Source organism: Micromonospora saelicesensis (assembly GCF_900091575.1).
Lineage (GTDB): Bacteria > Actinomycetota > Actinomycetes > Mycobacteriales > Micromonosporaceae > Micromonospora > Micromonospora saelicesensis.
In genome coordinates this window covers 1-227,862 of the sequence record NZ_FMCR01000010.1, presented here as the reverse complement: position 1 = coordinate 227,862, position 227,862 = coordinate 1, and the positions used below count along the sequence as shown (strand labels likewise).

208 protein-coding genes, 3 tRNA genes, 1 other RNA gene, 4 pseudogenes and 1 riboswitch (1 of these 217 only partly in view) are annotated in these 227,862 nt (G+C 71.4%); of the genes and pseudogenes, 87 read left to right on the top strand and 129 right to left on the bottom strand.

Features of this window, described 5'->3' with window-relative positions:
* The 4 genes in view from mptB to GA0070561_RS32280 are tightly spaced (at most 48 nt apart) and all read right to left on the bottom strand, a layout consistent with a single transcriptional unit that may run on beyond the window.
* On the bottom strand, window positions 1-558 hold the 5' end (the start) of the coding sequence (gene mptB / locus GA0070561_RS32295) for a polyprenol phosphomannose-dependent alpha 1,6 mannosyltransferase MptB (protein ID WP_181541327.1). 843 nt of this gene lie to the left of the window's left edge; the window shows 558 of its 1,401 coding nt (coding positions 1-558); the start codon lies at window positions 556-558; the stop codon falls past the left edge of the window.
* A 48-nt stretch (window positions 559-606) separates the two neighbouring features.
* Window positions 607-2,232 carry a hypothetical protein gene (locus GA0070561_RS32290; RefSeq protein WP_244166526.1) on the bottom strand — a complete coding sequence of 542 codons (1,626 nt, stop codon included), beginning with the start codon at window positions 2,230-2,232 and terminating at the stop codon, window positions 607-609.
* The gene (locus GA0070561_RS32285) at window positions 2,225-5,245 is read right to left on the bottom strand and encodes a bifunctional [glutamine synthetase] adenylyltransferase/[glutamine synthetase]-adenylyl-L-tyrosine phosphorylase (protein WP_091409582.1); all 3,021 of its coding nucleotides are present in this window, start codon (window positions 5,243-5,245) and stop codon (window positions 2,225-2,227) included. Before GA0070561_RS32285 ends, GA0070561_RS32290 begins: the two co-directional genes overlap by 8 nt.
* A complete protein-coding gene (locus GA0070561_RS32280; protein ID WP_091409579.1) occupies window positions 5,245-6,012 on the bottom strand; it encodes a type 1 glutamine amidotransferase in 768 nt (255 codons plus the stop codon). The genes GA0070561_RS32285 and GA0070561_RS32280 overlap by 1 nt, the downstream gene beginning before the upstream one ends.
* 113 nt (window positions 6,013-6,125) lie before the next feature.
* Between GA0070561_RS32280 and GA0070561_RS32275 the strand changes: the two genes are divergently transcribed.
* Entirely contained in the window at window positions 6,126-7,061 is a 936-nt protein-coding gene (locus GA0070561_RS32275; protein WP_091409575.1) for a S66 peptidase family protein, read from the top strand.
* 128 nt (window positions 7,062-7,189) lie between these two features.
* On the opposite strand, the gene GA0070561_RS32270 is transcribed toward GA0070561_RS32275, so the two are convergent.
* On the bottom strand, window positions 7,190-8,077 hold the full coding sequence (locus GA0070561_RS32270) for a Vgb family protein (protein WP_091409572.1): 888 nt from the start codon (window positions 8,075-8,077) through the stop codon (window positions 7,190-7,192).
* Between the two features lie 184 nt (window positions 8,078-8,261).
* Between GA0070561_RS32270 and GA0070561_RS32265 the strand changes: the two genes are divergently transcribed.
* Window positions 8,262-8,732 carry a hypothetical protein gene (locus GA0070561_RS32265; RefSeq protein ID WP_091409659.1) on the top strand — a complete coding sequence of 157 codons (471 nt, stop codon included), beginning with the start codon at window positions 8,262-8,264 and terminating at the stop codon, window positions 8,730-8,732.
* Window positions 8,733-9,084: 352 nt separating this feature from the next.
* Here the strand turns inward: GA0070561_RS32265 and GA0070561_RS32260 are convergent, their stop codons facing one another.
* From GA0070561_RS32260 to glnA, 4 genes are all read right to left on the bottom strand, one after another.
* Window positions 9,085-9,468, bottom strand: a complete 384-nt coding sequence (locus GA0070561_RS32260) for a VOC family protein (RefSeq protein WP_091409568.1) — start codon at window positions 9,466-9,468, stop codon at window positions 9,085-9,087.
* A 299-nt stretch (window positions 9,469-9,767) separates the two neighbouring features.
* The gene (locus GA0070561_RS32255; protein WP_091409564.1) at window positions 9,768-10,460 is read right to left on the bottom strand and encodes a helix-turn-helix transcriptional regulator; all 693 of its coding nucleotides are present in this window, start codon (window positions 10,458-10,460) and stop codon (window positions 9,768-9,770) included.
* 156 nt (window positions 10,461-10,616) lie between these two features.
* Complete coding sequence (locus GA0070561_RS32250) at window positions 10,617-11,042, bottom strand: DUF350 domain-containing protein (RefSeq protein WP_091409561.1); 426 nt, start codon at window positions 11,040-11,042, stop codon at window positions 10,617-10,619.
* An 89-nt stretch (window positions 11,043-11,131) separates the two neighbouring features.
* A complete protein-coding gene (glnA, locus tag GA0070561_RS32245; protein WP_091409557.1) occupies window positions 11,132-12,481 on the bottom strand; it encodes a type I glutamate--ammonia ligase in 1,350 nt (449 codons plus the stop codon).
* 284 nt (window positions 12,482-12,765) lie between these two features.
* On the opposite strand from glnA, the gene GA0070561_RS32240 reads away from it, so the two are divergent.
* Both GA0070561_RS32240 and panB read left to right on the top strand, forming a co-directional pair.
* Complete coding sequence (locus tag GA0070561_RS32240; protein WP_091409553.1) at window positions 12,766-14,523, top strand: NAD+ synthase; 1,758 nt, start codon at window positions 12,766-12,768, stop codon at window positions 14,521-14,523.
* A gap of 209 nt (window positions 14,524-14,732) precedes the next feature.
* Window positions 14,733-15,578 (top strand): 3-methyl-2-oxobutanoate hydroxymethyltransferase, encoded by an 846-nt coding sequence (gene panB, locus GA0070561_RS32235; RefSeq protein WP_091409549.1) that lies wholly within the window; start codon window positions 14,733-14,735, stop codon window positions 15,576-15,578.
* A gap of 65 nt (window positions 15,579-15,643) precedes the next feature.
* On the opposite strand, the gene npdG is transcribed toward panB, so the two are convergent.
* The 4 genes from npdG to GA0070561_RS32215 form a co-directional block, all read right to left on the bottom strand.
* The gene (npdG, locus tag GA0070561_RS32230) at window positions 15,644-16,342 is read right to left on the bottom strand and encodes an NADPH-dependent F420 reductase (RefSeq protein WP_091409546.1); all 699 of its coding nucleotides are present in this window, start codon (window positions 16,340-16,342) and stop codon (window positions 15,644-15,646) included.
* Window positions 16,343-16,488: 146 nt separating this feature from the next.
* Window positions 16,489-17,919, bottom strand: a complete 1,431-nt coding sequence (locus tag GA0070561_RS32225; protein WP_091409541.1) for an RNB domain-containing ribonuclease — start codon at window positions 17,917-17,919, stop codon at window positions 16,489-16,491.
* An 80-nt stretch (window positions 17,920-17,999) separates the two neighbouring features.
* The gene (locus GA0070561_RS32220) at window positions 18,000-18,833 is read right to left on the bottom strand and encodes a hypothetical protein (RefSeq protein WP_091409536.1); all 834 of its coding nucleotides are present in this window, start codon (window positions 18,831-18,833) and stop codon (window positions 18,000-18,002) included.
* Between the two features lie 83 nt (window positions 18,834-18,916).
* Entirely contained in the window at window positions 18,917-19,120 is a 204-nt protein-coding gene (locus GA0070561_RS32215) for a hypothetical protein (protein WP_091409533.1), read from the bottom strand.
* 166 nt (window positions 19,121-19,286) lie between these two features.
* Here GA0070561_RS32215 and GA0070561_RS32210 point away from each other — a divergent pair, with 166 nt between their 5' ends.
* Window positions 19,287-20,561, top strand: coding sequence for a M48 family metallopeptidase (locus tag GA0070561_RS32210; RefSeq protein ID WP_091409529.1), 1,275 nt, complete (start codon window positions 19,287-19,289; stop codon window positions 20,559-20,561).
* A gap of 59 nt (window positions 20,562-20,620) precedes the next feature.
* Window positions 20,621-21,118, top strand: a complete 498-nt coding sequence (locus GA0070561_RS32205; protein ID WP_091409526.1) for an NUDIX hydrolase — start codon at window positions 20,621-20,623, stop codon at window positions 21,116-21,118.
* A gap of 3 nt (window positions 21,119-21,121) precedes the next feature.
* Here the strand turns inward: GA0070561_RS32205 and GA0070561_RS32200 are convergent, their stop codons facing one another.
* From GA0070561_RS32200 to GA0070561_RS32190, 3 genes are read right to left on the bottom strand one after another with little or no spacing between them, the layout of a single operon-like run.
* Window positions 21,122-22,117 (bottom strand): hypothetical protein, encoded by a 996-nt coding sequence (locus tag GA0070561_RS32200; RefSeq protein WP_244166525.1) that lies wholly within the window; start codon window positions 22,115-22,117, stop codon window positions 21,122-21,124.
* Entirely contained in the window at window positions 22,078-22,410 is a 333-nt protein-coding gene (locus GA0070561_RS32195; RefSeq protein ID WP_091409523.1) for a PadR family transcriptional regulator, read from the bottom strand. Before GA0070561_RS32195 ends, GA0070561_RS32200 begins: the two co-directional genes overlap by 40 nt.
* Window positions 22,411-22,430: 20 nt before the next feature.
* The gene (locus GA0070561_RS32190) at window positions 22,431-23,303 is read right to left on the bottom strand and encodes an AraC family transcriptional regulator (RefSeq protein WP_091409520.1); all 873 of its coding nucleotides are present in this window, start codon (window positions 23,301-23,303) and stop codon (window positions 22,431-22,433) included.
* A 143-nt stretch (window positions 23,304-23,446) separates the two neighbouring features.
* On the opposite strand from GA0070561_RS32190, the gene GA0070561_RS32185 reads away from it, so the two are divergent.
* On the top strand, window positions 23,447-24,091 hold the full coding sequence (locus GA0070561_RS32185) for a GrpB family protein (protein ID WP_167362547.1): 645 nt from the start codon (window positions 23,447-23,449) through the stop codon (window positions 24,089-24,091).
* Between the two features lie 38 nt (window positions 24,092-24,129).
* The gene (locus tag GA0070561_RS32180) at window positions 24,130-24,648 is read left to right on the top strand and encodes a hypothetical protein (protein WP_141710515.1); all 519 of its coding nucleotides are present in this window, start codon (window positions 24,130-24,132) and stop codon (window positions 24,646-24,648) included.
* Window positions 24,649-24,665: 17 nt separating this feature from the next.
* Here GA0070561_RS32180 and GA0070561_RS32175 read toward each other — a convergent pair whose 3' ends face one another.
* Window positions 24,666-25,241, bottom strand: a complete 576-nt coding sequence (locus GA0070561_RS32175; protein ID WP_181539242.1) for a GNAT family N-acetyltransferase — start codon at window positions 25,239-25,241, stop codon at window positions 24,666-24,668.
* Window positions 25,242-25,306: 65 nt separating this feature from the next.
* On the opposite strand from GA0070561_RS32175, the gene GA0070561_RS32170 reads away from it, so the two are divergent.
* Window positions 25,307-26,191, top strand: a complete 885-nt coding sequence (locus tag GA0070561_RS32170) for a transglutaminase domain-containing protein (protein WP_091409498.1) — start codon at window positions 25,307-25,309, stop codon at window positions 26,189-26,191.
* Here the strand turns inward: GA0070561_RS32170 and GA0070561_RS32165 are convergent.
* The 3 genes from GA0070561_RS32165 to GA0070561_RS32155 all read right to left on the bottom strand — a co-directional run bounded on the left by GA0070561_RS32165 (window position 26,178) and on the right by GA0070561_RS32155 (window position 29,310).
* On the bottom strand, window positions 26,178-27,119 hold the full coding sequence (locus tag GA0070561_RS32165; protein WP_091409492.1) for a redoxin family protein: 942 nt from the start codon (window positions 27,117-27,119) through the stop codon (window positions 26,178-26,180). The two genes, GA0070561_RS32170 and GA0070561_RS32165, sit on opposite strands and share 14 nt — an antisense overlap.
* On the bottom strand, window positions 27,120-28,343 hold the full coding sequence (locus tag GA0070561_RS32160) for an epoxide hydrolase family protein (protein ID WP_091409487.1): 1,224 nt from the start codon (window positions 28,341-28,343) through the stop codon (window positions 27,120-27,122).
* A gap of 130 nt (window positions 28,344-28,473) precedes the next feature.
* A complete protein-coding gene (locus GA0070561_RS32155) occupies window positions 28,474-29,310 on the bottom strand; it encodes an SDR family oxidoreductase (protein ID WP_091409483.1) in 837 nt (278 codons plus the stop codon).
* A 119-nt stretch (window positions 29,311-29,429) separates the two neighbouring features.
* On the opposite strand from GA0070561_RS32155, the gene GA0070561_RS32150 reads away from it, so the two are divergent.
* Window positions 29,430-30,068, top strand: coding sequence for a TetR/AcrR family transcriptional regulator (locus GA0070561_RS32150; protein WP_091409477.1), 639 nt, complete (start codon window positions 29,430-29,432; stop codon window positions 30,066-30,068).
* A gap of 39 nt (window positions 30,069-30,107) precedes the next feature.
* Here the strand turns inward: GA0070561_RS32150 and GA0070561_RS32145 are convergent, their stop codons facing one another.
* Complete coding sequence (locus tag GA0070561_RS32145; RefSeq protein WP_091409473.1) at window positions 30,108-30,596, bottom strand: hypothetical protein; 489 nt, start codon at window positions 30,594-30,596, stop codon at window positions 30,108-30,110.
* A 180-nt stretch (window positions 30,597-30,776) separates the two neighbouring features.
* Between GA0070561_RS32145 and GA0070561_RS32140 the strand changes: the two genes are divergently transcribed.
* Together GA0070561_RS32140 and GA0070561_RS32135 are read left to right on the top strand one after the other, a co-directional pair.
* A complete protein-coding gene (locus GA0070561_RS32140) occupies window positions 30,777-31,706 on the top strand; it encodes an expansin EXLX1 family cellulose-binding protein (RefSeq protein WP_091409469.1) in 930 nt (309 codons plus the stop codon).
* A gap of 80 nt (window positions 31,707-31,786) precedes the next feature.
* Window positions 31,787-32,542 carry a hypothetical protein gene (locus tag GA0070561_RS32135; RefSeq protein WP_091409464.1) on the top strand — a complete coding sequence of 252 codons (756 nt, stop codon included), beginning with the start codon at window positions 31,787-31,789 and terminating at the stop codon, window positions 32,540-32,542.
* A 473-nt stretch (window positions 32,543-33,015) separates the two neighbouring features.
* On the opposite strand, the gene GA0070561_RS33875 is transcribed toward GA0070561_RS32135, so the two are convergent.
* A complete protein-coding gene (locus GA0070561_RS33875) occupies window positions 33,016-33,384 on the bottom strand; it encodes a hypothetical protein (protein ID WP_167362546.1) in 369 nt (122 codons plus the stop codon).
* Between the two features lie 43 nt (window positions 33,385-33,427).
* Between GA0070561_RS33875 and GA0070561_RS32125 the strand changes: the two genes are divergently transcribed.
* The 4 genes from GA0070561_RS32125 to GA0070561_RS32110 all read left to right on the top strand — a co-directional run bounded on the left by GA0070561_RS32125 (window position 33,428) and on the right by GA0070561_RS32110 (window position 37,813).
* On the top strand, window positions 33,428-33,919 hold the full coding sequence (locus GA0070561_RS32125; protein WP_244166524.1) for a hypothetical protein: 492 nt from the start codon (window positions 33,428-33,430) through the stop codon (window positions 33,917-33,919).
* Window positions 33,920-33,936: 17 nt separating this feature from the next.
* Window positions 33,937-34,407: a hypothetical protein gene (locus tag GA0070561_RS32120; protein ID WP_091409452.1), complete on the top strand. Its 471-nt coding sequence runs from the start codon at window positions 33,937-33,939 to the stop codon at window positions 34,405-34,407.
* Window positions 34,408-34,474: 67 nt separating this feature from the next.
* Entirely contained in the window at window positions 34,475-34,825 is a 351-nt protein-coding gene (locus GA0070561_RS32115; RefSeq protein WP_091409447.1) for a hypothetical protein, read from the top strand.
* Window positions 34,826-35,017: 192 nt separating this feature from the next.
* Window positions 35,018-37,813: a TIM-barrel domain-containing protein gene (locus GA0070561_RS32110; protein ID WP_091409443.1), complete on the top strand. Its 2,796-nt coding sequence runs from the start codon at window positions 35,018-35,020 to the stop codon at window positions 37,811-37,813.
* A 72-nt stretch (window positions 37,814-37,885) separates the two neighbouring features.
* Here GA0070561_RS32110 and GA0070561_RS32105 read toward each other — a convergent pair whose 3' ends face one another.
* Entirely contained in the window at window positions 37,886-38,152 is a 267-nt protein-coding gene (locus GA0070561_RS32105) for a hypothetical protein (RefSeq protein WP_091409438.1), read from the bottom strand.
* A complete protein-coding gene (locus tag GA0070561_RS32100) occupies window positions 38,149-38,415 on the bottom strand; it encodes a hypothetical protein (protein ID WP_091409435.1) in 267 nt (88 codons plus the stop codon). Before GA0070561_RS32100 ends, GA0070561_RS32105 begins: the two co-directional genes overlap by 4 nt.
* Window positions 38,416-38,689: 274 nt before the next feature.
* Between GA0070561_RS32100 and GA0070561_RS32095 the strand changes: the two genes are divergently transcribed.
* From GA0070561_RS32095 to GA0070561_RS34575, 3 genes are all read left to right on the top strand, one after another.
* A complete protein-coding gene (locus GA0070561_RS32095; protein WP_091409432.1) occupies window positions 38,690-39,496 on the top strand; it encodes a helix-turn-helix domain-containing protein in 807 nt (268 codons plus the stop codon).
* Entirely contained in the window at window positions 39,483-39,674 is a 192-nt protein-coding gene (locus GA0070561_RS32090; protein ID WP_091409429.1) for a DUF397 domain-containing protein, read from the top strand. Before GA0070561_RS32095 ends, GA0070561_RS32090 begins: the two co-directional genes overlap by 14 nt.
* A 421-nt stretch (window positions 39,675-40,095) precedes the next feature.
* Entirely contained in the window at window positions 40,096-40,230 is a 135-nt protein-coding gene (locus GA0070561_RS34575) for a VOC family protein (RefSeq protein WP_279616389.1), read from the top strand.
* Between the two features lie 418 nt (window positions 40,231-40,648).
* On the opposite strand, the gene GA0070561_RS33405 is transcribed toward GA0070561_RS34575, so the two are convergent.
* Together GA0070561_RS33405 and rnpB are read right to left on the bottom strand one after the other, a co-directional pair.
* Window positions 40,649-41,992, bottom strand: coding sequence for a hypothetical protein (locus GA0070561_RS33405; RefSeq protein WP_141710513.1), 1,344 nt, complete (start codon window positions 41,990-41,992; stop codon window positions 40,649-40,651).
* Between the two features lie 935 nt (window positions 41,993-42,927).
* Window positions 42,928-43,343, bottom strand: an RNA gene (gene rnpB, locus GA0070561_RS32080) — RNase P RNA component class A.
* A 127-nt stretch (window positions 43,344-43,470) separates the two neighbouring features.
* Between rnpB and GA0070561_RS32075 the strand changes: the two genes are divergently transcribed.
* Window positions 43,471-44,232 carry a sulfite exporter TauE/SafE family protein gene (locus GA0070561_RS32075; protein ID WP_091409425.1) on the top strand — a complete coding sequence of 254 codons (762 nt, stop codon included), beginning with the start codon at window positions 43,471-43,473 and terminating at the stop codon, window positions 44,230-44,232.
* Window positions 44,233-44,341: 109 nt separating this feature from the next.
* Here the strand turns inward: GA0070561_RS32075 and GA0070561_RS32070 are convergent, their stop codons facing one another.
* The gene (locus GA0070561_RS32070) at window positions 44,342-45,574 is read right to left on the bottom strand and encodes an MFS transporter (protein ID WP_091409421.1); all 1,233 of its coding nucleotides are present in this window, start codon (window positions 45,572-45,574) and stop codon (window positions 44,342-44,344) included.
* Window positions 45,575-45,628: 54 nt separating this feature from the next.
* Here GA0070561_RS32070 and GA0070561_RS32065 point away from each other — a divergent pair, with 54 nt between their 5' ends.
* Entirely contained in the window at window positions 45,629-46,090 is a 462-nt protein-coding gene (locus tag GA0070561_RS32065; protein WP_091409418.1) for a MarR family winged helix-turn-helix transcriptional regulator, read from the top strand.
* A gap of 335 nt (window positions 46,091-46,425) precedes the next feature.
* On the opposite strand, the gene mctP is transcribed toward GA0070561_RS32065, so the two are convergent.
* From mctP to GA0070561_RS32030, 7 genes are all read right to left on the bottom strand, one after another.
* Window positions 46,426-48,078, bottom strand: a complete 1,653-nt coding sequence (mctP, locus tag GA0070561_RS32060; protein ID WP_091409414.1) for a monocarboxylate uptake permease MctP — start codon at window positions 48,076-48,078, stop codon at window positions 46,426-46,428.
* Entirely contained in the window at window positions 48,078-48,320 is a 243-nt protein-coding gene (locus GA0070561_RS32055) for a DUF3311 domain-containing protein (RefSeq protein ID WP_091409411.1), read from the bottom strand. Before GA0070561_RS32055 ends, mctP begins: the two co-directional genes overlap by 1 nt.
* A gap of 162 nt (window positions 48,321-48,482) precedes the next feature.
* Entirely contained in the window at window positions 48,483-49,664 is a 1,182-nt protein-coding gene (locus tag GA0070561_RS32050; RefSeq protein WP_091409408.1) for a bifunctional RNase H/acid phosphatase, read from the bottom strand.
* Between the two features lie 3 nt (window positions 49,665-49,667).
* Window positions 49,668-50,405, bottom strand: coding sequence for a zinc ribbon domain-containing protein (locus tag GA0070561_RS32045; protein ID WP_091409404.1), 738 nt, complete (start codon window positions 50,403-50,405; stop codon window positions 49,668-49,670).
* Window positions 50,395-51,231 (bottom strand): Nif3-like dinuclear metal center hexameric protein, encoded by an 837-nt coding sequence (locus GA0070561_RS32040; RefSeq protein WP_373861527.1) that lies wholly within the window; start codon window positions 51,229-51,231, stop codon window positions 50,395-50,397. The genes GA0070561_RS32045 and GA0070561_RS32040 overlap by 11 nt, the downstream gene beginning before the upstream one ends.
* A 118-nt stretch (window positions 51,232-51,349) precedes the next feature.
* Window positions 51,350-51,922 carry a flavoprotein gene (locus GA0070561_RS32035; protein WP_091409398.1) on the bottom strand — a complete coding sequence of 191 codons (573 nt, stop codon included), beginning with the start codon at window positions 51,920-51,922 and terminating at the stop codon, window positions 51,350-51,352.
* Window positions 51,923-51,938: 16 nt separating this feature from the next.
* Window positions 51,939-53,168, bottom strand: a complete 1,230-nt coding sequence (locus GA0070561_RS32030) for a helix-turn-helix domain-containing protein (protein WP_091409394.1) — start codon at window positions 53,166-53,168, stop codon at window positions 51,939-51,941.
* A gap of 248 nt (window positions 53,169-53,416) precedes the next feature.
* Here GA0070561_RS32030 and GA0070561_RS32025 point away from each other — a divergent pair, with 248 nt between their 5' ends.
* A complete protein-coding gene (locus GA0070561_RS32025) occupies window positions 53,417-54,088 on the top strand; it encodes a bifunctional DNA primase/polymerase (protein WP_091409390.1) in 672 nt (223 codons plus the stop codon).
* Between the two features lie 263 nt (window positions 54,089-54,351).
* Here the strand turns inward: GA0070561_RS32025 and GA0070561_RS32020 are convergent, their stop codons facing one another.
* From GA0070561_RS32020 to GA0070561_RS32000, 5 genes are read right to left on the bottom strand one after another with little or no spacing between them, the layout of a single operon-like run.
* Window positions 54,352-55,074 (bottom strand): FAD:protein FMN transferase, encoded by a 723-nt coding sequence (locus GA0070561_RS32020; protein WP_091409648.1) that lies wholly within the window; start codon window positions 55,072-55,074, stop codon window positions 54,352-54,354.
* Window positions 55,075-55,123: 49 nt separating this feature from the next.
* Complete coding sequence (locus GA0070561_RS32015) at window positions 55,124-55,726, bottom strand: FMN-binding protein (protein WP_091409386.1); 603 nt, start codon at window positions 55,724-55,726, stop codon at window positions 55,124-55,126.
* Between the two features lie 13 nt (window positions 55,727-55,739).
* Window positions 55,740-57,158, bottom strand: coding sequence for a ferredoxin reductase family protein (locus GA0070561_RS32010; RefSeq protein WP_091409383.1), 1,419 nt, complete (start codon window positions 57,156-57,158; stop codon window positions 55,740-55,742).
* Entirely contained in the window at window positions 57,155-58,537 is a 1,383-nt protein-coding gene (locus GA0070561_RS32005; protein WP_091409379.1) for a DUF1501 domain-containing protein, read from the bottom strand. Before GA0070561_RS32005 ends, GA0070561_RS32010 begins: the two co-directional genes overlap by 4 nt.
* 8 nt (window positions 58,538-58,545) lie before the next feature.
* Entirely contained in the window at window positions 58,546-60,624 is a 2,079-nt protein-coding gene (locus GA0070561_RS32000) for a DUF1800 domain-containing protein (protein WP_091409376.1), read from the bottom strand.
* A gap of 431 nt (window positions 60,625-61,055) precedes the next feature.
* On the opposite strand from GA0070561_RS32000, the gene GA0070561_RS31995 reads away from it, so the two are divergent.
* Window positions 61,056-61,313 (top strand): DUF3040 domain-containing protein, encoded by a 258-nt coding sequence (locus GA0070561_RS31995; RefSeq protein ID WP_091409372.1) that lies wholly within the window; start codon window positions 61,056-61,058, stop codon window positions 61,311-61,313.
* Between the two features lie 46 nt (window positions 61,314-61,359).
* Here GA0070561_RS31995 and GA0070561_RS31990 read toward each other — a convergent pair whose 3' ends face one another.
* From GA0070561_RS31990 to GA0070561_RS34820, 3 genes and pseudogenes are all read right to left on the bottom strand, one after another.
* Window positions 61,360-62,262 (bottom strand): SWIM zinc finger family protein, encoded by a 903-nt coding sequence (locus GA0070561_RS31990; protein ID WP_091409369.1) that lies wholly within the window; start codon window positions 62,260-62,262, stop codon window positions 61,360-61,362.
* Window positions 62,259-64,424 (bottom strand): annotated as a pseudogene (locus GA0070561_RS34825) (DEAD/DEAH box helicase); the annotation flags it as partial. The gene GA0070561_RS31990 and the pseudogene GA0070561_RS34825, both read right to left, overlap by 4 nt.
* Window positions 64,425-64,946: 522 nt before the next feature.
* A pseudogene (locus tag GA0070561_RS34820) lies at window positions 64,947-65,609 on the bottom strand (ATP-dependent helicase); the annotation flags it as partial.
* A 192-nt stretch (window positions 65,610-65,801) separates the two neighbouring features.
* Here GA0070561_RS34820 and GA0070561_RS31980 point away from each other — a divergent pair.
* Window positions 65,802-66,674 carry a carbohydrate kinase family protein gene (locus GA0070561_RS31980; RefSeq protein WP_091409361.1) on the top strand — a complete coding sequence of 291 codons (873 nt, stop codon included), beginning with the start codon at window positions 65,802-65,804 and terminating at the stop codon, window positions 66,672-66,674.
* A 28-nt stretch (window positions 66,675-66,702) separates the two neighbouring features.
* Here GA0070561_RS31980 and GA0070561_RS31975 read toward each other — a convergent pair whose 3' ends face one another.
* The gene (locus GA0070561_RS31975; RefSeq protein WP_091409357.1) at window positions 66,703-67,221 is read right to left on the bottom strand and encodes a DinB family protein; all 519 of its coding nucleotides are present in this window, start codon (window positions 67,219-67,221) and stop codon (window positions 66,703-66,705) included.
* An 82-nt stretch (window positions 67,222-67,303) separates the two neighbouring features.
* Here GA0070561_RS31975 and GA0070561_RS31970 point away from each other — a divergent pair, with 82 nt between their 5' ends.
* On the top strand, window positions 67,304-67,510 hold the full coding sequence (locus GA0070561_RS31970) for a hypothetical protein (protein WP_030488784.1): 207 nt from the start codon (window positions 67,304-67,306) through the stop codon (window positions 67,508-67,510).
* A gap of 10 nt (window positions 67,511-67,520) precedes the next feature.
* Here the strand turns inward: GA0070561_RS31970 and GA0070561_RS31965 are convergent, their stop codons facing one another.
* The gene (locus GA0070561_RS31965; RefSeq protein WP_091409354.1) at window positions 67,521-68,663 is read right to left on the bottom strand and encodes a polysaccharide pyruvyl transferase family protein; all 1,143 of its coding nucleotides are present in this window, start codon (window positions 68,661-68,663) and stop codon (window positions 67,521-67,523) included.
* A gap of 93 nt (window positions 68,664-68,756) precedes the next feature.
* Window positions 68,757-69,236, bottom strand: a complete 480-nt coding sequence (locus GA0070561_RS31960) for a GNAT family N-acetyltransferase (RefSeq protein WP_091409352.1) — start codon at window positions 69,234-69,236, stop codon at window positions 68,757-68,759.
* Between the two features lie 123 nt (window positions 69,237-69,359).
* Here GA0070561_RS31960 and GA0070561_RS31955 point away from each other — a divergent pair, with 123 nt between their 5' ends.
* A complete protein-coding gene (locus GA0070561_RS31955) occupies window positions 69,360-70,613 on the top strand; it encodes a glycosyltransferase (RefSeq protein WP_091409349.1) in 1,254 nt (417 codons plus the stop codon).
* Window positions 70,614-70,654: 41 nt separating this feature from the next.
* On the opposite strand, the gene GA0070561_RS31950 is transcribed toward GA0070561_RS31955, so the two are convergent.
* Entirely contained in the window at window positions 70,655-71,284 is a 630-nt protein-coding gene (locus GA0070561_RS31950) for an HAD-IA family hydrolase (RefSeq protein ID WP_091409346.1), read from the bottom strand.
* Window positions 71,285-71,520: 236 nt separating this feature from the next.
* Between GA0070561_RS31950 and GA0070561_RS31945 the strand changes: the two genes are divergently transcribed.
* Window positions 71,521-72,264, top strand: coding sequence for an SDR family NAD(P)-dependent oxidoreductase (locus tag GA0070561_RS31945; RefSeq protein WP_091409342.1), 744 nt, complete (start codon window positions 71,521-71,523; stop codon window positions 72,262-72,264).
* A gap of 237 nt (window positions 72,265-72,501) precedes the next feature.
* Here the strand turns inward: GA0070561_RS31945 and GA0070561_RS31940 are convergent.
* The 5 genes from GA0070561_RS31940 to GA0070561_RS31920 all read right to left on the bottom strand — a co-directional run bounded on the left by GA0070561_RS31940 (window position 72,502) and on the right by GA0070561_RS31920 (window position 76,786).
* Window positions 72,502-72,573: transfer RNA gene (locus GA0070561_RS31940), tRNA-Val, on the bottom strand.
* A gap of 76 nt (window positions 72,574-72,649) precedes the next feature.
* A complete protein-coding gene (locus GA0070561_RS31935; RefSeq protein ID WP_091409339.1) occupies window positions 72,650-73,114 on the bottom strand; it encodes a peroxiredoxin in 465 nt (154 codons plus the stop codon).
* Between the two features lie 88 nt (window positions 73,115-73,202).
* Window positions 73,203-73,640, bottom strand: coding sequence for a DUF3052 domain-containing protein (locus tag GA0070561_RS31930; protein WP_030330240.1), 438 nt, complete (start codon window positions 73,638-73,640; stop codon window positions 73,203-73,205).
* A 113-nt stretch (window positions 73,641-73,753) separates the two neighbouring features.
* A complete protein-coding gene (locus tag GA0070561_RS31925; protein ID WP_091409335.1) occupies window positions 73,754-76,330 on the bottom strand; it encodes a thiamine pyrophosphate-dependent enzyme in 2,577 nt (858 codons plus the stop codon).
* Window positions 76,331-76,381: 51 nt separating this feature from the next.
* Complete coding sequence (locus GA0070561_RS31920) at window positions 76,382-76,786, bottom strand: MarR family winged helix-turn-helix transcriptional regulator (protein ID WP_181541174.1); 405 nt, start codon at window positions 76,784-76,786, stop codon at window positions 76,382-76,384.
* Between the two features lie 274 nt (window positions 76,787-77,060).
* On the opposite strand from GA0070561_RS31920, the gene GA0070561_RS31915 reads away from it, so the two are divergent.
* Window positions 77,061-78,707 (top strand): alkaline phosphatase D family protein, encoded by a 1,647-nt coding sequence (locus GA0070561_RS31915; RefSeq protein WP_091409331.1) that lies wholly within the window; start codon window positions 77,061-77,063, stop codon window positions 78,705-78,707.
* 128 nt (window positions 78,708-78,835) lie between these two features.
* Here GA0070561_RS31915 and GA0070561_RS31910 read toward each other — a convergent pair whose 3' ends face one another.
* The gene (locus tag GA0070561_RS31910; protein WP_167457620.1) at window positions 78,836-79,240 is read right to left on the bottom strand and encodes a YjbQ family protein; all 405 of its coding nucleotides are present in this window, start codon (window positions 79,238-79,240) and stop codon (window positions 78,836-78,838) included.
* A 26-nt stretch (window positions 79,241-79,266) separates the two neighbouring features.
* Window positions 79,267-79,710, bottom strand: coding sequence for a hypothetical protein (locus GA0070561_RS31905; protein ID WP_091409322.1), 444 nt, complete (start codon window positions 79,708-79,710; stop codon window positions 79,267-79,269).
* Window positions 79,711-79,888: 178 nt separating this feature from the next.
* Here GA0070561_RS31905 and aceE point away from each other — a divergent pair, with 178 nt between their 5' ends.
* Window positions 79,889-82,627 (top strand): pyruvate dehydrogenase (acetyl-transferring), homodimeric type, encoded by a 2,739-nt coding sequence (gene aceE / locus GA0070561_RS31900; RefSeq protein WP_091409318.1) that lies wholly within the window; start codon window positions 79,889-79,891, stop codon window positions 82,625-82,627.
* Between the two features lie 134 nt (window positions 82,628-82,761).
* On the opposite strand, the gene GA0070561_RS31895 is transcribed toward aceE, so the two are convergent.
* The gene (locus GA0070561_RS31895) at window positions 82,762-83,208 is read right to left on the bottom strand and encodes an SRPBCC family protein (protein WP_030488771.1); all 447 of its coding nucleotides are present in this window, start codon (window positions 83,206-83,208) and stop codon (window positions 82,762-82,764) included.
* Window positions 83,209-83,396: 188 nt separating this feature from the next.
* On the opposite strand from GA0070561_RS31895, the gene GA0070561_RS31890 reads away from it, so the two are divergent.
* The 3 genes from GA0070561_RS31890 to gltX are packed head-to-tail and all read left to right on the top strand — an operon-like array spanning window position 83,397 to window position 87,481.
* Window positions 83,397-84,746 carry a GH1 family beta-glucosidase gene (locus GA0070561_RS31890; protein WP_091409315.1) on the top strand — a complete coding sequence of 450 codons (1,350 nt, stop codon included), beginning with the start codon at window positions 83,397-83,399 and terminating at the stop codon, window positions 84,744-84,746.
* Complete coding sequence (locus tag GA0070561_RS31885) at window positions 84,743-86,020, top strand: MFS transporter (protein ID WP_091409312.1); 1,278 nt, start codon at window positions 84,743-84,745, stop codon at window positions 86,018-86,020. Before GA0070561_RS31890 ends, GA0070561_RS31885 begins: the two co-directional genes overlap by 4 nt.
* Window positions 86,021-86,071: 51 nt before the next feature.
* Complete coding sequence (gltX, locus tag GA0070561_RS31880) at window positions 86,072-87,481, top strand: glutamate--tRNA ligase (RefSeq protein WP_091409309.1); 1,410 nt, start codon at window positions 86,072-86,074, stop codon at window positions 87,479-87,481.
* A gap of 91 nt (window positions 87,482-87,572) precedes the next feature.
* Here gltX and GA0070561_RS31875 read toward each other — a convergent pair whose 3' ends face one another.
* Window positions 87,573-88,190 (bottom strand): copper resistance CopC family protein, encoded by a 618-nt coding sequence (locus GA0070561_RS31875; RefSeq protein ID WP_244166522.1) that lies wholly within the window; start codon window positions 88,188-88,190, stop codon window positions 87,573-87,575.
* A 252-nt stretch (window positions 88,191-88,442) separates the two neighbouring features.
* On the opposite strand from GA0070561_RS31875, the gene GA0070561_RS31870 reads away from it, so the two are divergent.
* Window positions 88,443-89,093 (top strand): hypothetical protein, encoded by a 651-nt coding sequence (locus GA0070561_RS31870; RefSeq protein ID WP_091409302.1) that lies wholly within the window; start codon window positions 88,443-88,445, stop codon window positions 89,091-89,093.
* Window positions 89,094-89,143: 50 nt separating this feature from the next.
* On the opposite strand, the gene GA0070561_RS31865 is transcribed toward GA0070561_RS31870, so the two are convergent.
* Window positions 89,144-89,473 carry a hypothetical protein gene (locus GA0070561_RS31865; protein ID WP_091409298.1) on the bottom strand — a complete coding sequence of 110 codons (330 nt, stop codon included), beginning with the start codon at window positions 89,471-89,473 and terminating at the stop codon, window positions 89,144-89,146.
* Between the two features lie 315 nt (window positions 89,474-89,788).
* Here GA0070561_RS31865 and GA0070561_RS34570 point away from each other — a divergent pair, with 315 nt between their 5' ends.
* The 7 genes and pseudogenes from GA0070561_RS34570 (at window position 89,789) to fabF (ending at window position 96,512) form a co-directional block, all read left to right on the top strand.
* Window positions 89,789-90,973, top strand: a complete 1,185-nt coding sequence (locus tag GA0070561_RS34570) for a sensor histidine kinase (protein WP_091409294.1) — start codon at window positions 89,789-89,791, stop codon at window positions 90,971-90,973.
* Complete coding sequence (locus tag GA0070561_RS31855) at window positions 90,970-91,662, top strand: response regulator (RefSeq protein WP_091409290.1); 693 nt, start codon at window positions 90,970-90,972, stop codon at window positions 91,660-91,662. The genes GA0070561_RS34570 and GA0070561_RS31855 overlap by 4 nt, the downstream gene beginning before the upstream one ends.
* 48 nt (window positions 91,663-91,710) lie before the next feature.
* Window positions 91,711-93,012, top strand: coding sequence for a PucR family transcriptional regulator (locus GA0070561_RS31850; RefSeq protein WP_279616386.1), 1,302 nt, complete (start codon window positions 91,711-91,713; stop codon window positions 93,010-93,012).
* 78 nt (window positions 93,013-93,090) lie between these two features.
* Window positions 93,091-94,008: pseudogene (locus GA0070561_RS31845) on the top strand (ACP S-malonyltransferase); the annotation flags it as partial.
* A gap of 5 nt (window positions 94,009-94,013) precedes the next feature.
* A complete protein-coding gene (locus tag GA0070561_RS31840) occupies window positions 94,014-94,958 on the top strand; it encodes a beta-ketoacyl-ACP synthase III (protein ID WP_091409280.1) in 945 nt (314 codons plus the stop codon).
* Between the two features lie 85 nt (window positions 94,959-95,043).
* Window positions 95,044-95,283, top strand: a complete 240-nt coding sequence (locus tag GA0070561_RS31835) for an acyl carrier protein (protein WP_030330276.1) — start codon at window positions 95,044-95,046, stop codon at window positions 95,281-95,283.
* Window positions 95,284-95,285: 2 nt separating this feature from the next.
* On the top strand, window positions 95,286-96,512 hold the full coding sequence (gene fabF / locus GA0070561_RS31830; RefSeq protein ID WP_091409277.1) for a beta-ketoacyl-ACP synthase II: 1,227 nt from the start codon (window positions 95,286-95,288) through the stop codon (window positions 96,510-96,512).
* A 49-nt stretch (window positions 96,513-96,561) separates the two neighbouring features.
* On the opposite strand, the gene GA0070561_RS31825 is transcribed toward fabF, so the two are convergent.
* A complete protein-coding gene (locus GA0070561_RS31825; protein WP_091409273.1) occupies window positions 96,562-96,780 on the bottom strand; it encodes a hypothetical protein in 219 nt (72 codons plus the stop codon).
* Between the two features lie 133 nt (window positions 96,781-96,913).
* Between GA0070561_RS31825 and GA0070561_RS31820 the strand changes: the two genes are divergently transcribed.
* Window positions 96,914-97,588 carry a lipoprotein gene (locus tag GA0070561_RS31820; RefSeq protein ID WP_091409269.1) on the top strand — a complete coding sequence of 225 codons (675 nt, stop codon included), beginning with the start codon at window positions 96,914-96,916 and terminating at the stop codon, window positions 97,586-97,588.
* 30 nt (window positions 97,589-97,618) lie between these two features.
* Here GA0070561_RS31820 and GA0070561_RS31815 read toward each other — a convergent pair whose 3' ends face one another.
* A complete protein-coding gene (locus GA0070561_RS31815; protein WP_091409265.1) occupies window positions 97,619-99,352 on the bottom strand; it encodes a glycoside hydrolase family 3 protein in 1,734 nt (577 codons plus the stop codon).
* Between the two features lie 87 nt (window positions 99,353-99,439).
* The gene (locus GA0070561_RS31810) at window positions 99,440-99,931 is read right to left on the bottom strand and encodes a DUF3145 domain-containing protein (protein WP_091409261.1); all 492 of its coding nucleotides are present in this window, start codon (window positions 99,929-99,931) and stop codon (window positions 99,440-99,442) included.
* A gap of 308 nt (window positions 99,932-100,239) precedes the next feature.
* Here GA0070561_RS31810 and GA0070561_RS31805 point away from each other — a divergent pair, with 308 nt between their 5' ends.
* Complete coding sequence (locus GA0070561_RS31805) at window positions 100,240-100,569, top strand: hypothetical protein (RefSeq protein ID WP_030330285.1); 330 nt, start codon at window positions 100,240-100,242, stop codon at window positions 100,567-100,569.
* A gap of 89 nt (window positions 100,570-100,658) precedes the next feature.
* Here GA0070561_RS31805 and GA0070561_RS31800 read toward each other — a convergent pair whose 3' ends face one another.
* Window positions 100,659-101,282, bottom strand: a complete 624-nt coding sequence (locus GA0070561_RS31800; protein ID WP_091409640.1) for a carbonic anhydrase — start codon at window positions 101,280-101,282, stop codon at window positions 100,659-100,661.
* Window positions 101,283-101,451: 169 nt separating this feature from the next.
* Between GA0070561_RS31800 and GA0070561_RS31795 the strand changes: the two genes are divergently transcribed.
* The 5 genes from GA0070561_RS31795 (at window position 101,452) to GA0070561_RS31775 (ending at window position 107,670) form a co-directional block, all read left to right on the top strand.
* Window positions 101,452-102,423: an alpha/beta fold hydrolase gene (locus tag GA0070561_RS31795; protein ID WP_091409637.1), complete on the top strand. Its 972-nt coding sequence runs from the start codon at window positions 101,452-101,454 to the stop codon at window positions 102,421-102,423.
* A 107-nt stretch (window positions 102,424-102,530) separates the two neighbouring features.
* Window positions 102,531-104,648, top strand: a complete 2,118-nt coding sequence (locus GA0070561_RS31790) for a HelD family protein (RefSeq protein ID WP_091409257.1) — start codon at window positions 102,531-102,533, stop codon at window positions 104,646-104,648.
* A gap of 106 nt (window positions 104,649-104,754) precedes the next feature.
* Window positions 104,755-105,672: a cation diffusion facilitator family transporter gene (locus GA0070561_RS31785; RefSeq protein ID WP_091409254.1), complete on the top strand. Its 918-nt coding sequence runs from the start codon at window positions 104,755-104,757 to the stop codon at window positions 105,670-105,672.
* A gap of 145 nt (window positions 105,673-105,817) precedes the next feature.
* A riboswitch (cyclic di-AMP (ydaO/yuaA leader) is annotated at window positions 105,818-105,949 on the top strand.
* A gap of 5 nt (window positions 105,950-105,954) precedes the next feature.
* Window positions 105,955-107,019, top strand: a complete 1,065-nt coding sequence (locus GA0070561_RS31780; protein ID WP_373861594.1) for a coiled-coil domain-containing protein — start codon at window positions 105,955-105,957, stop codon at window positions 107,017-107,019.
* Window positions 107,020-107,160: 141 nt separating this feature from the next.
* Complete coding sequence (locus GA0070561_RS31775; RefSeq protein WP_091409250.1) at window positions 107,161-107,670, top strand: hypothetical protein; 510 nt, start codon at window positions 107,161-107,163, stop codon at window positions 107,668-107,670.
* 614 nt (window positions 107,671-108,284) lie between these two features.
* Here GA0070561_RS31775 and GA0070561_RS31770 read toward each other — a convergent pair.
* On the bottom strand, window positions 108,285-108,749 hold the full coding sequence (locus GA0070561_RS31770) for a hypothetical protein (RefSeq protein ID WP_091409247.1): 465 nt from the start codon (window positions 108,747-108,749) through the stop codon (window positions 108,285-108,287).
* Between the two features lie 189 nt (window positions 108,750-108,938).
* On the opposite strand from GA0070561_RS31770, the gene GA0070561_RS31765 reads away from it, so the two are divergent.
* Window positions 108,939-109,916 carry a 1-phosphofructokinase family hexose kinase gene (locus GA0070561_RS31765; RefSeq protein WP_208603900.1) on the top strand — a complete coding sequence of 326 codons (978 nt, stop codon included), beginning with the start codon at window positions 108,939-108,941 and terminating at the stop codon, window positions 109,914-109,916.
* Window positions 109,913-110,740 carry a 5'/3'-nucleotidase SurE gene (gene surE / locus GA0070561_RS31760; RefSeq protein WP_091409239.1) on the top strand — a complete coding sequence of 276 codons (828 nt, stop codon included), beginning with the start codon at window positions 109,913-109,915 and terminating at the stop codon, window positions 110,738-110,740. The genes GA0070561_RS31765 and surE overlap by 4 nt, the downstream gene beginning before the upstream one ends.
* Window positions 110,741-110,757: 17 nt before the next feature.
* On the opposite strand, the gene GA0070561_RS31755 is transcribed toward surE, so the two are convergent.
* Complete coding sequence (locus GA0070561_RS31755) at window positions 110,758-111,120, bottom strand: STAS domain-containing protein (RefSeq protein ID WP_030330302.1); 363 nt, start codon at window positions 111,118-111,120, stop codon at window positions 110,758-110,760.
* 386 nt (window positions 111,121-111,506) lie between these two features.
* On the opposite strand from GA0070561_RS31755, the gene GA0070561_RS33870 reads away from it, so the two are divergent.
* Both GA0070561_RS33870 and GA0070561_RS31750 read left to right on the top strand, forming a co-directional pair.
* The gene (locus GA0070561_RS33870) at window positions 111,507-111,650 is read left to right on the top strand and encodes a hypothetical protein (protein ID WP_158629639.1); all 144 of its coding nucleotides are present in this window, start codon (window positions 111,507-111,509) and stop codon (window positions 111,648-111,650) included.
* 169 nt (window positions 111,651-111,819) lie between these two features.
* Window positions 111,820-112,218 carry a hypothetical protein gene (locus tag GA0070561_RS31750; protein WP_091409235.1) on the top strand — a complete coding sequence of 133 codons (399 nt, stop codon included), beginning with the start codon at window positions 111,820-111,822 and terminating at the stop codon, window positions 112,216-112,218.
* Between the two features lie 153 nt (window positions 112,219-112,371).
* Here the strand turns inward: GA0070561_RS31750 and GA0070561_RS31745 are convergent, their stop codons facing one another.
* Window positions 112,372-115,053 carry a cellulose binding domain-containing protein gene (locus GA0070561_RS31745; RefSeq protein ID WP_091409232.1) on the bottom strand — a complete coding sequence of 894 codons (2,682 nt, stop codon included), beginning with the start codon at window positions 115,051-115,053 and terminating at the stop codon, window positions 112,372-112,374.
* Between the two features lie 358 nt (window positions 115,054-115,411).
* Between GA0070561_RS31745 and GA0070561_RS31740 the strand changes: the two genes are divergently transcribed.
* The 3 genes from GA0070561_RS31740 to GA0070561_RS31730 all read left to right on the top strand — a co-directional run bounded on the left by GA0070561_RS31740 (window position 115,412) and on the right by GA0070561_RS31730 (window position 117,237).
* A complete protein-coding gene (locus tag GA0070561_RS31740; RefSeq protein WP_091409229.1) occupies window positions 115,412-116,098 on the top strand; it encodes a BON domain-containing protein in 687 nt (228 codons plus the stop codon).
* Window positions 116,099-116,194: 96 nt separating this feature from the next.
* Window positions 116,195-116,692: a redoxin domain-containing protein gene (locus GA0070561_RS31735; protein WP_091409225.1), complete on the top strand. Its 498-nt coding sequence runs from the start codon at window positions 116,195-116,197 to the stop codon at window positions 116,690-116,692.
* A complete protein-coding gene (locus GA0070561_RS31730; protein WP_091409221.1) occupies window positions 116,689-117,237 on the top strand; it encodes a DsbA family protein in 549 nt (182 codons plus the stop codon). The genes GA0070561_RS31735 and GA0070561_RS31730 overlap by 4 nt, the downstream gene beginning before the upstream one ends.
* A gap of 5 nt (window positions 117,238-117,242) precedes the next feature.
* Here GA0070561_RS31730 and GA0070561_RS31725 read toward each other — a convergent pair whose 3' ends face one another.
* Window positions 117,243-120,089 (bottom strand): helix-turn-helix transcriptional regulator, encoded by a 2,847-nt coding sequence (locus tag GA0070561_RS31725; RefSeq protein ID WP_091409217.1) that lies wholly within the window; start codon window positions 120,087-120,089, stop codon window positions 117,243-117,245.
* Between the two features lie 144 nt (window positions 120,090-120,233).
* Here GA0070561_RS31725 and GA0070561_RS31720 point away from each other — a divergent pair, with 144 nt between their 5' ends.
* From GA0070561_RS31720 to serS, 5 genes are all read left to right on the top strand, one after another.
* On the top strand, window positions 120,234-120,674 hold the full coding sequence (locus GA0070561_RS31720) for a hypothetical protein (protein WP_091409214.1): 441 nt from the start codon (window positions 120,234-120,236) through the stop codon (window positions 120,672-120,674).
* Window positions 120,671-121,819 carry an alcohol dehydrogenase catalytic domain-containing protein gene (locus tag GA0070561_RS31715; protein WP_091409210.1) on the top strand — a complete coding sequence of 383 codons (1,149 nt, stop codon included), beginning with the start codon at window positions 120,671-120,673 and terminating at the stop codon, window positions 121,817-121,819. Before GA0070561_RS31720 ends, GA0070561_RS31715 begins: the two co-directional genes overlap by 4 nt.
* A 49-nt stretch (window positions 121,820-121,868) precedes the next feature.
* Window positions 121,869-123,065, top strand: a complete 1,197-nt coding sequence (locus GA0070561_RS31710; RefSeq protein WP_091409206.1) for a saccharopine dehydrogenase family protein — start codon at window positions 121,869-121,871, stop codon at window positions 123,063-123,065.
* 25 nt (window positions 123,066-123,090) lie between these two features.
* Window positions 123,091-124,173 carry a DNA polymerase III subunit beta family protein gene (locus GA0070561_RS31705; RefSeq protein WP_091409203.1) on the top strand — a complete coding sequence of 361 codons (1,083 nt, stop codon included), beginning with the start codon at window positions 123,091-123,093 and terminating at the stop codon, window positions 124,171-124,173.
* A gap of 96 nt (window positions 124,174-124,269) precedes the next feature.
* Window positions 124,270-125,556, top strand: coding sequence for a serine--tRNA ligase (gene serS / locus GA0070561_RS31700; protein ID WP_091409200.1), 1,287 nt, complete (start codon window positions 124,270-124,272; stop codon window positions 125,554-125,556).
* 152 nt (window positions 125,557-125,708) lie between these two features.
* Here the strand turns inward: serS and GA0070561_RS31695 are convergent, their stop codons facing one another.
* The 5 genes from GA0070561_RS31695 to GA0070561_RS31675 all read right to left on the bottom strand — a co-directional run bounded on the left by GA0070561_RS31695 (window position 125,709) and on the right by GA0070561_RS31675 (window position 133,684).
* Complete coding sequence (locus GA0070561_RS31695) at window positions 125,709-128,855, bottom strand: discoidin domain-containing protein (protein WP_091409197.1); 3,147 nt, start codon at window positions 128,853-128,855, stop codon at window positions 125,709-125,711.
* Window positions 128,856-129,002: 147 nt separating this feature from the next.
* On the bottom strand, window positions 129,003-129,905 hold the full coding sequence (locus tag GA0070561_RS31690; RefSeq protein ID WP_244166521.1) for a cytochrome c biogenesis CcdA family protein: 903 nt from the start codon (window positions 129,903-129,905) through the stop codon (window positions 129,003-129,005).
* The gene (locus tag GA0070561_RS31685) at window positions 129,902-130,522 is read right to left on the bottom strand and encodes a TlpA family protein disulfide reductase (RefSeq protein WP_091409195.1); all 621 of its coding nucleotides are present in this window, start codon (window positions 130,520-130,522) and stop codon (window positions 129,902-129,904) included. Before GA0070561_RS31685 ends, GA0070561_RS31690 begins: the two co-directional genes overlap by 4 nt.
* Window positions 130,523-130,574: 52 nt before the next feature.
* Window positions 130,575-132,038: an NADH-quinone oxidoreductase subunit NuoF family protein gene (locus GA0070561_RS31680; protein WP_181541045.1), complete on the bottom strand. Its 1,464-nt coding sequence runs from the start codon at window positions 132,036-132,038 to the stop codon at window positions 130,575-130,577.
* A complete protein-coding gene (locus GA0070561_RS31675) occupies window positions 132,038-133,684 on the bottom strand; it encodes a ferric reductase-like transmembrane domain-containing protein (RefSeq protein WP_244166520.1) in 1,647 nt (548 codons plus the stop codon). Before GA0070561_RS31675 ends, GA0070561_RS31680 begins: the two co-directional genes overlap by 1 nt.
* 275 nt (window positions 133,685-133,959) lie before the next feature.
* Between GA0070561_RS31675 and GA0070561_RS31670 the strand changes: the two genes are divergently transcribed.
* Complete coding sequence (locus GA0070561_RS31670; RefSeq protein WP_091409189.1) at window positions 133,960-135,405, top strand: alpha-amylase; 1,446 nt, start codon at window positions 133,960-133,962, stop codon at window positions 135,403-135,405.
* Window positions 135,406-135,480: 75 nt separating this feature from the next.
* Entirely contained in the window at window positions 135,481-136,392 is a 912-nt protein-coding gene (locus tag GA0070561_RS31665) for a L,D-transpeptidase (RefSeq protein WP_091409186.1), read from the top strand.
* 16 nt (window positions 136,393-136,408) lie between these two features.
* Here the strand turns inward: GA0070561_RS31665 and GA0070561_RS31660 are convergent, their stop codons facing one another.
* Genes GA0070561_RS31660 through GA0070561_RS31645 form a run of 4 tightly spaced genes read right to left on the bottom strand, consistent with a single transcriptional unit; the run spans window position 136,409 to window position 139,897 of the window.
* Window positions 136,409-137,041, bottom strand: coding sequence for a response regulator transcription factor (locus GA0070561_RS31660; protein WP_208603899.1), 633 nt, complete (start codon window positions 137,039-137,041; stop codon window positions 136,409-136,411).
* Complete coding sequence (locus GA0070561_RS31655) at window positions 137,038-138,168, bottom strand: sensor histidine kinase (RefSeq protein WP_091409182.1); 1,131 nt, start codon at window positions 138,166-138,168, stop codon at window positions 137,038-137,040. Before GA0070561_RS31655 ends, GA0070561_RS31660 begins: the two co-directional genes overlap by 4 nt.
* Before the next feature lie 27 nt (window positions 138,169-138,195).
* Entirely contained in the window at window positions 138,196-138,996 is an 801-nt protein-coding gene (locus GA0070561_RS31650) for an ABC transporter permease (protein ID WP_091409179.1), read from the bottom strand.
* A gap of 1 nt (window position 138,997) precedes the next feature.
* Window positions 138,998-139,897: an ABC transporter ATP-binding protein gene (locus tag GA0070561_RS31645; RefSeq protein ID WP_091409175.1), complete on the bottom strand. Its 900-nt coding sequence runs from the start codon at window positions 139,895-139,897 to the stop codon at window positions 138,998-139,000.
* 140 nt (window positions 139,898-140,037) lie between these two features.
* Between GA0070561_RS31645 and GA0070561_RS31640 the strand changes: the two genes are divergently transcribed.
* Complete coding sequence (locus GA0070561_RS31640) at window positions 140,038-140,892, top strand: alpha/beta hydrolase (protein WP_091409172.1); 855 nt, start codon at window positions 140,038-140,040, stop codon at window positions 140,890-140,892.
* A gap of 242 nt (window positions 140,893-141,134) precedes the next feature.
* Entirely contained in the window at window positions 141,135-142,280 is a 1,146-nt protein-coding gene (locus GA0070561_RS31635) for a site-2 protease family protein (RefSeq protein ID WP_091409169.1), read from the top strand.
* Here GA0070561_RS31635 and GA0070561_RS31630 read toward each other — a convergent pair.
* Window positions 142,265-143,536 carry an FAD-binding protein gene (locus GA0070561_RS31630; RefSeq protein ID WP_091409166.1) on the bottom strand — a complete coding sequence of 424 codons (1,272 nt, stop codon included), beginning with the start codon at window positions 143,534-143,536 and terminating at the stop codon, window positions 142,265-142,267. The genes GA0070561_RS31635 and GA0070561_RS31630 overlap by 16 nt on opposite strands.
* Window positions 143,533-144,285 (bottom strand): hypothetical protein, encoded by a 753-nt coding sequence (locus GA0070561_RS31625; protein WP_091409162.1) that lies wholly within the window; start codon window positions 144,283-144,285, stop codon window positions 143,533-143,535. The genes GA0070561_RS31630 and GA0070561_RS31625 overlap by 4 nt, the downstream gene beginning before the upstream one ends.
* Before the next feature lie 120 nt (window positions 144,286-144,405).
* Here GA0070561_RS31625 and GA0070561_RS31620 point away from each other — a divergent pair, with 120 nt between their 5' ends.
* Window positions 144,406-144,828, top strand: a complete 423-nt coding sequence (locus tag GA0070561_RS31620) for a hypothetical protein (RefSeq protein ID WP_091409158.1) — start codon at window positions 144,406-144,408, stop codon at window positions 144,826-144,828.
* Window positions 144,829-144,862: 34 nt separating this feature from the next.
* Here GA0070561_RS31620 and GA0070561_RS31615 read toward each other — a convergent pair whose 3' ends face one another.
* A complete protein-coding gene (locus GA0070561_RS31615; RefSeq protein WP_091409154.1) occupies window positions 144,863-145,792 on the bottom strand; it encodes an LLM class F420-dependent oxidoreductase in 930 nt (309 codons plus the stop codon).
* 98 nt (window positions 145,793-145,890) lie between these two features.
* On the opposite strand from GA0070561_RS31615, the gene GA0070561_RS31610 reads away from it, so the two are divergent.
* Both GA0070561_RS31610 and GA0070561_RS31605 read left to right on the top strand, forming a co-directional pair.
* Window positions 145,891-146,202 carry an ArsR/SmtB family transcription factor gene (locus GA0070561_RS31610; RefSeq protein ID WP_091409152.1) on the top strand — a complete coding sequence of 104 codons (312 nt, stop codon included), beginning with the start codon at window positions 145,891-145,893 and terminating at the stop codon, window positions 146,200-146,202.
* Window positions 146,203-146,733 (top strand): SRPBCC family protein, encoded by a 531-nt coding sequence (locus GA0070561_RS31605; RefSeq protein ID WP_091409149.1) that lies wholly within the window; start codon window positions 146,203-146,205, stop codon window positions 146,731-146,733. It abuts the gene before it with no gap.
* Window positions 146,734-146,780: 47 nt separating this feature from the next.
* Here GA0070561_RS31605 and GA0070561_RS31600 read toward each other — a convergent pair whose 3' ends face one another.
* The 5 genes from GA0070561_RS31600 to GA0070561_RS31580 form a co-directional block, all read right to left on the bottom strand.
* On the bottom strand, window positions 146,781-147,818 hold the full coding sequence (locus GA0070561_RS31600) for a hypothetical protein (protein ID WP_091409146.1): 1,038 nt from the start codon (window positions 147,816-147,818) through the stop codon (window positions 146,781-146,783).
* Window positions 147,818-148,087 (bottom strand): hypothetical protein, encoded by a 270-nt coding sequence (locus GA0070561_RS31595; RefSeq protein WP_091409141.1) that lies wholly within the window; start codon window positions 148,085-148,087, stop codon window positions 147,818-147,820. Before GA0070561_RS31595 ends, GA0070561_RS31600 begins: the two co-directional genes overlap by 1 nt.
* 442 nt (window positions 148,088-148,529) lie before the next feature.
* Window positions 148,530-149,324: a class I SAM-dependent methyltransferase gene (locus GA0070561_RS31590; RefSeq protein ID WP_091409138.1), complete on the bottom strand. Its 795-nt coding sequence runs from the start codon at window positions 149,322-149,324 to the stop codon at window positions 148,530-148,532.
* Between the two features lie 45 nt (window positions 149,325-149,369).
* Entirely contained in the window at window positions 149,370-149,924 is a 555-nt protein-coding gene (locus tag GA0070561_RS31585) for a Uma2 family endonuclease (protein WP_091409135.1), read from the bottom strand.
* A gap of 48 nt (window positions 149,925-149,972) precedes the next feature.
* Window positions 149,973-150,992 carry an aldo/keto reductase gene (locus GA0070561_RS31580; RefSeq protein WP_091409132.1) on the bottom strand — a complete coding sequence of 340 codons (1,020 nt, stop codon included), beginning with the start codon at window positions 150,990-150,992 and terminating at the stop codon, window positions 149,973-149,975.
* Between the two features lie 132 nt (window positions 150,993-151,124).
* On the opposite strand from GA0070561_RS31580, the gene GA0070561_RS31575 reads away from it, so the two are divergent.
* From GA0070561_RS31575 to GA0070561_RS31560, 4 genes are all read left to right on the top strand, one after another.
* Entirely contained in the window at window positions 151,125-151,730 is a 606-nt protein-coding gene (locus tag GA0070561_RS31575) for a TetR/AcrR family transcriptional regulator (protein WP_208603898.1), read from the top strand.
* 10 nt (window positions 151,731-151,740) lie between these two features.
* Window positions 151,741-152,214: a GNAT family N-acetyltransferase gene (locus GA0070561_RS31570; protein ID WP_091409129.1), complete on the top strand. Its 474-nt coding sequence runs from the start codon at window positions 151,741-151,743 to the stop codon at window positions 152,212-152,214.
* 9 nt (window positions 152,215-152,223) lie between these two features.
* Window positions 152,224-152,703 (top strand): hypothetical protein, encoded by a 480-nt coding sequence (locus tag GA0070561_RS31565; protein ID WP_091409125.1) that lies wholly within the window; start codon window positions 152,224-152,226, stop codon window positions 152,701-152,703.
* Between the two features lie 75 nt (window positions 152,704-152,778).
* On the top strand, window positions 152,779-153,999 hold the full coding sequence (locus GA0070561_RS31560) for an MFS transporter (protein WP_091409122.1): 1,221 nt from the start codon (window positions 152,779-152,781) through the stop codon (window positions 153,997-153,999).
* Window positions 154,000-154,005: 6 nt separating this feature from the next.
* Here GA0070561_RS31560 and GA0070561_RS31555 read toward each other — a convergent pair whose 3' ends face one another.
* Entirely contained in the window at window positions 154,006-154,599 is a 594-nt protein-coding gene (locus GA0070561_RS31555) for an HD domain-containing protein (protein ID WP_091409118.1), read from the bottom strand.
* A 107-nt stretch (window positions 154,600-154,706) separates the two neighbouring features.
* On the opposite strand from GA0070561_RS31555, the gene GA0070561_RS31550 reads away from it, so the two are divergent.
* From GA0070561_RS31550 to GA0070561_RS31540, 3 genes are all read left to right on the top strand, one after another.
* Window positions 154,707-155,651 carry an RNA polymerase sigma-70 factor gene (locus GA0070561_RS31550; protein WP_091409620.1) on the top strand — a complete coding sequence of 315 codons (945 nt, stop codon included), beginning with the start codon at window positions 154,707-154,709 and terminating at the stop codon, window positions 155,649-155,651.
* Between the two features lie 82 nt (window positions 155,652-155,733).
* On the top strand, window positions 155,734-156,921 hold the full coding sequence (locus GA0070561_RS31545) for an NAD(P)/FAD-dependent oxidoreductase (protein WP_091409114.1): 1,188 nt from the start codon (window positions 155,734-155,736) through the stop codon (window positions 156,919-156,921).
* Window positions 156,922-156,951: 30 nt separating this feature from the next.
* Window positions 156,952-157,536 carry a hypothetical protein gene (locus tag GA0070561_RS31540; protein ID WP_091409109.1) on the top strand — a complete coding sequence of 195 codons (585 nt, stop codon included), beginning with the start codon at window positions 156,952-156,954 and terminating at the stop codon, window positions 157,534-157,536.
* 294 nt (window positions 157,537-157,830) lie between these two features.
* Here GA0070561_RS31540 and GA0070561_RS31535 read toward each other — a convergent pair whose 3' ends face one another.
* From GA0070561_RS31535 to GA0070561_RS31505, 7 genes are all read right to left on the bottom strand, one after another.
* The gene (locus tag GA0070561_RS31535; protein WP_091409105.1) at window positions 157,831-159,048 is read right to left on the bottom strand and encodes an Imm21 family immunity protein; all 1,218 of its coding nucleotides are present in this window, start codon (window positions 159,046-159,048) and stop codon (window positions 157,831-157,833) included.
* A 91-nt stretch (window positions 159,049-159,139) separates the two neighbouring features.
* Window positions 159,140-160,570, bottom strand: a complete 1,431-nt coding sequence (locus GA0070561_RS31530) for a hypothetical protein (protein WP_091409100.1) — start codon at window positions 160,568-160,570, stop codon at window positions 159,140-159,142.
* On the bottom strand, window positions 160,567-161,097 hold the full coding sequence (locus GA0070561_RS31525; RefSeq protein ID WP_091409096.1) for a SigE family RNA polymerase sigma factor: 531 nt from the start codon (window positions 161,095-161,097) through the stop codon (window positions 160,567-160,569). The genes GA0070561_RS31530 and GA0070561_RS31525 overlap by 4 nt, the downstream gene beginning before the upstream one ends.
* Window positions 161,098-161,209: 112 nt before the next feature.
* The gene (locus tag GA0070561_RS31520) at window positions 161,210-161,518 is read right to left on the bottom strand and encodes a hypothetical protein (RefSeq protein ID WP_141710512.1); all 309 of its coding nucleotides are present in this window, start codon (window positions 161,516-161,518) and stop codon (window positions 161,210-161,212) included.
* A 135-nt stretch (window positions 161,519-161,653) separates the two neighbouring features.
* Window positions 161,654-162,538 (bottom strand): hypothetical protein, encoded by an 885-nt coding sequence (locus tag GA0070561_RS33865; protein WP_091409089.1) that lies wholly within the window; start codon window positions 162,536-162,538, stop codon window positions 161,654-161,656.
* 43 nt (window positions 162,539-162,581) lie between these two features.
* Window positions 162,582-163,301, bottom strand: coding sequence for a hypothetical protein (locus GA0070561_RS31510; RefSeq protein ID WP_141710511.1), 720 nt, complete (start codon window positions 163,299-163,301; stop codon window positions 162,582-162,584).
* 94 nt (window positions 163,302-163,395) lie between these two features.
* Window positions 163,396-166,146 (bottom strand): AfsR/SARP family transcriptional regulator, encoded by a 2,751-nt coding sequence (locus GA0070561_RS31505; RefSeq protein WP_244166519.1) that lies wholly within the window; start codon window positions 166,144-166,146, stop codon window positions 163,396-163,398.
* A 303-nt stretch (window positions 166,147-166,449) separates the two neighbouring features.
* Between GA0070561_RS31505 and GA0070561_RS31500 the strand changes: the two genes are divergently transcribed.
* The 5 genes from GA0070561_RS31500 (at window position 166,450) to GA0070561_RS31480 (ending at window position 169,305) form a co-directional block, all read left to right on the top strand.
* Window positions 166,450-167,082: a dihydrofolate reductase family protein gene (locus GA0070561_RS31500; protein WP_208603897.1), complete on the top strand. Its 633-nt coding sequence runs from the start codon at window positions 166,450-166,452 to the stop codon at window positions 167,080-167,082.
* Between the two features lie 57 nt (window positions 167,083-167,139).
* Complete coding sequence (locus GA0070561_RS31495) at window positions 167,140-167,592, top strand: hypothetical protein (protein ID WP_141710510.1); 453 nt, start codon at window positions 167,140-167,142, stop codon at window positions 167,590-167,592.
* Between the two features lie 198 nt (window positions 167,593-167,790).
* The gene (locus GA0070561_RS34445; protein ID WP_244166518.1) at window positions 167,791-167,982 is read left to right on the top strand and encodes a hypothetical protein; all 192 of its coding nucleotides are present in this window, start codon (window positions 167,791-167,793) and stop codon (window positions 167,980-167,982) included.
* A 147-nt stretch (window positions 167,983-168,129) separates the two neighbouring features.
* Entirely contained in the window at window positions 168,130-168,834 is a 705-nt protein-coding gene (locus GA0070561_RS31485) for a TMEM175 family protein (protein ID WP_091409069.1), read from the top strand.
* A 69-nt stretch (window positions 168,835-168,903) separates the two neighbouring features.
* Window positions 168,904-169,305 carry a hypothetical protein gene (locus GA0070561_RS31480; RefSeq protein WP_091409066.1) on the top strand — a complete coding sequence of 134 codons (402 nt, stop codon included), beginning with the start codon at window positions 168,904-168,906 and terminating at the stop codon, window positions 169,303-169,305.
* 6 nt (window positions 169,306-169,311) lie between these two features.
* On the opposite strand, the gene GA0070561_RS31475 is transcribed toward GA0070561_RS31480, so the two are convergent.
* Window positions 169,312-170,016: a nucleoside/nucleotide kinase family protein gene (locus tag GA0070561_RS31475; protein ID WP_091409063.1), complete on the bottom strand. Its 705-nt coding sequence runs from the start codon at window positions 170,014-170,016 to the stop codon at window positions 169,312-169,314.
* A gap of 88 nt (window positions 170,017-170,104) precedes the next feature.
* Here GA0070561_RS31475 and GA0070561_RS31470 point away from each other — a divergent pair, with 88 nt between their 5' ends.
* Window positions 170,105-170,746, top strand: coding sequence for a hypothetical protein (locus GA0070561_RS31470; RefSeq protein WP_091409061.1), 642 nt, complete (start codon window positions 170,105-170,107; stop codon window positions 170,744-170,746).
* Between the two features lie 226 nt (window positions 170,747-170,972).
* Here GA0070561_RS31470 and GA0070561_RS31465 read toward each other — a convergent pair whose 3' ends face one another.
* A complete protein-coding gene (locus GA0070561_RS31465) occupies window positions 170,973-171,332 on the bottom strand; it encodes a hypothetical protein (RefSeq protein ID WP_091409058.1) in 360 nt (119 codons plus the stop codon).
* A 327-nt stretch (window positions 171,333-171,659) separates the two neighbouring features.
* On the opposite strand from GA0070561_RS31465, the gene GA0070561_RS31460 reads away from it, so the two are divergent.
* Entirely contained in the window at window positions 171,660-172,004 is a 345-nt protein-coding gene (locus GA0070561_RS31460; RefSeq protein ID WP_141710508.1) for a hypothetical protein, read from the top strand.
* Window positions 172,005-172,060: 56 nt separating this feature from the next.
* Here GA0070561_RS31460 and GA0070561_RS33395 read toward each other — a convergent pair whose 3' ends face one another.
* The 8 genes from GA0070561_RS33395 to GA0070561_RS31415 form a co-directional block, all read right to left on the bottom strand.
* Complete coding sequence (locus GA0070561_RS33395; RefSeq protein WP_167362545.1) at window positions 172,061-173,764, bottom strand: GTPase domain-containing protein; 1,704 nt, start codon at window positions 173,762-173,764, stop codon at window positions 172,061-172,063.
* Window positions 173,761-175,869, bottom strand: coding sequence for a GTPase domain-containing protein (locus GA0070561_RS31445; RefSeq protein ID WP_091409050.1), 2,109 nt, complete (start codon window positions 175,867-175,869; stop codon window positions 173,761-173,763). The genes GA0070561_RS33395 and GA0070561_RS31445 overlap by 4 nt, the downstream gene beginning before the upstream one ends.
* Before the next feature lie 15 nt (window positions 175,870-175,884).
* Window positions 175,885-175,961: transfer RNA gene (locus tag GA0070561_RS31440), tRNA-Ile, on the bottom strand.
* Window positions 175,962-176,024: 63 nt separating this feature from the next.
* Window positions 176,025-177,716 carry a M16 family metallopeptidase gene (locus tag GA0070561_RS31435; RefSeq protein WP_091409047.1) on the bottom strand — a complete coding sequence of 564 codons (1,692 nt, stop codon included), beginning with the start codon at window positions 177,714-177,716 and terminating at the stop codon, window positions 176,025-176,027.
* Complete coding sequence (locus GA0070561_RS31430; RefSeq protein ID WP_141710506.1) at window positions 177,713-178,660, bottom strand: tetratricopeptide repeat protein; 948 nt, start codon at window positions 178,658-178,660, stop codon at window positions 177,713-177,715. Before GA0070561_RS31430 ends, GA0070561_RS31435 begins: the two co-directional genes overlap by 4 nt.
* Before the next feature lie 55 nt (window positions 178,661-178,715).
* Window positions 178,716-179,954: an FAD-dependent oxidoreductase gene (locus GA0070561_RS31425; RefSeq protein ID WP_091409042.1), complete on the bottom strand. Its 1,239-nt coding sequence runs from the start codon at window positions 179,952-179,954 to the stop codon at window positions 178,716-178,718.
* On the bottom strand, window positions 179,944-182,061 hold the full coding sequence (locus GA0070561_RS31420) for an MMPL family transporter (RefSeq protein WP_091409039.1): 2,118 nt from the start codon (window positions 182,059-182,061) through the stop codon (window positions 179,944-179,946). The genes GA0070561_RS31425 and GA0070561_RS31420 overlap by 11 nt, the downstream gene beginning before the upstream one ends.
* A 157-nt stretch (window positions 182,062-182,218) precedes the next feature.
* A tRNA-Asn gene (locus tag GA0070561_RS31415) sits at window positions 182,219-182,291 on the bottom strand.
* A gap of 261 nt (window positions 182,292-182,552) precedes the next feature.
* Between GA0070561_RS31415 and GA0070561_RS31410 the strand changes: the two genes are divergently transcribed.
* Window positions 182,553-182,957, top strand: a complete 405-nt coding sequence (locus GA0070561_RS31410) for a hypothetical protein (protein WP_091409037.1) — start codon at window positions 182,553-182,555, stop codon at window positions 182,955-182,957.
* Between the two features lie 64 nt (window positions 182,958-183,021).
* Here GA0070561_RS31410 and GA0070561_RS31405 read toward each other — a convergent pair whose 3' ends face one another.
* The 22 genes from GA0070561_RS31405 to GA0070561_RS31300 all read right to left on the bottom strand — a co-directional run bounded on the left by GA0070561_RS31405 (window position 183,022) and on the right by GA0070561_RS31300 (window position 209,686).
* Window positions 183,022-184,029, bottom strand: a complete 1,008-nt coding sequence (locus GA0070561_RS31405; protein ID WP_091409034.1) for a sugar phosphate isomerase/epimerase family protein — start codon at window positions 184,027-184,029, stop codon at window positions 183,022-183,024.
* 211 nt (window positions 184,030-184,240) lie between these two features.
* Window positions 184,241-184,744: a sensor histidine kinase gene (locus GA0070561_RS31400; RefSeq protein WP_091409033.1), complete on the bottom strand. Its 504-nt coding sequence runs from the start codon at window positions 184,742-184,744 to the stop codon at window positions 184,241-184,243.
* A 328-nt stretch (window positions 184,745-185,072) separates the two neighbouring features.
* Complete coding sequence (locus GA0070561_RS31395) at window positions 185,073-187,181, bottom strand: ThuA domain-containing protein (protein WP_091409030.1); 2,109 nt, start codon at window positions 187,179-187,181, stop codon at window positions 185,073-185,075.
* A 75-nt stretch (window positions 187,182-187,256) separates the two neighbouring features.
* The gene (locus GA0070561_RS31390; protein WP_181539429.1) at window positions 187,257-190,112 is read right to left on the bottom strand and encodes a PQQ-dependent sugar dehydrogenase; all 2,856 of its coding nucleotides are present in this window, start codon (window positions 190,110-190,112) and stop codon (window positions 187,257-187,259) included.
* Window positions 190,113-190,330: 218 nt separating this feature from the next.
* A complete protein-coding gene (locus GA0070561_RS31385) occupies window positions 190,331-191,398 on the bottom strand; it encodes a polyprenyl synthetase family protein (RefSeq protein ID WP_091409027.1) in 1,068 nt (355 codons plus the stop codon).
* Window positions 191,395-192,810 carry an alkaline phosphatase family protein gene (locus GA0070561_RS31380; RefSeq protein WP_091409025.1) on the bottom strand — a complete coding sequence of 472 codons (1,416 nt, stop codon included), beginning with the start codon at window positions 192,808-192,810 and terminating at the stop codon, window positions 191,395-191,397. Before GA0070561_RS31380 ends, GA0070561_RS31385 begins: the two co-directional genes overlap by 4 nt.
* Window positions 192,807-194,006 (bottom strand): metabolite traffic protein EboE, encoded by a 1,200-nt coding sequence (eboE, locus tag GA0070561_RS31375; protein WP_091409022.1) that lies wholly within the window; start codon window positions 194,004-194,006, stop codon window positions 192,807-192,809. Before eboE ends, GA0070561_RS31380 begins: the two co-directional genes overlap by 4 nt.
* Window positions 194,006-194,863, bottom strand: coding sequence for a TatD family hydrolase (locus GA0070561_RS31370; protein WP_091409019.1), 858 nt, complete (start codon window positions 194,861-194,863; stop codon window positions 194,006-194,008). Before GA0070561_RS31370 ends, eboE begins: the two co-directional genes overlap by 1 nt.
* Window positions 194,864-195,472: an EboA domain-containing protein gene (locus tag GA0070561_RS31365; RefSeq protein ID WP_091409016.1), complete on the bottom strand. Its 609-nt coding sequence runs from the start codon at window positions 195,470-195,472 to the stop codon at window positions 194,864-194,866.
* 20 nt (window positions 195,473-195,492) lie between these two features.
* Complete coding sequence (locus tag GA0070561_RS31360) at window positions 195,493-196,419, bottom strand: sugar phosphate isomerase/epimerase family protein (RefSeq protein ID WP_091409012.1); 927 nt, start codon at window positions 196,417-196,419, stop codon at window positions 195,493-195,495.
* On the bottom strand, window positions 196,416-197,375 hold the full coding sequence (locus GA0070561_RS31355) for an SCO3242 family prenyltransferase (RefSeq protein WP_091409011.1): 960 nt from the start codon (window positions 197,373-197,375) through the stop codon (window positions 196,416-196,418). The genes GA0070561_RS31360 and GA0070561_RS31355 overlap by 4 nt, the downstream gene beginning before the upstream one ends.
* Entirely contained in the window at window positions 197,359-198,525 is a 1,167-nt protein-coding gene (locus GA0070561_RS31350; protein WP_091409007.1) for an inositol-3-phosphate synthase, read from the bottom strand. The genes GA0070561_RS31355 and GA0070561_RS31350 overlap by 17 nt, the downstream gene beginning before the upstream one ends.
* A 643-nt stretch (window positions 198,526-199,168) precedes the next feature.
* The gene (locus tag GA0070561_RS31345) at window positions 199,169-200,344 is read right to left on the bottom strand and encodes a Gfo/Idh/MocA family protein (protein ID WP_373862005.1); all 1,176 of its coding nucleotides are present in this window, start codon (window positions 200,342-200,344) and stop codon (window positions 199,169-199,171) included.
* Window positions 200,345-200,398: 54 nt separating this feature from the next.
* A complete protein-coding gene (locus tag GA0070561_RS31340; protein WP_091408999.1) occupies window positions 200,399-201,451 on the bottom strand; it encodes a substrate-binding domain-containing protein in 1,053 nt (350 codons plus the stop codon).
* 97 nt (window positions 201,452-201,548) lie between these two features.
* Complete coding sequence (locus GA0070561_RS31335; protein WP_091408995.1) at window positions 201,549-202,676, bottom strand: ABC transporter permease; 1,128 nt, start codon at window positions 202,674-202,676, stop codon at window positions 201,549-201,551.
* A complete protein-coding gene (locus GA0070561_RS31330; protein WP_181539481.1) occupies window positions 202,673-204,181 on the bottom strand; it encodes a sugar ABC transporter ATP-binding protein in 1,509 nt (502 codons plus the stop codon). The genes GA0070561_RS31335 and GA0070561_RS31330 overlap by 4 nt, the downstream gene beginning before the upstream one ends.
* A gap of 133 nt (window positions 204,182-204,314) precedes the next feature.
* Window positions 204,315-205,493, bottom strand: a complete 1,179-nt coding sequence (locus tag GA0070561_RS31325) for an ROK family protein (RefSeq protein ID WP_091408992.1) — start codon at window positions 205,491-205,493, stop codon at window positions 204,315-204,317.
* A gap of 260 nt (window positions 205,494-205,753) precedes the next feature.
* Window positions 205,754-206,773, bottom strand: coding sequence for a YihY/virulence factor BrkB family protein (locus tag GA0070561_RS31320; protein WP_091408989.1), 1,020 nt, complete (start codon window positions 206,771-206,773; stop codon window positions 205,754-205,756).
* Between the two features lie 64 nt (window positions 206,774-206,837).
* Window positions 206,838-207,647 (bottom strand): ABC transporter permease, encoded by an 810-nt coding sequence (locus GA0070561_RS31315; protein ID WP_091408985.1) that lies wholly within the window; start codon window positions 207,645-207,647, stop codon window positions 206,838-206,840.
* Window positions 207,648-207,680: 33 nt separating this feature from the next.
* Window positions 207,681-208,469, bottom strand: coding sequence for an ABC transporter permease (locus GA0070561_RS31310; RefSeq protein WP_091408982.1), 789 nt, complete (start codon window positions 208,467-208,469; stop codon window positions 207,681-207,683).
* Between the two features lie 231 nt (window positions 208,470-208,700).
* Complete coding sequence (locus GA0070561_RS31305) at window positions 208,701-208,892, bottom strand: DUF397 domain-containing protein (protein WP_091408978.1); 192 nt, start codon at window positions 208,890-208,892, stop codon at window positions 208,701-208,703.
* The gene (locus GA0070561_RS31300; protein ID WP_244166517.1) at window positions 208,883-209,686 is read right to left on the bottom strand and encodes a helix-turn-helix domain-containing protein; all 804 of its coding nucleotides are present in this window, start codon (window positions 209,684-209,686) and stop codon (window positions 208,883-208,885) included. The genes GA0070561_RS31305 and GA0070561_RS31300 overlap by 10 nt, the downstream gene beginning before the upstream one ends.
* Window positions 209,687-209,959: 273 nt before the next feature.
* On the opposite strand from GA0070561_RS31300, the gene GA0070561_RS31295 reads away from it, so the two are divergent.
* Complete coding sequence (locus GA0070561_RS31295; protein WP_244166516.1) at window positions 209,960-210,175, top strand: flavin reductase; 216 nt, start codon at window positions 209,960-209,962, stop codon at window positions 210,173-210,175.
* Between the two features lie 22 nt (window positions 210,176-210,197).
* Here GA0070561_RS31295 and GA0070561_RS31290 read toward each other — a convergent pair whose 3' ends face one another.
* Both GA0070561_RS31290 and GA0070561_RS31285 read right to left on the bottom strand, forming a co-directional pair.
* Window positions 210,198-210,737: a hypothetical protein gene (locus GA0070561_RS31290; protein WP_091408972.1), complete on the bottom strand. Its 540-nt coding sequence runs from the start codon at window positions 210,735-210,737 to the stop codon at window positions 210,198-210,200.
* A 160-nt stretch (window positions 210,738-210,897) separates the two neighbouring features.
* Window positions 210,898-211,830, bottom strand: a complete 933-nt coding sequence (locus GA0070561_RS31285; protein WP_091408968.1) for an ABC transporter ATP-binding protein — start codon at window positions 211,828-211,830, stop codon at window positions 210,898-210,900.
* A gap of 300 nt (window positions 211,831-212,130) precedes the next feature.
* Here GA0070561_RS31285 and GA0070561_RS31280 point away from each other — a divergent pair, with 300 nt between their 5' ends.
* Both GA0070561_RS31280 and GA0070561_RS31275 read left to right on the top strand, forming a co-directional pair.
* Window positions 212,131-214,251 (top strand): TRAP transporter permease, encoded by a 2,121-nt coding sequence (locus tag GA0070561_RS31280; protein ID WP_091408964.1) that lies wholly within the window; start codon window positions 212,131-212,133, stop codon window positions 214,249-214,251.
* Window positions 214,248-215,267 (top strand): TAXI family TRAP transporter solute-binding subunit, encoded by a 1,020-nt coding sequence (locus GA0070561_RS31275; protein ID WP_091408961.1) that lies wholly within the window; start codon window positions 214,248-214,250, stop codon window positions 215,265-215,267. The genes GA0070561_RS31280 and GA0070561_RS31275 overlap by 4 nt, the downstream gene beginning before the upstream one ends.
* A 9-nt stretch (window positions 215,268-215,276) precedes the next feature.
* Here the strand turns inward: GA0070561_RS31275 and GA0070561_RS31270 are convergent, their stop codons facing one another.
* Window positions 215,277-215,813, bottom strand: coding sequence for a hypothetical protein (locus tag GA0070561_RS31270; RefSeq protein ID WP_091408959.1), 537 nt, complete (start codon window positions 215,811-215,813; stop codon window positions 215,277-215,279).
* Window positions 215,814-217,716, bottom strand: a pseudogene (gene dnaG, locus GA0070561_RS31265) (DNA primase).
* A gap of 113 nt (window positions 217,717-217,829) precedes the next feature.
* Here dnaG and GA0070561_RS31260 point away from each other — a divergent pair.
* Window positions 217,830-219,035: a low temperature requirement protein A gene (locus GA0070561_RS31260; protein ID WP_091408952.1), complete on the top strand. Its 1,206-nt coding sequence runs from the start codon at window positions 217,830-217,832 to the stop codon at window positions 219,033-219,035.
* Between the two features lie 7 nt (window positions 219,036-219,042).
* Here the strand turns inward: GA0070561_RS31260 and GA0070561_RS31255 are convergent, their stop codons facing one another.
* Genes GA0070561_RS31255 through GA0070561_RS31245 form a run of 3 tightly spaced genes read right to left on the bottom strand, consistent with a single transcriptional unit; the run spans window position 219,043 to window position 221,515 of the window.
* Window positions 219,043-219,891, bottom strand: a complete 849-nt coding sequence (locus GA0070561_RS31255; RefSeq protein WP_091408948.1) for a siderophore-interacting protein — start codon at window positions 219,889-219,891, stop codon at window positions 219,043-219,045.
* Window positions 219,892-219,906: 15 nt separating this feature from the next.
* On the bottom strand, window positions 219,907-221,178 hold the full coding sequence (locus GA0070561_RS31250; protein WP_091408944.1) for a deoxyguanosinetriphosphate triphosphohydrolase: 1,272 nt from the start codon (window positions 221,176-221,178) through the stop codon (window positions 219,907-219,909).
* Window positions 221,162-221,515 (bottom strand): VOC family protein, encoded by a 354-nt coding sequence (locus GA0070561_RS31245; protein ID WP_091408941.1) that lies wholly within the window; start codon window positions 221,513-221,515, stop codon window positions 221,162-221,164. The genes GA0070561_RS31250 and GA0070561_RS31245 overlap by 17 nt, the downstream gene beginning before the upstream one ends.
* Window positions 221,516-221,768: 253 nt before the next feature.
* On the opposite strand from GA0070561_RS31245, the gene GA0070561_RS31240 reads away from it, so the two are divergent.
* Window positions 221,769-222,269 (top strand): roadblock/LC7 domain-containing protein, encoded by a 501-nt coding sequence (locus tag GA0070561_RS31240; RefSeq protein WP_091408937.1) that lies wholly within the window; start codon window positions 221,769-221,771, stop codon window positions 222,267-222,269.
* A 42-nt stretch (window positions 222,270-222,311) separates the two neighbouring features.
* Here GA0070561_RS31240 and ppdK read toward each other — a convergent pair whose 3' ends face one another.
* Window positions 222,312-225,020: a pyruvate, phosphate dikinase gene (gene ppdK / locus GA0070561_RS31235; RefSeq protein ID WP_091409608.1), complete on the bottom strand. Its 2,709-nt coding sequence runs from the start codon at window positions 225,018-225,020 to the stop codon at window positions 222,312-222,314.
* A gap of 401 nt (window positions 225,021-225,421) precedes the next feature.
* Between ppdK and GA0070561_RS31230 the strand changes: the two genes are divergently transcribed.
* A complete protein-coding gene (locus GA0070561_RS31230; RefSeq protein ID WP_091409605.1) occupies window positions 225,422-227,104 on the top strand; it encodes a beta-N-acetylhexosaminidase in 1,683 nt (560 codons plus the stop codon).
* The last annotated feature ends 758 nt before the right edge of the window (window positions 227,105-227,862 follow it).

Here is a 227,862-nt window from a genome sequence, read left to right as displayed (position 1 = left end):
ACGCGCCAGCGCCGGCAGGGCCCACGCGGTGAGGGCCACGCCGACCAGCGACAGCGCACGGAACAGCACGATGCTGGCGGTCAGCGAACCGGTGGCCTTCACCACGGCGCCCGCGATGAGCACGAACAGCGGCCCGTACGGTGCCGGGGTGTCGCGCCAGATGACCGAGACCGTGTCCAGCCAGGGGCAGGGCAGTGCGGAGACGCCCTGCTCGTACGGGCTGATGCCGCCGACGAAGCTGGCGCCCTGGCAGGCGTACGCGTAGACGTCCCGACTGCCGAAGGGCGGTGCGATCAGCAGCGGCAGCAGCCAGAGCCCGACGGTGACCAGGGCCCACCGCGTCGAGGGCCCTCCGTCACGCAGCGCCCACCAGGCGTACGCCATCAGGCCGGTGCCGACCACCCAGGCGGCGAGGATCAGCGGGCCGTTGGGCCCCTGCCAGATGCTGACCGGGGTGCTGCGCAGGGGGCCGCTGGGAAACGCGCCGCCGAGGAAAGCGGAGAGCGCGAGCAGCATCGAGCCGGCCAGGCCGGTCCAGCGCGCGAGGTGGGAAGGCACGCCGGACATGCTGCCAGCCCGTCGGTGGGAGGCCGACGGCAGGCACGGTCAGCAGTGGCGCGCCGGTGCCAGCCCACTGGAGATCGAGTAGTGGCCGGCAGCGCGGACCCGCACCTCGGTCCAGCCGTCCGCGCCCGGCCGCAGGCAGCCGTCCGGGCCGCTCAACGTGAGCCAGCGCGACCACCGCACCCGGACCGGCACGTCCCCGGGCGTGGCGGTCAGCCGGACCGCGCCGCGGTCGGCGGCGACGAGTTGACCCGGGGCACCGACCAGCGGGGTCGGATCGACCACTGCGTACATCTGCCAGGTGGAATCTCGCCAGACCTCCCGCAGGTACGGCAGGCCACCGCGGATCAGCGCGGCCTCGTCGCGGCCCCACCGGTCGGCGGGTGCGTCCGGGGCGAGCACCACGTAGCTCACCGCCTCGTGCCGTAACCACTGCTCGTACGTCTGCGCGCTCAGCTTGCCGTCGTAGAACAGCGCGTTGCGGTCGCTGTCGACCTGGCGTTCCCAACCCCGGGCCAGTGGCACTGTCGGCGGCAGGTACGCCGACTCCCAGTGGTCGCGCAGCGGCACCACCTCGACCCGCCCGGCCGGCTGCCGCCGGTCGAGTTCGGCGACGAGCGGTTGGTAGAAACGTTCGGCGCTCTCCGGTGCGCCGGCCCGGGTCACGTCGCTCATCATCACCGGGGACTGCCACCAGACGGTCGCGGCCAGCAGCCCGGCCAGCCACGGCGCCGGCAACGCGGCGTACCCGGCCAGCACGGGCAGGGCGAACAGCATCGGCAGTCGTAGCGCGTTGGAACCGATCGGGCTGGGCACGTAGTACGCCCCGATCAGGAGCAGCACGGTGAGCAACGCGCCGACGCGCAGCACCCGGCGTCGACGCGGCAGCACGACCGCCACCAGCACCGCGAGCGCGACGTTGATGCGCATCGACTCGGCCGAGTACGGCTGGGTGCCGCCGTTGCCGAAGACGAACGCCATCGGCGCGAGCGTGACGGCGGGCGCCACGGCCAGGACGAGCCCCTCGGCCAGTGGTCGCTCGGCTCGCCAGCCGCCGGGCAGCGGGCGGCCGGGCCCGTCACCGGTGCGCAGGGCGCCCAGCAGCAGCGCCGCGCCGGCCAGCCCGGTGAACAGGCCGGCGACCGGGCTGGCAGCCGTCGCCAGGGCGGCGCAGACGGCGGCGAGCGTCAACCGGAACCAGCGCGGTGGGCGTTCCGCGCTGACCGCGCAGAGCGCCAGCAGCCCGAACGCCAACCCGACCGCGAAGGTGATCCGACCGCTCGCCAGGTTGCCGACCAGCACCACCGCGCCGAGGACGCCGGCCAGCAGCGGTCGGCGGGCCCGGTTGCGGGTGAACAGCCAACCCAGCGCGGCCGCGCCGACCACGGCGGCGATCGCCCCCAGCGGACGCACCCCGATCAGCGCGCCCAACCGGGCCGTGAAGAGGCTGTAGCCGTACTGGTTGACGCCGCCGTACCAGCCGAAGTCGACCGGCGCGGCCCCGTACCGCTCGGTGAACCCGGCACGGGCCACCTGGGCGGCGAGGTCGGTGCCCATCGGCGGCGCGAGGAGGAACGCGACGGCGAGCACCACGGCGGCCCCGGTCGCCGCCGCCCAGCCGGTGCCCGCGCTGCGAAGCCCGGTTGGGCGCGGCGACGCGTCAGGCATCGAGGACCCGTTCGGCCGCGGCGCGGGAGCGGCGGCCGGTGCGCAGGTACTCGTCGAGGAACTCCCCCGGGTCGTCTCGGCCGAGCAGCCGGGCCACCCCGGCCAACTCCACCCCGTGCCGGGGCAGTTGGTCGCCGGCCCGGCCCCGGACCAGCATCAACGCGTTGCGGACCTGCGCGGCCAGGGCCCAACCGGCGGCCATCTCCGCGGCGTCCGCCGGGTCGATCAGGCCGGCCCGCTCGGCCGCCGCGAGGGCGTCGAGGGTACGCGTGCCGCGCAGCGCCGGGATCGCGCCGGCGTGCCGGAGCTGGACGAGTTGCACCGCCCACTCCACGTCGGCGAGCCCACCGCGGCCCAGCTTGGTGTGGGTGGCCGGGTCGGCGCCACGGGGCAGTCGTTCGGTCTCCACCCGGGCCTTGATCCGCCGGATCTCGACGACCTGCTCGCGGGTCAGCCCGTCGGCCGGGTAACGCACCGGCTCGATCATCGCCTCGAACTCGGCGCCCAGGTCGGCGTCGCCGCAGACGAACCGGGCGCGCAGCAGTGCCTGCGCCTCCCACACCCGCGACCAGCGGGCGTAGTACTGCGCGTACGCGGCGAGGCTGCGTACCAGCGGACCCTGGCGGCCCTCCGGCCGCAGGTCCGCGTCGACGCCCAGCGGCGGGTCCGGGGCGGGTACGCCGAGCAGCCGGCGCAGTTCCTCGGCGACGGCGTGCGCGGCGGCGCTGGCGGCGCTCTCGCTGGTGCCCGGCGGCGGGTCGTAGACGAAGAGCACGTCGGCGTCGGAGAGGTAGTTCGACTCGTACCCGCCGAGCCGGCCCATGCCGATCACCGCGAACCGCAGCCCTGCTGGTGCCGGCTGGCTGGCCTGAGCGGCCCGCAACGCGGCGGCCAGGGTGGCATCGGTGACGTCGGCGAGCGCCGTACCGACCTCGGTGATGTCGGACAGCCCGCGGGCGGGCCGGTTCGCGCCGTCCGTTCGGGTGGGGCTGGGCGCGAGCGCGCCGGCCCGGCAGAGCACGTCGGCGCAGGCCACCCGGACCAGCTCGCGGCGTCGCAGCGCGCGCACCGCGCTGGTGGCCTCGACCGGGTCGGTGTGCCGGGCCGCCGCCGCCAGGAACCCCTCCCGCAGCACCTCGGGCGCGCGTGGCGCCAGCTCGTTCTCCTCGGCCAGCAGCCGCAGCGCCTCCGGGTCGCGGGCGAGCAGGTCGGCGACGTACCGGGACAGCGCGAGGACCCGGGCCAGCCGACGGGCGACCGGGCCGCCGTCGCGCAGCAGCCGCAGGTACCAGGGGGTGCTGCCCAGCTTGTCGGAGACCTTGCGGTAGTTGAGCAGCCCCCGGTCCGGCTCCGGCGCGTCGGCGAACTCGCTGAGCAGCACCGGCAGCAAGGTGCGCTGGATGGCCGCCGTGCGGCTCACCCCGCCGGTGAGCGCCTGGAGGTGGCGCAGCGCCCCGGCCGGGTCGGCGAAGCCGAGGATCTCCAGGCGGTTCCTGGCCGCCTCCGGGGTGAGCCGCAACCCGTCCGCCGGCACCCGGGCCACCGACTCCAGCAGCGGCCGGTAGAGCAGTTTGGCGTGCAGTCGGCGTACCTCGGTGGCGTGGGTGACCCACTCGGCCCGGAAGCTCTCCACGGCGCTGCGCCCCGGCGAGGCCGTGAAACCCAGCGCGGCGGCGAGCCAGCGCAGCCCGCCCGGCTCGGCGGGCACTGTGTGCGTACGACGCAGGCCCTGGAGTTGCAGCCGGTGTTCGACGCTGCGCAGGAAGCGGTAGCCGCGCAGCAGGGCCTCGCCGTCGGCCCGGCCGACGTAGCCGCCGGCGACGAGCGCCCGCAACGCCGGGATGGTTCCTGGCGGGCGCAGCGTCTCGTCGCCGCGACCGTGCACGAGTTGCAGCAACTGAACGGCGAACTCGATGTCGCGCAGCCCGCCCGGACCGCGCTTGATCTCGCGCTCCAGCTCCTTCGGCGGGATGTGGTCGATGATCCGGCGGCGCATGGCGCGGACGTCCTCGACCGCCTCGGGCCGCTCGGCCGCCCGCCAGACCAGCGGCGCGAGCTGGTCGATCCACTCCTGGGCCAGCGGCAGGTCACCGGCGGCCGGGCGGGCCTTGAGCAGCGCCTGGAACTCCCAGGTGCGCGCCCACCGCCGGTAGTAGGCCAGGTGGCTGGCGAGGGTCCGCACCAGCGGGCCGCGGCTGCCCTCGGGGCGCAGCGCGGCGTCCACCGGCCAGGCGACCAGCCCGCAGATGTAGATCAACCGTGTCGCCACCTGGGTCGCGGCGCCCAGGTCGGCGTCCTCGGCGGCGACGAAGATGACGTCCACGTCGGAGACGTAGTTCAGCTCGCCGCCGCCGCACTTGCCCATCGCCACGACCGCGAGCCGGGGCCGCTCGGTCCCCTCCGCCAGCTCCGCGACCGCGATCTCGTACGCCGCGGAGAGAGTCGCGTCGGCCAACGCGGAGAGCGCGGCCATCGTCTGCTCCAGGCCGCGACCGCCGGTCAGGTCGGCCGCCGCGATCCGCAGCAACGCCAGGCGGTACGCGGTCCGCAGCGCCGCCACCGCGTTGCCGCCGTCGGCCGGCTCCAGCCGCCCCTCGGCCGTCGGGGCGAGCCCGTCCGGGGCGGTCCGCAGCGCCTGGTAGTGCTCGGGGTGGGCCACCAGGTGGTCGCCGAGCGCCGCCGACGCGCCGAGCACCGCGATCAGCCGCCGCCGTAGCCCGGGATCGGCGTGCACGTCCGCGAGCAGCGGCGATTCGGCGCCGCCTTCGATGGTGCGGCCCTCGGCCTCCACGATGCGGTGCAGTTGGCGCAGCGCCAGGTCCGGGTCGGCGGCCCGGGACAGCGCGGCGAGCAGCTCTGCGGCGGCCTCGTCGACCGGCTCCTGCTCGGCCGGCCGCCACAGCCGCAGCCCTTCCGGGCCGAGCAGGTCCGCGGCGCGCGCGCCGCCATCGCCTTCGGCGGTGCCGAAGCCGTACCGGGCGAGCCGGCCCGGTGCCCTGGTCGGCCGGCTCATCAGTGCCCGAGCAGCGGCAGGCCGCGCCGCGTCGTGCTGTCGTCCAGCTCGCCGAGGGCCAGCGCCGCGAACCGGGCGGCGAACGGTTGCCAGACCTCCTCGACGTCGGGCAGCACCGAGGCGCAGGCCGCGACCACCAGCTCCGGGTCGTAGCCCAGCTCGGCGAGTTGGGTCGAGTCGGTGGCCCAGTCGGCGATCATCGCGGCGTCGCACTCGATGTGGAACTGCAACCCCCAGGCCCGGTCACCGAGGCGGAACGCCTGATGCGGGTAGCGGGTGGAGGCGGCCAGCAGGGTCGCGCCCCGAGGCAGCTCGGTGATCTCGTCGGCGTGCCACTGGAGCACGTCCGGGATCAGCGGCACGTACCGGAACAACGGGTCGTTCTCGGCGGCGTCGCGCCGGCCGACCACGCCGGGGCCGATCTCCGGCCCGGACGGGCTGCGCTCCACCAAACCGGCGTGCGCGGTGGCGAGCAGCTGCGCGCCCAGGCAGACCGCCAGGGTCGGCACCCGGTACCGGACCGCCTTGCGCAGCAGGCCCTCCACGGCGGGAAACCAGGGGGCGCCGGGCGAACCGTCCGGCAACGGGTACGCCTGTTGGTCGCCGCCGAGCACCACCAGCGCCGCGTACCCCTCCAGGTCGGCGGGCAGCTCGTCGCCGGCGTGCGGGCGCACCACCCACAGCTCCAGCCCAGCCTCGGTCAGCCACTCACCCAGCCGGCGCGCGTCGTCCGTCGGGTCGTTCTCGATCACCAGCGCGGTTGCCACCCGTCGAGGCTAGCCGGTACGCCGCACCGCACCGCGCCCCGGCACGGGCCGCGCGGCCTCCCACCGCCCGTGCACGGGTTCCGACCACGGCGGGGTGGTTAGGCTCTGCGGTTGTGATCAGCGAGGACAGCGCCGCCGTACGCCCGCCCGTGCTGCGCCCGGGTGACACGGTGCTGCTGGTGTCGCCGTCCGGGCCGACCTCGCCGGAGCGGGTGGCCCGGGGCATGGAACTGCTCACCGGCTGGGGCCTGCGCCCGGTGCCGGCGCCGAACGCGTACGCCCGCCACGGCTACCTCGCCGGCACCGACGACCTGCGTGCCGCCGACCTGAACACGGCCTTCTCCGATCCTCAGGTGCGCGGGGTGATCTGCACCCGTGGTGGCTACGGCGCCCAACGGATCGTGGACGCCATCGACATGGCCGCCGTGCGCCGCGACCCGAAGGTGGTGGCCGGCTTCTCGGACATCACCGCGTTGCAGTTCGCACTGTGGCGGGGCGCCCGCCTGGCCGGGGTGCACGGCCCCGGGGCGGCCTGGCGCGACGAGCGGACGCCGCTGCGCTCCGCCGAATCCCTGCACGCGGCGCTGATGACGACCGAACCGGTGTCGATCACCGCGGTCCCCACCGAGGAGACCTTCGGCGTACGCGTCCCGGGTCGCGCCACCGGCACCCTGCTCGGCGGCAACCTGTGCATGATCGCCGCGTCGATCGGCACGCCGGACCTGCCCGACCTGACCGGTGCGGTGCTGTTGATCGAGGACGTGCAGGAACCCCCGTACAAGGTCGACCGGATGCTCACCCACCTGCGCCGGGCCGGCGCGCTGGACGGACTGGCCGGGGTGGCGGTCGGGCAGTTCACCGACTGCGGCGACGGCTGGGACACCACCATCGTCGACGTACTCACCGAACGCCTCGGCGACCTGGGCGTACCGGTCCTCGGCGGCCTCCCCATCGGCCACGGCCCCAACCAGCTCACAGTCCCGGTGGGCACAGCCGCCACCCTCGACACCACCACCGCCACCCTCACCGCAACCCCAGCAGTCCACTAACCCCGCCCCGCCCCGCCCCGTTCCCCGCCCCTCCCCGTTCCCCGCCCCGGCCCTTTCCGGTGATCAAGAGGTTTGCGTCATGTTCGGCGCGGATCCTGACGCAAAGCTCTTGATCAACGAGGGCAGGTTCAGGGGGTGGGTGGGGTCAGGTGGGCTACTGCGCCGATTTCCAGGGCGGCCCAGATGCCTGTGGGGGTGCGGGTGATGCCGTGCGGTTCGGCGTTGGGGGTGGGTAGGGCGTAGCCCTCGATCCGTCCGGTGGGGTCGAGGTGACCGATCCGGTTGGCACCCCACTCGGTGAACCACGCGCCGCCGTCCGGGTCGGCCACGATCGCGTGCGGGCGGGCCGCCCGGTCCGGCAGCGGAAACTCGGTGATCTTGCCATCGGGGTCGATCCGGCCGAGCTGACCGGCGGCGATCTCCACGAACCAGATGACGCCGTCGTCGCCCAGGGTGATGCCGACCGGGCCCGCCTTCACGGTGGGTAACGGATACAGCGTGACCCTGCCCTCGAGGTCGATCCGGCCGATCGCGTTCGCCTGGTTGAGGGTGAACCAGAGAGCCTGGTCCGCGCCAGCAGTGATCATCGAGGCGAATCCGCCGGTCACCGGCAGCGTGAATGCGGTGTGGGTGCCGTCGGTCTCCACCCGGCCGATGGTGTCGGAGGTCATCCCGGCGTACCAGAGCGCACCATCAGGCCCAGCCGCGATGCCGCCCGGCCCGGTGCCGGCCGGCAGGGCGATGGTGCGCTGCTCACCGTCGACGGTGATCTGACCGATCCGGTCGTCTCCCGAGCGGGTGAACCAGAGCGCCCCGTCCGGCCCGGCCGTGATGATCAATGGGCGACCGCCGGGCGGGTCCAGCGGGTAGGTCCGGACCGCGCCGTCAGGCGACAACCGGGCGATGCCGCCGGCATGGGCCAACGTCAGCCACAGCGCGCCGTCCGGGCCAGGCGTGATGCCGTACGGCCCGGCGCCCGGCTCGCCGAGTGAAATCTCCCGAATCTCGACGGTCATGTCGCGGGTCCTTCCGTCGGTGGATCGTCCACCCTGACCGTTCGGCCAGCGACCACACAACCGATTTCGCCCACCGCCGGCCCTGATTGTCAGCTCGCTGACAGGGTCGCCACGGCTTCCGCCCAGACTGCCCGGTCACTGTCGGTGATGACAGCGCAGGATGACCGAACCTCTGGAGGACAGCATGTCCCGCACCATCCGTAGGAAGCATCTGCTGGCCGGCCTGGCCACCGCCGGCGTCCTCGGCGTCGGGATCGCGGCCCCGACGATCGCGTTCGCCGCCGACACTCCCACGCCGACACCGAGCGCCAGCACCGCCACGGATCCCGACAAGGCCCCGGGTGCGAAGGCCGACCGGCAGGGCGAGTTCGCCGAGGCGCTCGCCAAGGAGCTGGGCGTGCCCACCGACAAGGTGACCGCCGCACTGGAGAAGATCCGCGAGCAGCACCGCCCGGCCGACCGGCCGCAGCGCCCGTCCGCCGAGGACCGGCAGGCCGCGCTCAAGCAGCGCCTGGACCAGGCCGTCAAGGACGGCAAGCTCACCCAGGAGCAGGCCGACGCCATCACCAAGGCCGTCGAGGCCGGCGTCTTCCCCGGCCCCGGCGGCCACCGCGGCCCGGGCGGCCACCACGGCGCCGGTACGCCCGGCAAGTAGTCCGGCGAGGCCGGCCCCAGCAGGCACCAGCAGGCCGGGGCCGGCCTCGGCCTGGCCCGGGCAGATCGAGGGCCGGCCTCAGTACGCCCCAGGCAGGCCGAGGGCTGGCCTCAGTACGCCCCGGGCAGGCCGAGGGCTGGCCTCACAGGCCGAGGGCTGGCCTCAGTACGCCCCGGGCAGGCCCGTCCCGCCCTGTCGGGCCGGGACCGGCTCGGGCCCGTCGCGGCTTGATCCACTCGGCTTCCGTGAAGTCGCGGTGTCCAGCGCGCTCGGACAACCCGACATCATGAAAACCGAGTCGATCACGCGCGGGTGCGTGCGCCAGCCGGGGGCATCAGCCCGGCCGAAGAGGTCAGGGCTGCGGGGGCGGGGGCGTGAACACGCCCAGGTGGTTGCCGGCCGGGTCGAGTAGGTGGGCCAACTTGAGACCGCTCGGTGCCGTACGTGCTGGCACCAGCACCCGGCCGCCGGCTGCTTCGGCCTGTCGGCAGGTCTCCGCCACGTCGGCGACTTCGGCGTAGAACACCGCGTAGTTCGGCGACGTCCCGTCGGTCGCCCGGATCGCCCCGCCGATACCGGTGTCGCCGCCGGCCCCGGTCACGCGGTAGGACCCGCCGTTGGTCGAGCCCTGCTCCTCGAAGGTCCAGCCGAACAGCTCTCCGTAGAACCGCTCCGCGTCCTCGGGCCGGTCGGTGCCGATCTCAAACCAGGTGATGGGCGTGGTGGACCTGGACATCTACTGCCTCCAGAAATTCCGTGCCGGCCGTTCGGCCGTCGTCTGGAGCAGTCTCGGGGCCGTTGGCGACAGCGTCCTGTCGGTGTTTCCGGATCACCCGGCGGGGTTTCCAGCGACGAGACCCACCCGGGCCCGCCGCGCCGCGGACGGTTCTCAGACAGGCCCGCCGCGCCGAGCCCGTCCCAGACCAGACCGCCGCACCGAGCCCGTCTCAGACCAGGTCCGCTGCGCCGCACCCGTTTCAGACCAGCCCGCCGCGCCGAACCCGTCTAAGACCAGGCCGCCGCGCCGCACCCGTTTCAGACCAGACTCAGCGGGCGGACCCGCTCGTGCGGGATGTCGAGATCTGCCAGGCGTAGCTCCCGGGCCACCACGTCGGGCAGCGCCCAGACACTCCGGATCCGGTCGGTGCGGAAGCACCGCAGTTCGTCGCGCAGACGGCACCAGGCGACCAGGTACCAGTGTCGGGAATTGCCGAGGTAGCCCAGTGGCTCGACGTCGCGGGTCGAGTCGGCGCCGGCGCGGTCGGCGTACCGGATGCGCAGCACCCGCCGCGCGGCGACCGCGTCGGCGACGGTGGCCGGGACGGGCGTGGCCGGCCCGTCGCCGATCAGGTGCACCCGGCCGGCGAGGCGGTGTGCCTCGGCGGCGTCGGCGGCCGGCAGCACCGCCACCAGCTTGCGCAGCGCGGTGGCGGCCGGCCCGGCGAACGGCGAGCCGGCGAGCCGGTGCAGCGCCACGGCCATCGCCACCGCCTCGGCGGCGGTCAGATTGACCGGCGGCAGGGTGCGGGCGCGGTCCAGGACGTAGCCGCCGGTGCGCCCGGGCTCGGCCCAGATCGGCACCCCGGCCTCCTGCAACGCGCCGAGGTCCCGTTCGATGGTCCGGCTGCTCACCTCGAAGCGCGCCGCCAGCCAGCGGGCGCTGCGCGGCCGTGGTGACACCGCCCGCAGCTCCTCCACCAGCGCGTAGAGGCGATCCGTGCGGTTCATGCCCGGCACCCTACGACCGGGGTACGACGCCCGTCGGCGACCGCCCGCACAGCAACCCGGACGACCGCCACAGCGACCCGGACGACCACCCGCACAGGGACCCGGACAACCGCCACGGCGACGTAGACGACCGCCACGGCGACCCGGACAACCGCCTCAGGCGATGCAGGCGCAGACGATCAGCGCGGCCCCGAAGTGGGTGGCGGCGCTGACCCGGGCGGCCGGGTGCGGCTCGGGCGAGCAGATGACCTCGCCGAGCTTGCCGGGGGTGAGCAGGTCCAGCACCACGAAGGCCAGCGCCATGATCGCCAACCCGACCAGCCCGAAGACCACGGTGGAGGCGAGCCCCTTGCCGAAGTCGCTGTAGCTGGTCAGGATCGCGGTGAAGACGATCCCGGCGATGCCGAGCTGGTTGGCGGCGAGCAGCAACCCCGCGTTGGCGTTGCGCTCGACCCAGATCAGGTCTCGCAGCCGGCCCGGGGTGAGCAGGTCGACGAGCACGAAGCCGGCGGCCATGAGGCCGACGCCGACGATCCCGAACACGACGCTCTGCCAGGCACCGCTGAACAGATCCTCCAGCACCGACTTGCCTCCCGACTCTCCGCCCGGAGGGGTACCGGCGCGGTGATCGAGACGATAGCGGCAGCGCGCAACGGCGTCAGCCCCTGCGTCTACAGGGCCAGGTAGCGCTGCCGCTCGTACGGGGTGACCTCGCGGCGGTACTGCTCCCATTCGGCCCGCTTGTTGCGCAGGAAGAAGTCGAAGACGTGCTCACCGAGCACCTCGGCGACCAGTTCAGAGCCGGCCATCACGTCGATCGCCTCGGCGAGGTTCTCCGGCAGCGCCTCGTAGCCCATGGCGCGCCGCTCCGCGCTGGTCAGCGACCAGACGTCGTCCTCGGCGCCCGGCGGCAGCTCGTACCCCTCCTCGATGCCCTTCAGGCCGGCGCCGAGCAGCACCGCGAAGGCGAGGTACGGGTTGGCCGCCGAGTCCAGCGAGCGGACCTCGACCCGGGCCGAGTTGGGCTTGCCGTACGCGGGAACCCGGACCAACGCGGACCGGTTGAGGTGGCCCCAGCAGACGTACGCCGGGCTCTCGGTGATCCGGTCGGGCAGGTGCTGCGGGAAGAGCCGCTTGTACGAGTTGACCCACTGGTTGGTGACCGCCGTGTACTCGCGGGCGTGCACCAGCAGACCGGCGATGAACGACTTCGCCACCTTGGACAGCTTCATCGGGTCGCCGCTGTCGTGGAAGGCGTTGCGCTCGCCTTCGAACAGCGACAGGTGGGTGTGCATCCCGCTGCCCGGCTGGTCGGTGAACGGCTTCGGCATGAAGCTGGCCTGCACACCGGTGGAGAGCGCGACCTCCTTGACCACGTGCCGGAAGGTCATGATGTTGTCGGCGGTGGTCAGCGCGTCGGCGTAGCGCAGGTCGATCTCCTGCTGGCCGGGGGCGACCTCGTGGTGGCTGAACTCCACCGAGATGCCGATCCGTTCCAGCGCCAGTACGCCCTGGCGGCGGAAGTCCCGGGCGACGGCGTGGGTGGTGTGCTCGAAGTAGCCGCCGGTGTCGACCGGGGTGGGCACCGAGCCGTCCTGCGGACCGTTTTCGAGCAGGAAGAACTCGATCTCGGGGTGGGTGTAGAAGGTAAATCCCTTCTCGGCTGCCTTGGACAGCGCGCGGCGCAGCACGTGCCGGGGGTCTGCCCAGGACGGCCCGCCGTCGGGCAGCAGGATGTCGCAGAACATCCGGGCACTCTCGCCGCTGACCCCGCCCTCGAAGGGGAAGACCTGGAAGGTGGTCGGGTCGGGCATGGCAACCATGTCCGATTCGAAGACCCGGGCGAAGCCCTCGATCGCCGAGCCGTCGAAGCCGATGCCTTCCTCGAAGGCCGCCTCGAGCTCGGCGGGTGCCACCGAAACGCTCTTGAGCGTGCCCAGAACGTCGGTGAACCACAGCCGGACGAACCGGATGTCCCGCTCTTCCAGCGTGCGGAGGACGAACTCCTGCTGACGGTCCACTTCCCCAACCCCTCGCGACACTCTTTTGTCCGCCTTGGCCGGGCTGTACCCGACCTGATCGCCCAGTCTTCCCGGGCCTGGTTACGCAGACGTTACGCGAACTGCCGCCGCCCGTCCCCTCGTGTCCCGCCCGGCGAGCGCGGGCCCCCGCCGGGCCGCCGCGTCCGCCGTCAGGACGGCCGAGCTCCTGCCGCCGCGGCCCCGCGGGCGCCCGTCGCGGCGGGTGGCGGCAATCTCGTCGGAGGGTACGGATTGTCGCGACGAGGCTGGGGCAAGATGAAGGCATGCCCACCCTGCGTCTCGCCCTGTCCCAGGTCAACCCGAGCGTCGGCGACCTCGCCGGAAACGCCGACCTGGTCCGCAGCTGGACTCGCCAGGCCGCCGATGCCGGTGCCCAGCTGGTGCTCTTCCCGGAGATGATGCTGACCGGGTACCCGGTCGAGGACCTCGTCTTCCGGCGCTCCTTCGTCGCCGCGTCCCGGGCCGCCGTGGAGCGTCTGGCCGCCGACCTGGCCGCCGACGGTCTCGGCGAGTTGCCGGTCGTGGTCGGCTACCTGGACGCCGACGGCCCGCCGCAGGTCAGCGGGGACGCCGAGCCGGGCCGAGGTGCCCGCAACGCGGCCGCGCTGCTGCACCGGGGCGTCGTGGCCGCCCGCTACTTCAAGCACCACCTGCCCAACTACGGGGTCTTCGACGAGGACCGGTACTTCGTCTCCGGTGACGAACTGACCGTGGTGCGGATCGGCGGCGTGGACGTCGCGCTGACCATCTGCGAGGACCTGTGGCAGGCCGGCGGTCCGTTCGCCGCCGCCCGGAGGGCCGGCGTCGGCCTGGTCGTCAACATCAACGGCTCGCCGTACGAGCTGAACAAGGACGACATCCGGCTCCCGCTGGTCCGCCGCCGGGCCGCCGAGGCGGGCGCCGCCATCGCGTACGTCAACATGACCGGCGGCCAGGACGAGCTGGTCTTCGAGGGCGACTCGATGATCGTGAGCGCCGACGGTGAGCTGCTCACCCGGGCACCGCAGTTCGTCGAGCACCTGCTCGTGCACGACGTCGAGTTGCCGGCCGCCGCCGCCCCGCCGACCAGCGAGACGGTGGCCGACGGCATGCGGATCGTGCACAGCACGCTGGACGGCATTCCGCCCACGCCGTCCGGCCCGGCCGCCACCGGCGGGCTGATCGAGCCGGTGGCCGACGAGGCCGAGGTGTGGCAGGCGCTGGTGCTGGGTCTGCGCGACTACGTCAACAAGAACCGCTTCCCGTCGGTGGTGCTCGGTCTCTCCGGCGGCATCGACTCGGCGGTGGTGGCGGCGCTCGCCGTCGACGCGCTCGGGCCGGACCGGGTGGTCGGGGTGTCGCTGCCCAGCCAGCACTCCTCGGAGCACTCCCGAGAGGACGCCGCCGACCTGGCCAAGCGCACCGGCCTGGACTACCGCGTCGAGCCGATCCAGCCCATGGTCGACGGTTTCCTGGCCAACCTGTCGCTGTCCGGCGTGGCCGTGGAGAACCTGCAGGCCCGGGTCCGTGGCGTGATCCTGATGGCGCTGTCGAACCAGGAGGGCCACCTGGTGCTGACCACCGGTAACAAGAGTGAGCTGGCGGTCGGCTACTCCACCCTGTACGGCGACTCGGTGGGCGGCTTCAACCCGGTCAAGGACGTCTGGAAGACGCTGATCTGGCGGCTCGCGAAGTGGCGCAACAGGGACGCGGCCCGGCGCGGTGAGACCGCCCCGATCCCGGAGAACTCGATCGGCAAGCCGCCGAGCGCCGAGCTGAGCCCGGGCCAGCTCGACAGCGACAGCCTGCCCGACTACGACGTCCTGGACCCGATCCTGATCGGCTACGTCGACGGCGACCTCGGCCGCGACGGTCTGGTCGAGTCGGGTCACGACCCGGCGATCGTGGACAAGGTGCTGCGGCTGGTGGATACCGCCGAGTACAAGCGACGGCAGTCGGCGCCGGGCACGAAGATCTCCATGAAGGCGTTCGGCCGGGACCGCCGTCTGCCGATCACCAACCGGTGGCGCGAGCACGGCTGAGCCGTACCCCTGGGGGTGCCGGGTCGGTGGCGCGGCCCGGCGCCGCCGCGCGGCGACCTCGCGGCGCGGTCCCAGGTGGCCAGGTGGGGCGGCCCCGCGCTGGTGGAGTGACATCTTGCACTGGGCCCTGCCGTCAGCCCGTCTCGCGGTGCGACGATCGCGACGGAACCCGGGGACCGCGCAGGCGGCCTCGAGGAAGGGAGACAGAGATGGTGGAGTCCACTCCGAACGAGGTGACCGCGTTGTACGGCGGCCCGGCCACCCGACGGGTCCGCACCCGCGACCTGATGGCCGCCAAGGAGCGCGGCGAGCGCTGGCCGATGCTCACCTCGTACGACCAGTACACGGCGTCGATCTTCGACCAGGCCGGCGTTCCGGTGCTGCTGGTCGGCGACTCGGCCGCGAACAACGTGTTCGGCTACGAGACCACCCTGCCGATCACCGCCGACGAGCTGCTTCCGCTGGTCCGGGCCGTGGTGCGGGCGACCCGGCAGGCGCTGATCGTCGGTGACCTGCCGTTCGGCTCGTACGAGGAGGGCCCGGCCCAGGCGCTGCGTACCGCCGTCCGGTTCATGAAGGAGGGTGGCTGTCACGCGGTGAAGTTGGAGGGTGGCCGCCGCAATGCCGCCCAGATCGCCGCGATCGTCGGTGCCGGCATTCCGGTGATGGCGCACATCGGTTTCACCCCGCAGAGCGAGCACACCCTGGGCGGCTACCGCGTACAGGGTCGCGGCGACACCGCCGACGAGGTGCTGGCCGACGCGCGGGCGGTGGCGGAGGCGGGCGCGTTCGCTGTGGTGTTGGAGATGGTGCCCGGCGAGGTGGCCAAGCGGATCACCCACGAGCTGCCGATCCCCACGGTGGGCATCGGCGCGGGCCCGGACACCGACGCTCAGGTGCTGGTCTGGCAGGACATGGCCGGGCTCCGGACGGGCAAGGCGCCCCGTTTCGTCAAGCGGTACGCGGATCTGGCCGGCGCTCTCACCGACGCCACCCGCCGTTTCGCCGACGAGGTCCGCGGCGGAGAGTTCCCCGCCGCCGAACACACCTTCTAGCCAGCGACTCGGTCCTGCCGATATCGGGGTGTCCTGGCAGCACTGGGACACCCCGATATCGAGTGTCAGAGGTCGGTGACGCGGATGCCGGCGTGCGCCTTGTAGCGCTTGTTGATGGCGATCAGGTTGGCGGTGAACGCCTCGATCTGGTGGGCGTTGCGCAACCGGCCGGCGTAGATGCCCCGCATGCCGGGGATCCGGGCGGCCAGCGCGCCGACGATGTCGACCAGCTCGCGGTCCTCGGTGCAGATCAGCACGTCCAGGTCGATCCGGTCGACCTCGGGGTCGGCCAGCAGCGGAGCGCTGACGTGGTTGAACGCGGCGCAGACCCGGGAGTCGGGCAGCAGCGCGGCGGCCTGCTGCACGGCGCTGCCCTCGGCGACGGTCAGCGCGTACGGGCCCTGCTTGTCGAAGCCGAGCGGGTTGACGCAGTCGACGACGATCCGGCCGGCGAGCGGCTCGGCGAGGGCGGCGACGGTGGCGGCGTGCCCGTCCCACGGCACCGCGATGATCACCACGTCGCTGCGTCGGGCCACCTCGTCGTTGGCCGCACCGGTGACACTGCCGCCGGCCGGGACCCCGGGCAGGGCGGCGATCTCGGCCGCGGACTCGGCGGCCCGCTCGGCCGACCGGGATCCGATCAGCACCGTCTGGCCGGCCCGCGCGAACCGGTAGGCGAGGCCCCGCCCCTGGTCGCCGGTGCCACCGATGATGCCGACCGTCAGCCCGGACACGTCGGGCAGCGTGCTCGCGTCGTATGCCATGGCCTCATCCTCGCAAACCGCTCGTCCGGCAGCAGCGCCGAGCGCTGTGAGAATCCCCGCTGCCGCGAGCGACCGCGCCGCCGAGGCCCGAGCCAGGGCGGCGACCAAGCAGGCGGGCGAGGACCGGGCCAGCGACGGCGGCCCGGTCAGGCCAGCTCGAACAGGACGGTACGGGCCGCCGGGTCGGCGGTGACCAGACGGACCCGGACCCGTTCGCCGAGCGGTAGTTGGCCGAGGCAGCGGGCGCGTACCGGCGGGGCGTCCAGCGCGACGGTGCCACCGGGCGGTCGGGGCCGGGACTTGCCGTTGGGCGGCGCGTCGACGTCGAGGACGGCCGCATCGAAGGTCTCGCCGACCCGGTGCTCCAGCACCGCCGCCTCGGCCAGCTCGACGGCGCCACGAGAAGCCGCCGAGGCGACCCGGTCGGTGCTCGCCATCACCTCGGGCAGCCGGGGCAACGCGGCACGGGCCCAGTCCGGCACCGGCTGGCCCGCGTGCAGGGCCAGGCAGACCTCGGTGGCGTACCGGTCGGCCAGCCGCCGAAGCGGGGCCGTCACGTGGGCGTACGCGGCCGCCACGCCACCATGTTCGGGCTGCTCCGGCAGCTCCCCGTCGAAGGCGGTGTACGCGGCACCGCGCATCAGCTCGGCCGCCTGGTCGATGAACGCGGCGGCACGCGGCTGGGCGGCGTCCAGACCGGCGATGACCTGCCCCGGGCCCACGTCGTCCGGCCAGTGCACGCCCAGCGGCGCGGCGGCGGCCCGGAGTCGCTGCACCGCCTCCGGCTTGGGCGCCGGCATCGTACGCAGCAGACCCACCCGGCCGGCCAGCATGATGTCGGCGGCAGCCATCCCGGTCAGCAGGGAGATCTGCGCGTTGTGCTCTTCCATCGGCACCGGCGCGCGCAGCACCAGCTGCCAGCCCTCACCGTCGGGCTCCAGATCCTGCTCGGGCAGCGGCAGGTTGATGGCGCCCCGGCTCAGCCCACGGGCGGTCAGTCGGTCGCCGATCTCCGGCAGCAGCGCGATCGGGTCGGGTAGCCGCCCGGCCTCGGCTGCCGCCTGCACCCCGGTGTAGTCGAGTTTGGCGCGGCTGCGGACCAGGGCACGTTCCAGCTCGACGGCCACGGTGCCGCCGTCGGCGTCCAGGTCGATGGTCCAGACCACTGCGGCCCGGTCGTCGTCGGGCAGCAGGCTGGCGGCACCCTCGCTGAGGGTGTGCGGGTGCAGCGGCACGTTGCCGTCGGGCAGGTAGATGGTCTGCCCCCGCTGCCAGGTCTCCGCCTCCAACGCCCCACCCGGGGTGACGTGTGCGGCGACGTCGGCGATCGCGTACCGCACCCGGTAGCCCCCACCCGGGCGGCGGCTGAGGTGCATCGCCTGGTCCAGGTCCCGCGAGGTGGCGGGGTCGACAGTGACGAACGGTATGTCGGTGCGGTCGACGGGCGGCTGCGGCGGTGCCGCAGCCGCCTCGTCGGCTTCACGCTGGGCGTCGGCCGGAAACTCCTCGGACAGGCCGAGCTCGCGGCGCAACGCGCCGAAGTCGATGCGGGGCGCGAGTACGCGTCGGATGACCACGGGTCAATCCTGACAGCGCCACGGGTGATCCGCTTCCGGTGACCGGCCGGAAATCCGCCCGGAGAGGGGTTGCTCCCCGCTCAGCCGGTCGCCTTGCGGGCGGCGCTGCGGGCCCCCCTGGGGGCGGTGGCTCGGGCGGCGACCGGGCGGGCCGGCGTCTTGCGGGCGGTCACCTTGCGGGCCGGCGCCTTGGCCGCGACGGTCTTCTTCGCCGGGGCCTTCTTCGCCGCCGCCTTGCGGGCGGTGGTCGACGAGGTACCCGTCGCCTTCGCGGCCGGGGCCTTCTTGGCCGGGGCCTTGCGCGCGCCGCCGCTGGGGCGGGTGGACGCGGTCTTCTTCGCCGCGGCCGTCTTCTTCGTCGCTGTCTTCTTCGCGGCGGACGCCTTGGTCGCCACCTTCCGCGCCGGGGCCTTCGCCGCGGTGGTGGTCTTGCGCGCCGAAGCCTTGGCGGCGGTGGTGGTCTTGCGCGCCGGGGCCTTCGCCGCGGTGGTGGTCTTCTTCGCCGCCGAGGCGGTGGTCTTCTTCGCCGCGCCCACCGTCTTCTTCGCCGTACCGGTGGTCTTCTTCGCGGCGGTGGTGGTCTTGCGCGCGGTGGACGCCGGGGCCCGCTTGGCGGCGGTGGTCGTCTTGCGGGTGGTGGTCGAGGCCTTCGCGGGGGCCTTCTTGGTCGCGGCGGTGGTCTTGGTCGTGGCCTTCTTCGCGGGGGCCTTCGTGGCCGCCGTGGTGGTCTTCCTGGCCGGGGCGCGGCCCGCCCCGCCGGCGGCCTTGCGAGCCGGTGCCTTCGCGGCAGCCGTGGTGGACTTGCGCACGGGGGTGGTCCGGCTCGCCGCGGTGTTCCGCTCCGCCGCGGCGGTCTTCTTCGCGGTGGTGCGTCGGGCGGCCGGGCGCTTGGTGGCCTGCTGTGCTTCGGCCATCGTGGTTCCCTCCTCGGGGGACGTGCTCTCGCGTGCGTCCTCGCGGAGCACGAAATACCTCGGCGCGAGCCGTCCCGCGCCGCCTATCTGTCGTCCCCGGCCCAACGAGCGTCCTCGGCATCCCACGCCTCGTTCCGCTCCTGCACTCGTTGCAGGGCGTTCTCCGCGTCGGCCGCCGAGTCGTACGGGCCGAGAACGTGCTTCGCCGGACACACGTTGGAGTCCGTCTCGACCCGGTGATGCCGGGTGCACCAGTAGAACTGCCCACCACGTCCGCTGTCGCTCATGGGAATCACTGTGCACCGCGAACCGGCCGGCCGCCACCGGATCGCACAAGTCGCCGACGATCTCCACAGTAGATATGCATTGCGTTCGTCGGGGCGGAACGCGGAAATAGGGTCGGACGAACAGTCAGTTCCGGTGCAATCCAGGGCTGAGGCATGATCTGCGCTCGTGACCAATACGGTGACCGGAACGGGGGCGTGCCCGGGGTGTGCGGCGACGACGGCATCGGTACGGGACGCGGTGCCCTGGTGCCCCGGCTGCGAATGGAATCTGGACGCCTATGACCCGGCACGACGCCAACGCGAGTTCGGGTGGAGTTGGGTCGACCGGTGGACCTACCGAATGGCGTTCCGGGCGACCAGGCGGCAGTTCACCCAACTGGTTGGGCGACCGTTGGGCACCAACGGATCCGAAGCCGCCCGGACGCTCACCGCGGCAGCCTCGTTGCTCCTGATCGCCGCGGTGCTCGCGCTCGCGGTCGTCGGTGGTTGGCTGATCGTGGCGTTCCCGTTTCCCAACCTGGCGATCGTGCCGGGTGTGGCGATGGTCGGTCTGGCGATCGCGTTGCGGCCCCGGTTCGGTCGCCTCGACCCGGAACTGGAGGTGCTCACCCGCGACCAGGCGCCGGAGCTGTTCGGTCTGATCGACGAGGTGGCCACCGCTGTCGGGGCACCTGCGCCGGACGTGGTGGGCGTGGACGACACCATCAACGCGTACGCGGGCACTGTCGGGTTGCGGCGCCGGAAGGTGCTCGGTCTCGGGCTCCCGCTGTGGGGTTCGCTTCCCGCCGGTGGCCGGGTGGCGCTGCTCGGCCACGAGCTGGGTCACTTCGTCAACGGTGACCCGCGCCGGGGCCTGTTGACCCAGCCCGCGTTCACCATGCTCGGCTCGGCGGCCGACCTGTTCCGGCCGGTGCGGACCAGCGTCGGGGCGGGGCTGGTGGAGATGCTGGGCGACGCGCTGGGCCGCGCGTTCCAGTGGGTGGTGTCGCGGGTGCTGTTCGTCGCGTACCTGCTGCTGGTGACTCTGGCATTGCGGGACAGCCAGCGGGCCGAGTACCTCGCCGACGAACTGGCCGCCCGGGTGGCCGGCACGACCGCCGCGACCGACTTCCTCGACACCCTGCTCGCCACCGAATCGCTGGCGTTGGCGGTGCGTCGGGAGAGCCGGGCGGGACACGGCCCGGACCGGTGGCGGTTTGCGCTGGTCGAGTCCCGTGCGGCCAGGACGGACCAGTTGCCGCTGCTGCGGCAACTGTCGGTCCGCGACGAGGCGTCGCTGTTCGCCGCTCACCCACCGACCGGACTGCGCCGCCAGATGCTCGCTGGGCGCACCTGGCAGGATCCCTCGGTGGTGCTCACCGAAGCCCGGATGGAGCGGATCGACGCCGAACTCGGCAAGGAGTACGACCGCTTCCGCCGTACGGTCAGCTGGTCGGGCTGACGCCGGACGTGGGTCCGCGTCCGGCATGGGGCAGAGCGGTCGCGGCCTATGATCGCCGGATGGCGATTCCGGACTACATCATGGGGTTGCGCAAGCACGTCGGTCACGACCTGCTCTGGCTGCCGAGCGTCAGCGCGGTGGTCCGCAACGACGCCGGTGAGCTGCTGCTCGGCCAGCGTGCCGACGACGGGCGCTGGTCGGTGATCAGCGGTTTCGTCGAGCCCGGCGAGCAGCCGGCCACCGCGCTGGTCCGCGAGGTGCGCGAGGAGACGGGCCTGGAGGTGGCGCCGGTGCGGATGTCCAGCGCCGTGTCGCACCCGCACACGTACCCGAATGGCGACCGCTGCGACTACCTGAACCTGGGGTTCCTGTGCCGGTTGGTGGCCGGCACCGCCCGCGTCAACGACGACGAGTCGCTGGCCGTGCGGTGGTTCCCGCTGGACCGGCTGCCCGAGCTGGACAAGCATGCCCTGCTGGTCATCGCGTACGCGTTGCGCGAGAACCAGCTGGCCGGTTACCTGGAGCCGGGTACGACGTGGGACGACGTACCCGACTGAGGTTCACACCGGGGTCGGCGCCAGCGCGACCGTCTCGGCGGGCGCCGACCGGGCCGCCCGGATGGTGTACGCGAGCGCGTACGGCGTGCAGGCCAGGTAGAGCATGGGTTCCGCGAGCACCTCGTTGGTGATGATGTGGAAGATCTCCCATGGGATGGTGGGCCGGGGTAAGCCCACGTTCCAGTCCGTCCAGGCGGTGAGGAGCCACAGCGGCGCGGAGATGTGGTCGACGCCGCCCAATGGTGTCGGACCGCTGACCGGGCCAGCGCGACTGCCCGCCGAGACGGCGTCGAAGACGGCGAGAATCACCGCGAGGTCGGCGGCGGCGAGCGCGCCGAGGACGCCCACCCACCAGGCCGCACGGAGGCGGTTGCGGGAGGCGAGGCTCGCTGCGGCCCAGAGGGCCAAGGTCAGGCCGGCCAACCAGAGCAGCAGCCCAGGTACGAAGGTGGCCAGGTCGTCCGGCGAGATGGCAGACAGGAACACGACAGCGGTCACGCCGATGGGAAGCACCACGCCGAGCGCGATGCGCAGCGGGCCGTCGAGTGCGGTGCGCCGGGCCCAGCGCGCGGCGAACACCGCCAGCAGGACGGCCAGCCCGACGGTGAGCGCCGTCCAGATCGGCTTCTGCACCCGCTCGGACCAGTCCTGGGTCACCATGCGCTCGATCGGCATCAGGGCGAACGCGCTGGCGAGCACGATCCCGACGCAGGCGATCGGGGACAGCAGTAGTGCGGCGACGGTGCGGCCGGCCCGACCACGCATCACTGCGCGGTCGACGATCGGGGCGCCGGCGCGACTGACGGCCAGGCTCACCGCGAAGCCGACCATCTTCGTCCGGCGGCCACTCTCGGCGAGCACGTGCAGCTCGGCGGCCCACTCGCGGCGCAGGTCGTCACGAACGTCGGCCGGCCAACGGCGCGCGGCCAACTCCAACAGCAGCTCGGCGGCCCGGCGGGTCACCACGCCGGTGCCCCGGTGGGCTCGGTGCCACCCCACGATGGACGACCGTCAGGGATCGCGGCCCGCAGGTCGGCGAGCGCCTGGCGGGCCTGAGTCACCCCTTCGGCGGTGAGGCGGTAGTAGCGGCGGGCCGGCCGCCCGGCCGCGACGGGATCGATCGCCTCCCAGTCGGCGGCCAGCCAGCCGGCCTCCTGCAACCGGTGCAGCACCGGGTAGAGGGTGCCGCTGGGCAGGCCGGTCATTCGCATCAGGTCGAGCCCGTAGCGCTGCTCGTCGGGCTCGGCGAGCAGCGCCGCGAGCACCTTCGCGACCGGGATGGTCATCCGCATACGACCACTGTATCGGAACTCTACATAGGGGTGGGTACCCGTTCGACGGGGATCCACAGCTCGGCGTCCGCCTGGGTGCCGTCCGCCGACACCCGGACCCGGGAGATCTCCGGTCCAGGTCGGCTGCGGTACGGGTTGGACGGAAACCACTGGGTGAACACGTCACGCCACAGGTACTGCACCGTCTGCGGAAACGCACCGGAGGTGGTGAACACCGCCCATGACCCGGCCTGCACCGGCAGCGCGTCCAGGTCCTCCGGCGGCGCGGCGCTGGTCACCACCCCGTGCCAGTAGTCCAGCTCGGTGCCCTCCTGCCGGCTGTCGGCGAGGTTGTCGCTGACGTTGACGATTCCCTTCGGCTCCTGATCGGAGAGCGCCTCGATCCGCTCGGTCGTCTCCTTGTCGATGCTCCGGATGAACGCGACGATCGCCGGGTTCATCCCCTCGTGCACCAGCGGGACCCGGGCCTTGCGCCCCACCAGCGCGAACGCGTCCTTGTCGACGATTCGGTACTCCATGCTGCCGCTCCCTTCGACGGTGAGTCGGAAGGACATCCGGGGCTGGGCGCGCAGCGCTGCCCCCGTACGCCGGGCTTCTCCCGGCCCCACGCCGTGCACGGCGTGGAACGCCCGGGCGAACGCCTCCGCCGAGCCGTAGCCGTAGTGCACCGCGACGTCGAGCAACGTCCGCTCCCCCGCCAGCACGTCCGCACCGGCGACGGTGAGCCGACGCCGCCGGATGTACTCCGACAGCGGCATTCCGGCCAGTGCGGAGAACAGCCGCCGGAAGTGGTACTCCGACGTCAGCGCGATCCGCGCCAGCTCGGCCACCTCGATCTTCTGGTCGAGGTGACGCTCGATGTACGCCATGGCCTCGTTGAGCCGATCCAGCACCCGGGCCTCCTTCCCTTTCGAGTACCGACGCTAGGTCGCGGGGTCGGTCGCCCACCCGACATCCGATGCCCGCATCGGTCGGGTGCGGCCGCACCGGTCGTCGTGTCGTAGCCTGGCGGACTTTGCTTCCCGAGGAGGTTGACGTGGCCGAGTATCCGCAGGACGTCGTGCAGCGCTTCCACGGCACCCCCGAACAGGTCGACGCCGGCCTGGTGGGCGAGCCGCCACGGACGTGGGAGTCCGTCGTCATCGAGGAGTACGACGGGGCCTGGGCGCAGCGGTTCATTGCCGTCCGGTCGTCGCTCACCGAGGCGCTTGGTGGTCTGATCATCGGGGTGGAACACGTCGGGTCGACGGCGGTGCCGGGGCTGGCGGCCAAGCCCGTCATCGACGTCGACCTCGTGATCGAGGACACCGCCGACGAGTCCGGCTATCTCCCCGCCCTGCAACGGCTCGGGTACCGGCTCGTCCTTCGGGAGCCCTGGTGGCACGGGCACCGGATGCTTCTCAGCCCCGCCGAGGACGTCAACCTGCACGTCTGGCCGCAGGGTGCGCCGGAACCGGTCCGGCACCTGCTCTTCCGCGACTGGCTGCGCTCGCATCCGCACGACCGGGAGCGGTACGCCGCGACCAAGCGGCGCGTCGCGCGGGACACCGAGCACCGGCCCCGCGACTACAGCCTCGCGAAGAACGACGTCATCGACGAGATCTACGCGCGCATCTTCGCCGCTTCGGCGGCAGCAGCCGAGGTCGATCAGCCGGGCGGAACCACCCGGGCCGACGGTTGATAATCCTGACTGTCACGCTGCCGGAAAAGGGGTCTTCGATGATGCGATGGCACTGGGTCGTTGCGGTGGTGGTGGCGGCGATGCTCGCTGGTTGTGGCACCGACGCGAACGCCCCTGTCGACCCCGCGCTACCCCGCGGTGAAAGCCTCGGCGAGCTGCGTCAGCAGGCACGGGAGGCATTGGCCCGGTACGACCAGGCCGTCATTGACGCAGGTGGCGCTGGCGCCGTCACCCCGACACCACCACCGTGGAACTCCCCGCCGGGCATCGCCATCGAGTCGGCGACCACAACCGGGGCCGGTACGCAGCTGACCGTCGACTTCACCGGCACCTTCGGGCCGGCGACCGGACCCTGTGGCGCCGACTATCACGCGGAGTCGGTCGAGTCGGCCAACGCCGTCGTGGTCATCGTCATCGCGCAGCACCACAACAGCGGCGAGCTGTGCACCCTCGCGGGCTACTCGCGTACCGCAACCCTCAATCTGGCCCAACCGCTGGGCAGGCGGCCGGTCCTCGAGGTACGCCAAGGGCAACCGGTCCCGCTCACCCGCAGGTGAGTGAGCGCGCCGCGTTTTCAGCGCGGCGGCTGCTGCATGATCCAGGTGGGCACGGGCTCCGGCAGGAAGCCCGCCACCTCCCAGCCGGCCCGGCGGTACAGCTCGACGTTGGCCGGGTTGCTGGTCTCCAGGATCGCCGGCAGGCCGTCGGCGGCGGCACGGGCCAGGCCGGCCCGCATGACGGCACGGCCCCAACCGCGCCCGGCGCTGTCGGGGTGGGTGCCCAGGACGCCGAGATACCAGAACGGGAACGTCGGCAGCGCGGCGTGCACGGCGTCGTCGTAGCTCTGGACGCGGGCCAGCACGTCGGCGGGGTAGTGAGCGGCGAGCCCGCCCTCCGGTGACCCGGTCAGCGACCCCGCCGGTGGCTCCCAGATGGCGACCGACGCGCCCCCGCCGAGCGTCCAGATCGACGACTGGTGCACACGCTTGTCGAAGAGGTGCCCGAAGAAGGCGGCGGCGTACCGCGGATAGGTCTCCTCGTCGGGGAAGAGGCACCGCAGGATCGGATCCTTGACGAACGCGGCGACCAGCGTATGAACCACCGCATCGCGGTCCGCCGGGGTGGCGATGGTGATCTCGGGCGTTGTCACAGCAGTCGACACTATCCGGAAAAGCGCCTTGACCCTGACACGGTGGCGGCCCCGAGACTGGCCCCATGGACCTCGATGACTACCGCAGACACTCCCCCTACAGCGACCCCGGTCGGCACGGTGGTCTCCTCGACGCCGTGTCGTCCGACATCCCCAGCGTGGCGGCGACCGCCCGCAACGTGATCGTCCACTACCGGGCCGGCGGAGTTGACCTGCCCGTGGACCGGCTCGACGAGGTGAACCGCCGCTGGGTGGACCGCATCCTCGACACCGACCAGTCCCGTTTTCCAGTGCCACTCACCGCTGAGCGCCCGGCCGTGGACCGGGTGGCCGGCTGCTGCCGGGACCACACACTGCTTTCGATCGCGATCCTCCGTCAGCACGGCATTCCCAGCCGCAGCCGGGTCGGCTTCGCCTCCTACTTCACTCCCGGCTGGCACCACGATCACGTGCTGGTGGAGTACTGGAACGGCGAACGCTGGGTCTGGGCCGACCCGGAGCTCGACCCGGCCGGCGACTGGCGGTTCGACGGCTACGACATCGACCCGACGGCAGGCCTCTTCGACTCGGCGGCGCGGGTGTGGTCGGCGTACCGGGCCGGGACGATCGATCCCGACGTCTACGGTGTGGCCCCCGACATGCCGGTCCACGGCGCCTGGTTCATCTACGACTACCTCCTGCACGAACTGGCCCATCGGCAGAAGGACGAGCTGCTGCTGTGGGACAGCTTCGGCGCGATGACCGACGACCTCGCCAACGCCGACCTCACGCTCGCCGACGAGATCGCCGCCCTGCTGCTCGACGCCGACGACGGCGACGAGGCCGCGGAGAAGGCGCTCGCCGACCGGTACGCGACCGACAGCCGTCTGCGTCCCGGCGCTCAGGTACGCAGCCTCTCACCGGTCTCCGGCACGGAGAACACTGTCGATCTGCGCGTCAGCCGAAGGTGAAGGCGTACGCCTCGGCGCCGGGCTCGCCGAACGTGATCTCCAAGGTCCGCTCCCGGACCGCGCCGTCCTGGCGGACGAGCTGGTAGAGCCGGCCGTCCTGGAGTACGCCGTTGCCGTCCTCGTCGACGTCGACGCCGTGTGACGGGCCGGGAGCGTCACCGTCGAGCAGCACGCGGAACGGGATCGACGCTCCCGCCCCGGGGGCCAGCACGAGATGCGCGTCGCGAGCGTGGAACCGGAAGGCGATACCGCCGCCGGCCTTGTCCAGCACGACGTTCTCCGACCCGATCGTCCACTCCCCCGCCAGCGCCCACTGGTTGAGGCCGAGGCTCTCCGGCACCTGGTAGGCGCGGCGTTCGTCGAGCGCCGGGCCGTTCGGCGACGCGAAGTGTTCGCCGCGACTGAAACCGAGGTACGTCTCGGGCGTGCGCAGGTTGGTCCAGTCGGCCTCCGCCTCCGGGCCGAGCCCGTTGACGGGTACGGGTTCCCGCTCGATGCCGAGCAGTTGCTGGAGCACCCGCTCGGACTCTTCGTAGCGTCCCTCGCCGAAGTGTTCGTCGCGGATGACCCCGTCGGTGCCGACGAAGTAGAGCGCCGGCCAGTAGTGGTTGTCGAACGCACTCCAGATCGCGTAGTCGTTGTCGACCGCCACCGGGTAGTCGATCGACCGGGCCGCCACCGCCCGCCGCACCCAGTCAACGTCGTGCTCGAACGCGAACTCCGGGGTGTGCACCCCGATGACGACCAGCCCGTCATCGCGGTAGGCCTGCGACCAGGCCCGCACGTACGGCTCCTGGCGCAGCCAGTTGATGCAGGTCAGCGTCCAGAAGTTGACCAGGACGACGCGCCCACCCAGGTCGGCGGGGCCGAGTGGCTCGGAGTTGAGCCACTCGGCCGCCCCGTTCAGCGGGGGCAGGTGCACGGCCATCTAGCGCAGCGACCGGAAGGCGGCCCGCATCTCTTCCGAGAAGAGTTGCGGCTGCTCCCAGGCGGCGAAGTGCCCGCCCTTGTCCAGCCTGTTGTAGTGAATGAGATTGGGGTACGCCTGCTCCGCCCAACTCCTGGGAGCCTGGTAGAGCTCGTCAGGGAACACGCTCACCGCAACCGGGATCGTTACGCCCTTGGCCGCGAAGAAGGAGAGCTGGTTCTCCGCGTACAGACGAGCCGAGGAAACCCCGGTGTTCGTCAACCAGTAGAGCGAGATGTTGTCGAGGAGGTCCTCCGGCGTGATGCCTCGGGGCTGCCCGGCGACGGACTCGGAAATGAGCTTCAGGCTGGCGGCGTCATGGTCGAGCATGTACGTCGCCAGGGCGACGGGCGAGTCCGCCAATCCGGTCAGCGTCTGGGCGCGTCCCATCTCAAGGGCATAGCTGGAGTGCTTCCAGAAGAAGTCGGCCTGCTCGCAAGCGCGCCTCTCCTCGTCGGAGAGGTTGGACGGAAGCGACCCGAGGGGATTGTTCGCACCGGTGATACCGGACTGGAGCATCGCATCGATGTCGGGCGGATACACACCCGGCATGTTGGTGTGGATGCCGATCAGTTCCGGAGGCGCCTGCACACCCATCAACTCCGTGATGAGCGCACCCCAGTCGCCGCCCTGCGCCACGAATTGCGTATAGCCAAGGCGCCTCATCAGCTCGATCCAGGCGTTCGCGATGTGTTGCGGGTCCCAGCCGGGCTGGCTCGGCTTCCCCGAGAAGCCGTAACCGGGCATCGATGGAATGATCAGATGGAAGGCGTCCGAGGCGCTCGCACCGTGCGCGGTGGGATTGGTGAGCGGGTCAATGATCTTCATCTGCTCGATCACCGAACCGGGCCACCCGTGCGTGACGATGAGCGGCAGGGCGTCCTCGTGCTTCGAACGGATGTGGAGGAAGTGGATGTCGAGGCCGTCGATCTCGGTCATGAACTGCGGTAGGGCGTTCAGCCGCGCCTCGACCTTGCGCCAGTCGTACTCTTTCTCCCAGTAACGCGCGAGGGCCTGCATTGTCGCGAGCTGCACGCCCTGCGACTGATCCGGCACTGTTTCCTTTTCGGGCCACCGTGTGGCGGCGATGCGGGCACGCATCGCCTTGAGGTCCGCGTCGGGGATTTCCACCTTGAATGGCCGGATCTCCGTGGTGCCGGGTCGCGTCATGGTCTTGACAGCCATGGGTGCTTCCTCTCCGTCTGAATCGCGCCTCACGAGGGGACCAGGTGTTTCCCAGGCTGACCGCATTCAGGCATGATCATGGGTCGGAATTGTGGCTGGACCATTGCGCCAGCAGGGGTGGCGATGCCCGTCAATGCGCATACCCGGGATCGGCGACGGCGTGTTCGGCGGCGCGGCTGACCTGCTCCCAGCTCGCCCACGTGTCCATCCGTCGGCGGGCGATGTCGAACGCCAGGTCGTACACCATGCTGCCGAGCAGGAGCCGCAGCGGCGGCTCGTCGCTGTCGACCAGTTGCAGCAGCGCCTCGGCGGCCAGCCGCGGTTCGCTGTCGATCGAGCCTTCCGCCCACTGCCGTTCCAGCTCGGCGCGCAGTGACGCGTAGGCGTCCATCGGGGTGGTGGCGCGCACGCTGGTGTAGAGGTCGGTCCAGTATCCGCCCGGCTGCACGATGCTGACAGTGATGTCGAAGGCCGCCGCCTCCATTGCCAGCGCCTCGCTCATGCCCTCCAGGGCGAACTTGCTCGCGCTGTACAGGCCGGTGCTCGGGAAGCCGCCGAGCGCGGCGATGCTGGAGACCTGCACGATGTGGCCGGACCGTTGGGCGCGCAGGTGCGGCAGCACGGCCTGACTGACCCAGAGCGCGCCGAAGAGGTTGACCTCGAACTGGGCGCGCGCCTCGGCCTCGGTGAACTCTTCGATCATGCCCATGGACAGGATGCCGGCGTTGTTGACCACGATGTCGAGCCGGCCGAAGTGCTCGACGGCGGTGTCCACTGCGGCGATGACCGCCGCCCGGTCGGTCACGTCGAGGGTCAGGGCCAGCAGCTTGTCGGCGTACTTCTCGTCGAAGTCGGCCTGGGTGATGGTCCGGGCGGCGGCGACCACCCGGTCACCCCGGTCGAGCGCGGCGTCGGCGAAGGCGCGGCCCAGGCCGCGGCTGGCACCGGTGATGAACCAGGTACGCATGTGTTCTCCAGGGGTTTCAAGACGAGACGGTCCGTCTCGTGATGGACCGAGACTAGGCCCGGGACATCATCACCGTCAAGACGAGACGGTTCGTCTCGCAAACTGGTATCGTTCCACCCATGACGCCCAACACGGCCCGCCGGAGAGAGACCTCCCGGCGCGCCATCCTCACCGCGGCCTTCGACCTGCTTCAGGAAACGGGGTACGCGAAGCTCAGCATCGAGGGCATCGCCGCGCGGGCCGGCGTCGGCAAGCAGACCATCTACCGCTGGTGGCCGTCGAAGGGCGCTGTCATCTTCGACGCCTTCCTCATGCTCAGCGAGGCCACCGAGGGTGGGCCGCCGACGCTGCCGGACACCGGCGACCTGGCGGCGGACCTGACAGTGGTGCTGCGCGCGACGGTCGAGGAGATGAACGACCCCCGGTACGAGCAACCGATGCGCGCGCTGGCCACCGAGATCGCGCTCGACCCCGAGCTGGCCGCGGCGTACGCCGAACGGTTGGACGGGCCGTTGAAGGAGGCCAAGCGGCAGCGCCTGCGCAGCGCCCAGCAGGCCGGCCAGATCGCCGACGACGTCGACCTCGGCGTGGCGGTGGACATGATCTGGGGGCCGGTGCTCAACCGCTGGCTGCAGCGCAGCGGGCCGCTCACCGCCGAGTACGCCGACCTCGTCGTCGCCACCGCCCTCAACGGCCTACGCCCCCGTCGACAGGCCCGTTCCGCCCCGGTCAGCGTCAGCACGTTCAGGGATGCCTGATCCCGAGCGCTCCTGATCAGCGGGGCATCGGCACCGTTGTCAGGCGAACGGCTGCTCGGCGAAGCTGATCCCGGCGCGCTCGGCGGGGGTGAGGATCTGCTGGGGGACGTGCTGCGGCGGCATCCGAAGGAACTGGGTGTAGCCAGCAGCTCGAAGGCGGAGATCGAAGTTCTGACCCTCGATGTGCCACAACGGTTCCGGGCTACTGTCCGGGGATTCGAGCCGGTGCAGGTCGGCGATCTCCATGAGGTCGTGAAGCGGTCCGAGTTTGCCGTCGATGTTCCACGCACCTTCGAACACCAGCGTCGCGGGCGCGATCCAGAAGGTGAAGTGGCGCTCCTCTCCCGCAGGTTGCACCCACCGCACGATGTAGTCGAGGTCCAGCAGGAGCCTGGCGGGCGGAAGTGTGTCATCCACGCCGATGCTCACCGCATGGATCCGGCAGTCATGCCATCCCATGTTCGGGAAGTCGGCGTCGGTCCAGGTCGCCTTGGACAATCCTGAAGCGGCATGCGGCAAGCTGATCACCGGATCAGTATCCGGGACAGCACGCTCGCGTCGGTGACCGCCAGACACCAACTCCTGCCGCCGACGCCGATCTCGTCGTCGCCACCGCCCGCAACGGGTTGCGCCCCCGCCGATCCGGCGAGTGACGATCGGTGGGACGGCTTTGCGCTGCCACAGCGCGGTGCGGCAACATCAGGCGCCGTGACGGCACCAGGCACGGCCCCCGACAACGACATCCCGGCCGGCGACGACGGCACGCCCCGGTCGAGTCGGCGGGTCAGACACTGGCTGGCCGGTGCCGGGGTCACCGCCCTGGCCGCCGTCCTGGGTATCACCCTCGCGGTTCGCGGCGGCGCCACCCCGGCCTGCGCCGCGCCACCGACCGGCAACGCCGTCCACAAGGGAAAGGCCAGCTTCTACGACGCGGGCCGCTCGGGCGGCAACTGCTCCTTCCCGGGCCCTCCGGCGGACCGGCTCTACGTGGCCCTCGGCGCATCCCAGTACTCCGGATCGGCGGCCTGCGGCAGTTACCTGGAGGTGACCGGTCCGAAGGGCAAGGTCCGGGTCATGGTGATGGACCAGTGCGGCGGCTGCGGGCCCAGCAAGATCGACCTGTCCACCGAGGCGTTCACCAAGATCGCGGACCGGTCGCAGGGCATCGCGCCCGTGACGTACCGGGCGGTGGTGAACCCGCCGCTCGACGGAGGGCTCACCTTCCGGTTGAAGGGCGGCGCCTCGAAGTACTGGTTCGCGGTGCAGGTCGGCAACCACGGCAACCCCCTCCGCTCGGTGGAGGCGATGGGACCGGGTGGCGGCTTCCGCAAGGCCGCCCGGCAGAGCGACAACCACTGGACCATCGAGGGCGGGATCGGCCCCGGGCCGTACAGCATCAGGGTCACCGACGTGTACGGACGCCAGGCGACCGCCACCGGCATCCGCATGGTCACCAAGCAGGTGCAACGCAGCACGGTCACCCTCGCCAGCGCCTCCCCCACACCCAGCAGTTCACCCTCTGCCCCGCCGAGCCCCACCACCGCGCCCGCACCGACGCCGACGGAGTCAGTCGCACCGACGGCGACAGTCGAAGCGCTCGCGGGTGCCGCCGCTCCACTCGACCGCCCCCGCTGCTGACCGCCTGGTCTTGAGTGACCCGGTCGCGGTGCCGCTATAAGCGGCGGCTGGCCGAGGTCTGCGCTGACTAGACTGCCCCGGTGGTCGACGTCCTGAGGCTGGAGCCGCTGTTGTTCCCCGCCGAGTTCACGTCGCACCGCATGGGGATCCTCGTCAACGGACTCGACGTCGCTGCGACGGCGTACCCGGCAGACGGCTTTTACGGACAGCCGGTAGCGGGGTTCGCGCCCTCATGGCTCCTAGGACCGGACGGGCTCGCTGCCACACCGGAAGCCCGAGAGATCGCGGTAGGCGGATCGGACATGAGCGAGGACCAACTGACGGTCCGCGTCTGTCAGGCCGGCTCTGAAGTGCTCTGGGACCGCTGGCGTCTGCGAGTCATCGACAGGGTGCACAAGGAGGGGGCGGAGATCGGGCTGGGCAGCTTCCAGTTCGACTCGCACGCGTACGCGGAGGAGTTAACCAAGGCGACGGAGCGCACCACCCGGACGTGGCCGGCGCGGTTGGTTGCCGAGAACCTTCAGGTCACACTGTGGCGTGAGGGATGGGACCAGGACGGCGGAGCCTGGATACGCCGCTACGTGGCGATCCGCGCGCCCGAGGATCGTCCGGACGTGGTCGAGATCAGCTACTACGCCCGCGATCTGAGCGGGCAGCGTTACGCCCTACCGGGCAGCTACGTCGTGACTTTTCCGGTCGACGGTACCGACCCGGATGTTCAAGCCCAGGCCATCGCGGACCGGCTAGGTCATGAAGACCTCAAGCCGATCTCGGTCCACCAGCCTCGTCGACGACGAAAGCCGGCTGGACGAGATGCGGCAGAGTCTCCGTCGTGAACGAACGCCAGGGCGACGAGCAGGATCGGTTCCGCGATCCGTTGGTCAGTCTGTACGAGCTGGCGGCCGAGGACATCTACGTCGTCTGCCCACGCTGCGGGCATCGGGCGGTCAACTCCCCACAGCCAAATGACAGTAGGTGGGTGGCCTCCTGGCCCCGTCGACTCACGTGCCCGGGGTGCGCGTACTCGGCGTCCTGGTCCCCGCGGGGATCTGAGGTCTCGTCCTGGAACGGTCCAGTCGATCCGTTCTTCCACCTGCCCTTGTGGCTGAGGGCCCAGTGCTGTGGCGGGCACACGCTCTGGGCGTTCAACCGCACCCACCTTGACATCTTGTCCGGATACATCGGCGCTCGACTTCGGGAGCGGGGCCCGGCGCCAGGCGGCATGACGCTGGTGGCACGGCTGCCGAACTGGCTCAAGGCCGCCAACAATCGGGACGAGCTGCTTCGAGTCATCAGTCGACTGAGCGCATCAATTGACTAGAGCACGGGCTAAGGTCGCGTCCACGACGGTGAGTGACGCCATGGCGATCGCTCCCGTATGGGCCCATCGGCCACCGTCCGAGCGGTTGGCCTCCGCTGCGTAGCAGCCGGTCAGCGCGAGATTCAAAGCAGCGCGCGCCGCCATCCACGGCCAACGGGGGCGCCCACACAAGACGCCGGAACCGACGACGAGATCAGTCAAACCGACCGCTCGGGCCAGGACAGGGCGATCACCCAATCCGAGGGCTGCCGCGCTGCGTCGTGGCATGGCCGTCAGCACCACACCGAAGCCGAGCGTCACGAGACCGACGGCATTCGCCAACTTGTCTGCACGTCGCCGAATCATGTACCAGATCATCGCAGGCAGATCGACAGAGGAGCGTGGCGTGGATTCTTTGGACGTGGAACTCTTCGCGGACTACCACCAGATCCACCTGAGTGACGACGGGTCGGCGGGCGACCTCAGCGAGGCATGGACGGACCAGGCGGTTGTCGACCGGCTGGCCGTGGTCGACGACGCGATGGCCATCGGCACGTCGGTCAACGTCACGGTCGCGGTAAGAGTCGAGGTGTTGGACGCTCCGCCCGCCGCCGACCTCGCCGACTACGACCATGTGGTCGAGGGGAGCATGCAGGTTCGGTCGGGCCGCATCGTGGTCATGGGTTGCACCGATTACGAGCCGGATGCTGTGCGGGTCCCGGTGCCGGTAGGGCCCGTTCGTGTCCGGGCAGCGAGCAGCAATCTCGCCGAGGCGGAGCGCGTGGGGGTCGACTCCGACGAAGCCCCGCAGACGATGGAGCGGCTGCGCGTGCAGGTGTGGCCAGCCCCAAGGGAGGAGCCCGTGGTGTTGAAACGCTGGGTGGGCGAATCCGGGTTGCGTCAGGACAGGTAGCGGCCGAGTATCGCCGGGTGGATGCTGTGGTGCAGTGGGTTCGCACGTCGTGGACCAAGCGTTCGCGCGGCGGAGCCGAGGCGACCCGGCGTAACGCCGTACCGCTGTCGTTCGCCCTGCCGGCACGGGCCGCGCCGCTCACCCACGAGGTAGACATGGCGGAGGCCGATGGGTTCGAGCCTCGCGAGGGCCTGCGACGCGTGTCGTACCGGAGCGATGTGCGTCTCCGGCTGGTGGACGGTCAACTCCGGGTTGAACTGCTCGCGTCGGCCTGGGGTAGGCCGCGCCGTCACCGCCGGCCGCCCGCGGTGCGACTCGCTCACGGCGAATGGCTGCGCTGGCAGATCAACTACCGCTTCACCGGGACGTCTGACGGCGCCTGGCTGTACCGCTTGGACACGCTCAACCTTGCACATGGCGCGGTTCCGGCCGACACCTTCCTCGGCGAACCGCCTCGATTCATCGACGAGCGCGGGCTTATCTGGTAGCTACCGCCGCTGCGACCTCGGCCTTCGTACCCGCCGTACCATCTCACGATGATCTCGGAGACCTTCGATGCGCGGCGGGCTCACCTACGTTGACCGCCTCGACTTCACCCGAGGCAACCCCCTGAGAGCCGTCCGACGAATGGTCTGGCCGACCGTGAAGCTGCACGCCGACGACAGCACACTGACCTTCACGTCGCGTACCGGATCGGACACCCTGGAGCACTTCTCCGTGGCCGCGCTGGTGCACCATCCGTTTCACCGACGGTTCCCGGTGCCGGCGACCGCCGTCTCCTTCGACGTCGAGGGACGCGACCAGATCCTGCTCTTCTGGACTCTCCGCGCGGGCGCGGTCCTGCGTGCACTCGACAAGCTGGGCTGGGACGCCGAACAGCCCGAGCCCTGGATCCCGTACGTCTGAACTGGTGGTCGGGCGGCAGTCCACCTACCTGGCGGCCCGTCGTCGTCACCGGGTGCAGCGGCGCCTGTCGGACGAGTACGGCAGGTGACGAAAGAGAGAAGGGACACCCTCCGAGGCCCGTTGACATGCGTTTCGAGCGAGTGACAGCGTTGTCATCGACTCATTTCCTCCATTTGAGACGAGGAGCGCATCTTGCTCTATCGGAACTCACCCCGCCGCAGCGCGGCAGCAGCCGCCGCAGTCGGCATTCTCATCACGGGGCTGGCGCTCGCCCCGTCCGCGCCTGCCCAGGCCAGCCGTCACCGGGCGCAGGACGGAGCCGTACGGTCGGGTGACGCACGTTTCGAAGTGCTGTCCCCGACCCTGATCCGCACCGAGTACCAGAAGGACGGCAAGTTCACCGACGCCGCCACGTTCAACGCCATCGGGCGCGACGATTTCCCCCGTACGCGTTTCACCAAGCACGTCGAGCACGGCTGGCTCACCATCGACACCGGCGCGATGACGTTGCGTTACCGGGTCGGCTCGGGCGCGTTCACCGCCGACAACCTCACCGTCCAGCTCAAGGCCGGCAAGCAGACCGTGCAGGGCCAACCCTGGGCCGGCCACACCGCCCCGGCCTGCGCGTTCGGCGCGCTCTGCGAGGCCGAATCGCTGCAGTTGAACGGCCCTGGCGTGGCCACCGACCACCAGGGATTCACCGGGCGCGGCTTCGCGGCCGGCTTCGCCTCGTCCGGCGACTCGATCACATTCGCGCTGGACGCTCCCGAGAGTGGCACGAAGCAGCTCGCCGTCCGCTACGCCAACAGCACCGGCGGCGACGGCCAGAACGTGGCCCGCACCCTGACCGTTCAGGTCGACGGCGACGCCGGCCACACGCTGACGCTGCCGCCCACGGCGAACTGGGACACCTGGGGCCTGGCCACCGTGCCGGTCGACCTCACCGCCGGCCGACACGAAATCAGCGTCGTGCGGGGTCCCAGCGACTCCGGCAACGTGAACGTCGACAGCCTCGCGGTGGCCAACCCGGGTGATTCGTTCCCGGCGCCGACCCCGCCCCAGCCGCAGCCCCTGCGGTTCGGCACGCTGGCAGAGGCCGAGACCGGCGCGCTGACCGGCGGCGCGAGGCCCGCGAACGACCACAACGGCGCTTCCGGTACGGGCTTCCTGGCCGGCCTGGAGAGCACCACGTCCGCCGACACGCTCACCGTGACGGATGTTCCGTCCGCCGGTGACTACCAGGTGCAGATCCGGTACGCCAACGGCCAGGCTGGCGCCCAGCCGAGCCAGACGCGCACCATGTCGGTCACCGCGGGAACGGCTGCGCCGGTCACGGCGACCCTTCCGCCGACCAGCGGGTGGGACTACTGGAACACCGTTTCCGTCCCGGTCCACCTCAGCCAAGGCACCAACACGGTGACGCTGGGATGCCCCACGGACTCCAGCTGCAACGTCAACGTCGACACGGTCGCCGTCACGAGCAAGGGTTCCCCGCTGCTCGCCCCGCACGCACCGCTCGGCGGCTACCGCCGGGGCCTGGACGGCGTGACCGGTTCCGCCCTCACCGCTCCGGGCCTGCTCTACCAGGACGGCTGGTACCTGCTCGACGACTCGGCCTCGGCCCTGAGCACCACCAAGCCCCGGCCCGCCGCCGAACAGGACGGCTACGTCTTCGCGTACGGGCAGGACTTCACCCGTGCCTTGAAGGACCTGTCGACCCTCACCGGCCCCACGAAGCTGCTGCCGAAGTGGGCGTACGGGGTGTGGTACTCCGAGTACTACGACCGCACCGCCACCGAGTTCCAGAACCTGGTGACCCGGGCCAAGGCCGAGGGTGTCCCGCTGGATGTGCTCGTCCTCGACACCGACGTCAAGGCGCCGGACAAGTGGAACGGCTGGAGCATCGACCCCACCCGCATCCCCGACCCGAAGGCGTTCTTCGACTGGGCCAGAAAGCAGGGCCTGCACACCGGCATCAACATCCACCCGAGCATCCTCGGCTCGGACCCGAAGTTCGCGCAGGCGCAGGCCACCGCGAAGGGCAAGCTCCAGCGCGTCGGCTGCAACGGCGGTCCCGACTGCTACGCGTTCGACTTCGGCGACCCGGACCAGCTCACTGCGTACATGCAGCTCCACGACGGGATGCTGCCGAAGGGCACCAAGGGCCCGGACCTGTGGTGGCTGGACTGGTGCTGCGACAACACGAAGTCCTCGCTCGCCGGGGTGACCGCCGACGCGTGGATCAACCAGCAGTACGCCGACAAGACCGGCTTCGCGTTCTCCCGGGCGTACGGCTCGTTGCAGGCCGGCGGCTACAGCAGCCCGACCCCGGTGTCGACCGGACCGTGGGCCGACAAGCGCACCACGCTGCACTTCACCGGCGACACCACCTCCGACTGGCAGACCCTCCAGATGGAGGTCGGCTACACGCCGGGCGAGTCGGCTGCGACCGGGCTGGCCGCGGTCAGCCACGACATCGGCGGGCACACCGGCGGCCTCCAGGAGCCGGGCAGCGAACCGGGCAGCACCAAGCTGCCCGACGACCTCTACGCCCGGTGGGTGCAGTTCGGCACGTTCCAGCCGATCGACCGGCTGCACTCCAACCACAGCGACCGGCTGCCCTGGCAGTACGGCCCGGAGGCGAACGCGTCGGCCAAGAAGTTCCTGAACCTGCGGGAAAAGCTGCTGCCGTACACCTACGCCGCCGCCAAGGAGGCAACCCGCACGGGTACGCCCATCGTCCGCTCGATGTACCTGGCGTACCCGAATGAGCAGGCCGCGTACGCCACCGCCGGTTCGCAGTACCTCTACGGCCCGGACTACCTGGTGGCACCCGTGACGACGCCCGGCACCACCGCCACGACGTCGGTGTGGTTCCCGCCGGGCGACAACTGGACCGACATCTTCACCGGGAAGACGTACCGGGGCGGCACCACGCAGAACATCACCACCACGCTGGACACCATGCCGGTGTTCAAGAAGCACTAAAGCCTGTTTGCAGGGATCCGGACACCGGCCGGGTGGGGCAACCCGCCCGGCCGGTTCGTTGCTTGGCTGGGCTCAGCGTCGGTGGGACCGGCGGGCCAGAGACAACCAGCCGAGGAACCTGGCGTGCATCGCCGGCAGGTCCGGGCGCAGGCCGAGGCCGTACACGTCGTCGATCGCCTCCTGCATCGACGCGGCCAGGTAGAACGCCAGCGCGATCGAATGGCCGTAGAACTCGGTCACGAGGGCGAGCTGCGCCGGCGCACACGGCCAGGGCGCGGCGCAGTTGCGGCACAGCCACGCCGGCCGCATCGGCAGGTGCGGGCGAGGGCGCGCGGTCATCCGACCCGCACCGGATTCCGCCGGCGTTTGCCTGGCCTGGTCGGTCTGACGGGCAGGGCTTGCAACCGCACGCCCGTACGCATCACGTACAACTCGCGCCGTGCCACCGCGTCGCCGGCCGCGTTCAGCTCGTAGCAATCAATCCAGACCCATCCGTCGTACGTGTGCCGCTCGGGCAGCTCGCGGATGACGCGAACGAAGATCGGGCGGAGGAACTGCACGCTCGCCGCGGTGGTCAGGTGGACCACGTCGCCGGCCTTCATCTTCCCGACCTTCTCGGAATTGTTGTCAGGCACGGTCTCCCCTTGGTGCCGTTGGGAAGGGGCCGCTCCCGTGAGTGCTCGCCCGTCGGGAGCGGCCCCGCTACGAACGCGACCGCCGGATCTCGTGGGCCTGCCAGCCGCGCCGCTTGGTGACACTCTGCTGTGGAGACCACTACGCTCGGAAGGTGTTCCAGCTCTCCGGGCCGGAGCTGGCAGAACAGGCTCCAGGCGTGTGGCGCCTCGGGTAGTCGATCTCCGATTTGAGGAGAGTTGGATGGCTGACGTGCCAAGTCCCCTCGCGGACTTCGTCGTGAGCGAGATACGCCGCGCTCGTGGAGCGTCCGGGATGACGCAAGAGTCGTTCGGCAGGGGGGCGGGCTTCAGCGCTTCGCACGTCAGCGCCGTGGAGAGCGGCACCCGAGCGCTGACGATGGACTTCATCCGGGGAGCGGACCGCGCCTTCAACAACGACGGGTTGTTCGGCCGCTTGGTGGTGAAACTGGGCGCACCGTCGTGGTTTCTGCCCTGGCTGGACGCCGAACGTGGCGCGCGACAGCTTCGTCTCTTCGAGCCACTACTGATCCCGGGCCTACTCCAGACCGAGAACTACGCCCGCGTCGTGATGCGCTTGAACGACCTCATGTCGGCCACCGAGGTAGACCAGCAGGTAAGCGCTCGGCTGAGCCGACACAAGATCCTCACCGGTGACAGCCCGCCACAGGTGGTGGCCGTCCTGGATGAGTCCACGCTCCGCCGCGCTGGCGACGAACACGCCGGCATCATGGCCGAGCAGGTCGCCCACCTCATTACCGTCGCCGAGCTACCCCACATTCACGTCCACGTGATCCCCGCGGGCGCCGGCCTCCACATCGGCCTGTCCGGGCCGTTCGCGCTGGCGCGGGCTGGCGATGGGGCCTGGGTCGGGCACCTCGAAAATCAGCTAGGCGGGATCGTGGTCGATAACGAAGATGGGCTACATACTCTTCAGACGAGGTGGGAGAACGTGAGGAACGAGGCACTCCCGCGCCGCCAGTCCAACGAACTGATGAAGGAAGTGCACAGTCATCATGGACCTCACTAACGCCACCTGGCGCAAGTCCCGGCGCAGCGGATCGTCCGGGGGCAACTGCGTCGAGGTCGCCGACAACCTGCCCGGCATCGTCGGCGTCCGGGACAGCAAGGACCCTGCCGGCCCGGCCCTGACCTTCGGCCCGGCGGCTTGGCGGGCGTTCGTCGCCCAGGTTGGCGCGCGTCGCTAACCGACGCCAGACCCACGAAAGGGCTTCGCACCCGGCCAGAGTACGTAATTCGGCGCCCCCAAGCACTCGTCTCCGACTTCGAGGCAAGCGCGAGGCGTTCGGCGTAACCCGGGTATGCGTCGTCCACGGGACAGCCGTGGGATTGCTTACCCGACCGTCGCGGGATCGTCTCGGCACAACTGGCTGCCAGACCGCCCGGATGCCCGAACGCCTAGCGCCTGCCCTGCGGACCACGGACGCGAACACCGCCGTGCCTGGTACGCCGCCTTGGTTTCGTCAAGCGGGAGCACCGACTCGCCCCTGGCTTGACGCTCTACGTGAGCATCGCCCGGGGCACCGTCGAGATCCATCTGTCTAAGCACACCGGGGACGCTGATTGCGGCGGTGAGTTGGCGCGACGCCGGGCCCGGCCGGGGCCCTGTTGTACTTATACGTCGACGACAACAATGCGGCGGCGGCCTGCGGCGGCGTTGTCGACCAGAAGGACTGGGGTCGTGAGTTCGAGGCGTTGGACCCCGACGGCAACCGGCTCCGCGTCGGCGCGCTACACCAATGAGCGAGAGTCGGCGAACGAAGCGCTCCTGCGCCGGCAGTCCAACGAGCTGATGAAGGACGCTGAGAGCCATCATGGACCTCAGTACCGCCTGGTGGCGCAGTCCACCCGCAGCGGCGCGAGCGGCGGAACTGGGTCGAGGTGGCAGGCAGCCTCCCCGGTGTTGTAGCCGTCCAAGACTCGAAGGGCACCGCCGGACCGGCGCTGACCTTCGCCCCGTCGCCTGGGCCGCATTCGTCGCTCAAGTCATCGCGCGACCGTAAGCGGGAGCCATACGCGCGAATGCGACCGCCTAGACGCGGCTCCATCGGCGAGGTAGTGCCGCCTCCAGCCTGCTGCGCGCTCCGTCCCGCGCAAATTTGGAAGCAGACGTGCGTCGGCGTACGAGATATCAAGCAGGCCGTACTCGACTAGAGCGGCGTTAACCCTCGCTGGTCGGCGGCGAGGTGCTAGCAGGCGAAGGCAAAGCCCTAATCGGCGGGGGAAGCAGCGAAGACCTTGGCACATCAATCTCGGCAACCTCCACCAATAAGATCCGGCGAGTCACTGCGGACAGGCTATGCAAAAGGGCCTCGAAGTCGCGCACCGAGTTATCTGAGATGCCAGTCCAGTGCGAAAATGCGCCGAAGGTCGGCTCGGCTCCGTGCAATATTCCTTCGTGAGCTGTACGGGATCGACGGTCGTAGAATTTGCGACCAAAATACTCGGCTTCCTCTGCCGGGATCACCTTCGCAAGCGCCTCTCGGAAGCGTTGCCCGGACCCCCTTACTGACCTGCATTCAGCGCATCGAGGCAACTTCTTGACTGTTCGGTTTCCGAGCGCCTCTATAACAGCGACAAACGCTAGAGCGGCGTACGAAGGATGAGCCTCCATCATGAGCAGGCCCTCGTGATAGTTAATCAGGGCACCTAGAAGGCCGGCATCAGACGCTATTGCACTCCATCGCGAGGGAATCCAGTCTGGAATGGTGACGTCATTTACTTGAAAGCGACCTTCTGGCGAGAATATTTCATCACGATCCCATGGCGATCTGACCGGAAATTCAATATCTTCGCCATCAATTGCCTCTGACTCGCCGGACGCGTTGGTGCGAGTCAGAGGGCTGATGGAGCAACGTTGCATCCATGGCACTCTCGATTCAACTGACAACATCGCGCAGAGCAGACGAAGACGTTTCGCCGCGTCCTCGGCCGCCACCGCCCAGGTGTAGGCAGCAGAAGTCCCCCGAACCTTGACAAGGCCATTGCGACTACCATTGGCACTGAAAAGGTTGAAGCGCGATGGTGAATATTCAAAAAACATTTCTGGTGACGGATCCAGCTTCAAACCGCCCACTTCTGAGGGCGAGGAGAGACGCAAGCTGCCACTGTAACGAGATTTTGGGTCTGGACCAATGATCGCCCACCATCCAAAATCCATAGCGGTCCCAATCTGGCGGACCGCATGTGCAACCGCTTCGCGCCACGGCTCGATGTCGTCCTCGTGTTGCGGTTCGCGCCCTAGGACCACGCAGACAGGCCCGCGATTGGAAGGGAGTATCAGCCAAAGCGCGCTCCGCAGCTGAGATCCAGCCAGTTGGTAGATGTGGCCGCCGGGGAAATGATCATGCGACGACATCTGATAGCCACTTGACCGAACCGTTTCCCCAAGCCGTTGAAAGACAAAGTCAATCCACTCGTCACCGTGCTTGTTCCGATCGAAGGCGAGAGACTCGCCACCATTCAGTGGCTCAGCCCAGCTGTAGCCCTCCGGCAGTTGGATCACCGTCACACACTCTCACGGGATGCGGGTCGTTCGCTACTTGATTAGTTGCTAGGAAATTTGGCGAAGGCGGGGCAATGGTCACAGCAGATTGTCTCCCTCGCCTTCACCCAAGGACTCGCCGTCGCCAAGTGCCTATGACTGGCCGGCGGCTCCGTCGGCGTGTCGCGGTCCGTGTTGGTTGCGGTAGGCCATCCCGTCGCCCGGTCCGCCACGACGGTCTGACTGCAACCGGTGGTTCGGACGCTGGCGGGCCGGGTGGTGGTCTGCTCGGCTTGCCCGGGTCGGCGGCGACGGGATGCAAGAAAGGGACCTCTGGGCCGAAGCCCGAAGCCTGTCTTCATTATTAGTAGCCGCAACTTTTCTAGTTTAGATTGCCTATAAGTTGTCGGCATAAATCTACTACACCCCACCGCACGCGAATTAATTGTTGACGCCAGCCGTGATTTCAGGCCGTTTTACCTGGTCAGCGTCTTGGTAATAACGCAGGGGATCTGCAAGGCTTGCCATCGGGCACTTTCATGCCTACCGTTAGATCAAGTCGATTACGGCGCCCTCTAGGACCGCATTCTTCATGCCCTCGGGAGCTTGTTGTGTCTATTTTAAGGAGTAATTATGAATTCAAACAGAGTTATGAATGATGGCAAGTTCGGTGGAGATTATTGCCCTCTCGGTCAGAAGGATTTTCCGGGTGAGGTAGTAGGCGGGGTGCGCGTGTGCTGCCGCTGCGGGAAGCGTTGGCCGCACCGACGGTCACACAAGCCTGGCCGAGTCTCATAGAAGGCCGGGGCGGCGGTCACGTCGCCCCGGGCCTTCACCGAGCTGTTTGACCGTCACTAGGCCGTCAAACGCCAACCGAGAATGGCCGACGACGACCAGCACCACCCGAAGGAACAACAGGTCAGCCACCATGCGAGGGCGGCTGAGCTGGTGGGCGACGGACGAGTCGACCTGTACGCCGGATTCTGTGCGCGGCGCGTACCCCAAGGGGTTTGCGCCGGCGGCGGCCATCCATCTCGGCCTGCCGTTGCCGGCAGGCTCCAGCGGCCTACCCGCAGACATCGGGCGGGCAGCCCTCAAGCGTCTGCGCCGGGTCGTCATCTTGCGGTGACGGCCCTTGCTTGGCCTTGCTCCGGGTGGGGTTTACCGAGCCACCCCGGTCACCCGGGGTGCTGGTGGGCTCTTACCCCACCGTTTCACCCTTACCGTCCCCGTTGGGGTCGGCGGTCTGTTTTCTGTGGCACTTTCCCGCGGGTCGCCCCGGGTTGCCGTTAACAACCACCCTGCCCTGTGGAGTCCGGACGTTCCTCGGCGGCGGGCCGAAGCCCGCCGACGCGGCCGCCCGGTCGACTCGTCCGTCGCGCTCTCATCCTAACGACGAGCGTGCTGCCGGTATTGCCGCCCCGCCTGAGCAAGATCGCGCAGCTCAAGAACGATCCGGCGAATCCGCTTCGCGAGGCGACGGCTAGCCTCGTGGGGCTATGGATCTCTCCCACGCCGCGCTGCTGCTCGCCGCCGGTCTCGCCGCTGGCACTGTCAACGCGGTGGCCGGTGGCGGTTCGTTGATCACCTTTCCGGCGATGATCGCGATCGGGTTGCCCCCGGTGCCGGCGAACGTCAGCAACTCCGTCGCCGTCTTCCCCGGTTATCTGGCCAGCGTGGCGGGCAGCCGGCAGGACCTGCCGCGCCCCCGCGCGCTGGCCACGCTGGTGCCCACCACCATCGTGGGCACGATTCTCGGGGCGTTGCTGCTGCTGGCCACTCCGGCCCGCGCGTTCGAGCTGGTCGTACCGTTTCTGGTCCTCGGCGCGACAGCGGTCCTGGCCTTCCAGGATCCGCTGCGCCGCCTGGTCGGTCATCCTCGGGACCTGTCGCCACGCCGGCGGACGGTCACGGTGCAGACGATGGTCGCGCTCGGTGCGGTGTACGGCGGTTACTTCGGTGCGGCGCTCGGGGTGATGCTGGTGGCCGGGCTGGCCCTGGTGCTGGACGCGACCCTGGCGCGGGTGAGCGCGATCAAGAACCTGCTCTCCGCGGTGGTGGGGTGCACGACGCTCGTGGTGTTCGCCCTGTTCGGCCCCTTGAACTGGGCGGCCGTCGCGGTGGTCGCGCCGGCCACCCTGATTGGGGGGTACGCGGGCGCCCGGCTCGTCCGCCGGCTGCCGTCGGTGGTGCTCAAGACGGTGATCGTGGTGTTCGGTACGACGATCGGCCTCTACCTGCTCTGGCGCGCCCTGAACTGACGGGCGCCCGACGCCAAGATCCGCGCAACTTCAGGGATAGTGCTGCCTCCATCAGCGTTGAGGCAGCAGTTTCCCCGAAAGTGCGCGGATCTTGGAGACGAGCCTGCGGTCAGTACGCCTCGCCTACCGGCTCCTCGGCGGTGTTTTCGGCACTCGCGGCGGCGCGGTTCCAGCGGGACCAGAGGACCCGCTCGCCGTAGCCGGCGGCCATCACGTGCGCGAAGGCCAGGTAGACCAGCACACCGACGGCGAGCACCCCGAAGCCGACCCAGAACGGCAGCGACAGCGACTGCTCGGCGAGCTTGCCGGAGATGATCGGTGCCGGCGCGGCGGCACCCCAGCGGACCAGGTTGAACGCGCCGGTGGCGACGCGCCGGTCGTTGGAGCCGAGGCCGAGCGCCAGGTCGGTGAGGTTGGCGTTGGCCAGCCCCATGCAGAGCCCGGCGAGCACCAGCACCACGAGCGCCTCGGCGGTGCTGGTGGAGGTGGCGAAGAGGACCATGCAGACCAGCAGTCCGGCGATGGCCACGCCGACGGTCTGTACCGCGCCGATGCGGTGGGCCAGCCGGTGACCGATCACCATGATGCCGGCGGCCAGGCCGAGCCCCCAGCCGGTGAACGCGAGCCCCAGCGGGATGACGTCCAGGCCGAGGAAGAGCGGCGTGTAGCCGAGCACCACGAAGAACACGAAGTTGTACGCGGCGGTGACCACGCAGAGGGCGATGAACGCCGGCCGGCGGTAGGTGGCGAAGATCTGGCCGACGCGTACCGGGGCCTGCCGGTTGGTGGGCTCGCGGAGTTTGCGGGAGGCCACGCCGAGGGCGAGGACCATGAAGACGCCGCAGACGAAGAACGGCAGCCGCCAGCTGACCTCGCCGAGCAGGCCACCGATGAGCGGTCCGACGGCGAAGCCGAGACCCAGGGCGGTCTCGAAGAGGCCCACCACCCATTCCCGGTCGACGGCCAGGTTGACCAGGACGACCATGGCGGTGGCGAAGAACATCGCGTTGCCCAGCCCCCAGACGCCGCGCAGCACTGACAGCTGCACGATGTTGTCGCTGAACGAGGCGAGGATCGCGGCGAGGCCGACCACGGAGACGCCGGTGATGAGCACCGGCTTGAAGCCGAACCGGCCGCTGGCCAGCGTCGCCGGGATCATGCCAAGGGCCATGACCGCGATGTACGCGGTGAAGAGCAGCTCGACCTGCCAGGCGGTGACCCCGATCGCCTCGCCGATGGCGGGCAGGATCGGGTCGACGACGGCGATGCCGGCGATGGCGAGGAAGGCCACCAGCGTGGTGGCGTAGATGGCACTGCGGTTCGGTTCGGAACGCCGATCCACTCCGACTCCTCAGATAGCTGTATCGTACAGGTACTTATTCTGTATCATACAGCTATGAGCGACGACCATGACGAGAGCACCCTCGGCCAGATCGAGACCGAGGTGGCCCTGCTGATGCGCTTCGGCGAGGCCACCCGGCGGGCCACCGGCACCGCCGAGCACCGGGTGCTGGACCGCGCGGCGTACGTCATCCTGCGCCACCTGGCCGACGCCGGCCCGCAGAACGTCTCGGCGCTCGCCGCCCGACTCAACCTGGACGGCTCGACAGTCACCCGGCAGGTCTCCGCGCTTCAGCGCGACGGTCTGATCACCCGTACGCCGGACCCGTCCGACGGCCGCGGCACTGTCATCTCCCCCACCCCGGCCGGTCTGCAACGGATGGCCGCCGTCCAGGCCGCCCGCACCCGGCTCTACGGCGACATGCTGGCCGACTGGAGCCCCGAGGACCGCTCCACCCTGGCCGCCCTACTGGGCCGCCTGAACCAGGCCCTGATCAACCGCAACCGCCCCCGCTAACCCAGCCGCCCCCGCTAACCCAGCCAGGTGGCGTGGCTCCCGTCGCCGAATCCGCCAAGATCGCGCAAGATCCTTGTTGTAGTGGCATCCCGCGCGGTCCGACACCACTACAACAATGATCGAGCATGATCTTGGCGGCAAAGCCGGCAAAACCGGCCCGGGCCGCCGGAGGCGCCAGCCCACCAGGCCCCGCCACGGCCATCGGTGAGGCCAGGCTGCGCCTGAATCGTCTGTGACATCAGCTCTACAGCGTCCGGCGGAGACACCACACGGCCGCCACGCGGAACAGGTACGCCCGAGCACCGACCGACGTCGGCGCCCGGGCGTACCCGAGGTCAGGCGACCGGTTCGCGGGCCGAGTCGGCGTCGCGGTCGGTGCCCGGGGTGACCCGGGGGTCGCCCTCGTCGGCGAAGTAGTCGTCCGGCTCGGTGCCGTCGACTCCTTCCCCGACCTTGGCGGCCCGCAGCGCCAGCGTCACCAGCGCCGCCACGGCCAGGTTGACCGCCACCGCCACGATGCCGACGTAGATCGTCCGGGTGGTGTCGAACCCGAACTCCGACAGCGGGAACGCCGAGCCGCCGAAGTGCTTCCGGGTCGGGCTGGCCACCTGGTAGAGCATCCACATGCCCAGCCCCATGCCGGCCACCCAGCCGACGATCAGACCGGTGCGGTGGAACCAGCGGGTGTAGAGGCCCAGCGCCACCGCCGGCAGCGTCTGAAGGATGATCACGCCACCGATCAGCTGGAGGTCGATGGAGAACTGCGGGTCGAGGAAGACAATGCAGGCCACCGCACCGACCTTCACCACCAGCGAGGTGATCTTCGAGACGTTCGCCTCCTGGGCCGGAGAGGCGTCCCGCTTCAGGTACTCCTTGTAGATGTTGCGGGTGAACAGGTTCGCCGCCGCGATCGACATGATCGCCGCGGGCACCAGCGCGCCGATGCCGATCGCCGCGTACGCGACGCCGGCGAACCAGTCCGGGAACTGCTGGTCGAACAGCACTGGCACGACGGTGTTGTTGTCGACAGTGCCTTCCTTGGCGCCGGGCAGTGGCTTCACCCCGGACGCGATGGCCATGTAGCCGAGCAGCGCGATCAATCCGAGGATCAGGCTGTACGCGGGCAGCGCCGACATGTTCCGCTTGATCACGTCGCGGTTCCTGCTGGCCAGCACGCCGGTGATGCTGTGCGGGTAGAGGAAGAGCGCCAACGCCGAGCCGAACGCCAGGGTGACGTACTGGAGCTGGTTGTTGGCGTTGAGCAGGATCCCATCGTTCGGGTTCTGCGCCGTGGCCTGGAACTTCGCCTCGGCGGCGTCGAAGATGCTGCCCCAGCCGCCCAGCTTCTGCGGTAGCCAGATCACCGCGACCAGGATCACCACGTAGATCAGGGCGTCCTTGACGAACGCGATCAGCGCGGGCGCGCGCAGCCCCGACTGGTACGTGTACGCCGCCAGGATCGCGAACGCGATGATGATCGGCAGGTGCCGGGCCAGCGCGCTATCGCCTGTCACCCCCATCGTCTTGAGCACCGCCTCGATGCCGACGAGCTGCAACGCGATGTACGGCATGGTGGCGACGATGCCGGTGATCGCGACGAGCAGCGCCAGCACCGGCGAGTCGAACCGGCTGCGAACGAAGTCCGCCGGGGTGACGAAGCCGTGCCGGTGCGAGACCGACCAGAGCCGGCAGAGCACCAGGAACACCAACGGGTAGATCACGATGGTGTACGGCACGGCGAAGAAGCCCATCGCGCCCGCGCCGAACACCAACGCCGGCACCGCCACGAAGGTGTACGCGGTGTAGAGGTCACCGCCGACCAGGAACCAGGTGATCCAGCCGCCGAAGCTGCGCCCGCCCAGCCCCCACTCGTCCAGGTGCGCCATGTCCTTCGGTGCCCGCCACCGCGCGGCCACGAAGCCCATCACGCTGACCAGGAGGAACAGCAGGGAGAAGACGATGATCTCGGTGAGATGGTCGCGCCACATCAGCGGCCTCCCCGCTTCTTCGTCATCTGGTAGACCAACGTGGTGGTGCCGACGCCGAGCAGGATGAAGGCCAGTTGCAGCCAGTAGAAGCGCGGGAAGCCGAAGACCCGGGGCGAGTCGCCATTGAAGAACGCCGGGATCAGCGGCACCACGATGGGGATGAAGAGCAACCAGTTCCAGGGGCTGTGGTCCTTAGCCCTGGTCGGCGCCGTGGGCGGCGCCTCCGGTTCGGGTGCAGCCATCTGACACACCTCCGGGGAGTCGTGGCTCTCGATGTAACGGCCGGAGGCTACGACTCTGTGATGGCGGTCACCTGACCCGTTCGGAAGGTGCTGCGCCGAACGGCCGGCCGGCTGCGCCGAACGGCGCGGCCGACCGGCCCTACCAACGAAGGGTGCGGCGGCTCAGTCGAGGCTGGCGAGGTGGGCGGTGTCGTTGACAGTGCGCACTGCCACGCCGCCGTCGGGCCACATGTCGAGCACCGAGATGCCGGCCGCGTCCAGGAAGAGCCGGTGCAGGAAACCGTCGCCGGCCGCGAGGGCGTCGCGCAGCATCAGCTTGATCGGCGAGACGTGCGAGACGACCACCACTGTCTCACCGGGGTACGCGGTGAGCAGCCCCGAGATGACGCGGTGCGCGCGTTCGGCGACCTGGGTGAACGACTCCCCGCCCGGTGGCGCGATCCGGGGTGAGGCGAGCCAGGCGTCCATCTCCCCAGGCCACTGCTGGCGCACCTCGGCGAAGGTGCGCCCCTCCCACTGGCCGAAGTCGCACTCGATCAGGTCGTCCTCGGTGCGGACCGGCACGTCGCCGCCGAGCGCTTCGGCGATCGACGCCGCGGTGGCCGTACACCGGGACAACGGTGAGCTGAGCACGGCCGCGACGGACGGGGCCAGCTCGGCCACCCGGGTGCCGGTGGCGCGGACCTGGGCGCGGCCACGCTCGGAGAGCGGCACGTCGCCGCGCCCGGAGTAGCGCCGCTGCTCGGTGTACGGGGTCTCGCCGTGCCGGACCAGGATCAGCCGGGTGGCGGTGAAGGTCGGCCGTGGCTCCCAGGAGGCCGGCGCGGTCGCCGGGTCACTGCCGATGATCGGGGCGGCGGGCGTCGTCGAGGGCTGGCCGGCAGCCGGCGTCGTCGCAGGACGGGCGGGGGCCGCAGTCGCCGGGGGACGACCCGCGGCGGCGTCCATGGCGGCGTTGGCGAGGGCGTCGGCGTGCCGGTTCTGCTCGCGCGGAATCCAGCTGAACCGGACCGCGCTGAACCGGCCCACCAGCGCGGCGGCCTGGGCGGCGAGGGGGCGCAGGCCGGGGTGCTTGATCTGCCACCGGCCGCACATCTGCTCGACCACCAGCTTGGAGTCCATCCGGACGTCCACCTCGGCGGCGCCCAGCTCGGCGGCGGCGGTCAACCCGGCGATCAGGCCCTGGTACTCGGCGACGTTGTTGGTGGCAGTGCCGAGCGACTCGGAGCGTTCGGCGAGCACCTCGCCGGTCTCCGGGTCGCGGACCACCGCGCCGTACCCGGCGGGGCCGGGGTTGCCCCGGGACCCACCGTCGGCCTCCATGGAGACCACGCGCGGCGCCACGACCTACAGGCCCGACTCGTTGGTGCGGACCATGATCCGTCGGCAGTCCTCGCAGCGGACCACGTCGTCGGGGGCTGCCTTGCGGATCCGGGCCAGGTCGGCGCCGGACAGGTCCAGGCGACACCCGCCGCAGCGGCCCCCGGTGAGCAGCGCGGCACCCAACCCGGTGTCCTCGCGGATCTTGTCGTAGAGGTTGACCAGATCGCTGGGGAGGTCGGCGGCGAGCGGCTGACGGGCGCCCCGCTTGAACTCCTCCTCCTTGGCGATCTCGGCCAGCGCTTCGTCGCGGCGCTGCTCGGTCGCGGCCCGCTTGTCCCGGGTCTCGGCCAGCCGCTGCTCCACGCCGTCCAGTACGCCCTGCGCGGTCTCCCGCTGCTCCATCAGCTCCAGCTCGGCGTCCTCCAGGTCGCCCTGGCGGCGCTTGAGCGAGACCAGCTCGTGCTGGAGCGCCTCCAGCTCGCGGGCCGGGCCGGTGCCGGCGGCGAGCCGGTTCTCGTCCTTCTCCTTGCGGGCCCGGACCTGCTCGACGTCCTTCTCCAACCGGGCGATGTCCCGGTCCAGGTCGTCCACCGCCACCTGGGCGCGGACCCGCTCGTCCTCCATCGACGACAACTCCCGGGCCAGCGACTCCAGCTCGGCCCGCTCGGGCAGCGACCGCCGACGGTGGGCGAGCTGGGCGAGGTTGGTGTCGATCGCCTGGAGGTCGAGCAGGCGGCGCTGCACCTTGGGGTCAGCCTTCACGGTCGGGCTCCTTGTCGTCCACAGCGGGTGCGGCGGCGTGCACGGTCCACGGGTCGGTGTCCAGGTCGGACACCAGCGTCTCGACGTCCAGCGCCTCCCGGAGGAAGGCGGCCAGGTCGTCCAGCCACGGTCGTTCGGTCGCCCAGTGGGCGGCGTCGATCAGGGCGGGACCATCGGCGGCGAGGTGCTCGCCGGCCGGGTGGTGCCGCAGGTCGGCGGTGAGGAACGCGTCCACCCCGGCGGCGGTCGCGGCGCCGAGGAAGCTGTCCCCCGACCCGCCGCTGACGGCGAGGGTACGAACCATACGCCCGGGATCCCCCGCCGCGCGAACTCCCCAGGACGTGACGGGGAGCACCGCTGCCGCGTGCCGGGTCAGCTCGGCGAGGGTCATCGGCTGGGGCAGCTCGCCGATCCGGCCGAAACCCCTGTCGTCGCCGTGGGCGGGCGAGCCGGGCGCGGGTCGTTGAAGTGGGCGCAGACCGGTGAGCCCGAAGCGGGCGGCGAGGGCGTCGGAGACGCCCGGGGAGGCCACGTCGGCGTTGGTGTGCGCCGCGTAGAGCGCCACCCCGGCCCGGATCAACTGGTGGATGATCCGCCCCTTGAAGGTCGTCGCGGCGACCGAGGACACCCCGCGCAGCAGCAACGGGTGATGCGAGACGATCATGTCCGCGTCGGCGGCGAGGGCTTCGTCGACCGTCTCGGGCACCACGTCGACCACGCAGAGCACCCGGCGGACCGGGGTGGCCGGCTCGCCGAGCACCAGGCCCACCCGGTCCCACTCCTCCGCCCAGACCGGCGGAAAGCGCCGTTCCAGCGCGGCCACCACGTCGCTGACTGTGGGGGCGGATCCGCTTGTGCTCACGGCGGGCCAGCTTACCGGCGTCGGGGCGGCCGGGCGGTGACACCCGGCCCGGCCGCGTCGGTTGGAAGATCTGCCGGACGCGCTAGGCGGCGGTCCAGGAGACGGTCTGCAATGCGGCCAGCGGCATCGCCCAGGGGAAGGCGTGCAGGTGCTGTTCCCCCGTCCCGGGCGGGTGCAGAGCGATCACATCGTCGCCGAAGAGCACCGTGACCCCCCACTCGGCCAACCGGGCCACCCCGGCACGAAACGCCGGGTGGCAGGCCATCGCCGCGTTGGTGTACGGCACCGCCACGATGGGGACGCCCTTGCCCTGGGCCTCGACCAGCAGCCCGAGCGCCAACGTGTCGGTGATCCCGGCCGCCCACTTGTTGACCGTGTTGACGGTGGCCGGGCAGACGATCATCGCGTCGGCGGGCGGCAGCACGTCCGGGTCACCGGGGTTCTTGTAGTGCGTCCGCACCGGGTGGCCGGTCTGCCGAATCAGGGCCGACTGGTCGATGAACTTCGCGCCGTCCGGCGTGGTGATCACGCAGACGTCCCAACCGTCCTGTTGGGCGAGGTCGACCAGACGACCGACGTGCCGGGCCAGCGGCGAACCGCAGGCGATGACGTAGAGCACCTCGCGGTGCCCGCTGTTGTGCGCTGCACCGGCCATCAGACCGGCTCCGCGCTCATACCCCTACTCCCATGTGCTCAGCCAACTCCGCTACCGGAGAAGGCGGCGCACCACGTGTGCGACGGAGGATGTCGGACATCACCTCGTGCGCGATCGGCCGGCAGCGGATCTCCGACGGGGCGAGCCGATCACCGAGCAGCAGCATCTCGCCGGCGTTCGCCACGTCGCCTATCTGGGCGTACCCGCGGGCGATGTCGAGCAGGTGGTGGGCGCGGCGCTCGGGCAGCAGCGCGTTGAAGGCGGGCTCCGCGATGCGCAGCTGGTGCACCTCCACGGCCCGCCCCCCGTCGCCAAGCTCCACCGCGGCTGCGGCCCGGTGCAGCTCGACATTGGTCGGGCCGAACGACGTCCAGTAGTGGTTGTGGTCGCCGCCGAGCAGGGTGGCGGCCTCCTGCGCGCAGTTGATCAGGTCGTCGACGCTGGCCGAGTCACCGATGCGGGACGCCGCCATCGCCCCCTGGAGCAGCAGCATCCCGTAGACGGAGAGGCGGGCCGGCGAGACCTCGTTGCTCCCACCCGGCGCCAGCCGGTTGGCGATCTGGACGTTCAGCTCCAGCGCGGGGCGGGCCCGCCCCATCGCGACCAGGGCGTTGCACACCCGGGTGGTGGCGATCCCGGCGAGCAGCGGGTCGTCGGCCCGCTGGGCCACCGCCATCGACCGGTCGGCGGCCAACCAGGCGAGCTCGCACTCGCCGAGCTTGCGCAGCACCGAGGAGGCGATCTGGTAGACCTGGCCGAGCAGGTGGGCCGCCTCGGCGGCCTGCTCACCGCCGTAGGCGGCGTCGGCCGCCTGGGCGTCGCGCAGCAGCTTCGGCAGCGCCCGGGTGAGCATCCCGTAGCGGCCGTACTGGTAGGTGAGCCAGGCGTGGTTGACGGCCTTGCGCATGTCGTCCATCGGCGGCGGGTACGGCGCCGCGTCGAAGTACGCGCTCATCGAGTCGTAGCGTTCCAGCGCCGCCCGGATCTCCTGCACCTCGACCTGGTCGATGCAGTTGAGGGCGTCGGCGCGCCGCTCCGGATCCTTGCCCATCAGCAGCTGGACGTCCATCTGGAGGATGTCGGCGATCTCGTAGAGGACGGAGAACTTGTCCAACCGCCGGACGCCGCGTTCGACCTTGTCCACCCAGCTCTTGGACTTGCCCAGCCGGTCCGCGAAGACCTGCTGCGACATCTTGCGTCGCCCCCGCCAGTAGGCAACTCGCCGTCCTATGGGTAGCTCGTCCATCTCCCCATCCTCCCCTGCCACCGACGACCAATCGAGTCGGGGCGATGTCCGCGGGTGCGGCGACTGCCGTTCACTTTCAGGTTTTGCCTGGTCGCACAGGATGTACGTCAGCCGTACAGCCAGTCCTCGTACTTTTCGTGCAAGTTGCACGAGCCGTTCGTCAACCTCAACGATCGTGGGTTACGGCAGTGACGGTGCTCGACATGCGACCTGGCGAACGCCGGGCCCGACGAGAGGAGTTGGCACACATGTGGGGGAATGTCGTACCGCGCGTTGCCGAACTGTCGCCGCTGGAGCGGGTCCGGCTGCGCCGGGTCGCCATCCGGTACGCCGTACACGGTTGGGAGGTCACCCCGGGTGCCTGTCTGGCCCGCAGCCGCTTCGTCTGCGGCCGGGCCGGCTGTCCCACAGTGGGCTGCCACCCCGCCCTGGAGAACTGGGAGCTGGCCGCCAGCGCCGACCCGGCCCGGGTGGCGACCTGGTGGCGGAGCCGACCACACGGGGTGTTGCTGCCCACCGGCCGGGCCTTCGACGTGCTGGAGGTGCCCGCCCACCTCGGCCGGCACGTGCTCGACGCGGTCCAGATCCACCCGGCCGGCACCGGCGTACGCGGGCCGGTGCTGGTCACGCCCACCGGGCGGTGGATGTTCCTGGTCCGCCCCGGCGATCCGCTGCGGCCGGAGCTGGAGCACTGCTTCCACGTGGTCCGGCACGGGCCGGGCTCGTGGATTCCCGCGCCGCCCACCCGGCTGCCGGAGGGCACGGTCCGTTGGGCGGTCGCCCCGGAGCAGGCGCGCTGGCAGCTTCCGGATTCGTACCTCGTGCAGAACACGTTGATCGGGGCGCTGCGCGCCGCCGGGGTGACCCTCGCCCCCGATCTGCTCCCCGGTCACCTGCCGCTGCCCCGACGAGGCATGTGAAACCGGCCCGGTTGACGATTCGATCCGGTGCCCGACAGCGTCGCCGAGGCGTCGGTCCTCGTTGACAGGGGGACGGTGCGAACGCGCGCCACGAACGGGGGAACGATGTCCACCAACGACAGAGCGGCTCACCCCGGCGGCACCGAGCCGCCCCGGCGCAGCCACCCGGGGCGCCGCTGGGCCGGCACCCGACCGTCCGGGTCCCGCCCCGGCCGCCCACGCCCCACCGGCTCCCGCCCAGCCGGCACCCACCGCCCCCTCCGCTAGTCGGTCAGGGGGAGGTCGACGGAGTGGTGCTGGCGGGCGTTGTCGGTTATCGCGGCATGGGTGTGGTCGTCCAGGCGGGCGAGCCAGTTGAGGCCTGGGGTGCCCATGGCTAGGGCGGCGGTGGCGTACGCGTCGGCCACCCCGAGGTCGGTGCCGACCACCGTCACCGAGCGCAGCCCACTGGCCGGTGCGCCCCGGCGCGGGTCCAACACGTGCCGGCCCCGCTCGTACACGCCGGACGTGGCCACGGCCAGGTCGGTTCCGCTGAGCACCAGGCAGGCCGCCATCGCGTCCCACGGGTGCCGGATGCCGATGCGCCACGGCTCGCCGGACGGCGACAGGCCCCGCACCCGTACGTCGCCGCCGGCGTTCACGCAGTGGTTCACGGCACCGGCGGCGACGAGGCGGTCCGAGGCGACCTGAGCGGCCCAGCCCTTGACGTAGCCGGACGGGTCGAGCCGACCGGTGGCGTACGCGTCGAAGAACCCGTCGGTGGCGCCCCACAGGTCGGCGCAGGTCTCCAGCACGTACCGCAGGTCCGCTGACGCCTCGGAGAGCAGCACCTCACCCCGGTCGAAGCGGCATACCTCGCTGTCCGGCTTGTAGGTGCTGAACCGCGCGTCCACCTCGCGCATCCAGGCGAAGACCTCGTCCGCCAGCTCGCGCAACGTCGCCAACGGCAGGTCGTCGGCGAGGTCCAGGGTGATCGCCGTACCCATGATCTGTTCGACCCGGCACAGCCCGGGTCGGGTCAGCGTGGCCCGCACGTCAGAATGCCTGCTCGATGGCGGACCGCAGCGACTGCTTGTAGGAGTTGCTGGTCTCGGTGGCACCGGAGACGGTGTTGAGGTTCCCGTTCTGCTTCTGCACCACCTCGCCGCCCCTGCCGTCGTAACGGTTGCGGACGTCGCCGCTGTGGATGTCGGATTCACCCCCGCTGGGCAGCGACAGCGCGACGGCCTCGACGATGCGGTTACCCGAGACGACGATCTGCACCTGCACGTACCCGTACTCGTTCTCGAAGCCGTTGCCGGTGACCCGGCGGGTGGTCGACTGGGGTGCCTTGGTGGTGGTCCGCGGAGCGCTGGGGGCCTTCGTCGTCCTGGTGCCCGACGGGCGGGCGGTGGTCTTGCCGGGCTTGGGCGACGTCGACGGCTTGGCGCTCTCCGACGACGTCGGCGTGCCGCCGGCCGGGTCGGTGCCCGGCGCATCCGCGAGGGCGCCGGGGTCGGTGCCCGCCCCGGAGGGGTTGACCGGCTGCGCGGTCGGCAGGTTCTGCGCGACCTGGCTGGTGCCTGGCGAGCCCTTGAACACCACGAGCGCGGTGGTGCTGGCGGCCAGGCCGGTGATCGCGAGGAGCGCGCGACGCATGGGGATGCCCTTCCTACAGCTCGAACGTGGCCAGGTGGATCTGCCGTCGGGGCACGCCGGCCCGCCGCAGCGCCCGCACCGACTGTTCCACCAGACCGGGTGGACCGCACAGGTAGACGTCGCGCCGGGCCACGTCGGGCACCAGTTGCCGCAGCCCGTCCGGGCTCATCAGCTGGCGGGGGCCGGGGTCGTCGCGCGAGCCGATGACGTACCAGACGGAGGTGTCGCGTTCCTGGGCCAGCCAGTCCAACTCGCGGCTGAGCAGCACGTCGGCCGGTGTGCGGGCGCGGTAGATCAGCGCGGCGCCCGGCGGCAACTCCTCCAGCATGGCCCGGATCGGCGTGATGCCGCTGCCACCGGCGATCAGCAGAGCCCGCTCCCGGAGCCGGTGCGCGGCGGTGAAGGTGCCCGACGGGCCTTCGGCCCAGACCCGGGTGCCCGGTTCCAGGTCGCGCAGGTCGGCGGTGTGGGTGCCGACCACCTTCACGGTGACCCGCAACCAGCGGCCGTTGGCGGCGGCCGAGACGGAGAACGGGTGCGACTGCCACCAGCAGCCCCGGGTGAGGAACCGCCAGCGGAAGTGTTGGCCGCCGAGCATCGCGAGCCGGCCGAGCCGCTCCCCGGTGAGGTAGATGGAGATGGTGTCGGGGCTCTCGGCGACCACGTCGGCGACCCGCAGCTTGTAGCGCAGGTTGAATGCCAGCGGCGCGATCACGCGGCCCCAGAGCAGGGCGGCGATCACCAGCAGGTAGAGCGCGATCCAGCCGGTGCGCACCGGGCCGGGCTTGTACAGCTGCGCGCCGTGGGTGAACTGGTGGCCGAAGCCGAGCAGCAGGATCAGGTAGCTGGACAGGTGCAGCAGGTGCCACAGCTCGTAGGGCAGTGCCCGCCGGATCGCCCGGATGCTGCTGAACCCGACAAGCATCATGATGCCGGTGGCGACGAACGCCGAGACCATGTCCTCGTAGTCGCCGAGCAACGTGCCGACCTCGGCGAGGATCGACTGGTTACGCAGGTCGGCGTAGCCGACCAGGATCAGCGACATGTGCGCCAGCACGGTGACCAGCAGGGTGGCGCCGATGTCCCGGTGCCAGCGGGCCATGTGCTCGCCGCCGATCCACCGTTCCAGCACCGGCAGTCGGCTCATCATCAGCACCTGCACCAGCAGCAGGTAGCCGGCGACCAGGCCGGTGATCCGGCCGGCCGAGGTGACCGTGGCCGCGGTGCTGCGCAGCGATCCGGCCGGGGTGCCCAGCCACCAGGGCAGCACGCTGGCGAGCAGGCCGACCAGGAGCAGCACGCCCAGCAGCCGTCGGCCGCCGGGCCCGCGCCGGTCCGGGATCTGCGGGGGTACGGGCGCAGCCGACCGGCCGCCGTGCCGGGACGAGGTCCCGGTACGACGGCCGGCGGCGTGGGTGTGCGAATGCGTCACGCGTACAGCTTCATCGGGGCGTACTTCTGGCGGGGGAAGACCTTGTCGACCTCCGCGTTGGTGAGCCCGAACCGGCCCTGCGCCACCGCGCCGTAGACGTTGAACATGTTGTTGTACTCCGGCACGTCACCGGAGTCCAGCTTGTCCAGACCGTTCCAGGTGCCCAGCAGCGAACCGGCCAGCTTCTTACCGGACAGCAGCGTGACCACGCCGCCGTGCCCGTGGTCGGTGCCGTTGTTGTTGGAGCCGACCCGACGGCCGAACTCGCTGGACACCATGATCGTCACGTCGGCGGCCTTCGGGCCGAGGTCGGTGAAGAAGGCGGCCATCGCGCTGGCCAGCTCGTTCAGCCGGCGGTACAGCTGGCCGCCCTCGCGGGTGCCCTGGTTCTCGTGGGTGTCGTAGCCACCCATGCCGACAGTGGCGACCCGCACGTTGGCGCCGCCCTTGATCAGCTGGGCGAGTTGCTGGAACGCGTTGCCGACGCCCTCGTACTTGACGCCCTCGGCGGGCTGGTACGGCTTGGCGGCGAGCTTCTGGGCGGTAGCCAGCGCGCCCATGCCCTCCTGCACGGCCTCCTCGACCGGGTGGTTGATCCCGGTGAAGAGCCCCTTGATGGCCTTCTCGGTGGCGGCCCGGAACCGCTCGTCACCGTTGAGCCGCAGCGAGCCGACGTTGTTCAGCGACAGCGCGCCGTTGTTGCCGACCAGCGAGCGGGGCAGCGTGCTGCCGATGCCGACGCTGCGGAACGCGGTGCCCTTGCCCAGGTTGTCGACCAGACCGTCGAGCCAACCCCGGCCACCGGTCTCGTTGGGCAGCCCGCCCAGGTTGCAGGCGTCCGCGGCCTGGAAGTGGCTGCGGGACAGCCGCTCGTCGGAGACCGCCGGGATGAAGCCCAGCTGACCGGCCGTGAGCCACTTCTCCAACGGCTTGAACGCGCCGGTCAGCTTGAAGCCGCGGCCCAGGGCCAGCGAGTCGTTGCCGAGCAGCAGGTCGGGCCGGGCCTTGTTGAGCACCGCGTCGTTGTCCGGCGCGATCAGGCTCAGGCCGTCCAGCCCGCCGTAGAGGAAGACGTGGATCAGAGTGCCGGTCTTGGTCGCCGCGAACGACGCCGAGGTGGTGACGAACTGGGCGGTGGCCAGCGCGGTGGCGGTGGCTGCGGCACCGGCGACGAAGGTCCGCCGGGTCACGCCGCGACCGTCCTGCTGGGCCTCCTCCAGGTTCTCCAGGGTGCGGTACCTGTCGAACTCGGCGGCGTTCTCGGCGGCGACGATGTCCGCCTCAGCGCGCAGCAACGCCTCGGCCGGGTTGTCGGCCAGCCGTCGCACGTCGGGGCATTCGGGGTGCAGGGGGAAAGAGTTGTACACAGTCTTCTCCATCGGGTGCCTCACCGGAGGTGGTGCTGGGGGGAAGCGAGGATCGCCCGCGCGACGGCGGTGATGGCCCCGTTGAACGTGGCGTCGACCTTGGTGGTCGTCACCACACCGGCCACGCCGAGGATGAGGTTCTTCTCCCGCGTGCTCAGCTTCTGGCCCACCAGCCGCAGGGAGAGCGCGTCCACGTACGCCCCGGCCGTCGTCGGTGGCTTGGCGACCAGCTTCTCCGGCGCCGTGTACGTGAAGGTGGTCCGGTAGCCGGCGAGGATCTCGCCCGCCTCGTTCCAGCCGTTGACCATGGTGCCGGCCGAGGTCCAGGCGACGTAGACGTCCGGGTAGCCGTCCGGGGTCGGATGACCCATCGGGGACTGGCCCAGCTCGCGCATCTTGTCGTGGATCTGGCGCAGCCCCCGGGCGTACGCGGTGCGCTTGCTGTCGCCGTTGTTGTGCTTCGGCGACGCCTCCGGCGAGACACCCAGGGTGCGGTACGTGGCGACCAGGTACTCCATCGGCCGACGCACCTTCTGACCCACACCGGCCCAGAACTCCGAGGAGCAGAACAGCGTCATCAGGACCGGCTTGATCATGCCCTTGTTGGTGGTGTACGTCTTGGCCAGCCGGTCCACCAGGGACTTCGGCGGGGTGTCCGAGACGAACCGGGTGGCCAGGCTCTGCGCCACGTACTTCGCGGTCGACGGGTGCGTCGCGATGTAGGTGATGTACGCGTCGATCGCCGCTTCGGCCTTCTTCGGGTCGGCCGAGTTGTTCGCGTGGGTGAAGCCGAGGATCTTCACCTTGCCGACGTAGTGCTGCTCGGGGCGGAAGACGTACTTGCCCTTGTCGTCGACACCACGGCCGGTCTGCAGCATGGCGGCCTGCCGGACGTCCGGCTCCTTGTAGCCGCCGTCGACGCCGACCGAGTAGAGCTCGAGGTTCTCCCGGGCGAGGTTCTCGTTGATCGCGTCCTTGCGGGAGTCCTTCTGGTTCAGGTAGATCAGCAGCGCCGGGTGCTTGTTCGCGGCGACCAGCATTTCGGGGTAGCTGCCCAGCGCGTGCTTGCGCACGACGTCCTGGTCGAACGAGTTGCGGTACACCTCGCCGCCGTCGAAGTCGGCGGCGACGTGCAGGAAGTCGTTCCAGAAGTCGACCATCACCTCGAACAGCTGGCGCTTGGACCAGATCTGCCGGGCGATGGTGGCGTCGACCATCTCCCGCTCCGGGTGGGCGTCCTGATCGTTGAGCTTGTCCCGCTGGTCGCGCAACTGCTGCACGGAGAGCTTCTGGGTCGGCAGCTCGGCGAGCTTCAGCTCGCCCTTGCTCGGCTCCAACTTCTCCGGGTCCAGCTGGGCGCGGATCCAGGCGTCCATGCCCTCGCGCTTGATGTCGGCGACCACCGCGGGCGTCGCGCCGAAGGTGGCGCGCCGGGCCAGGTGCAGGATCGGGTCCTTGGCCAGCACCGTCTTCACTGTCACCTTGGTCGCCGCCGCGGCCGCTGCCGGGCCGGAGAAGGTCCGCCCACCGGCCGGCGCGTTCTTCTTCAGCGCCTCACCGGCCCGGGAACCCATGTAGCTTTCGTTCTGCTCGGTGTAGGTACGCACCGTGCTGGGCTGCTGGCCGCTGGGCCGCGCCGCGGTGCCGTCGGTCACCGTGCTGCCGGTCGCGTCGCCGGCCGCCTCGTCGCCGAAGAGGCCACGGATCTGCGGGGTCATGGCGAGCGCCGCGCCACCGGCGACGACGGCGGCGGTGCCGCCGAGGGCCACCATCGCCTTACGTCGGCCGACCTTGCGACCCGGCTCGTTGTCATCGTCGAGGGTGGGCAGTCCGGTGCCGGCGGGTCGTGCCGGGGCCGGACGGCCAAGGCCCTCCGGGCCGACCCACTGCGGACCGCGCGGGGCGGGCGCCGGCTGCGCGGCGTACTGCTCACGCGGGTCGGCCTGCGCGGCGTAGCCGCCCTGGTGGGGGTGGGGCGAGTCGTAGCCGTAGGGCGCCGGCGTGTGGGGGTCGCCGTAGCCGTCAGCGCTGGGGTGCTGATGTCCGTCCCAACCGCGGTCGTCCCGCGGTCGACGTGGTGGCACATTCTGGTCGGCCATGTACCAATCCCGATTTCTGATGAGCGCCGGAAGCTGCTACCGGGCAGGTGCGGCAGGTGCGGCGACTGTTGCCTGAGGGGGTTGCTACGGCAAGGTAACCAAGGCCCCAGGGCCCTTCAAGGTGGCCGGAACCCACTCGTGAGGGCACTTAAGACAGCGCTCAGTGCGACAGCGGCGGCGGGCGGTGGGACGGACCTGCCCGCAGACCTTCCCAGCAGGGCCTACGTGCGGCAGCCGAGCACGGATCGGACCAGGCCGCCGTACGCGACAGTTTCGGCGTCGTTCACCACCAAAGGCAAACTTAAGGTTCAGGTAAGCCGGACGTGAGACGCGCTCGCGTGGAGGAAAAGTAGCAGCAACGGGCGAGCGTGAGCCGCCACCGCAGCGGGTATGCCGCCGAACCGCTGAACGCGTGAGGGGAAGGCAGCGCCATGCTCAGCAAAGAGGATCAGCGCAGATTCGACCAGATCACCCGTCAGCTCCGGGAAAGTGACCCGGCCTTCTTCAACCGGCTGGACCACCGGGCCCGAGCCCGCAGGGGCCGCTACCTGATGTTGTTGACCATCGTGCTGTGGGCGTCGCTGCCGGCGATAGCCGTGTTCGCCGGTCGACTCACCGGCGCGATCTGCGCGGTGGTGCTGGTGGCCAATGCCGCGATCATGTGGCGGTTCCGCCGCCGCTGGACGTGACTGCTCAACCGCTCGACGGGACGGCTCAACCGGTGGACGTGACAGCTCACCTGTCGGCCGGACCGAACGCCCGGTACGCGCGGCGCAACCGTTCGAGCAGTCCCGGCCCACCGATGGCCGGGGCCGGCGCTCCGAGCTGGCGCAGCAGCAGGTCGGTGCCGGTCCCCAGTCGGGGCGGCCGATCCGGCAGCGGCACCGGCGCCGACCAGAACCGGTCCGCCGTATCCGCCAGCGGCGTCGCCGTCAGCCCGGCGAGCGCCCGGGCGGCACCGACCGGTGCCACGGCCTCCACTGTCGACACCGCACCGTCCGGTCCGGACGGTGGGTCGACCGGTGGGGGTGGCGGGGTGGCACCGGTGGTCGCGGCCCGCCGGGCGCGGAGTTCGTCGAGCAACTCCGCGCGGGACCGACCGCGCCAGTGCAGCAGCTCGAACGGGTCCGCGTCGAACGCCTCGGCCAGCAGGTAGAACGTCGCCGCGAGGTGCTTGCACGGCACGGCGAAGTCGGGGCAGTTGCAGCGCTGGGTCAACTCGTCCACGGCGGCCGGGAAGAGCGGCGCACCGGCGGCGGCGAACAGCTCCTCCAACTCGTCGGGGAGGTCCCCGGCGAGCAGCCGGGCGCTGAAGAACGCCTGCCCGGCCAGGTCGTCCTCGATTCGGGACCAGAGCGCCGCCGGGAACGGCTTCAGCGCGATCGACACCTGGTACGGCTGCGGCCGGGAGCCCTGCACCACCGCGTCGACCCGGCCGGGTGTGATGTCGAGCGTGAGCACCTGACCGGCCCGCGCGTAGGACCGACCCCGGGTCAATCGGGTGCCGAGCGCGAACGACTCCAGCACCTCCAGGAAGCGCCGCGACCACCAGGACCTGCCGATCGCGCCCCGGGCACTGCGCGCCCGCAGACCCCCGTCGACCCGACGCGGGCGCCCGTAGTCGGCGAAGTCCGTCACTCCACCACCGCGCCGGCTTCCAGGGCGAACAGGTCCCGCAACTGGCCGGTGGACAACTCGGTGATCCACTGCTCGCCGGTGCCGACCACCCGCTGGGCGAGGCTGCGCTTGTCGGCGATCAGCGCGGCCACCTTCTCCTCCACAGTGCCGGCGCACACGAACTTGCGCACCTGCACCCGTCGGCGCTGCCCGATCCGGAACGCCCGGTCGGTGGCCTGGTCCTCGACCGCCGGGTTCCACCAACGGTCCACATGCACCACGTGGTTCGCGGCGGTCAGGGTCAGCCCCGTGCCGCCGGCCTTGAGGGAGAGGACGAACAGCGGCGGACCCTCCGCCGACTGGAAACGCTGCACCAGGGCGTCCCGCTCGGCCTTGCCGAGACCACCGTGCAGGAACAGCACCTCCCGGCCGAACCGCGCGGACAGGTGACCCCGCAACATCGCACCGAACTCGGCGTACTGGGTGAAGAGCAGTGCCCGCTCCCCCGCCGCCAGCACCTCCTCCAGAATTTCGGTGAGCCGAGCCAGCTTGCCGGAGCGGCCCTCCAGCGGTGAGCCGTCGCGCAGCAGTTGGGCGGGGTGGTTGCAGACCTGCTTGAGGCGGGTCATGGTGGCCAGCACCAGGCCGCGTCGTTCGATGCCGTCGCTGGTCTCGATCCGGGCGAGCATGTCGTCGACCACCACCCGGTACAGCGCGGCCTGCTCCGCGGTCAGGTTGCAGAGCACCTCCATCTCCAGCTTCTCCGGCAGGTCGGAGATGATCGACGAGTCGGTCTTGAGCCGGCGCAACACGAACGGGCCGGTGATCCGGCGGAGCCGCTCGGCGGCCTCGGCGTCGCCGTGCCGCTCGATCGGCTCGGCGAACCGTTTGCGGAACGTCGCGGCCGGCCCGAGCAGACCCGGGTTGGCGAACTGCATGATCGACCAGAGGTCGGCGAGGCGGTTCTCCACCGGCGTACCGGTCACCGCCACCCGCTGCCGGGCGGGCAGCGCGCGAACCGCCTCGGCCTGCCGGGTCGACGCGTTCTTGATCGCCTGCGCCTCGTCCACCACCACCCGGTGCCAGTCGATGCCGGCCAGGTCGGCGGCGTCGCGGGCGGCAACCGAGTAGGTGGTGAGGACCAGGTCCGCGCCGTGCGCGGCCGCCGTGAACTCCGCCCCCCGTGCCCGCTCGGCACCATGGTGTACGTGCACCCGCAGCTCCGGGGTGAACCGGGCCGCCTCCCGCTGCCAGTTGCCGACCAGCGACATCGGACAGACCAGCAGGGTCGGCCCGGCCTCCGGTGCGTCCCCGGCGAGCAGCGCGAGCAGTTGCACCGTCTTGCCCAGCCCCATGTCGTCGGCGAGCACACCGCCCAGGCCCAGTGAACGCAGGAAGGCCAGCCAGGCCAGCCCTCGCTGCTGGTACGGCCGCAGCGTCCCCCGGAAGCCCGGTGGCGGGTCCAGCGGGGTGAGCCGCCGCTCGACCGCGCCGGCGAGCAGGTCGCCCAGCGCCCCGTCGGCGCTCACCTCCAGCACCGGCAGCTCGCCGGTGGCCTCGCCGTCGGCCAGCCCGAGGCGGAGCAGGTCGGCGACGGTCAGCTTGCCCGCGGAGCGGAGCAGGCGCAGCCCGGCCGCGAGCCGCCCCGGGTCCAGCTCCACCCACCGGCCGCGGAGCCGTACCAACGGGGTCTTCGTCTCGGCCAACGCCGCCAACTCCTCGGCGGAGAGCGGCTGGTCACCGAGCGCGATCTCCCAGCGGTAGTCGACCAGGGCGTCCAGACCGACACCGGCATCGGCGCCACCCACAGTGCCCGGCGCGGTGCGGCTGCGCGCTCGCAACCGGGCGCCCAGTCGTGCCGACGGACGCTGCCACCAGGAGGGCAGCAGCACCCCGAAACCGGCCGCGTGCAGCACCGGGGCGCCCGCACTGAGGAACCGGTGCGCCCCCTCGACGTCGAGTTCCATCGCCTCCGGGGCAGCGGTACGCAGTGCGGCGTCCAGGTCCGGCCAGAGCCGACTGGCCCGGCCCAGCTCGGCGAGGAGCGTCTCCTGCGGGCTGCTCGTCCGGCCAGCCAGGCCGCCGAGGGTCTGCGGCGCTCGCCAGATGTCCCCGGCGTCGACGTGCAGGCCGGGTTCGTCCGCGGCCTGCAACCCGAACTCCAACCGCCAGCGCCCGGCACCGATCGACACCGGCGCGCTGTCGGCAGGCACCGGCGCGGGCGCACCGTCGGCGGGCACCGGAACGGGCGCACCGTCGGCGGGCACCGCCCGGGTGGCCAGGATCGGTTCGGTCACCTCGTCGGGGGCTGGTTCCACCAGGCGGAAACTGGCCCGCACCGGGCCACCGGCGGCGTCGCGCTGCCAGGCGTCCAGTTCGGCGGAGAGGGTTGCCAGCCCGGCCGGGTCGATGGTGAAGTCCCGCTGCGGGCCGGCGAGCGCGGCCAGCCAGGCCGGTGCCGGACCACCCGGGCGCAGTCCCCGGGCCAGCGTGGTGGTCGCCAGCGCGGCCCGCGCGGCAGCGTCGGTCAACGCGTCCAGCGCATCCGCTACCACTGCGGCAGCGGTCAGCTCGGGCCCGCCCGAACCGACGGTCGCCGCAGCGGAGGTGGGGGCACTCCCGGCTGGCCCCTGAGCGGCGGCAGCGGTGGACGCCAGCACGGCGGTGGGCGCCGGCAACGCGGCGATGGCTGGCGGCAGGACGGCGGCTCGGGCGGCCGGTGGCAGGGCCAGCGCCAGCGATCGCGCCCAGGCGGCGTCGGTGCCGGTCAGCAGCGGACGCCACACCGCCTGCGCGGGCACCTGCTCAGCAGCGCCTGACGCCCCCGTCGCCCCAGCGCCAGGCGTCTGGTCGGCCGCCGTCGTGCCCGCGCCGGACGTCTGGTCGGCCGTCGTCGTGCGTACGCCGGGGAGGACGCGGCCACGGGTCACCAGGTCGGCGGCGAAGTCGGCCAGTTCGGCGAGGTGCCGCAGGGTGGCCCCGGCCACCGCCGGGATGTCGTCCAGGGCTTGCAGCAGCGACAGGGCGTCGTCCGGGGCGTACACCAGGGTGGGGACCCGCCAGCCGGCCACTGTGAGCCGGCCACGGGACGCAGGTGCGACGGTGGTCCGGATCAGCTCGGGTGAGTCGGTCGGCGCGCCCGCCAGAGTGGGCAGGGTGAGCAACGCGGTGTCCGGCCGGGTCGGCTCGGCGGCGTCGGCGAGGACGGCGGCCAGGTCGGTGTGCCCGGCGGCGAAGGGATGCGGGCGTTCCCGGGCCGGCCGGCCCGAACGCGCAGCGGGAATCGGTGCGGCGCTGTCCTCGGCCCAGACTGCGAGGCCGCCGGTCGAGCTGCCGCCGGGCAACCACAGCCCGTGGATGACCAGCACCTGCTCCCCCTAGTCGCCGCCCGCCCCCAGAATAGGCGGCCCCCCTGACCAGGCGTCCGCACCCACCGCCCCACCTGCGCGATCTTGCAGTTCGTGTCGGCGTTCTGCGAACGGTGCACCTTTTGTCACAACAGAAAGTGCAAGATCGCGGGGCACTGGAGGTGGGAGCGGCAACGGGCTAGCGTCGGCGTCGTGGTCGATCTGCTGGTTCTTGGCGGGCTTGGGGTGGACGTACGTGTTCGGGTGCCCGCGCTGCCGCTCCCGGCTGCCGATTCCCACACCGTCGAGCCGATCGAGCTGCGGATCGGCAACACCGGCGCCGGGGTGGCGTTGGCCGCTCGGGCGCTCGGCCTGCGGGTACTGGTGGTCGACACCCTCGGTGCGGATCCGGCCGGTGAGCTGGTCCGGGCGGCGTTGACCCGGGCCGAGGTGCCGGCGTTGCTGGCCGAGCACCGGGGCGGCACCCGCCGGTCGGTGAACCTGGTGGACCCGGGCGGGCGGCGCACGTCGCTGTACGACCCGCGCCCATGGCAGGGCGGTCCACCGTTTCCCGCCACCGAGTTGGCCGCACTGATCCGCGACGCCCGGCACGTCCACCTCTCGATCATGGATTGGGCGGTGCCGTTGCTGTCCGCCGTGCGGGCCGCCGTTCCGACGGGCGTGGCGCTCTCCACCGACCTGCACGACTGGGACGGTGAGAACACCTACCATCAGCCGTTCGCGGAGGTCGCCGACCTGGTTCTGCTGAGCGGGGTGCGGTTGGGCGACCGGGCCGCGTCGCTCGCCGGCACGCTGGCGCCCCGAACGGTGGTGGTGACCCGCGGGGCGGACGGCGCCGAGCTGTACCCGGGCGACGGCACGGCGGTGCCCGTGCCGCCCGCCGTCCCGGAAAAGCCGGTGGTGGACAGCAACGGGGCGGGCGACGCCTTCGCGGCCGGCCTGATCGCTGCCCGGCTGCGCGGAGAGCCACTGGCGCGGGCCGCCCGGTACGCGGCGAGGGTTGCCGCTGCGGCCTGTACGCATGACGGGATGGAGTACCCGCCGGGCCTGTTGCCCACCGGTTGACGGCCGGCGGCGTGCGCCGACCCGGGGCTCAGAGCGCGCCGGCCTCGCCGTCGGTCAGCTCGCGCAGGATGTCGGCGTGGCCCGCGTGCCGGGCCGTCTCTTCGATCATGTGCACCAGAATCCAGCGCAGCGACACCTCACCGAGCTGCGGGTGCGGCACCACGTGGTCGAGGTCGATGCTCGCGGCGACGGCCCGGGAACGGGCGCAGGCCCGCTCGTACGCCTCGGTGAGCCCGACGATGGTTTCCTGGTCGCTCAGCGTGAAGCTGGCGACCGCGTCCTCCTCGGAGGTCAGGTAGACGTCGCCGGGCTCGGGGGCCAACAGGGTCGGGAACCAGTTCCGCTCGACCAGGGTCAGGTGCTTGACCAGCCCGGCGAGCGTCGTCGCCGACGGCACCAGCCGGCGGCGGGCGTCGGCGTCGGAGAGACCGCGCAGTTTGCGCAGCAGCACGGCCCGGTGGAAGTCGAGAAACGAGGTCAGGACGGCGCGTTCGTCGCCGGTGCGGGCGAGCACCGGACCGAGCGTGGGATCGATCGTCTGCTCCATCCGCCGACCCTAGCCACGGGCACCGCGCCCCGCTGCCCCGCTATCCGCTGCGGGCGGGCGCTACGCCGGGCAGGATGGGCGCATGGCTTCATCCGTGCAGATCCTTCTCGTCGGCGGCACGGCGGACGGGCAGACCATCACCGTCGAACTGGACAGCAACGGCCGTCCGCCGCTGACCCACCACCACCTCGGCTCCGGTGGGCTGGCCGACGCGCAGATCTACGAGTTGGAGACCGCACGCGAGGAGGCCCGCGAGTGGCGCTACCGGTGGACCGGCCCGGCGGTGTGACCCGCCCGGCTCAGACCCGGGTGAGGGCCTGGCCTCGCAGGCTCTCCAACACGCCGCGGGTGACCTCCGAGGTGCCCCGCGCCTGATCGCACACCTCCGCCACCCGTCGTGCGGTGGCCTCGGCGCGTTGCTCCCGCTCGTCCCAGAGTCGGTCGACCTCGGCCAACAGTGGCCCCTCGACCTCCCGCTCCACGCCGCGTAGCGCCGGCACGCCGAGTCGTTGGGCCAGGTCGAAGACCTTGCCGGCGTACGGCAGGGGCAGGAACGGCGTACCGACCATCGCCGCGAAGATCAGGAAGTGCAGGCGCATGCCGACGACCAGGTCGAAGTGGCGCATGAGCCCCAGCACCTGCTGCGGAGAGTAGGTGCCGTGCAGGATGCGACCCCGCTCGGCGGCGACCATGTGCGACAGCACTCCGTGGGAGTGCCGGATGTCGTCGCGCTCCATCGGTACGAACAGCACGTACGCGTCGATCCGGTGCACCAGGAAGTCACCGATCTGGGCCAGCAACCGGTGGTAGCCGTCCACGTCGAGGCGTTCGGCGGCCCGGCCCGGCTCCCGCACGCTGATCCCGACGAGGCGCTTACCGACCGGCACACCCTCCTCGGCCAGCAGGTGGGCCGGGAACTCCTCCGGTTGCAGGAGGAACGCCGGGTCCGCGGTGACCGTGATCGGGTTGAGCAGACCGGCCTCCTCCAGCACCATCCGGGACTCCTGGTCCCGGACTGTCACCTGGGTCGCGCTGGAGAGCGTTTCCCGGACCATGCCGGTGTCCACCCCGTCGCTGAGCGGCCCGACCCCCACCGCGTACGTGATCAGCGGCAGGCCGCGTTCCTGGGCCACCCGGACCACCCGCAGGTAACGGCGGGCCTCCCGGTCGTACAGGATGCCGCCGCCGCCCAGGATGAGCAGGTCGAGCTGGGCCAGGACCAGGGCCGAATCGGTACGGCTCACGCCCTCCCAGGGCACCGCTTCGACGTCCGGGTGCGCGGCCCTGGTGTGCTCCGGGTTCCTGGAGAAGACGATGATCCGGGCGTTCGGTTCCTGCGTACGCAGATCGGTGAGCAGGCCGGTGAGGATCGCCTCGTCGCCGAGGTTTCGCCCACCGTACGAGCCCAGCACACCGATCGTCAGTCCGGCGCCATGCGTCATCCGTCGCTCCTCCCCAGGTGCGGTCCGCGCCGGTTTCCCGCTGGGCAGGTGAACAGTCCTGCCCAGGGGACCCGTCCCTGGGCCGCCGCCGGCTCAGCTCGCCGGGGTGAGGCGCTTCGCCATCTGCTGGGAGGTGACCTCGAAGCCCAGACTGCGGTAGAGGCCGATCGCCACGGTGTTCGTACCGAAGACGTTCAGACCCAGCTCGGGCACGCCGAGCTGGGCGAGTTCGGCCTCGATGAGCTGGATCATCCGCCGCGCGTACCCGTGTCCCCGGTGCTCCTCGTGCACCTCGATGTTGTGGATCCAGGCCTGGTCCGGGGCGGCGGCCGCCGGCAGGGTCACCCAGATCCAGCCGACCTCGGTGTCGCCGACCCGGCCCATCCGCAGCAACGCCCTCTCGGTGGCCACGCCCGCCGGCAGCGACTCCCGGATCTGGTCGACCGACCGTTGCAGGGCCGCCTCCGGGGTCATCCCCCGGTGCGCCACCAGGTCCTCGGCGTACCCCTGCACCAGTGGCCCCCGCAAGCGGTCCAGCTCCGGTGCCGTCATCGGCGTCAACGTCAACTCCACAGCGTCTCCCCCTTCGTCGTCGCCAGCGGGTAGTGCAGCAGAACCGGCCCGGGCACGCCAACCGTTTCCTCGCCCGGGGCGGACGGGACGGCCGAGGGTGCGCGGGCCGGCCACGATGGCAAGGTGCGGATCGCCCACGTCAGCGACAGCCACCTCACCAACCCGGAGGGGGTGGCCACCTCGGTCGGCACCACAGTGGCGCTGCTGCGGGCCGCCGGGCACCGGGTCGTGCTGCACTGCCCCGGCCCACTGTCCCGGTGTCGCCGCCGACCGGGCGAGGTGCCCTCGCTGTCGGTGCCGACCCGGCCGTACCGGTTGGCGCTGCCCCGGCCGCCCCGCGCGCCGGTCGACGTGGTGCACGTGCACACCACCGGCCCGCTCGGCGTCGCCGGCCTGCGTTGGGCCGCCACCCGGGGCGTACCGACCGTGCTGACCTGGCACACCGACCTCGTCGCGTACGCCGCGCACTACCCGGAGATCCCGATCGGGGCCGCGTACGCCGGCCTGCGGCTGGGTCTGCGCTGGCGGGCGGGCGACCTGTGGGCGCTCGCGCATCCCGGACCGGGTCGACAGGCCCGACTGGCGGCGCTCGGGCGAACCCTCCTGGCCCACACCACTGTCCTCATCGCCCCTTCGGCGAAGACCGCGGCGATGATGGCGACGATGGCGGGGCGTACACCGGTCGTGGTCCTGCCGACCCCGGCCGCCGCGCCGCAGGCCGACGCCAACGACCGGCGGCGGCTGCGGGCCCGGCTCGGCATCCCGGCGGACGCGCCGGTGCTGCTCGCGGTGGGGCGGGCCACGCCGGAGAAGAACCCCGAGCTGTTGCTGGCCGCGTTCGCCCAGGTGCGCCGCGAGCTGCCGGCCGCCCGGCTGGTGCTGCTCGGGGCCCGGCGGCACCGGCTCGCGGTCCGTCGGATGGCCCGCCGGCACGGCGTCACCGGCGCGCTGCACCTGCTCCGTCCGGTGCCACGCCACCGGGTCGGCGGCTACTACCGGGCGGCGGACGTGCTCGCGTTCACCTCCACCACCGACACGCAGGGCCTGGTGCTCGCCGAGGCCGAGACGTACGGACTGCCGGTGGCCATGGTGGACACTCTGCTCGCCGAGCGGCCCGGCACCGGCACCACCCGACCGGTCGCCGAGCCCAGCCCGGCGGCGTTCGGGGCGTTGGTCACCCGGCTGCTGACCGAGCGGGAGTTACGCAGGGCCGTGATCCGGGACGGCCGGGCGGCGGCGACGGAGTGGTCCGCGGAGCGCTATCTGGCCGAACTGGTCAAGCTGTACGCGTCGCTGCCGCCCGTCAGCGCGGCGGAACTGCCATCAAAGGCGCGGCGAGGTGACGCGGAGGCCAGGTCGGCTGGCCGGCTGCGGTGACCGCGGTTCGCCTGACTCAACGGCGCACTGGTCGACAGTGCTCAGGGTGTCGACGGCGTCGACTCCAGTTGGTGCGCCAGTTGGGCCAGGTCGCGCAGACGCAGGTCGCCGTCGAGCCCCTTCAGTGCGGCGGTCATCGCCCCGGCCGCCCGCCCGGCCTGCAGGCCGACCTCGGCGTCCTCGACGACCAGGCACCGCCCCACGGGTACGCCCAACAACGCCGCGCCCCGCAGATAGCCCTCCGGGTCCGGCTTGCCGACGCTGACGTCCTCCACCGTGACGAGCACCGGCGCCTTGATGCTGGCGGCACCGAGCCGAGCCTCGGCAAGCCGTGCGTCGGCGCTGGTCACCACCGCCCAGGGCAACCGCAGCCGGGCCAGCGCGTTCAGTAGCTCGTGCGCCCCGGGCGTGGCCGTCACGTCGGACAGGTCGTCGTACTGCAACGCGAGCTGTCGTGCCGCGGCGGCGGCGACCGCGCTGTCGTCGAGCGCGGGCAGCAGCCGACGGATGGTCCGGTCGGCCGGGCTGCCGTGGGCGATCGCCAAGGCCGCCGCCGGGTCGACGGCGTACTCGGCGGCCCACCGCTCCCAGGCCCGCTCCACGGCGGCGTCGGAGTCGACCAGGGTGCCATCCATGTCGAACAGCACCGCGCCAATGCCCGCCAGTTCCACTACACACGCTCCCCGAATCGCTCGCCCCACCCTCCCCCACCTCGCAAGATCCGCGCAACTTCGGTGATCCTGCTGTCGGCGCCTGGTGCGGCAGCAGGACCCGTGAAGTTGCGCGGATCATGGCGGCCCGCCGGGTCCGCAGGCCGTCGAGGATCGCGGGAATCGGACCTGGAGGTCCGAGCGAGACGTCCGATGGCCGCCAGACGGGAGGGCTGCGCGGCCGGATGATCGTTTGCATGACGACGACACTCAACGACAAGGTCGCCTTGGTGACCGGGGGTTCCCGGGGCATCGGAGCCGGCATCGCGCTCCGCCTGGCACAGGACGGGGCCGACGTGGCGCTGACCTACCGGCAGGACGCCGCGCGGGCCGCGATCGTGGTGAAGCAGATCGAGGCGCTGGGCCGCAGAGCGCTGGCGATCCAGGCGGACGGTGCCGACCCGGACGCTGTGCGGGGCGCGGTCGACCGGGCAGCCGCCGAACTGGGTCGGCTGGACATCCTGGTGAACAATGCAGCGGTGTTCCTGGTCGGCGCCCTGGACGAGCTCGGCTCGGCAGAGATGGAGCAGACGATCGCTGTCAACATCAGGGCACCGTACGTCGCCGCGCGGGCGGCCCTGCGGCATCTCGGCGACGGCGGACGGATCATCAGCATCGGCAGCAACGTCGGGGAGCGGGCGGTCTTTCCCGGGCTGACGCTCTACGCGATGAGCAAGACCGCTCTGGTCGGGCTGACCCGGGGCCTGGCCCGTGAACTGGGCCCACGGGCCATCACCGTCAACCTGGTCAACCCCGGGCCGACGGACACCGACGCCAACCCGGCGGACGGACCGAACGCGGCGGCGATCAGCGGATTCACCGCCGTCGGCCGGTACGCTCGCCCCGCCGATATCGCGGCCACCGTCGCGCACCTGGCCAGCCCCGAGGCCGGCTACGTGACCGGTGCGGTGGTCAACGTGGACGGCGGATTCACCAGCTGAGGAGCCTGGGCGGCAGCAGGTATCGCCGCATCCGGCGCAGCTAGTCGGGGGACGACGGGTCTCCCGATGCCTCGTCTGACTGCTCATGGTGGGCCTGCGCCTCGCGAGCTTCACGCTCTGCCATGTCAGCTGCTGCCATAGGGCTGATGACGATCACGACGACGGCCGCGATGGATACGACCCGACCTCCGCCCCGGGAACTGATTTTCTCGGGAAGGTTTCGTTGGTGATGAAGGGTGGGCGCGGCAGGTTTCGAACCTGCGACCCCCCGCTTGTAAGGCGGGTGCTCTCCCACTGAGCTACGCGCCCGGATCGCCCGTGTGGCGGGCCGGTGGCTGGCAAGCTTACCTGCCCGCCGCCGACCCGGGCGCACGGCGTACCCCGGTCAGTTTGTCGCTTCGGCGATGGCCTTGCGCCAGCCCTGCTGGTCGCGGGCCTCGCCCGGGCCGTTCATCTCGGCGAAGCGGACCACGCCGGTCTTGTCGATGACGAACGTGCCCCGGTTGGCGAAGCCGGCCACGTCGTTGAAGACCCCGTACGCCTGGGCGACGGCGCCGTGCGGCCAGAAGTCGGCCAGCATGGGGAACTGGTAGCCCTCGCGGTCGGCCCAGATCTTGTGGCTGTAGGCCGAGTCGACGCTGACGGTCAGCACCTGGACGTCGTCGTTCACGTACTCGCCGAGGTTGTCGCGCACCTCGCCCAACTCGCCCTGGCAGGTGCCGGTGAAGGCGAGCGGGTAGAAGACCAGCAGGACGACGCGCCTGCCCCGGAAGTCCGAGAGACGGACCTCCTGGTTGTTCTGGTCCTTGAGCACGAAGTCGGGTGCTTCGGCACCAACCTCGATGGGCATGCGAACTCTCCTCGCGTCGAGTCGGGGTGACGGCACCAGCCTGCTACCCGGCGGTGGGCGGACCGTCGGGCGAGCGGAGCGGCGCTGGCTACTTCTTGGCCTTGGCCCCTCGACGCAGCACCAGACGGGCGCCGCTCCAGTCCCGGCCGGCGTTGACGGTCGAGGTCTGCTGGAGGCCGGCGGTGGGCGCGGACTCCGCGACCTCACTCGGCTCGACGTGCCCCTCGCGCCCCGCCTTCGGGGTGAGCAGCCACACGACGCCGTTGTCGGCCAGCGGGCCGAGGGCATCGACGAGCAGCTCGAAAAGGTCGCCGTCACCGTCCCGGTACCAGACCAGCACCGCGTCGACCACCTCGTCGGTGTCCTCGTCGACCAGATCTCCACAGCGGTCGGTCAGGGCGTCTCGGAGATCCTGGTCGACGTCGTCGTCGTACCCCATCTCCATGACGACCATCCCCGGTTCGATTCCGAACCGGTCCGCCAGGCTGCGTACCCCGTCGGCGGCCTGACCAGCGGTCGCGCTCACTGTCGCGTGCCTCCTCATCTCGTCCCTGCTCGCGGCGTCGGTGCGACGACCGTCAGGCAAAGTCCACACAGTTGTTGGTCTGCGCGCAAGTGGCGCACCGGGTGGAACGGAATTTACCGTGCCAGCAGCGTACGGGCACCGTCGGTAATGGCTTCCGCGGAGACCAGTACGTGACGTGCTGCCGGACCTAATGGTACAAACGAGTCAACTCCCGCCACTCGACGTGCGGCACCGACATATCCGGCGTCGACCAGCGCGGCGATCACGCCCTCGCCGACCCCACCGGAGCGGCGCGTCTCATCCACCACCAGCACCCGGCCGGTCGCCGAGGACTCCCGGATGATGTCGGCCACCGGCAGCGGAGCCAGCCAGCGTAGATCCACCACGCGGGTGCCCACCCCCTCCTCGGCGAGGACGGCCGCGGCCCGCAGCGACATCCGTACCCCGTTACCGAAGGTGATGATGGTGAGGTCGTCCGCCGAGCCGACCCGGTAGACCCGGGCCCGCCCGATCGGCACGTGGCCGGCCACCCACCCGCCCGGCTCCGGATAGCCGGCCAACCACTCCCCGTCACCCTCCGTGTACAGGTCGCGGGTGTGGTAGAGCGCGATCGGTTCCAGGAACACGCAGACACTGCCGTCCACCGCCGCGCTCGCCAGACAGGTCCGCAGCATGGGCGCGGCGTCGTCCGGCCGCGCCGGCACCGCGACCACCAGCCCGGGCACATCCCGGAGTACGGCCACCGAGTTGTCGTTGTGGAAGTGCCCGCCGAACCCCTCCTGGTACGCCAGGCCCGCCACCCGCACCACCATCGGGTTGCGGAACGCCCCCTGCGAGAAGAACCGCATGGTGGCCGCCTCACCGCGCAGCTGGTCCTCGGCGTTGTGCAGGTACGCCAGGTACTGGATCTCCGGCACCGGCAGCATCCCGGCCAGCCCGGCACCGAGGCCCAGCCCGAGCACCGACGTCTCGTCGAGCAGGGTGTCGAAGACCCGGGCCGCCCCGAACCGGTCGCGCAGCCCCTTCGTCACCCCGTACACGCCGCCCTTGGCGGCCACGTCCTCACCGAAGAGCGCCATCTGCGGGTGGTCGAGCATCCCGTCGGCGAGTGCGGCGTTGATGCTCTGCGCCAGTGTCATCGGCCCGGCCAGCTCTGGCGGCTTGCCGCCGAACGCCTCCGCCCGGGCGCCCGCGCCCGGCCCGCTGGCCCGCGCCGCGGCGTCGGCCACCGCCCGCGCCACCCGCACCGGACGTCGTGGGGCCAGCGCCGACACCACGTCGGCCGCGGAGGCCAGCTTCGGCTCGCCCAGCACCTCCTCGGCCAGCCGGCGTACCTGCCAGCCGGTCTCGTCGTACCGGGCCAGCAGCTCCTCGCCGGTCGCCACGCCGGCGTCGACCAGCAGCCGCGCGGTGGCGGCCAACGGGTCCCGGTCCAGGTCATCGGCCAGCTCGGCCGGACTCCGGTACGCCGACTCCGCGTCCGCCCCGGCGTGCCCCATCAGCCGTACCGTGCGCAGGTGCAGCACGGCCGGCCGCCGGTTGCGGCGTACCCAGGCCGCGGCCTCCGCCGCCACCTCGTACGTCCGCACCGGATCGGCTCCGTCCGCGCTGAAGTAGCGGATGCCCGGCTTGGCCCGCAGGGTCGTCTCGACCCAGCCCTCCGGCGAGCGGACGCTGATGCCCAGCCCGTTGTCCTCGCAGACGAAGAGCACCGGAATCCGCAGCCCGGCGTGGTCGTACCACCCGGCGGTGTTGAAGGCGGCGGTGGCGCTGGCGTGGTTGACCGAGGCGTCGCCGAAGGAGCAGACCACTATGGCGTCCGGTGGCCAGGGAGCGTGTGTGGCGCCCGCGCCGCTGCCGACCCGCACCCCGGCCCCGGTACGCCGTCCGGCGCTGTCCAGCCGGCGCAGCCGCTCCACTGCCAGTCCCATTCCGACCGCGCGGGGCAGGTGCGAGGCGATGGTGGAGGTGGTCGGCACGATGGCCAGGTCGGCCCGGCCGAACACCTTGTGCCGGCCCCCGGCGATCGGTTCAAGGCTGGACGCGACCATCCCGCGCAGCACGTCCCGGGCCGCGTCGGCGTACGCCGCGAACCCGTTGGCGGCCCCGGTCGCCGAGGGCGGTTCGGTCCCGGCCGGCTCCGATTCGGACACCTGCGGATCGGAGGTCGGCTCCGGGTCACGTGTCGCTGCGCCGTCGACGGTCGACTCACTGTCGGCGGACCGCGCTCGGTCGTCGTCCTGGTCGGGGTCGGCGGTCCGCGCTCGGTCGTCGTCCTGATCGGGGTCGACGGTCCGCGCCGGGACGGCGGGCGGCTCGGAGTCGGTGGCCAGCGTCGGGTCGGCGGCGACCTGGGCGGCGCGCAGGCAGTAGAAGGCGCCCGAGCGGTAGTGCAGGAGCGCCGGATCGGTGGGGCGCAGCGCGGCGGCGACCGCGGCGTTGCCCTCGTGCCCGGCCGAGCCGATGGTGTAGAAACCCTCCCCGAAGCTGCGCAACCAGCGGCCGGCCAGGTCGAGCTGCCGGCTGGTCACCTGCGCGTCGAACAGGTCCAGCACCTGCGCGCCGGTCAGCGGGGCGTCGTCGGTGACCGGGTCGGCGGGGTCACGCCGCCGATCGGCGGCAGGCAGCGCCGCCAGCGTCTCCCGGAACCGGTCGTCGAGATCTTGCGGGGTGGTCACGTCGGACAGCATTACCGACGGAAGCCCTGCTCGCCCAGTGGGACACGGCCGGCAGGGGTGCGCTCACTCCGGCCCGAGGGACTCCGGACAGCCGCCGTCGGACACCTTCCAGACCAGGTCACGAAGGGTGCTCAGCTCCTCGTCGCTCAGCCCGGACAGGAGTCGGGAGTCGGACATCACCTCGATCACCCGGGCTCGCACGACGCGGCCCTCCCCGGTCACCACCAGCGTCTTCTGCCGCCGATCCGTCGGGTCGGTGCGGCGCTCGACCAGCCCGGCCTGCTCCAGCTTGTCGACCAGCACCGTCACGTTCGACCGGTCACAACCCAACTGACCGGCGAGATCCCGGGCCGGCAGTGGGTGGTCCGGGTCCAACTCCCGCAGCGCCCGGGCCGCCGCCGGGGTGAGCCCCAACTCGGCGAACGCGGAACCCTGCCGGTGTCGCAGCGCAGCGGTGACGTGCGCCATCCGCCGCACCACATCGACGGCGAGACCGACCCGATCCACCCGTTCACCTGCCGAGGGAACCAGCTCCTGCGTCACGGCCACATGGTACGCAGAGACGGGCGTCGTCGGTCAGGGTCCGGCCGGATCACACCCGTCGGACGGCGGTCAGCACCGATCGACAGCGGTCATCGGTGTTCGACTGCTGGCGACAAGCAGGGCCACTCACTGTCATCTGTCGGCCATCGGGACTCGCGAGGCTCCCGGAGTCACGAAGATCGGACTCTGGGGAGGATTCGTGTCACTGTCCCGACGTACCATCCTGCTGTCCGGCGCCGCGATCGGCGCCGCGGGCGCGGTCACCGGGCTGCCGGCGACGGCCGGCGCGGCACCGGGCCGGCCGCTGGCCTACCCCTTCACCCTCGGTGTGGCCTCCGGCGACCCCGACCACGACGGGTTCGTGTTGTGGACCCGCCTGGCCCCACAACCACTGGCCGAGGACGGCCTCGGCGGCATGCCGGACCGCGACGTGCCGGTGCATTGGGAGTTGGCCGCCGACGAGCGGTTCCGGCATGTGGTGCGCCGCGGGGTCGCTGTCGCCCGCACCCGCTCGGCGCACAGCGTGCACGTGGAGTTGGCCGGTTTGCTGGCCGGACGCGAGTACTTCTACCGGTTCCGGGCCGAACGCCACATCTCGCCGACCGGACGCACCCGCACCGCCCCGGCACCGTGGACCATGCCAGCCGCCCTGGCAATGGGCTTCGCCTCCTGTTCCCAGTACGAGCACGGCTACTTCACCGCCTACCGGCGGCTGGCCGAGACCGAGCCGGAGCTGATCCTGCACCTGGGCGACTACCAGTACGAGTACGCCCCGGACACGTACAACGTCCCCGGTGGCAACCCGCGTGACCACGAGGGCCCGGAGACCCGGACGCTGGCCAACTATCGGCAGCGGCACGCTCAGTACAAGACCGACGCCGACCTGCAGGCCGCGCACGCGGTGGCGCCGTGGGCTGTGGTGTTCGACGACCACGAGGTGGAGAACAACTGGGCCGACGAGGTGCCCGAGGCGCCGGACCCGGAGTTCCCCGCGCGGCGGGCGGCGGCGTTCCAGGCGTACTACGAGAACATGCCGCTGCGGCGCACCTCTATCCCCCGCGGCATCGACATGCAGCTCTACCGGCGGGTGCGCTGGGGGCGGCTGGCCACGTTCCACATGCTCGACACCCGGCAGTACCGCGACGACCAGGCCTGCGGCGACGGCTACCGGGACTGCGCGGCGGCATCCGACCCGGCCCGGTCGATCACCGGGGCCGAGCAGGAGGCGTGGCTCCTGGACGGATTCCGTCGCTCGGACGCCCAGTGGGACATCCTGGGCCAGCAGGTCTTCTTCGCTCAACGGGACAACAACTCCGGCCCGCTCACCGTCACCAGCATGGACTCCTGGGACGGCTACGTCGCCTCTCGGGACCGCATCACCCGGGGTTGGCTGGCCGCCGGGGTACGCAACCCGGTGGTGCTGACCGGCGACGTGCACGCGCACTGGGCCAGCGATCTCAAGCTGGACTATGCCGACCCGACCTCGCGCAGCGTCGGCACCGAACTGGTCTGCTCCTCGATCACCTCGACCGGTGACGGCGCGGACTCGGCGTCCGGCTCGCACCCGTGGTTCGCGTTCAACCCGCACCTGCGCTTCCAGAACAACCTCCGGGGGTACGTACGCACCACGATCACCCCGGGACAGCTCACCGCCGACTTCGACGTGCTGCCGTACGTCAGCCGGCCGGGCGCGCCCGCGTACACCCGGGCCTCGTTCGTGATCGAGGACCGGGTGCCCGGCCTGCACCAGACGGCGGACAACCCGGTCCCGTCAGCGGCCCGCACTGCCGCGCCGTCCGCGGACCCCGGCCAGCAGACCGTCCAGCAGGAGACCGTTCGCCCGTAACCCGCCCTACGCCTCAAGATCCGCGCAACATCAGGGAACGTGTTGCCTCGCCACGCGCTGAGACAGCAGTTTCGGGGAAGTTGTGCAGATCTTGAGGCGGGCCGGCGTCCCGGGACGGGCGCGCGCGGTCAGGCGGGGAGGAAGGAGAAGCGGACCTGGCGGGTCGGGTTGTCGCCGTTGGTGTCGACGAGGCAGATCGACTGCCAGGTGCCGAGTGCCAGCCGGCCGCCGAGCACCGGCAGCGTGGCGTACGGCGGGATGAACGCCGGCAGCACGTGGTCGCGGCCGTGGCCGGGCGAGCCGTGTCGGTGCCGCCAGCGGTCCTCGGTGGGGAGCAGGTCGTCCACGGCGCTGAGCAGGTCGTCGTCGGAGCCCGACCCGGTCTCGATGATCGCCAGGCCGGCGGTGGCGTGCGGCACGAAGACGTGCAGCAGGCCGTCGCCTTCGCCCGAGACGAACTGCTGGGCCTCCGCGGTGATGTCCCGGACGGTCGGCCGGGACCCGGTCTGGACGGTGATCACATCGCTGCGCATACGTCGCATTCTGCCGCAGCCTGAGGTCAGGAGCCGCCGCCACCGCCGCCAGAGTCGCCGCCACCGGACCATCCGCCACCGGAGTCACCGCTGGACCAGCCCCAGCCGGACCAGCCTCCCCCGGAGTCGCCGCTGCCGCCGGCCGGCTCCGCACCGTCGGAGCCGTCGTGGTCGCCGTCCCGCTGGCGGCCGACGTGTCCGCTCCCGGCGTCCCCGGCGGGCATCGGGTAGAAGCCGTACCCACCGCCGTCCGGGTCCGGACGACGGCGACGGCCATCCTGGCCGCTCAGACGGGCCGCGCGGATCGCGTCGCGCAGCAGGCCTCCGCCGAGCACGGCCACCAGGGCGCCCAGGGCCACCAGTCCGACCATCGGCAGGTTGCCGGAGGCGAGGGCGACGGCGCCGATGACCAGGCCAACCACCCCGACAACGATCATGGTCGCGGCGACCGCGACACGGCGTCCGTTCATGGCGGCAACGGTAGGAGTGGCGGTCAAACCGCTCAGCTTCCACTCGGTCGTCGCGCTAAGTTACCGGCGAGTACCTGTGTTCAGCATCGCGTCGGGGGGACCTAGACGTGACGAGGGGTGCCACCAGGGGGCAGGATGGCGCTAGAGACCTATCCCACACACAACCGAGGGAACGCCTGTGGCTACGGAACGCAAGCGCCCGGTGATCAGCGACGGCCTACCGAGCCAGCTTCCGGACATCGACCCTGAAGAGACCAGCGAATGGGTCGAGTCGCTTGACGGTGTCATCGACGAACGCGGCGCCAAACGCGCCCGCTACGTCATGCTGCGCCTGCTGGAGCGGGCCCGTGAGCGCCAGGTCGGGGTTCCGCCCCTGACCACCACCGATTACATCAACACCATCCCGTCGGAGCGCGAGCCCTGGTTCCCGGGTGACGAGCACGTCGAGCGGAGGATCCGGGCGTACGTCCGGTGGAACGCCGCCATGCTGGTGCACCGGGCGCAGCGCCCGGAGATCGGCGTCGGCGGGCACATCTCCACCTTCGCCAGCTCGGCGTCGCTCTACGAGGTGGGCTTCAACCACTTCTTCCGGGGCAAGAACCACCCGGGCGGTGGCGACCAGATCTACTACCAGGGCCACGCCTCCCCGGGCATGTACGCGCGGGCGTTCCTGGAGGGGCGGCTCAGCGAGCACCAGCTCGACGGGTTCCGCCAGGAGCTGTCGCACCCCGGTGGTGGGCTGCCCTCGTACCCGCACCCTCGGCTGATGCCGGACTTCTGGGAGTTCCCCACCGTCTCGATGGGCCTCGGCGGTCTGAACGCGATCTACCAGGCCCGGTTCAACCGGTACCTGCAGCACCGCGGCATCAAGGACACCTCCCAGCAGCACGTCTGGGCGTTCCTCGGCGACGGCGAGATGGACGAGCCGGAGACGCTCGGCGCCATCGGCGTCGCCGCCCGCGAGGAGCTGGACAACCTCACCTTCGTGATCAACTGCAACCTGCAGCGGCTGGACGGCCCGGTCCGGGGCAACGGCAAGGTCATGCAGGAGCTGGAGGCGTTCTTCCGGGGTGCCGGCTGGAACGTGATCAAGGTCGTCTGGGGTCGTGAGTGGGACCCGCTGCTCGCCGCGGACACCGACGGCGCGTTGGTCAACCTGATGAACACCACGACCGACGGCGACTACCAGACCTACAAGGCGGAGTCCGGCGCGTACGTGCGGGAGCACTTCTTCGGCCGTGACACACGGACCCGCAAGATGGTCGAGCCGCTCAGCGACGACGAGATCTGGAACCTCAAGCGGGGTGGGCACGACTACCGCAAGCTCTACGCGGCCTACAAGGCGGCCACCGAGCACACCGGTCAGCCCACCGTCATCCTGGCGAAGACGATCAAGGGCTGGACCCTCGGCTCGCACTTCGAGGGCCGCAACGCGACCCACCAGATGAAGAAGCTGACGCTGGAGGACCTGAAGACCTTCCGCGACCGGCTCTACCTGGACATCCCAGACTCGGCGCTGGAGGACAACCCCTACCTGCCGCCGTACTTCCACCCGGGTGAGAAGTCCGAGGAGCTGGCGTACCTCAAGGAGCGGCGCGAGCAGCTCGGCGGGTACCTGCCGTCCCGGCGGACCAGCACGAAGCGGCTGGCCATCCCCGGGCCGGAGCGGTTCGCCGACATCAAGCGCGGCTCGGGCAAGCAGAAGGTGGCCACCACGCAGGCCTTCGTCCGTCTGCTCAAGGACGTGATGAAGGACAAGGAGTTCGGCAAGCGTTGGGTGCCGATCATCCCGGACGAGGCCCGCACCTTCGGTCTCGACTCGATCTTCCCGACCGCGAAGATCTACTCGCCGCACGGCCAGCGCTACACCTCGGTCGACCGGGAGCTGTTCCTGTCGTACAAGGAGTCGACGACCGGGCAGATCCTGCACGAGGGGATCAACGAGGCCGGTTCGGTGGCCTCGTTCACGGCGGCCGGTTCGGCGTACGCCACGCACGACGAGCCGATGATCCCGATGTACATCTTCTACTCGATGTTCGGGTTCCAGCGGACCGCCGACGGGCTGTGGGCCGCGGCCGACCAGATGGCCCGGGGCTTCCTGCTCGGCGCCACCGCGGGTCGGACCACGCTCAACGGTGAGGGCCTTCAGCACGAGGACGGGCACTCGCTGCTGATCGCCGCGACCAACCCGGCCGTGGTGGCGTACGACCCGGCGTTCGCGTACGAGATCGCGCACATCCTGGAGCAGGGTCTGCACCGGATGTACGGGGACGCGCAGGAGAACGTCTTCTACTACCTGACGGTCTACAACGAGCCGACCCTCCAGCCGGCCGAGCCGGCCGACGTGGACGTGGAGGGCCTGCTCAAGGGCATCTACCGCTACTCGCCGGCCCCGCAGGTCGACGGCCCGAAGGCCAACCTGCTCGCCTCGGGCACCGGGATGCAGTGGGCGCTCAAGGCCCAGCAGCTCCTCGCCCAGGACTGGGGGGTGGGTGCCGACGTCTGGTCGGTGACCTCCTGGACCGAGCTGCGCCGCGACGCGGTGGAGACCGAGGAGTACAACCTGCTCAACCCGGGCGCCGAGGCGAAGGTTCCGTACATCCAGCAGAAGCTGGCCGAGGCGGACGGGCCGAAGATCGCGGTCAGCGACTTCATGCGCGCGGTACCGGATCTGATCGCCCGCTGGGTACCCGGCGACTACACCTCGCTCGGCACCGACGGTTTCGGCATGTCGGACACCCGGCACGCGCTGCGCCGGCACTTCCACGTCGACGCGGAGTCGATCGTGGTGGCCACGCTGCGGCAGCTCGCCCGCAGCGGCGCGGTGGCGACCACGGTGCCGGCCGAGGCCGCCAAGAAGTACGCGATCGACGACGTCAACGCCGCCCCGGTCGGAGAGACCGGCGGCGACAGCTGATCCAGCACCACTGAGGAGGGCCCGGCGCGGATGCGCCGGGCCCTTTTCGGTGTAGGGAGCGGCGGTGGTCCGGGGGCCCTGGCGGGGATCCGGACCACCGCCGTCGCGGGTGACGCCGGGAGGATGGGCGCTCGTCAGCCGACGGCGGCCAGGTCGGTGAGCCGGGCCAGCGAGTCCTCCAGGTCGGCGCCCACCCGACGCAGTCCGAGGCGCAGGAGGGCCGCCTTGACCGGGCCGGCCGGCCAGCGGACCACGATGAGGCGCACGATGGTCCCGCCCTCCTCCTCGTCTCCGGTGAGCTGGACGTAGATCTCGGTGCGTGCCTCCGCCCGAGATCCAGCGCCCTTGGCCCGTTCCCGCCAGCCGATCAGCGTCGGCTCCTGGTAGGCGATCACCTCGGCCTCATGCGCCGAGCCGCGCCCCGCCTGGACCAGTTGTCGCCGCCCGAAGCCCTCTCCCGAGAGCACTTCGGCCGCACGGACCCCGGCCAGCCAGGCCGGCAACTGCTCGGCCCGCTGCACGACATCCCAGACCACTTCAATTGGCGCCGCCACGTGCGCACTGCGTTCCACGAGGATCATTTCCGTCTTTCCTCCGGTGAGGACATCCCACGATATCGGCACTCTATGCGCTAAATCGGACTTACCTGGACGGGTTCGGAAAAAGACACGCCGATCAACCATTGCGGAATGCGCCAGGCCGGCCTATGGCGCATTCATCGACAGCGCCCTAAAGTCCCGAGCACGTTTCACGTTGACCGGGAGGGCGCATGTCGATCGCACCGTTGCCCCAGTTCCCCACCGGCTTCCGCTGGGGCGTCTCCACATCGGCCCACCAGATCGAGGGCGCCACCACTGCCGACGGCCGAGCTCCGTCCATCTGGGACACCTTCGCGCGCTCCCCCGGGCGGATCAGCGACGGCAGCAGCGGCGAGGTGGCCTGCGACCACTACCACCGGCACACCGAGGACGTGGCGCTGCTGGCCGGCCTGGGCGTCTCCGCGTACCGGTTCTCCATCGCCTGGCCCCGGATCCAGCCCACCGGCGCCGGCCCCGCCAACCCGGCCGGCCTGGACTTCTACGACCGCCTGGTGGACGAGTTGCTGGCCGCCGGCGTCGACCCGGTGGCCACCCTCTACCACTGGGACCTGCCGCAACCTCTCGAAGACGCCGGCGGCTGGCTGCACCGCGACACCGCCGCCCGGTTCGCCGAGTACGCCGAGAAGACCGCCGCCCGCCTCGGCGACCGGGTCCGGCTCTGGATCACCCTCAACGAGCCGTTCATCCACATGAGCCTCGGCTACGGCATGGGTGTGCACGCCCCCGGCCGGCTGCTGCTGTTCGACGCCATCCCGGTCGCCCACCACCAACTGCTCGGGCACGGGCTCGCGGTCGCCGCGCTGCGGACCCACACCGCCAGCCCGGTGGCGATCGCCAACAACTACTCGCCGGTGCGGGTGCTCGGCGACCACGACGCCGACCGGGCCGCCGGGGCGGCGTACGAGGCGCTGCACAACCGGCTCTTCACCGACCCGCTGCTCGGCCGCGGCTACCCGGAACTGCCCGGCTTCGACCCGAGCGTCATCCACCCCGGCGACCTCGACACGATCGCCACGCCGATCGACGTGCTCGGGGTGAACTACTACAACCCCACCGGAGTACGGGCTGCCGAGGAGGGCTCGCCCCTGCCGTTCGACCTCGTGCCGCTGGACGGCTACCCGCGTACCGCCTTCGACTGGCCGGTGGCCCCCGACGGGCTACGCGAGCTGCTCGGCTGGCTGCGCGACACCTACGGCGACGCGCTGCCGCCCATCGAGATCACCGAGAGCGGCTGCGCGTACGACGACGCGCCCGACGCCGACGGGCAGGTGGCCGACCCGGAGCGGATCGCGTACCTCGACGGGCACCTGCGGGCGGTGCGGGCCGCCATCGACGACGGGGTGGACGTCCGCGGGTACTTCGTCTGGTCGCTGCTGGACAACTGGGAGTGGGCCGAGGGGTTCACCAAGCGCTTCGGTCTGGTGCACGTCGACTACGCCACCCAGACCCGTACGCCGAAGTCGTCGTACACCTGGTTGCGGGACGTGATCACGGCCAGCCGGCCGGGGTCGGCGCGGTGACCACCCTCGACCCGACGCCGGCGTCGCTGCCGGCGGCGCTCGCCGAGCCGACGGTGCCGGTGCGGCGCGGCTGGATCGGTTTGATCTTCGCGGCCAACCTCGGCGTGTGGATGGCGTTCTTCACGCCCATCCAGGTGTTGCTGCCGCAACAGATCGAGCAGATCGCGCCCGGCGACAAGGAGAACATGCTGGCCGTGGTCACCGGCCTCGGTGCGCTGGCCGCGGTGCTGGCCAACCCCCTGGCGGGCGCGTTCTCCGACCGGACCTGTCTGCGGATCGCCGGCCGTGAGTTCGGTCGTCGGCACGTCTGGACGGCGGGCGGGGCCGTGCTCGGCGCGGCGGCCCTGGTGCTGCTGGCCCAGCAACGGACCATCCTCGGCGTCGCCCTCGGCTGGGTCGCCGCTCAGGTCTGCTTCAACGCGATGCTGGCCAGCCTCACCGCCGCCATCCCGGACCGGGTCCCGGTGCGCCAGCGCGGCGGGGTCTCCGGGTGGGTGGGCATCCCGCAGGCGCTCGGGTTGGTGCTCGGCGCGGTGCTGGTCACCGCCGTGGTCACCGGCAACGCCGCCGGCTACCTGGCCATCGCCGTGGCCATCCTGCTGCTGTCGCTGCCGTTCGCGCTGCTCACCCCCGACGAACCGCTGCCGCGTACCCATCGGCCGGCGATCCGGACGCGGGCGCTGCTGGCCTCGATGTGGATCAGCCCTCGCCGGCACCCGGATTTCGCCTGGGCCTGGATCACCCGGTTCCTGGTGCAGTTGGGCAACGCCCTGGGCACCCTCTACCTGCTGTACTTCCTCAGCGACGGGGTGCGCCACCCGGACCCCGAGGGCGGCCTGCTCGTGCTGATCCTGCTCTACACGCTCGGGATGATGCTGACCGCGGTGATCGCCGGTCGGCTGTCCGACCGGTCCGGCCGCCGCAAGATCTACGTGATCGTCTCCGGGCTGATCATGGCGGTGGCGGCACTGCTGCTCGCGGTCGCGCCGGTCTGGCCGATGGCGATCGTCGCCGCGCTGCTGCTCGGCGCGGGCTACGGCGTCTACCTCTCGGTGGACGCCGCGTTGATCACCCAGGTGCTGCCCCGGGCCACCGACCGGGCCAAGGACCTGGGCGTCATCAACATCGCCAACTCGGCGCCGCAGGTGCTCGGCCCGGCGCTCTCCGCCCCGCTCGTGGTGTACCTCGGCGGCTATCCCACGCTCTACGCGGTCACCGCCGTGGTCACCCTGCTCGGCAGCGCGCTGGTCGTCAAGATCCGCTCGGTGCCGTGAGCCAGGGGGCGGTGGCGGAAAGCAGTCGCGTACCGCCGTAGGCTGGGGGACGTGACAGTACGTGTGCGCTTCGCCCCTTCCCCGACCGGTATGTTCCACGTCGGCGGCGCCCGCTCGGCGCTGCAGAACTGGATCTACGCCAAGCAGCAGGGCGGCGTGTTCGTGCTGCGCATCGAGGACACCGACGCGGCGCGCAACAAGCCCGAGTGGACCGAGGGCATCCTCTCCGCGCTGGACTGGATCGGGATCTCCCGGGGCAGCTACGAGGGCCCGTACTTCCAGTCGGCGAACGCCGGCGAGCACCGGGCCGCCGCCGCGCGCCTGTACGACTCGGGCCGCGCCTACTACTGCGACTGCACCCGCGAGGACGTGCAGGCCCGCACCGGCTCGCAGTACCAGGGCTACGACGGCTACCACCGCGACCGTGGCCTCGGCCCCGGCCCGGGGCACGCGCTGCGCTTCCGTACGCCCGACGAGGGCGCGACAGTGGTGGTCGACCTGATCCGTGGTGAGCCCACCTTCGAGAACAAGCTCATCGAGGACTTCGTCATCGCCCGGGGCGACGGCTCGCCGGTCTTCCTGCTGGCCAACGTCGTCGACGACATGACCATGGGGATCACCCACGTGATCCGGGCCGAGGAGCACCTGCCCAACACCCCCAAGCAGCAGCTGCTCTGGGAAGCCCTCGGGGTCAAGCCGCCGATCTGGGCGCACGTGCCGGTGGTGGTCAACGAGAAGCGGCAGAAGCTCTCCAAGCGCCGGGACAAGGTCGCCCTGGAGGCGTACCGCGACGAGGGTTACCTGGCCGGCGCGATGCGCAACTACCTCATGCTGCTCGGCTGGGCCCCCTCCGGCGACCGGGAGATCGTTCCCTGGTCGGTCATCGAGGACGAGTTCCGGCTGGACGAGGTCAACCTCTCCTCGGCGTACTTCGACGAGAAGAAGCTGCGCGCGTTCAACGGCGAGTACATTCGCGCGCTGCCGGTGGCCGAGTTCATCGACGCCTGCCAGCCGTGGCTGACCGGCACCGGGACCATCGCGCCGCCGCCGTGGCAGCCGGAGGAGTTCGACGCCGACGCGTTCGCCGCCGTGGCGCCGCTGGCCCAGACGCGGATCGCGGTGCTCAGCGAGATCGTGCCGAACGTCGACTTCCTCTTCCTGGCCTCACCTCTGATCGACGAGGCCGCCTGGACCAAGACGATGAAGGACGGTTCCGCCGAGCTGCTGGACGACGCCGTCGCGGCGTTCGAGGCGCTGGAGTCCTGGGACGCCGAGTCGTTGAAGTCGACGCTGGAGGCGGTCGGCGCGGAGCGGGGCCTCAAGCTCGGCAAGACGCAGGCACCGGTGCGGGTCGCGGTCACCGGCCGCACCGTGGGTCTGCCGCTGTTCGAGTCGCTGGAGGTGCTCGGTCGCGAGCGCACCCTGACCCGGATCCGCGCCGCCCGCCTGCGCCTGGTCTGACGGAGTACAACAGTTTGATCACTTGATGCCCGGTAGTTGTCACTACCGATCCTGAACTACCGGGCATCAAGTGATCACTCGGCTCCGCTGATCACTGGGCTCCACGTCGGCGGCGGAACACGAGGCCGGCGCCGAGTGCGGCGAGCAGCAACAGGCCGGCGAGCGCCCAGATCCACCAGCGGCCGCCGGAGTCGGACTGCTCCGACGCCGCCGGCACAGTGGAGGCCGTCGAGCTGCCGGGGGTCACCGACGCGGGGCCGGCAGAGGGTGTGCCCTCGGCCGACGCGCCAGCCGAGGGCGAGCCGGCCGGGTTGGTGCTGGTGGCTGCCGACGGCGAGGCGGACGGGTCGGCCGCGGTGCCGGTGGTGAGGGTGAACCGCACCTCGCCCTTCACCGGGTGCCCGTCGGACGACGCGAGCTGGTAGCCGACGATGTAGAGCCCTGCGGCGGCCGGCTTGAACGGCACCCGCACCCGACTGCCGTCGAAGGCGGGAGTCCCGCCAGCGACCACATTGTCCGGTCCGGTTATTGTGATCTTCGTCGTAGTCGGCGACGGCTTGGCGAGGAACCGCAGCTCGACGCGGGCGGGTGCCGTCGCCACGCGGGCGCCGTCGCGCGGGTCGCTGCCGGTCAGCTGGTTGTGGGCGGCGGCCGGAGTCGCCGGCACCAGAAACGACACACCGAACGCCACGCCGAGCACCACTGGCATGACCCGCACCGTACGTGTAACCCTGCCCCCCATGAACCCCTCCGTAAGGGTACGATCCGCCCGCTGATCAAACGGCTCCTCATTAGTCGAGCAGAGATCGCAGATAGTTCCAATTACTGTTCCGAAAGCTGCAACTCATCGACGTTTTGCGGAGTCTGTAGGAGTGGACGCGACCATCCGGTCGATGCCGCACCGGCAGATCGGTCCAGACGTCACGACGAAGCCATCCATCGAACGGGGCGAGGAGGCGGGATGGTCCGACACATGAGGCGGTTGGGCGCCGTGTTGGCGGGCACGCTGGCGGTGGCACTGCTGTCGCTTGGCACCGCCGGCTCGGCCTCGGCGGCGCCGAAGCCGCCACCCGCCGGAGTGGACATCACCGGCACGGGGCTGTCCGAGCCGCTGCGGTTGCACGCGGACAAGGAGCCCGCCCTCGTAGGCGCGGTCATCGACCAGGTCAACTTCCTCGCTCGCACCGGCATGCCGACCGGTCCGAAGGCAGCCAACCTCGGTCCGAAATACACTGTCGTGGTGCTCGCCGGCGAGACGCCGAAGCAGACCTACGACCTCTATCCCAAGGCGATCGGCGGCCCCCGCGTCTACCGGCCGGCGAAGCAGCCGGACGGCCGCAAGACCAGCGCGGGCTGGTTCCTGGGTCGGCTCAGCATGTCCGAGACCCTGCGCACCGCCGGTGTGCCGCTGGAGCGGCAGTTCGACACGGTCAGTGGCGGCGCGGGCGGCGGCGAGCGTGTGCTCCCGGAGGACACGCTGGACCCGGCGAAGGACCTCGACGAGGCGCTCGGCGACCTGCAACGCCTACTGCTGCTCAACGTCGGCGTGATGCTGACCATCACGGTCGGCCTCGCCGGGATCGCCCTGCTGATCCGCCGCCGCACGCGCTGAGCTGGCGCTGACCCGACGCACTCGCTGATCAGCGAGTGCGTCGGCGGTGCTCAGCACCAGCGGCGTGGTGGGCGCTCCCGGCGGGTGGCCCGCGGCCGCGGCCGGACCGCGCCGTGCCGGTGCGCCCCGGCCCATCCAGGAAGTTCGCTGAGGCAACCAGCGGGAACGTCCGAGTCGGGCTCGGCGAGGCCGGCGGGCTCGGCGGAGCGCTGACGCGGCAGCACGGGCTCGTCATCGACGCGCCCGTGCAGTGGCTCCACCGGGTGTGCTGGTGCGCCGCCGACCGGCCGCCGGTGCTTGCCAGCCGCCTGCGGGTCGTGGTGCCCCGGCCGGCAGGGCTCGCCCTGGGCGCAGCCGTGCTCGGCCTCCCCGTGCGCCATCCCCGGTCTCCTCACGCTCGCCTCACCCTCGGGTGCTCTCCCCGAGGTGCCCTGTCACCGTACTGGCCGGGACCGACGGGCCGCGCGGCAGCGTACCCGGGGTGCGGACCGGCCGGTCCTTGAGGACGCCGCCGAGCGCGGGGGCCGGTTACGCAGTTCACAGCTTCTTTTCGTGCCGTTCACCCGACGCGTCACGGCCGAGGACCGTACTGGCGGTCGGTAAGGGTCCGCGTACCCCTTTCGGCGCATGGCGGTGCGGTCGAGGTCCTCCCCCGGTGGGAGTTCGGCGGGCGACGACTGTGGTGGGATCGGGGCATGCGTGCGCCACCGTGGCTCGACTCCGGCACCCTCGGCCGCGACCTCGTGCTGGCCGGCGCGTCGCTGGCCGGTGGTCTGGTGCTGCACGCCCTGGGTTGGCAACCGCAGGTCCGTCCGGACGGGAACGTGCCGTCGGCGTTGTTCCTGCCGCCGCTGGTGGCGGTCTGCGTCGCCGTCGGCCTACGGCGGGTCGCACCGCGCGCCAGCCTGGCCGTGGGGACCGGCGCGCTGGTGGTCGACACGGCGCTGGGCAGTTCGCTGGGCACGGTCCTGGTCTACACGCAGGTGCTCTACGACGCCTGCGTGTACGGCCCGCCCCGGCTGTGGCGGTGGTTGCTGCGGATCACCGTGGCGCTGAGCCTGGTCGGGGTGGTCGTCGGCGTGCTCGCCTACGGCCAGTGGCGCGGGGCGGCGCTCGGGGTCCTGGTGGTGCTCGCCGGGCTGCTGCCGGTGCTGACCGGCATCAGTGTGCGGCAGTACCGCGACCAGGCCGCCGCCGAGCGGGCGCGGGCCGAGCAGACCGCCCGGCTGGTCGAGTTGGATCGTCGGCAGGCGGTCAGCGCCGAACGGGCCAGGATGGCCCGGGAACTGCACGACGTGGTCGCGAACCACCTCAGCGCGGTGGCCATCCACGCCACCGCCGTGCTCTCCGTGCCCGGGTTGGATCGCGGTCAGGTGGAGTCGGCGTTGCGGGTGATCCGGGAGAGCAGTGTGCAGGGCCTCGCCGAGATGCGTCAGATGATCGAGGTGCTGCGCGAGCCCGGAACCGGCGACGGCCTGGCCACCCCCGAGGTGGTCACCGCGCGGCTGGCCGAGGCGGACGGACTGGTCGACCGGGTCCGGGCGGCCGGCCTCGCGGTCCGGGTCCGGACCGATGGCACACCGGGCGCGTTGCCGGTGGGGGTGGACCTCGCCGCGTACCGGATCGTGCAGGAGTCGCTGACGAACGCGCTCAAGCACGGTACGGGTGAGGCGGAGCTGACGATCGCGTACCGGCCGGCCGAGGTGGTGCTGACTGTGGAGAACCCGGTGCGCCGGGGCGGGGCCGGGCTGCCGGGCGCCGGGGCCGGGCTGATCGGCATGCGGGAGCGCGCCACGCTGCTGGCCGGCCGGTTCACCGCCGGGCCGCACGACGGCCGCTGGCAGGTGCGGGCGGCCCTGCCCACCGGGGAGGGCGGGTGACCGGGCCGGCGGACGACGCGGGCCCGGCGACGGTACGGGTGGTGCTCGCCGACGACCAGCCGGCGGTACGGGCCGGACTGGCTCTGATCCTGAACGGCTCAGCGGGCGTCGAGGTGGTCGGCGAGGCGGCCGACGGCGACGCCGCGGTGCGCCTGTGCCGGGAGCTGCGCCCCGACGTGGCGGTGCTGGATGTGCGGATGCCACACCGGGACGGGATCTCCGCGACCCGGGCGATCGTCAACGACGGGCTCGCCGACGTGCTGGTGCTCACCACCTTCGACCTGGACGAGTACGTCTTCGGGGCGTTGCGGGCCGGCGCGGCCGGGTTCCTGCTCAAGGACACCGACGCCGATGGCCTGGTCAGCGCGGTGCGGACGGTGGCGCGGGGTGACGGGTTCATCGCGCCCACTGTGACCCGCCGGTTGATCACCGCGTTCGCGGCCACCGCGCCGGGTGCGTCGGCGGACGCCCGGGCCGCGCTGGGCACCCTCACTCCGCGTGAGCGTGACGTGCTGGCCTGCCTCGGGTTGGGCCTGTCCAACCAGCAGATCGCCGATCGGCTGGTGCTGGCGGAGAGCACCACCAAGACCCACGTGAGCCGGATCCTGGCGAAGCTGGGCCTTCGCAGCCGGGTGCAGGCCGCGATCCTGGCCCAGGAGGTGGGCCTGCCCGCTCCCCCACAGCCGTGAGACGGGCCCGCTGGGCGCGCTGACGATGGTCAGCGGACCGGTGCCGGCGTGGTTGGCCTGCTCACGACGTGTCAGGCTAGGGCGGTGAGCACGCCGGGCGGTGGGGAGCTGTCGGCCACGCTGCGCCGGATCGAACGATCGGCGGGGGCGTTGGCCACCTCCAGCGTGGCCCGGATGGACGAGACGCTGCCCTGGTTCCGGGCGCTGCCGGCCGACCAGCGTTCCTGGGTGATGCTGGTCGCCCAGGCGGGCGCGAGGTCGCTGGTGCAGTGGCTGCGCGAGGGCGGCGGCACGGCGGACAGCACCCAGGAGGTCTCGGACGAGGTCTTCGCCGCCGCCCCACAGGCGTTGGCCCGGTCGATCACCCTCCAGCAGACCGTGGCGTTGATCAAGGTGACGATCGACGTGGTCGAGGAGCAGGTGTCGCACCTGGCCGCCGAGGGCGAGGAGCAGCAGCTACGCGAGGCGGTGCTGCGCTTCTCCCGGGAGATCGCGTTCTCCGCCGCCCGGGTGTACGCGCGGGCCGCCGAGTCGCGCGGTGCCTGGGACGCCCGGTTGCAGGCGCTGCTTGTCGACGCGCTGTTGCGCGGTGACTCGCCGGACGTCCTGGCCAGTCGCGCCGCCGCGCTCGGCTGGGCGGACGCCCCGCCGGTGGCGGTGGCTGTCGGTCGGTCGCCCGGCGGCGAGGTCTCCGCAGTGCTGCACGTGGTCTACCGGCAGGCCCGCCGGATCGGCGTGGAGGTGATCGGTGGCGTCCACGGCGACCGGCTGGTGATCGTGCTGGGCGGCGCACCGGACCCGCTGACCGCCACGGCGAAGCTGCTGAGCGCGTTCGGGGACGGCCCGGTGGTGGTCGGTCCCGCCGTACCGAGCCTCGACGAGGCGACCGAGTCGGCGCGGGCCGCGTTGTCCGGCTTCCGGGCCGCACCGGCCTGGCCGAGCGCGCCCCGGCCGGTGCCGGCCGCGGACCTGCTGCCGGAGCGGGCCCTCGCCGGCGACGCGGAGGCCCGTCGGCGGCTGCGTCACGATGTGTACGCGACGCTGGTGCGCGCCGGTGGGGAACTGCTGGCGACCCTGGACGCCTTCCTGGCCGCCGGTGGCACGCTGGAGAGCGCGGCCCGGGCGCTGTTCGTGCACCCGAACACGGTGCGCTACCGGTTGCGCCGGATCGCCGAGGTGACCGGTTTCTCGCCACTGTCGCCGCGCGACGCGTTCGCCCTTCAGGTCGCGCTGACAGTGGGTCGGTTGGATCCGGTCGCCCCGCTGGCCTCGCCGGTCCCGACTCAGACAATGACCCCGGCTACCCGGAAATCCGCCCAAACCGAGGATGATCCCCGCCGATCTTTGTAGGAAACCTCTAAAGGTCCTAGTGTGGTTTGGTCGAAGGCGGCACCGCGTTACCCGCCTTTATCCGGGAGAGTCATAGACGTGCTCGCCGTACTTAGTCCCGGCCAGGGTTCTCAGAAACCCGGCTTCCTGACCCCCTGGCTCGACCTGCCCGGCACTGAGGCGCGACTGCGCGACTGGTCGGCGTTGGCCGGGGTCGACCTGCTGCACCTGGGCACCGCCGCCGACGCCGACGAGATCAAGGACACCGCCCGCACCCAGCCGTTGCTGGTCGCCGCGGCGTTGCTCGCGGCCGAGCACCTGCCGCTGGACGGCGTCGCACTCACCGCCGGCCACAGCGTCGGCGAGTTGGGTGCCGCCGCCCTGGCCGGTGTGCTGTCGGCCGACGCCGCGATCACCCTGGCCGGCGTCCGTGGCCGGGAGATGGCCGCCGCGTGCGCGCTGGAGCCGACCGGAATGGCCGCGGTGCTCGGTGGTGACCCCGACGAGGTGATCGCCGCGATCGAGGCGAACGGGCTCTACCCGGCCAACCGCAACGGCGCCGGGCAGATCGTCGCCGCGGGCGCCCTGGACGGGCTCGACAAGCTCGCCGCCGCGCCGCCCGCCCGGACCCGGATCATCCGACTCCAGGTGGCCGGCGCGTTCCACACGCCGTACATGGCTCCGGCCGAGACCGCGCTGGCCGCGGAGGCCGCCGGGATCACCCCCGCCGACCCGGTCCGGACCCTGCTGTCGAACCTCGACGGCACCGCTGTCGACGACGGCGCGGCCATGGTGCAGCGCCTCGTCCGTCAGGTCACCGCGCCGGTGCGCTGGGACCTGTGCATGCGCACGCTGGCCGACCTCGGGGTCACCGGCGTGATCGAACTGCCCCCGGCCGGCACCCTCGCCGGCCTGGTCAAGCGGGAACTCAAGGGCGACGGCGCCCCGGAGATCGTCACCCTCAACACCCCGGACGACCTGCCGGCCGCACGGGACCTGATCGCCCGTATCGGAGGTCGTTCATGACTGGCAGTCGCATCGTCTCGATGGGGCACTACCAGCCCTCCCGGGTGGTGACCAACGACGACATCGCCCAGCTCGTCGACACCAACGACGAGTGGATCCGCGACCGCGTCGGCATCGTCAGCCGGCGGATCGCCGACAGTGAGACGGTCGCCGACATGGCCGCCGCGGCTGCCGGCAAGGCGCTGGCCAACTCGGGCCTGACCGCCGCCGACATCGACCTGGTCGTGGTCGCCACCTGCTCCTCCATCGACCGCAGCCCCAACGTGGCCTGCCGGGTCGCCGCCAAGCTGGGCATCACCGCGCCGGGCGCGTTCGACCTCAACACCGCCTGCTCGGGCTTCGCGTACGCGCTGGGCACCGTCGACCACGCCATCCGGGCCGGGGCGTCGCGCAACGCGATCGTCATCGGCGCGGAGAAGCTGTCCGACTTCACCGACTGGACCGACCGCTCCACCTGCATCATCTTCGCGGACGGGGCCGGTGCCGCGGTGGTCTCCGCCACCGCCGACGACGAGCCGACCGGCATCGGCCCGGTCGTCTGGGGTTCGGTGCCGGACAAGAGCGACGCGGTCCGCATCGAGGGTTGGCGCCCGTACATCCAGCAGGAGGGGCAGGCGGTGTTCCGCTGGGCCACCACCGCGATCGCGCCACTCGCGCTCCAGGCCTGCGAGCGGGCCGGGGTCGACCCGTCGGAGCTGGCCGCGTTCGTGCCGCACCAGGCCAACGCCCGGATCATCGACGGCATCGCCAAGCGGCTCAACATCCCCGACGCGATCATCGCGAAGGACATCGTCGAGTCCGGCAACACCTCGGCGGCGAGCGTGCCGCTGGCCCTGTCCAAGCTGGTGGAGCGCCGGGAGGTGCCCTCGGGCGCACCGGTGCTGCTGTTCGGCTTCGGCGGTGGCCTGACCTACGCCGGTCAGGTCGTCCGCTGCCCCTGATGACCCCCTCGGGCGCGTACGCGTCCAGGAGTGGCGGTCGGCGACGCCGGCCGCCGGAGAACCCCGATGAAAGGAACCAACCGCAATGACCCGTGACGAGATCACCACCGGCCTCGCCGAGATCCTCGAAGAGGTTGCCGGAGTGAACCCGGACGACGTGGCCGAGGGGAAGTCCTTCACCGACGACCTCGACGTCGACTCGCTCTCCATGGTTGAGGTAGTGGTCGCGGCCGAGGAGAAGTTCGGCGTCAAGATCCCGGACAACGAGGTGCAGAACCTCAAGACCGTCGGCGACGCTGTCAGCTACATCGCGGCGCAGTCCTGATCATGAGTCGTCCTGACGTCGTCGTCACCGGGCTCGGCGCGACGACCCCGCTTGGCGGGGACGTCGCGTCGACCTGGGACGCAATGCTCGCCGGCCGCTCCGGGGTGAGTGCCCTCACCCAGGAGTGGGCCGAGCAACTGCCGGTCCGGATCGCCGCCCAGTTGGCCGTGGAGCCGTCGGAGGTGCTGGACCGGGTCCGCCTGCGCCGCCTGGACCGTTCCGAGGCGATCGCGATCATCGCGGCGCAGCAGGCCTGGGCGGACGCCGGCCTCGCCGGCTCCGACCTCGACGGTGAGCGGTTGGCCGTCAGCGTCGGCTCCGGCATCGGCGGTGCCACCACCCTGCTCGCCCAGGACGACATCCTGGAGGCGTCCGGGCCACGGCGGGTCTCCCCGCACACCATCCCGATGCTGATGCCGAACGGTCCGGCCGCCTGGGTCGGGCTGGAACTGGGCGCCAAGGCCGGCGTGCACTCCGTGGCCAGCGCCTGCGCCACCGGCGCCGAGGCGATCGCCCTCGGTCTGGACATCATCCGCTCCGGCCGGGCCGACGTGGTGGTGGCCGGCGGCACCGAGGCGGTCATCCACCCGCTGCCGATCGCCGGCTTCAGCTCGATGCGGGCCATGTCGACCCGCAACGACGACCCGGAGCGGGCCTCCCGCCCGTGGGACCGGGGCCGGGACGGCTTCGTCCTCGGCGAGGGCGCCGGCATCGTGGTGCTGGAGCGGGCCGAGCACGCCGCGGCCCGGGGCGCCCGGGTGTACGCGCGCCTCGCCGGCGCCGGCATCACGTCCGACGCGTACGACATCGTGCAGCCGCACGCCGAGGGCGAGGGCGCCATCCGGGCCATCGCCAAGGCGATCGCCGACGCGGACGTGGCGAAGCGGGACATCGTGCACGTCAACGCGCACGCCACCTCGACCCCGATCGGGGACATGCTGGAGATCGGCGGGCTGCACAAGGCGCTCGGCGACCACCCGGTGCTGTCCGCGACGAAGTCAATGACCGGTCACCTGCTCGGTGCGGCCGGTGCGCTGGAGTCGATCGCCACCATCCTGGCGATCCGCGACAGTGTCGTCCCTCCGACGATCAACCTCGACGACCCGGACCCAGGCCTCACCCTGGATGTCGCCGCGCACAAGGCCCGCCACATGGAGATCCCGGCCGCGTTGAACAACGCGTTCGGCTTCGGCGGCCACAACGTGGCGCTCGTCTTCGCCCGTCCCTGAGATCCCGCGAAAGGGCCCCTCCTCGTCGAGAGGAGGGGCCCTTCGTCGATCAGCCTCGATTGCGGGGGTGCTGTTTCGCGGTGCGCTCGTTGCCGTGGCGGTAGTTGCCGGTCCAGCGGGCCATCACCAACTGCGGGTCGTCGTCGACCTCGGCGAGGAACTCCGCGGCCCGAGCGCCGCGCAGCGTGCCGGCGACCCGGCCGTGGTGTGTGATCACCACAGTGCCGTCCGCCCGTTGCGTGTGCCGGAATCCTGCTGCCGCTCCCATGGGGGGAGGTTGTCAGACCGACCGGGGGCGAGGCGACCCGATTTCGGTCGGGGGTGCAGCGATCCCGATTGACGTCGGGAGACCCCACGGCTTAGATGGGCCGACTGAAGATCGACTGACGGGGATCACCACCATGGACACTCGTACCCTCGTCGCCGTGTCGGCGGCGGCGCTCACCCTCGGCCTGCTGACCGGCTGCGGCGACGACTCGACCGCTCCCGCCGGGCCCGCGGCCGGCGCCCCGGCCCCGCAGGCCACTGGTGAGCCCTGGTACGACGAGACGGCTCCGGCGTCGTCCGGCGGCACCACCGGCGGCACGGGTTCCCCCTGCCCGGTACCTGTGACGTTTCCGCTGGCCGACGGGTGGACGGCGAAGGCGATCGAGCCACCCAAGGGCGAGCTGGCCGAGCTGGTCGGCGAGGCGCTCACCAAGCGCGGCGGCACCACCGTGCGCTGTGAGGTGGACGGCCGGCCGGCCGGCGGCGGATTCCTGCGGATCTGGGCGGCGGACTCGCCGACGGTCACGCCGCGCGCCGTGCTGGAGAGTTTCGCCGCCGGGGCCGGCGAGACGGTCGCCGGCCAACAGTTCCGCGACCTCCGCGCCGGCGGCTTCGACGCCACCGAGATGACCTGGCTCGCCACCAACCCGCTGGTGGAGGAGGAGGACGAGTCGCGGAACTGGGCGCTGGCCGTCCAGCCGGCGGGGCAGACGCTCGTTTTCGCGGTCAACGAGGGGCTGATCACCGAACGGACCGACGTGCTGCCGGCGTACCGGCTCGCGGTGCGAGGGCTCGCCAAGGGCGAGTGAGGTGGGCGCTGACCTGGCCGTGCCGGACGGTCAGGTACCGCAGGTCGTCGCGGGCAGTCCGGGAACGGCCACCGGGGACCGGCCGCCCGGCCGGGCCTTGCCGGCGAGCACGGCGGCCAGGGCGGTCATCGACGCCCGGCTGGAGGAGTACGTCGCCAGCAGCGTCGGTGACTTCGCGTCGGCCAGCACGTACGGGGTGTCCATGGCGACAGTGACCGCCGCGTCGGGGCTCAGGTCCTTGGCGCCGTCGCCGTAGCCCACCAGGTGCACGATCGTGCCGCCGCTGGGCTTGACCTGCACCCCGGCGGCGGTCAACGCGGCGGTGAGGGTGGCCCGGGTGCCGTCCCGACCGCCGGACGTGGTGACGGTGACCGGCCCGCGTACCGCTTTGCCGCAGGCGCCCCTCAGCACGGTGACGGCGGCGGCGGCCAGCGCGTCGGCCGCCGCCCGGTGCTCCGGGGTGTTGAGCGTGGACATCTGCGCCGCCGGCAGCTCCGCGAGCCGGAACTTCATGGTCAGCACCCGGGTGACCGCCTCGACCAGCCGGGTCCGGGGCAGCGATCCGCCGCGCAGCGCGGCGAGCAGCCCGTCGTACGCCTGACCGACGTTCGGGGTCATCAGGATGAGGTCGTTACCGGCGTTGAGCGCCCGGACCGCCGCCTCGCCGGGAGCCCAGCGCTTCGCGGGCGGCATGTTCATCCCGTCGGTGATCACCACGCCCTTGAAGCCGAGTTGGCCGCGCAGTACGTCGGTGAGCAGCTTGTGCGAGAACGTCGCCGGGGTCCCCGGGTCGATCGCGCGCGCGTCCAGGTGACCGGACATCACGGCCATCGCGCCCGCCTCCATGCCGGCGGTGAACGGCGGCCACGCGCCGCTCTGCAACGCCGCGGCGGACTGGGTGAGCACCGGAAGGTCCTGGTGCGAGTCGTCGGCGCTGTGGCCGTGCCCGGGGAAGTGCTTCAGGGTGGCCGCCACCCCGACCGCCTGGAGGCCACGGACCGCGCCGCCCACCTGCCCGGCGGCCTGCTTCGGGTCGGCGCCGTACGACCGGGAGCCGATCACGGTGCTGCGGGTGGCCAGCACGTCGGCCACCGGGGCGAAGTCGATGTTGATGCCCATCGCGGCCAACTCGGCGCCGGCGGCCCGCCACGCGGCCTCGGTGAGCTTCGGGTCACCGGCCGCGCCGGCCGCGAGGGCGCTGGGCAGCACGGTGACCCCGTCGGTCACGCGGGTGACGACGCCGTACTCCTGGTCGGTACCGATGAGCAGCGGCGCCGAACCGGCGGCGAGCCGACCGGCGGCGGTACGGAGCCCGGTGGTGAGCTCGTGCACCTGCTTGGGGTTGTCGACGTTAGTGGTCTCCTGGTTGCCCTTGGTCGGGTCGTCGGCGCTGAAGCCGACCAGGATCAGGCCACCCAGTCGGTACTTGGCGATCATGTCGGCGGGGGTGTCCACCCCGGCGAGGGCCTGGTTACCGGCCGCCGAGCCGGCGGAGACCTTCGTCGCCGAGTCGCCGTAGGCGTACGGCATCAGCACCTGGCCGACCAGGTCCTCGTCGGACAGCGTCGCCACCAGCGCGGCAGCGCGGCTGGCCGGGTCGCTGGCCGGCGGCGTGGCCGGGACGCTCGGGCCCGCGGACGTGCCGACCGGGCTGGGCGTCGGCGTGGGGCGCTCCGGGTCACCTGAGCAGCCGGAGACGAGCAGGGCGGTCAGGGCGGCGACAGCGACACTGGCGCGCCACGGGCGATTCGACACGCCGCCCATCCCACCAGCTTCTCCCTTATCGGGGCAACTTGACCTTACCGGTCGTCACCGGCGCGACGGCGTACGGCCAGCGGCCCGCCGGCCGGGTCAGCCGACCCGAGTGAGCAAGGTCACCGGGGCACCGTCCCCGGCGTACCGGTAGGGCTCCAGGTCAGCGTCCCACGCCGTGCCGAGCGCCTTGTCGAGGGCGTGCGCCAGCGCCTCAGGGGCCCGGGAGGCCGCCATCAGCGCCCGAAGGCGATCCTCGCCGAGCTGGATGTCACCGGCCACGCCGACCGTTGCCCGGAACAGGCCACGGGCAGGCACGTACATGAAGCGCTCACCATCGGCACCGGGACTCGGCTCCTCGGTGACCTCGAAACGGATCATGGGCCACTGCCGTAGGGCAGCAGCCAGCTCGGCGCCCGTCCCCGGACGACCGGTCCACCCGCACTCGGCCCGGCGTGCGCCGGGGTCGACGGGCTGAGCCGTCCACTGCAGGTTGACCGGCGCGGCTAGGACGCGCGCGATCGCCCACTCGACGTGTGAGCACACGGCGAGCGGGGTCGAATGGACGTATACGACGCCACGCGTTGGCACGGTGACCTCCCGGAGAGCGAGGTGCGTCTTCCCCTACGACCTCGTCCACCCAGGTGGCTGCTGCAACACATGATGACTCCTGTGACGCATGGTGCGCCAGGGAATCGGAAAAAACGCCGGGTGGAATAGCCGGACGGGTGGTCGCCGTTGCCTCTCAGGACACCGCGACGACCAGCATGATGTCGTGGTCCTGTACAGTTCCACCGGCGGCTTATGCCGCGTTACACCTTCGCGGGTCGAGTCACGTACGACCCGCACACAGCCCCCGGACGTCCAGTCCTCCCGTACGTCTTGCAAGGAGTACCTCCGTGGCGAGCAACACCTCTAAGACCGCGCGCGCGTCCGTCCGGGCCGGCCAGGCTGGCCAGGGTGGCGCCCTCAGCGTGCTGGGCGAGTTCAAGTACCTCATCCCGCTCAACGGCGGCAAGCACGCCTACGTGCGGAACCTGACCAACGGCAAGACCGCGCACCTGCGCACGGACTCCGACGCCTTCGTCGAGGAGATCCGCGTTCTGGCCGCCGCCGGCCACGCCGCCAAGATCCGGGCGGAGATCAACAACCTGGCTGCCACCCACCCGGGTGACGGCTGGGAGGCCACCGAGAAGCGCCTGGTCGCGGCCGGCGTCTTCGAGGGCTGAGCCCCTCCACCACCGCAACACGTAAAGCGCCCGCCGGGAGTCCCGGCGGGCGCTTTCGCGTATCCGGGGCCGGTCAGTCGGGGGCCGGGTCAGCCCGGATCGAGCAGGGCGACCTCGCCGCTGGCCAGGTCGTAGAGGCCGCCGACCACTGCCACCCGGCCGGCGGCCACCGGCCCGGCCAGCAGATCGTCCTCGCGCAGGCTGCGCACCGTGCGCCGGACGTGCCGGCGGATCGCCAGCGGCTGCACCGCCGGATCGTCCAGCCCCGCCTCGATCACTGCCGGAGCGATCTCGTCCACCAGGTGCGCCAGCGACCCGCCGGGACGCTGCCCGGTGCGCAGCGCCTCCACCGTGGCCTGCACGGCACCGCATCGCTCGTGGCCGAGGACCATCACCAGCGGTACGCCGAGCTGGCCGACCACGTACTCGATCGAGCCGCAGACCGCGCGATCGAGCACGTGCCCCCCGGTACGGATCACGCAGATCGCGCCGAAGGTCTGGTCGAAGATCGCCTCCAGCGGCACCCGGGAGTCGATGCAGCCCAGCACCACGGCGTACGGCTGCTGGTCGCCGGAGGCCGCGGCGGCGGCCGTGACGTCGTGTCCGTGCACCGGCTGGCCGCTGACGAAACGCCGATTGCCGGCGAGCAGGTCGGCCAGCGCGGCGCGGGGCGTACCGCCGGCCTGCCGCCCCTGCCCCGACGTCGCACCCATGGGCGCTCCCGACGACACCATGCCGTTCAGCTTGGCCCGCCGCCGTCCGGCACGGGCGAGGTCAGGAATGTTCGCCACGGCGTGATTGGCGTGGTGTCATGGCGGGTAGCCGGTGTTACCGCCGGGTATCCCGGTGCTGGTGGTACTGGGCGGCCCTGGGGAGGTGGCGATGCCGGAGCGGTTCGAGGTCGGTCTGCCGGACGGTGTACGGCTCAACGTCGAGGCGACGGGTCCGACGGACGCCCAGGTCACCGCCATCCTGCTGCACGGCTGGACGCTGGACGGGCGCGCCTGGCACCGGCAGGTCGACGCGCTCACGGCACCGCCGTTGCGCGGTGGGGTGCGGGTGGTCGCCTACGACGCGCGCGGGCACGGCCGGTCCAGTTGCATGGCGCTGCCCACTGCCACAGTGGCCCAGTTGGGTGACGACCTGGCCGCGGTGATCGACGCGGTCGCGCCGACCGGCCCGGTGGTGCTGGTCGGGCACTCGATGGGCGGCATGACGATCATGGAGTACGCCCACCGCCACCCCGCGCACTTCGCCGCCCGTACCGCCGGACTGGTCTTCGTCTCGACCACCGCCGAGGGGCACACGCACACCGTCTACGGTCTTTCGCCGCGGATCGCCCGGTTGATCCGGCTGGCCGAGACGACCGGCGCCGGCGTGCTGGCCCGGTGTGGGTCGTGGCGCGCGCCCCGGGCACTGCTGAACGCGCTGCAACCGAGCATCCGGTGGATGCTCTTCGGTGATCGCTGCGAGCCGGCCGACATCCGCCTGGTGACGTCGGCGGTGGCTCGGGCCTCGCTGCGCTCGATCGGCGGGTTCCGCGCCTCCATCGGCACCCAGCACCGACTGGACACCCTCGCCGCGTTGGCCCACCTGCCGGCCGCCGCCCTGGTCGGCGACCGGGACCGGCTGACCCCGCCGCCGTGCGCCGAGTCGATAGCGGCGGCTCTGCCGGCCACCGAGCTGACCGTCTGCCCGGGTGCCGGGCACATGCTGATGATGGAACGTCCGGACGAGGTCAACGCCGCGCTCACCGGCGTGGTGCGGCGGGTGCTCGCCGAATCGCCGCCGGCTCGCCGTGGCGCATCGCCGCCGGCCCACCGTGGCGCGGCCCCCGCCGAGACTGGTGCCTGAGCGCGTTCGCGCACCTCGGGCGCGGCGGGTCGGGCCCAGGGCCGTACTCTTCTCGGTTGGCCCGCGCGGTTCCCGCCGCCTGCCGGCGACCTCTGAAGGAGCGTGCGTTGACCGACCAGACCGGCCTGGAGCAGGAGATCGCCGTCGAGCAACGACACCTCGACCGGGTGTACGCCCGACTGGCCGAGCTGCGGCAGTCGGCCGTCCGCGCCGAGCGTGACGGCTACCGGATGGCCCGGGTGGGCACGCACGGTGCCCTGGTCGAGCGCGACGCGATGGTCTTCCACGCGGCGCAGCGGCGGCACACCCTGGACGCCGAGCACGAGGGACTGGTCTTCGGCCGCCTGGACCTGCGCGACCGTCAGGTGCTGCACGTCGGGCGACTGGGGATCCGCGACGAGAACGCCGTCACGCTTGTCGTCGACTGGCGCGCGCCGGCCGCCGCCGCCTTCTACCAGGCCACCCCGGCGCAGCCGCTGGACGTGGTGCGGCGCCGCACCATCCAGTCCCGCGCCGAGCGGGTCACCCGGATCGAGGACGACCTGCTGGACCCGACGGCCGCCCCGGAGGGGATGACTGTCGTCGGTGACGGCGCGTTGCTGGCCACCCTGTCCAAGGCCACCGGCCGGGGCATGCGTGACATCGTGGCGACCATCCAGCGGGAGCAGGACGAGGCGATCCGCTCGCCCGGCTCCGGGGTGACGATCGTGGCGGGCGGCCCCGGCACCGGCAAGACCGCTGTCGCCCTGCACCGGGCCGCGTTCCTGCTGTACTCCGATCGCAGCCGCTACGCCGGCGGCGGCATCCTGGTGGTGGGCCCGTCGTCGGTCTTCGTCGAGTACATCGGCTCCGTGCTGCCGTCGCTCGGTGAGGACACCGCGACCCTGCACTCGCTGGGCACCCTCTTCCCGGGGATGACCGCCACCCGCCCCGACCCGCCCGAGGTGGCGGCGGTGAAGGGCTCGCTGCGGATGCGCCGGGTGCTGGAGCGGGCGGCCCGCGACGCGGTGCCGGGCGGCCCGGGTGAGCTGCGGCTGCTCTACCGGGGCACGCTGCTGCGGTTGGACCGGGCCGCGCTGGACCGGATCCGGGACCGGGCGCTGCAACGCGGCGCACGACGCAACGAGGTGCGCCGGGCCGGTTTCGACGGGGTGTTCGCCGCGCTCTGGGCGCAGGCCCGTGAGCTGAGCAGCGGTCGGCTGCCGGAGCAACCGGCCTTCGAGGCGGAGATCGCCGAGCGGTCGGAGTTCCGGGAGTTCCTCAAGGCGTGGTGGCCTCGGCTGCACCCCCGGCACGTGCTCGGCTGGCTGGCGCAGCCGGACCGGCTGCGCCGGTACGCCGGGGGGATCCTCTCCTCGGCGGAGATCCGGCTGCTCAACGCCGCGTACCGGAACCTGGACTCGGCCGGGCTGACCATCGCCGACGTGGCGCTGCTGGACGAGTTGGACGCGCTGCTCGGTAAGCCCGCGCAGCCGGCCCGCGCGCGACGCGACCCGTTCCAGCTCGCTGGCGGCGTCCGTGAGCTGAGCACCCTCGGTGAACGGCAGCGGGCCGCCCGCGCGGCGGCCCGGGAGCGTCCGGAGGACTACCGGGACTACGCGCACGTGGTGGTGGACGAGGCGCAGGACGTCTCGCCGATGCAGTGGCGGATGATCGGTCGACGCGGCCGACTGGCCTCCTGGACCGTGGTGGGCGACCCCGCGCAGACCGCGTGGACCGGCGACCCGGACGAACTGGACCGGGCCCGGGACCAGGCGTTGGGCCGGCGCAAGCGACACGACTTCACGCTCACCACCAACTACCGCAACTCGGCGGAGATCTTCGCGGTGGCTGCGGCGGAGATCCGTCGGCTCTACCCGGACCTGCCGCTGCCCACCGCCGTGCGCTCCACTGGTGTCGAGCCGGTGGAGCTGGTGGTGCCCCCGACGGGGTTGGAGACCGCGACCGTGGAGGCCGCCGCCGGCCTGTTGGCCGAGGTGGAGGGCACTGTCGGGGTGATCACGCCGGTCCCCCGCCGGGACGAGGTCGCCGGGTGGCTGGGCGCACTCGGCGCGCCGAGGTTGCAGGTGGTGACCAGCCTGGAGGCCAAGGGCATGGAGTACGACGGGGTGGTGCTGGTCGCCCCGAGCGAGATCCGGGCGGATCCGGGTGCCGGGGTGCGCACCCTGTACGTGGCGCTCTCCCGGGCCACCCAGCGGCTCACCACCATCGACCCGACCGGCTGACGTGTGCGGACTGCCGCCAGCGGGAGACGCAGCCCGTACACTTGCACACATAGCGATGTGAGCATACATTTGACCGGGTCCCGACCAGCGGCGGAAGGTGGTTCTCGTGGGCGCAGGTCATGACCACCACCATGGGTCCGTCGCCAATGCCGCACACCAGCACCGAGGTCGACTCTGGGCAGCGTTCGGGTTGCTCGCCACCCTGATGGTGGTCGAGGCCGTGGCCGCCCTGCACACCGGCTCGCTCGCCCTGCTCTCCGACGCCGGGCACATGTTCACCGACGTGCTCGGCATCGGGATGGCGCTCGCCGCCATCACGGCGACCCGGCGGGCCACCGGCGACCCGCAGCGCACCTTCGGGCTCTACCGGCTCGAGGTGCTCGCCGCGCTGGCCAACGCCGTCCTGCTCTCCGGCGTCGCGATCTACGTGGTGATCGAGGCGATCCGCCGTTTCGGCGACCCGCACCAGGTCATCGCCGGCCCGATGCTCGCGGTGGCCGTGCTCGGCCTGCTCGCGAACATCGCCGCCTTCGCGCTGCTGCGCGCCGGGGCCCGGGAGAGCATCAACCTCCAGGGCGCCTACCTGGAGGTCCTCGGTGACCTGCTCGGCTCGCTCGGCGTCATCGGCGCGGCGCTGCTCATCACCGTCACCAACTGGTGGTGGGCCGACCCCCTGGTCGCGGTCGCCATCGGCGTGTTCATCCTGCCGCGCACCTGGCGGCTGGCCCGCGCGGCCATCCGCATCCTGGTACAGGCCGCCCCGGAGCACCTCCAGGTGACGGCCGTGCACGACCGGCTCGCCGCCGTCCCCGGTGTCGTCGAGGTGCACGACCTGCACGTCTGGACGCTCACCTCGGGCATGGAGGTGGCCTCCGCTCACCTGACCATGGCACCCGGCGCGGAGGTCGGCGCGGTGCTCACCGCGGCGCGTACGGCCCTGCACGACGACTTCCGCATCGAGCACGCGACGTTGCAGATCGAGCCCGGCGCCGCCTCCGGAGCGTGTGGCTCCATCGAGTGGTGACCGGCCCCTTTCGTAGCATTCCTCCGGTTTCGCGGCATTTTTCCGTGGTGACGCACGCACCGTCCGTCACATCGGCTGCAACGGCCCCATTGGCACCGGTAGGCTCGGTCCCGGCCTCCACCAGGCGGCGCCCTCCCGGCGCCGGTGGCGGTCGCCGCCTAATCGCCCAACTGGGCGAACCGGGGAACCATGTTCCTGGGGTGTATCCGCGTCAGCGGTAGGGATCTTCCGTCCCGAACCCGTCAGCTAACCCGGTCGGCGGCTGACGGAAGGACATGCGCAGTGGCACCAGCACGACCACCCGCCGCCCGACTGGCGGCCCTGATCGTCGCGATGTTCGCCCTCGGCGTCGCGCTTCCGGCCGGCACCGCCTCGGCCGCTCCCCCGACCGGCCTGCGGGCCGCCGCACCCGACTCCGACGAGGAGGGCGGCACCCCGGCGTTGCGCGCCCAACTCGAGGCGGCCAGCAAGGGCTACCTGGACGCGAAGCGCGCCCTGGACACCTCCGTGCAACGGCAGAAGCAGCTCGCCACCCAGCTGAAGACCATCGAGGTCGATATCGAGCAGCGCAACGGCAAGGTCGGCGAGATCGCCGAAGTGGCCTACCGCACCGGCCGGCTCGGTGCGATGTCGGCGCTGCTCAACAGCAACACCCCGGAAGGCTTCATGGACCGGGCGGCCGCTCTGGACGCGGTGGCCGCCAACGAGGACCGGGTGCTCCGCGACCTGCTGGACAGCAAGGACAAGGCCAACCGCACCCGGGTCGCCCTGGACGGTGAGATCAACGAACAGCGCAAGCAGGTCGCGGTGATGGCCAAGCGCAAGGAGCAGGCCGAACGGGCCCTGACCGTGGCCACCACACCCAAACCGCAGACCACCGCCGACACCGGTTCCAACCGGGGCACCTCCAGCGCCAACGCGACGGCCGCGCCGCGCAACTCCGACGGCTCCTGGCCCTCCGAGTCGTGCAGCGTCAACGACCCCACCCCGGCCAACGGCTGCATCACCCCCCGCACCCTGCACGCGCTCAACCAGGCCAAGGCCGCAGGATTCACCCGGTACGTCTCGTGCCACCGCCCCAGCGGCTCCGGTGAACACCCGAAGGGCCGGGCCTGCGACTTCGCTGCGCAGAAGGGCGGCTTCGGCGGTAACGCCACCGGCGGCGACAAGACGTACGGCAACAACCTGGCCGCGTACTTCATCCGCAACTCAGACCGGCTCGCCGTGCTCTACGTGATCTGGTACAGGCAGATCTGGCTGCCCAGCAGCGGGTGGAAGTCGTACAGCGGGGCGCACGGCACCCCGTCGACCGACCACACCAACCACGTACACCTGTCGGTCTACTGACCCACGCGTCGTGATGCCTGTGAGTCATCGTGATGGCTCACAGGCATCACGTGCGTCGGGGCCGGGCTACGTCACTGGGCGTACCCCTGATGTCGTCGCTCGTCGGACGACCCGGCGGTGGTCGGCGGGCAGCATCGCGGTATGCCTCGGATCCGACCCACCACCCGCAAGGCGCTGCTCACCCTGCACCTCGTCACCTCGCTCGGCTGGCTCGGCGCCGACCTGGTGCTGCTCACCCTCGGCATCGCCGTGCAGCGGGGTGCCGACCCGGCGGTGGTCTATCCGGTCACGGCCCTGGTCGGCACGGTGCTGTTCGCGCCGCTGAGCGTCCTGGTCTGGCTGATCGGAGTCGCCGCCTCGCTGCTCACCCCGTGGGGCCTGCTGCGCCACCGCTGGGTGCTGGTCAAGCTCGTGCTCACCACGGTGATGGTCGGGCTGGTGCTGTTCCTGCTCACCCCGAACCTGCGTCACGCCGGAGCGGTCGGCGCCGCCCTGCCCGCCCGGGATCGCGCCGACCTGGTCATCGCGCCGGCGGTGTCGACCAGCCTGATGATCATCGCGACGGTGCTGTCCACCTACAAGCCGTGGGGCCGGCGTCCCGCCGCCCGGCCCGCCCGCACGAACCGCGATCGCGCTGTAGCCAAGAAGTAGGCGCCGCCCCCGCTGCGCGCGGGGAGCAGGTCAAGGCCGTCCCGCGTTAAGCGCAGAGCCCTGCCCCGTCCCGCGATCTTGCACTTACTGCGCCGACACATGGGGCATCCCGCCGATATCGACAACCGTAACTGCAAGATCGACGCAGCGGGCGCGTGAGCCAGTCCAGGTCGCCCCTTGGACCAACTGCCGTAGTCAGCTCGCCTTGCTGCTCGGGTGGGAGTGTCGCTGGTAGGCGTTATACCAAGGAGTCATATTTATACCTCTGAGGTATGTCGCTCACCCGAGTAGCAGCGCCCCGACGGATGTCGCCACGGCGACCTCTGCCTGCTGAAACGACAGTGACACCCAGACCTGAGCACGATGGTGCAACGCCAGCGCCGAACGCGGCGCGGCACCGGGCGGCGGGGAGCGACGGCGGCCGGCGCGGGACGGCAGGCGGCGCGGAGTGGTTGCGGGCGGAGCGGCAGCGGGGCGGTGCCGGGCACGGCGGGCGGCGCGCGGGTACAGCGGGGCGGCGCGCGGGTACAGCGGGGCGGCGCGCGGGTACAGCGGGGCGGCGCGCGGGTACAGCGGGGCGACGCGCGGCTACAGCGGGGCGGCCCGGGGGCAGGTCAGGCGGGCGGGGGGTTGCCGGTGCGGTCGAGGGCGGCGCCCAGCCGGGTGGCGAGGGCGAGGTGAGCGGCCTGGGCCTGGCGGAACGCGTACCGGAACAGCGGCGTCGGCGCGGTCAGGGTGATCTCGACGTCGATGCGGACCAGGCCGTCCGGCTCGGCGCGTAGTCGGGTGTGGTTTCGCACGGTGGTGGCCGGCCACTGGCGGGCAACCATGACGATCTCGTCGGCCTCGCTGATCAGCACGTCCGCGTGGTAGGTGGTCCGGAAGCGCAGCGGGCCGGCCGCCAACCGGTCGTTGATCGTGAAGCTGGCCTGGGCGCCGGGCCGGGGCGGCACCCGGCGAACCCGGACGATCAGCGGATGCAGCTCGCCCTGCCGGGTCAGGTCGCTGAGCAACGCTGCCGCCTCGGCGGGTGAGCACCGGGCCTGGACGGTGTAGCTGAAGGTACCGCTGCTGAGCACACCGTCTCCCGCCGTCGTTGGTCGCCCGATCGTCCCGTACCGATGTCTGGCTGGCAACGCCCCCGGGCCCTCAGCGCCGCGCCGGACCGGTCCGATGCGACGACCTGTCACCACCTGCGCCATTAAGGTCGGTTAGTACAAAATCTTCCGTAGATGCCGGAGGGCGGCCAGCATGAACGGCGACGACCGATGAGTGGGCACGTGATGGTGTTCGCGCCCACTCCACAGCTGACGGTGACGGTGGACCAGCCCAACGACCACCCCGAGCTGCACCTGCACCCTGGTGGGCAAGGCGTCTGGCAGGCCCGGATGGTGATCTCCCTCGGAGTCGACGTGGTGCTCTGCGCCGCCCTTGGCGGTGAGATCGGCCAGGTGCTGGAGCCGCTGCTGGTCAGCGAGGGCGTGGACCTCAAGGTGGTGGTCCGTGACTCCGGCAGCGGCGGGTACGTGCACGATCGCCGCGAGGGCTCCCGACAGGAGATCGCCGACGTGCCCGGGCAGCCGCTGAGCCGGCACGAGATCGACGAGCTGTACAACCTCGCCCTCGGCGAGGGCCTGCGGGCCTCGGTGAGCATCCTCAGTGGGCCGAACGAACCGTGGCTCGTACCGGCCGACCTGTACCGACGCTTCGCCGCCGACCTCGGCGCGAACGGCGGCCGGGTGGTGGTCGACCTCTCCGGCGATCACCTCGGTTCGGTGCTGGAGAGCGGGGTGTTCTTCCTCAAGGTGAGTCACGAGGAGTTGATCCGCGACGGCCGCGCCCGCAGCGACGACATCGAGGAGCTGACCCGGGCCATGTACGAGCTGCACGCGGGCGGCGCCGAGACGGTGGTGGTGAGCCGCGCCGACCAGCCGGCGTTGGCGCTCATCGACGGGGAGCTGTTCCAGGTCGAGATGCCCCGGCTGGAGGCCGCCGACCCGCGCGGCGCGGGCGACTCCATGACGGCCGGAGTGGCGGCCGTCGTGGCCAGAGGCGGGGACATTCGGACCGCCATCCGCACCGGCGCCGCCGCCGGCGCGCTGAACGTGACCCGGCACGGCCTGGGCACCGGGCGGCTGGACTCGATCACCGGCCTGGTGGACCGGGTCCGGCTGGTGCCGGCGGACAGCCGGCAACAGGAGCGGACCACCCCGGACGAGTTGGCCGGCCGGGTGGTCGAGCGATGACCCTGCGGGTGTTGATCACCAACGACGACGGGATCGCCGCGCCGGGCATCCAGGCGCTGGCCTGGGCTGCCCGGCAGCGGGGCCTGGACGTCGTGGTGGCCGCGCCGATGGAGGAGGCGAGCGGCACCAGCGCCGCGATGAGCGCCATGGAGCGCGACGGGCGGGTCGTCGTTAACGACCACCCACTGCCCGACCTGGCGGGTGTGTCGGCGTACGGGGTCGCCGGGTCCCCGGGCTTCATCACGCTGATCGCCCTGCACGGGGCGTTCGGCCCACCGCCGTCGGTGGTGCTCTCCGGCGTCAACCGGGGCGCCAACGCCGGCCGGGCGGTGCTGCACTCCGGGACCGTGGGCGCCGCGTTCACCGCCGCCACCAACGGCTGCCGGGCGATGGCGGTCTCCCTCGACGTGCTCTCCGCCGGCGAGGCGACGGCCGCGAGCGGTGGCGCCGCCGTGGACGCCGCCGCCCGGGTACGCGACGCCGAGCGGCACTGGGGCACCGCCGCGCGGGTCGCCCTGGACCTGCTCCCCCGCTTGACCTCCGCGCCCATGGAGAGCGTGCTCAACGTGAACACCCCGGACCTGCCGCACGGGCAGCTGCGCGGGGTGCGGCGCGGCACCCTGGCCAGCTTCGGTCAGGTGCAGATGACGGTGGCCGAATCCGGCCACGGGTTCGTCCGTACCTCGCTGGAGGAGCCGGGGCAGGCCGCACAGCCGGGCACGGACGTGGCGTTGCTGGCCGCCGGGTACGCGTCGGTGACGGCCATCCGAGCGGTCACCGAGGCGACCGACATCGACCTGACCGGCCTGGACGAGCAGTCCTGACGGGACGCCCGGCGCGCTCAGGCGCCGGGCAGCACCTCGGGGGTGGCGGCACCGGCGAAGTAGGGCTCCGGAGCGCCGAAGAGGCCCAGCAGACCGGTCACCCAGAGCTGCCGGTGCACGAACCGGCTCGGCTCGGTGACCACCAGCTTGACGTCGCTGACCTCGGCTGTCTGGAAGCCGGCGACCATGGCGCTGATGCCGACCGAGTCGATGAAGGTGACCAACCTCATGTTGAGTTCGATGCGCAGGGGGCGGCCCTTGGCCAGCACCTCTGCGATCGCTTCGCGCACCTCGTACGCTGTGTCGACGTCGATCTCACCCCGTGGGGCGATCTCCACGACACCACCGGACAGAACCGACTTCACGATCGACAGGCTCACGCGAGCACCTCCACCCGCCCGTCCCCCGGGCGCCTCATCAGTACGCGGGCCGCGACCGAGAGTATTCCTCCGACGGCCTCGGTCGCCACCCCTCGGGATGAGCAATTCGCGGATCCGGGCCGACAAAGCCACCCATATCCGCACTTTTCAGTATCTGATTACTCAAGACTTTTCGTTATCTGACCATCGACGATCGGTCGTGACCGACGCGCCGCCGAACCAGGGTAGCGGTCCGGACCCGGCGCGCCCGACAACCGGCCCAGGACGTACGCCTGCCCCGTGTGCCGTCGGCGTGTCGCCCACCGCCGGCCGGCACGATCCGCGCCCCCGGTTGCCCACGCGCCCTAGCATCGGCCGGGACACCACCGCGACGGAGAGGATCTTCGATGATCAAGCGACTTGCCGGGCTGGCCGGCGTCGGTGTTCTGCTCGCCCTCGTCCTGGCCTGCGGGTTCGGTGGCGGGGGCGACGATGACGACGATGACGACGACGACTTCGCCCGAGGTGTCGCCGTGTCAGCGGTGCGCTGATTCGGTGGCGCACCGGGTTTCGGCCCGCCGAGCTACCGGTGCTCCGCGGACGTCGGGGTTTGCGTTCGGCTGACGCGGGGCACTGCGGGGTAGGCGACACCGTGACGCGCTGGAAAGACGCCGAAGTCCGAAGTGGCCGGCGGCTTCGGCACCCGAGGAGGTAACCACGATGTTCGGAACCAACCTGCTGGACCGCCGCAGCAAGCCGGAGCGGATCGCGGACCAGGCCTGGGAGCACCTGCTCTCGGCCGTCAGCTATGCCGGAGACAGTGTGCGGGACACCGCCCGCTCGGCCCGCCAAAACAGCAGCGACCTCGCCGACGGGGCGGGTGACCTGGTGGGATCCGCCGCCGAGGAGGCGCGACGCCGAGCCTCGCTGGCCTTCGACGCGCTCGCCGGCCGGCAGCCGGCACTGCCCTGGACGCTCCTGATCGGCGCCGCGCTCGTCGGCGCGGCGGTCGGCTGGGCCGTCGGCTCCGCCGCGCGGGCCGCCGGCAGCCGCGACGACCGTGCCGTCGACGACGTGGAGTTCGTCGACGTCGACCGCCCCAACTCCCCCGCCATCTGAACGACAGCACCACGATGGGCCCCGATCGACTCAGGTCGAGCGGGGCCCGTCGTGGTGCTGGGGTGGACCCGGTCCGCCGGGTGCCGGACCCCTCAGGCGGCCCGGCGGACCGGTGTCTGGTGGTGATCCGGGGTCCCGACCCGGATCACCCGCTCAGCGACTTGTGCAGGTGATGGCGGCCGGGGACGTGTTGCGACCGGTCCACGAACCGAGGAAGCCGGCGGTGGTGCTGGCCCCGGCGGCGAGCGCGCCGTTCCAGCCCGTGTCCCGGACCGACACGGCGGCTCCGGTCTGGGTGTGGGTGCCGCCCCAGAGCTGGTCGATCCGCTGGCCGTCGGTGAAGGTCCAGCCCACCGTCCAGCCGGAGATGGGGGCGTTTCCGGCGTTGCGGACCACCAACTCGGCCTGGAAACCGCCGGACCAGGAGCCGGTCACCCGGTACGTCGCCGCGCAGCCGGCGGACGGCGGCGGCGTGGTGGGCGGCGGCGTGGTGGGCGGCGGTGGCGTCGTCGGCGGTGGCGTGGTCGGGGGCTCGCCGCCGGTGCGGTCGGCGACCAGGATGCCGCGACCGTTGGTGCCGAGGTAGACCCGACCGTAGACGCGCGGGTCGCCGGTCAGCGCCTCGGTCGGATTGCCGTACTGGTGGCGGTCGTCGTTGACGCGTACCCAGGTCGCGCCGGTGTCGTCGGAGCGGTGCACGCCCGGTTGACCGTTCACAGTGCCGTAGAGGAACACGGCGGGGTTGGTCCGCCCGGGTGCCGCCTTGCCGAAACCGACGTTGCCGGAGGCGCTGACGCCGTCCAGCCTGGTGAAGCTGGCGCCGGCGTCGGTGGAGCGCCACAGACCACCCGGCCCGGCCAGCCACAGTTCGCCGGCCCGGCCCGGCAGGGCCTTGAACCGCACGTCGGTGGTGGGCAGCCCGGTCGCCGCGGTCGGGGTGAAGCTGGCCCCGCCGTCGGTGCTCAGGTAGAAACGCCCGCCGCTGAAGCCGTAGAACCGGGTGGGGTCGACCCGGTCGGACTCGACAGTGGCGTTCGCCGGGATGCCGGTCGACGCTGCCCAGGAGTTGCCGAACCCGACCGAGTGGACGACGCGTTGGCCCGCGTCACCGGGCGCCCAGACGAAGCGGCTGCCGTCGGCCGCGGCGGCCACCGTACCGCCCAGGTTGACGCCGGACGGTTCGGTGCCCTGGAACCAGGTGGCGCCGCCGTCGGTGGAGAAGGCGACGTGACTGTCGTTGGGTCGGTCGGCGTCGGTGAAGTTGCCGGCGCGCACCAGCACCGCGGGCTTGCTCTCGGCGTAGTCGAGGCTGGTGGTGGACGTGAACACCGGCTGGGTGAACAGCATCGACGGAATCGCGTCCAGGTCGGTGTGCCGGAAGCCGCCGACGTCGCCGAGCGCGCTGATCAGGGGTGCGCCGCTGGGCGGGCTGATCAGGTCGAGGACGGCGGTCTCCTCCAGCCCCCTGACCATGGGCCGGAGGGTGAACTGACCACCGGTGTCCCACTTGGTCAGGTCGGTCGTGCCGTAGATGGTGGCGCCGGTGCCGTACATCATGCGGTTGGAGTCGTGCGGGTCGATCTCCACCGACTCGTTCATCCAGCCGAGCTTGGGCGCGTCCTCCGGGGGTGCCGGGTTGAGGCCGAAGGTCAACCAGGGCACCGAGCTGATGTCCATGGTGTAGCGGCGGGACCTCTCCGGGTAGTTGCTGAACTCCCAGATCCGCGTCCAGCTCGCCCCGCCGTCGGTGCTGCGGAAGAAGATGGCGTCCGGCCACCAGGAGACCTGGGTGGCCACCAGCAGGGTGTTCGGGCGAAGCCGATCGATGGTCAGCCCGCTGTAGCCGAAGTAGGCGTCGGCGCTGGTGGAGGGCACCGGGCTGATCCGCGTCCAGGCCCCGGTCGACCGGGTGAACTTCCAGACGTCGCCCTTGCCGCCGTCGTACGGGCCGCCGGTGTCGCTGGTGGCGATGTAGAGGTGACCTCCGACCGGGTCGACGACGCCCTTGTGGGCCAGGTAGCCGGTTGGCTGACCGGGGATGCGCGCCCAGGTGACGCCGCCGTCGGTGCTGCGGTAGACCGGGTTCTCCTTGTCCGCCACGCCCACGTAGATGGTCTGCGTGGTGGAGCCGGCGGTGCCGGTGCTCTTGTCGAAACTGACCCAGGTCAGGCCCTGGTTCTGCCCGTTGTAGCCGTTCGGGTCGCTGGGGTCCGCCCGGTAGTTGCCGACGTTGGGGAAGGCGGCGACGCGGGCCCAGGTCACGCCGTGGTCGGTGCTGCGCCACAGCCCGTTTCCGCCCTCGGCGCCGTAGTACACGATGCTGTTCCGGTTGGGGTCGACGGCGAGCCGCTCCCCCATTCCCCGGCCCGGCATGTTGCCGCCGTTCTTGAACGGCAGCTCGGTGGCCTGCCAGGTGGCGCCCTTGTCGGCCGAGCGCAGGATCGCGCCGTTGTTCGGGTCCCAGCCGTTGGTGTACATGCCGACCGCGGCGTACACCCGGTTGGTCTGCACCGGGTCGGTGGCGATGCTGACCACGCCGTTGTAGCCCCAGCGGTCGGCGCCGACCCAGTCGAGCAGCGGCGTCCAGGACTGGCTGGCCTGTTCCCAGCGGTACGCCCCACCGATGTCGGTGCGCGCGTAGATGAGGTTCTTCTCGGTGGGGTTGAAGACGATGCCGGGTACGAAGCCGCCACCGCCCACCGGGACGTTCCGCCAGGTGTACGCCTCCGCCGCGGCCGGGGTGGGGGCCGACCCAGCGGCGGTGAACGGGACCACCACGACGGCTGTGGCGGCGGCCAACACGGACACGACCGTGCCGGCGAGACTTCTCCGCATCTGCGGTTCCTCTCGGGATGGAGCCCCGGGGGACGGGGTCGATCGCCTGGGTGACGCCGTGGCCCGGGGGACGAGCACGACGACGGGGACGGGCAGAGCTGCCCTGGCTCCACCACCCGACGCGACGGCTCCCGCGATCGAGGAACGCGATTACCGTAACCGAAATTGGCTCGCTTTGGAAGCGCTCCCACCATCGATGTTCGTCCCCACCTCCCACCCGCGCCGCCCAGGTCGGACCGCGCCGTCACCCGGTCCGGGCGAGGGCGACTCACCCGGGGCGGCGGCAGGATCGCAGCACGGCGGACCTCCGGCCGCGGCCAGCACCCGGTCCGCCATCGGAACAGCGGAGGAGGGACAGATGGCCATCGCGGAGATCAACCGCACCGACCAGGACATCCAGTCCGCCGTGCTCGACGAGCTGACCTGGGAACCGCGGGTGCAGCCGCACGAGATCGGCGTGACCGTCGCCGAGGGCGTCGTCACCCTGACCGGCCGCGTGGACAGCTACGCCAAGAAGTGGGCCGCCGAGCGGGCCGCCCACCGGGTCGCCTCGGTCCGGGCGGTCGCCAACGACGTGGCCGTGCAGCTCACCAACGGCACCGAGCGCGCCGACAGCGACCTGGCCGCGGCGGCCAGCCACGGACTGGAGTGGGACGCGTTCGTGCCCATCGAGAAGCTCCAGGTCACCGTCTCGGCCGGCTGGGTGACGCTGCACGGCGACGTCGAGTGGGAGTACCAGCGTCGAGCCGCCGAACGCGCGGTGGCCCGGCTGACCGGCGTACGCGGCGTGAGCAACGGCATCACCGTCCGACCGGCCACCGCGCCGGACGCCCGCAACGTGGCCGACCGGATCGTCGACGCCCTCGCCCGGGCCGGAGCGACCGAGGCCGAACGGATCAGCGTCCGGGTGCACGGCGACACCGCGATACTCGCCGGGTTGGTGCACTCGATGCCCGAACGGGCCGAGGTCGAGCAGGTGGCCTGGTCCGCGCCCGGCATCCGGGAGGTGCAGAACCACATCGCGGTCGCCCCGGTGCTGCGCTGAGCGGGCGCGGGCGCCCGCCCAGCGGGCGCTGAACGGGCGCGGAACCACCCGGGGTGGGTGAGCCTGCCTCACCCGCCCCGGGAGCAGGCTGGTGGCATGAGTGATCCGAACGGGCTGATCCAACCGGGGCGCACCGCGCCCGGTTTCACCCTGCCGGCCACCCCGGACGGGGATCTGCTGGGGCCTGAGCAGTTCCGTGGCCGGCCGGTCGTGCTCGCCTTCTATCCCGCCGACTGGAGCCCGGTCTGCGGTGACCAGATGTCGCTCTACCAGTCGGCGGCTCCCGTCTTCGCCCAGTACCAGGCGGTGGTTCTCGGCGTGTCGGTGGACAGCATCTGGTCACACCGGGCGTTCGCGGAGAGCCGGGGCATCGAGTTTCCCCTGCTGGCCGACTTCGAGCCCAAGGGCGAGGTGGCCCGCAGGTACGGCGCGTACATGCCGAACGGTGAGGCGGCCCGCGCGCTGGTGGTGCTGGACCCGGCGGGGAAGGTGACCTGGAGCTACCTGTCGCCGCCCGACGTCAACCCCGGCGCCGACGGCATCTTCGACGCGCTGGACCAACTCGCCGCCGATCGGAAGGTGATGGCCGGATGAGCACGCCACTGCAGGTCACCGCCCGACTTCGAGACCCGGTGACCACCGACGACCACATCCGGGGGCCGGCCGACGCGGCGGTGACCATCGTCGAGTACGGCGACTTCCAGTGCCAGTTCTGCGGTGCCGCGTACCCGAACCTGCACGAGTTGCTGCGGCAGCGGGCCGACACCGTACGGCTGGTCTACCGCTACTTCCCGATCGCCAACGTGCACCCGTACGCCGAACGGGCCGCCGAGACGGCCGAGGCCGCCGGGGTTCGGGGCCGGTTCTGGGAGATGCACGACTGGCTCTACGAGCATCAGGACCAGCTCGACCCGGTGCACCTCTCGCTCGGCGTCGAGCAGGTCGGGTTGCCGCCGGACGAGTTGAACGCCGAGGTGGAGAACCGTGCGCACGCGGACCGGGTGCGCCGGGACTTCGTGGGGGGCATCCGCAGCGGGGTGAACGGCACCCCGACCCTGTTCGTCAACGGCATCAGGCACGACGGCGGGTACGACCTGCCCGACCTGCTGACGGCCGCGGACGCCGCCGCCAACGCCTGACCCGCTCAGATCAGCCGCAACTCACGCGCCCGCCGGACCGCTTCACGCCGGCGGGTCGCGTCGAGTTTGCGGTAGATGTTGCGGACGTGGGTCTTCACGGTGTTGACCGAGAGGGACAACTCGCTGGCGATCTCCACGTTGGACAGGATGCTCTGCAGGTAGCGCAGGATGGTCAGCTCCCGCTCGGTGAGCGGCTCGTCGAGCACGCCACTGGGCCTGGCGGCCGGCCGGGCGGCGCTCTGTCCCGCGCCCCGCACCAGGTCACTGACCAGCGTGAAGTGCGCGGTGCCCGCGTCCAGGTGTGCGGCCAGTAGGTCCCGCACGGGTGGTTCGGCGCGGGTGAAGACCCTGCGGCAGCCCTGCGGGCCGGCCAGGTCCAGCGTCTGCTCCAGGATCCGACCCACCCGACGCCCGTCCCCGGCGCGCTGGGCCAGCACGGCGTCGAGCAGACCGGCGTCCAGGCGTACCGGTAGCGGCCAGCCCGTGGCGGCGGGCGCCTGCCAGTCCGGCAGGGTCCGCTCGGCGGTGGCGGCGTCGCCGGCCAGCAGCTGTACCTTCGCCAACGTCACCGCGAGCACCGGATCGGCCTCCTCGTCGGCGGCATCGGCCAGCAGATCGCGGACGGAGTCAAGGTCGCCCCGCGCGGCCCGCAGTTCGGCCTCGGCGGCCCGCAGCAGACCGGCCAGCTCTGCGGCGGACGGCCGGTCGGCCAACGCCTCCCGGGCCCGGACGAGCAGCCGCTGCCCGGTCGCCGGGTCGTTGGAGTCGCGGTGCAGCTGCGCCTGGCACAGGGCGGCAACCGCCGCCGCCACCGGTTCGTCGGCGGCGGCGGTCAGCCAGTCGTCGCCCACCTCGGGGTCGCCGGCCCGGCCGCCGGTCACGTTGAGCGCCGGGAGGGCGAGGGCGAGGTTCGCCGTGGCCTCCTCTGGCTGGTCGCGCAGCAGCGCCACCACGGCGAGAGCCAGGTACGCGTAGCCGCAGTCGAGCCGACAGGACCAGCCCCGACAGGGCGGCATGCCGAGTGCGTCCCTGGCCGCCTGCTCTGCTGCCCGCAGCTCGCCGCGCACCGCGAGCAGCAGCGCGGCGCGGCTCGCGGCGACCAGCTCGGTGCGCGGCCGGCCGGCTTCCCTTGCGGCCGCCCGGGCCCGGACGAACCGGGCGGTGGGCAGCGCCCCGTCGGCCAACTCGGCCAGCCCAAGCGCGGTGCCGGTGAACGCCCGCAGGTCCAGGTCGTCGGCGGCACCGCCACCACCGGCCGTCGGGGCGGAACCGGTCATCCCGGTCGGCACGCGGGTCGGCGTGGCCTCCGGCGGGCGGGTGCGCAGCAGGCGAGCGGCGGCAGCCCGGACCTCGGTGCGGTCGTCCGCGAGCCGGGCCACTGTCAGCTCCAGCGCGGTCACCAACCGCAGGAACCGGTCCCGGCGCGGCACCGGCAGGGTCGCGGCGTGCCCGGCGGCGGCCCGCAGGTGACCGCTGGCGGCCGGCAGGTCACCGGCGTACGCGCGCTCGGCGGCGCAGGCCAACGCCACCTCCGGGTCGGCGCGGATCACCTCCGCTGGCGGCGGCGTGGGTGCCGGTGCGTGCACCGGGTCCCGGTCGTAGCGGGTCAGCTCCGGCCAGTGGGCGACGAACAGGTCACCGGCCAGGTCCCAGCGGCCGGCGGCCAGGGCGTGCCGCAGAGCGTCGGCGGGCCGGCCGTCGCCCGCGTACCAGTCGGCGGCCCGGACGTGCAGCTCGCGTAGCTCGTCGGCGGGCAACCGGGCGAGGTCGGCGCGGAGCAGATCGGCGAGCAGGGACTCGTACCGGTACCAGGGCGGCCGGGTGTCCTCCCGGTGCAGCAGACCACCGGTCCCGGCCAGGTCGGCCAGCACCTGCCCGGCGTCGGCGCGGCCGGTCAGGGCCTCGGCCAGGTCGGCGCAGACGGTGTCGACGACCGCGGTACGGCGCAGCAGATCCTCCTCGGCCGGGTCGAGCGTCGACAGCACCTCCTCGTGCAGGTAGCCGGCGATCTCCGGCTGGTCTCCGCCGAACTGCCCCACCCAGCGTTCCGGGTCGGGCTGTCCGCGTACCGCCAGGGCGGCGATGCGCAGCGCGGCCGGCCAGCCGCCGGTGCGCTCCCGCAGCCGGTGCACGGCGGTGGCCGGCAGCGCGGCACCGTGGGCGGTGAGCAGGTCGGCCACCTCGTCGTCGGTGAACGCCAGCTCGTCCGGGCCGATCTCGGTCAGCTCGCCGGCGAGGCGGAGCCGGTGCAGTGGCAGGTGCAGTCCGGCCCGCGCGCCGATCACCAGGCGGAGCCGCCGCCCGGCATGCCGCAGCAGGAACTCCAGGCCGGTCAACGCCGCCGGGTCGGCGACCCGGTGCAGGTCGTCCAGGATCAGCAGCACCGGCCGGTCGGCGGCGGCGAGCGTGGCGGCCAGCGCCTCCAACTGGTCGGGGCGCGGCGGCCGATCGGGCAACGGGCCACCCTCCGTCGCCCCGGTCGCCGAGCGCAGCGCCGCGGCGAGGTACGCCCAGAGCCGGTCGGAGTCGTCGCCGGCCTCCACCGACATCCACGCCGACACCGGGTCGTCAGCCGACGAGACCGACAGGTCGCCCGAGTCGGGCACGATCGCGCCCGGCTCCACGTCGGGTGGCGCCCCGCCCAGCCGCATCCAGGAGGCGAGCAGGGTGGTCTTGCCCCAGCCGGCGGGGGCGGCCACCAGGGTGACCGGTCCCGCGCTGCCCTCGTCCAACCGGCGCAGCAGGCGGGGCCGGGCGACCACCGGCTCCGGCGGCACGGCCGGCGTCAGCCGGGACGCCAACAGCGGTGGCCCCGGTGCCGGTTCGACGCGTACGTGATCCTGTTCCGGCACCCAGCCCCACCCCCACCACGCGCTCCGCCCCCGGTCGGCGAGCGGTTACCCGGCACGGGCCGGTTCACCCCTTCCGGGCGAGCGCGCTTCACCCGGGTGCGACCGACGATCGGGGGACGTGAACCGGGAGGACGGGTGGTACCGATGGGACGGCTGGCGCGGGCGGGACCCGCACTGGGCGGCGCGGCGCTGGCCGGGGCGGCGCGGCTGCTGCGCGTACCGCGTCGGGGTGCCCGGCCCGGCGCGGACGGCGACGCTGCCGCGCCGGCCCGGTGGGAGGTGGTGACCGTCGACCGGCCGCCGGAGCAGGTGCTTCCGGAGGGCCGCTGGCCGGAGCCGCTGCGCCGCCTGGACGGGGCGGTCGAGGTGCGGGTGCGCCCGGCGCCCGGTGACCGGGGCACCGAGCTGGCCGCTCGGCCGCTGGCCGGCGTCACCCCGCCCACCGGGCTGGCCGCGCATCTGGTCGGCGACGACCCGGGTCTGCTGGTCCGCCGGACCCTGCGCCAGATCAAGCAACGGGTGGAGGCCGGTGAGGTGCTCCGCGCGGACCGGTCCGCGCTGGACCGCCCCGAGGTCCACGGGTGAGAGCGCTGTGTTGGGTGGCGATCGGCGAGCTGGCCGTACGCGAGGTCCCCGACCCGGAGCTGCGCAACGAGCGTGACGTCATCGTCCGGGTTCGGCGTAGCGCCACCTGCGGGGGTGACCTGCCGCTGCTGGCCGGCCGGCACCCGCTGCTGCGGCCCGGCGACGTGCTCGGCGCGGAGTTCCTGGGCGAGGTGGTGGAGGTCGGCCCCGAGGTCCGCCGACACCGCGTCGGCGATCGGGTGGTCGTCGGCGCGAGCGTGGCCTGCGGCGGTTGCTGGTACTGCCGCCAGGGCCTGCACTCCTGCTGCGACAACGCCCATGCCGACCTGGCCAGCGCCGACCCCGACTGGGCCCGCTCCGACGCCGGCTGTTTCGGCCGGCCCCGGGCGGCGGGCGGTTTCGCGGGCGGCCACGCGGAGTACGTGCGGGTGCCGTACGCCGACGTGAGCGCCTTCCGGGTGCCGGACGCCGTCGACGACGAACGGGCGGTGTTCGCGGCGGACGTGGCGCCGACCGGGTGGCTCGCCGCCGAGTTGGGTGCGGTGCGCCCCGGCGACGTGGTGGCGATCTGGGGCGCCGGGGCGGTTGGTCAGTTGACCGCCCGGGCGGCGGTGCTGCGCGGCGCCGCCCGGGTGCTGGTCGTGGACCGGCACGAGGAGCGGTTGCGGATGGTCGAGCGGCACTCCGACGCCGAGGGGCTCGACTACCGGCGCACCGACGTGGCGGCCGAACTGCGCGACCGTAGCGGTGGGCGCGGGCCGGACGTGTGCGTGGTGGCGGTCGGCACGCCGCCGGCCCGGTCGAGGGCCGACCGGTTCGGTGGCCAGCACGCCGACCGACCGGACGCGCTGCGGGAGGCCGTGCACGCGTGTCGCAAGAGCGGCGTGGTGGTGGTGCTCGGCGGCACGGCCGGGTTCGTCGACGCGTTCCCGCTGGGCGCGCTGACCGAGCGGCGGCTCACGCTGCGCGGCGCCGGTCGACCTGATCTGCGGGACGTGCCGATGCTGCTGGACCGCATGGCCCGCGACGAGCTGCGGACCGAACACCTGGCCACCCACCGGCTGCCGTTGGCGCAGGGCCCCGAGGGGTACGCGCTGTTCCGGGACCGGGCCGACGGCTGCGTACGCGCCGTGTTCACGCCGTGACGCCTCCTCGTGATCGCTGATCGGCGATCACGAATGGCAGACTCTGAGGATGACTGGCGAGCGAACGTACGACGTGGTGCTGTTCGGAGCGACCGGGTTCACCGGCGGCCTGACCGCTGAATACCTGGCCCGACACGCACCGGCTGAGTTGCGCTGGGCGCTGGCCGGGCGCAACCCGCAGCGCCTCGCCGCCGTACGGGACCGGCTCGCCGCCATCGACCCGAGCCTGGCCGACCTGCCGCTGGTCACCGCCGACGTGACCGACGCCGACTCCCTGCGGGCGGTGGCGGAGAGCGCCCGGGTGGTGGCCAGCACTGTCGGCCCGTACATCCACCACGGGGAGCCGTTGGTCGCGGCCTGCGCCCGGGCCGGCACCGACTACCTGGACATCACCGGCGAGCCGGAGTTCGTCGACCTCATGTACGTGCGCCACCACGCCGAGGCGACACGCACCGGCGCGCGGCTGGTGCACGCCTGCGGCTTCGACTCCGTCCCGCACGACCTGGGCGTCTGGTTCACCGTCAAGCAGCTGCCTGCCGACGTCCCGATCACCGTGGACGGGTACGTGCGTGCCGGCGGCCGGTTCTCCGCCGGCACCTACCACTCGGCGCTCACCGCGTTCTCCCGTACCGGGCAGGCCAGCCAGGCCGCACGAGCCCGCCGGGCGGTCGAGCCGCGTCCCACCGACCGGCGGGTCCGGGCGGTGCCCGGTCGACTGGCCCGCTCGGCGGAGCTGGGCATCTGGACCGTGCCGCTGCCGACCATCGACCCGCAGGTGGTCCGCCGCTCGGCCGCGGCCCGCCCGGAGTACGGCCCGGACTTCCGCTACCGGCACTTCGCCGCCGTGAAGCGGCTGCCCACCGTGCTGGCCGGCGCGGCCGGGCTCGGTGCGCTGATCGGGCTGGTGAAGCTGCCGCCCAGCCGGCGCTGGCTGCTCGGCCGGCTCGCGTCCGGGCAGGGGCCCACCGCCCAGCAGCGAGCGTCGTCCTGGTTCCGGGTCCGGTTCGTCGGCACCGGCGGCGGGCAGCGGGTGGTCACCGAGGTCGCCGGCGGTGACCCCGGCTACGACGAGACGGCGAAGATGCTGGCCGAGTCGGCGCTGTGCCTGGCGCTCGACGAGCTGCCGCCGACCGCCGGCCAGCTCACCCCGGTCGCCGCGATGGGTGACGCGCTGCTCGACCGGCTCGTCCGGGCCGATCTCACCTTCCGGGTGCTCAAGCAGGAGACGCGGGAACCGTCGGCTTGACCCTCAACCGGGTCGAGGGGGCAGGATGCCCAGCGTGAGCGACCTGCACAGCATCGGCGAGCTGGCCCGGGCCAGCGGCCTGACCGTCAGCGCACTGCGCTTCTACGACTCGGCCGGGGTGCTGGAGCCGACCCTGGTCGACCCGGTGACCGGCTACCGCTGGTACACCGAGGGGCAGATCGCCCCGGCCCTGCTGGTGGCCGGGCTGCGCCGGATCGGCATGCCGGTGCCGGAGATCGCCGCCGCGGTACGCGCCGAGCCGGCCGTGGTGCACCAACTGCTCGACGCGCACCTGCGCCGGCTGGCCGACGGGCTCAGCGACGCCCGCCGCGAGGCCGACCGGCTCCGGGCCCTTGTCGACCCGGCCCCGTCGACCGCCACCACACTGCTGGTCGCCCCGGCCGCCCTGGCCGCCGCGCTCGACGCGGTGCGCTTCGCCGTCGGCGTCGACAGGGAGCTGCCGATGCTCGCCGGCGTGCTGTTCGACGTGGAGTCCGACGGCGTCCGGCTCGTCGCCACCGACCGGTACCGGCTCGCGCTGGCTCGGGCCGGTGCCGACGTCGACGGGCCGCCGGTGCGGGTGTTCGTGCCGGTGGCCCTCGCCGACCAGCTCCGGCCACTGCTCGACACCGCCGACACCTGGCCGGTACGGCTGACCGTGGCGGGCGCGGACCTGCGGGTGCGGGTGGCCGACCGCACGCTGACCGGCGCCGCCCTGCCGTACGACTTCCCGGACTACCACCGGCTGCTGCGCAAGTCCGTCGGTGAGCGGCCGACCGCGCGCCGCATCCCGGTGGACGTGGCCGCGCTGCGCGCCGCGCTGGCCGACCCGGCGGCCCCCACTGTCGCCCTCGACCACGACGGCACGACCCGGGAGGTCACAGTGCTCGGCGTCGACGACCAGGGCGGGCTGCGGTTGCTTCCCGCCGCCGACCTGGGCACCGACGCGTTGCGGGTCGGGGTGGACGGCGGTTACCTGCTGGACGCGCTGAACGCGGCCGGCGCGCCGCAACTGGTGTTGGAGCTGGATGGGCCGATCGCCCCGCTGGCCGTACGCCGACCGGACGACGCGGACACCTACTCGGTGCTCATGCCGATCCGGCTCTGAGCCGCCGGCCAGCACTCCCCGTCCGGGAGGAAAAGGCCGCGACGGTAGCATCTGGTGGTTCACCTGTGAACCCCGGACGGAGGCGTACGGAGCAGCATGCTCGACATGGAGTTGATCCGGAAGGATCGCGAGGCGGTGGCAACCGCGCTGGCGAAGCGCCTGGATCCCGCCGAGGTCACCCGTGCCCTGGACGAGATCCAGCGGCTCGACCAGGAACGCCGCGCCCTGATCACGGAGATCGACGCCGAGCGGCAGCGCCGCAAGGCCGAGGCCCGGGCGTACGCGCAGGCGAAGCGGGCCGGCGAGGAGCCGCAGGCCGCCGCGCCGGAGGCGGAGCGTAAGCAACTCGCCGAGCTGGAGTCCCAGCTGGACGAGGTGCAGGCCCGGCTGCGCGACGCGATGAGTGAGCTGCCCAACCTGCCCAGCGACGACGTCGTGGCCGGCGGCAAGGAAGCCAACCGGGTGGTGAAGACCTTCGGCGAGCCACCGGTGATCGAGAAGGTCCGCGACCACGTGGAGCTGAGCCGCGCGTTGGGCCTGGTCGACTACGAGCGCGGGGTCAAGCTCGGTGGGTCCGGTTTCTGGATGTACACCGGGGTCGGCGCCCGGCTGGAGTGGGCTCTGCTCAACTACTTCGTCGACCAGCACATCAAGGCCGGCTACGAGTTCCTGCTCCCGCCGCACCTGCTGCTGGATTCGGCCGGCTTCGCCGCCGGGCAGTTCCCCAAGTTCTACGACGACGTCTACCACCTGGACTCGGCGTCCGCCCCGCGTGGCCAGTTCCTGCTGCCCACGTCGGAGACGGCGATCCTCGGCGCGTACCAGGACGAGATCCTGGAGACCCCGAAGCTGCCGCTGAAGGCGTTCGCGTACACCCCGTGCTACCGGCGGGAGTCGGCCGGCTCGCACTCGGACGAGCGCGGCACGGTGCGGGGGCACCAGTTCAACAAGGTGGAGATCTTCCAGTTCACCCTGCCGGAGCAGGCCGACGCGGCGCTGGAGGAGATGCTCGCCCACGCCGAGAGCCTGGTCGAGGGGCTGGGCCTGCACTACCAGCGCACGCTGCTCTCGGCCGGTGACGCCAGCGCCTCGATGAAGAAGACCCTCGACATCGAGGTGTGGATGCCGAGCACCGGCAAGTACAAGGAGGTGTCGTCGGTCTCCTGGGCCGGCGACTACCAGGCTCGTCGGGCGGCCATCCGTTACCGCGAGCCGGGCGGCAAGCAGACGCGCTTCGTGCACACCCTCAACGGGTCGGCGCTGGCCACCAGCCGACTCTTCCCGGCGATCCTGGAGCAGTACCAGCAGGCCGACGGCAGCGTCCTGGTCCCCAAGGTCCTCCAGGACCGCCTGGGCACCGACCGTCTGACCCCGCTGCGCTAGCTGGAGGACAACGCTCCCCGCACCTGGTCGACGGCGGCGGGACTGATGCCTTCGCACCAGTCCCGCCGCCGTCCACTCGGCCACGAGTGTGACACCGTGGTCAATCCCGACGCGGAGCTGTTCCGGCTCCGGCGCGGACGTGCGGTGCCGGTTCAGGCACCGAACACCTCCGCGTGGGTCAGTCGGGCGTCACCGGGCTGCCAGTCGGCGACCGCGATCGCCACGTACCGCCCGGAGGACCTGGTCGAGATGGTGGTCTCGGGTCGCGGCTTCGGGACCGAGGCGACCGCTAGGTAGCCGAGCCCGTCGGCAGAGGTGGCTACGGTGATCGGCCGCCGCCGACCGGGAGTCCAGGTCAGGCGGACCGATGCCAGATCGTGGAGCGATCCGAGGTCGATCACCAATCGGCCGGTCGGGCCGGGTTGCCAGGCGGTACCGGGGTCGCCGTCGACGGCGGCCGACGGGTCGGTCATGCCAGCCGGGAGCGGTGACGTCGGGTAGGTCGTCCGAGACCGGGCCAGGTCGCTGGTGGGCGTCACCGTCCCACCCGCGAACGCGACGTCCCGGCTGCGTCCAGCGGGTATCGTCACCTTCCGTCGGTCACCGCCGGCCACGGACTCCAGCTGCACCATCACGATGTGCTCGGCGGGTGCGGTGATTCGGAGGTGGTGCGAGTCGATGACGTCGAACCGGGTACCGGCGGGAATCGACTTCGCCGGCTGTGCTGCGGTCGCGGTGAACCGCGGCGGCTCGACGCGTGCGGTGGCAGCGGCAAGGTCGACCTGGTAGCTGGTGGTCCCGGATCCGGTGACCTGGCTCCCGTGGTACAGCCGCAGCGTGGCGTGCTGCGACACTGTGACGGCCGCCGTCGTGATGTCGTCGTCGGACAGGTTGAACAGGCTCAGGTATCCGTCCGCGTCACTCGCCCGCAATGCCTCCGGACCGCCATCGGGCAGGGTTCGAGACGCCGCGGCGGCCAGGGCCGACCTGCTCGCGCCCGTGTACCCCTCGATGATCAGCCGAGTGCTGCCAGTGGCCGGTCCGCTGGACAGGGTGACGGTGGTGGCGGTCACGGTGATCGGATTCTGGCCGTTGTGGACTACCAGACCCGCTCGTCCGTCGACGTCCAGCCAGGAGCCGGCGATGGTCGGGCTGTCCGGCACGACCGCCGCGTCGCTCCAGTTGGTGCCGTCCAGAGAGGTCTGGATGACGTACCGGGTGCCGTACGCGGCCTCCCAGTCGAGGCGTACGCCGCTGATGTCGATGGACTCGCCGAGGTCGACGGCGAGCCAACTGTCCGCGCGGCCGCGTTCCTCCCGGGCGACCGCCCAGCGGGTGCCGGAGTTGCCGTCGGTCGCGTTCGGTGCGGGGTAGGCGGGGTCGGCGGACGAGGCCGTGGTGGGCCGCCCGGTGGCGAGGTCGATCCCGCTGGCGTCGAGCACGGCGAAGGCGAACAGCGAGTAGCCGTACTGGTTGACGGGTGATCGGCCGAGCATCCGCACGTACCTGGCTGGACGAGGCGCAAAGCTGATCTGGTCGGTTCCGCCGTCGCCGAGGCCCTGTTGTCCAGCCAGGGTGACGGACCCCTGTTCGCCGGTGAAGGTGCGGGTGCCGGTGAGCCCGGGTACACCGGGCATGTCCAGGTTGAACACTGTGAGCGCGCCCTCATCGGCACCGAGGCCGGTGGTGGCGTACACGACCGTACCGGTGGGCAGCGTGACGTATCCCGCGGTGCCGCCAGCGACGCGTAGAACGGTGGCCGTGGCGTCGAGACCGTCCCGGGCCATGGTGTACGCAGCGGAGGTGCGGCCGAGGACCGGCGCCGACTGCTTCGGCAGCAGCGAGGCGGCCCGGGTGTCGAACAACCAATTGTCGTGGGCGGGGGCCCACAGGAACGAGACGTACCCGGTCTTGCTGACCGCCGCGGCGAAGGCAGTCGGGGTTTGCTGGGCGGTCAGCCCGGCCTGCTCCCCGAAGTCCCGGGTGCCCGCCGCCGTCGCGAAGAACGTGGTGCTGGCGACCGGCTCGACCACGCCGCCGTTGGCTGCCCGCCAGGAATGGAAGAGGTAACTGATGGCGAGTTCGGCCCGGGCCTCGGGCTCGTACTTCGGCTCGCCGCTGAACTTGGTGAGCCGATACTCGGGCGGGTAGTTAAGGTAGGGCATGAGCCGGTCGGCAAGGTCCGCCTCGGCCCGGGCGGCGTGCCGGTCGCCCTGGACCTGCGCGAGGAAGGCGAGCGGCAGGACATCACGGCCGTACAGGTGGTAGCGGTCCGCGACCATCGGCATGAAGGGTTCGCCAGCATCGCTGGCCAGCAGCCGCATGGTCCGCCACAGCTGGGCGGCGCTGGGTTGCCGGGTGAGTGCCTCGGGGAGCGGTTGGCCGGCGGTCAGGAAGTGCGCAGCGGTACGACCCGCAGTGCGCCACAGTTCTTCCTGGTAGTGCGGGCCGAAGGAGCCGTGGTTCTCGACGAGGAACGTGTCGTGGATGTTGTGGGCGGTGTTCCAGTCCGCGACCGCCCGCCCGTCGACGACGGCGGGGTTGGCGCGGTCGGCCGCGGGTAGTCCGGTCGCGTTGAGCGTCCACGTCAGGAACCGCTCGCGCCACGCCGCGGCTGCGGGGTCGTCCGTCGCCCAGGCCAGGCCGGGCGCGATCGCCTGGGCGTAAACCCCCATCTCCTCGAGCTTGGTGTCACCGATCCAGCCACCGGTGAGGCCGTTCGGCGTCCAACTGCCACTCAGCGGGTCGTTACCGGTGCCGAGGGAATGGGCGTACGCGGCCTGCCCGCGGGCGATGCGGTCAACGTTGTTGCGGGTCACGTCGTCCAGTTCGGACCACAGCAGTCGGGCGGCCAGGACGAAGTACAGCTCGAAGGTGCTGTCCCAGAAGAGCTGTCGGCCCCACTCGGTGCCGCCGGCGAGCCGGTTGGTGGCCGCAAATCGGCGGATGGTGGCGACGGTACGGGTGTGGAGCGTGTCCCGGTCGACGCCCGCGGCCGCTGGGTCGTACCCGGGCGAGATGAGCAGGACCGCGTTACCGAGGACGACCGCGAACCTGAAGTCCGCGAGGCGGTATGCGTTGATCGCCGGATCCCATTGCTCCTCGGCCCATCGGGTGTGGGCGAGCAGCAGCGCGTGGTAGGTGTTGGCAACCGGGCCGGTGGGCGCAGCGTATGACGTGGTGGCGGCTGGCGCGGCGTGGGCGGTGGCGGCGGGTCGGGCGATGGCGAGTCCAGCGCCGACGGCGCTGCCAAGGATGAGGAGCCGCCTCCTGCTCAACTCGAATTCGGATATACGCATGGTGGCCCTTCGGTGTGACAACGTTGTCAGACAGACTCTGACGATCGTTTCCGGATGTCAAGACCAACATCGTTGCCTCAGGGCTTCGGCCGGCGCGGCTTCCGGTACCGCAAGACACCCCCGCCCTTCCGGCCGTCGATCATGAAGTTATTGCCCGTCGCCTTGGCGTGTCGTGGCAATAACTTCATGATCAACGAGGCTGGGTGGGGTGCGGGGGCGGTGGCGGTGGGTGCGGGCCTGGATTAGGGCTGCCAGGATCAGCAGGACCGCCAGGGCGGCTACGAGCAGTGCCGGGCCGAGGGTGTCCAGGGCGTTGGCCAGTGTGTGTTGTAGCTGGGACGCCGCTTGGATGACCGGGTCGTGCAGGGCGTCGCGGCGGCCGGCGGCCAGCCGTAGCTCGTACCAGCCGTACCAGGCGACGTAGCCGCCGGCGACCAGCAGCATCAGGCCACTGAGGCGGGGCACCAGCGCGCCGGCGACGCGCAGCCGGGCCACCAGGCCGTCGCGCAGCAGCGCCACCCCGAGCGCGGCGACAGCGACCACCAGACCCATCCCGAGGGCGTACGCGCCAAACAGCGCCATCCCCTGACCGGTCGAGCCGGCCTGGAGGCTGGTCACCACGATGGCCAGGAACGGCGCGATGGCGCACCCGAGCGACGCCAGCGCGTACGCCGCGCCGAACAGCACCATCGACGGCCAGGACCGGGTCAGCCGGGGTGCCCGGGCGGACCAGCCGGGGGCGGGCAGCCGCCGACCGGCGAGCAACCAGCAGCCGGCCACCACCAGCAGCACGCCGAGCGCCACTGTCAGCCACGGCAGCCGGGGCCGCAACCAGCCGGCCAGCGGCGCGAGCGCCAGGCCGAACGCGCCGAACACCAGCACGTACCCCACTGTCAGCCCGGCCGCCGCGGTGAGCGCGCGGCCGACCGCGCCGCGGGTGTCCGACCCGGCGACCAACAGCGAGAGGTACGCGGGCAGCAACGCGAAGCCGCACGGGTTGACCGCGCCGAGCATGCCGGCGGTCAGCGCGAGCAGCAGTGCGGCGGTCACGCCCCGGCCAGTGCGGCGACCTTGGCGGTGAGCGCCTCACCGTCGAGGAAGCCGTGGTGGACGACTGCGCCGTTCCGGTCGATGATCACGAAGATGCTCTGCTCGGTCACCTTGAACCGCTTCCAGAGCGCGCCCTTGGTGTCCTCGATCTGTGGCGTCGCGCCGAGGTCGAACTCGGTGACGAACTCCTTCATGGCCTTCCGCTCGCCCAACCCGGCGACGCCGACGATCGGCACGGTGTCCCGGTACCTGGGTTCGATCTCGGCAACCGTCCAGGCCTGGCTGGCGCAGGTGGCGCACCACGGCGCCCAGAACCACAGCACCACCGGTTTGCCGGCGAGCTGTGCCGCGTCGAACGCGGCCCCACCGAGCGTGGTCCCGGTGAAGCGCAGCACGTCCGGGACCTGCGCCGCGCGTGGTCCGCCGGTCGGGGTGGGCGGGGCGTCGCCGGGCGTGGGCGAGGCGCCGATCGAGGCCGGGGCCGATCCGGCGGCGGCGGGCCCACCCGGCGCCGTGCCGGTACAGGCGGCAACACCGAACAGGGCCACCACGAGCGCCCCGGCGGTGGCGGCACGGCGAAGCTGCCCGGCCCCTGTCCACGCCCTGCTGATCCGCATCCGCTTCTCCGTTCCGGTCCGGAAGGGACCCTTTGCTGGGCCTCGCGGTTCGCTATTCGGCCTTGGCGAGGCGGAGAGCCAGCTCCGGGCAGACCTTGACCGCCTTCAGCGCGCCCTCGCGCAGCCAGGTCGGCACGGGAGTGGCCGGGAAGGCGGGAAATCCGTTCGCGTCGAGCCGGATGAAATCCGGTACGACGTGCGCGCACAGGCCGTGCCCGTCGCAGCGGGACCAGTCCAGGGTGAGCTTCTGCGGATTCGCGTCGGGTGCGCCCGGCAGGCCCATCACGCCCTTGACCCGTCGGCCACAGCCGTCGCCGGTGCTGTGCAGCCGCAGGTCCTCGGCGAAGACCTCGATCGCGGAGAGCGCGAAGCGGGCGGTGCCGTCCGGGTGGCTGCACGCACCCCGGCCCTTCACCTCGCCGGCGGCGGCGCGCACCACGTCCGCCGGTTGGCTGCCGGCGACGGCCAGGTCCACCGCGCGGGCCAGGTCCGGCAGGCCCATCTTGCACGGCCCGCACTGGCCGGCGGACTCGCCGGCCAGGTAGCGCACCACCTGGGCGGCCTCACCGAGCGGGCAGGTGTCGACACCGAGCGGGACGATGATGCCGGCGCCGAGGGTGCCGCCGACAGCGGCCAGGCCCTTGCGGGAGACCTCGGCCTTCTCCGCCGCCTCCGGGGTGATCCACTTGCCGTGGTAGCCGCCCATCAGGATGCCCTGGACGTCCGGCACCTCGCACAGGTCGAGGACGTCGCGCAGCGGCATGCCGGCGGTGCACTCCACCACGGCCGGTCGGCCTGCCGCGCCGGTCACTGTGAGCAGCACGGTGCCGGGCTCGTCGTCGGTGCCGAGCGCCGCGTACTCGTACGGGCCCAGTCGGGCGCCGACGGCGAGCTGGGCGTACGTCTCGGCGTTGGACAGCAGGGTGGGCAGGCCGCTGACCCCGGAGTCGCTGGAGCGCTTCTTGGTGCCCGGCGGGATGTGCGGCAGCCCGTTGATCCCGTTGACCAGTGCGCCGCCCTCGCCGGAGATGAACCGGTGCGGCACTGTGACGATCGTCGTCTGCACCGGCATCCGGCGCTCTTCGAGGGCATCCATCAGCGAGTCCCGGCCGACCCCGTCGTCCGCCACGCCGATCACGATCTCGTCGGCGTCCAGCGCGTACGCGGCCAGCGCCGCCCCGTCCAGGATCAGGTGCGGGGCGCGGGTCAGCAGGACCTTGTCCTTCCAGCTGGCCGGCTCCCCCTCGGTGGCGTTGACCACCACCACGGCGGCGAGGTCCTGCCGCTCGCAGGACTCCAGCACCGCGCGCAGTTTGCGGGCGAACGGGAAACCCGCCCCGCCCTTGCCCTTGAGCTGCATGCCCTCGGCGAGCTGGAGCAGCTGCGCCGGCTCCATCGGGCCGATCGGTCCGTGCACCTCCTCGTGCGCGAGCAGGTCGAGCCGGCCGTACTCGGCGAAGCCGGCGGTGAGCCGCGGTTCGCCCACACAGGCGACCGGCGGCACGGCGGTCCGCATCACTTCGCCTCACCCCGCAGCCCGGCCCAGTACGCCCCGTCCACCGCGTCGGCGCTGGCCTTGCGGCGCTTGGACTTGCCCTCGCCGGCTGCCCGTCGAGCACGGCGGGACGCCAGGTCGACAAGGGTCGGGGTGTCGTCGACGGGCGGTGCCACCTCGTCCGGCACGTACCGGGCCGGCGGACGCCAGTAGTCCGGCTCCTCGGGCAGGTCGTCCTCGGCGCTGTGCCGGCCGCTGCCGCTGCGCGGCGCCGACGAGATCGGGCTGCTGGAGATCGGGCCGGCCGAGATCGGCTCGACGGAGATCGGGCCGGCGGAGATGGGCTCGTCGGCCTGCCACCGGCGTGGACTGTCCCACGGCTCCTCGGCGTCGTCGAGGGTCGACCGCGGCGGCGCCGAGTAGCGGCTGCCGTCGTCCTCGCTGCGGGACCGGCGACGGGACCGCTCAGAGGTGGGCTCGTCGGCGCGTCGCCGGCCGTTCGGCACGGCCTCGTCGCGGGTGCGGGAGCCGCGCCGCCGGGTCACCGGATCCAGCTCCTCCTCGTCGCGTCGGAACGTGCCGGTGTCCTCCACGCTGCGGCGCGCCGATCGGCTGGTCGTGGTCTCCTCGGCCCGTCGGCTGCGCGAGGACCGTTCGGTGTCGCGGCGGGCCGCCGGCTCCTCCTCCCGCCGACGTCGACTCGGCCGGGTCGGCTCGACGAGGGAACCGGGCTCGGGCACCACCGGGACGGTGAACCGTTCCGGGTCACGTCGCGCGGCCGGTGCGGCCCAGGTGGCGGTGGTGGTCTCCGCCCAGGCGGGACGCTTGTCGGCGGCCTTGCTGCGCCGACCCAACCCGGCCAGCAGCGATCGGGCGGTCTTCGCCTCCTCGGCCCGGCCGGCCATCACCGCGTTGCGCACCGCGGCCTGGTGCTGCTCGCGGCTGCGCCGACCGATGGTGACCGAGAACCGGACCAGCAGGGCCAGCACGACCAGCAAAATACAGCCGAGGTAGCTGAACATCACCCAGGGCGCTGCTGCCCGACCAGCGTTGAGGCCGTGGAAGACAGCGAACGGCCAGGCCAGGTACGCGGTGGAGTGCAGCGTTCGCCACAGCCACTTCGGACCGACGCCGGCGAAGCGGGCCCGGATGATGCCGGTCCAGATCACGCTGACCATCAGCAGCGCGGCCACCGTGCCGAGCCCGACGTAGAGCCCCCGGCCGCCGACGAACGGCACAAGCGCGTCGGTCGCCGCCGCCCGCCCGGTGGCGACCTTGGTGAGGACGTGGAAGCCGAGCCCGGCCACGCCCAGCACGCCGGTGGCCCGGTGCGCGGACTGCATCAGCACCCGGTGCGAGATGCGCAGCACCAGCCGGTCGGTGGCGAGCAGGCCGAGCATCACGGTGAGGCTCAACGCCACCAGGGAGACCACCCCGGCGAAGAACTCGGTGAAGAAGAAGCCGTACGCGTACGCCGTCTGACCGACGCCGGTCAGCATGATCGCCGCCCAGAGCGCGGCGAGCACCGACGCGATCAGCAGGGCGCTCGCCGACCGCGACGGGGTCCGCACCCCCCGACTGCTGGCGCTGGTCCGGACCGTCGCCGCCTTCTTGTCCTGCTGTGCCCGGGCCATCTGCTCCTCGATCGTCTCGCGGCGGCGCACCACCGGCCGACCCCTGCTCCCCCATCCAGTACGGACCGGCGGGGCGCGCGGATCACCCGCCGACAGAAATTTCTGGGCCGGAATCGAACCGAGGGGCGCGGCCGTGCGTTGTACCGCCCCCACCCAGCGGTCCGGACAGCGACGAATGTCCATGCATTGACAGTCGCTGCAACACGCTTGTAACCTTTCAGCAAATTTCAGCCAGGCTTGCAAGATTCCGGCAACCCGGCACTCCCCCACCCCGCACACCACCACCCCCGCTCCCGTCAGGAGTCCCCATGCACCGACGTCGGCGCGGCTCGGCGCTCCTCGCCCTCGGCCTGATCGCCAGCCTGCTCGTCCCCACCGCCGTGACGGCACCCCCGGCCGTCGCCGCCCCGTCCGGCGGCAAGAAGGTCATCGTCCAGTTCTTCGAATGGAACTGGCCCTCGGTGGCCAGCGAGTGCCAGAGCACCCTCGGCCCGAAGGGCTACGGCTACGTGCAGGTCTCGCCCCCGCAGGAGCACGTGCGGGGCAACCAGTGGTGGCTGGCGTACCAGCCGGTCAGCTATCGGATCGAGTCCCGCAAGGGCACCCGCGCCCAGTTCCAGTCGATGGTGAACACCTGCCACGCGGCCGGGGTCAAGGTGATCGTCGACGCGGTGATCAACCACATGTCCGGTCAGGACAACGGCGGCACCGGCTGGGCCGGCTCGTCCTACTCGCACTACGACTACCCGGGCATCTACCAGACCCAGGACTTCCACCACTGCGGGCGCAACGGCGGCGACGACATCGCCAACTACAACGACCGGTACGAGGTGCAGAACTGCGAGCTGGTCAACCTCTCGGACCTCAGGACCGAGTCGGACTACGTCCGCACGAAGATCGCCTCGTACCTCAACGACCTGCTCTCGCTCGGCGTCGACGGCTTCCGGATGGACGCCAGCAAGCACATGCCGGCTGCCGACATCGCCGCCATCAGGGGCAAGCTGTCCCGCTCCGCGTACATCGTGCAGGAGGTCATCCACGGCGCTGGCGAGCCGGTCCAGCCGACCGAGTACACCGGCAACGGTGACGTGCACGAGTTCCGCTACGGCAAGGACCTGGCCCGGGTGTTCCGCTCCGAACGGTTGGCGTACCTGCGCAACTTCGGCGAAGGCTGGGGACACCTGCCCACCGGCCCGGCCTCGGTGTTCGTGGACAACCACGACACCCAGCGCGACTCCGGTGGGGTGCTGACCTACCGCGACCGGGGCATCTACGCGCTGGCGAACGCGTTCATGCTGGCCTGGCCGTACGGCTCCCCGACCGTCATGTCCAGCTACACCTTCAGCAACCGGGACGCCGGCCCGCCATCGGACGGCGCCAACAAGACGCTCAACACCACCTGCTACTCCGGCTGGGAGTGCGAACACCGCTGGCCGGTGATCGCCAACATGGTCGGCTTCCGCAACGCCACCGAGGGCGCCGGCGTGGCCAACTGGTACGACAACGGCAACAACCACATCGCGTTCAGCCGCAGCGGCAAGGGCTTCATCACAGTCAATGACGAGGACGCGGCTGTGAACGGCCGCTCCTACTACACGGGGCTGCCCGCCGGTCGATACTGCGACGTCATCCACGGCACCTACGCGGGCGGCACGTGCAGCGGACCGGTGATCACGGTGGACGGTAGCGGCTGGTTCGCGGCGAACGTGCCGGCGCACGACGCCGTGGCCATCCACATCGGCGCACGAATCTGATTCGACAGGGGCCTCCGGACGGCGGGTCTCGCCGAACCGGGGGCCCCGAGGCATCCGCCACCATAGAGTGGTTTCGTGCCGTTTGACCGAAAGACTCCGTACCGTCGTCGCGGCGTCTGGGTGGCCGCCGCGATCGGCGTACCCGCGCTGCTGGTGACCGCGCTGCTGGTCGGCCAGGCCCTCACCCCGAGCTCGACGGCCCCCGACGACAGCAACGTGGTGGCAGTCGACCCCACTCCGAGCAGTGTGGACCAGAGCCCGGAGGAGTCGATCCCCCCGGCCGCGCCCGCCCCGGACGGGTTGCCGGTGGTCGACTACGACCCCGCACCCGGAGGGTTCCCCGCCGACCCGAACACCATGGACGTCACACCGCTGAGCGACGGCGTGCACCCGACCAGACGGATCGCCGCGTACGACGCGCCCGGCGGTCGGCCGCGCGCCTTCCTCGAACCGACGATCAGCGGTGTCGAGCTGACCATGCCGATCGCCCAGCGGCGTGCCGGCTGGACGGCAGTTCTGCTGCCCTCGGCCAACCGACGGCTCGCCTGGCTGCCGCCGGGCGGGTTCGAGACGGTGCCGCTGCGCGACCAGATCGTGGTGGAACGCAAGGTCCACCGGCTCACCTGGTACCGGGCCGGCAAGGCGGTGCGCTCCTGGAAGGTCAGCCTCGGCCAGTCGGGCCAGGAGACCCCACTGGGGCGGACCTTCATCCTGGGCCGCACCCCACCGCCGGAGGAGGTCTACGGCGGGGTCGACATCTACGCCCTCGGTTCGGTGCCCGACGACCCGGAGTCGGTGCCGTCCGGGCTGCGCGGCGCGCACATCGGGGTGCACACCTGGTACCACGACGGCGAGCTGGGCGAGAACACCACGAACGGCTGCATCCGGCTGACCCGCAGCGGTCAGCGGGAACTGCTCGCTGAGGTCCGTCCCGGCAGCAGCGTCGTCGTGGTCGACCAACTGGCCGCCCCACCGCCGACCGCCTGAGCACCGGCCGGCACTGTCACTCGCCGAGCAGCCAGCCGTTCTGCTCGGCGACCCGGATCGCGTCGGCCCGGTTGCGGGCACCGGTCTTGCCGATCGCCGCCGACAGGTGGTTGCGTACCGTCCCCTCGGAGAGGTGCAACGCCCTGGCCAGGTCGGCGGCGCTGCCACCGCCCCGGGCGGTCCGCAGCACCTCGGTCTCCCGCTCGGTCAGCGGGCTGACCCCGGCGGCCAGCGTCTCCGCGGCCAGCGTCGGGTCGACCACCCGCAGGCCGGCGTGCACCCGGCGGACCGCGTCGGCGAGCTGCCGGGCCGGGGTGTCCTTGACCACGAAACCGCTCGCACCGGCCTCCATCGCCCGGCGCAGGTAGCCCGGTCGGCCGAAGGTGGTCACCACCAGCACCCGGCAGGTCGGCAGCGCGGCCCGCAGAGCCGAGGTGGCGGCGATCCCGTCCAGGCCGGGCATCTCCACGTCCAGCAGGGCGACGTCGGGAGCGCTGCGTCGGGCCTCGGGCACCACCTCGTCGCCCCGGCCGACCTCGGCGACCACTGTCAGGTCCTCCTCCAGCGAGAGCAGGGCGGCCAGCGCGCCCCGGACCAGCGCCTGGTCGTCGGCGAGCAGCAGCCGGATCGGCGTGGAACCGCCGCTCACCGGGCCTCCCCCGGCGCGTGCACCCGCAGCAGAAAGCCGTCGCCCGCCGGCCGACGGCCGACGGTCACCACCGCGTCCAGCCGCCGCGCCCGCTCCCGCAGGCCGACCAGCCCGTGCCCGCTCGGGTCGGGTGTGGACGGGCCACGACCGTCGTCACTGATATCGACCCGATCCGGGTACACCCGGATCACGCAGCACCGCGCCCCGCTGTGCCGGACCACGTTGGTCACCCCTTCCCGTACCGCCCAGCCGAACAATCGGTCCCACTCCTCCGGCAGCTCCGGCACCTCGGTCGACACGTCCGCCGCGATACCCGCCGCGGCCAGCGCGGAGCGGGCGCCGGCCAGCTCGGCTGCCAGGCTGACCTCGCGGTACGCCCCGACCGTCTGTCGTACGTCGGCCAGCGCGGCCCGGGCCAGCGCCTCCACCTCGGCGATCTCGGTGGCGGCCCGCTCCCGGTCGACCTCGATCAGACGCCCGGCCAACTCGGCCTTGATCGCCACCACGGTCAGCGAGTGCCCGAGGATGTCGTGCAGGTCGCGGGCGGCGCGGGACCGTTCCTCGGCGACCGCGAGCCGACCGATCTCCTGTTGGGCGGCGCGGAGTTCGCTGTTGCGCTGGGCCAGCTGGGACACCCCGAACATGGCGAACGAGGCGAGCAGCACCGCGAAGACGATGCCGCTCTCCGCCTCCCACCCCGGCACCAGCCAGGACGCCAGCACGGGGGTCACCGCGCAGAGCACCACGGCGGCCAGTGCCTCCCACAGCGGCAGCAGGAACACCGCCGCCGCGGCCACGTAGACCAAGGTGGCCAGCCAGTCCCCTTCGGCGCCCGGAAGGCTGGCCAGGCCCACCGCGAGCAGCAGCGCCAGCCCGGCCCGCGCCCGGCCCACCGGGATCGGCAGCAGGGACTGGCGCAGCTTGCGGGCCCACTGGAACAGCAGCACGTAACCGATGCCGAAGACGACCAGGGCCACCACGCCGAGGACCCGCCGCCACGGCTCCGGCTGGTGCAGCGCGGTGGCGAGCGGCACGTTGAGGAAGAACAGCCAGACGGCGGCCAGCAGCCAGCCGGTCACCCGCCAGTGGCGGCTCACCGGCCAGGGCTGCCCGGTCGAGAGGTCCATCGGGTTCACGCTAGCGGTCGCGGCCGGTCAGACCCGCGCGGTGTCCCGGCGGAACAGCCGGGCCGCGCCGACGCCGAAGAGCAGCGCCCAGACGACGAGGTTCGCCACCGCCGCCAGGCTCACCCCGTCGCCGGTGAGTGGGGCGCGGGCCAGCACGCCCATGCCGTACACCGGGGTGAACTTCGCGACCTGCTGGAGCACGTCCGGCAGCACCTCGACGGGAACGAACAGCCCGCCGAACATGGCCAGCACCGCCAGGACGGGGCCGATGATCTGCATGACGTTCTCGGCCGGCGCCAGGTAGCCGATGAAGAGACCGAACGCCGCGAAGACCAGCGAGCCGACCCAGGCCGCGAGCCCGGACAGCAGCCAGACGTACGCCGGGACGCGGACGCCGGCCACGGCACCCACCAGGAACTCGATGACGACCGCGAGCAGACCGAGGCTCATCGCGGTGATCAGCTTGGTCGCCACGTACGCCGCCGGACGCAGCGGGGTCAGCCGCAGTTGTCGGCTCCAGCCCAGCGCCCGCTCGGTGGCCACCGCGCCACCGACGCTGGTGGTCGCCACCATGGCCGCGTAGACGGCCAGGCTGATCATGATGTACGCCGTCACCGGCCGACCGTTGTCCAGTGACTGCCCGCCCTGCGGCAGGCCGAAGATGAGGAAGAAGACGCCCGGCATGATCAGCGTGAAGGCGAGGGTGCGACGGTTGCGCAGCACCCGGCGCAGCTCGATGCCCAGGGCGCCGGGAGCGAACCCGCCCAGCGCGGGCAGCCGACGGTCCGGCTCGGTGACAGCGGCGCGGGTGGGGGTGGAGGTGGTCATCTCAGGCTCCGGTCTGCGCTGTGGTCAGGGCGAGGAAGGCGTCCTCGAGGTTGCGGGAGGTGATCTCGACGTCCCGGGCGGCGGTCCGGGTCAGCAGGTGCCGGGCGATGGCGTCCGAGTCGCCGGTCCGTACCAGCACGCTGTCGCCGCGCACCTCCACGGCGTCCACGCCGGGCAGCGCGGCGAGCGCGGCCTGGTCGGCGCCGGGCAGGGTGGCCCGCACGGTACGGCCGGCGGCCAGGTTCTTGATTTCAGCGGTGGTGCCGTCGGCGACGATGCGCCCCTGCCGGACCAGCACGATCCGGTCGGCGTACGCGTCCGCCTCGTCGAGGTAGTGGGTGGCGAAGATGACGGTCCGTCCGCGCCGGGCGTCTCGGCGCAGGGCCTGCCAGAAGTCCCGCCGACCCTCGACGTCCATGCCGGTGGTCGGCTCGTCGAGCACCATCAGGTCCGGGTCGGGCAGCAGGGCCAGCGCGAAGCGCAGTCGTTGCTGCTGACCGCCCGAGCAGCGCCCGACCACCCGATCGGCGATGTCGGTGATACCGGCCCGCTCCAGCACCTCCGCCGCCGGGCGGGTGTGCCGGTAGAAGTGGGCGGTCATCCGTACCGTCTCGCCGACGGTGAGGTCCTTGAGCAGCCCGCCAGTCTGGAGTACGGCGGCGACCCGACCTCGGGCCACCGCGTCGTCCGGGGTGCCGCCGAGGACGCGGACGGTGCCCCGGTCCGGGCGGGACAGCCCGAGCAGCATGTCGATGGTGGTGGTCTTGCCCGCGCCGTTCGGGCCGAGGAACGCCACCACCTCGCCGGGCTGCACCCGTAGGCTCAACCCGTCGACAGCGGTGACCGCGCCGAAGCTCTTGGTGAGGCCGTCCAACTCGACAGCCGGATGCGTACTGGTCATGCCACTGATGCTCCGGCGCGGCGTACCCCGATGCCCGGAGCGGTCGTCACGCTCCGACCGTGACATTTGTCAGGGCAGCCGGATTTCGGACGGACACAGCGGGTAACCGCCGGGCCGAGCTGCGACACCGGGAGGACGCGATGGGTGCCACGCCGCAGGGTCAGGTCGACACGGTCGTGCTGATCCACGGGCTCTGGATGACGCCGCGCAGCTGGGAGGGGTGGGCCCAGCGGTACACCGAGCGCGGCATGCACGTCATCGCCCCCGCCTGGCCCGGCATGGACCGCTCGGTGGAGGAGCTCCGCGACGACCCCGGCCCGATCGCCGAGCAGAGCATCGCCACGATCGTGGCGCACTACGACCGGATCATCCGGGGGCTGCCCCGACCGCCGATCATCATGGGGCACTCGTTCGGCGGCCTGTTCACCCAGATCCTCGTCGACCGGGGCCTCGGCGCCGCGGCGGTCGGAGTGCACCCCGCGCAGGTGAAGGGCGTGCTCAAGGTGCCGCTGAGTCAGCTGCGCTCGGGCTTCCCGATCCTGCGCAGCCCTGCCAACCGCAGCAAGGCCGTCCCGTTCACAGCGGACGACTTCGCCTACACCTTCGGCAACGCGATGAGCCGCGAGGACTCCGACCGGGCGTGGCGGCGCTACGCCGTTCCCGGCGCCGGGCGGGTCTACTTCGAGGGCGCGTTCGCCAACCTCGACCCGCGCTCGCCGGCCCGGGTCGATGTCGGGCGTAACGACCGGGCGCCGTTGCTGCTGATGGCCGGCGAGGTCGACCATGTGGTGCCGGCGTCGGTGGTCCGCGCCAACGCGGGGCTCTACCAGAAGTCCCGGGCCCTCACCGCGTACGAGCAGTTCGCCGGCCGATCCCACTTCACCGTCGGGCAGGACGGCTGGGAGCAGATCGCCGACTACGCGCTGGACTGGGCGCTGCGCGCGGCGGCCCTGCCCCGGGAGGCGACCATCGCCAGCGAGGCCCCCCGCCGCTGACCGGGGCTCGGTGTGGAGGTCGGCCGGCCCGTGGTCGGGGCCACCCACCACCTCAGCCGGCCACCGCACGACCACCTCGGCTCACCGGGTGCGGGCCCGAGCGACCCAGGTCGATCGAAGGCGGTATACCTCAGAGGCATTTTTATGACTCAGAGGTATACCGCTCACCGGGACATCCGGCGGCACGGGCCCAGCTTGGGTCAGGTGGGCATGCCCACCCTCTGGCGGGGTATCTCGGTGCGATGAGGGCCAGTTTCCGGCTTGGCCGGGTCGCGGGAGTGCCGGTCGGCGTCAACTGGAGCGTGCTCGTCATCTTCGCGTTGATCGCGTGGGGGTTGGCCGCGAACCAGTTCCCCCGTTCGTACCCCGACCGTTCGCCAGTGGCGTACCTGATCGCCGGGCTGGCCGCGGCGGTGGTTTTCTTCGTCGGCCTGCTCGCCCACGAGGTGTCGCACGCGGTGGTGGCCAAGCGCAACGGGCTGGAGGTCGACGGCATCACGCTGTGGCTGTTCGGCGGTGTGGCCGAGTTGCGGGGCGAGCCGCGTGACCCGGGCGCGGAGTTGCGGATCGCGGGCGTCGGCCCGCTGGTCAGCCTGCTGATCGGGGCCTTCTTCGGTGCCATCGCGGCGCTGCTCGCGCTGACCGGCCAGGGTGGGCTGCTGTTCGGGGCGGTGGCCTGGCTGGCGGGAATCAATGTGCTGCTGGCCGTCTTCAACGTGCTGCCGGCCGCGCCCCTGGACGGTGGTCGGTTGCTGCGTGCCGCGGTCTGGAAGGCCACCGGTGACCGGACCCGAGCGTCAGTGGTCGCCGCCCGGGCCGGCTGGGTGCTGGGTGTGCTGCTGATCGGCCTGGGGTTGTGGCAGTTCCTGTCCGGGGTCGGTTTCGGTGGGCTCTGGTTGGCGCTGATCGGCTGGTTCCTGATCGGGGCGGCCGGGATGGAGGAGCGGCAGGCCCGCACCGGCAACGCGCTGCGCGGGATTCGGGTGGGCGATGTGATGACCCCGCAGCCGCAGACCGCCTCGGCGCAGATGACTGTCGCGGACTTCGTCGACCACTACCTGTTCGCGTACCGGCATTCGGCGCTGCCGCTCACCGAGGACGGCCGACCGACCGGCCTGGTCACCGTCGACCGGGTGCGGGGCGTGCCGCCGGAGCGGCGGGCGTCGACCACGCTGGCCGAGGTGGCCTGTCGAGCCGACGAACTGGTGCTGGCCCAGCCCGGTGAACAGCTCAACGACCTGCTCCCCCGGCTCTCCGAGTGCGCCGACGGCCGCGCCCTGGTGGTGACCGAAGACGGCCACCTGACCGGGATCGTCTCCCATAGCGACATCAGCCGCGCCGTCCAACGCAGCACGCTGGTTGGCCAGGGCGGTCAGCGGGGGAAGTAGCGGTCCAGGGCGTCGGTGCGGAACGTGCCCTTCGGGTCCAGGTCGGCCAGGAGGGCGGCGAAGTCGGCGTACCTCGGGTAGCGGGCGGACAGCTCGGTCGGGTCGGTGACGAAGACCTTGCCCCAGTGTGGGCGGGGCGCGAAGGGCGCCAGCCGCTCCTCCACGGCGGCCACCACGGGCAGCACCGCCGCCGTGTCGTCGACCCAGGTGAAGTGCAGCACGAAGCTGTCCCGCCGGTAGTTCGGGCTGAGCCACAGCTCGTCGGCCGCCACCGTCCGCAACTCGGACACCAGCAGCACCGGGGCGATCAGATCCGCCAGGTCGTCCAGCGCGGCGAGCGCGTCCGCCGCCGCCGTCCGCGCGACGTGGTACTCGGACTGCAGTTCGTCGCCGCTGCTCGGGGTGAAGCCGAGCTTGAAGTGCGGCAGCCGCTCGTGCCACGGGCCCGGCTCGCCGAGCTGCGGGGTGCAGTTCTCCGCCGGCATACCGAGCACCGGGTGCCGAGGCTGGTCGGCGGCGGTGGTGCCCAGCCAGTCCGCCGGGGGTGGCGGCTGGTCGGCCAACTGCTTGCGCCACACCTCGCGCAGCCGGGGCTCACGGAAGTCGGTGAAGACACTCACGCTGTACGCCGAGCCGAGCGCCTCGTCCAACGCCGTGCGGTCCAGGTCGAGGCGTACGTACTGACGCAGCGCGAAGGTCGGCACGACGTCCACTGTGACGCGGGTGACCAGGCCGAGCGCGCCGAGCCCGACGACCATGCCGGCGAACGTGTCGGTGTCACGGTCGACCCGGAGCAGATCGCCGTCGGCGGTGACCAGCTCCAGGCCGGCGACCGCACTGGCCAGGTTGCCGTGGGTCTGGCCGGAGCCGTGGGTGGCGGTGGCCACCGCGCCGGCCACCGAGATGTGCGGCAGCGAGGCGAGGTTCGCCAGCGCGTACCCCTGGGTGTGCAGCTGTCGGGCGACGTCGCCGTAGCGCAGCGCGCCGCTCACGGTGACCTGCCCCCGCTCGTGGTCCACCTCGACGACCGGGGGTAGCCCGGCGAGGCTGACCAGGTCACCGTCGGTGTCGCCGATACGGTTGAAGGAGTGCCCGCTGCCCACCGCGCGGATCCGGCTGCTGCCGGCGACGAGCCGGCGCAGTTCGTCGACGGAGGTGGGGCGGTGGAACGCCTTCGCGGCGTACCGCACGTTGCCGGCCCAGTTGCGGCGCGGAACGTCAGTGGTCGACGCGGCGTGCGATCCCTGCGCGGTCATGTTGCGGTCTCCCGATCGGTGCTCTGGTGGTCGGCCAACGCGGTGACGAGGGCGTCCAGAACCGTATCCGTCTGGAACGTGCTGTAACCACGTTGGGCGATCGGCAGACCGGCAGTGGTGGCGCGTTCGATCTCCCCCCGGGCCGCCTGCCGGGCCGAGGCGTCCCCGGACATCAGCGCGTCCTGGCCGCGTCGGATCAACCGGTCGACCCGGTCCATCTGGTAGCCACGCAGGCCGACCGAGAGCTCCGGGGCCTCGAAGGCGGCGCGACGCAGCGCGAGCAGGTCGACGAAACGGCTGCCCGCATATTGGGCGAGCGCGGCGGACACCTGCTCGGGCTGCTCGCGGACCTGGTCGAGGACGAGCAACTCGACGGCCGGGCGACCGTCGAGCGGATGGCGGGCGGTCACCGGCTCAATCGTCACACCCGGCACGGGCACCAACAGCAGTCGCGGCGGCTCCGGATGGCCGTCGCGCCGGGGCGGCTCGTCGAGGACCAGCGCGTCCACCTCGGCCCACCCGATCTCCCGACGCAGGCCGGGTCGCCGGATGCTGAGCCCTTCCGCATGGATCCCGAATCGGAACGGCCGCATCGCGCTGACCAGCGCCACCGCGCCGAGCGCGATCGCCCCCACCGCGATGATCGTCCGTAGCAGGGCACCGTCGGTGGGATAGACCAACAGGAGCACTCCACCGAGTACGCAGACCAGGGCGAGCGCACGGGCCCCCCGATTCCGGCGCAGTTCCACGCTCGGACCCCCGTTTCATGACCGTGGCGTCGGTCCCGACATCTTCCGCCAGACCGGGCACCAGGGACACCGGTCGATCGGGCACGGTTGTTCTCGTCGTCGTCGGGGAACCCTACGCCCATGAGCAGCTACCGCGATCCGGCCGCACGAGGTGACGTCTTCCCCTCCGAGGAGGAGCTGGACCCCACCGGCACCGAGGTCGAGCAGGCCAGCGCGCCGCCGGCCGGCGGGTTTCCGAGCCACCCGTCGCCCACTCCCGGTCCTCGGCCCACACCGGCGCCCGCGCCCGCCCCGACGCCGGTGCCGGCACCCGGCCCGCCGCCGCGCGCCAGTGGCGCACAGTCGATCGTGACGCGTCACCTGGACGGCTCGGTGGAGGTGGTCACCGACCTCGACGGTGACGGCGTCGCCGACGTCGTCCAGATCGACGTGGACGGGGACGGAATCCCGGACATCACCTACGTGGACAGTGACCGCGACGGGCGGCTGGACACCGTGCTGGGCGACCCGAACGCGGTCGGGACGGGCGCCCACCGGGCCTGACCCGGAGGCGTCGTCCCACGGCCACCCGGTCGACTCAGAGCTTCGCCATCACCTCGCTGGCGACCAACTCCAGGTGCTCCAGGTCGCTGAGGTCCAGCACCTGGAGGTAGAGCCGCTCGCTGCCGATCTCCGCGTACCGGCCGATGGTGTCCAGCACCTCGGCGGGCGTCCCGGCCAGACCGTTGGCCCGCAGCTCGTCGGGTTCGCGGCCGATGGCGGCGGCCCGGCGGGCCACCTCGGCGTCGTCGCGCCCGCAGCAGAGCACCAGGGCGTTGGACCAGACCATCCCGGCCGGGTCCCGGCCGATCTCGACGCAGGCCGCGCGGACCCGGTCGAACTGCGCCGCGGTGTCCGGTACCGAGGCGAACGGCAGGTTGAACTCGTCGGCGTAACGGGCGGCCAGCCGAGGGGTGCGCTTCGGGCCCGTCCCGCCGAGCAGGATCGGGGGACGCGGCTGCTGCACGGGCTTGGGCAGGGCCGGCGAGTCACGGACCGGGTAGTACCGGCCGTCGTGGTCGAACCGCTCCCCCGGCGGCGTGGCCCAGAGCCCGGTGATCACGGCGAGCTGCTCCTCCAGCCGGTCGAACCGCTCGGCCAGCGGCGGGAACGGGATGCCGTACGCGCTGTGCTCCTCGGCGAACCAGCCGGTGCCGATGCCCAGCTCCACCCGGCCGCCGCTCATCTGGTCGACCTGCGCCACGGTGATCGCCAGCGGGCCGGGCAGCCGGAAGGTTGCGGCGGTCATCAGCGTGCCGAGCCGGATGCGGCTGGTCTCCCGGGCCAGGCCGGCGAGCGTGGTCCACGCGTCGGTGGGGCCGGGCTCGCCGCTCACGTCACCCATCATCAGGTAGTGGTCGGACCGGAAGAACGCGCCGTAGCCGGCGTCCTCCGCGCAGCGGGCGACGGCGAGCAACTGGTCGTAGGTGGCACCCTGCTGGGGCTCGGTGAAGATCCGAAGTTCCATGATCCGAGCATAGGGAGCCGATCGGCGGTGGCGCGTCGGGACGGCGACCGTCGTCGTATGCTTTGACAGTCATATGACGGAGGAGGCATATTGGCAAGGTGTCCACCGACGCCTTCACCGTCCTCGCCGAGCCCACCCGGCGCCGGATCCTCGATCAGCTCCGCGACGCCGAACGCAGCGTCGGCGAACTGGTCGATGGGCTCGGGGTCAGCCAGCCAGCCGTCTCCAAACACCTGCGGGTGCTTCGCGACGCCGGCTTCGTCACCTGCCGGACGGCCGCCCGACAGCGGATCTACCGCCTCGACCCCGGCCCACTGCGGGACGTCGACGGCTGGCTCGAGCCGTACCGGCGGCTCTGGGCCCGACACCTGGACGCCCTGGAACGGCACCTCGACAGTCAGGAGCAGTGAATGGACCGCGACGCGTTCCGCCCGAGCCCACCCGCCGACGTGCGCGCCGAGCCCACCGACGCCGGAGGGACCCTCGTCTTCGTCCGCGACCTGCGGCATCCGCCAGCCACCGTCTGGGCGGCACTGACCGACCCGGCCCAGCTCGCGCAGTGGGCGCCGTTCCTCGCCGACCGCGATCTCGGCAGCGCCGGCGCCGCGGTGCTCACCCTCGTCGACGGCGAGACCACCCAGGAGGATCCGGCGACGGTACGCCGGGCCGAACCGCCGCACCTGCTGGAGTACACCTGGGGCGACGACCTGCTGCGCTGGGAGCTGAGCCCGCTGGGCAGCGGCACCCGGCTCACCCTGCGGCACACCCTCGCCGACCGGGGCATGCTGCCGATGGTCGCGGCCGGCTGGCACCTCTGCCTCGACGTGGCCGACCACTTGCTCGGCGGCGACCCGGTCGGCCCGATCCGCGGCGCGGAGGCCAAGGACTACGGCTGGCCCGAGCTGCGCGACGCGTACGCCGAACGGCTCGGTGAGGGCTGACCCGTGCAGTCCCGGCGGCCCCGGAGCCCGGAGCCGCCGGAACCCGGTCAGACGTACGGCCGTTTGGCGTACGCCTCGCGGAGCGCTGCCAACCCGACCGCCTTCGGCGTCAGGGTGCCCCACCCGGAGTTGAAGTAGTTGGTGCGCACGATCCGTGGCCCACGCTCGGCGTTGAGCTGGGCGATCGCCGCCGGCACTGTGGCGATCCAGGCCGCCTGGTCCGGGATCTCGGCCGACCTGACCCCCCATTCGGCGATGATCACCGGTCGGGACAGCGCCACCGGGCCGAGATCCGCGACCGCCCAGTCCTTGGTACGACGAAACCGGGCCAGCGCCGTGTGGCTGGCGTTGGTGCCGTACGCGTTCCACTGGAGATAGTCGAGGCGGGACATCAGCGACTCCGGGTGGGTGCGCTGGAAGCAGGCCCTGTCGAAGCCGCCCAGCCCCACCGAGAAGGTCGTCCCGGCCGGCAGCGTCCGCGCCTTGAACCACGTCAGGATGTAGTTCATCGCCTGCACCGCCCGAGCGTCCGACTCGGCCCAGGTGTACGCCTTTCCGTCCTCGGTGGTGCCGAACTCGTGATCGGTGTCCAGTTCCGAGGCGAGCTGGATGTTCACCCCGAAACCGAGCGTCCGGTACTGCGACAGGGCACGGGCGAACAACCCGTCGCACTGCCCCTTGAGCACCTGGCCGTACCCGTACGCCTTCGGCCAGGTCGTGCCGGGGCGCTGCTGGATGGTCATCGTCGGTGCCGGCACGGTGTAGCTGGTGCCGTCCACAGTGAAGCTCTGCGGTCCGTAGTTCGGAGCGCCGTAGTGCTTCAACTCCAGGACCATGTTCATCTGCACCCCGGCCTTGCCCAGGCTGACCAGCCAGGGTCGGTTGTACCCGGGGAAGATGTAGCCGTCGGCGAAGCTGCGGTACTGGGTGAGGGACCGGAAGTTGCCGCCGGCCATGTCGGCGGTCGGGTCGGCGCCGCCGGAGAGGTAGTAGCCGCCGAGCACGGGTTGGCCCAGGCTGTAGTCGGCGGTGGCCGTCGCGGTGTTTCCGGCGGCGTCGCGGACCTGGACGGTGACCCGGGCCATCACGCCACCGACCGATACACGGCCACGGAGCCGTTGTCGGAAACCCGGGTCCAGGTACGCCCGGAGTTGTCGGTGACGGTCACGGTGAGCGGGTCGATGACCGCCGTGACCTTGACCGGCGCGCTGCTGTTGCCCTGCGCGTCGGTGACCACGATGGTGACGGTCAGCGGTTTGGTGTCGGCGTCTGAGTAGGTGACTGTCAGCAGCATCTGCTCACCCGGCGCGAAGACGGATGCGTTCAAGGCTGCGGTTGCGGTGGGAGCGGCCATGTCGGGCCCTTTCTGGCTCGGTCGCCAGGGCTCCGGCGCGCGGTTCAGCGACGTCGGACCCGGCGGGGTCCACAGTGCGAAAGGCCGGCGGGGCACGGGGACGGCAGGCACGGCCGGTGGGCGGCGTCGCCTGACTACCGACGGTGCTGACGTCCTTGTCCCGGTGGGCGGAGGCACCGCTGCGGGCGCCCGCAGGGGTGTCGGTGGCAGCCACGGCCTGTCGTACGCGCGATCGGCACGGCAGCTGTGCCGTGACCGCCGCGGCTTCGAGGCCGGGCTGGGTGAGGGCGGCACCGGTGGGGACGATGTTGTCCCCGCCGGGCCGGAGGATTGGGATGTGGCCCGCCACCCGTCTACCTCCACCTGCCCCAAGGGTGCTCTACCAGGGGCTTTACCGTCTTGTCCGGTTTGCGACAACCTCCGGCGAGGCTCGGCGCGACGGTTACTCGGGCGGCGTGCCGCGTACGGCCCAGGCCCGCGCGGTGAGCCGGATCGACCCGTCCGGCTCGACCGGCAGCCGGGTGGCCAGCGACTCCCGCAGCGCGGCCCGGTCGGATTCGGCCAACGTCGCGACGTACCCCGGCGCCGACCCCTGACCGCCGAGGAACGGTGTCCAGTAGTCGGCGAAATCGGTGAAGGTCGTGGGCACGTCGACCGGCCAGACCGACACGTCCCGCAACCCGGCCCGCTCCCACAGCGTGCGGAGCGCGTCGGGCTGACACACCGTGGTGCGGTTCCCCTCGTTCAGCTTCGCCGAGGCCGGGTCGAGCTGTGCGGCGGCGGCCCAGAAGTGCCGCATCATCGCCATCCCCTCGGCGTAGTCCCAGACGTAGGCGGCCACCACCCCGGCCGGCCGGACCACCCGGGCGAACTCCGCCACCGCCCGCGCGGGCTCCGGCACGAAGTTGAGCGTCAATCCGCTGACCACCACGTCCGCTACACGATCGGGTAGCGGCAGGGCCCGCGCGTCACCGACCTGGAATGCCGCCCGGGGGTCGGTGACCCGGGTACGCGCGACAGCGACGAACCCCTCCGACGGGTCGATGCCGGTGATCTCGACGGGGTCGTTGTGGCTGAGGATCGTCGAGGTCAGCGCTCCGGTGCCGCAGCCCACGTCGAGCCAGTGCCGCCCCGGCGCAACGGCCAACCCGCGCAGGAATTCCACAGCGACCAGACGGCTCCACCGACCCACGTACGCCTCGTACGCGTCACCGTTCGCCCACACCGGCTGTACCATCCCGGAACGATACGACAGGCCTGGGCAGGCCGTCGGTGGTGACGTTCAGTCGAGATGGTCGGCGGGGGCGGTCTGGAGCAGCCAGGCCAACGGCATCCGCGCCCGCGTCTCGTAGCTGCCGTCCCCGCCCAGCCGGTGCAGGGTGACCGTCTGCGCGCCGTCCCGATCGACCACCCAGTACTGCGGGATCCCCGCCGACGCGTACTCGCGGACCTTGGTCACGGAGTCCATCGCCTCCGAGCCCGGCGAGACGATCTCCACGACGAGTACGACGTCGGCGACTGCGGCCCAGACGCTGCGGGACGGCGGCTTACGCCAGACACTCACATCGGGGATGCGGCCACCGTCACCGTCCGGTCCGGAGATGCGCACACCGACTGCCTGAAGCACCTGCTCGGCGGGCCAACCCGCCACGATCAACCAGGCGAAGAGGCGACTGGCGATCATGGCGTGTTCCGAATCGGGCGGCGGCATGACCGACAGGACCCCCTCGGGGCTGGTCTCGTAGCGGTGACCGTTCGGATCGGCGGCGTTCATCGCCGCCACGTCGTCGAGCGTCACAACGGCGGGCATGTGCATGCCGACAGCCTCAGCGCTCATGAGTCACATCCTAGGTGACCAACGGGGTCGATCACCGCACCCGTTGGCTCAGCGACGCCGCCGCGCCGGGTCGAGCAGGGCGGGCGGGGTGTCGAACTTCTCGGCTGCGGCGAGGTCGACCCCGGGTGCGACGATCGCGTCGATCGCGTCGAGCACGTCGGCCGGGAGCACGGTGTCCGCGGCGGCGAGTTGGGCGTGCAGGTGGTCGATGGTGCGGGGGCCGATGATCGCGCTCGTCACGGCCGGGTGCGCGGTGACGAACCCGAGTGCGAGCTGGATCAGGGTGAGCCCCGCCTCGTCGGCGACGGTGGCCAGCTGCTCGACGGCGTCGAGCCGGGCCTGGTTGGCCGGGACGCTGAGGTCGAAGCGGGCGGGCAGGAGCGCCGAGCGGCTGGTGGTGATCTCCCGGCCGGCGCGGATCGCACCGGAGAGCCAGCCCGAGGCGAGCGGGCTCCAGGCGAGCACGCCGAGCCCGTACTGCTCGGTCACGGGCAGGACGTGGGCCTCGATCCCCCGTTGCAGGATCGAGTAGCTGGGCTGCTCCGTCACGTACCGGCCCAGGTGGTGCTCCCGCGCGGCCCACTCGGCCTGGACGATGCGGTACGCGGGGAAGGTCGAGGAGCCGAAGTAGCGGATCTTGCCCGCCCGTTGCAGGTCGGTCAGCGCCGACAGGGTCTCCTCGTCGCTGGTGGTCGGGTCCCACCGGTGGATCTGGTAGAGGTCGACGTGGTCGACGCCGAGGCGGCGCAGGCTGTTGTCCAACTCGGTGACCAGCCAGCGGCGCGAGCTGCCCCGCTGATTGCGCTCGTCGCCCATCGGCATGCCGGCCTTCGTGGCCAGCACGATGTCGTCGCGGCGGCCGGCGATGGCCTTGCCGACCAGCTGCTCCGACTCGCCCTGGCTGTACATGTCGGCGGTGTCGATCAGGTTGATCCCGGCCTCCAACGCGGCGTCGACGATCGCCGTCGCCTCGTCCTGGGTGGTGTGCCCCAGTTTGCCGAAGTTCATTGCGCCGAGCACGAGGGTGCTGACCTGGACGCCGGTGCGCCCCAGGGTGCGGTACTGCATGGCTGTTCCTCCACGGAAGGGTGAGGTGACACTGGTCCACCCGCTCTGGCATCCTGAGCAAGTGGAACCACGTTCCGCTAAGAACGATACGGAACAGCGTTCCGTTTGCCAAGTGACGGGGGTAACGGCGCGGTGGCCGACATCGACAGCGAATCGGGGAGGTCAACCCCGCGGAAGCGGGCTGACGCCCGGCGCAACGAGGCGACACTGCTGGACGCCGCCGCCTCGGCCTTCGTCGCCTCGGGCGTGGACGCGCCCGTACGCGACATCGCCGCCCGGGCCGGCGTCGGTGTCGGCACCATCTACCGCCACTTCCCGACCCGCGCCGACCTCATCGTCGCCGTCTACCGGCATCAGGTCGAGGCGTGCGCGGAGGCGGGCCCGACGCTGCTGGCCGACAGCAGCACACCGCACGCCGCCCTCGCCCAGTGGATCAACCTCTTCGTCGACTTCCTGGTCACCAAGCACGGCCTCGCCGAGGCGCTCCAGTCCGATAACGCGGCGTTCGAGACCCTGCACGCCTACTTCCTGGACCGCCTCGTGCCGGCGTGCGCCCAACTGCTCGACGCCGCTGCCGCAGCCGGCGAGATCCGCCCCGACGTGACGGCCTTCGAGTTGCTGCGCGGTGTCGGCAATCTCTGCATCGGTGCCGGCGAACCCCGCTACGACGCGCGTCGCATGGTCGAAATCCTCGTCGCCGGGCTGCGACAGCACCCCCAGGGCACCGGGCCGCGCTAGCTTATTGATCATGGCGGACTGGGAGCTTCGGCCGGCCTCGGCGGCGGACGTCGAGGCGGTGGCCGAGTTGCGGGCGGTGGTGCTGCGAGCCGATCTGGAGCGGCTCGGGCGGTACGACGAACAGCGGGTGCGGCAGCGCCTGCGGGACGGTTTCGCACCGGCGTACACCTGGGTCGTCGAGGTGGACGGCGCGTTCGCCGGCTGCGTGGCGTTGCGGCCCGACGCGGACGCCCACTGGCTGGAGCACTTCTACCTGGCCCCGCGGCTACAGGGCAGTGGCATCGGCACGGCCGTGCTGCGTGAACTGCTGGACCGGTGCGACCGCCTCGGCACGCCGGCGCGGCTGAACGTGCTGCGGGGCAGCCCGGCCCGGAGGCTGTACGAGCGACACGGATTCACGATCGACACCGAGGACCCGGTGGACGTGTTCATGGTCCGCGCGCCCAGGACGATCACCGCCGAGTCTCGCGCAGTGTCAATGTAACGTTGACAGATGACGTCGGAGCTGGCTCGGTTGGCGGAGGTCTGCGCTACCCGCGCTCGCCTGGACGAGCAGGAGCTGGAGATCATCGACCGCGCGCGCCACGACGGTGCGACGTGGGCCCAGATCGCGACGGCACTCGGCCTCGGCAGCCGGCAGGCCGCCGAGCAGCGTCGACAACGGCTGGTGGCGGCACGATGGTCGCGGCGGCAGCAGCTCGACCTCCGGATGCCTCCGCAGATCGCGGCGCTGCGGGCGGCGGTGGCCGACCTGGCTCGGTGGATCGGCGCCGACCAGCGGTGGGACAGCCGATTTCGTCGAGCGGCGCTCGTACGGAGCACTGTGGACGCCGCGTTGGACGCCGCCCCGGGCTCGCTGCACGCGTTGGCACTGCTCCTTGCCACCGATCTCGCCGAAGCGGGTGAGCGACTGCCCGCGCCCGCTCGGACCGCCGCCACGAAGATCGAGATCGCCCTGTCAATGGATCATTGACAACATGCGGCGGCATTGCCTGTGCCTCGCTCAAGCTTGAGGATATGAGTCACCTCGACTCAACTCGGAGTGCTCATGCGTCGCAACGCGGGCCTGTTCGTGGCGATCTCCCTGCTGTCCGGCTTCGGCAGCAGCGCCATGTCCCTGGTCGCCGGCATCTGGATCCTGGACCTCACCGGCTCCACCAGCCTCGCCGCCCTCGCCGGGCTCTGCGTCTACGCCCCGGTGCTCGCCGGACCGTGGCTGGGCGGTCTGCTCGACCGGGCACCCCGGCGGCCGCTGGTCATCGCCGTCAACCTCATGCTGGCGGCCGCCCTGCTGGCGCTCCTCGCGGTACGCGGGCCGGGGCAGACCTGGCTCATCTTCGCCGTCTCGTGCGCCTACGGCGTCAGCTACGTGCTGATCGACGCCGGCGAGACGGCGCTGCTGCCGTCGGCACTCGCCCCGACCGAACTCGGCGACGTCAACGGGTGGCGCTCGAGCGCACAGGAGGGCATGAAGCTCGTCGCTCCCCTGGCCGGGGCCGGCCTCTACGCGTGGTGGGGTAGCCACGCGGTCGTCGTCCTCAGTGCGGCCATGCCGGTCCTGGTCGCCACCCTGTACGCGTTACTTCGCCTGAACCGGACGCCCACCGACCGGCGCACGGAACGCGGCGGCGGCCCGCGTACCGGACTGGCGGTCCTGTTCGGACAGCCAGCGACACGTCTGCCGGTCGTGCTCGCCGCGGTGTCGATCGCCATGTCCGGCTTCACGACGGCGGGAATCTACGCGATCGTCGTCACCGAGCTGCGCCTGCCGACGACGTTCCTGGGTGTGCTGGCCAGCGCGCAGGGCGCAGGTTCCATTCTCGGCGGCCTGATCGTCGGTCGACTCATCACGGCAAGAGGTCCCGGTGCCGTCGGTGCCGTCGGAACGGCGCTGTTCGCGATCGGGTGCCTGGCGCGCTGCCTGCCGTGGTGGCCGGCCACCGTCGTCGGGGCTGTGGTGGCCGGCGTCGGGCTGCCCTGGACCCTCGTCGCGGCGGTGACCGCCGTGCAGACCCACACGCCGTCGGCGCTGCTGGGACGGGTCTCCGCGACGGCCAACACCGCGATGTTCGGGCCGCTCGTCGTCGCGATCCCGCTCGGCTCCGCAGCCGTCCACCTCGGCGCCCGCCCGCCGCTCATCGCCGCCGCGGCGATCTGCCTGACCGCCGTGGTGGTGGCCACGTTCCGCCGCCGGTCGACGCCACCCGACGAGACGCCGACCGCGCCCTCGCCGCGCCGAACGGCGGGAACGGGTCCGGCGAGCCGCTGACCGGGTTCACCCGCGTACCGGATGGGTCGCCTGGAAGGCCAGCCGGCGGTCCGCGTCGGCGGCGATGTGGTCGAGGATGTCGTCCAGGTCCAGGAACACCGACCACCGCTCGCGGCCGGTGGCGTCGGCAAGCCGGTCCACGAGCAGCTCTTCCAGGTCGGTGACCCGCTTTCCCTTCCACACCTTGTCCGCCACGCTGACCAGCAGGTCGTCAACGCCGATGCCGTCCTGCTGCCAGGACGCGTGGTCACGCGCGAACCGGGCGAGCGCCTCGGAGACACCATGCCCCAGCAGCAGCTCGTAGCCGGCGGGCTCGTGGGCGGATCCGGGCCCGGACAGCTCCTCCGGGTGCAGGACCTTGCCGATGTCGTGGGTGGCGGCGCCGAAGAGCACCGCCTCGCGATCGAACGAGAGCTGCGGGAACCTTTCCGCCATCGCGTCGGTCAGCTGCGCGGCGACGTCGTGCACGGCCCGCAGGTGCGCGGCGAGACGCGGCGGTGCGTGCAGGGCCTCCAACAGGGCCGCGACCTGGTCGGGCAGAGGCCGTAGCGAGGGGTCCGCGGGTGCGGTGAGGGCGCGGCGCAACGAATCGGACGTCACCGCGGCAAGGGTACGACCACCACACGCGCCCGGCCCCTGAGGTGAGCGGTTTCGAGGTACGAAGTCGACCGGTCGGCGAGGTCGCGCGCGTGGTTGACTATCGAACCATGCCGCTCAGTCCGGACGAGGTCGAGGTGTTCGAGCACTCCAGGGCCCGCCTGGAGGCGATCGCCTATCGCCTGCTGGGCTCGGCCAGCGACGCTGAGGACGCCGTCCAGGACACCTTCCTGCGCTGGCAGGGCGCCGACCGGGAGCACGTCGAGACGCCCGAGGCGTGGCTGACGAAGGTCCTCACCAACGTGTGTCTCAACCAGCTGACCTCGGCGCGGGCCAGGCGGGAGACCTATGTGGGCACGTGGCTGCCCGAGCCGGTCCTCGCCGGGGACCGGATGCTCGGCCCGCTCGACACCGCCGAGCAGCGCGAGTCGGTCTCGATGGCGGTGCTCACCCTGCTGGAGCGGTTGTCGCCCAACGAACGCGCGGTGTACGTGCTGCGGGAGGCCTTCGGCTACTCCCACGGTGAGATCGCCGAGATCCTCGGCATCACCGAGTCGAACTGCCAGCAGACCTACCGGCGTGCCAAGCAGCACGTCACCGCCGAACGGGCCCGCGCGGAGGTCGACCGGGCCACCGCCCGGAAGATCGTCGCGGAGTTCCTCACGGCGGCCAACAACGGTGAGATCCAGCGGCTGGTGGAGTTGCTGACCGACGACGCGACGAGCACCGCCGACGGCGGCGGCAAGATCCCGGCCCGGGCCGCGCCGATCGTCGGCGCGCTGGCGGTGGCGAAGTTCCTGCGTGGCCTGTTCAGGCCCGCCGACGTCAAACGGGACCTGGTCGGTGGCAGCCCGGCCATGTACGTCACCACCGCCAACGGCGCTCCGGCCGTGGTGGTCGTGATCGACGACCGGGTCATCGGCGTGATGTCGGTGGAGGTGACGCCCGAGGGTGTCACGGCCATCCACAACCAGGTCAACCCCGACAAGCTCGTCCGTGCCACCCGGCAGTGGTCCGCCTCCGAGCATGGGGAGCCCACTCTCCACGTCTGGTGATCCAGCTCATAGCCAACTCCTGTCAGGAATCGCGTCGCTGTCCGGTTCAGGAAGCGACCACCACCGAGACAGGAGTGCCACCATGAAGCACCGCATCGTCGTCCTCGGAGCGGGTTACGCCGGAGCCATGGCCGCCGGGCGCCTCGCCAAGCGGCTGCACGCGGACGACACCGAGATCACCGTCATCAACCCCGACGCGGATTTCGTCGAGCGGGTCCGCATGCACCAACTGGCCACCGGGCAGGACCTCAAACGACGCCCACTGAGCGAGGTCTACGCCGGCACCGGCGTCAAGCCCCGGCTGGCCCGGGTCACCGCCGTCGACGCCGATCGCAGGACCGTCGCGCTCGCCGACGACAACGGCACCGACGAGATCACCTACGACACGCTCGTCTACGCCCTCGGCAGCGTTACCGCCGACCATGGCGTCCCCGGGGTCGCCGAGCACGCGTACGACATCGCCGGTAGGCCCTCGGCGCTGCGGTTGCGCGACCGCCTCGCCCACCTCACGCCCGGTGGGACCGTGCTCGTCGTCGGCGGCGGCCTCACCGGCCTCGAAGCGGTCACTGAGATCGCCGAGACCCGGCCGGACCTCGATGTCGCGCTCGCCGCCCGCGGCGGTCTCGGCGACTGGCTCAACGGCAAGGCGCAGCAGCACCTGCGCGGCGTCTGCGACCGGCTCGGCATCACAGTGCACGAGCACACCGACATCGCGCGGGTCGAGGCGGCCGGTGCGGTCACCCGCGACGGTCGGGAGATCCCGGCCCAGGTGACGGTGTGGACGACCGGCTTCGCCGTGCACCCCATCGCCGCCGCCACGACCCTGGCGGTCGCGGAGACCGGGCAGATCATCGTCGACGCCAGCATGCGGTCGGTCTCACACCCCGAGGTGTACGCGGTGGGCGACGCCGCGATCGCCGAAGGACCGGGTGGCAAGCCGCTGCGGATGTCCTGCGCCTCGGGCATCCCGATGGCCTGGCAGGCCGCCGACGCCATCGCCGCACGCCTGACCGGTCGGGCGAAGTTCCCCAAGGCCCCACTGCGCTACTTCAACCAGTGCATCAGCCTCGGCCGCCGCGACGGCATCATCCAGTACGTGACCGCCGACGACCGGGCCAGGCCGGCCCTCCTCACCGGGAAGCTGGCGGCCCGCTACAAGGAGTTCGTCTGCACGGGCGCCGCCTGGAGCATCGCACACCCGGTCCTGTACCCGGTCCGCCGCCACCGCGTCGTCCCGACCCGATCGGAGGTCCGCACGGCCGCCTCCTGACCGGACATGCGCCAGCCCTAGGCTGTCGCAATGGCGGCGGAGCATGTGGTGATCGATCTCGACGAACACGGTCATGAACCGGCCGAACGGAGCGACATCACCCACGGGAACGTCGCGAACAGGCGGAACGTGCTCCTTGCGCTCGTCGCCGCCTTCGTGATCGGTGTGGTGCTCGGCGGCATCGGTGTCGGTGAGTTGCGAGACTCTCGTGCACAGCGCGAGCGGTCCACTGTGGTCTCCCTCGTGGCCCTACCCGAGTCGGGCTATTCGGGAGGCTCGAACAGCAGGGGAACCGTCGTGCTGAACGGGCAGCTGACACTGATCAACACCGGCCCCGCGCCGATCACGATCCGCGCGGTGCAGGCCGAAAGGCCGGGCGTCCAGGTACGCGGCATGGGCCAGGCCCGGCACGTCCGCCCGGGTGGCACCGGTCAGATTGCCGTCGATCTGCAATTGGAGTGCGCGACGGCGTTCGACCTGGAGCCGTTGTCGGTGCGGTTCTCCGTCGAGACCGAGGACAGGCGGCTCAGGGAGGTGCGCTACCCGGTCGCTCTCGTCGGAAGTGCCTGGCAGGAGGACGCCATGCGCCTGTGCGAGCCCCGGCTGGACTCATAGCGAAAGGTGCTAGGCAAAAACTCCTAACCCTGGCTGGGACTGCGGGCGCAGGGAGTCGCCGTGGCGCAGGTGTTGTGCGTAGGGCTCTGGAGGCTCGTTGGCTCTGGCCGCGAACACCGACCTGTCGGACCGGCGCGGTATGGCCAGGCCGGTCACCGTCGGTCACCTTCGTCGGGGCGGATGCGGTTTTAAACGGTATACCTCAGAGGTATAAATATGCCTCTGAGGTATACCGCTCCTCGGCAGATCGACATGGCGGGCCAGCCGAACGCACGGTGGAGGCCGCCAGGTGACTCACGCTGACTGCGTCTGCTCGACCAGGTGGACCAGCATCAGCGCCGTCCTCTTGTCGGGTTGCACGAAAGCGGTGCGGATCAGGTACGTGCCAGGAGCCACGTCCACGGTGAGGTGGGTGGTGTGCTCCAGCCCGTCGCCGGTATAGCCGGAGTCGAACAACTCGGCTGGCCCGCTGGTCGTCCACGTGCCCGCGTCCTCCCAGTCGGCGATCTCGACCGCCCGGGGAACGAGGCGGACGACCTCTGCCTCGGAGACGGCGTAGAGCCACCGCACGAAGATCCGCCGGTCCGGGAGGTACGTGGTGGAAGCCGGTTCGTCGGCCAGAACGAGCGCCTGGGCCGCACCGACATCGAGCACCCCCACGTAACCGTCGACTTCGCAGGCCCGGTCGTAGTCACCCCAGGAGTCATCGTCGTCGTCCGACGCGCCCTTCCAGTCGCCGAGCGCCGTCGTCGGCACGACGATGAGCGGCCCGCCGCCCGAATCGACCCACGGCAGTTGGCTGACCGGCCTGCGCGTACGAGCGAGGACGCCGGCCAGGTCGGTCATGTCGGTCACGATCGCGTCGGCGCCGGCGGCGACGAGGCGTTCGGCCTTGCCGGGTTTGTTGGCGTACCCGATACAGGCGACACCGGCTGCTCGGGCGGCGGCGATGTCGGTGATCGAGTCACCGACCAGAACAGCGGCACCGGGTGCGACCTTCAGCGCTCGCAGGGCCTGCTCAACCGGCACCGGGTTGGGCTTCAGCAGATCGGGATGCTCACCCCGGCCGATGACGGCGGCGAAGTAGCGGGCCCGGTCGCGGCGCCCGAGATAGGCGCCGATGGCGGCGGCGGAGTTGTTGCTGACGATGGCGAGGGGACGCCCGGTCGCCAGGCACGCCGCGACCAGGTCGAAGGCTCCGATCGTGGTCTCCGCAGACGCCGCCGCCTCGACCTCCGCCGCCGCCAGGGCCGCACCGACGACGCCGACCAGCTCGGGCGCGACCACAGCGGTCGCGCGGAACAGCTCCAGCGGGTCGTCCCCGTCGCGCAGCTCAGCGGGCAGAACGACGCCCCGGTCGACGATCAGCTGACGCAGGTCCGCGGCGATACGCGGCGCGGCCCTGCTGCCGAACAGGCGGCAGATCGGACCGTCGAAGTCGACGAGGACGGCTTCGGCCCGCTCGGCGATGTCGCCGAGCCGGTCGGGTGGCCGTTCTGCCTCGCTTGTCACATGCGCTCCCGCAGGCCGTCTTCGCCATCAAGGCTGTCGATCCTAGAGACCGACGCGGGCCGAGCCGTCCTCGGACGGCTCGGCCGCTGCGTCAGGGTGTCACCCGGGTGGCCGGGCTGTCGCCCGGCAGACCTCCCGCGTCGCTGATCGTTTCCACAGGCGGCAGCGGGGTGGTCCCGAGGATGCCGCCGTCGGCGGAGTACGCGGTGAGAGTGGCCGGCTGGTCCGGCGGTACCCGGGTGGTGCCGGCGTTCGACGCGTCGAGGACGACAGTGGCCGGGGGTGCGCCTCCGACCGTCACCGTGACGCGGGCCGCGTCCGGCGGGGCGATCACCCGCACCTGGCCGGTGGGGGGCCGGGCGCCGTCCTCGGTCCGGACCCGCCAGCCGATCGGTCGGCGATCGGCGCCCTCGGCCGGCAACAGCAGCCGCAGGTCGATCCACCATCCGGTCCGATCGTCGCCGTGCATGGCGTACGCGATCACTCCACCGCCGGCCGGCCGCACGGTGAGCAGCGCGGCGGCCTGGCCGTGCTCGCGGCCCGACCACCGCACCCGTACCGTCGTGTCGACGGCCGGGAGCTGGCTGTTCTGGAGTGCCGTATGGACGAAGTTGCGGAGGTTGGCTTCGTCGAGCGGCGTGCCTCGGACGGGTCGGCGAGCGCCGGTCAGCAGGGCGTCCATCTCCGGCCCGGTCGGGTCGAGCCCGGCGTACGGGCCGCCACCCAGACCGCCCTGGAAGAACACCCGGTCGCCGCGGCTGACCCGGACGACGGGTTCGTGCGGCAGGGGTTGGGGAGGCAGCACGGCGAACCCGACCCCGCCGCCGTCCGCCCTGGCGATGTCCTGGTACTCCACCGTCCCCCTCGACGTGTATCGAGGCTCGCCACTGATCGTCACCGTGGATTCGGGCGGACCGACGGCGACCGCGAACCCGGCCCGGTCGGGGTATACCTGCATCAGCGTCATCACCGGGTCGTCGTCGCCCTCGCTGTGGCCGCCGTACCGCATCTGCTGGGCACCGGCTCCGGCCGGACCCATGTACCAGACCAGTGCCTCCCTGGTCAGCAGGCCGAACCGCAGCGGCACCGCGACCAGCGCGACCCGGTGGCCAGGCTGGTCACTGCCGTAGATCAGCCGGATCCGGTCACGATCGCCGATCTTCCAGGCACCCACCGGGGCGTCGATTCGCACCGGCGGATCGGCGCTGATCCGCGTCCGGAGCGTGTCCAGCCAGGCCCGATCCCCGGCCAGCGCGCCCCGCGGTGGCGCGTCGAGCAGCGCCGTCGGAGTGGCGGCGACCGCGATGCCCGGTGCCCATCCGGGCAGCGGAACCACGTTGGTCTGGACCCCGACGAGCGCCACCCCGACCGCAGCGGCCAACGCCGTGCGGATCAGCCGGGTCCGCTGGTGCCGTCGCTCCCGGCGGGCGAACCCGGGCCAGGGGTCCTCGGGTACGTCGACGCCGTGCGCGGCCTGCCGCAGTGCGGGACTGAGCGTCGAATTGGCGAAGCTTCCGGTCATGCCAGTTCCTCCTCGAGCCGTACCGGGGACTGAGCGGCGGGTGGGGCGAAGTCGCTGCGCAGCCGGGCCAACCCGCGCGACGCCTGGCTCTTCACCGCGCCGACGGAGCAGCCGAGGACCTTGGCGGTGTCCGCCTCGCTGAGATCCTCGAAGTAGCGCAGCACCAGCACCGCCTGCGTCCGGGGCGGTAATCGCCGCAACGCGGCGAGGAGTAGTTGCCGCTGCTCCACCTGCACGTACGCGTCATGCGCCGGCTGGCTGTCGGAGGTCAGCAGCGGCACCTCCAACGGCCGCCGCCGACGCCGCCAGGAGATCGCCGTGTTCACCATCGCCCGGCGTACGTAGACCTCGGGCGCGTCCCGGCGCAGAACCCTCCCCCAGCGCCGATGGGTCTTCTCCAACGCCGACTGCGTCAGGTCCTCGGCTGTCCCCCGGTCGCCGGTCAGCAGGTAGGCCGTTCGAAGCAGCGACCCCCACTGTCGTTGGACGAACAGCCGAAACTCTTCGTCGTCCTCGTGCCGACTCACGCCACCTCCAGGTCGCGTCCACCTCGCGTCTAAGTGCGGACGCAGAGTGAGACGCCACCGGCGACCTTCGGGGTTGAGTGGAGGACCGCACGCCGGGCTCAACCCGACGGGCTCAGTCCTCCGGTTGTTGACCCGCGGACGGCCCTTCGGACCCGGCCTGGCGCTCGGCCTGCCAGATGGCGTGGCCTTTGAGCAGGTATCCGATCCAGTAGATCGCGAAGAGGATCAGGAAGCACGCGAAGAACACTCCCGAGATGATGCTCGCGAGGACGAACCCTTCCCTGCCGTCGACCAACCCGTGTGCCGCGAAGCCGAGGAGGCCCAGGACAAAGAAGATGACCATGTAGAGCGGCAGCGTCGAGCTGTCGGCTGGATGGGGCGCGCGAGGCAACCACGGGACGCGAGGGTCATTGCTGATCACCTGCCGAGTATCGGGGACGCGCTCGGCACCGTCTGTCCCTGTCAGACACTCGTCAGCGCTGCCGCCCGGAAGCAAGTCCCGCTCCGCCTCGACCGGGGAGGTCGATGCGGAGCGGGACCGTGGACGGGCTACCCGTCAGAACCCGCCCCATTGTTTGGCCGAGCATTTCCAGGTCTTCCCGCCATCCTGCGAGACGCAGAAGACGAGGATCTTGCCGAGGATGGGCAGGTTGAGGGTGAAGAGGTGGCCCTTGGTCTTCGCGTACACAACGCCGGACTTCTCGGCGATGTCGGCCAGCGCCCACTCGGGGTCCGGCCCGTCCACTGTCGCCACCCGGCGCATCGACTCGATGTCCTTGCCGTCGAGCAGCATCTTGATCTCGTCCGCCGAGGGCTCACGATCGCCGACCAGCGTGTCCACCGTGTACGGGCCGTCGACGGCGACGCCATTGGCCTTCTCGAAGGCAGCCTTCGTCCCGCCGATCGTGGTGCTGCCGGCGAGGTCGAGGGTGAAGATGAGATCCCCCGTCCGGCGCGACAGCAGGCACTGCCAGATGGTCTTGCCCGACGCGACGCACATGGTCAGGCACCACTCCCGGCCGTCGGGGGTGGAGGAGGAGAAGAGCAGCGACGTTGCTGTCCCGCTGTCGCCGCTGCCGTCGTACGCGCCGTCGGCGAGGTCGGCCATGGTCGTGCCGAGGACGTCCCGGCTGCCCGGAATCGTGCCGACGACCTTGACACCGTCGACCTCCTTGCCCGCGGCGAGCGCTGCGAGTTGGTCGGCCGTGAGGGTCCGCCCGCCGGTGTCGACGGCCAGCACCTTGTCCAGGTCGCCGACGGGTCGGCCGGTCAGGTCCTCGAACTGTTGAAGCATCGTGCCCGGGGCACCGGGGTGGTCGGTGATCGTCGTCCGGGCCTCCCCCTCGGCGGCCTGCGACGGTGCGTACGAAGCGGTCAGCCCGACGATCAGGGCGGTCGTGACGATGGTGGCGCGCCTGGTGATGTCCCGCAGATTTGTCATCCTGTCCTCATCTCGGTGATCGGTGTCGGCGGGGTGGGACGGGCTACCAGCGACACGTGACGATGTCGCCGAAGTCGTTGGGGGACCCCAGGTCGCAGTGGTCGTCGATCCACTCACCGATGTCACCGATCGTGTCCACGATCCAGGCGATCGCCGACTTGATCGCGCCCCAGATGCTGAAGTAGACGACTGTCGTCTCGGGGGTGCCGCCGGCCTCGTCGATGACGTCCTTCGTCGACATGGCGGCATTGGGCTTCTCGATGATGTCCAGCACCCGTACCCCGGTGGTGTCCTTGCCGGCCAGCAGCGCCTCGACCTGCTCCGGGGTCCGCTCCTTGCCGTCGTCGACCGCCACGATCGCGCGGTCGATCAGCGCCTCACGGCTGCCGCTGACGGCCTGGGCGATGTCGGCCATCTCGCCCACCGTGAGGTCGTTGCCGAGCGCGGGCCCGGTGAACCGCCGCACCGAGACGGCACCCGCCGGGTCGATCCGGATCTCGTCGGCCGTGATCATGTCGTCCGCTCCGAACGGCGCCCAGGCGAACGTCCACTGCCCGGCGACGCAGCGGAACTGGCCGTACTCCCGGCCCTCGGACGCGGTCTCGGTACGGACGACTTCGCCGCGCTCGTCGACGTGCTGGACCACGCAGTCGGCGCCCTTCTGCGGCGGCTTCTCGGTCTGGGCCACGGCGGCGGAGGACATGGCCAGCAATGTCCCGCTGACCACCCCGATCACCCCGAGGCGGTGTGCCAAACGACTCATCGAACGCTCCATTCCTGGTACGGAAGAAACTGGTGTCCGAAGAGTGGCGGGGCACGCTGAAGCGGTTCGGAAACGGCGCAGAAAGCGGGGTACGTCAGTGCAGCCGCGTGGCGTCGAGCTGGTCGAGGTCGGCGCGGATCGAGTCGGCGTCGGCATCACCCAGCTCGTCGAGGATGGTCAGGGCTCGGCGCCACGCGGCGCGGGTGGCGCCGAGGTCGCCGAGGGCCCGGTGGCTGCCGCCGAGATTGACGTACGTGCTGGCTTCGGCGTACCGGTCGTTGACCTGCGTGAAGAGTTCGAGGGCGTGTTCGTAGCAGGCGATAGCGCGCCGGTAGTCCCCGAGCTGGTGGTGGGCGTGGCCGAGGCTGTCCCAGGTGTCGGCCTGCCCCTGGACGTCGTCCACCTCCTGCAACATCCGCAGCGCCTCGCCACAGGATTCGAGGGCGTGGTGGTAGTTGCCGAGCAGCGCTTCCTGCCAACCGACCGCGTTGAGGGTGTACCCCTGCCCGGCCCGGTTTCCGGTCCCCCGGAACAGGGCCAAAGCCCGCCGGGTATGGCGCAGCGCCTGCTGGTGCTGTCCCTGCCGCTCGGCCAGTTGACCAAGATTCAGGCAGGTGTGTGCCCGTCCGGCGTCGTCGCCGACGTCGGTGAACAGGTCGAGTGCGCGCCGCAGGTGGTCGTCGGCCTCGTCGTACCGTCGGAGCCGGGAGCAGGCGAGACCGAGGCTGCGGTGCGCGTGGCCCTGCCCCGCCTGATCCCCGATGCGGGACGCGGCGGCCAGAGCGATCTGTTGCGTGCCGAGCCAGTCCTGCCAGTGCCCCTGCCGGTGCAGGAAGCCGGCCATGGTCCAGGCGAGCCGCCAGGCGTGTCCCTCGAACCCGGACCGCGCCGCGAGCGGGACCGCGCCGAGCAGGACAGGGACCTCGGTGGTGAACCACGCCGCGGCGGCCGACCGGCTCCTGGGACGCTCCGGCGTCACACCCGCGCGGGGTGGCGGGAGGCTGATCGCGCTGAAGTGCGGGTGCAGTGCCAGGTCGGCGGCGTGGGCGGTGTGCAGGCAGTGGTCGAGCAGCCGGTGCACGGCGGCCCGATGCTCGGCCGGCGGCTCAGTCTCGTCGGCGAGGCTGGCGGCGTACGCGCGCAGCAGATCGTGGAACGCGTAGCGCCCGTACGTGTGCTCGGTGAAGAGATTCGCCCGGGTCAACTCGGTGAGCAGGGGGCCGGTCGCCTGACCGTCGACGCCGGCCAGGCTGGCCACGGCCGGGGCCGAGACGTCCGGGCCGGGATGCAGGCTCAGCAGTCGGAACAGCCGGGCCGCGGGTGGGCTGAGCGTCCGGCACGACCAGGAGAAGACCGCCCGTACGTCGGTGGCCTCGTCGCCTGCGCGGAAGGCGTCCAGGTCGCCCAGCTCGCCGGCGACGGCGGCCAACGAGAAGTGCCGGTTGGTGGCGGCTCTGGCGGCCACGATGGCCAGGGCGATGGGCAGCCGCGCGCACCGGTCGGCGATGGTGTCGGCAGCGGCGGGTTCGGCGGCGACCTGGCGTTCCCCGAGCCGGCGGACCAGCATGTCGCGGGCTTCGCCGGGGCTCAGCAGGTCGAGGGGCACCGGTTGGGCGCTTTCGGTGACGACCAGCGGAATGAGCTGGTCGCGGCTGGTGACGATGGCGAGGCAGTCCGGTGAGCCGGGCAGCAGCGGCCGGACCTGTTCCGCGTCGCGGGCGTTGTCCAGCACCACCAGCAGTCGCTTGCCCGCCACCGTCGTGCGGTACAGGCTCACCATCGCGTCCGGGTCGCGGGGCATCCGGGCCGCCGGAACGCCGAGCGCCTCCAGGAAGCCGTGCAGCGCTCGCGCCGGCTCGGTCGGGGTCGCCGCCGGGTCGAAGCCGCGCAGGTTGACGTAGAGCTGCCCGTCGGGGAAGCGCTCGGCCGCGCGGTGCGCCCAGTGCACGGCGAGGGCGGTCTTGCCGACGCCGGCGGTCCCGGACACCACGACGGCACCGCCCCGGTCGACCAGCGCGTCGAGGGCCGCCAGCTCCGCGTCGCGTCCGGTGAACGTGGGTACGGGGGGAGGCAGTTGCGCCGCGACCCGCGTCGGTGCCGCCGCGGCCGGTGCGGCGATAGCGGTGTCCTGGCGCAGGATGGCGCACTCCAGGTCGCGTAGCCGGGGACCGGGGTCGAGGCCGAGGTTCTCCCGCAGGTTGTCGCGCAGCCGCCGGTACGTGGCGACCGCCTCGCCCTGTCGGCCGTCGCGGTACAGGGCGAGCATCAGCTGCGCGTGCAGGTGCTCGTCGAAGGGATGCTGTCGGACGAGCCGTTCCAACCCGGGGACGAGGCCGGCGTGCTCACCGACGGACAGCCGGGCCTCGGCCAGCGATCGTTCGGCCTCCAACCGTAGGCGTGCCAGATGTTCCGCCTGCTCCTCGAGCCAGGCCGACCCGGCCACGTCGGCCAGCGGTGGGCCCCGCCACAGTGCCACTGCGGCCGTCAGGTGCCGCACCTGCTCGTTGCGGTCCGTCGAGCGTCGGGCCAGCTCGATGAGGCGCTCGGCGGCCTGGACATCAGTGGAGTCCGGCCCGGTGTCGAGCAGATATCCGGGCTGCCGCGCCACGATCGACCCAGGCTCGCCGAGCACCCCGCGTAGGTAGGAGACGTGGCGTTGCAACGTGTTCGCCGCGGTGGCCGGTAGCTGGTCGCCCCAGACCACGTCGATGAGCCGGTCGATGCTGACGACACGGCCCGCGTGCAGCGCCAACGTGGCCAGTACCGCCTTGCGGCGCACGCCGTTCACCGCCTGCGGACTGCCGGCGACGACCACCTCCACCGGCCCGAGCAGCCTGACGCGCACGCCCGTACCAACCATCGAAATCACCGAATCAAACTAACGTCCCCAGCCCAGCAAACTCGATCTATTCGTCGCGTAATGGACACGATCCACGGGGCACCAGGAACGGACTCCGGGAGCTACCGTCTAGCGCACTACGGCAGGGAGGTGCGCCGGTGGGCCATCGGCTGCGGCGCGTCGCGTCGCGTGCGCCCTGGCCCCCGTGGTGATGGCCGCCGCGCTGCTTTTCATGTTCGTTCTAGCGCAACCCGACCAGGGGTGGCCGTAGGCTGGCCTCTCGCCCACGCGTCGCCAATGGAGAGCGCTGTGACCACACGTAACGGCAAGGTGATCGTCGACCAGACCATCTCCGCCGACGGGTACTCGGCCGGGCTCAACCAGAGCGAGGAACGCCCGTTCGGCGACGACGGCGGTGACGGCTGGGGCCGGCGGCTGCATTCCTGGATGTTCGACTTCGGCGAGGAGAACCAGGCCGAGCTCGACCAGACCACACTCGCCTCAGCGGTCATCATGGGGCGCAACATGTTCGGCCCCGTGCGCGGCGCGTGGGATCGGCAGTGGAACGGCTGGTGGGGTGACAACCCACCCTTCCACAAGCCGGTGTTCGTGCTCACCCACCACGCGCGGGAGCCACAGCCGATGGAAGGCGACACCACCTTCCACTTCGTCACCGACGGGATCGAGTCGGCGCTCGCGCAGGCGCGCGCGGCGGCCGGTGGCGGCGACATCTTGATCCACGGCGGTGCGACCACCATCAACCAGTACCTCGCCGCCGGTCTGGTCGACGAGCTGCGGCTGCACATCGTGCCGGTCACCCTCGGCGCCGGCGTCCGGCTGTTCGAGGGCGTCCCGCCGCTGAACCTCGAACAGGTGACGGCGCGGGCAGCAAGCACGGTCCTGCACGTCACCTACCGCGTGCTCGTCACTCCTTCTCGGTAGCCTGCCCGGCGAGGCGGCGGAGAGCCGTAGCGGCAGAGTCGTACGACGGAGGATGCGTTGTCTGCTATCGCGTCACTGACAGTGGTCCCCAGGGACAGCATCACCGAGCTGGCTCGCCTGGCCCGCACATCGCCGTCGTCGTTCCGCGCGTCCCTGGCCGAACACGGGAGCAGGGCGCGGCAGGAGTACGACTGGTCCGGCTACTGCATGCTCTACGTCCTGACCTATCTGGAGGAACGCGGCATCGACCTGGAGTCGCCGAAGTTCAATGCCGAGTCGGAGGCCATCAACAGCGCGTACGGCCTGACCACGCTCATCACTCCAGCCCCGGGGCTGTCGGAACAGCTCGATCCCAGCGCACACCGCGAGGAGGAACTGGTCGCCCACTTCGAGGAGATGGGGGTGGACTTCGAGGAGAGCGGCACGGCCGGTCTGGACACGTTGAGGCTGTTGCGTGACAGCGTCTCCGACCTTCGCGACGACCAGGTGTTGCTGATCAACATCGGCTGAGGCCGACTCATCCAGGCGGCGTCACCAGCGCGCGAATGGGTTGGCAGGGCATGGCCGTGGTGTGGCAAGGTGCTCGTCGAAGGCACCCATCCGGGTTTCGTTCCAGTAGCGACCGCGCTGGCCGGTTACCGTCGCGCCATTCGACGCTCGGGACGGTGGCTGGATCTAGGGGATGACTGTCCCTGTCCGGGTTGCGATGTGTTGTACCAGCGAGACGTCCTGGGCGACGCGATGCGCCGACTGCCAACGGCCGCCTCCCGCGAGTTGCGGCGTGTCGTCGGCCCGTTGGACGAGGAGTTTCTCCGGAAGACGCTGCCCGACCCCCGAGCTGCCGAGCTGAGTCCGTGGCACGCGCAGGCGTGGTGGCGGCAACGGATCAGGGAGCGGTGACGGCAGCAGGGGCTGGTACGGCAGCCGCAGGCCGGTTTGGTTCAAGCGACGGCGGGAACCCGCGGCACCGAAAGGCTCGTGGACGACCACCGTGGGCAGCCCCTGCCCGCGGTGCGTGACCGGGTGCTCTCACCTTGGGGGAGGCTGATGCGCTGGTTCCGCGCGGCTCGCGGCGCCTCCACGAAGGGCGCAACCAGATCCAGCAACCCGATCGGTGCGGAACGAGATCCGAAGCGGCTGGTCACCTTCAGCGACGCGGTCATTGCCATCGCCGTTACTCTGCTCGTCCTGGAAATCCAGCCGCCGGAGGACACCGAGCACCTGCTCCGCGGCCTCTTCGAACTGTGGCCCTCATACGTGGCGTACGCCATCACCTTCCTGCTGATCGGGCAGATGTGGGTGAATCACCACGTCATGTTCGACCACATCCGCTCGGCCGACCGCATGCTGCTCCTGCTCAACACCCTGCTGCTGATGGTGATCGCGTTCCTGCCGTTCGCCTCGTCCCTCCTGGCCCACGCGTTCGAGTCCGGGCACGGCCAGCGAACCGCGCTCATTTTCTACGGAGCCACCTACGAGGTGGCCGCCATCCTCTTCAACGTGATCTGGGAGTACGCCAGGCGTGGCCGTCGCCTGCTGACCTCCACCACCGACAACGACACCGCCCGGGCGATCAGCAGACGCTTCCGCCCCGCGCCACTCTGGATCGCCGTCGGGACCGCGCTAGGCGCCCTTCATCCGGTCGTGGGCCTCGTGGTGGTCGTCGCGTTCATCCCCTTCTACTGGCTGCCGATCAAAGGTGAGGTCGGCAGCATTCAGCGCGCCCGCGAGCAGAGCAAGGGTGACCCATAGGAGTAGAGCCAACGCCTGCGGTGTGGTGGCATCGACCGTTGTAGGGTGCGTGCGGTGGGATACTCGGTGATGCCCTCAGGCCGTCTGAACCTCCCGGAGTCGGAGGACGCCGCTGCGGTCGCCGCCGTCCAGGCCGCCCTGGCTGAGCACGGTGGTTGGTACAGGCCGGGAGAGTTTCCGTCGGATGGCACGCTGGTTGACCTGGCGGATCCGGCCAGGGCCACAATCGTCCGCGACGGAGACTGGATCGAGTTCGGTTACGACGACGAGGGCGACCCCAAGTGGTCGAACCAGACGACGGCCTTCTACGTCGCGATTGCGCCGTTCGTTCGCTCCGGAACCGTCCAGATCGAGGGCGAGGACGGCGCCCGCTGGTCATACACCTACGCGAACGGGCAGATCACCCAACAGGGTTGGAACGGTTGGGACGGGTCCATCGAGCCGTTCGGCGAGTATGTGGACCACCCGTAAGCGCCGTCACTCACCGGCCGCCAGGACTTCGGAGTTTCCTTGCCGCGCAGTCTCCCAGACCGGCCGCTGGGGCTCGTCGTTGTGCACGACGATGTCGGCGTGCCGGGTCGGGCGGGCCGTAGCGAAGTAGAGCTGCTGCGAGGGGATGTAACGCTCCCGCCAGCGTCGTTCGACGTCGGCCCGAGTTGACACCCGGCGCTCTCGGATCACAGCACGCTCCACGGTCCTCTCCAGTGCCGTCGACACGAAGATGCGCAGGTCCCACCGATCAATCAGTTCCGGGCGCAGGAGGAAGACGCCGTCGAAGACGAGCACGGCGTCGGCCGGGGCGGCCGTGACCGGCGGGGACAGCACGGCATCCGCGGTGCGGTCGTAGACCGCGGGTTGGAAGCGTCGATCTCCGCCCGGGCCGAGCGGATCGAGCAGAACCCGGTTCAGCGCGTCGTAGTCGTGGGTGTCGTAGTAGCAGCCTTCGGCCGAGTACTCGCCGCGCGGATAACGCTGCGCCCGGGGGAAGAGGAAATCGTCGATCGTGGCGCGGACGACGTCACGGCCCTGTTCGCGCAGGACGACGGCCAACTCGTCGGCGAGGATGGTCTTGCCTGCGGCGGGCGGTCCGTCGACGGCGACCCGCGTCGGGTGGGCGACCGTGACGGCGCCAACCGCCTCAGCCAAGCGCCCGAGCAGCTCATCGCGCGTGCCTTGAACCATGTCCCGCCCCCTCCTCACGTCCACCGCTCGTCGGTCGGGCCGGATCAGAGCCCCCATCGAAGTCGGTCACATCACGTAGGGTCTTCCGATGGTCGCACGGTTCCTGGCGTACCTCCGCCCGCCGCTTGTCGTCTGCGGACACCTGGTTGCCCTGGTGTTGCTCGTCCTGGACGCGCGCCGTGAATGGAGTGCGTACGGGCTTGTCATGCTTCTCCTGGTGCTCGGTGCGCTTGCCGCGATACCAGCGGCGTTGGTCGACTCGCCAGGGTTCCGGCCGATCACCCTGGTCGCACAAACCGTCGGAGCCGGCGTCATCGCGTTGGCTCTCCATGACTCGGCCGACAAGCGGGCTCTCTGGGTGTACGCGCTCTCCGCCCTGGTGGCGGTGATCTCGCCGACCAGCAGGCCAGGGCTCGGCCGGACGACAGTGATCGGCGTGGGGACGGCAGTGGTGCTCACCATCGGCGTGTCGGCTCCAGCACTGGCCTGGGGTGGTGGTCAGCCCGAGGCGGTGGTTTGCGTGCGGGAGGGGCAGTCCGCTGAGGAACTGGTGGGCGAGAACCATCGCTTCGACCCGAACCACGTGGTTGCGGGCTTCGGGTCGGAAGGGCCGCAAGCGCCGTGCCTGGAGGTGCTGTTCGATCCCGGTGCCACCGCTGGCGACGCCGACGACGTCGTCCGCCGCTACTCCGTAGACCCGAGGGTCTCGTCCGTCAGCCGGACACGCTGACACTCAGCGCACAGGTGCGCCGGACCTCAACACTCCGGGCTCGTGCCGTGCGTGGCGGGGGGCGGGTCGCGGTGTCCCATATTCAGTCCCGGGATCACTCCGGGGACCTACCAGTGCCCGCCCCCCGTAGCCGCGCTGTCCCATGTGGGTTGCTCCGACCGGCCAACTGGGGGGCACCGTAACAGGCGGCTAAGACACCGCTCAGGGACCGCACGCCCGGCCGGCGCTACCCCTCCGCCGGCAAGTCGTGAAACCACCGGCGGGACGACGCGGGTACCAGCAACAGGCCGACGATGACTGCCGCAGCAACGATCTGCAGCAGCCCTGACGCACCGGCCTCGGTGATCGTGACGACGCCGTACCCCACGCTGACAGTCGAGAAAACGGTCGTCCAAAACCGGGCCCGCCCGCTCCCGCGCCACAAGCCGTAAGCCAACGCCAGGAGAAGAAGTACGCCTATCAACCCGGTGGCAACGGATGGACCATTCGCCAACATCATCGACGCCGGGATGGCGGCGCCCACAAGCAGAAGCACGGCGGCGACGGCGACCGGCATAGGAACGCGTCGCTGACTCTGCTCGATCATCGGCTCATGCTAGGCGTCATTCATCCGGTCCACTAGACACTGGCCGCCGGCCTCGACCAGGCGATGGTCAGGTGCCGGCAGACGACCCGCCCGCCTCGGATCTGCCCTCCGACGAGAGCGGCAGGGGTGAGGCGTTCAGGGGCTGCGACGGGTAGGAGCCGACGGCCGTCCTCCTCGGTCAATGCAGTCAGCAGGTGCACGTAGCGGTGTCGTTCCCGGCGTACGCCCTCTGGAACTCGTGCGGACTGGATGCGGACCGTGCCGTTGGCGCGGGGGCCCGAAGCATCGGCTTGAGATCTGTCGATATCCAGCTGTAGCGTTCTGCCAGTGGGACGGCTAGTGGACCGGCACCGTGATCTCGCCGGGTGGTTGGTGACGCCGCTGTTCACCCTGGTAGCCGCTCCAGTGTTGGCCTGCCTCGTCGGGGTGTTGGGGAGCCTCGGGGACCACAACGGTCCACCGGCGCTGTGCAAGGAGGCCATCGCGGAGAACATGTGCGAGGAGACCAGCCTCGGGGCGGTCGGCGTACATGTGGTCATCTCAGGCGCCATGTGGTTGCTGCTCTGGGTCATCCCGTGGTGGCGAGGTCTCCGCACGGTGCGCGTTCTGCTGGCCGTCGCCGCGACGGTCGTTCTCATACTCCTGCCAGTGCGGATGTTCAACTGGTCCTGACACACCGCCCGCCGCTTGTCGCCTGCGGACCGCTGGTTGCCCTGGTGTTGCTCGTCTCAAGTACTCTCGGTCAGGAGACGATCCGCCTCCGATGCAATCGCACTCAGTTCGCGGGTGGCGGTTCCGCGCGCGAGCTCAGCGCCGAGAATCTCGTCCTGTGCGGCTTGAACGTCGGCCAGAAATGCGTCCATGGGCGTGTCGATGATCTCCCAGAGTTGCCGGCGGGCATCGGCCGCGATCTTGTCGGCATGTCTCATGATCTCCGTAACGAACGCCGCGTGCTGGCGCTCGCTCTCGAGCTGAGCCGTACGCGCTTCGCGTTCGCCTCTCCAAACCTCATAACCGGTCAGCCCGATCTGTATCGCAAAGCCGCCGATCTTGGCGGCTTTGCCGATCCTGTCAGCGATCTTCAGCGCCTCCCAGGGCTTGAACTTCTTCCCGAACAGGTGACCGACATCTTTGACGATGTTGTGGCCGACCGACCCTGACGCGCTCTTGAGCCCGTCCCCGGCGCCCCACCATTTCTGCCCCTTGGTGATCTGGTCGGTGACCTTCCGCCAGTCCACTGTTGCGGCGGCCCGATCATGCGCTGCCTGGCCCGATCTCGTGGCCGGCACGCCGCCCGGCGTTTCCAGTGCCACGTCGCCCGCCGGCGGAGAAAGCTGATGAGCGCGATTGCTAGTGCCGATCTCCAGCAGCTGTTCCGACAACCTACCGAACTGCATCTCGGTCAGCCTGTTGATAGCGTCGGCGAACTGCTCGGCATGGCGATCAAGTGCTTCCACCAGCCCCGCCTCGGACGCGTCGAGAACCTCTCTCGCCCGTGAACCGTCAGCGGGCAGACTCGTCGCCGTATCGACGAACGCCGTCACATCGACCAGGCACGCCGACTTGAACTGCGACTCGGCCTGGAGGAACGACCGCTCGATCATGTAGCGACGGTCGGAAATCGTAGAACGCTGCCGGGCGAGCAGGCCGAGCGCGGTCTGCGACTGGGGGTCCGCCACGAACAGTTGCTGCGCCTCGTCACACAGCAGGCGAATCAAGTGCAACGGCTGCCGGAGCTGAGCCAGCTGTCCTCGCTCTTCACTAATCTTGTTGATCTGCGCGCGCAGCTCGTCGATACCGGATCGTGTGCGAAGCATCTCGGCCCGCGGACCGCCGCCCAGGCTCCGGAGGTAATAGACGGAGTCGACCTCTGCGATCGGAAGATTGAAATTCGAGGTGCCGAGCGCGTCCTGGACCGCCTGTTCGCGTATGCCTTCGCCCGCTGTCTGCATGCCGGCCTGCGTGATTACCACGATCATCTGCCCGGACAGCCGGAGATCGTGCGCCAGACGCCGCAGGTAGTCCCTGGATGCGTCATCGAAGAGGTTTACGGTGACGACGAACAGGATGAAGTCCGCGTCGCCGATCGCACCGACGGCCAGCTCGTCATGGCTGCGCAGACCCGACTGCACACCCGGCGTGTCGACGAGTACCACCGCACCGTCCCACTCGTACTCGGTGACGGCGTCGGTGGCGATATCCGCGTCGATGACGGGGTCCACGCCACCGTCGGTCAACGCTTTGATCAGACTCGACTTACCACTGCTGAACTGACCGGTGAGGACCATCCGCGGCCTCTGCCGGGACTGCATGCGCGCGCGGGCCAGAAGCTCTCCAGCGAAATCGCCGGAACTCGATCGCAGGAGCTGCTGCAGGCGTGACATCAGCTCCTGCGCACGCGATGGCAGTTCATGCACGAGAACGTTCGTCACGAGAGGCCCCCTTTGACTACGTCCCTGATCCGCACATCGACTCCGGTGTGAACGCGCGCGAGCGCATGCCATGCTTCCTGAGCTCCTGGCGCCACCGGCGCATCTAGAGCGATTTCCAGGCTGTCCGGGCCCATCTCGTGGACGGTCACCTCGCGATCCGCGAGGTGCCGGATGATCTGGAGCGCGCTGGCGGCCGCGGACGACTGCGCCGATGTGGGCACGATCCTTTCCACGCACTCCGCTGCCGGGGCGTGCACGAGCTCATCGAAGACCGGCTCCGGGACCTCGATCGCCATGCCCGCACCCCGCCATCGGGTCGCACGGATGACGGCCGACGCCGCCTGCTCCCGGCCAGTGCAGCGCAGGAGCTCACGAACGAGTTCGGTATCGATCCGGACGTTCACCGGCTCGATCTCCTCCGATGCGAGACGCCGCAACACCGCGATGGACCGCTCGAGTACGGCACTGGCCGCGTACTGCCGGGCGGCCTCACCCTCGACCGCGTCGAGCCAGTCCTGCCGCACCCTTTCACCCACTGGCACAAGACTCTTCCGGAACTCCAGCAGCAGCTCCGACATCTGGTCACGGACCTTCCGGCGCCGGCGCTCGCGCACCTCCGCAGCGCTTCGGAAGCTTCGATCGCCGATCCAGTCGATCAACCGGTCGAGCCCGAGAAGGCTGGAAACGAGGCCGATTACGCCGGCGGACACCGCGCCTATCGCAGTCCCGAGTCCGGGTCCCAGAAAGCTACCGATGAGCGCGCCAGCCATCAGTCCGCCCATCCCCACGGCGAAACGCCCGCCGACCTTGACCGCGCGATTACCCCAGACCGTGCCTCTGCCACCGAGCTCACGGAAGCCACCGCCACCGAACCCCGTCCAGTCGTCGGCCACATCGACCGCGACGCCCTCAAGGTCCGCCTGCAGTCGCTGGCCGACGTCGGCGATAGACCTCTCGAAATCCGTGCGGAGGGCTGCCATTTCGTTGTTCAGCCGTTCGTTGAGCTCGTCGAGGTCCCGGTCGACGTCAACGCTTTCGGCCCAGCGTTCACGGGCGGTGATCGCTGCCGAGAAGGCGGCCTGAAGCTCCTCGTACGCATCGTCTACCCGCCGGGATCCGCGCTTACGGAATTCGAGCTGCATCCCCAGGCCGGCGGTGAGGGCCGAGGATGCCGTGGCGTGTGCGGCCTCCACCGCGTCGGCGGTGTCCAGGAGCGCGAGGCGCAGACTATCGCAGATGCTGACAATGCGCCGCTGAGCGAAGGTACCGTCCGCGTGGAGGCGAAGCGCGCTGACCAGGGAGTCGATCCGGCTGTTGGCGTGCAGGGTGCGGGCCTCATCGGTGTCCAGCGCGCCGGAGAGCGCCAGGCGGGCGGCCTGGGCGTGAATCGCCACCGCATCGATGTAACGCCCGCCCGCGCGGGAAAGATAGCGGCGGATCGGCGCCAGGTTCCCCATGGCGTCGCCACCGAACACGAGTTCGGGCTCCTCGAGCATGTCGAGCAGGCCGATCTCGTCGGTGACGTCCTTGAGACAGTTCAGGGCCACGAGGATCGGCTTGCCCAGGTCGGCAAGCCGTTCGAGCGCCTGCCCGGTTTGTTCCTGGGTGGCTCGGGTGGTGGCGACCCAGAGGATCAGGTCCGCGTCGGCGACCTGCCTGAACGCGAACTCGTAGTCCTCCTTGCCGTCCATGGCGCCGACACCTGGGGTGTCGACGATCTCGACACCGATCTCCGTCGCGACTCGGATACAGGCATCTCGAGAGAACCGTTGCCGGCCATCGCCGACACGTGCCCCATCGCCACCTGACAGATACTCGAACAGAGTGCTCTTGCCTGCCATCGTCTGGCCCATCAGGACGACACGGAGAGGCCGTTCGACATCACGGTCCGCAAGCGACTCACAGACGGCTTCCAGACGCACCGCGCTGTGGTGCAGATAATCGACGGCGTCCCCGAGCGACCAGCGATGTTCACTGCCGATGATTTGCGCGTCGATCTCCTGCGCTGCCCGTGCCAGCGCGCGGGACACATCGCGCCCATCGGCCACTATGAGTGCCCGGAATGCCGCGGGCAGGGTCGTTAGCGACCTATCCATCCCGCTCATCCGTTCTTGTGTGCCTGGTGGGGCGGGCGGGACTCGAACCCGCGACCGAGGGATTATGAGTCCCCTGCTCTAACCGGCTGAGCTACCGCCCCGAACACCGCGCCGGATCTTATCCCGCCCGGTGGATCACGGGCCAGCAGCGATCCAGCCCCACCTCATCGACTCCGCCGCCGTCGCCGCAGCTTCACGATGGGCAACGTGAGAATAACAGTGAGCAGCCAGAGCACCACGACGCCGCCCCAGAGTGGTTCTTCGCCCGGTTTGGTCTCGGTGAGGAGCATGGCGAGGGTCAGCAGCACGCTCAGTGCGCCGACCACGAGGACGCCCATTCCGCTGAGCACCATCGCGGGGAGTTCCCACCAGGTGCTGGTTGCGGAGGCCGTGGGCTGCCGTACGGGGGCCTGTGGCTGTGGGATCGCGTCTGGGGCACGGGCCGGCATGGGGATCTGCCGGTCGCCGGGCACCTTGGCGTCGATGGCGGGGATGGCCCCCGGGTGCAGGTTGAACAGGGTGGGCTCGATGTGCAGCGCGATGGCGTCCGAGCCGATGAGCTGCCGGGCGCCGTCCGGCCAGACCAGCATGGCGGCGCAGTCGTCGTACCGGACGGTCAGCGGGTCGCCGGTCTGAAGGAGGGTCACCCCGTCCACGCCGACGCGCAGCGCGGCGTTCCCTTCCTTTGACGAGTAGGTGGTGCCCTGCAGGATCTCGGCCGAGTGAGTGGGTGCGGCGGCGAAGCCGGCCCAGTCGGCGGTGAGTCCGCCGGGCACCATCAGCAGCGCCGACGCGATCATCTCCCCAGCCACCTCGTGCAGGTCGGCGAGGTCGACGGCCTTGAGTTCGGCCCGGTGCTCGTCGACGCTGAGGTTCGGCTCTCCGGTCAGGACGTTGAGGGCGTACGACGGCAGCCGGGCCGCGTCCACCTCGGCGATGCCGAGGAAGTCTTCCCGCTTGGCGATGGTGGCGTCCAGGTCCGCCTGCTCGATGCGCCCGACTCGCATCTTGGCCAACACGTCGATGAAGCCGCCGAGCACGGCGTCCTGCTTCTCCGGCAGCGCGTCGGCGAGTGCCCGCAGCATTGCGTAACCGTCGCCGCGCGGCTCGTACCCCGTGGTGGTGGTGTAGGAAAGGCCGGCCTCCTGGCGCAGCGAGCGGTACAGCTCCCGCTCCAGCACTGCGCTGAAGACACTGGCGGCGGCGCGGCGGCGCACCACCGAGTCGAGCACGATGGCCCGGGAGCCGCTCACGAAGTACGCGGGCGTCTGCGGCAGCGCCGACGACGCCGTCGGTGCGGGCTGGCGGGTCCCGGCGGGCAGAGCCAACCGCAGTTCGGCGGGCACCCGGTCGCCGGCGATCCAGAGCACCGCGTTCTCCCGGGTGAACCACCGGGCGGTCCACTCGCGCAGGTCGTCGGCGGTGAGCGCGCCCAGGCCCCACTCGGGGTAGCTGATCAGCCCGTAGTCGCGGGCACCGTGTCGCCACAGCGGGATGCTGTCGACCGCGGCGGCGCCCCGACTGCTCCACTCGGTCCGCAGGATCTCCTTCTCGACGTCCAGCCTGGCTACCGGCAGGTCGGAGAGGTTCCCGCAGACAGCGGTGAGGAAGGTCGCGATGTCCGCTTCGGAGCCCTGGGTGTGGAACGTGGTGAACGCCTGGGCGGTCGCCCCGTTGACGTGGTAGTCGGCCAGGCCGAGCGGCGCGAGCGCGAGGTGCTCGATGAGGTGGGTGATGCCGGAGCGGACGAGCGTCTCGTCGGCGGTGCCGACCCGGAAGGTCAGCCCCGCGCGCATCGGCCCGCCGGTGGCGGCGAGCAGCGTGGGAACCCCGTCCACGTCCAGGTGCTGGATCATGACTGGCCGCCCTTCGCGTACGCCTTGGCGCGGAACTTCGTGAAGCCTGCGGCCCCGTCGACGTAGTCCCAGGGGTATTCGGTGCCCCGGTTGCCGAGGGCGGTGAACTGACTGGCGGCGGCGGTCCACTGCTCGGTCAGGCTGAAGATCAGCGCGAACGCCGAGCGAACTGAGACCCAGCCGGGCCGGTCGACGAAGTCCGGGTGCAGCACTGACCGCTGCCCGGCCTGCATGACCTCGTCCACCACCGCCGGGTCGCGCAGGTACGCGGCACGCTCCCGTTCGGTGTCGAACTCCAGCCAGCGTTCGAGGTGCGCCTCGGCGATCACTACCGCGTTGAGCGCGCCGTCCGGGGCGGCCTGGGCGCACTCCCTGGCGAAGCCGAACGCGCGGTCCCAGTTGCCGCTCCACTTGGGGCAGAACTGTTGGAGCAGGCTCGACTGCGCGGGCGCGTGGTGCGGGTGGTGCTGCGCGAGGCGGTCGTAGCGGCGGCGCGCTTCGGCCTGCCCCAGTTCGAGGCCACGGTTGTTGGTGATCCGTTGGGTCCAGGCGGCCGCGTCGTCCGCGTGCCGGGCGGTGACGTCGATGAGCACCTGCTCGGAGCGGCGCAGGTGTTCGTGGAACTTGGCGAACTGGGACCGGCTGACGTGCTGCGCGCGGTAGGAGCTGCGGACCCGCCAGCCGGCGCGAATCAGCCAGGCGCCGAGCAGCAGGCCGGCATGTGGGTCCTCGGGGTTGTCGTCGTACGCCCGCTGGAGGAACGCCTCGATCCCGACCTGATCGCCGACGACCCGGGCCAGCAGCGTCCGGCCGTCCGGGTCGCGGTCGGCGACCATCGCGCGGACGGCGGGCCAGTCGGCGGCATCGAGCGCCTTACGCAGGTCCTCGACCTCGGGGTACGCGGCACCGGCGTCGAAGGTGGGGGCCGGTAGGGGGGCGGGCATGGCGGCGATCATAGGTGATCAACTACGGCTGCGGTGCCCTCATTCGCGGCGCGGTTCAGCCGGCGCGCAGCTCGTCCAGCACAGCGCCGGCGGCGCGCCAGCCGCTGGTGAGAGCACCCTGGATCGATGGGCTGTCCCGGTGGTCACCGGCCACGAACAGGCCCTCCCCCAGCGCCACCGGCTTGCGCAGCCGTCCCTGCGGCGGCGGTGCGGCGGGCAGCGCCTCGGGGATGGCCACTGTGGTGAGGTGGGTCCAGTCCGCGGTGGAGCGGCCGTACAGCCGGGTCAACTCGGCCCGGATGGTCGGCTCGGGTGGGGCCGTCGGGCCGACCACCGAGGTGGCGATGAGGTGCCGTCCGGCCGGCGCGTACGTCGCGGCGGCGTTGCTGAGCACCACAGTGTTGGCGACGAGTTCGCGTCGGTCGCCGTCGACCAGCAGGATCGGCTCGGTGAGCGGCGGCTCGGGAGCGCTGTGGTAGTAGGTGGTGTAGCTGTGCATGCGTACCGTCGCCAGGGCCGGCAGCAGCGCGGACGCGGCGGGCGGGTCGACGGCGACCACGACGGCCCGGCAGCGGATGTCGCCGGCCTGGGTGCGGACCCGGCCCGGGGTGACCTCCGCGACGGGAGTGTCCAGGTCGAGCAGGTCGGCGGGCAGCGGCGCGGCGATGGCCCGGGGCAGCGCGGCCATGCCCTCGGCGGGCAGGCCGATCCGGCCGCGGGCGAAGGAGCGCAGCACCATCGCCAGCACGTGACTGGAGGTGGAGAGTTCCCGCTCGATGAACACACCGGACAGGAACGGTCGCAGCAGCTCCTCGATGATGGCGTCGGAGAGGCCGGCGCGGCGCAGCGCCGTCTCGGTTGTGGCTTCAGGCGCGGCGAGCAGCCGGGACGCGGGGAGGGTGGCGCAGCCGGTGGCGAGGGCGGCGAAGCGCAGCCGGTCGAGCAGGGAGCCGACCCCGGCGAGCGCGGTGCCGGGCCCACCGGTCGGTTCGCGCAGCGGGTTGACCAGCCGCAGCAGCTTGTCGCCCTTGCGGACCAGCACCCCGGAGGTGAAGAACCCAAGGTTGAGCTGGTCGGTGTCGAGCAGCGTGCCGAGCCGGGGGTAGGCGGTGTTGAGCACCTGGAAGCCCCGGTCGATGAGGTGACCGTCGACCACGTCGGTGGCGACCCGACCGCCGAACCGGCCCTCGGCCTCCACCAGCCGCCAGGGCACGCCGGCGCGGTGCAGCCGGCGGGCGGCGGCGAGACCGGCCAGGCCGCCGCCGACGATGACCACATCGGTTTCAGCCAGCACCGCGCGCCTCCCGCTCACCGTTCGCCCGGGACAACCGGCCCGGCCACCAGATCTTCGGCCCGATGTCGTACGCGAGTGCGGGCACCAGCAGCGACCGGACGATGATGGTGTCGATCAGTACCCCGATCGCGACCGCCGTACCCAACTCGACGAGCACCACCAGGGGCAGGACGGCGAGCGCGGAGAACGTCGCGGCGAGCACGATGCCGGCGGACGTGATCACCCCGCCGGTGACGGCGAGGCCGGCGAGCACGCCGGCGCGGGTGCCGCGCTTGACCGACTCCTCGCGGACGCGGCTCATCAGGAAGATGTTGTAGTCGATGCCGAGCGCGACCAGGAAGACGAACGCGAACAGCGGGAACGACGAGTCCACGCCAGGGAAGTCGAAGACGTGGCGGAACAGCAGCGCGCAGAGCCCGAGGGTCGCCGCGAAGCTGAGCAGCACGGTGGCGATCAGCAGCAGCGGGGCGAGCAGCGCGCGCAGCAGCAGGGCCAGGATGACAGCGATGACCACCAGCACCACCGGGATGATGACGTTCTGGTCGCGCTTGGCGGCGTCCGAGGTGTCCACGTTGATCGCGGTGAAGCCGCCGACCACCGCGTCCGCGCCGGGCACCTGGTGTACGGCCACCCGCAGCTCGCGGATGGTCCGCTCGGCGCCGTCGCTGTCGGGTGGGTCGGCCAGGGTCGCCTCCAGCTGCACCCGCCCGTCGACGACCTTCGGGGCGGCGTTCGGGTTGGGCGGGCCGGTCTGCGGGCCGGTCGGAAGGGGACGGACGTCGGCGACCCCGGGCACGTCCTTCGCGACCTGGGCGACCTGTCGGGCGGTCTGCTCGGTGGTGAAGATGGTGGCCGGGCTGCCGGTGCCCGCCGGGTAGTGCCGGGAGATCACCTCCTGGCCGTCGACCGAGTCGGTGCGCTGGGTGAACAGGTCGGACTGGCCGAGCGTGGTGGCGCCGAGCTGGGTGAGGCCGAGCGTCAGCAGGGCCAGCACGACGGCGGTGGTCAGCCAGATCGGCCGGGCGTGCCGGGCCACGAAGCCGGCGACCCGGCTCCAGATGCCGTGTTCGGCCCGCGGGTCGGCCTGGTCGGCTCGGGGCCGTCGGGGCCAGAACGCCCACCGTCCACCGAGCACCAGCAGTGCGGGTAGGAAGGTGAGCATCACCAGCAGGGTGGCGGCGATGCCGATGGCGGCGACCGGGCCGAGTGCCCGGTTGGAGTTGAGGCTGGACAGCAGCAGGCAGAGCAGGCTGACGATGACAGTGCCGCCGGAGGCGATGATGGCCGGCGCGGCGCCCCTCCAGGCGGTCTTCATGGCGTCCCACGGGCGGTCGTGCCGGTGCAGCTCCTCCCGGTAGCGGGCGATCAGCAGCAACGCGTAGTCGGTGCCGGCGCCGAAGACCAGCACGGTGAGGATGCCCTGGGCCTGCCCGTTGAGCTTGACCACGTCCGCGTCGGCGAGCAGGTAGACGAAGACCGAGGCGAGGGCGTACGACATCCCGGCGGCGAGCAGCGGGAAGATCCAGAGGACCGGGCTGCGGTAGACGATCAGCAGGATGACGAGCACCACGACCAGGGTGACCAGCAGCAGTGGTCCGTCGATGGCGGAGAAGACCTCGATCAGGTCGGCGAGCAGACCGGCCGGGCCGGAGACGTCCACGGTGAGGCCGTCCCGGTCACCGCCGGTGATGTCGCGCAGTTGCTCGACGACAGTGCCGATCTCCTCGCCCTCGGCGTCGTCCACCGGTACGACGACCTGAAGTGCCTGGCCGTCGTCGCTCGGGATGGGCGGGGGCAGTGGGGTGACCACGCCGGGGATCTGGGCGAACCGGGCGGCGTCGGCGCTCACCCGTTGCCGGTCCGCGTCGGTGATCCCGGAGGGCCGCTCGTAGACGACCAGAGCCGGGATGGTCTGCCGGTCGACGAATTCGCCGGCGAGGTCCTGGGCGCGGGTCGCCTCGGCGTCGGTGGGCAGGAAGGCGGCGTTGTCGTTGGTGGCGACCTCGCTGAGGCGCCCCGCGTACGGGCCGGAAACGCCGCCGATCACCAACCAGGCCAGCACGACCGCCACCGCGATCAGCGTGGCCTTGCCGCCTCGTCCGGACATCCGCACTCACCTCAAGGATCGACGCATCAATCGACGCAGCGGTAGCCTCAGTCGACATCGACCATCCTGCCGGGCAAGCAGGTCCAGGGTGGGTGAAACCGGGTCACACACACGAAAACGCCCGTCGGCCGGTGGCTGACGGGCGTACGTGGAAAAGCTCCCCCGATTGGACTCGAACCAATAACCTGCCGGTTAACAGCCGGCTGCTCTGCCAATTGAGCTACAGGGGATCGTGCTCCGCCCGACTTCGGATCTCCCCGACGCCGTGCGACGGGACAAGAGTACAGGACATCCCCCGGTGGTGGTCCAGTGGGTTGCCTCCCCGCCGTCGCATTGACAATAGGGGTAAATCGCCATCCCGGCACAAGCATGCTTGAGCGGAGAGCAGGATGGGTAGTTAGCTGCGGACAGAGGACGCAGGCGCGAACAGGTCGCCTTCCGACGGGGCAACTCGCCGGGGCGACGGCGCGTCAGGTACGGAAGGAGCCGCCATGCGCGGAAAGATCATGTTTCTTGGCGGGCTGGCTGCGGGATTCGTCCTGGGCGCCCGTGCCGGCCGGGAAAAGTACGAAGAGCTCGTGGTCAAGGGCCGCAAGGTGCTCGACCACCCGACCGTGCAGGAGGCGGCCGGGGTCGCGCAGGCCCAAGCCAACAAGCTCTACAGCGAGGGCAAGGACAAGCTCGGCCAGACCAAACTGGGCGAGAAGCTGGGCACCACCAACGGCAGCACCGGCAAGCAGGAGCTGACCGCAGCCGACGACGCGTTCGCCGGCACGCCCGCCACCGTGGGCGCGAAGGCGGGCACCAGCACGGTCGGCACGACCTCCGGGTCGCCGTCGTCCACGAACCCCCGCACCAAGCCGTCCGGCTCGGGCACGAACGCCAGCACGCTCTGACCAACCGCACGTCGACGGGCCGGTCGCCGCAGGGCGACCGGCCCGTGGTCTGTCCGACGTGCGGTCAGTCCTTGCTGCTGAACGCCGCGTCGAAGGCGGCGCTCGGTGCGTCGAAGGCGAGCCGGCGGACGAACTGCAACGCCTCCGGGGCGCCGACCAGCCGGTCCATTCCGGCGTCCTCCCACTCGACCGAGATCGGGCCGGTGTAGCCGATCGCGTTCAACGCGCGGAAGCAGTCCTCCCAGGGCACGTCGCCGTGACCGGTGGAGACGAAGTCCCAACCGCGCCGCAGGTCGGCCCAGGGCAGGTGCGAGGCGAGCCGGCCACGCCGGCCATCGCCGGTACGCACCTTCGCGTCCTTGCAGTCCACGTGGTAGATCCGGTCGGCGAAGTCGAAGATGAAGTTCACCGGGTCCAGCTCCTGCCAGACGAAGTGCGACGGGTCCCAGTTCAGCCCGAACGCGGGCCGGTTGCCGATCGCCTCCAGCGTCCGCTTCGTCGTCCAGTAGTCGTACGCGATCTCACTGGGGTGCACCTCGTGCGCGAACCGCACTCCCACCTCGTCGAACACGTCGAGGATGGGGTTCCACCGGTCGGCGAAGTCCTGGTAGCCGCGCTCGATCATCGCCTGCGGCACCGGCGGGAACATCGCCAGGGTGTGCCAGATCGACGAACCGGTGAAGCCGACGACCGTCTTCACCCCGAGCTTCGCCGCCGCCCGCGCGGTGTCCTTGATCTCCTCGGCGGCCCGCTGACGAACCCCCTCGGGCTCCCCGTCGCCCCAGATGCGGCCGGGCAGGATGTCCTGGTGCCGCTCGTCGATCGGGTGGTCGCAGACCGCCTGACCAACCAGGTGGTTGGAGATCGTGAAGACCTCAAGGTTGTGCTTCGCGAGGGTCTCCCGCTTGCGCTCGACGTACGAGTCGTCGGCGAGCGCCTTGTCGACCTCGAAGTGGTCGCCCCAGCAGGCGATCTCCAGACCGTCGTAGCCCCACTCGGAGGCGAGCCGGCAGACCTCCTCGAACGGAAGATCGGCCCACTGGCCGGTGAAGAGCGTGATGGGTCGCGCCATTGTCCTTCTCCCCTGTTGTGATGGGGATTCCTTGTGCGGACCGGGGCGAGGGTGACCGGACGTGCGCGGCACCCGAGCGGTCACCGGTGGGTGCGGAGCACACCTGAGCCCGGCGGGTTGCGCCTCCCACCGGGTCACCGGCCACCAGCACGGTCGCCGACCCCACCTTATTTCCGCAGTACCCCATCGGGGAAGCCCCGCGGTCGGCCGATCATCCGATCATTTCCTCGGGCGCGGGCAGCACAGCCCGTACGGTGAAGCCGCCACCGGCGCGCGGGCCGGCGGAGAACGTGCCGCCGAGCCGCTCGGCGCGCCTGCGTACCCCGAGCAGACCCCGACCGGCGCCCTGGGTGCCGCCGCCGGAGGCAGCGGGACCGGCGCCCTCGTCGCGGACCTCGATGGTGATGCCCGCGGCGTCGTAGCGCAGGCGGACCCCGACCGGCGCGCCCGGCGCGTGCCGGCACGCGTTGGTCAGCGCTTCCTCGATGATCCGGTACGCCACCACGTCGACCGGGCCGGGCAGCGGCCGGGGTTGCCCGGCCATGGTCCAGCGCACCGGTTGACCGGCGGTGAAGCCCTCCACCAGCGCGTCGAGACGGTTCAGGCTGGGCGCCGGCTCGGACGGGTCGTCGGGCTCATCGGCCCGGCCCAGCGCACCGAGCAGCTGATGGCCTCGCGCCAGCACCGTCCCACGCCACTGCGCGAACAACCCCATGCAGGTCAAGGTACGGCAGCCACCTGTGCGCCAACCCCCGGCGTCCCCGCAACGCGCCCACCCGGTCGGCGCTCTCGACGGCACCGCGTCGACGGGCCGCGTGCCACGGGCGAGATCTGCGTCGGGGGCACACACCGGTGCGAGCGCTATACCTGTGAGTCATAACTATGACTCACAGGTATAGCGCTCGCGGGTGACACCTCCCGAACCTCGCCGCTCCGCCAGAGCCGACGAACCCGGCCGGTCGGGGCACACCCGGCCCGGCATGGTCGGCGCCGGAGCGGGAGGGGCCAACGTCGTAAGCGTCGACCCCTCCAGCCCTAGTCGATCAGGGCAGGGTCCACTTCTGGTTGGCCGCGTTGAGGCAGGTCCAGAGGTGCACGATGGTGCTGTCGGCGGAGTTGTTGCCGGAGACATCCAGGCACTTGCCCGACGACGGGTTGCGCAGGGTGCCGTCGGACGCGGCCGCCCAGTTCTGCGCGCCGCTGCCGTTGCAGGTCCAGAGCTGGATCTTGGTGCCGTCGGCGGTGCCGCTGCCGGAGACGTCCAGGCACTTGCCGAGCGCCTTGATCGTCGAGTTCGGCGTCACGGTCCAGGTCTGCGCCGTGCTGCTGTTGCAGGTGTAGATCTGGATCTGGGTGCCGTCGGCGGTGCCGGCGTTGCGCACGTCCAGGCACTTGCCGGCGAGACCCTTGATCGGGCCGACACCGGTGCCGCCCCCGCCGCCCTTGACCAGGGTGAAGTCGTCCAGGTCGAAGAGCCCCGTGCCACTACCGGTGAAGGTGAGGTAGAGGTTCTGGGTGCTGGACGGGACGTTGGACAGTGCCGTGGAGACGTTGGCGAAGGTCGTCCAACTGCCGGTGTTGGGCACCGCGACAGTGCCGAGCACCGGGCCGGTGGCCGAACCGGTGCGCACCTGGATGGCGCCACCCGCGCCGCCGGAGACGACCCGGGCCGTGAACGAGGTGACCCCGGCCAGGTTGACCCCGTTGTACGCGGCCCAGTCGCCCGGGTCGATGTAGCCGACCGTCTGCCCACCGTTGGCGCCTGCCTTGGTGAACGCGGAGACACCGTTGGCCGAGCTGAACGCCTCGGCCTGGATCGTGCCGGTGGGCGGCGGCGTGGTGCCCAGCTCCTTGATCCGGATGTTGCGGAAGGAGGCGTCGTCACCGGTGCCGTGGTTCTGGATGCCGATGTGACCGGCCAACGAGCGGACCGGGTTGGTGTTGGTGAAGTCGTTGATCTTCACCCCGTTGAGGAAGATCTGTAGCCGCTCGCCCTCGACCAGCAGCTCGTACGTGTTCCACTCCCCCGCCGCGTTCAACGCCGCGTCGCGGGCGGCGATGTCGGCGGACTTGTAGGTGTAGACCGCGCCGGTGGTGCGGTCGGCCGCGTCGGTGGCGTCGATCTGGATCTCGTACCCGTTGTCGACCGCCGACCACGGGTCACTCGACGGTGGGAACCCGATGAAGATGCCGGAGTTGTCGTCACCGGCCAGCTTCCAGTCCAGCTTCAGCGAGTAGTTGGTGAACTGCTTGGCGTTGTACCAGTACAGCCCCATGCCGCCGACCGAGGTCAGGGTGGCGTCGGTGTTGGTGAAGCTGCCCGGGCCGGCCTGTGACCAGCCGGCCGTCGAGCCGTTGAACAGCGGGGTGTAGCCGGTCTCGGGCCGGCAGTCGGCCTTGCTCCGACCGGAGGCGTACCGGATGCCGCCGAGCAGGTGGTTGCGGAACCCCGACTCCGCGTACGACGCCTGGGTGTGCCCCGCCCCGGTGTAGAAGGACCGGCCGCCGCTGTAGCTCTTGCACCAGCTCAGCGGGTGGTCGGCGCCCATGCCGCCGCCGGAGTACGACGACTCGTCCAGGGTGGCCAGCACGTGGGCGCTCGACCGGGCGTTGGTGCGGTAGTTGTACCACTCGTCGGTGCGGGTCCAGGTCTGCGGCAGGTGAGCGGTGGCCGCGTGGCCGCGGTCCTCCACCTTCATGTTGGCCTGCTGGATCGCGGGGTGCGAGGCGAACCACGCGCCCACGAGGTTGCCGTAGAACGGCCAGTCGTACTCGGTGTCGGCTGCGGCGTGCACACCCACGTACCCGCGGCCGGAGCCGATGTACGACTCGAAGGCGGTCTGCTGGCTGGCGTTGAGCACGTCGCCGGTGGTGTTGAGGAAGACGACCGCCTCGTACTGGTTGAGGTTGCTCGTGGTGAACGCGGCGGCGTCCTCGGTCGCGGTGACCGTGAAGTTGTTCGCCGCGCCCAGGTCGCGGATGGTCTGGATGCCGACCGGGATCGCGTCGTGCCGGAAACCAGCGGTCTTGGAGAAGACCAGCACGTCGTACGGGGCGTCGGCGGCGCTGGCCGGGGTGGCCGGGGTGGTGCAGGCGATGACGGCGAGTGCGGCCATGGCCGCACCGAGGACGGGTCGCAGGCGTCTGCGCATATCGCTCTCCTAATTGCGGTTAGGAGGGGCCCCTCGCATCACACTAGGCGTTGTCGAAGGGCCCCTCCCGCCAGCTCAGGGCAGGGTCCACTTTTGGTTGGCGGCGGCGGTGCAGGTCCAGAGGTGGACCACCGTGCTGTCAGCGGAGCTGTTGCCGGAGACATCGAGGCACTTGCCCGACGACGTGTTGCGCAGCGTGCCGTCGGCCTGGGCGGCCCAGTTCTGCGCGGCGGTCCCGTTGCAGGTCCAGAGCTGGATCTTGGTGCCGTCGGCGGTGGCACCGCCCGACACGTCCAGGCACTTACCCAACGACTTGATCGTGGAGTTGGGGGTGACCGCCCAGGTCTGCGCGGCACTGCCGTTGCAGGTGTAGATCTGGATCTGCGTGCCGTCGGCCGTGGCGGCGTTGCGCACGTCCAGGCACTTGCCGCCGAGGCCCTTGATCGCCCCGGCCCCACCGGCCGGGGGCGTCCCGGTGACGAAGGTGAAGGCGTCCAGGTCGTAGAGCGCCCCGGTGCCCGACCCGGCGAAGGTCAGGTAGAGCGTGGTCGTGCCGGTCGGCGGGTTGCTGATCGTCCCGGTGACGGTGGTGAAGGTTTCCCAGCCGCCGGTCACCGGGACCGTGGCCGAGCCGAGCACGGTGCCGGTGGCCGAGCCGGCCCGGACCTGGAGGGTGCCACCGGCGCCCGCCGAGGAGACCCGGGCGTTGAACGAGGTCACGTTGCCCAGCCGGTACGGCTGGAACGCGATCCAGTCGCCGTTGTTGATGTCGCCGACGGTCTTGCCACCCTCGGCCGGGGTCTTGCTGAACACGTTGATCCCCGACGAGGTGCCGAAGAACTCGGCCTGGCGGTGCCGCGGCGGCAGCGTGTGCTGGGTGTGCGTGGTCAGCCCACCGGCGTCGGTGTACTCGGCGTCGAAGATCGCGAAGATGTTCGCCGCGTCGTCGTGCTCACCGTCGACCGGGATGGTGATCGAGCCCGAGCAACCGGTCTTCGAGGTGATCTGGTGCCCGTGCTGGTCGTGCCCGAGCACGTAGGTCATCTTGACCTTCGTGCAGTCGATGGTGCCGTCCTCCGGGTCGGACACCGTGATGCTGTACGCCACCGTGTCCCCGAAGCCGAACAGCTGACCGTTGCCCGGGTTGTTGATCGTGACCGTGGGCGCGGTGTTGCCGACGCTGATCTGCACGCTGCTGCTGCCGGTGGCGCCCTGCGGGTCGCGCACCGTCAGCGTGGCGGTGTAGGTGCCGTTGGCGGTGTAGGTCTTCGTCGGGTTGGCGGCGGTCGAGGTGGTCCCGTCACCGAACGCCCACGCGTAGGTCAACGCGCCACCCTCGGGGTCGGCCGAGCCGGCCGAGGAGAACGTCACAGCGAGCGGGGCCGCGCCAGAGGTGCGGTTGGCGCTGGCCTTCGCGGTGGGCGCCCGGTTGCCGCCGCCGACGTAGTCGAAGCGGTAGAGCGCCGAGTTGGCGTCCCCGTTGAAGTAGCCGGTGCCGTAGTCGAGCACGTAGTACGCGCCGTCCGGGCCGAACGCCGAGTCCATCACCTGCTTGCCGACCCACGGGAAGGTGTCGATGGTGCCCCGGGAGCCGTCGGCGTTGACGTGGATCGGCTTGATCCAGCCCCGGCCGAACTCGGTGGCGAAGAACTGCCCGTCGAACGACTGCGGGAACTTGGTGGTGGAGGTCGACGAGGCGTTGTACCGGTAGACCGGGCCGCCCATCGGCGACTCGGAGCCGCCGCCGAACTCGGTCGGGGTGCCGGCGTCGCCGGCGTACCGGATCCAGGCCGGCTGGGCCGGCGGCAGTGTGGTCAGGCCGGTGTTGCGGAACGAGTTGTTGGTCGGCCCGCCGGTGCAGTTGTACTTCGCGCCGCTGGCGCTGGTCGCGAAGTCGAACTCGTTGTACGTCTCGGTGCTGGTGTTGGTGCCGGTGCAGTACGGCCAGCCGTAGTTGCCCGGTGCCGCGACCCGGTTGAACTCCACCTGGCCGGACGGCCCGCGGGTGGAGCTGGTGGAGCCGGCGTCCGGCCCGTAGTCACCGACGTAGACCACCCCGGTGGCCTTGTCCACGCTGATCCGGAACGGGTTGCGGAACCCCATCGCGTAGATCTCCGGCCGGGTCCTGGCCGTGCCGGGGGCGAACAGGTTGCCCGACGGGATGGAGTACGTGCCGTTGGCGTTCACCTTGATCCGCAGGATCTTGCCGCGCAGGTCGTTGGTGTTGCCGGCGCTGCGCTGCGCGTCGTACGCGGGGTTGCGGTTGGTCCGCTCGTCCAGTGGTGAGTAGCCGGACGACTCGAAGGGGTTGGTGTCGTCGCCGGTGGACAGGTAGAGGTTGCCGGCGGCGTCGAAGTCGATGTCCCCACCGACGTGGCAGCACACGCCCCGGCTGGCCGGAACGTCGAGCACGTCGACCTTGCTGGCCTGGTTGAGCGTGTAGTCCGAGTTGAGGGTGAACCGGGAGAGCCGGTTGACGCCGTTCCAGGCCGAGAAGTCGGTGCCGGTGGCCGGCGCGTCACCGCCGGGGGTGGAGAGCGGCGGGGCGTAGTAGAGGTAGATGTAACGGTTCGAGGCGAAGCCCGGGTCGACGCCGACGCCCTGCAACCCCTCCTCGTCGTGCTGGTAGACCGACAGGGTGCCGATCACGGAGGTGGTGCCGTTGGCGTCGGTGCGGCGCAGGGTGCCGTTGCGGGCGGTGTGCAGGACCGAGCGGTCCGGCAGCACCGCCAGCGACATCGGCTCACCCATGTCGGTCACGCCACGGGCCAGCTCGACCTGCTGGAAGTCGCTGGCGACGATCGTGTGTGCCTGGGCGGGGGCCGAGCCGGCGGCGAAGGTGACCGTGCCGGCGGCGACCGCCAGCAGCAGCGCGGATCCGGCGGAGAACCATCGTCGGGACCGTTGTCTGGGAGCGTCCTTCATGGACATCTGTGCTGTCCCTTCCTGACGTGTGACTGCCAGGCCGGGCGCGCGCCGTCGCGCCGGATGCCGTAGCGGTGGTGGGGGGTCGATGGGTTACCGCGCCGCCGGTTCACCTCGACGAAACATTGTCGTGTTGGTCACGACACTAAGTCGCACGTGTCGATGTGTCCATACCTTCCGGCGGTTCAGCATCAACTTTTGTCGATTTGATCGAAAGTCGCCGGTCAGGCGCGTCGGTCGATCGCCTGCCCGGCCAGCGCAACCAGGGCCACGCGGGCCTCATCGGCCACCATGGCGTTCTGCAGGGCGGAGAGCGCAGCCTCGGTCCGGACCCGGATCATCTGCTCGATCCGCTCCCGCGCGCCGGTCGCCTCGATGATGTCGCGCAGCTCCGCCGCGCCCTCGGCGTCCAACGCCGGGTTGCCGAACAGCTCCCGCAACCGGATGGTCTGCGTCCGGTCGGCGGCGCTGCGGGCCAGCGCCATCATGACGGTGGGCTTGCCCTCACGCAGGTCGTCCAGGACCGACTTCCCGGTGACCGCCGGGTCACCGAACACGCCCAGGACATCATCGCGGAGCTGGAACGCGTCACCCAGCGGGTCACCGAACTCGCCCAACGCGGCGATCAGCTCCGGGCCAGCGCCGGCCAGGGCCGCACCGATCTGCAACGGCCGGGTGACCGTGTACCGGGCGGCCTTCATCCGGATCACGGTGAGCGCGCTGGCCACCGAGCCGTCACCCACGCCCGAGACCAGGTCCAGGTACTCCCCCGCGATCACCTCGGTACGCATCAGCGCGAACACGCCGTACCCCCGGTGCACCTGCTCGGTGCTCAGCCCGCACTCGTGGAACATCTGATCCGACCAGGCCGCGCAGAGGTCCCCGCAGAGCAGTGCGGTGTTGCGGCCGTACGCCTCGGGGTCACCGCGCCACGACGAGCGGGCGTGCAGGTCGGCGAAGAGCCGGTGCACCGACGGCTCACCCCGGCGGCGGTCGCTGCCGTCCAGGATGTCGTCGTGGATCAGCGCGAACGCGTGGAACAGCTCCAGGGCCGCCGCGGCCACCACGATCGGGGTGCCGTCGGCCGCCCCCGCGCCGCGCCAGCCCCAGTAGCAGAAGAGCGGCCGTAACCGCTTGCCGCCGGCCAGCACGAACCGTTGCAGCGCGGTGAACACGCCCCGCGGCGCCCCGTCCGGCCAGTCCGGGCCCTGCCGGCTGAGAAACCCGGCCAGCTCCGTGTCGAAGCGCGCCCGCAGCCCGCTGGCGTCGGTGGGCGCGACGGTGACCGTCATGAGCCCTCCCCCGACCCGCCCGCACCGCCGGGGCTCAGCCCGGCCAGCTCCAGCAGCAGCGCCTTGACCTCGGTCGCCGCGATCTTGTCCCGGGCCGCTGTCGGGTCGGAGCAGAGCAGCACCGGGCCGTCCGCCGGGTCGTCGGGCAGCCGCCCGTGCGAGCCCCGCACCGCCCGCGCGCCGGCATCGAGGCCGACCGCGCTCATCAGGTACCGCATGCCGAGCTTCTTGCGGGCCAGGGCGACCCCGGCCCGGGCCTTCGCGGCACCGGGGTTGGCCGGGTCGAAGAACAGCTCCGCCGGGTCGTAGCCCGGCTTCCGGTGAATTTCCACCAGCCGGGCGAAGTCCGGTGCCTGGGCGTCGTCCAGCCAGTAGTAGTAGGTGAACCAGGCGTCCGGCTCGGCCACCAGCACCAGCTCACCGGCGCGCGGATGGTCCAGACCGTGTGCGGCCTTGCCCTCGGCGTCGAGCACCTCGGCCACCCCGGGCAGGCCGGCGCAGAGCTTCGCCACCGCCGCCACGTCGGCCGGATCCTTGACGTAGACGTGCGCGATCTGGTGGTCGGCGACAGCGAATGCCTTCGACGTCCACGGGTCGAGGTACTCCATGCCCGCCTGGGTGTGCACCCGCAACAGGCCCTCGGCGCGCAGCAGCCGGTTGACGTCCACCGGCCGGGACACGTCGGTGATGCCGTACTCCGACAGCACCACCACTGTGGCGTCGCGGGCCCGGGCGGCGTCCAGGAGCGGGCCGAGCACCGCGTCCAGCTCGGCTGCCGCCGCGGCGGCCTGGGCCGACGAGGGACCGAAGCGTTGCAGGTCGTAGTCCAGGTGCGGAACGTAGACCAGGGTCAGGTCTGGTGACACGTCGGCGAGGATCTGTTCCGCCGCCTGGCAGATCCACCGCGACGACGGCAACCCGGCGGTCGGCCCCCAGTAGGTGAAGAGCGGGAAGGTGCCCAGCCGCCCGGTGAGCGCGTCGTGCAGCTCCGGCGGGTCGGTGTAGCAGTCCGGCTCCTTGCGCCCGTCGGCGTAGTAGACCGGGCGGGGTGTCACCGTCCAGTTGACGTCGGCGCCCATGGCGTACCACCAGCAGACGTTGGCCACCGTGTAGCCGGGTTCGGCCCGACGGGCGGCTTGCCAGAGCTTGTCCCCGCCGACCAGCGCGTTGTGCTGCCGCCACAGCAGCACCTCGCCCAACTCCCGGAAATACCACCCGTTGCCGACGATCCCGTGCCCGCTGGGCTGCTCGCCGGTGAGGAAGGTGGACTGCACCGAGCAGGTCACGGCGGGCAGCACGGTGCCCAGCTCGGCCCGGAAGCCGCCGTCGGCGACCCCCCGCAGTCGAGGCATGTGCGCCAGTAGTCGGGGCGTCAACCCCACCACGTCGAGGACCACCAGTCGCCGACTCATCGCGTCACTCCCATGCTCACGGTTCGTTCTGCGGTCAGGCCGAGACCGACCAGTTCGTCCCGGGCGAAGGCCAGCTCCGCGGCGATGCCGGCGGCCAGCTCCGCGTCGGTGCCGGGTCGTCGGGCGGCCGGCAGCACCCCCCAGGTGTACGTCTCGACGTCGAGGTGGTCGCAGCCGGCGGTCGGGCCGTCGAAGAGCGCTCTCAGGGCCGCGCGGAGCACCGGCACTGTCGAGCCGAGCGGTTCCTCGGGTGGGGCGTGCAGCGGCACGTGGTAGTGCACCCGCCACGGCCCGGGCAGCGCCCGGTCCAGCGCCTCGTCCAGGTCGTCGGCCGCGTACGTCGGGTCGGCCGGGTCGGCCAGACCGGCGCAACCGGCACCCCGGGTCTGGTGCAGGAAGCGCGGCTCCACCCAGCGGCGCAACGCCTCGGCCCCGCCCTCCGGGTCGGCGGCCTCGACGGCGGCGGAGACCTGCACCTTCACCACCGGCAGCCCGGCCGCCCGCAGTCGGTCCAGCGCCTCGGCCGGCTCCTCCCAGGCGCAGGCCAGGTGGGCCAGGTCGAGGCAGACACCCAGCCGATCGGTGTCCATCCCGGACAGCAGCGCGGCCGCCTGACCCGTGCTCTCCACCACACAGCCGGGCTCCGGCTCGAAGGCGACGCGCACCTCGCGGCCGGTGTCCCGCTGCACGTCGGCCAGACCGGCGGCGAGCTGGTCCAGTCGACGTCGGGCCGCGTCGGCCCGGCCGGTGTCCCACGGTTGACGCCAGGCCAGCGGCAGCGTGGAGATCGAACCTCGGGCGGCGTCGTCGGGCAGCAGGTCGGCGAGCACCCGTGCCAGGTTCACTGTGTAGGCCAGGCGCTGCTCGGTGGTCCAGTCCGGGTGGTACACGTCCTGCTTGACCACGGGGGCCTGGAAGGCCGCATACGGGAAGCCGTTGAGCGTGACCACCTCCAGGCCGCGCGCGTCCAGCTCGGTGCGCAACCGGCGGCGTAGCGTCGGGTCGGCGGCCAGCTCGGCGGCGACCGGGGCGGCCAGCCACAGGCCCAGCCCGAGCAGGTCGCTGCCGAGCGCCTCGCGGACCGGCACCGCGTAGGTGTCCAGTTGACCGAGGATGCCGGCGAGGTCCTCGGCCGGGTGCACGTTGGTGCAGTAGCCCAGGTGGACGGTCTCGCCGCCGGCATGTCGCAGCCGCATCAGCTGCCGCCACGCAGGATCGAGTTGCCGGTCTGCGGGTCCACAGCGGCGGCGGCGTCCAGGTCGCTGAGGTCGAGCCGCCCCGACTGCCCGTAGAACTCCACCGGGTTTCGCCACAGCACCTTGTCGACGTCGTCGTCGCTGAAGCCGGCCGCGAGCATCGCCTCGCCGGTGGCCCGGGTCAGCAGCGGGTCGGAGCGCCCCCAGTCGGCTGCCGAGTTGACCAGCATCCGTTCCGTGCCGTACTCCCGCAGCAACTCCACCATCCGCTGCGGGGTCATCTTGGTGTCCGGGTAGATGGAGAAACCCAGCCAGCAGCCGCTGTCACGGACCAGCTTCACTGTCACCTCGTTGAGGTGGTCGACGACCACCCGACCCGCGTCGATGCCGGACTCGGCGACCACGGCGAGGGTTCGCTCGCAGCCGCGCGCCTTGTCCCGGTGCGGGGTGTGCACCAGGGCCGGCAGGTCGTACGCCACAGCGAGGGCGAGCTGCGCCGCGAACGCCTCGTCCTCCTCGGGCGTCATCGAGTCGTACCCGATCTCGCCGACCGCCACCACCGCGTCCTTGTCCAGGTAGCGGGGCAGCAGGTCGAGGACCGGTCGGCAGCGCGGGTCGTTGGCCTCCTTGGGGTTCAGCGCGATGGTGGCGAAGTGGCGCACCCCGAACTGCCCGGCCCGGAACGGCTCCCAGCCGATCAGCGAGTCGAAGTAGTCGGTGAACGAGGCGGCGCTGGTGCGCGGCTGACCCAGCCAGAACGCCGGCTCCACCACGGCGCGCACTCCGGCGGCGGCCATCCGTTCGTAGTCGTCGGTGGTGCGTGAGGTCATGTGGATGTGGGGGTCGAAGATGCGCATTCACGCCTCCCGGGGCAGTGCGGCGGTGAGCCGGTGGAGCAGGTCGTTGGCGTCGGCGGGCAACTCCCGGCCGGCGGCGTGCCGTTCGGCGGCCAGCGCGGCCAGCATCGCGGTCAGCTCGCCGTCGGCCCGGGTGTCCAGGTCGGCCACGTTGGCCAGGGGGACGCCGCTGAACACGCACTTGAGCACCGCCTGCCGCCAGGCGGCCTGGTCGAGGTGCCGGGCGTACGGGCCGAGCGCGGCGGCGACCAGCCGGGTGTCGTTGGTCCGGATCGCGTCGTGCAGCAACGGAACCCCGTCGGCGCCGATCGGCAGCAGCGGCAGGGCGCGCAGCACGGCTCGTCGCTCGGCCGCGTCACCGTGCTGGTAGAGGCGCTCGGCGTACGCCGCGTGCTCGCCGGGCAGGCTGGTGAGCAGCAGCACCCGGGCCGCATCGTCGGCGGTCCAGCCGGGGGCGTCGGGCAGCGCGGCCCGCCCGCAGCGTCGGCCGACGGCGGGAAAGAGCCGGGTGATCGCGGTGGGCTCGGTGGTGACCCGGCGCAGCGCCGTGTCCAGCCAATCGGGATCGGGTACGCCTCCCAGCGCGGCCCGTAGTGAATCCGGTGTCATCCCGTCTCCTCCCCTTGTTGCTACGCAGGCACCCCAGGAATGTCTGCGGGCAGTTCGTCCTTCGCGCGGCCGGCCAGTGCGGCGGCGCGCAGGAACTCGATCGACCGGGCGGCCACGGCGGGTGCGGCGTGCGAGTCGCGGGGCAACTCCACCGCGACCAGCCCCTGGTAGCCGGCGTCGCGCAGCGCGGCCAGCACCGGCGGGAAGTCGATTTCGCCGACGCCGAACTCCAGGTGCTCGTGCACGCCGCGGCGCATGTCGTCGATCTGCACGTTGACCAGGTGGTCGGCCACCTCGGCGACGCACTGCGGCACCGGCCAGGGCTCCAGGCACCGGCAGTGTCCGATGTCGAGGGTGATGCCGAAGCGGGCCGGGTTGTCGAGAGCGGCGTGCAGCCGACGCCAGTCCGCGATGTCCTGCACCAGCATGCCCGGTTCCGGTTCGAAGCCGACTGTGACGCCGGCGGTGTCGGCCGCGTCGACCACTGTGGCGCAGCCGGCCACCAGCCGGTCCCAGGCGCACTGCTGTGACACCGCCTCGGGTCGGACACCGGCCCAGAACGAGACCGCCTCCGCGCCCAGGTCGGCGCCGATCCGCACGGCCCGGCGCAGGAACTCGATCCGCCGGGTCGGGTCGTCGTGCAGCAACGTCGGGGCGTGCTTGTGCCACGGGTCGAGCAGGTAGCGGGCGCCGGTCTCGATGACCACCGCCAGGCCCAGCGACTCCAACCGTCGACCGACCGCGGCGACCCGGCGGGTGAGCCCGGGCGCGAACGGGTCCAGGTGGTCGTGGTCCAGGGTGAGCGCCACCCCGTCGTAGCCGAGGTCGGCGATGACGGCGAGCGCGTCGTCGAGGCGGTGGTTGGCGAAGCCGTTCGTGCCGTACCCGAGGCGCAGCGTGGTGGCGTCGGCGGCCGGCGCACCGGGCCGGGGCTCGGGGACGCTCATGTCGGGGAGACCTTCCGGGCCAGCCGTCGACCCAGCGGCGCGGCCGCCGCGACGGCCACCCCGAGCAGACCCGCTCCACCCCGTGCGGTGAGGGCCCCCTGGAGGGCCGGCAACCCGGTGATCCCGGCGCCGACGGCCGCGCGGACCCGCCCGGCGGACGGATCCCGGACCACAGCGGCCTGGGCCGCGCCGTACCGGGCGGCGTACCAGCCGGCCAGCACCGCGGGCAGCACCGCCGCGATAGTGGCCGACCGGCTGCGACCCGCGCGCACGCCGGTCCCGTCGACGGTCTCGGCCCGGTCGGTGGCCCCGGCCTGGTTCGGCGTTTCCAGGGCTGCGCGTCGGGCGCCCGGCACGGCGACGGCGGCACTGGCGGCGACCAGCGCGGTGCCGGCGAGGGTGCGCATCGGCAGGGTGGCGTCGGCGCCGGTGACCTCCCGGCGGGACAGCGCGGTGACCGTCCAGGTGTGCGCGGCGACGGTGGCCGCCGCCGGCAACGCCCGGGTGATCCGGCCGCCGGACGCGCCGAGCAGCACGTCCAGCCCCCGGCAGGCGGCCATCACGGCCGGGCCGGCCGCGGTGTTCTTGGCCAGCAGGTCGTACCCCCAGATGGTGGCCGCCAGCGGCACGGCGAGTGCGGCGGCGCGGCGACCGCCCACCGCGGCGGCCAGGCCCACGCCGGCGGCCGTGAGGCCCGCCGCGAGACCGACCGCGGCGGCCGGGGTGACCCGTCCGCTCGGGATCGGCCGCTCGGGCCTTTCCTCGGCGTCCAGACGCCGGTCGGCCCAGTCGTTGGCGGCCATGCCGGCCCAGTAGAGCAGCACCGAGGCGCCGGCCAGGGCAGGGGTACGCGGGCTCAACGCGCCGGCCGCCGCGGCCCCGGCGATCACGTCACCGGGCACCGAGAGCGCGGCTGGCGCCCGGACCAGCTCGGCGAGATCAGCCAACGTTGTCATGATCACCGTCTCCGCCGTCGTGTAATTGTCGGGTGAAGGCGGTCAGCCGGGCCCACTGCTCACCCAGCGAGTGGGTGGGCGCGCCCAGCGGGTCCTTGAAGAAGAAGCCCAGGTCGGCCAGGGGCCCCACCTGCCCGGCGGCGTGCGCGGCGGCGGTGAGTCGGGCCAGGTCGAGCACCAGTGGCGCGGCCAGCGCGGAGTCGCAGCCGTGCCAGGTGAACTCCATCCGCATGCCGGTGCCGAGGAATCCGCTGAAGGTGATCAGATCCCATGCGGTCTTGAAGTCGCCCAGCTCCTCGACGTACTCGATGCGGGTGCCGCCCTGCGGGACGTAGCCCAGCGTCTCGCCGAGCACCCGCTGCTTGCTCTGCACCTTCGCCGCGTTCGCGGCCGGGTCGGCGAGGGTGGCGCCGTCGCCACCGCCGAGCAGGTTGACCCCGGACCAGGAGCCCACGGCCAGGTTGCGCATCGCGAACATCGGCGCGAGCACCGACTTGACCAGGGTCTCCCCGGTCTTGCCGTCGTGCCCGGCGTACGGCAGTCGGGCCTCCTCGGCCAGCGCGGCCAGCGCCGGCAGCCGCAGCCCGGTGGACGGGGTGAAGTCGACGTACGGGCAGCCGGCGAGCACCGCGGCGTACGCGTAGAGGGAGCTGACCGGCAGCACCTCGTCCGGACCGTCGAGGGCGGCGCGTAGCGCGACCGGGTCGGCGTGCGCGGGGTGCGGTCGAGGGGCCGGCTCGGTGGCGGAGACGTTGACCACCACCACCCGGTCCAGCTCGTGCCGCTCGCGGAAGCTGGTCAGGTCGCGGACCACGGCCTCGGCCCGGTCGGCCTGGGTGTCGCCGACCGGCGCGGGGCGCAGTTCCTGATCGACCACGCCCAGTTCGTCGCGGAGCGCGGCGACCAGTCGCCAGGGGATGACACCGGCGTCAGCGAGGGCCTCGGCGCGCTTGCACAGCGGAGTGGTGGCCAGGTCGTGCCCGCCGAAGACCAGGTCGGCGAAGGCCGGCAGGGCCGGGCCGCGCAGCTCGGGAAGCTCGGTGACGCAGCCGGTGGGCCCGGCCAGGCCGGCTCGCAGCGCGAGCCCCCCGACGATGCTGGTGGTCGCGACGGATCCGCGCGCTCCTACCAGCCAGACACCTGTTCGCATGGTGCTCCTTCCCCATTCACGAGGAACCGTCGGTACCGCTAAATATAGGAATATCAGAATATGTTTCGGAAAGATACGGCCCGGTTTCGGAAAGTTTCGGGTCGGGTGGATGGGCCCCGTCCGCTCGCCCCGCACCGGAACAGCACCGGCTTCCGACGTCGGCGTCGGCGGCGACGACGCCGGACCGGATCCCGGCAGGTGCGAGCAGACGGGGCTGGTAGGCAGGGTCGGGTCGGCGTCTCGACCCTGCCTCCCCCGCATCCGGCCGGTCGGGGCATTGGCATGCCCCGGCCGGGCGTCTCAGGCCGCCGCGCCCACCGGAACACCTACCGAACCACGCCCCGCCGGGAATCGGCGAGCGGATGCGGTACGGGTGGGGGCGGCGGCGGGCGGTGTCATCAGGTCCTCCGGAGGTCACCGGTGGTGGCGGTCCTCCGGTGCGGCCGGGGAATCCCGGTCCGGTCGCACCGGACGACCGTCCTGCTCGTGCGCCACCGGGCCGTAGGGCCCGGCTGCACGCTCTCCGATGCCGACCTCTGTCCCGGCCACGGGGCGCAATCCGTGGCTGGTCCCTCGCCGGTCGGCTTCGGAAAGCCGGTCGGGCGATGGCGGTGCGAACACCGCCGTCGCGGATGGTCAATGGTCAGACGGCCGCCGCTGTCAGCGTCGGTTCCACCTCGGCCCAGGAGGAGCCGAGCTCCGCCGAGCGGGCCACCGCGTCCAGCACCAGCTGGACCTGCAACGCGTCGGCGAAGGAGGGAGTCGGGTCGACACCGGTGGCGACCGCCTCGATGAAATCGCGCATCTCGTGCGTGAACGAGTGCTCGTAGCCGATGATGTGGCCCGGGGGCCACCACGCCGACATGTACGGGTGCTCGCCCTCGGTGACCAGGATGCGGCTGAAGCCCTGCTCCACGGCCGGGCGGGTCGCGTCGTAGAACTCCAGCTCGTTGAGGCGCTCCAGGTCGAAGACCACGCTGCCCAGCGAGCCGTTGATCTCGACGCGCAGCGCGTTCTTACGGCCGGTCGCGAAGCGGCTCGCCTCGTACGTGGCCAGGGCGCCGCCGTCGAGCCGGGCCACGAAGACCGCGGCGTCGTCGACGGTGACAGTCCCGGTGGGCGCCGAGTGGCCGTCCACCGAGGCCGCCAGACCGCTCGACTCGGCCGGCAACGGCCGCTCCTTGACGAAGGTCTCGGTGACCGCGCTGACGCCGCTGATCCGCTGACCCGTGACGAACTGGGTCAGGTCGATGATGTGCGCACCGATGTCACCGAGCGCGCCGGAGCCCGCCCTGTCCTTCTGCAACCGCCAGACCAGCGGGAACTGCGGGTCCACGATCCAGTCCTGCAGGTACGTCGCACGGACGTGTCGAATCACCCCGAGCCGTCCGTCGGCGACCAACTGGCGCATCATCGTGACCGCGGGGACCCGGCGGTAGTTGAACCCGCACATCGACCGCACTCCGGCGGCCCGGGCGACGTCCGCCGCAGCGGTCATCGCCCGTGCCTCCTCCACCGAGTTGGCCAACGGCTTCTCGCACAGAACGTGCTTGCCTGCGGCCAACGCGGCGAGAGCGATCTCGGCGTGGCTGTCGCCCGGGGTACAGATGTCGACAACGTCGATGTCGTCCCGGTTGATCAGATCACGCCAGTCGGTGGTGTACGCGTCCCAGCCGAGTGTGTCGGCGGCGTCAGCCACCTTCGCTGTGTCTCGGCCGCAGATCAACGCCATCCGGGCCCGCGCCGGCAGGTCGAAGACGCGATTCACGGTGCGCCACGCCTGTGAGTGCGCGGCGCCCATGAACGCGTAGCCGACCATGCCGACCCGCAGTTCTTTGTCTGTCGTGGACAAGGTGGGTCTCCCCCCGGTATGTCAGAACCCGAGCTTGTCGTAGCTGCTCGCGTTCTCCTTGGTGATCGTCTCCGAGGCCAGGGTCACTTCCTTCGGCACCTGCAGCTCCGTCAGGTCGCCCAGGCCCCGACCCTGCGCGATGAGCCGCGCGAGCGAGACCGCCGAGGAGGCCATCGACGGGTTGTAGGTGACAGTGGCCTTCAGCACGCTGTTGTCGGCCTTGATGGCGTCGATCGCGAGCTTGGAGCCCGCGCCGCCGACCATGAAGAACTCCGACCGGTTGGCCTGCTTGATGGCCGCGAGCACACCGATGCCCTGGTCGTCGTCGTGGTTCCAGATGGCGTCGATCTTCGGCAGCGCCTGGAGCAGCTGGGACGCCTCGCGCTGGCCGCTGTCCGAGGTGAACTCGGCCGAACGACGGTTCCGCACAGTGAACCCGTAGGTCGCCAGGGCGGCCTTGAAGCCGTTGCTGCGCTCGACGGTCAGCGGGATCTCCAGACCGGCGATCTCACCGATGACCGGGTTGGCGACGCCCTTGTCCTTGAGCATCTTGCCGATGTAGTGCCCGGCCGAGACGCCCATGCCGTAGTTGTCGCCCTTGATGACCAGCCGCGAGGCCAGCGCGTCAGGGAACGCCCGGTCGAGGTTCACGATCGGGATGCCCGCCTGCATCGCCTGGAGGGCAACGGCGTTGACCTCCTTGCCGTCGTGCGGCAGCACGACGATGATGTCCGGCTTCTGGGCGATCAGCGTGCCGAGCGTGGAGCGCTGGGCCTCGGAGTTCGACCCACCGTCGACCTCCTTGAACTCCACGTCCGAGTAGGCAGCGGCCTGGGCCTTGGCGTTGGCGTGGATCGCGCCCATCCAGCCGTGGTCGGCGGCCGGGGCGGAGAAGCCGATGACGACCTTCTTGCCCGGGGCGTTGTTGCCTTCACTGTTTCCGGCGGCCTTGGTCTGGGTGCTGGCGGCCGGGGTCTCGTTGCTGGTGCAGGCGGTGAGGAGGGTGGCAGCGCCCACTGCGGCTCCACCGAAGAGCAACCGGCGGCGCGACAGGTCGCGACTGTGCTGGGTCATGAATGACCTCCTGGGAGCGGGATTTGACTTATTGAGGGTGTGCGAGGCCCGGCCACCGTCGAGTGTCTCGACGTCGCCAGGACAACGGTGCGGTGCGTCAGGTTGCGGTGGTGACCCTGTTCCGCGCGAGGAGCCGAGTGACTGACTTGAACTGGAACTGCTGGACCAGGACGGCGGCGACGATGATGCCGCCCTTGACCATGTTCTGCGCCTCGATGGAGAGGCCGTTGATGGCGAAGAGGTTCGTGATGGTGGCGAAGATGATGACGCCGAGCAGCGAGCCGACGATCGTGCCCCGGCCGCCGCTGAGCAGCGTCCCGCCGATGATCGCCGCGGCGATCGCGTCCAACTCGTACAGGTTGGCCATCGCCGCCTGCGCCGAGGTCGCCTGCGAGGTGAGCATGATGGCGGCGATGCCGCAGCAGAGACCGGAGAGCGCGTAGAGCAGCATGGTGTGCCGCCGGACGTTGATGCCGGCCAGCCGGGCCGCCTCCGGGTTGCCGCCGACGGCGATGGTCCGCCGGCCGAAGGTCGTGCGGTTGAGCACTACCCAACCGGCCAGCACGACCGCGCCGAGGATGTAGACCAGGATCGGGATCCCGATCACCTTGCGCGCCGCGATGTCGTTGATGAACGTGCTGCTCGACACCTGGGTCTGCTTGTTGGAGATCGACGCCGCGAGCCCTCGCGCGGCCACCAGCATCGCGAGCGTCGCGATGAAGGGGACCAGCCGCCCGTACGAGATGAGCACACCGTTGACGAGGCCGACGCAGATGCCGACCGCGAGGGCGGCGAAGATCATGCCGCCGGCGCCGTAGCTCTGGGTGGCCACCGTGGTGCACCAGACCCCGGCCAGCGCGACGATCGCGCCGACCGACAGGTCGATGCCACCACCGATGATCACGAAGGTCATCCCGACCGTGACCACGCCGACGACCGAGGCCAACTGGAGAATGGCCAGGACGTTGTTCCAGACCCAGTTCGGGTCGCCGTACAGGTCGGGCTTGGTGACCGCGCCGACCACGATGAGCGCGGCCAGCACCCCGATCAGACCGAGGTTGCGCTTGGCGCCGTCGCCACCGTCACCCCGCCACCAGGAGAGCTTGCCCCCGGATCCTGCCTTGTTATTGGCCACCGCCGTCTCCGCCGGGTCCACCGGCGGCGACTGCGCCGGAAGCTGCGGGCGCTCCGGTGTCGCGGTGGGAGTGGGAGTCGCGTCGCTCATGCCGGTGCGCCTTCCATCAAGGACCCCGCCATCACGAGGTCAAGCACAGTGTTCTCGTCGAGTTCGCCGGCCGCGGCTTCGCGGACGACCCGCCCTTCCCGCATCACCAGCACCCGGTCGGCCAGACCCAGCACCTCGGGCACCTCGCTGGAGACCAGCAGCACCCCCACGCCCTGAGCGGCCAATGCCCGGATGACCTGGTAGAGCTCAGCCCGGGCGCCCACGTCCACGCCCCGGGTCGGCTCGTCGAGAAGCAGCAACTTGGTGCCGCCGAGCAGCCAACGCCCGACCACCACCTTCTGCTGGTTGCCGCCGGACAGCGTGCGCACCGGCCGGTCGACGTCCCGGGGCCGCAGCTCCAGGGTCTCCGCGATCCGGTCCGCCTCGGCGCGTTCCTTGGCGGCGTTGGTGAAGCCGAGCCGCGCGTACCGGCCGAAGGTGGCCAGCGTGACGTTGCGGTAGATCGGCTCGCCGAGCAGCAGCGCCTGGCTCTTGCGTTCCTCCGGGGCCATTCCCATGCCGGCGCGAACCGCCGCGCCGACGCCGGGCCGCAGGACCTTTCCGTCCATCTGCACCGTGCCGGCCTCCGGGAGGCGCGCACCGTAGATCGTCTCCAGCAGCTCGGAACGACCGGAGCCGACCAGCCCCGCGATGCCCACGATCTCCCCGGCACGCACGGTCAGCGACACGTCGGCGAACTCGCCAGTGCGGGTCAACCCCTGCACCTGGAGCAGGTCGGCACCCGCGGAGTCGTCGGTCGGCCGGTCCGGGAAGACGTACTCGATGGTGCGGCCGGTCATCCGGCTCACCAGGTCGCGGGTCGGGGTGTCGCGCGCCGGCAGGTTCGCCGCCGTGGTCCGGCCGTCCTTGAGTACGGTGACCCGGTCGCCGATCTCGCGGATCTCCTCCAGGCGGTGGGAGATGTAGATGACGGCGATGCCCTGCGCGGTCAGCTCTCGGATGATCCGGAACAGGTTGCCGACCTCGTCGTGGGCCAGCACCGCGCTCGGCTCGTCCATGATGATCAGTCGGGCCTCGTGCGACAGCGCCCGCGCCATGCTGACGATCTGCTTGCCGGCCGCCGGCAGGGACCGGACCATCCGCCCCGGCGGAATCTCACCGTGGCCGAGCCGGCTGAGGATCTGCCGGGTGTGCCGGGCCATCCGGCCGCGCCGGACGAAACCGAAGCTGCGGTACTCGTGTCCGAGGAACGCGTTCTCCGCCACCGACAGATCCTCGACGAGGTCGAGCTCCTGGTAGATCGTGGCGATGCCCGCCTTCATGGCGGCCTGCGGGTTGGCGAACGTGGCCGGCTCACCGCGCCACTCCACCTGCCCAGAATCCGGTTGGTGCACCCCAGCGAGCACCTTGATGAGGGTGGACTTGCCGGCGCCGTTCTGCCCGAGCAGGCAGTGCACCTCGCCGGCACGCACCTCCAGCTGCACGCCGTCGAGCGCGCGTACGCCGGGGAAGGTCTTCACCAGGTCGGTGAGGCGCAGGACCACCTCGCCCGCGACGGTGTCGGCGGGAGCCTCGACCAGCGGCGCCTCGGCGACGGCCTCGGCCGACGCGGTGGCGGGGTCATCCTCGGGCAGAGCCACAGTCTCCTCCTCGCTCACGACGGAATCTCGAACAGCTTCATGCGGCTTCCCCGAAGGCGACGTCGCTCGCGAGCACCGCCGCGCCGGCGACGCCGGCACGGCCGCCCAGCTCGGACAGGACGACGGGAAGGTTGCCGGTGGCCAGCGGCAGTGACCGGCGGTAGACCACACTGCGGATCTCGGCGAGCAGGATGTGGCCCAGTTGGGCCAGCCCGCCACCGATCACGATCATGGACGGGTTGGTGAAGCTGACCAGGCCGGCGAGCACTCCGCCGACCCGCCGTCCGCCGTCGCGGATCAACTGGATGCAGGTCACGTCGCCCTCGACGGCGCCCTCGGCGACGTCCAGCGCGGTGACGACACCCCGCAGCGCCAGGCGCTCGGCCAACGCCGGCGACGTGCCACTGCGGGCGGCGGCTGCGGCGTCCTTGGCCAGCGCGGCGCCGCTGAACAGCGCCTCCAGGCAGCCGACGTTGCCGCAGGAACACATCGGACCGTGCGAGTCGACCTGGATGTGCCCTATGTCGCCGGCACATCCGTCGGTGCCCCGGTAGACCTCGCCGGTGAGGTAGATGCCGCACCCGATGCCGGTACCGATCTTCACGAAGAGGAAGTCGTCCACCGAGTGCGCGACCCCACCGTGCCGCTCGCCGATCGCCATGATGTTGACGTCGTTGTCGACCACCGCCGGGCAGCCGTGCTCCCGGCTGAGCAGCTCACGCACCGGGAACCGGTCCCAGCCCGGCATGATCGGTGGTGACACCGGAACGCCGTCGCGGAAGCTGACCGGGCCGGGTACGCCGATGCCGACCGCGTCCAGTCGCTCGTACGCGCCGTCGACCCGGGCCTTGTGCAGCAGTTCGTTGACCCGTTGCAGGGTCACCTTCGGGCCGTTGCGGATGTCGGCTGCCTCGGCGTAGTGGGCCACCGGTTCGAGGCGGCCGTTGACCACCTCGACGTCCATTGAACTGGCACCGAGGTCGACGGCGGCGAAGCGCAGCTTCGGGTTCAGCTCGACAAGCGTCGAGCGACGCCCACCTCGGGAAGCGGCGAGCCCGGCCTCGGCCACATAACCCAGCGTCACCAGGCGATCCAGCTCGGCCAGCATGCGCGGACGTGGCATCTGGAGCCGGTCGCCCAGCTCGGCCCGGGACACGGCGCCCTCGTCGCGAAGCAGCCGCAACAGGCGCACGTGTAGGGGGTCGACGGTGCGCACCCGGGGCCCCCTCTTCTTTGGCAGCGTTCACATCGACGCAATGTCGATGTGTTGTGTCCGACACAGTAAGAGCGTTCCACGCCGCCTGTCCAGAGCTTCAGCCGTTCCGAGACCAACTTTTGTCCGAAAGAACAAAAGCTACTAGTCGATCAAGGAAAGGATCACGGAACGCCCGCGTCCCCTCGCCAGCAGTTCCATCGATGGACACGCAAACGCCCCGCCAGCCGATCCTCGGTGGCGGGGCGATTGGCGCGGGGCCGTCAGCGACGGCCGGCAGAATTTCGCTTCTTGCGGAGCTTGCGGTCGTCGCGCAGCTCGACGTACGGCTCGTCGTCCACCGCGTGGCCGGCCGAGATGGCACGGCCACGCTCCAACTCCGCGTCGAACTCCGCCCCCAGCAGGATCGCGATGTTGCTCAGCCAGAGCCAGACCAGGAAGATGATCACCCCGGCCAGCGCCCCGTACGTCTTGTTGTACGAACCGAAGTTGCTCACGTAGAAGGCGAACAGGCCGGAGATCACCAGCCAGATCACCACGGCCAGCACCCCGCCCGGGCTGACCCAGCGGAAGCCGCCGTGCCGCGCGTTCGGCGAGGCCCAGTAGAGGATCGCGAACATCAGGCTGACCAGGATCAGCAGCACCGGCCACTTCGCGATGTCCCACACCGCTACCGCCGTCGGGCCGAGCCCGATCACGTCACCGACCGATTCGGCGAGGCGACCGGTGAAGACCACGATCACCGCGCTGGCCAGCAACAGCACCCCGATCACCGCGGTCACGCCGAGTCGGATCGGCAGGGTCTTCCAGATCGGCCGACCCTCTGGCACGTCGTAGATGGTGTTGGAGGCGCGCATGAACGCGCCGATGTAACCGGAAGCCGACCAGAACGCCGCCACCAGACCGATGATCGCGGCGAGGCTGGCCAGGCCGCCGCTCTCCTGGGCGGTTTTGATCGCGTTTTCGATGATCTGCCGGATGCTGTCGTTCGGCACCGCCTGGTTGACGGTGTCCTTGACGCCCTCGGTGGCGCTCTCGCCGAGCAGGCCGAGCAGGGAGATCAGCACCAGCACGCCGGGGAAGATGGACAGCACTCCGTAGTAGGTCAGTGCCGCTGCCCAGTCGGTCAGGCTGTCGTCCTGGAATTCGGTGATCGTCCGGCGCAACGCCGCCTTCCAGCCGCTGCCGGGCAGGTCGGTGGGGCTGTCCGGGCCCGCGTCGGGCCCGACCGGCGTGGTGACGGGATCACGCTCACGCTGGGCGGAAGACTCGTCCGAGGCCATCGCCCCTCCTCCTGGTCGGCGGTGTCACCTCCGGACATGCCCCGTCGACGGGCGCGGATAACCCCTACTTGTAGAGCAACCTCGCCATTCGGCGAGAAGCCACCAGCAGGCCGACCGCCACCATCGCCAACAGGTAGAGCACGTCGAGCAGCCAGAGCCAACCACCACTGCCCAACGCGACCCCCCGGATCAGGTGCACCGACCGGTACAGCGGGGTGATCTCGACGAGCCAGTGCAGCACTGTCGGGTAGGCCTGCGCCGGCACGAAGGTGCCGGAGAAGAGGAAGAGCGTGAACTGCGCGGAGCCCATCAGGTCGAAATCCTGCCAGCTACGCATGAAGGTGGAGATCGCCATGCCGAGCGCCCCGAACGCGAACCCGACCAGCACCGCGGCCGGGAGAGCGGTCAGCGCGCGGGTGACGCTGGTCAACTCCAGCGCGACCATCACGCCGAGGAACGCCGCCGAGTAGGCGCTGCCCCGCAGCATCGCCCAACCCAGTTCGCCGACGGCGATCTCGAAAGGCCGTACCGGGGTGGCGATCATCCCGTCGTACAGCTTCATGTACTTCATCTTGCCGAAGAAGTTGAAGGTGGTCTCCGCGAGCGCCCCGGTCATCGCCGAGGAGGCCAGCATCGCCGGGGCCACGAACTCGGCGTACGAGACCAGCCGCCCGTCGGGCAGCGGCAGGTCGCCGACCAGCGCGCCGACGCCCACCCCGATGGAGAGCAGGTAGAGCAGCGGCTCCACGAAGCCGGAGAGCAGCAGCAGCCAGTAGACCGACTTCAGCGCCGCGACGTTGCGCCCGACCACCGACGCCGACCGCCGGGACGCGGCGGAGACGTCGACCAGCCGGGGCAGGATCAGCGTGACCACGACACCCTCTCTGCTTGTTCTTCGGGTTGCTGTTCAGACGACGAGCTTGCGACGGAACGCGCGCACCGCCAGCAACCAGCCGGCGACCGCCCAGGCGGTCAGGTAGAGCAGGTGCCCGACGATCGACCACTGTGGGGCGACGCCGAGCGTGGCCGCGCGGCACAGGTCCACGGCGTGCCACAACGGTGTCGCGTACGCCAGCCAGCGCAGCGCCTCGGGCAACGACTCGACCGGAAAGAACACCCCGGCGAAGAGCGTCATCGGGATGACCGCGAACCGGAACAGCATCGCCAGCCAACTGTCGCTCGACACCGACGCGGCGTACGCGAAGGTCGGCGCGGCGACGGCCAGCCCGAGCAACGCCACCACCGGTAGGGTGGCCACCGCCCACGGCGACCGCAGCGCCCCGAACAGCCCGGTGACCAGCAGGAACGCCACAATCGTGGTGAGCACCCGGAACAGCACGAAGGCCAGGTGCCCGGCCACGATGTCACCCACCCGCAGCGGCGACGCGCCCTGCGCGAAGTAGGTCTTGACCCACTGGAAGTTGCTGAACACCGGCCACGTCGAGTCGCCGACGGTCACCTGGAGCGCTGTCGAGGCGATCAGCCCGGGGACCAGCCAGTCGAGGTAACGCACCCCACCGACGCCCTGGTCGATGTAGGCGCCGACGCCCACCCCGAACCCGAGGACGGTCAGCACCGGCAGCAGGAACGAGGAGAACACCCCGGCCCGCCAGGTGCGCCGCAGACCCACCAGGTAGTGCTCGAACACCGCGTACGCCGGCACCCATGGGAACCGCGCCGATCCCGCCACACTCACCCGATCACCCCGCCCACCGCGCCGGCCACCACGACCTGTCTACCCCCGGGGTACGACAGACCGCCGGTCACGTTACGACGACCCCGCCGACGTGTCGTCCGGGTTTCGCCGCCTCGCCCGTGGGCGGGGTCGTGCTTGATCGACTCGATCTTCAGGAAGTCGCGGTGTCAGAGCCGCCCCGATGCCCCGATTTCCGGAAAGCCGAGTGGATTTCGACCGCGTGGCCGCCAGCTACCGGCGGACGGCGTCGGAACCGACGAACGCGCGCCACGCGCCGGGCGGGAAGACCAGCACGGGGCCGGTCGGGTCTTTGGAGTCGCGCACGGCCACCAGCCCAGGCAGGTCGCTGGCAACCTCCACGCAGTTGCCGCCATCCGGGCCGCTACGAATGCTCTTGCGCCACCGGGCACCGGTTAAATCCATGTCTCCGCCACTTCCGCCATCAGATCGAGGGACTGCCCGTGCGATAGTGCCTCACCGCGGATCGACTCCCACACCTCGACCATCTGACGGACGTACTCGGCGCGGTCGATGACCTGCCCATGTCGCTGTCCGGCGAGATAGACGAGGTCCTCCCCCTGCGACAAGCTTGCGATCACGAACGGCCCTCCGAGCCCAGCGTAAGCACCGGCGGGAGTCGGCACTACCTGGATTCGGACCCTCGGGAACGCCGTGCCGAGCTTCACGAGGTGCTGAACTTGCTCGCGCATAACTCCCGGCCCACCGACAGATCGGCGCAGCACGTGCTCGTCGAGCACCGCAGTGAGCAGCGGAGGCCGGTCTCGGGTGAGCAGTCTCTGACGGTCCAGCCGGGTTGCTACCTGCTGCTCGACCTCGTCGGCCGCGAACAAGCCGCCGCCGGTCAGTAGCGCGCGGGCGTACCCCTCGGTCTGCAAGAGGCCTGGCACGCACAGCGGCTCGAACCACCGCAGCGCGGTGGTCTCCTGCTCGATGCCGGCCCAGTCGCGGAACCACGGCACCACTGCCTCCCGGCTGATCCGCCGCTGGATGCGTTCGAACCGACCGTCGGCTGAGAACACGGCGTCACACCGGCGGGCGAAGTCCAGACTCGGCCGGCGCTCGGATGTCTCCACCTTGGCGACAAGCGCCCCGGAATAGCTCAACGCCTCGGCCAGCGCCGACTGCGACATCCCGTTGGCGGCCCGGGCCAGCCGCAGCTCCTCGGCGAAGTGCTCCAGCATGGACGAACTCTCCACGGACACCCTCCGTACATTCCCGTACCGTGTCGGGCCGTTTGCCGTACGCGCTGGTCGTCGGCGTGCGGAACCTCCCACCGTAGTCGTGTCCTCACCAGACTGTCACGCAGCGGAACCGCTCACGGGATCCAGACGGCGGGCGGAACCAGGCCGGGAGCGCCCCGTGACCCCCGATCCGGGGCGCTCCCACCCACCCGACGGAGGTTCCCTCGTGCGACTGACCTGGCCGGCTCATCACGGCGGCGGGCACTGATGCCGCGGTACCGCCCACACGTGGCGGCACGCCCGTCCTGGCGCTGTCGGGTCTGCGGCGCGGCGTGGCCCTGCTCGCCGGCCCGCCTGGCGTTGCTCGGCGAATACCGCGAGGACCGGATCGGCCTGCTCATCTACCTCGCCGCGTTGCTCAACGAGGCGGCCGGGGATCTCGCCGGCCAGGCCGGTCAGGACCGACTGACCGACCGATTCATCACCTGGGCCAGAGCCCGTTGAGCGGCAATTCGTTGGCAGCCGGTCAGGCCGGCCGGTACGCGCGAACCAGCGCCTGTACGGCGTACCCGAGCAGCAGCACCCCCGCGCCGATGCCGACCACCAGCCCGGCGGAGACCGCCGAGGCGAGGCCGGTGACGAGGCCCACCGCCGCCACCACGCACAGCGCGGCACCGAGCGGGCGAAGCAACGGATCCCGCAGGAGCGGGGCGAGCGGGAAGAAGTGCAGACCGACCACCAGGCAGACCAGCACCGGCACGTACTCGGACCAGTTGGCGGCGACCAGCACGGCGGCACCCAGGCCGGCGGCGGCGAACTCGGCCACGACGATGAGCAGGTACGGGCGGTCGGCGGCCCGGTCCCGGGGGCTGCCGGCACCCCGCAGGCGGGAGGCCAGCACACCGCCCAGCACGGCAGTGAGCAGTGCGGCGATGCTGGCCACCACGAGCAGGGCACGCAGCGGCTGCTCCGCCGCCGGCACACTGAACCAGACCATCGCGAAGATGCCCAGGTAGAGGGCAGTCAGCCCGGCCTGACGTCGGTTGGCGGTCACCAGATCAGACATGAAACCCCCGTGGTCGGAAGCCGACTCGGTGAGTTCACTGATTCGGCTGGGCGATGCTACGCCCAAGATCAAAGGCAGTCGAGTGGCGATCGTTGGCAGCCGAGCCGTGCGACACGCCGAAGAAGTTGTCGCTGGGCTGCCAACGATCAGTCGGGGCCCGTCAGTCGACCAGGGTGCGGCCGGTCAGGTGCAGGAAGACGTCCTCCAGGCCGCTGCGCCGGACCAGCACGTTCGCCGGCTGGAGCCCCAACGCGGTGACCTCGGCGACCGCCGCGTCGCCGTCGGGCACGTAGAGCAGGACCCGGTCGGGCAACACCTCGACCCGCTCCCCCAGCCCGTCGAGCTTGCCGGCGAACGGCTCCTGCGACTCGGCGGCGAAGCGCAGCTCGACCACCTCACGGGTCGAGTGCTGCTCGATCAGCGCGCGGGGCGAGCCCTCCGCGACGATCCGGCCGCCGTCCATCACCACCAGGCGGTCACAGAGCTGCTCGGCCTCGTCCATGTAGTGCGTGGTGAGCACCAACGTGACGCCCTGCTGCTTGAGCCGGAACAGCCGCTCCCACACCAGGTGCCGGGCCTGCGGGTCCAGCCCGGTGGTCGGCTCGTCGAGCAGCACGATCTCCGGATCGTTCACCAGCGCGCGGGCGATGGTCAGCCGACGCTTCATGCCACCGGACAGCGGCTCGACCTTGCTGTCGGCCCGCTCGGTGAGCTGGACGAAGTCGAGCAGCTCGGCGGCGCGCTCCCGGGCCGCCCGGCGGGAGATGCCGAAGTAGCGGGCGTAGACGGTCAGGTTTTCCCGGACGGTCAGCTCCGGATCGAGATTGTCCAGCTGGGGGCACACCCCGAGACGCGCCCGGATCGCCGGCCCGTCAGCCACCGGATCCATGTCCAGGATGCGCAGCTCACCCCCACTGGGTGGGGAGATGCAGCCGACCATCCGCATGGTCGACGACTTGCCCGCGCCGTTGGGCCCGAGGAAGCCGAACGCCTCACCCGGGCGAACCTCGACGTCGATGCCGTCCACAGCGGTGAAATCACCGAACCGCTTCACCAGCCCGCGAGCCTGAATCAGTGGTCGCCCCGAAGTCACCGCCCGACCCTAACCGCCGGGTCCGACAGCCCTCCACGCAAATATCCGCCGGCGACCGGCCGATCACCCCGGTGTCCGTACCACCGGAGGCGAAACACCGATCGATGCCCCACCCGTCAGCCAATCGACGTGTATCGTCCCTTCGTGTCGCCCATCAGCTCGCCCGATGGTTCGCCGTCACCTGCCCGACCAGCCAACTCTCCCGTTGATGGGTCCGCAGCGAACCCCGGCGGCGGGCCACCCCGACCACGACCGGAAACCGAGCCGACGGAGCCCGGCCCGGGCAAGCCCGACCCGAGCGTGGCCGAGCGGGCGACTCGGGACCTGGCCGCCCAGTTCGAGGACGAGAAGCCGGGACGGGTGCTCTCCGGGCCGGCGGGTCTGCTCCTCACCATGGCGGCGCTGGCGGTCGGCGCTCTCGCCCTGTGGCAGGTGTTCCGCCCTCTGTCGCAGGGCAGCAAGTACTACCTGATCATCTTCCTGGCCGGCGTACTCCCGCTGGTCTTCCTCGCCTACCCGGCCGACCTGCGGCTGCCGGCCCGCCTACGCTCCCGGCGACGACGCGCCAACCGCGCCGAGGCCACCGAGAGCGACGGCGACAGGCGCACCCCGGCCCTCGCGTCGTCGGGGCCCACAGTGGCCGACTGGGCTCTGGTCGTCCTGGCCGTCGCGGCCTGTCTCTATCCGGTCCTGCCGATCCGGATCGGCAGCGGTGGCGGTGGCTACAACGCGTTCCTCGATCGGCAGGGCCTGCTGGCGCCGACGGATCTGGTGTTGGGCACCGTCCTGCTGCTTTTGCTGCTCGAAGCGTGTCGACGCACCACCGGTTGGATCCTGCCCGCGGTCTGCCTGCTGTTCCTCGGCTACGGCTACTACGGCGGGTTGTTGCCGCAGTCCTGGCCGGTCGCGCACGCCGGGCTCGACTTCAGTCAACTGGTCGACGCGTTCTACAACTCCGACAGCGGCTTCTACGGCACGCCGCTCGACGTGGCCGCCTCGTACATCGTGCTGTTCACCATCTACGGCGCGGTGCTGGAGTTGTCCGGGGCCGGGCGGTTCTTCGTCGAGTTGTCGGCGGCGGCGTTCCGCCGTTCCCGTACCGCCGCCGGCCGGACGGCGGTGGCCTCGGGCTTCCTGCTCGGCACGGTCTCCGGCTCCGGCGCGGCGACGACGGTGAGCATCGGCGCGGTCACCTGGCCGCTGCTGCGCCGCGCCGGCTACCCGCCGGAGCGGGCCGGCGGCATGCTGGCCGCGGCCGGTGTGGGCGCCATCCTCTCCCCGCCCACCCTGGGTGCGGCGGCGTTCATCATCGCCGAGTACCTGGGCGTCTCGTACCTCCAGGTGCTGGGCTGGGCAACGGTACCGACGGTGCTCTACTACCTCGGCATCCTGCTCGCCGTGGAGATCGACGCTCGCCGGTCCGGCGTACGCCCCGTGGTGATCGACGTCGGCTCGCCGTGGCGGCTGCTGGCTCGGTTCGGCTACCACTTCGCCTCGCTGATCGCCATCATCGTGTTCCTCGCGGTCGGTGTGTCCGCGACCAGGGCTGTCGTCTTCGCCATCGTGCTCACCGTCGCGTTGTCGTTCCTGGCCCCCAGGAGCCAGGACCGCGCGCACCGACTCACCCCGGGCCGGTTGGTGACCGCGCTCGTCACCGGCGTACGCGGCGTCCTCGCCGTCACCGCGGTCTGCGCCGCCGCCGGCATCATCACGGCGACCACCACGAAGACCGGCCTCGGGCCGCAGGCGGCGGCCCTGCTGATCGGCGGGGCGCAGGCGGCCACCTCGGACCCGACGCTGGTGCTGGTGCTCACCGCGCTGCTCGCCGCCGTCGCGCTCAGCCTGCTGGGCCTGGCCGTGCCGGTCACCGCGTCGTTCGTGATCGGTTGGGTGATCGTCGGTCCGGCCCTGCTCGACCTGGGCGTCGCCGCGCCGGCGGCGGCGATGTTCGTCTTCTACTTCGCGGTGCTGTCCGAGGTGTCCCCACCGACCGCGCTCGCCGCGGTGGCCGCCGCCGCGGTCACCGGCGGCCGGCTGGTGCCGACCATGTGGCAGACCCTGCGGTACGCGCTGCCGGCGTACCTCACCCCGATCGCGTTCGTCATCACGCCGGCCGGGCTTGGTCTGCTCGGCATCGGTGGTGTCCAGCGGATCGCCTTCGCCGCCGGAGTCACCGCGCTCAGCGTGGCGGTGCTCGCCGTCGCCGCCGGTGGCTGGTTGCCCGGCGTGGGCAGGGCCGGCGCTCCGGAACGGGTGCTGGGCGCCCTCGCCGGCGTCACAGTGCTCTGGCTCGAACCCGTGCCGGTCACGGTCGGCGTGGCTCTGGCCGTCGTCGCGGCGGCGGGCGTGTTCGTCCGACGCGGCTCCGCCGACCGGTCATCGTCCGGATCACCAGCCAATCCTGTGGAGGAACAACTGTGAGACGAATCGACGTACGGCTCGCGGCGGGCCTGAGCGTGCTCGCCCTCGTCACTGTCGGTGCCGCGGGTTGTGGAGGTCAGAAGGGCGGCGCGGCCACTGACGACACGGCCAGCGAGGTCACCTGCGAGGTGACCAAGGAAACCCGCGTCGGCATCGCCACCGGCAACGCGACAGGCGTCTACTACGTGGTCGGCAACGCCCTGGCCGGCCAGTTGTCCGGGTCGACCGGCGGCAAGCTCACCGGCACCGCCGCCGAGACCGGCGCCTCGGTGCAGAACATCGAGCAACTGGTCGGTGGCCAGTACGACGTGGCGTTCTCCCTGTTCGACACGGCGGTCAACGCGGTCGAGGGCCAGGGCAGTTTCACCGCGCCGCAGCCGGTGGAGGCGCTGGCCCGCATCTACGACAACTACACGCAGGTGGTGGTCCGCAACGACTCCGGGATCACCTCGGTGGCCGACATGCGCGGCAAGCGGATCTCCACCGGTTCACCGAAGTCCGGTACCGAGGTGATCGCCAACCGGCTGCTGGAGGCGGCCGGCCTCGACCCGGCCACTGACATCCGGGCGCAGCGACTGGACCTGACCAAGACGGTCGAGGGGATCAAGGACCGCAGCGTCGACGGCTTCTTCTGGTCCGGCGGTCTGCCCACCGGGGGTCTCACCGACCTGTTCACCACGGCCGGCGACTCGGTGAAGTTCGTCGACATCTCGCCGTTGCTGCCGAAGATGGCCGCGCTGAGCCCCGGCTACCAGGAAGGCACGATCGGCCGGGACGCGTACAAGACGGCGGCCGACACCCCGACGATCGTCGTACCCAACGTGTTGTTGGTCCGTAAGGACCTGGACGCCAACGTGGCCTGCGCGATCACCCGGACGGTGTTCGACAAGCGCGACGCGCTGGCCCAGGCGAACCCGGCGGCCAAAGGGATCTCGCTGGAAAAGGCCCGCAGGACCCTGCCGGTGCCGCTGCACCGCGGAGCCGAGAAGGCGTTGAAGGACCTGGGCGCGAACTGACCCGACCGGTCAGGTGTCGGCCGGCGCGGTGGCGGCGCGGGCCACACCGACCAGCCGGTCGGTCTCGGCGAGCACTGCCTCGTCGTCCGCCGGAGTGCCGGGGTCGAGTCGGACCGTCCAGGTCAGACCGTCGACCCCGGCCACGCGCCGGGCCGCGACCCGCGCGGCGCCACCGGGCACCGGCTGGTGCTCGGTGTACGCGACCGAACGGGTCACCCGGGCCCGCACCTGGTGCGGCAGCTCCCCCGGGTCGAGCAGCAGGTACGTCTCGGCCGGGCCGTCGGCGACCACCGTGTAGCCGTCCCGCTCGACGAGCGGCTCGGCGGGGGTGACGGTCAGCTCCCGGCCGGACCAGACCGCCTTGAGGATGGTGTGCCAACCGAGCCGGTGCCCTCGACCGGGCAGCCACAACCCGAGGTTGGTGGCGACCACCACCCCGTCGCCCTCGCCGTTGCCGGCGGCCGCCCAGGCCAGCACCCGCTCGTCGGCGGTCAGCGGCGGCCGGTCGGCCGGCGGCAGCTTCGGCTTGCGGCTGAACAGTCCCATCTAGAGGCCTCCCGCAGCCTGCTCGCGCAACGCCCGGGCGTGCTGCTCCAGGGACAGCAGCTCACCGAAGGCGGCGAAGTACTCGTCCTTGTTGTTGACCGGGTTGATGCGCTGGATGCGTGACTTGAGGTCCCGGACCCGGGCAGTCACCGACCCGAACTGCACGCGCGCCATGGTGATCGACACGTAGCGCGGGTCCGGTTCGCCGTCGATCCGCAGTGGTTCGACGGCCAACTCACCGACCAGCGCCGCAGCCGCCAGGTCGTCGCAGGCGTCGCGGACCGACTCGATCCAGACCGCGCCGCCGGTCGCCGACGCGGCACCACCGGCCGCCGCGATGGCCGTACGCACCGCGACGTGCACCGGGTGGCGGTATTCGGTGGCCTCGACCGCGTCGAACATCGGCCCGGCCAGGACCGGTTGCTGGAGGGCGAGTTTGAGCGCCTCCCGCTCGACCATCGACTGCGGGCTGTCCACCGCCGGTTCCGGGCGGGCCGAGGTTGGCCGGGCGGCGGGGGCGGCCTCGCGGGTGCCGGACGGCGCGGTGTTGCCGGCGGCGAGCACCGCCCGCTGCACCGGCTCGATCTCCATGCCGAGGTCCATGGCGAGCTTGCGGACGTACTCCGGGCGCTTCTCCCGGTCCTTCAGGCGCGCGACCAGCGGCGCGGCGTGCCGCATCGCCTCGACCCGGCCGTCGACGGTGTCCAGGTCGAAGCGGCTGATCATGTGTCGCAACGCGAAGTCGACGAGCGGCTCGCGGCGGGCGACCAGGTCACGCACCGCAAGGTCGCCCTTGGCCAGCCGCAGGTCGCACGGGTCCATGTTGTCCGGGCTGACCGCGATGAACGTGCGCCCGACGAAGCGCTGGTCGTCTTCAAAGGCGCGCAGCGCTGCCTTCTGCCCGGCGGCGTCACCGTCGAAGGTGAAGATGATCTCGCCGGCCACTTCGTCGCTGTCGAACAGGAGCCGACGCAGCACGGAGATGTGGTCCGCGGCGAAGGCGGTGCCGCAGGTCGCCACCGCAGTGGTCACCCCGGCCAGGTGACAGGCCATCACGTCGGTGTAACCCTCGACGATCACCGCCCGACCCTGCTTGGCGATCTCCCGCTTGGCCTGGTCGATGCCGTAGAGCACGTGCGACTTCTTGTAGATCGGCGTCTCGGGGGTGTTCAGGTACTTCGGGCCGTCGTCGTCGTCGAAGAGCTTGCGCGCGCCGAAGCCGATCACGTCGCCGGCAAGATCGCGGATCGGCCAGAGCAGCCGGCGGCGGAACCGGTCGATCAGGCTGCCGGAGCGGGCCTCCCGGGACAGCCCTGCCGTGACCAGCTCCTGGTGGGTGAAGCCCTGCTGGCGCAGGTGCTTGGTGAGCAGGTCCCAACCGTCCGGCGCGAAGCCACAGCCGTAACGCTCGGCGGCGGCCCGGTCGAAGCCCCGTCGCGCCAGGAACTCCCGTGCCGGCCGGGCGCCGGCGGTTGTCAGTTGCCCACGGTAGAACTCGACGGCGGCGGCGTGCGCGGCGACCAGTCGCTGCCGCTGACCCTGCTGCGGGCGAGGGCGCGGGGCGCTCCTGTCGTCCTCGATGTAGCGCAGTTGGATGCCGGCGCGGCCGGCCAGCCGCTCGACGGACTCCACGAAGCTGAGGTGGTCGGCGTCCATCAGGAACTTGATCGCGTCCCCGCCGGCCCCGCAGCCGAAGCAGTACCAGACGTTGCGGGCCGGGGACACGTTGAACGACGGACTCTTCTCGTCGTGGAACGGGCACAGGCCCTTGAGGTTGCCGCCGCCGGCGGACTTCAGGGTGACCGTCTCGGAGATCACATCCCCGATCGAGGTGCGTTCCCGGACCAGTGCGATGTCCTCGTCCCGGATCCGCCCAGCCATGCGCCACCCCCTCGGCGTACATCCTGCCCTGCCGGACTGGCGACACGCCGGCCGGGGGACGCCGGTGTGGCGGCGGCCGCTGCCGGCTGGGCGGTTCCGGCCCGCAGGCCTGGTCCGCACGGGGACCATGACCAGATGCGCCGGGTACGGACCGAAGCCCCTCGCCTGCCGAGATGGCTGGCCGCTCGGATGGGGCTACCCGGGCAGACCCCGCAGGCGGACGAGGCCGGCCACCGGCACGCCACCTGGCTGGAGCTCTTCCTCGACCTCATCTTCGTGTACGCGCTGGCGGCGGTGGTGGCCCGGCTGGGCAACGAACCGTCCCCGTCGCCGAGGGCCGTGTTGGCCGTGATCGGGCTCTTCGTGGTGATCCAGTGGGCCTGGATGGGGCAGGTGTACTACGACACCCGGTTCGATCCGGACGACGCGTTGCACCGACTGCTGGTGCTTGTCGCGTTGGTCGGCGCGGGAGCCATGACCCTCGGCGTCGACGAGGTGCCGGAGAGCGTGCTCCTGCCGGTCGGGTACCTGATCGTGCGGGGTGTGCTGCTCCTGCTGTACCTGCGTGCCTGGCCGACCAGCCCGAGCGCCCGGATGGTGACGACTGTCTATCTGATCGGCTTCGGCTCGGGCTGGTTGATCTGGTTGGTGTCGCTGACAGTGCCCACCGAGCTGCGCCCGGTGCTGTGGATCGTCGCGATGGTCATCGAGCTGGCCACGCCCTGGGTCGGGGTGCGCTGGCTCAACCGTTGGCCGGTGGACAACCGGCACCTGCCGGAACGGATCGGCCAGTTCACCATCATCGTGCTGGGTAGCGCGCTGGCCAGCCTGCTCTTCGCCGTGCCGGACCACCCCCCGCCACACATGATCCTCACCGCCGCGATGGCCTTCCTGATCCCGGCGGCGGTCTGGTGGGTCTACACCACCTTCGTCACCACCCGGTTGACCCAGAGCCGGTTACGCGGCGGGCAGGCGTACAGCTACCTGCATATTCCGCTCGGCGGTGCGCTGCTGCTGCTCGGCTGGGCGCTCGGGCAGGTGGTCCGGTTGGTCGACGACAACGCGAACCGCCTGCCGCTGGAGCTGCGGCTGCTGCTGGGCGCGTCGATGGTGGTGTGGACGGCCTGCGGGCTCGCCCTGTACTGGCTGTGGACCCGACCGAGCGCCGCCCGGTTGGCGATCGCCGCCTACGGGGTGGTCTCGGTCAGCCTGATCACCGCGACCGTGCATCAGCCGAGGCTGATGCTGTCGCTGCTCTCCCTGGCCGTCGTCGGGTACGCCGTACTGCTCAGCCGGCGCCTCGCCCGGGCCGGCAGGGAGATGGACACCCCCGAGGGGTGAGCGGCGCTCAGGCCGCCGCGGCGGGCTCCGGAAGGGCTGTCTCCTCGGCCGCCACCTGCTGGTTCCAGTCGGCCTTGGTGGAGCGCCAGCCCTCGTCGTCCATGCCGCGCCGCCAGTAGCCGGAGATGGAGAGCCGGTCGAGGGGTACGCCCCGCTCGCCGCGCAGCAGCCGGCGCAGCTCCCTGACGAAGGCGGCCTCGCCGTGCACGAACGCGTGCACCTGGCCGGCCGGGAACTCCAACGCCCGCACCGCCGCGACCAGCGCTTCGCCCACCGGGCGTTCGCCGCGATGCAGCCAGGTCAGCTCGACCGCGCCGGGGCTGAGCAGCTTCTGCTCCTCCGCCGGGTCGGCGATCTCCACGAAGACGTGGGCCGGGGCACCCAGCGGGAGGCGCTCCAGGGCGGCGGCGATCGCCGGCAGGGCGCTCTCGTCACCGACCAGCAGATGCCAGTCCGCGTCCGGGTTCGGGGCGTACGCGCCGCCGGGGCCGACGAAGTGCACCGGATCGCCGGGACGCAGCGCGGCGGCCCACGGGCCGGCCAACCCCTCGTCGCCGTGGTGCACCACGTCGACGGTCAGCTCTCCGGACAGCGGATCCCAGCGCCGCACCGTGTACGCGCGCAGCCGGGGCCACTGCTCCCGGGGCAGGTCCCGGCGGATCGCGGCGAGGTCCAACGGCTGCGGGTACGCGACCCCCGACTGCGGGAACACCACCTTGATGTAGTGGTCGGTGAACTCGCCCACCGGCAGGCCGACCAGTTCGTCCCCACCGAGGACGAGCCGGATCAGGTGCGGGGTGGGCCGCTCGGTGCGCAGCACCCGGGCCGAGGTGACGTTCCTGGGGCGTTCCGTCATGCCAGTTAGGTTAGCCTAAGTTGACTCGTGGTCAATCGGGGGTGTCCCGTTGCCGACCAGGCGGGTGTGCCAGGTCACCGCCGCCGGGTCGGTGAGCGAGGCGACCTGGTCGATCACCACCCGCAGTCTGGCCCGGTCGTCCGGGGCGGCCCGCCACAGCGGGGCGAAGATCGGGTCGAGCCCTTCCGGGGCACGCCGGACCAGCGCGGCGACCAACTCCGCCAGCATCGTCCGCTGCCGCTCGTAGCGGCCCCGGAAGCCACTGCGACGCATCACGTACCGCAACGCGATGCCCTTGAGCAGCGCGCACTGCGCCCGCACCAGGCGGGGCACCACCAGGTCGGCGGCGTAGCGGCGGTGCGGGCCCGGACCGAAGCGCTCCTCCGTCGCCGCCACCGCCGCGGACACGAACAGCCCGGTCACCCCGCTGGTGGTGGCCTTCAACGCGACCTGCGCGCGATGGCTGCCGTCGTACCCGGCGAACGGGGCGAGCAGCGGACCGGCCAGCAGATCGACGAGCACCTCGGCCAGGTCGGCCGCGGACTCCCCGGAGTAGGCGGCGGCCACGTCGGCGCAGAGCGCGGCCCGCTCGTCGGCGTCGGTGAGCAGCGGGTGCAACGTGACATAACCACCGTGGATGCCGTCCTCCACGTCGTGCACCGAGTACGCGACGTCGTCGGCCCAGTCCATCACCTGGGCCTCCAGGCAGCGCCGGTCGCCGGGCGCGCCGGCGCGGATCCAGTCGAAGACGGCCACGTCGTCGGCGTACACCCCGAACTTGCGCTCCCCCGGCCGGCGCGGCCAGGGGTACTTGCCGATCGCGTCCAGCGAAGCCCGGGTCAGGTTCAGCCCGGCGGACGAGCCGTCCGGGGCGAGCACCTTCGCCTCCAGGCGGGTCAACACCCGCAGCGTCTGCGCGTTGCCCTCGAAGCCGCCGCACGGCGTGGCGAGCAGATCCAGCGCAGCCTCGCCGTTGTGCCCGAACGGCGGGTGCCCGAGATCGTGCGCGAGCCCCGCGACGTCCACCACGTCCGGGTCGCAGCCCAGCCGGGCACCCATTTCCCGGGCGATCTGGGCCACCTCCAACGAGTGCGTCAGCCGCGTACGCAGGAAGTCGTCAGTGCCGGCGGTGTGCACCTGGGTCTTGGTGGCCAGCCGGCGAAACGCCGCCGAGTGCAGCACCCGGGCCCGGTCGCGCTCGTACGGCGACCGACGATGGCCGGTGTCCTTGGGCGGCTCCTCGACCAACCGCGCGTCCGCCGCCCCCGGTTCACTCCTCGCGTTCACGGAGGACGCAGAACTCGTTGCCTTCCGGATCACTCAGCACCGTCCAGTCGACGTCGCCCTGACCGATGTCGACGTGCCGGGCGCCCATGTCGACCAGGCGCTCGACCTCAGCCTCCTGGTTGGCGGGGCGCAGGTCGAGGTGCAGCCGGTTCTTGCGCTCCTTGCCCTCGGCCACCGGGCCGAAGAACAGGGCGGGCAACTGGTCCGGGGACTGGCGGATCTCCACGCCGCTCGGAGTCTCGGTGACGACCTGATAGCCGAGCGCCTCGGCCCACCAACGGGCCAGCCGGGCCGGATCGCGGGCGTCGACAGTCAGGCTCTCCCAGACACTGGTCATGCAGTCACCTCTTCCCGTTCGACGCGGCGCCCAATCGGCCGTGTGCGAGCGAGCCAAGATTACGCCCGCCACCACTGCCCGACCCGCTCACGACGCATCGACGAAGGGCACACAACCACCGATTGGCCCGCAGTTGCCGACCGATCGCCGAGGGTTACGGGCTCGCGGCCGGAAGTCGCCACCGGTAGCGTTCCCAGCGCGGAACGTAACCAGCCGACTGACACGCAGAGCCGACCGGTGAGGGGTAACGCTCGTGGACGCAGACACGGTGATGGGAACGGAGCTACGCGGCCTGCGCCAGCGACGACCCGACATCGCCGGCACGGTGCTCGCGGGCACCGACGGCCTGCTCATCTCCAGCGACCTACCCAGCACCGACGCCACCCATCTCGCCGCGCTCGCCGCCGCGAGTTTCGGGCTCGGGCACCGGGTGGCCGACACCGTCCGCCACGGTGAGTTCCGGGAGTCGGTCGTGTGCACCACCGCAGGCTGCGTGGTCACCTACCCGGCCGGGCGCAGCGCCCTGCTGACCCTCGTCACCATGTCGGCGGCGGGGGACCTGGAGGGGCTGCACGAGGAGGCGCGGGCGGTGGCCCGCCGGGCGGGGTCGTTCCTGGACGTTCGCGGCGGAGGCGTCCGCGCGACCTCCGTACCGGACGCGCACGCCCCGCTGGCCACGCGTACCCCGATGGCGACCCTGCCGGCGCAGTTGCGCCGCTCGTCCCGACCCACCTGGCGTCGCCCGCCGATCTGAGCGCCGGCGGCGGCCGGGTGACCAGGCCGCCGCCGGCGTGCGTCAGCGGCTGTCCGACCCGCCGGTCTCCACGACCGCCCGGCCGGCCTCCAACCGGGCCACCGGCACCCGGAACGGCGAGCAGGACACGTAGTCCAGGCCGACCTCGTGGAAGAAGTGCACCGAGTCCGGGTCGCCACCGTGCTCACCGCAGACGCCGAGCTTCAGCCCGGGCCGGGCGGCCCGACCCTCCTCGGCGGCGATCCGCACCAGCCGACCGACGCCGTCGCGGTCGATCGACTCGAACGGCGAGATGCCGAAGATGCCCAACTCCAGGTAGCGCCAGAAGAACGCGCCCTCGACGTCGTCGCGGGAGAAGCCCCAGCCCATCTGGGTCAGGTCGTTGGTGCCGAAGGAGAAGAACTCGGCGGCCTCGGCGATCTGCCCGGCGGTCAGCGCCGCCCGGGGCACCTCGATCATGGTGCCGATCAGCACCTCGACGCCGCTGTCCCCGACCACCTCGGCGATGATCTTCTCGGCCTCGGCGCGGACCGTCTCCAACTCCTGCACGGCTCCGACCAGCGGCACCATGATCTCCGGTTTCGCCACCCCGCCGCCGCGGGCACAGCTGACGGCCGCCTCGGCGATGGCCCGGACCTGCATCGCGAACAGGCCGGGGATGACCAGGCCGAGGCGTACGCCCCGCAGCCCGAGCATCGGGTTCTCCTCGTGCATCCGCCGGACGGCGGCGAGCAGTGCCTCCTCCTTGGCCACGTCCTCGCCGCGTTCCTGGGCGACCGCCACGTTGACGGCGAGCTGCTCCAGCGGCGGCAGGAACTCGTGCAACGGCGGGTCGATGAGCCGGACAGTGACCGGCAGGCCGTCCATCTCGCGGAAGATCTCCTCGAAGTCGGCCCGCTGCAACGGCAGCAGCGCCGCCAGCGCCGCCTCCCGCTCGCCCGGGGCCCGGGCCAGGATCAGCCGCTCGACCAGCTCCCGCCGGTCACCGAGGAACATGTGCTCGGTGCGGCACAGACCGATGCCCTCGGCGCCGAAGCGCCGGGCCCGCGCGGCGTCCGCGCCGGTGTCGGCGTTCGTGCGGACCGCCAGCCGCCGCTTCCCGTCGGCGTGCGTCATGATCCGGTGTACGGCCCGGACCAGCGCGTTGTCGATGTGCTCGGGGTCGAGGCTGCCCTCGAAGTACTGCACGACCTCGGAGGGCATGACCGGCACCTCGCCGAGATAGACCTTGCCGGTGGTGCCGTCGATGGACACCACGTCGCCCTCGGTGACGGTCTGCCCGGCGACGGTGAACCGCTTCGCCGGCACGTTCACCTCGATCTCGTCGGCACCGGAGACGCAGGTCTTGCCCATGCCCCGGGCCACCACCGCGGCGTGGCTGGTCTTGCCGCCGCGCGAGGTGAGGATGCCCTGGGCGGCGATCATGCCGTTCAGGTCGTCCGGGTTGGTCTCCCGGCGCACCAGGATCACCGACTTGCCCTCGGCGGCCAGCTCGACGGCTCGGGCGGAGGTGAAGACCACAGTGCCGGACGCCGCGCCGGGCGACGCGCCGATGCCCTTGGCGACCGCTTGGAACTCGTGGTCGAGCTGGAAGCGCGGGAACATCAGCTGGGCCAGCTGCGCGCCGTTGACCCGGTGCAGCGCCTCGTCCAGGTCGATCAGACCCTCGTCGACGAGTTGCCCGGCGATGACGAACGCGGCGGCGGCGGTGCGCTTACCGACCCGGGTCTGCAGCATCCACAGCTTGCCGCGTTCGATGGTGAACTCGATGTCGCAGAGGTCCTTGTAGTGCTCCTCCAGCCGGGCCATGATGCCGAGCAGCTCGTCGTAGGAGGTCTTGTCGAGCTGCTCCAACTCCTGCAACGGCACCGTGTTGCGGATGCCGGCGACCACGTCCTCACCCTGGGCGTTGGCCAGGTAGTCGCCGTAGATGCCCTGCGCGCCGCTGGCCGGGTCACGGGTGAAAGCGACCCCGGTGCCGGAGTCGGGCCCGAGGTTGCCGAAGACCATGGTCACCACGTTGACCGCGGTGCCGAGGTCGGCCGGGATGCGCTCCTGGCGGCGGTAGAGCACCGCGCGCTCGGCGTTCCACGACTCGAAGACCGCCCGGATCGCCAGGTCGAGCTGTTCGCGTGGCTGCTGCGGGAACTCCCGACCGGTGTGCTTCAAGAAGATCTTCTTGTACGCGTCGACCAGCCCGCGCAGGTCAGCGGCGTCCAGATCCAGGTCGTCGTGGGTGCCCTTGGCGTGCTTGGCCTCGTCGAGCGCGTGCTCGAACTCCTCGCCCGGCACCTCGCAGACGGTCTTGCCGAACATCTGGATGAGTCGCCGGTAGGAGTCCCAGGCGAACCTGTCGTTGCCCCCCGCCTGTGCGGAGAGCCCGACCACGCTCTGGTCGTTGAGACCGACGTTGAGGACGGTCTCCATCATGCCGGGCATGGAGAACTTGGCACCGGAGCGGACGGAGACCAGCAGCGGGTCCTGCGGGTCGCCGAGGCGCTTGCCCATCTCGCGCTCCAGCGCTTCCAGGTGCGCCTCGATCTGGCCGGCGAGCCCGTCCGGCTCCCGTCCCGTCGCGAGGTAGGCCTGGCACGCCTCGGTGGTGATGGTGAAGCCGGGCGGGACGGGCAGGCCCAGGTTGGTCATCTCGGCGAGGTTTGCCCCCTTGCCGCCGAGCAGGTCCTTGAGTTCCTTGTTGCCCTCGGAGAAGTCGTAGACGTACTTGTGATCGACGGTCTCTTGCGCTGCCACCAGAGCCTCCACAACACACGCGCCGGATTGACACTTAACGAAGGTTCAGTTTTCTTCTTCCCCGGGACGGACCGCCGGTAATCCCGGGGTCAACGTCGATCGGTGGGCGAAGGTTAAGCGAACATCGAGTGACCTGGGACCGTTCGGTGACAATTGGCACAGCCATCACGACTATCCGTGTTCGTACCGGTTTTTGGGAACGCTTCCATGCGCACCATCACGCATCCCGGCCGAGCGTCGTACGCTTGACGCCACGCCAGCCGGTGAACCTCACTTTTGCCATAACCGACGCGAATACACCCCCCGGAGTCGCCGCCGTGTCGACCACCCCCTCCCCCGGCCCCACCGCCGTTCCCACGCCGCTCTCCGCGGGGGAACCGGACGCGGCCACGCTGGCCCGCATGCCGCTCTCCGCGCGGGAACCGGACGCGGCCACGCTGGCCCGCACGGCCGAGCAGACCGCTGGCGCATTGCTCGCCCCAGCGGCCCCGCACCGGCTGGCCGACGTCGTGCCCGCCCCACAGCACGTCCAGCCGGACCCGACCGCCGACTGGGTTCTCCCGGCCGAAGCGGTCATCGTGTCCAGCGCCGACCCCGCCGCGCTGGCGGTCGCCGAGCAGCTCGCCCAACTCCTGCGTCCGGCCACCGGCTACCCGCTGCCGGTCACCGACGCCACCGCGCCGGAGCCCGCCGGTGGCATCGCGCTGGTGCTCGACGACAGCGCCGACCTCGGCGCGGAGGGCTACAGCGCCGACCTCGGTGCGGAGGGCTACAGCGCCGACCTCGGTGCGGAGGGCTACCGCCTCGACATCGCCACCGACGGGGTACGCGTCACGGCCGCCACCGCCGCCGGCCTCTTCCACGGCGTACAGACGCTGCGCCAACTGTTGCCGGCGGCGATCGAGAGCCCCAGCCCGGTCACCGAACGTTGGGCGCTGCCCAGCGGGACCATCACCGACGCACCCCGGTTCCCCTACCGGGGCGCGATGCTCGACGTCGCGCGGCACTTCTTCACCGTCGAGGACGTGCTGCGGGTGGTCGACCACCTGGCCCGCTACAAGCTCAACCACCTGCACCTGCACCTCACCGACGACCAGGGCTGGCGGATCGCCGTCGACTCCTGGCCGAAGCTGACCACCGTCGGCGGGGCGACCGAGGTCGGCGGCGGCCCCGGCGGGCACTACACGAAGGCCGACTACCAGCGGATCGTCTCCTACGCGGCCGCCCGCCACATCACCGTCGTCCCGGAGATCGACCTCCCGGGGCACACCAACTCGGCGCTGGTCGCGTACCCGGAGCTGGCACCGGACAAGATCGCACCGCCGCCGTACACCGGCACCGAGGTCGGCTTCAGCTACGTCGACCCGGCCGACGAGCGGACGTACGACTTCGTCGCCGACGTGCTGGGCGAGGTGGCCGCGCTCACCCCCGGCCCCTGGCTGCACATCGGCGGCGACGAGGCGTTCAAGGTGAAGGGCGAGGTCTACACCGGCTTCGTCGAGCGGGTCCAGCGCATCGTGGCCGACCTCGGCAAGACCGTCGTCGGCTGGCACCAGCTCGCACCCGCCGCCCACCTCGACGGGCGGGTCCTGCAGTGGTGGGGCACGAACGGCGAAGACCTCACCACCGTCGACGCCGTACGCCGGGGCGCCCGACTGATCGTCTCTCCCGGCAACCACGCCTACCTGGACATGAAGTACGCCCCGGACACCCCGATCGGGCACGACTGGGCCGGCCTCATCGACGTACGAAAGGCGTACGACTGGGATCCGGGTACGCACATCGCCGACGTACCCGCCGAGGCGGTTCTCGGTGTGGAGGCCCCGCTCTGGACCGAATCGGTCACCTCGCTGGCCGACATCGAACTCCTGCTCCTGCCCCGCCTCCCGGCCATCGCCGAGTTGGGCTGGTCCACCCGGGCGACCCACGACTGGGCCGACTTCCGCGACCGCCTCGCCGGCCAGGGCCCGCGCTGGACGACGGCCGGGATCACCTTCCACCGCGCGCCCGAGATCCCCTGGCCCACCGCTCCGACCATCCCGACACAGCGCAACATGCCCCAAACCGACACCGCCACGCCCTGATCCCCCGGCTCAGCCCGTCCTGCCCGGTGCTCAACTCCGGGCAGGACGGGTCCACACGGCGCCTACCTGAGGCCGGCCCTGTCCGCACGGCACCCCACCCGAGGCCGACCCTGTCCGCACGGCACCCCACCCGAGGCCGACCCGATCCACGCAGCGCCCACCCGAAGCCGACCCGATCCACGCAGCGCCCTACCCGAGGCCGACCCGATCCACGCAGCGCCCTACCCGAGGCCGACCCAATCCACGCGGTGACGTGCCACCGCGTCGGCTCGGCCCAGGCGCGCCAACGGCGCAGGCCGGAGATGGCCGACCATTTCACGCTGGCTGCCTCGCCCGCCCCTTGATGGGCGGTCGCGCCCCCATGATCGTGCTCGATCCTGGATGTAGTGGCCTCGTCGCGCGGGGAGGGGCCTGTTTCCTGGATCAAGCACGATCTTGCGGGACGCGAGGTTCCGTACGGCGCGCTTCCGACCGATCAGCGCCACATTCTGCCCGCCCTCGGACCGCCCCTTGGCGCGCGAACGGCGCAGACCGGCATGATCCACTCGGCTTTCATGAAGTCGGGGCATCCTCGGCGCCCGGACACCGCGACTTTCAGGAACCCGAGTGGATCACGCCGCCCTGGCCTCCGTGTCGGGTTCGCCAGCCGGGCAGGGTGGTGTTTTGTCGGGTTGCGTGTCGGCTGTCGGGTGGTCGGGGCCACCCCGGCGGCGGAATCGGCGGCCGGGCCGGGTCGTTATACCTGGCAGACCACCGCA

Coding starts and splice junctions, on each gene's coding strand:
- GA0070561_RS32290 (WP_244166526.1), bottom strand. CDS start 2,232: ATGCCTGACGCGTCGCCGCGCCCAACCGGGCTTCGCAGCGCGGGCACC.
- GA0070561_RS32285 (WP_091409582.1), bottom strand. CDS start 5,245: ATGAGCCGGCCGACCAGGGCACCGGGCCGGCTCGCCCGGTACGGCTTC.
- GA0070561_RS32270 (WP_091409572.1), bottom strand. CDS start 8,077: ATGACCGTCGAGATTCGGGAGATTTCACTCGGCGAGCCGGGCGCCGGG.
- GA0070561_RS32265 (WP_091409659.1), top strand. CDS start 8,262: ATGTCCCGCACCATCCGTAGGAAGCATCTGCTGGCCGGCCTGGCCACC.
- GA0070561_RS32260 (WP_091409568.1), bottom strand. CDS start 9,468: ATGTCCAGGTCCACCACGCCCATCACCTGGTTTGAGATCGGCACCGAC.
- GA0070561_RS32255 (WP_091409564.1), bottom strand. CDS start 10,460: ATGAACCGCACGGATCGCCTCTACGCGCTGGTGGAGGAGCTGCGGGCG.
- GA0070561_RS32240 (WP_091409553.1), top strand. CDS start 12,766: ATGCCCACCCTGCGTCTCGCCCTGTCCCAGGTCAACCCGAGCGTCGGC.
- panB (WP_091409549.1), top strand. CDS start 14,733: ATGGTGGAGTCCACTCCGAACGAGGTGACCGCGTTGTACGGCGGCCCG.
- npdG (WP_091409546.1), bottom strand. CDS start 16,342: ATGGCATACGACGCGAGCACGCTGCCCGACGTGTCCGGGCTGACGGTC.
- GA0070561_RS32220 (WP_091409536.1), bottom strand. CDS start 18,833: ATGGCCGAAGCACAGCAGGCCACCAAGCGCCCGGCCGCCCGACGCACC.
- GA0070561_RS32215 (WP_091409533.1), bottom strand. CDS start 19,120: ATGAGCGACAGCGGACGTGGTGGGCAGTTCTACTGGTGCACCCGGCAT.
- GA0070561_RS32205 (WP_091409526.1), top strand. CDS start 20,621: ATGGCGATTCCGGACTACATCATGGGGTTGCGCAAGCACGTCGGTCAC.
- GA0070561_RS32195 (WP_091409523.1), bottom strand. CDS start 22,410: ATGCGGATGACCATCCCGGTCGCGAAGGTGCTCGCGGCGCTGCTCGCC.
- GA0070561_RS32180 (WP_141710515.1), top strand. CDS start 24,130: ATGATGCGATGGCACTGGGTCGTTGCGGTGGTGGTGGCGGCGATGCTC.
- GA0070561_RS32170 (WP_091409498.1), top strand. CDS start 25,307: ATGGACCTCGATGACTACCGCAGACACTCCCCCTACAGCGACCCCGGT.
- GA0070561_RS32165 (WP_091409492.1), bottom strand. CDS start 27,119: ATGGCCGTGCACCTGCCCCCGCTGAACGGGGCGGCCGAGTGGCTCAAC.
- GA0070561_RS32160 (WP_091409487.1), bottom strand. CDS start 28,343: ATGGCTGTCAAGACCATGACGCGACCCGGCACCACGGAGATCCGGCCA.
- GA0070561_RS32155 (WP_091409483.1), bottom strand. CDS start 29,310: ATGCGTACCTGGTTCATCACCGGTGCCAGCCGCGGCCTGGGCCGCGCC.
- GA0070561_RS32150 (WP_091409477.1), top strand. CDS start 29,430: ATGACGCCCAACACGGCCCGCCGGAGAGAGACCTCCCGGCGCGCCATC.
- GA0070561_RS33875 (WP_167362546.1), bottom strand. CDS start 33,384: ATGATCTGGTACATGATTCGGCGACGTGCAGACAAGTTGGCGAATGCC.
- GA0070561_RS32115 (WP_091409447.1), top strand. CDS start 34,475: ATGCGCGGCGGGCTCACCTACGTTGACCGCCTCGACTTCACCCGAGGC.
- GA0070561_RS32105 (WP_091409438.1), bottom strand. CDS start 38,152: ATGACCGCGCGCCCTCGCCCGCACCTGCCGATGCGGCCGGCGTGGCTG.
- GA0070561_RS32100 (WP_091409435.1), bottom strand. CDS start 38,415: ATGAAGGCCGGCGACGTGGTCCACCTGACCACCGCGGCGAGCGTGCAG.
- GA0070561_RS32095 (WP_091409432.1), top strand. CDS start 38,690: ATGGCTGACGTGCCAAGTCCCCTCGCGGACTTCGTCGTGAGCGAGATA.
- GA0070561_RS32090 (WP_091409429.1), top strand. CDS start 39,483: ATGGACCTCACTAACGCCACCTGGCGCAAGTCCCGGCGCAGCGGATCG.
- GA0070561_RS32075 (WP_091409425.1), top strand. CDS start 43,471: ATGGATCTCTCCCACGCCGCGCTGCTGCTCGCCGCCGGTCTCGCCGCT.
- GA0070561_RS32065 (WP_091409418.1), top strand. CDS start 45,629: ATGAGCGACGACCATGACGAGAGCACCCTCGGCCAGATCGAGACCGAG.
- mctP (WP_091409414.1), bottom strand. CDS start 48,078: ATGTGGCGCGACCATCTCACCGAGATCATCGTCTTCTCCCTGCTGTTC.
- GA0070561_RS32055 (WP_091409411.1), bottom strand. CDS start 48,320: ATGGCTGCACCCGAACCGGAGGCGCCGCCCACGGCGCCGACCAGGGCT.
- GA0070561_RS32035 (WP_091409398.1), bottom strand. CDS start 51,922: ATGGCCGGTGCAGCGCACAACAGCGGGCACCGCGAGGTGCTCTACGTC.
- GA0070561_RS32030 (WP_091409394.1), bottom strand. CDS start 53,168: ATGGACGAGCTACCCATAGGACGGCGAGTTGCCTACTGGCGGGGGCGA.
- GA0070561_RS32025 (WP_091409390.1), top strand. CDS start 53,417: ATGTGGGGGAATGTCGTACCGCGCGTTGCCGAACTGTCGCCGCTGGAG.
- GA0070561_RS32020 (WP_091409648.1), bottom strand. CDS start 55,074: ATGGGTACGGCGATCACCCTGGACCTCGCCGACGACCTGCCGTTGGCG.
- GA0070561_RS32015 (WP_091409386.1), bottom strand. CDS start 55,726: ATGCGTCGCGCGCTCCTCGCGATCACCGGCCTGGCCGCCAGCACCACC.
- GA0070561_RS32005 (WP_091409379.1), bottom strand. CDS start 58,537: ATGGAGAAGACTGTGTACAACTCTTTCCCCCTGCACCCCGAATGCCCC.
- GA0070561_RS32000 (WP_091409376.1), bottom strand. CDS start 60,624: ATGGCCGACCAGAATGTGCCACCACGTCGACCGCGGGACGACCGCGGT.
- GA0070561_RS31995 (WP_091409372.1), top strand. CDS start 61,056: ATGCTCAGCAAAGAGGATCAGCGCAGATTCGACCAGATCACCCGTCAG.
- GA0070561_RS31975 (WP_091409357.1), bottom strand. CDS start 67,221: ATGGAGCAGACGATCGATCCCACGCTCGGTCCGGTGCTCGCCCGCACC.
- GA0070561_RS31970 (WP_030488784.1), top strand. CDS start 67,304: ATGGCTTCATCCGTGCAGATCCTTCTCGTCGGCGGCACGGCGGACGGG.
- GA0070561_RS31965 (WP_091409354.1), bottom strand. CDS start 68,663: ATGACGCATGGCGCCGGACTGACGATCGGTGTGCTGGGCTCGTACGGT.
- GA0070561_RS31945 (WP_091409342.1), top strand. CDS start 71,521: ATGACGACGACACTCAACGACAAGGTCGCCTTGGTGACCGGGGGTTCC.
- GA0070561_RS31935 (WP_091409339.1), bottom strand. CDS start 73,114: ATGCCCATCGAGGTTGGTGCCGAAGCACCCGACTTCGTGCTCAAGGAC.
- GA0070561_RS31925 (WP_091409335.1), bottom strand. CDS start 76,330: ATGCTGTCCGACGTGACCACCCCGCAAGATCTCGACGACCGGTTCCGG.
- GA0070561_RS31920 (WP_181541174.1), bottom strand. CDS start 76,786: ATGGCGCACGTCACCGCTGCGCTGCGACACCGGCAGGGTTCCGCGTTC.
- GA0070561_RS31910 (WP_167457620.1), bottom strand. CDS start 79,240: ATGCGCAGCGATGTGATCACCGTCCAGACCGGGTCCCGGCCGACCGTC.
- GA0070561_RS31905 (WP_091409322.1), bottom strand. CDS start 79,710: ATGAACGGACGCCGTGTCGCGGTCGCCGCGACCATGATCGTTGTCGGG.
- GA0070561_RS31895 (WP_030488771.1), bottom strand. CDS start 83,208: ATGATCCTCGTGGAACGCAGTGCGCACGTGGCGGCGCCAATTGAAGTG.
- GA0070561_RS31890 (WP_091409315.1), top strand. CDS start 83,397: ATGTCGATCGCACCGTTGCCCCAGTTCCCCACCGGCTTCCGCTGGGGC.
- GA0070561_RS31875 (WP_244166522.1), bottom strand. CDS start 88,190: ATGCCAGTGGTGCTCGGCGTGGCGTTCGGTGTGTCGTTTCTGGTGCCG.
- GA0070561_RS31870 (WP_091409302.1), top strand. CDS start 88,443: ATGGTCCGACACATGAGGCGGTTGGGCGCCGTGTTGGCGGGCACGCTG.
- GA0070561_RS31865 (WP_091409298.1), bottom strand. CDS start 89,473: ATGGCGCACGGGGAGGCCGAGCACGGCTGCGCCCAGGGCGAGCCCTGC.
- GA0070561_RS34570 (WP_091409294.1), top strand. CDS start 89,789: ATGCGTGCGCCACCGTGGCTCGACTCCGGCACCCTCGGCCGCGACCTC.
- GA0070561_RS31840 (WP_091409280.1), top strand. CDS start 94,014: ATGACTGGCAGTCGCATCGTCTCGATGGGGCACTACCAGCCCTCCCGG.
- GA0070561_RS31835 (WP_030330276.1), top strand. CDS start 95,044: ATGACCCGTGACGAGATCACCACCGGCCTCGCCGAGATCCTCGAAGAG.
- fabF (WP_091409277.1), top strand. CDS start 95,286: ATGAGTCGTCCTGACGTCGTCGTCACCGGGCTCGGCGCGACGACCCCG.
- GA0070561_RS31825 (WP_091409273.1), bottom strand. CDS start 96,780: ATGGGAGCGGCAGCAGGATTCCGGCACACGCAACGGGCGGACGGCACT.
- GA0070561_RS31820 (WP_091409269.1), top strand. CDS start 96,914: ATGGACACTCGTACCCTCGTCGCCGTGTCGGCGGCGGCGCTCACCCTC.
- GA0070561_RS31815 (WP_091409265.1), bottom strand. CDS start 99,352: ATGGGCGGCGTGTCGAATCGCCCGTGGCGCGCCAGTGTCGCTGTCGCC.
- GA0070561_RS31800 (WP_091409640.1), bottom strand. CDS start 101,282: ATGGGTGCGACGTCGGGGCAGGGGCGGCAGGCCGGCGGTACGCCCCGC.
- GA0070561_RS31795 (WP_091409637.1), top strand. CDS start 101,452: ATGCCGGAGCGGTTCGAGGTCGGTCTGCCGGACGGTGTACGGCTCAAC.
- GA0070561_RS31775 (WP_091409250.1), top strand. CDS start 107,161: ATGCCTCGGATCCGACCCACCACCCGCAAGGCGCTGCTCACCCTGCAC.
- GA0070561_RS31765 (WP_208603900.1), top strand. CDS start 108,939: ATGAGTGGGCACGTGATGGTGTTCGCGCCCACTCCACAGCTGACGGTG.
- surE (WP_091409239.1), top strand. CDS start 109,913: ATGACCCTGCGGGTGTTGATCACCAACGACGACGGGATCGCCGCGCCG.
- GA0070561_RS33870 (WP_158629639.1), top strand. CDS start 111,507: ATGATCAAGCGACTTGCCGGGCTGGCCGGCGTCGGTGTTCTGCTCGCC.
- GA0070561_RS31750 (WP_091409235.1), top strand. CDS start 111,820: ATGTTCGGAACCAACCTGCTGGACCGCCGCAGCAAGCCGGAGCGGATC.
- GA0070561_RS31745 (WP_091409232.1), bottom strand. CDS start 115,053: ATGCGGAGAAGTCTCGCCGGCACGGTCGTGTCCGTGTTGGCCGCCGCC.
- GA0070561_RS31740 (WP_091409229.1), top strand. CDS start 115,412: ATGGCCATCGCGGAGATCAACCGCACCGACCAGGACATCCAGTCCGCC.
- GA0070561_RS31735 (WP_091409225.1), top strand. CDS start 116,195: ATGAGTGATCCGAACGGGCTGATCCAACCGGGGCGCACCGCGCCCGGT.
- GA0070561_RS31730 (WP_091409221.1), top strand. CDS start 116,689: ATGAGCACGCCACTGCAGGTCACCGCCCGACTTCGAGACCCGGTGACC.
- GA0070561_RS31720 (WP_091409214.1), top strand. CDS start 120,234: ATGGGACGGCTGGCGCGGGCGGGACCCGCACTGGGCGGCGCGGCGCTG.
- GA0070561_RS31710 (WP_091409206.1), top strand. CDS start 121,869: ATGACTGGCGAGCGAACGTACGACGTGGTGCTGTTCGGAGCGACCGGG.
- GA0070561_RS31705 (WP_091409203.1), top strand. CDS start 123,091: ATGCCCAGCGTGAGCGACCTGCACAGCATCGGCGAGCTGGCCCGGGCC.
- serS (WP_091409200.1), top strand. CDS start 124,270: ATGCTCGACATGGAGTTGATCCGGAAGGATCGCGAGGCGGTGGCAACC.
- GA0070561_RS31695 (WP_091409197.1), bottom strand. CDS start 128,855: ATGCGTATATCCGAATTCGAGTTGAGCAGGAGGCGGCTCCTCATCCTT.
- GA0070561_RS31685 (WP_091409195.1), bottom strand. CDS start 130,522: ATGCGGATCAGCAGGGCGTGGACAGGGGCCGGGCAGCTTCGCCGTGCC.
- GA0070561_RS31680 (WP_181541045.1), bottom strand. CDS start 132,038: ATGCGGACCGCCGTGCCGCCGGTCGCCTGTGTGGGCGAACCGCGGCTC.
- GA0070561_RS31670 (WP_091409189.1), top strand. CDS start 133,960: ATGCACCGACGTCGGCGCGGCTCGGCGCTCCTCGCCCTCGGCCTGATC.
- GA0070561_RS31655 (WP_091409182.1), bottom strand. CDS start 138,168: ATGGACCTCTCGACCGGGCAGCCCTGGCCGGTGAGCCGCCACTGGCGG.
- GA0070561_RS31650 (WP_091409179.1), bottom strand. CDS start 138,996: ATGACCACCTCCACCCCCACCCGCGCCGCTGTCACCGAGCCGGACCGT.
- GA0070561_RS31645 (WP_091409175.1), bottom strand. CDS start 139,897: ATGACCAGTACGCATCCGGCTGTCGAGTTGGACGGCCTCACCAAGAGC.
- GA0070561_RS31640 (WP_091409172.1), top strand. CDS start 140,038: ATGGGTGCCACGCCGCAGGGTCAGGTCGACACGGTCGTGCTGATCCAC.
- GA0070561_RS31635 (WP_091409169.1), top strand. CDS start 141,135: ATGAGGGCCAGTTTCCGGCTTGGCCGGGTCGCGGGAGTGCCGGTCGGC.
- GA0070561_RS31630 (WP_091409166.1), bottom strand. CDS start 143,536: ATGACCGCGCAGGGATCGCACGCCGCGTCGACCACTGACGTTCCGCGC.
- GA0070561_RS31620 (WP_091409158.1), top strand. CDS start 144,406: ATGAGCAGCTACCGCGATCCGGCCGCACGAGGTGACGTCTTCCCCTCC.
- GA0070561_RS31615 (WP_091409154.1), bottom strand. CDS start 145,792: ATGGAACTTCGGATCTTCACCGAGCCCCAGCAGGGTGCCACCTACGAC.
- GA0070561_RS31605 (WP_091409149.1), top strand. CDS start 146,203: ATGGACCGCGACGCGTTCCGCCCGAGCCCACCCGCCGACGTGCGCGCC.
- GA0070561_RS31600 (WP_091409146.1), bottom strand. CDS start 147,818: ATGGCCCGGGTCACCGTCCAGGTCCGCGACGCCGCCGGAAACACCGCG.
- GA0070561_RS31595 (WP_091409141.1), bottom strand. CDS start 148,087: ATGGCCGCTCCCACCGCAACCGCAGCCTTGAACGCATCCGTCTTCGCG.
- GA0070561_RS31590 (WP_091409138.1), bottom strand. CDS start 149,324: ATGGTACAGCCGGTGTGGGCGAACGGTGACGCGTACGAGGCGTACGTG.
- GA0070561_RS31585 (WP_091409135.1), bottom strand. CDS start 149,924: ATGAGCGCTGAGGCTGTCGGCATGCACATGCCCGCCGTTGTGACGCTC.
- GA0070561_RS31580 (WP_091409132.1), bottom strand. CDS start 150,992: ATGCAGTACCGCACCCTGGGGCGCACCGGCGTCCAGGTCAGCACCCTC.
- GA0070561_RS31570 (WP_091409129.1), top strand. CDS start 151,741: ATGGCGGACTGGGAGCTTCGGCCGGCCTCGGCGGCGGACGTCGAGGCG.
- GA0070561_RS31565 (WP_091409125.1), top strand. CDS start 152,224: ATGACGTCGGAGCTGGCTCGGTTGGCGGAGGTCTGCGCTACCCGCGCT.
- GA0070561_RS31560 (WP_091409122.1), top strand. CDS start 152,779: ATGCGTCGCAACGCGGGCCTGTTCGTGGCGATCTCCCTGCTGTCCGGC.
- GA0070561_RS31550 (WP_091409620.1), top strand. CDS start 154,707: ATGCCGCTCAGTCCGGACGAGGTCGAGGTGTTCGAGCACTCCAGGGCC.
- GA0070561_RS31545 (WP_091409114.1), top strand. CDS start 155,734: ATGAAGCACCGCATCGTCGTCCTCGGAGCGGGTTACGCCGGAGCCATG.
- GA0070561_RS31540 (WP_091409109.1), top strand. CDS start 156,952: ATGGCGGCGGAGCATGTGGTGATCGATCTCGACGAACACGGTCATGAA.
- GA0070561_RS31530 (WP_091409100.1), bottom strand. CDS start 160,570: ATGACCGGAAGCTTCGCCAATTCGACGCTCAGTCCCGCACTGCGGCAG.
- GA0070561_RS33865 (WP_091409089.1), bottom strand. CDS start 162,538: ATGACAAATCTGCGGGACATCACCAGGCGCGCCACCATCGTCACGACC.
- GA0070561_RS31510 (WP_141710511.1), bottom strand. CDS start 163,301: ATGAGTCGTTTGGCACACCGCCTCGGGGTGATCGGGGTGGTCAGCGGG.
- GA0070561_RS31485 (WP_091409069.1), top strand. CDS start 168,130: ATGCGCTGGTTCCGCGCGGCTCGCGGCGCCTCCACGAAGGGCGCAACC.
- GA0070561_RS31480 (WP_091409066.1), top strand. CDS start 168,904: ATGCCCTCAGGCCGTCTGAACCTCCCGGAGTCGGAGGACGCCGCTGCG.
- GA0070561_RS31475 (WP_091409063.1), bottom strand. CDS start 170,016: ATGGTTCAAGGCACGCGCGATGAGCTGCTCGGGCGCTTGGCTGAGGCG.
- GA0070561_RS31470 (WP_091409061.1), top strand. CDS start 170,105: ATGGTCGCACGGTTCCTGGCGTACCTCCGCCCGCCGCTTGTCGTCTGC.
- GA0070561_RS31465 (WP_091409058.1), bottom strand. CDS start 171,332: ATGATCGAGCAGAGTCAGCGACGCGTTCCTATGCCGGTCGCCGTCGCC.
- GA0070561_RS31445 (WP_091409050.1), bottom strand. CDS start 175,869: ATGAGCGGGATGGATAGGTCGCTAACGACCCTGCCCGCGGCATTCCGG.
- GA0070561_RS31435 (WP_091409047.1), bottom strand. CDS start 177,716: ATGATCCAGCACCTGGACGTGGACGGGGTTCCCACGCTGCTCGCCGCC.
- GA0070561_RS31430 (WP_141710506.1), bottom strand. CDS start 178,660: ATGCCCGCCCCCCTACCGGCCCCCACCTTCGACGCCGGTGCCGCGTAC.
- GA0070561_RS31420 (WP_091409039.1), bottom strand. CDS start 182,061: ATGTCCGGACGAGGCGGCAAGGCCACGCTGATCGCGGTGGCGGTCGTG.
- GA0070561_RS31410 (WP_091409037.1), top strand. CDS start 182,553: ATGCGCGGAAAGATCATGTTTCTTGGCGGGCTGGCTGCGGGATTCGTC.
- GA0070561_RS31405 (WP_091409034.1), bottom strand. CDS start 184,029: ATGGCGCGACCCATCACGCTCTTCACCGGCCAGTGGGCCGATCTTCCG.
- GA0070561_RS31400 (WP_091409033.1), bottom strand. CDS start 184,744: ATGGGGTTGTTCGCGCAGTGGCGTGGGACGGTGCTGGCGCGAGGCCAT.
- GA0070561_RS31395 (WP_091409030.1), bottom strand. CDS start 187,181: ATGCGCAGACGCCTGCGACCCGTCCTCGGTGCGGCCATGGCCGCACTC.
- GA0070561_RS31390 (WP_181539429.1), bottom strand. CDS start 190,112: ATGTCCATGAAGGACGCTCCCAGACAACGGTCCCGACGATGGTTCTCC.
- GA0070561_RS31385 (WP_091409027.1), bottom strand. CDS start 191,398: ATGACGGTCACCGTCGCGCCCACCGACGCCAGCGGGCTGCGGGCGCGC.
- GA0070561_RS31380 (WP_091409025.1), bottom strand. CDS start 192,810: ATGAGTCGGCGACTGGTGGTCCTCGACGTGGTGGGGTTGACGCCCCGA.
- eboE (WP_091409022.1), bottom strand. CDS start 194,006: ATGCGGCTGCGACATGCCGGCGGCGAGACCGTCCACCTGGGCTACTGC.
- GA0070561_RS31370 (WP_091409019.1), bottom strand. CDS start 194,863: ATGCGCATCTTCGACCCCCACATCCACATGACCTCACGCACCACCGAC.
- GA0070561_RS31365 (WP_091409016.1), bottom strand. CDS start 195,472: ATGACACCGGATTCACTACGGGCCGCGCTGGGAGGCGTACCCGATCCC.
- GA0070561_RS31360 (WP_091409012.1), bottom strand. CDS start 196,419: ATGAGCGTCCCCGAGCCCCGGCCCGGTGCGCCGGCCGCCGACGCCACC.
- GA0070561_RS31355 (WP_091409011.1), bottom strand. CDS start 197,375: ATGACAACGTTGGCTGATCTCGCCGAGCTGGTCCGGGCGCCAGCCGCG.
- GA0070561_RS31350 (WP_091409007.1), bottom strand. CDS start 198,525: ATGCGAACAGGTGTCTGGCTGGTAGGAGCGCGCGGATCCGTCGCGACC.
- GA0070561_RS31345 (WP_373862005.1), bottom strand. CDS start 200,344: ATGGTCGGCTACGCGTTCATGGGCGCCGCGCACTCACAGGCGTGGCGC.
- GA0070561_RS31340 (WP_091408999.1), bottom strand. CDS start 201,451: ATGACCCAGCACAGTCGCGACCTGTCGCGCCGCCGGTTGCTCTTCGGT.
- GA0070561_RS31335 (WP_091408995.1), bottom strand. CDS start 202,676: ATGAGCGACGCGACTCCCACTCCCACCGCGACACCGGAGCGCCCGCAG.
- GA0070561_RS31320 (WP_091408989.1), bottom strand. CDS start 206,773: ATGGCCTCGGACGAGTCTTCCGCCCAGCGTGAGCGTGATCCCGTCACC.
- GA0070561_RS31305 (WP_091408978.1), bottom strand. CDS start 208,892: ATGGATTTAACCGGTGCCCGGTGGCGCAAGAGCATTCGTAGCGGCCCG.
- GA0070561_RS31290 (WP_091408972.1), bottom strand. CDS start 210,737: ATGTCTGATCTGGTGACCGCCAACCGACGTCAGGCCGGGCTGACTGCC.
- GA0070561_RS31270 (WP_091408959.1), bottom strand. CDS start 215,813: ATGGGACTGTTCAGCCGCAAGCCGAAGCTGCCGCCGGCCGACCGGCCG.
- GA0070561_RS31260 (WP_091408952.1), top strand. CDS start 217,830: ATGCGCCGGGTACGGACCGAAGCCCCTCGCCTGCCGAGATGGCTGGCC.
- GA0070561_RS31255 (WP_091408948.1), bottom strand. CDS start 219,891: ATGACGGAACGCCCCAGGAACGTCACCTCGGCCCGGGTGCTGCGCACC.
- GA0070561_RS31245 (WP_091408941.1), bottom strand. CDS start 221,515: ATGACCAGTGTCTGGGAGAGCCTGACTGTCGACGCCCGCGATCCGGCC.
- GA0070561_RS31230 (WP_091409605.1), top strand. CDS start 225,422: ATGCCGCTCTCCGCGCGGGAACCGGACGCGGCCACGCTGGCCCGCACG.